Source organism: Sphingomonas trueperi, assembly GCF_040545665.1.
Taxonomy (GTDB): domain Bacteria; phylum Pseudomonadota; class Alphaproteobacteria; order Sphingomonadales; family Sphingomonadaceae; genus Sphingomonas; species Sphingomonas trueperi_B.
This window is the reverse complement of record NZ_JBEPMH010000003.1, coordinates 170,298-393,856: the sequence shown is the minus strand read 5'-3', so window position 1 is coordinate 393,856 and position 223,559 is coordinate 170,298. Positions and strand designations below refer to the sequence as shown.

216 protein-coding genes, 2 tRNA genes, 4 pseudogenes and 1 other annotated feature (1 of these 223 only partly in view) are annotated in these 223,559 nt (G+C 67.2%); of the genes and pseudogenes, 120 read left to right on the top strand and 102 right to left on the bottom strand.

Annotated elements, in window-relative coordinates; all coding sequences use genetic code 11:
- Window positions 1–114 precede the first annotated feature (114 nt).
- The 5 genes from ABIC65_RS12670 to ABIC65_RS12650 all read right to left on the bottom strand — a co-directional run bounded on the left by ABIC65_RS12670 (window position 115) and on the right by ABIC65_RS12650 (window position 3,995).
- Window positions 115–600 (bottom strand): DUF1440 domain-containing protein, encoded by a 486-nt coding sequence (locus ABIC65_RS12670; protein ID WP_354309155.1) that lies wholly within the window; start codon window positions 598–600, stop codon window positions 115–117.
- A gap of 63 nt (window positions 601–663) precedes the next feature.
- Complete coding sequence (locus tag ABIC65_RS12665; RefSeq protein ID WP_354309153.1) at window positions 664–1,584, bottom strand: TraB/GumN family protein; 921 nt, start codon at window positions 1,582–1,584, stop codon at window positions 664–666.
- A gap of 63 nt (window positions 1,585–1,647) precedes the next feature.
- The gene (fghA, locus tag ABIC65_RS12660) at window positions 1,648–2,484 is read right to left on the bottom strand and encodes an S-formylglutathione hydrolase (protein WP_354309151.1); all 837 of its coding nucleotides are present in this window, start codon (window positions 2,482–2,484) and stop codon (window positions 1,648–1,650) included.
- Window positions 2,484–2,870: a VOC family protein gene (locus tag ABIC65_RS12655; RefSeq protein WP_354309149.1), complete on the bottom strand. Its 387-nt coding sequence runs from the start codon at window positions 2,868–2,870 to the stop codon at window positions 2,484–2,486. The genes fghA and ABIC65_RS12655 overlap by 1 nt, the downstream gene beginning before the upstream one ends.
- Before the next feature lie 12 nt (window positions 2,871–2,882).
- Window positions 2,883–3,995 carry an S-(hydroxymethyl)glutathione dehydrogenase/class III alcohol dehydrogenase gene (locus ABIC65_RS12650; RefSeq protein ID WP_354309147.1) on the bottom strand — a complete coding sequence of 371 codons (1,113 nt, stop codon included), beginning with the start codon at window positions 3,993–3,995 and terminating at the stop codon, window positions 2,883–2,885.
- Between the two features lie 163 nt (window positions 3,996–4,158).
- Here ABIC65_RS12650 and ABIC65_RS12645 point away from each other — a divergent pair, with 163 nt between their 5' ends.
- The 7 genes from ABIC65_RS12645 to ABIC65_RS12615 all read left to right on the top strand — a co-directional run bounded on the left by ABIC65_RS12645 (window position 4,159) and on the right by ABIC65_RS12615 (window position 9,840).
- A complete protein-coding gene (locus ABIC65_RS12645; protein ID WP_354309146.1) occupies window positions 4,159–4,620 on the top strand; it encodes a DUF4126 domain-containing protein in 462 nt (153 codons plus the stop codon).
- A complete protein-coding gene (locus ABIC65_RS12640; RefSeq protein WP_354309145.1) occupies window positions 4,617–5,993 on the top strand; it encodes an FAD-containing oxidoreductase in 1,377 nt (458 codons plus the stop codon). Before ABIC65_RS12645 ends, ABIC65_RS12640 begins: the two co-directional genes overlap by 4 nt.
- A gap of 14 nt (window positions 5,994–6,007) precedes the next feature.
- Window positions 6,008–6,652 (top strand): sulfite oxidase-like oxidoreductase, encoded by a 645-nt coding sequence (locus tag ABIC65_RS12635; RefSeq protein ID WP_354309143.1) that lies wholly within the window; start codon window positions 6,008–6,010, stop codon window positions 6,650–6,652.
- A gap of 134 nt (window positions 6,653–6,786) precedes the next feature.
- Window positions 6,787–7,149: a response regulator gene (locus ABIC65_RS12630; protein WP_354309141.1), complete on the top strand. Its 363-nt coding sequence runs from the start codon at window positions 6,787–6,789 to the stop codon at window positions 7,147–7,149.
- Window positions 7,146–8,915: a PAS domain-containing sensor histidine kinase gene (locus ABIC65_RS12625; RefSeq protein WP_354309140.1), complete on the top strand. Its 1,770-nt coding sequence runs from the start codon at window positions 7,146–7,148 to the stop codon at window positions 8,913–8,915. Before ABIC65_RS12630 ends, ABIC65_RS12625 begins: the two co-directional genes overlap by 4 nt.
- Entirely contained in the window at window positions 8,912–9,529 is a 618-nt protein-coding gene (locus ABIC65_RS12620) for a response regulator transcription factor (RefSeq protein ID WP_354309139.1), read from the top strand. The genes ABIC65_RS12625 and ABIC65_RS12620 overlap by 4 nt, the downstream gene beginning before the upstream one ends.
- A gap of 92 nt (window positions 9,530–9,621) precedes the next feature.
- A complete protein-coding gene (locus tag ABIC65_RS12615; RefSeq protein ID WP_354309137.1) occupies window positions 9,622–9,840 on the top strand; it encodes a hypothetical protein in 219 nt (72 codons plus the stop codon).
- A 39-nt stretch (window positions 9,841–9,879) separates the two neighbouring features.
- Here the strand turns inward: ABIC65_RS12615 and ABIC65_RS12610 are convergent, their stop codons facing one another.
- The 5 genes from ABIC65_RS12610 to ABIC65_RS12590 all read right to left on the bottom strand — a co-directional run bounded on the left by ABIC65_RS12610 (window position 9,880) and on the right by ABIC65_RS12590 (window position 13,570).
- Window positions 9,880–10,407: an AAA family ATPase gene (locus tag ABIC65_RS12610; RefSeq protein WP_354309136.1), complete on the bottom strand. Its 528-nt coding sequence runs from the start codon at window positions 10,405–10,407 to the stop codon at window positions 9,880–9,882.
- 73 nt (window positions 10,408–10,480) lie between these two features.
- The gene (locus ABIC65_RS12605; protein WP_354309135.1) at window positions 10,481–11,293 is read right to left on the bottom strand and encodes a hypothetical protein; all 813 of its coding nucleotides are present in this window, start codon (window positions 11,291–11,293) and stop codon (window positions 10,481–10,483) included.
- 95 nt (window positions 11,294–11,388) lie between these two features.
- The gene (locus ABIC65_RS12600; RefSeq protein WP_354309133.1) at window positions 11,389–11,847 is read right to left on the bottom strand and encodes a GNAT family N-acetyltransferase; all 459 of its coding nucleotides are present in this window, start codon (window positions 11,845–11,847) and stop codon (window positions 11,389–11,391) included.
- A complete protein-coding gene (locus ABIC65_RS12595) occupies window positions 11,844–12,962 on the bottom strand; it encodes a M14 family metallopeptidase (RefSeq protein WP_354309131.1) in 1,119 nt (372 codons plus the stop codon). Before ABIC65_RS12595 ends, ABIC65_RS12600 begins: the two co-directional genes overlap by 4 nt.
- A complete protein-coding gene (locus ABIC65_RS12590; protein WP_354309130.1) occupies window positions 12,959–13,570 on the bottom strand; it encodes a DUF4136 domain-containing protein in 612 nt (203 codons plus the stop codon). Before ABIC65_RS12590 ends, ABIC65_RS12595 begins: the two co-directional genes overlap by 4 nt.
- A 230-nt stretch (window positions 13,571–13,800) precedes the next feature.
- Between ABIC65_RS12590 and ykgO the strand changes: the two genes are divergently transcribed.
- The 3 genes from ykgO to ABIC65_RS12575 all read left to right on the top strand — a co-directional run bounded on the left by ykgO (window position 13,801) and on the right by ABIC65_RS12575 (window position 16,370).
- Window positions 13,801–13,926 carry a type B 50S ribosomal protein L36 gene (gene ykgO / locus ABIC65_RS12585; RefSeq protein ID WP_010543750.1) on the top strand — a complete coding sequence of 42 codons (126 nt, stop codon included), beginning with the start codon at window positions 13,801–13,803 and terminating at the stop codon, window positions 13,924–13,926.
- Between the two features lie 8 nt (window positions 13,927–13,934).
- Window positions 13,935–14,555 carry an HAD family hydrolase gene (locus ABIC65_RS12580; protein ID WP_354309129.1) on the top strand — a complete coding sequence of 207 codons (621 nt, stop codon included), beginning with the start codon at window positions 13,935–13,937 and terminating at the stop codon, window positions 14,553–14,555.
- Window positions 14,556–14,735: 180 nt separating this feature from the next.
- Window positions 14,736–16,370, top strand: coding sequence for a radical SAM protein (locus tag ABIC65_RS12575; RefSeq protein WP_354309127.1), 1,635 nt, complete (start codon window positions 14,736–14,738; stop codon window positions 16,368–16,370).
- 45 nt (window positions 16,371–16,415) lie between these two features.
- Here the strand turns inward: ABIC65_RS12575 and ABIC65_RS12570 are convergent, their stop codons facing one another.
- The gene (locus ABIC65_RS12570) at window positions 16,416–17,285 is read right to left on the bottom strand and encodes a class I SAM-dependent methyltransferase (protein WP_354309126.1); all 870 of its coding nucleotides are present in this window, start codon (window positions 17,283–17,285) and stop codon (window positions 16,416–16,418) included.
- Complete coding sequence (gene thrC / locus ABIC65_RS12565) at window positions 17,282–18,673, bottom strand: threonine synthase (RefSeq protein ID WP_354309124.1); 1,392 nt, start codon at window positions 18,671–18,673, stop codon at window positions 17,282–17,284. Before thrC ends, ABIC65_RS12570 begins: the two co-directional genes overlap by 4 nt.
- A gap of 148 nt (window positions 18,674–18,821) precedes the next feature.
- Between thrC and mgrA the strand changes: the two genes are divergently transcribed.
- The 4 genes from mgrA (at window position 18,822) to ABIC65_RS12545 (ending at window position 21,735) form a co-directional block, all read left to right on the top strand.
- Entirely contained in the window at window positions 18,822–19,886 is a 1,065-nt protein-coding gene (gene mgrA, locus ABIC65_RS12560) for an L-glyceraldehyde 3-phosphate reductase (protein ID WP_354309122.1), read from the top strand.
- Window positions 19,883–20,344, top strand: coding sequence for a GreA/GreB family elongation factor (locus ABIC65_RS12555; protein WP_354309121.1), 462 nt, complete (start codon window positions 19,883–19,885; stop codon window positions 20,342–20,344). Before mgrA ends, ABIC65_RS12555 begins: the two co-directional genes overlap by 4 nt.
- Window positions 20,345–20,489: 145 nt before the next feature.
- Window positions 20,490–20,750 (top strand): hypothetical protein, encoded by a 261-nt coding sequence (locus ABIC65_RS12550; protein WP_354309119.1) that lies wholly within the window; start codon window positions 20,490–20,492, stop codon window positions 20,748–20,750.
- A gap of 10 nt (window positions 20,751–20,760) precedes the next feature.
- Window positions 20,761–21,735 (top strand): sensor domain-containing diguanylate cyclase, encoded by a 975-nt coding sequence (locus ABIC65_RS12545; protein WP_354309117.1) that lies wholly within the window; start codon window positions 20,761–20,763, stop codon window positions 21,733–21,735.
- Between the two features lie 68 nt (window positions 21,736–21,803).
- Here the strand turns inward: ABIC65_RS12545 and ABIC65_RS12540 are convergent, their stop codons facing one another.
- Window positions 21,804–22,655 carry a fumarylacetoacetate hydrolase family protein gene (locus tag ABIC65_RS12540; protein ID WP_354309116.1) on the bottom strand — a complete coding sequence of 284 codons (852 nt, stop codon included), beginning with the start codon at window positions 22,653–22,655 and terminating at the stop codon, window positions 21,804–21,806.
- A 202-nt stretch (window positions 22,656–22,857) separates the two neighbouring features.
- Between ABIC65_RS12540 and cobT the strand changes: the two genes are divergently transcribed.
- Complete coding sequence (gene cobT / locus ABIC65_RS12535; RefSeq protein ID WP_354309114.1) at window positions 22,858–24,687, top strand: cobaltochelatase subunit CobT; 1,830 nt, start codon at window positions 22,858–22,860, stop codon at window positions 24,685–24,687.
- A 4-nt stretch (window positions 24,688–24,691) separates the two neighbouring features.
- Window positions 24,692–24,946 carry a ribbon-helix-helix domain-containing protein gene (locus tag ABIC65_RS12530; RefSeq protein ID WP_354309112.1) on the top strand — a complete coding sequence of 85 codons (255 nt, stop codon included), beginning with the start codon at window positions 24,692–24,694 and terminating at the stop codon, window positions 24,944–24,946.
- A 209-nt stretch (window positions 24,947–25,155) separates the two neighbouring features.
- On the opposite strand, the gene ABIC65_RS12525 is transcribed toward ABIC65_RS12530, so the two are convergent.
- The gene (locus ABIC65_RS12525; RefSeq protein WP_436286732.1) at window positions 25,156–26,112 is read right to left on the bottom strand and encodes an alpha/beta hydrolase; all 957 of its coding nucleotides are present in this window, start codon (window positions 26,110–26,112) and stop codon (window positions 25,156–25,158) included.
- A 340-nt stretch (window positions 26,113–26,452) separates the two neighbouring features.
- On the opposite strand from ABIC65_RS12525, the gene ABIC65_RS12520 reads away from it, so the two are divergent.
- From ABIC65_RS12520 to ABIC65_RS12510, 3 genes are all read left to right on the top strand, one after another.
- Complete coding sequence (locus ABIC65_RS12520; RefSeq protein ID WP_354309111.1) at window positions 26,453–28,849, top strand: TonB-dependent receptor; 2,397 nt, start codon at window positions 26,453–26,455, stop codon at window positions 28,847–28,849.
- Between the two features lie 142 nt (window positions 28,850–28,991).
- Complete coding sequence (locus tag ABIC65_RS12515) at window positions 28,992–29,675, top strand: Fe2+-dependent dioxygenase (protein ID WP_354309110.1); 684 nt, start codon at window positions 28,992–28,994, stop codon at window positions 29,673–29,675.
- 45 nt (window positions 29,676–29,720) lie between these two features.
- Window positions 29,721–30,272, top strand: coding sequence for a hypothetical protein (locus ABIC65_RS12510; RefSeq protein WP_354309109.1), 552 nt, complete (start codon window positions 29,721–29,723; stop codon window positions 30,270–30,272).
- Between the two features lie 79 nt (window positions 30,273–30,351).
- On the opposite strand, the gene cobS is transcribed toward ABIC65_RS12510, so the two are convergent.
- Together cobS and ABIC65_RS12500 are read right to left on the bottom strand one after the other, a co-directional pair.
- The gene (gene cobS, locus ABIC65_RS12505) at window positions 30,352–31,356 is read right to left on the bottom strand and encodes a cobaltochelatase subunit CobS (RefSeq protein ID WP_125972285.1); all 1,005 of its coding nucleotides are present in this window, start codon (window positions 31,354–31,356) and stop codon (window positions 30,352–30,354) included.
- Window positions 31,357–31,429: 73 nt separating this feature from the next.
- Entirely contained in the window at window positions 31,430–32,035 is a 606-nt protein-coding gene (locus ABIC65_RS12500) for a winged helix-turn-helix transcriptional regulator (RefSeq protein WP_354309108.1), read from the bottom strand.
- Window positions 32,036–32,189: 154 nt separating this feature from the next.
- Between ABIC65_RS12500 and ABIC65_RS12495 the strand changes: the two genes are divergently transcribed.
- The 5 genes from ABIC65_RS12495 to ABIC65_RS12475 are packed head-to-tail and all read left to right on the top strand — an operon-like array spanning window position 32,190 to window position 34,729.
- Window positions 32,190–32,621 carry a VOC family protein gene (locus tag ABIC65_RS12495; RefSeq protein ID WP_354309106.1) on the top strand — a complete coding sequence of 144 codons (432 nt, stop codon included), beginning with the start codon at window positions 32,190–32,192 and terminating at the stop codon, window positions 32,619–32,621.
- Between the two features lie 19 nt (window positions 32,622–32,640).
- Window positions 32,641–32,871 carry a DUF4287 domain-containing protein gene (locus ABIC65_RS12490; RefSeq protein ID WP_354309104.1) on the top strand — a complete coding sequence of 77 codons (231 nt, stop codon included), beginning with the start codon at window positions 32,641–32,643 and terminating at the stop codon, window positions 32,869–32,871.
- Between the two features lie 18 nt (window positions 32,872–32,889).
- A complete protein-coding gene (locus tag ABIC65_RS12485) occupies window positions 32,890–33,561 on the top strand; it encodes a glutathione S-transferase family protein (protein WP_354309103.1) in 672 nt (223 codons plus the stop codon).
- A 12-nt stretch (window positions 33,562–33,573) separates the two neighbouring features.
- A complete protein-coding gene (locus ABIC65_RS12480; RefSeq protein WP_354309102.1) occupies window positions 33,574–33,930 on the top strand; it encodes a DUF1428 domain-containing protein in 357 nt (118 codons plus the stop codon).
- A 19-nt stretch (window positions 33,931–33,949) separates the two neighbouring features.
- Window positions 33,950–34,729 carry a VOC family protein gene (locus tag ABIC65_RS12475; protein ID WP_354309100.1) on the top strand — a complete coding sequence of 260 codons (780 nt, stop codon included), beginning with the start codon at window positions 33,950–33,952 and terminating at the stop codon, window positions 34,727–34,729.
- A gap of 71 nt (window positions 34,730–34,800) precedes the next feature.
- Here the strand turns inward: ABIC65_RS12475 and ABIC65_RS12470 are convergent.
- Both ABIC65_RS12470 and ABIC65_RS12465 read right to left on the bottom strand, forming a co-directional pair.
- A pseudogene (locus ABIC65_RS12470) lies at window positions 34,801–35,025 on the bottom strand (endonuclease domain-containing protein); the annotation flags it as partial.
- Window positions 35,026–35,325: 300 nt separating this feature from the next.
- Window positions 35,326–35,937, bottom strand: a complete 612-nt coding sequence (locus tag ABIC65_RS12465) for a J domain-containing protein (protein ID WP_436286731.1) — start codon at window positions 35,935–35,937, stop codon at window positions 35,326–35,328.
- A gap of 35 nt (window positions 35,938–35,972) precedes the next feature.
- Here ABIC65_RS12465 and ABIC65_RS12460 point away from each other — a divergent pair, with 35 nt between their 5' ends.
- On the top strand, window positions 35,973–36,257 hold the full coding sequence (locus ABIC65_RS12460) for a BolA family protein (protein ID WP_064311004.1): 285 nt from the start codon (window positions 35,973–35,975) through the stop codon (window positions 36,255–36,257).
- Window positions 36,254–36,694 (top strand): NUDIX hydrolase, encoded by a 441-nt coding sequence (locus ABIC65_RS12455; protein WP_354309097.1) that lies wholly within the window; start codon window positions 36,254–36,256, stop codon window positions 36,692–36,694. Before ABIC65_RS12460 ends, ABIC65_RS12455 begins: the two co-directional genes overlap by 4 nt.
- Window positions 36,695–36,892: 198 nt before the next feature.
- On the opposite strand, the gene ABIC65_RS12450 is transcribed toward ABIC65_RS12455, so the two are convergent.
- On the bottom strand, window positions 36,893–41,515 hold the full coding sequence (locus ABIC65_RS12450) for an NAD-glutamate dehydrogenase (protein ID WP_354309095.1): 4,623 nt from the start codon (window positions 41,513–41,515) through the stop codon (window positions 36,893–36,895).
- A gap of 89 nt (window positions 41,516–41,604) precedes the next feature.
- Window positions 41,605–42,879 (bottom strand): PAS domain-containing protein, encoded by a 1,275-nt coding sequence (locus ABIC65_RS12445; protein ID WP_354309094.1) that lies wholly within the window; start codon window positions 42,877–42,879, stop codon window positions 41,605–41,607.
- 203 nt (window positions 42,880–43,082) lie between these two features.
- On the opposite strand from ABIC65_RS12445, the gene ABIC65_RS12440 reads away from it, so the two are divergent.
- Together ABIC65_RS12440 and ABIC65_RS12435 are read left to right on the top strand one after the other, a co-directional pair.
- Window positions 43,083–43,158, top strand: a tRNA-Thr gene (locus tag ABIC65_RS12440).
- Window positions 43,159–43,310: 152 nt separating this feature from the next.
- Window positions 43,311–44,528: a tyrosine-type recombinase/integrase gene (locus ABIC65_RS12435; protein WP_354309092.1), complete on the top strand. Its 1,218-nt coding sequence runs from the start codon at window positions 43,311–43,313 to the stop codon at window positions 44,526–44,528.
- 751 nt (window positions 44,529–45,279) lie between these two features.
- Here ABIC65_RS12435 and ABIC65_RS12430 read toward each other — a convergent pair.
- Window positions 45,280–46,047 carry an N-acyl amino acid synthase FeeM domain-containing protein gene (locus ABIC65_RS12430; RefSeq protein WP_354309090.1) on the bottom strand — a complete coding sequence of 256 codons (768 nt, stop codon included), beginning with the start codon at window positions 46,045–46,047 and terminating at the stop codon, window positions 45,280–45,282.
- 274 nt (window positions 46,048–46,321) lie between these two features.
- Here ABIC65_RS12430 and ABIC65_RS12425 point away from each other — a divergent pair, with 274 nt between their 5' ends.
- Window positions 46,322–46,948, top strand: a complete 627-nt coding sequence (locus tag ABIC65_RS12425) for an FxDxF family PEP-CTERM protein (protein ID WP_354309088.1) — start codon at window positions 46,322–46,324, stop codon at window positions 46,946–46,948.
- A gap of 846 nt (window positions 46,949–47,794) precedes the next feature.
- Window positions 47,795–48,421 carry an FxDxF family PEP-CTERM protein gene (locus ABIC65_RS12420; RefSeq protein ID WP_354309087.1) on the top strand — a complete coding sequence of 209 codons (627 nt, stop codon included), beginning with the start codon at window positions 47,795–47,797 and terminating at the stop codon, window positions 48,419–48,421.
- 341 nt (window positions 48,422–48,762) lie between these two features.
- Here the strand turns inward: ABIC65_RS12420 and ABIC65_RS12415 are convergent, their stop codons facing one another.
- Window positions 48,763–49,551, bottom strand: a complete 789-nt coding sequence (locus ABIC65_RS12415) for a DUF1206 domain-containing protein (RefSeq protein WP_354309086.1) — start codon at window positions 49,549–49,551, stop codon at window positions 48,763–48,765.
- A 468-nt stretch (window positions 49,552–50,019) separates the two neighbouring features.
- Here ABIC65_RS12415 and ABIC65_RS12410 point away from each other — a divergent pair, with 468 nt between their 5' ends.
- Window positions 50,020–50,457, top strand: coding sequence for an acetyltransferase (locus ABIC65_RS12410; RefSeq protein ID WP_354309084.1), 438 nt, complete (start codon window positions 50,020–50,022; stop codon window positions 50,455–50,457).
- A 223-nt stretch (window positions 50,458–50,680) separates the two neighbouring features.
- Here ABIC65_RS12410 and ABIC65_RS12405 read toward each other — a convergent pair.
- The 3 genes and pseudogenes from ABIC65_RS12405 to ABIC65_RS12395 all read right to left on the bottom strand — a co-directional run bounded on the left by ABIC65_RS12405 (window position 50,681) and on the right by ABIC65_RS12395 (window position 53,755).
- A pseudogene (locus ABIC65_RS12405) lies at window positions 50,681–51,838 on the bottom strand (MFS transporter).
- A gap of 79 nt (window positions 51,839–51,917) precedes the next feature.
- Complete coding sequence (locus tag ABIC65_RS12400) at window positions 51,918–52,943, bottom strand: aldo/keto reductase (RefSeq protein ID WP_354309082.1); 1,026 nt, start codon at window positions 52,941–52,943, stop codon at window positions 51,918–51,920.
- 65 nt (window positions 52,944–53,008) lie between these two features.
- Window positions 53,009–53,755, bottom strand: a complete 747-nt coding sequence (locus tag ABIC65_RS12395; protein ID WP_354309081.1) for an SDR family oxidoreductase — start codon at window positions 53,753–53,755, stop codon at window positions 53,009–53,011.
- 125 nt (window positions 53,756–53,880) lie between these two features.
- Here ABIC65_RS12395 and ABIC65_RS12390 point away from each other — a divergent pair, with 125 nt between their 5' ends.
- From ABIC65_RS12390 to ABIC65_RS12375, 4 genes are all read left to right on the top strand, one after another.
- Complete coding sequence (locus ABIC65_RS12390) at window positions 53,881–54,795, top strand: LysR family transcriptional regulator (RefSeq protein ID WP_354309079.1); 915 nt, start codon at window positions 53,881–53,883, stop codon at window positions 54,793–54,795.
- 202 nt (window positions 54,796–54,997) lie between these two features.
- Window positions 54,998–55,915, top strand: coding sequence for an alpha/beta fold hydrolase (locus ABIC65_RS12385; RefSeq protein ID WP_354309077.1), 918 nt, complete (start codon window positions 54,998–55,000; stop codon window positions 55,913–55,915).
- The gene (locus ABIC65_RS12380; RefSeq protein WP_354309076.1) at window positions 55,912–56,367 is read left to right on the top strand and encodes a cupin domain-containing protein; all 456 of its coding nucleotides are present in this window, start codon (window positions 55,912–55,914) and stop codon (window positions 56,365–56,367) included. Before ABIC65_RS12385 ends, ABIC65_RS12380 begins: the two co-directional genes overlap by 4 nt.
- Before the next feature lie 37 nt (window positions 56,368–56,404).
- Entirely contained in the window at window positions 56,405–57,016 is a 612-nt protein-coding gene (locus ABIC65_RS12375; RefSeq protein WP_354309075.1) for a hydrolase, read from the top strand.
- Window positions 57,017–57,040: 24 nt separating this feature from the next.
- On the opposite strand, the gene ABIC65_RS12370 is transcribed toward ABIC65_RS12375, so the two are convergent.
- The 3 genes from ABIC65_RS12370 to ABIC65_RS12360 form a co-directional block, all read right to left on the bottom strand.
- Window positions 57,041–57,682, bottom strand: a complete 642-nt coding sequence (locus tag ABIC65_RS12370) for a response regulator transcription factor (protein ID WP_354309073.1) — start codon at window positions 57,680–57,682, stop codon at window positions 57,041–57,043.
- The gene (locus ABIC65_RS12365; protein ID WP_354309071.1) at window positions 57,679–60,756 is read right to left on the bottom strand and encodes a sensor histidine kinase; all 3,078 of its coding nucleotides are present in this window, start codon (window positions 60,754–60,756) and stop codon (window positions 57,679–57,681) included. Before ABIC65_RS12365 ends, ABIC65_RS12370 begins: the two co-directional genes overlap by 4 nt.
- Window positions 60,757–61,223: 467 nt before the next feature.
- A complete protein-coding gene (locus ABIC65_RS12360; RefSeq protein ID WP_315380797.1) occupies window positions 61,224–61,439 on the bottom strand; it encodes a helix-turn-helix transcriptional regulator in 216 nt (71 codons plus the stop codon).
- Between the two features lie 310 nt (window positions 61,440–61,749).
- Here ABIC65_RS12360 and ABIC65_RS12355 point away from each other — a divergent pair, with 310 nt between their 5' ends.
- The 3 genes from ABIC65_RS12355 to ABIC65_RS12345 are packed head-to-tail and all read left to right on the top strand — an operon-like array spanning window position 61,750 to window position 62,747.
- Window positions 61,750–61,962, top strand: a complete 213-nt coding sequence (locus ABIC65_RS12355) for a hypothetical protein (RefSeq protein ID WP_315380899.1) — start codon at window positions 61,750–61,752, stop codon at window positions 61,960–61,962.
- Between the two features lie 10 nt (window positions 61,963–61,972).
- Window positions 61,973–62,431 (top strand): hypothetical protein, encoded by a 459-nt coding sequence (locus tag ABIC65_RS12350; protein WP_354309069.1) that lies wholly within the window; start codon window positions 61,973–61,975, stop codon window positions 62,429–62,431.
- Between the two features lies 1 nt (window position 62,432).
- Window positions 62,433–62,747 (top strand): hypothetical protein, encoded by a 315-nt coding sequence (locus ABIC65_RS12345; RefSeq protein WP_354309068.1) that lies wholly within the window; start codon window positions 62,433–62,435, stop codon window positions 62,745–62,747.
- Here ABIC65_RS12345 and ABIC65_RS12340 read toward each other — a convergent pair.
- Window positions 62,744–63,388 (bottom strand): SOS response-associated peptidase, encoded by a 645-nt coding sequence (locus ABIC65_RS12340; protein WP_354309066.1) that lies wholly within the window; start codon window positions 63,386–63,388, stop codon window positions 62,744–62,746. The two genes, ABIC65_RS12345 and ABIC65_RS12340, sit on opposite strands and share 4 nt — an antisense overlap.
- A 56-nt stretch (window positions 63,389–63,444) precedes the next feature.
- Entirely contained in the window at window positions 63,445–64,101 is a 657-nt protein-coding gene (locus ABIC65_RS12335; RefSeq protein WP_354309064.1) for an SOS response-associated peptidase family protein, read from the bottom strand.
- Window positions 64,102–64,272: 171 nt separating this feature from the next.
- On the opposite strand from ABIC65_RS12335, the gene ABIC65_RS12330 reads away from it, so the two are divergent.
- On the top strand, window positions 64,273–66,879 hold the full coding sequence (locus ABIC65_RS12330; protein WP_354309062.1) for a TonB-dependent receptor plug domain-containing protein: 2,607 nt from the start codon (window positions 64,273–64,275) through the stop codon (window positions 66,877–66,879).
- Window positions 66,873–68,996, top strand: a complete 2,124-nt coding sequence (locus ABIC65_RS12325; protein WP_354309061.1) for an Atxe2 family lasso peptide isopeptidase — start codon at window positions 66,873–66,875, stop codon at window positions 68,994–68,996. The genes ABIC65_RS12330 and ABIC65_RS12325 overlap by 7 nt, the downstream gene beginning before the upstream one ends.
- A gap of 52 nt (window positions 68,997–69,048) precedes the next feature.
- On the opposite strand, the gene ABIC65_RS12320 is transcribed toward ABIC65_RS12325, so the two are convergent.
- The 6 genes from ABIC65_RS12320 to ABIC65_RS12300 form a co-directional block, all read right to left on the bottom strand.
- Window positions 69,049–69,174 (bottom strand): hypothetical protein, encoded by a 126-nt coding sequence (locus tag ABIC65_RS12320; RefSeq protein WP_354309059.1) that lies wholly within the window; start codon window positions 69,172–69,174, stop codon window positions 69,049–69,051.
- A 23-nt stretch (window positions 69,175–69,197) separates the two neighbouring features.
- Complete coding sequence (locus ABIC65_RS12315) at window positions 69,198–70,865, bottom strand: asparagine synthase-related protein (RefSeq protein ID WP_354309057.1); 1,668 nt, start codon at window positions 70,863–70,865, stop codon at window positions 69,198–69,200.
- Window positions 70,866–70,975: 110 nt separating this feature from the next.
- Window positions 70,976–71,623 carry a lasso peptide biosynthesis B2 protein gene (locus ABIC65_RS12310; protein ID WP_354309056.1) on the bottom strand — a complete coding sequence of 216 codons (648 nt, stop codon included), beginning with the start codon at window positions 71,621–71,623 and terminating at the stop codon, window positions 70,976–70,978.
- A gap of 53 nt (window positions 71,624–71,676) precedes the next feature.
- A complete protein-coding gene (locus ABIC65_RS22325) occupies window positions 71,677–71,796 on the bottom strand; it encodes a hypothetical protein (RefSeq protein ID WP_436286730.1) in 120 nt (39 codons plus the stop codon).
- 281 nt (window positions 71,797–72,077) lie between these two features.
- Complete coding sequence (locus tag ABIC65_RS12305) at window positions 72,078–73,148, bottom strand: FecR family protein (RefSeq protein ID WP_354309054.1); 1,071 nt, start codon at window positions 73,146–73,148, stop codon at window positions 72,078–72,080.
- Window positions 73,145–73,684, bottom strand: coding sequence for an RNA polymerase sigma factor (locus tag ABIC65_RS12300; RefSeq protein WP_354309052.1), 540 nt, complete (start codon window positions 73,682–73,684; stop codon window positions 73,145–73,147). The genes ABIC65_RS12305 and ABIC65_RS12300 overlap by 4 nt, the downstream gene beginning before the upstream one ends.
- A 415-nt stretch (window positions 73,685–74,099) precedes the next feature.
- Here ABIC65_RS12300 and ABIC65_RS12295 point away from each other — a divergent pair, with 415 nt between their 5' ends.
- Both ABIC65_RS12295 and ABIC65_RS12290 read left to right on the top strand, forming a co-directional pair.
- Entirely contained in the window at window positions 74,100–74,393 is a 294-nt protein-coding gene (locus ABIC65_RS12295; RefSeq protein WP_354309050.1) for an RNA polymerase sigma factor, read from the top strand.
- Window positions 74,393–75,316: a HEPN domain-containing protein gene (locus tag ABIC65_RS12290; RefSeq protein ID WP_354309048.1), complete on the top strand. Its 924-nt coding sequence runs from the start codon at window positions 74,393–74,395 to the stop codon at window positions 75,314–75,316. Before ABIC65_RS12295 ends, ABIC65_RS12290 begins: the two co-directional genes overlap by 1 nt.
- Before the next feature lie 29 nt (window positions 75,317–75,345).
- Here the strand turns inward: ABIC65_RS12290 and ABIC65_RS12285 are convergent, their stop codons facing one another.
- The 3 genes from ABIC65_RS12285 to ABIC65_RS12275 form a co-directional block, all read right to left on the bottom strand.
- A complete protein-coding gene (locus tag ABIC65_RS12285) occupies window positions 75,346–75,948 on the bottom strand; it encodes a GntR family transcriptional regulator (protein WP_354309047.1) in 603 nt (200 codons plus the stop codon).
- 28 nt (window positions 75,949–75,976) lie between these two features.
- Complete coding sequence (locus ABIC65_RS12280) at window positions 75,977–76,585, bottom strand: acyl-homoserine-lactone synthase (RefSeq protein WP_354309045.1); 609 nt, start codon at window positions 76,583–76,585, stop codon at window positions 75,977–75,979.
- Window positions 76,586–76,662: 77 nt separating this feature from the next.
- Complete coding sequence (locus ABIC65_RS12275; protein ID WP_354309043.1) at window positions 76,663–77,406, bottom strand: helix-turn-helix transcriptional regulator; 744 nt, start codon at window positions 77,404–77,406, stop codon at window positions 76,663–76,665.
- Window positions 77,407–77,614: 208 nt separating this feature from the next.
- Here ABIC65_RS12275 and ABIC65_RS12270 point away from each other — a divergent pair.
- Together ABIC65_RS12270 and ABIC65_RS22320 are read left to right on the top strand one after the other, a co-directional pair.
- Window positions 77,615–77,764, top strand: a pseudogene (locus ABIC65_RS12270) (transcriptional regulator domain-containing protein); the annotation flags it as partial.
- Window positions 77,765–77,768: 4 nt separating this feature from the next.
- Window positions 77,769–78,446, top strand: coding sequence for a DNA -binding domain-containing protein (locus ABIC65_RS22320; RefSeq protein WP_436286734.1), 678 nt, complete (start codon window positions 77,769–77,771; stop codon window positions 78,444–78,446).
- On the opposite strand, the gene ABIC65_RS12260 is transcribed toward ABIC65_RS22320, so the two are convergent.
- Entirely contained in the window at window positions 78,443–79,030 is a 588-nt protein-coding gene (locus ABIC65_RS12260; protein ID WP_354309041.1) for a zeta toxin family protein, read from the bottom strand. The genes ABIC65_RS22320 and ABIC65_RS12260 overlap by 4 nt on opposite strands.
- Window positions 79,027–79,383 (bottom strand): TA system antitoxin ParD family protein, encoded by a 357-nt coding sequence (locus ABIC65_RS12255; RefSeq protein ID WP_354309039.1) that lies wholly within the window; start codon window positions 79,381–79,383, stop codon window positions 79,027–79,029. The genes ABIC65_RS12260 and ABIC65_RS12255 overlap by 4 nt, the downstream gene beginning before the upstream one ends.
- Window positions 79,384–79,720: 337 nt before the next feature.
- Between ABIC65_RS12255 and ABIC65_RS12250 the strand changes: the two genes are divergently transcribed.
- The 3 genes from ABIC65_RS12250 to ABIC65_RS12240 all read left to right on the top strand — a co-directional run bounded on the left by ABIC65_RS12250 (window position 79,721) and on the right by ABIC65_RS12240 (window position 82,103).
- Window positions 79,721–80,692 (top strand): ArdC family protein, encoded by a 972-nt coding sequence (locus ABIC65_RS12250; protein ID WP_354309038.1) that lies wholly within the window; start codon window positions 79,721–79,723, stop codon window positions 80,690–80,692.
- Window positions 80,689–81,117, top strand: a complete 429-nt coding sequence (locus tag ABIC65_RS12245; protein WP_354309037.1) for a DUF2958 domain-containing protein — start codon at window positions 80,689–80,691, stop codon at window positions 81,115–81,117. Before ABIC65_RS12250 ends, ABIC65_RS12245 begins: the two co-directional genes overlap by 4 nt.
- Before the next feature lie 170 nt (window positions 81,118–81,287).
- Window positions 81,288–82,103: a ParB/RepB/Spo0J family partition protein gene (locus tag ABIC65_RS12240; protein WP_354309036.1), complete on the top strand. Its 816-nt coding sequence runs from the start codon at window positions 81,288–81,290 to the stop codon at window positions 82,101–82,103.
- Window positions 82,104–82,276: 173 nt separating this feature from the next.
- On the opposite strand, the gene ABIC65_RS12235 is transcribed toward ABIC65_RS12240, so the two are convergent.
- Entirely contained in the window at window positions 82,277–82,558 is a 282-nt protein-coding gene (locus tag ABIC65_RS12235; RefSeq protein ID WP_354309034.1) for a hypothetical protein, read from the bottom strand.
- Here ABIC65_RS12235 and ABIC65_RS12230 point away from each other — a divergent pair.
- Both ABIC65_RS12230 and ABIC65_RS12225 read left to right on the top strand, forming a co-directional pair.
- Window positions 82,557–82,964: a hypothetical protein gene (locus tag ABIC65_RS12230; RefSeq protein ID WP_354309032.1), complete on the top strand. Its 408-nt coding sequence runs from the start codon at window positions 82,557–82,559 to the stop codon at window positions 82,962–82,964. The genes ABIC65_RS12235 and ABIC65_RS12230 overlap by 2 nt on opposite strands.
- Before the next feature lie 149 nt (window positions 82,965–83,113).
- Window positions 83,114–83,479, top strand: coding sequence for an NIPSNAP family protein (locus ABIC65_RS12225; RefSeq protein WP_354309031.1), 366 nt, complete (start codon window positions 83,114–83,116; stop codon window positions 83,477–83,479).
- 18 nt (window positions 83,480–83,497) lie between these two features.
- Here the strand turns inward: ABIC65_RS12225 and ABIC65_RS12220 are convergent, their stop codons facing one another.
- Both ABIC65_RS12220 and ABIC65_RS12215 read right to left on the bottom strand, forming a co-directional pair.
- Window positions 83,498–83,908, bottom strand: coding sequence for an NUDIX hydrolase (locus tag ABIC65_RS12220; protein WP_354309029.1), 411 nt, complete (start codon window positions 83,906–83,908; stop codon window positions 83,498–83,500).
- A gap of 4 nt (window positions 83,909–83,912) precedes the next feature.
- Window positions 83,913–84,392 carry a YbaK/EbsC family protein gene (locus ABIC65_RS12215; RefSeq protein ID WP_354309027.1) on the bottom strand — a complete coding sequence of 160 codons (480 nt, stop codon included), beginning with the start codon at window positions 84,390–84,392 and terminating at the stop codon, window positions 83,913–83,915.
- A 331-nt stretch (window positions 84,393–84,723) separates the two neighbouring features.
- Here ABIC65_RS12215 and ABIC65_RS12210 point away from each other — a divergent pair, with 331 nt between their 5' ends.
- The 8 genes from ABIC65_RS12210 to ABIC65_RS12175 all read left to right on the top strand — a co-directional run bounded on the left by ABIC65_RS12210 (window position 84,724) and on the right by ABIC65_RS12175 (window position 90,412).
- On the top strand, window positions 84,724–85,023 hold the full coding sequence (locus ABIC65_RS12210) for a DUF736 domain-containing protein (RefSeq protein WP_354309025.1): 300 nt from the start codon (window positions 84,724–84,726) through the stop codon (window positions 85,021–85,023).
- 169 nt (window positions 85,024–85,192) lie between these two features.
- Window positions 85,193–85,432 carry a helix-turn-helix domain-containing protein gene (locus ABIC65_RS12205; protein WP_354309023.1) on the top strand — a complete coding sequence of 80 codons (240 nt, stop codon included), beginning with the start codon at window positions 85,193–85,195 and terminating at the stop codon, window positions 85,430–85,432.
- Window positions 85,419–86,003 (top strand): S26 family signal peptidase, encoded by a 585-nt coding sequence (locus ABIC65_RS12200; RefSeq protein WP_354309021.1) that lies wholly within the window; start codon window positions 85,419–85,421, stop codon window positions 86,001–86,003. Before ABIC65_RS12205 ends, ABIC65_RS12200 begins: the two co-directional genes overlap by 14 nt.
- Entirely contained in the window at window positions 85,991–86,602 is a 612-nt protein-coding gene (locus tag ABIC65_RS12195) for a lytic transglycosylase domain-containing protein (protein ID WP_354309019.1), read from the top strand. The genes ABIC65_RS12200 and ABIC65_RS12195 overlap by 13 nt, the downstream gene beginning before the upstream one ends.
- 221 nt (window positions 86,603–86,823) lie before the next feature.
- The gene (locus ABIC65_RS12190; RefSeq protein WP_354309017.1) at window positions 86,824–87,195 is read left to right on the top strand and encodes a hypothetical protein; all 372 of its coding nucleotides are present in this window, start codon (window positions 86,824–86,826) and stop codon (window positions 87,193–87,195) included.
- A gap of 323 nt (window positions 87,196–87,518) precedes the next feature.
- Complete coding sequence (gene rlxS / locus ABIC65_RS12185; RefSeq protein WP_354309015.1) at window positions 87,519–89,480, top strand: relaxase/mobilization nuclease RlxS; 1,962 nt, start codon at window positions 87,519–87,521, stop codon at window positions 89,478–89,480.
- Between the two features lie 75 nt (window positions 89,481–89,555).
- Window positions 89,556–89,981, top strand: a complete 426-nt coding sequence (locus ABIC65_RS12180) for a CopG family transcriptional regulator (RefSeq protein WP_354309013.1) — start codon at window positions 89,556–89,558, stop codon at window positions 89,979–89,981.
- Window positions 89,978–90,412, top strand: a complete 435-nt coding sequence (locus tag ABIC65_RS12175) for a helix-turn-helix domain-containing protein (protein ID WP_354309011.1) — start codon at window positions 89,978–89,980, stop codon at window positions 90,410–90,412. The genes ABIC65_RS12180 and ABIC65_RS12175 overlap by 4 nt, the downstream gene beginning before the upstream one ends.
- A 302-nt stretch (window positions 90,413–90,714) precedes the next feature.
- Here ABIC65_RS12175 and ABIC65_RS12170 read toward each other — a convergent pair whose 3' ends face one another.
- The 9 genes from ABIC65_RS12170 to ABIC65_RS12130 form a co-directional block, all read right to left on the bottom strand.
- On the bottom strand, window positions 90,715–92,679 hold the full coding sequence (locus ABIC65_RS12170) for a PAS domain-containing protein (RefSeq protein WP_354309009.1): 1,965 nt from the start codon (window positions 92,677–92,679) through the stop codon (window positions 90,715–90,717).
- Window positions 92,672–93,310 carry a chemotaxis protein CheX gene (locus ABIC65_RS12165; protein WP_354309007.1) on the bottom strand — a complete coding sequence of 213 codons (639 nt, stop codon included), beginning with the start codon at window positions 93,308–93,310 and terminating at the stop codon, window positions 92,672–92,674. Before ABIC65_RS12165 ends, ABIC65_RS12170 begins: the two co-directional genes overlap by 8 nt.
- Window positions 93,307–93,690: a response regulator gene (locus tag ABIC65_RS12160; protein ID WP_354309005.1), complete on the bottom strand. Its 384-nt coding sequence runs from the start codon at window positions 93,688–93,690 to the stop codon at window positions 93,307–93,309. Before ABIC65_RS12160 ends, ABIC65_RS12165 begins: the two co-directional genes overlap by 4 nt.
- 78 nt (window positions 93,691–93,768) lie before the next feature.
- Complete coding sequence (locus ABIC65_RS12155; protein ID WP_354309003.1) at window positions 93,769–94,002, bottom strand: hypothetical protein; 234 nt, start codon at window positions 94,000–94,002, stop codon at window positions 93,769–93,771.
- Window positions 93,999–95,909 (bottom strand): chemotaxis protein CheA, encoded by a 1,911-nt coding sequence (locus ABIC65_RS12150; RefSeq protein WP_354309002.1) that lies wholly within the window; start codon window positions 95,907–95,909, stop codon window positions 93,999–94,001. Before ABIC65_RS12150 ends, ABIC65_RS12155 begins: the two co-directional genes overlap by 4 nt.
- Entirely contained in the window at window positions 95,909–96,763 is an 855-nt protein-coding gene (locus ABIC65_RS12145; protein ID WP_354309000.1) for a CheR family methyltransferase, read from the bottom strand. The genes ABIC65_RS12150 and ABIC65_RS12145 overlap by 1 nt, the downstream gene beginning before the upstream one ends.
- Complete coding sequence (cheB, locus tag ABIC65_RS12140) at window positions 96,760–97,839, bottom strand: chemotaxis-specific protein-glutamate methyltransferase CheB (protein WP_354308998.1); 1,080 nt, start codon at window positions 97,837–97,839, stop codon at window positions 96,760–96,762. Before cheB ends, ABIC65_RS12145 begins: the two co-directional genes overlap by 4 nt.
- Entirely contained in the window at window positions 97,836–99,215 is a 1,380-nt protein-coding gene (locus ABIC65_RS12135) for a chemotaxis protein CheW (RefSeq protein WP_354308996.1), read from the bottom strand. The genes cheB and ABIC65_RS12135 overlap by 4 nt, the downstream gene beginning before the upstream one ends.
- A gap of 5 nt (window positions 99,216–99,220) precedes the next feature.
- Complete coding sequence (locus ABIC65_RS12130) at window positions 99,221–101,059, bottom strand: methyl-accepting chemotaxis protein (protein WP_354308994.1); 1,839 nt, start codon at window positions 101,057–101,059, stop codon at window positions 99,221–99,223.
- 774 nt (window positions 101,060–101,833) lie between these two features.
- Between ABIC65_RS12130 and ABIC65_RS12125 the strand changes: the two genes are divergently transcribed.
- Together ABIC65_RS12125 and ABIC65_RS12120 are read left to right on the top strand one after the other, a co-directional pair.
- Window positions 101,834–105,334: a GAF domain-containing protein gene (locus ABIC65_RS12125; protein ID WP_354308992.1), complete on the top strand. Its 3,501-nt coding sequence runs from the start codon at window positions 101,834–101,836 to the stop codon at window positions 105,332–105,334.
- 419 nt (window positions 105,335–105,753) lie between these two features.
- Window positions 105,754–106,452 carry a Crp/Fnr family transcriptional regulator gene (locus ABIC65_RS12120; protein WP_354308990.1) on the top strand — a complete coding sequence of 233 codons (699 nt, stop codon included), beginning with the start codon at window positions 105,754–105,756 and terminating at the stop codon, window positions 106,450–106,452.
- A gap of 87 nt (window positions 106,453–106,539) precedes the next feature.
- Here the strand turns inward: ABIC65_RS12120 and ABIC65_RS12115 are convergent, their stop codons facing one another.
- The 5 genes from ABIC65_RS12115 to ABIC65_RS12095 all read right to left on the bottom strand — a co-directional run bounded on the left by ABIC65_RS12115 (window position 106,540) and on the right by ABIC65_RS12095 (window position 109,583).
- Entirely contained in the window at window positions 106,540–106,818 is a 279-nt protein-coding gene (locus ABIC65_RS12115) for an HU family DNA-binding protein (RefSeq protein ID WP_354308988.1), read from the bottom strand.
- A 380-nt stretch (window positions 106,819–107,198) separates the two neighbouring features.
- On the bottom strand, window positions 107,199–107,453 hold the full coding sequence (locus tag ABIC65_RS12110; RefSeq protein ID WP_354308986.1) for a hypothetical protein: 255 nt from the start codon (window positions 107,451–107,453) through the stop codon (window positions 107,199–107,201).
- Window positions 107,450–107,809, bottom strand: a complete 360-nt coding sequence (locus ABIC65_RS12105) for an ArsR/SmtB family transcription factor (protein WP_354309386.1) — start codon at window positions 107,807–107,809, stop codon at window positions 107,450–107,452. The genes ABIC65_RS12110 and ABIC65_RS12105 overlap by 4 nt, the downstream gene beginning before the upstream one ends.
- Entirely contained in the window at window positions 107,809–108,276 is a 468-nt protein-coding gene (locus tag ABIC65_RS12100) for an SRPBCC domain-containing protein (protein WP_354308984.1), read from the bottom strand. The genes ABIC65_RS12105 and ABIC65_RS12100 overlap by 1 nt, the downstream gene beginning before the upstream one ends.
- 383 nt (window positions 108,277–108,659) lie before the next feature.
- Window positions 108,660–109,583 (bottom strand): NAD(P)/FAD-dependent oxidoreductase, encoded by a 924-nt coding sequence (locus ABIC65_RS12095; protein ID WP_354308982.1) that lies wholly within the window; start codon window positions 109,581–109,583, stop codon window positions 108,660–108,662.
- Between the two features lie 103 nt (window positions 109,584–109,686).
- On the opposite strand from ABIC65_RS12095, the gene ABIC65_RS12090 reads away from it, so the two are divergent.
- Window positions 109,687–110,154: an Rrf2 family transcriptional regulator gene (locus ABIC65_RS12090; protein WP_354308980.1), complete on the top strand. Its 468-nt coding sequence runs from the start codon at window positions 109,687–109,689 to the stop codon at window positions 110,152–110,154.
- Window positions 110,155–110,659: 505 nt separating this feature from the next.
- Here the strand turns inward: ABIC65_RS12090 and ABIC65_RS12085 are convergent.
- Window positions 110,660–110,764: transfer RNA gene (locus ABIC65_RS12085), tRNA-Ser, on the bottom strand.
- A gap of 187 nt (window positions 110,765–110,951) precedes the next feature.
- Between ABIC65_RS12085 and ABIC65_RS12080 the strand changes: the two genes are divergently transcribed.
- The 21 genes from ABIC65_RS12080 (at window position 110,952) to ABIC65_RS11980 (ending at window position 136,566) form a co-directional block, all read left to right on the top strand.
- Entirely contained in the window at window positions 110,952–112,112 is a 1,161-nt protein-coding gene (locus tag ABIC65_RS12080; protein ID WP_354308978.1) for a serine hydrolase domain-containing protein, read from the top strand.
- Between the two features lie 988 nt (window positions 112,113–113,100).
- Window positions 113,101–113,685, top strand: coding sequence for an ANTAR domain-containing response regulator (locus tag ABIC65_RS12075; protein WP_354308976.1), 585 nt, complete (start codon window positions 113,101–113,103; stop codon window positions 113,683–113,685).
- The gene (locus ABIC65_RS12070) at window positions 113,682–114,896 is read left to right on the top strand and encodes a CmpA/NrtA family ABC transporter substrate-binding protein (RefSeq protein ID WP_354308974.1); all 1,215 of its coding nucleotides are present in this window, start codon (window positions 113,682–113,684) and stop codon (window positions 114,894–114,896) included. Before ABIC65_RS12075 ends, ABIC65_RS12070 begins: the two co-directional genes overlap by 4 nt.
- 228 nt (window positions 114,897–115,124) lie before the next feature.
- On the top strand, window positions 115,125–116,372 hold the full coding sequence (locus tag ABIC65_RS12065) for a nitrate/nitrite transporter (RefSeq protein WP_354308972.1): 1,248 nt from the start codon (window positions 115,125–115,127) through the stop codon (window positions 116,370–116,372).
- Window positions 116,373–116,432: 60 nt separating this feature from the next.
- Entirely contained in the window at window positions 116,433–117,638 is a 1,206-nt protein-coding gene (locus ABIC65_RS12060; protein ID WP_354308970.1) for an alginate export family protein, read from the top strand.
- A 192-nt stretch (window positions 117,639–117,830) separates the two neighbouring features.
- Window positions 117,831–120,332 carry a nitrite reductase large subunit NirB gene (nirB, locus tag ABIC65_RS12055; RefSeq protein WP_354308968.1) on the top strand — a complete coding sequence of 834 codons (2,502 nt, stop codon included), beginning with the start codon at window positions 117,831–117,833 and terminating at the stop codon, window positions 120,330–120,332.
- 5 nt (window positions 120,333–120,337) lie between these two features.
- A complete protein-coding gene (gene nirD / locus ABIC65_RS12050) occupies window positions 120,338–120,664 on the top strand; it encodes a nitrite reductase small subunit NirD (RefSeq protein ID WP_354308966.1) in 327 nt (108 codons plus the stop codon).
- The gene (locus ABIC65_RS12045; RefSeq protein WP_354308964.1) at window positions 120,661–123,246 is read left to right on the top strand and encodes a molybdopterin-dependent oxidoreductase; all 2,586 of its coding nucleotides are present in this window, start codon (window positions 120,661–120,663) and stop codon (window positions 123,244–123,246) included. Before nirD ends, ABIC65_RS12045 begins: the two co-directional genes overlap by 4 nt.
- The gene (gene cobA, locus ABIC65_RS12040) at window positions 123,239–124,090 is read left to right on the top strand and encodes a uroporphyrinogen-III C-methyltransferase (RefSeq protein ID WP_354308962.1); all 852 of its coding nucleotides are present in this window, start codon (window positions 123,239–123,241) and stop codon (window positions 124,088–124,090) included. Before ABIC65_RS12045 ends, cobA begins: the two co-directional genes overlap by 8 nt.
- 675 nt (window positions 124,091–124,765) lie before the next feature.
- Entirely contained in the window at window positions 124,766–126,817 is a 2,052-nt protein-coding gene (locus tag ABIC65_RS12035) for a conjugal transfer protein TraG (RefSeq protein ID WP_354308960.1), read from the top strand.
- Between the two features lie 2 nt (window positions 126,818–126,819).
- Entirely contained in the window at window positions 126,820–127,221 is a 402-nt protein-coding gene (locus tag ABIC65_RS12030) for a CopG family transcriptional regulator (RefSeq protein WP_354308958.1), read from the top strand.
- Window positions 127,218–128,207 carry a P-type conjugative transfer ATPase TrbB gene (gene trbB / locus ABIC65_RS12025; RefSeq protein ID WP_354308956.1) on the top strand — a complete coding sequence of 330 codons (990 nt, stop codon included), beginning with the start codon at window positions 127,218–127,220 and terminating at the stop codon, window positions 128,205–128,207. The genes ABIC65_RS12030 and trbB overlap by 4 nt, the downstream gene beginning before the upstream one ends.
- Before the next feature lie 2 nt (window positions 128,208–128,209).
- Window positions 128,210–128,539: a TrbC/VirB2 family protein gene (locus tag ABIC65_RS12020; RefSeq protein ID WP_064313465.1), complete on the top strand. Its 330-nt coding sequence runs from the start codon at window positions 128,210–128,212 to the stop codon at window positions 128,537–128,539.
- Window positions 128,536–128,808 carry a VirB3 family type IV secretion system protein gene (locus ABIC65_RS12015; RefSeq protein WP_354308954.1) on the top strand — a complete coding sequence of 91 codons (273 nt, stop codon included), beginning with the start codon at window positions 128,536–128,538 and terminating at the stop codon, window positions 128,806–128,808. The genes ABIC65_RS12020 and ABIC65_RS12015 overlap by 4 nt, the downstream gene beginning before the upstream one ends.
- Window positions 128,802–131,240 carry a conjugal transfer protein TrbE gene (gene trbE, locus ABIC65_RS12010; protein WP_354308952.1) on the top strand — a complete coding sequence of 813 codons (2,439 nt, stop codon included), beginning with the start codon at window positions 128,802–128,804 and terminating at the stop codon, window positions 131,238–131,240. Before ABIC65_RS12015 ends, trbE begins: the two co-directional genes overlap by 7 nt.
- 4 nt (window positions 131,241–131,244) lie before the next feature.
- Window positions 131,245–131,985, top strand: coding sequence for a P-type conjugative transfer protein TrbJ (trbJ, locus tag ABIC65_RS12005; protein ID WP_354308950.1), 741 nt, complete (start codon window positions 131,245–131,247; stop codon window positions 131,983–131,985).
- Window positions 131,986–132,098: 113 nt separating this feature from the next.
- Window positions 132,099–133,397: a P-type conjugative transfer protein TrbL gene (gene trbL / locus ABIC65_RS12000; RefSeq protein WP_354308948.1), complete on the top strand. Its 1,299-nt coding sequence runs from the start codon at window positions 132,099–132,101 to the stop codon at window positions 133,395–133,397.
- A gap of 3 nt (window positions 133,398–133,400) precedes the next feature.
- The gene (gene trbF / locus ABIC65_RS11995) at window positions 133,401–134,207 is read left to right on the top strand and encodes a conjugal transfer protein TrbF (protein ID WP_354308946.1); all 807 of its coding nucleotides are present in this window, start codon (window positions 133,401–133,403) and stop codon (window positions 134,205–134,207) included.
- Window positions 134,204–135,133: a P-type conjugative transfer protein TrbG gene (gene trbG, locus ABIC65_RS11990; protein ID WP_354308944.1), complete on the top strand. Its 930-nt coding sequence runs from the start codon at window positions 134,204–134,206 to the stop codon at window positions 135,131–135,133. Before trbF ends, trbG begins: the two co-directional genes overlap by 4 nt.
- Window positions 135,130–136,338, top strand: coding sequence for a TrbI/VirB10 family protein (locus tag ABIC65_RS11985; protein WP_354308942.1), 1,209 nt, complete (start codon window positions 135,130–135,132; stop codon window positions 136,336–136,338). The genes trbG and ABIC65_RS11985 overlap by 4 nt, the downstream gene beginning before the upstream one ends.
- 9 nt (window positions 136,339–136,347) lie before the next feature.
- Window positions 136,348–136,566: a DUF2274 domain-containing protein gene (locus ABIC65_RS11980; protein WP_354308940.1), complete on the top strand. Its 219-nt coding sequence runs from the start codon at window positions 136,348–136,350 to the stop codon at window positions 136,564–136,566.
- A gap of 757 nt (window positions 136,567–137,323) precedes the next feature.
- Here the strand turns inward: ABIC65_RS11980 and ABIC65_RS11975 are convergent.
- The 3 genes from ABIC65_RS11975 to ABIC65_RS11965 form a co-directional block, all read right to left on the bottom strand.
- On the bottom strand, window positions 137,324–137,722 hold the full coding sequence (locus ABIC65_RS11975; protein WP_354308938.1) for a BCCT family transporter: 399 nt from the start codon (window positions 137,720–137,722) through the stop codon (window positions 137,324–137,326).
- A gap of 67 nt (window positions 137,723–137,789) precedes the next feature.
- A complete protein-coding gene (locus ABIC65_RS11970; protein WP_354308936.1) occupies window positions 137,790–139,286 on the bottom strand; it encodes a SulP family inorganic anion transporter in 1,497 nt (498 codons plus the stop codon).
- 57 nt (window positions 139,287–139,343) lie between these two features.
- Window positions 139,344–139,399 (bottom strand) — a sequence feature (sul1 is cis-regulatory element that is thought to sense ions involved in sulfur or methionine metabolism; They are found in Alphaproteobacteria).
- Window positions 139,400–139,558: 159 nt separating this feature from the next.
- The gene (locus ABIC65_RS11965) at window positions 139,559–140,461 is read right to left on the bottom strand and encodes a LysR family transcriptional regulator (RefSeq protein WP_354308934.1); all 903 of its coding nucleotides are present in this window, start codon (window positions 140,459–140,461) and stop codon (window positions 139,559–139,561) included.
- A gap of 106 nt (window positions 140,462–140,567) precedes the next feature.
- On the opposite strand from ABIC65_RS11965, the gene ABIC65_RS11960 reads away from it, so the two are divergent.
- Together ABIC65_RS11960 and ABIC65_RS11955 are read left to right on the top strand one after the other, a co-directional pair.
- The gene (locus ABIC65_RS11960) at window positions 140,568–141,398 is read left to right on the top strand and encodes an oxidoreductase (RefSeq protein ID WP_354308932.1); all 831 of its coding nucleotides are present in this window, start codon (window positions 140,568–140,570) and stop codon (window positions 141,396–141,398) included.
- 189 nt (window positions 141,399–141,587) lie between these two features.
- Complete coding sequence (locus ABIC65_RS11955; protein WP_354308930.1) at window positions 141,588–142,001, top strand: hypothetical protein; 414 nt, start codon at window positions 141,588–141,590, stop codon at window positions 141,999–142,001.
- Window positions 142,002–142,061: 60 nt separating this feature from the next.
- Here the strand turns inward: ABIC65_RS11955 and ABIC65_RS11950 are convergent.
- Window positions 142,062–142,816, bottom strand: a pseudogene (locus ABIC65_RS11950) (IS5 family transposase).
- Window positions 142,817–143,018: 202 nt separating this feature from the next.
- On the opposite strand from ABIC65_RS11950, the gene ABIC65_RS11945 reads away from it, so the two are divergent.
- The 5 genes from ABIC65_RS11945 (at window position 143,019) to ABIC65_RS11925 (ending at window position 146,408) form a co-directional block, all read left to right on the top strand.
- On the top strand, window positions 143,019–143,207 hold the full coding sequence (locus ABIC65_RS11945; protein WP_354308928.1) for a hypothetical protein: 189 nt from the start codon (window positions 143,019–143,021) through the stop codon (window positions 143,205–143,207).
- Entirely contained in the window at window positions 143,204–143,491 is a 288-nt protein-coding gene (locus tag ABIC65_RS11940; RefSeq protein ID WP_354308926.1) for a hypothetical protein, read from the top strand. Before ABIC65_RS11945 ends, ABIC65_RS11940 begins: the two co-directional genes overlap by 4 nt.
- Window positions 143,492–143,671: 180 nt before the next feature.
- Complete coding sequence (locus ABIC65_RS11935) at window positions 143,672–143,902, top strand: DUF1488 family protein (RefSeq protein ID WP_354308924.1); 231 nt, start codon at window positions 143,672–143,674, stop codon at window positions 143,900–143,902.
- Between the two features lie 454 nt (window positions 143,903–144,356).
- Window positions 144,357–144,590 (top strand): hypothetical protein, encoded by a 234-nt coding sequence (locus ABIC65_RS11930; protein WP_354308922.1) that lies wholly within the window; start codon window positions 144,357–144,359, stop codon window positions 144,588–144,590.
- 327 nt (window positions 144,591–144,917) lie between these two features.
- Window positions 144,918–146,408: a PAS domain-containing protein gene (locus tag ABIC65_RS11925; RefSeq protein WP_354308920.1), complete on the top strand. Its 1,491-nt coding sequence runs from the start codon at window positions 144,918–144,920 to the stop codon at window positions 146,406–146,408.
- 13 nt (window positions 146,409–146,421) lie between these two features.
- Here the strand turns inward: ABIC65_RS11925 and ABIC65_RS11920 are convergent, their stop codons facing one another.
- The 5 genes from ABIC65_RS11920 to ABIC65_RS11900 form a co-directional block, all read right to left on the bottom strand.
- Window positions 146,422–146,808, bottom strand: a complete 387-nt coding sequence (locus ABIC65_RS11920; RefSeq protein WP_354308918.1) for a response regulator — start codon at window positions 146,806–146,808, stop codon at window positions 146,422–146,424.
- Window positions 146,805–147,017 carry a hypothetical protein gene (locus tag ABIC65_RS11915; protein ID WP_354308916.1) on the bottom strand — a complete coding sequence of 71 codons (213 nt, stop codon included), beginning with the start codon at window positions 147,015–147,017 and terminating at the stop codon, window positions 146,805–146,807. Before ABIC65_RS11915 ends, ABIC65_RS11920 begins: the two co-directional genes overlap by 4 nt.
- A gap of 69 nt (window positions 147,018–147,086) precedes the next feature.
- A complete protein-coding gene (locus ABIC65_RS11910; protein WP_354308914.1) occupies window positions 147,087–147,278 on the bottom strand; it encodes a hypothetical protein in 192 nt (63 codons plus the stop codon).
- 35 nt (window positions 147,279–147,313) lie between these two features.
- The gene (locus ABIC65_RS11905; protein ID WP_354308912.1) at window positions 147,314–147,799 is read right to left on the bottom strand and encodes a hypothetical protein; all 486 of its coding nucleotides are present in this window, start codon (window positions 147,797–147,799) and stop codon (window positions 147,314–147,316) included.
- Window positions 147,800–147,936: 137 nt separating this feature from the next.
- A complete protein-coding gene (locus ABIC65_RS11900) occupies window positions 147,937–148,773 on the bottom strand; it encodes a helix-turn-helix transcriptional regulator (protein WP_354308910.1) in 837 nt (278 codons plus the stop codon).
- Window positions 148,774–148,863: 90 nt separating this feature from the next.
- Here ABIC65_RS11900 and ABIC65_RS11895 point away from each other — a divergent pair, with 90 nt between their 5' ends.
- From ABIC65_RS11895 to ABIC65_RS11880, 4 genes are all read left to right on the top strand, one after another.
- Window positions 148,864–149,766, top strand: a complete 903-nt coding sequence (locus ABIC65_RS11895; RefSeq protein ID WP_354308908.1) for an SDR family oxidoreductase — start codon at window positions 148,864–148,866, stop codon at window positions 149,764–149,766.
- A 110-nt stretch (window positions 149,767–149,876) separates the two neighbouring features.
- Window positions 149,877–150,767, top strand: a complete 891-nt coding sequence (locus ABIC65_RS11890; RefSeq protein WP_354308906.1) for a LysR family transcriptional regulator — start codon at window positions 149,877–149,879, stop codon at window positions 150,765–150,767.
- Between the two features lie 99 nt (window positions 150,768–150,866).
- Window positions 150,867–151,880, top strand: a complete 1,014-nt coding sequence (locus ABIC65_RS11885) for a zinc-binding alcohol dehydrogenase family protein (protein ID WP_354308904.1) — start codon at window positions 150,867–150,869, stop codon at window positions 151,878–151,880.
- Window positions 151,881–152,198: 318 nt separating this feature from the next.
- Window positions 152,199–153,479 carry an MFS transporter gene (locus tag ABIC65_RS11880; protein WP_354308902.1) on the top strand — a complete coding sequence of 427 codons (1,281 nt, stop codon included), beginning with the start codon at window positions 152,199–152,201 and terminating at the stop codon, window positions 153,477–153,479.
- A gap of 22 nt (window positions 153,480–153,501) precedes the next feature.
- Here ABIC65_RS11880 and ABIC65_RS11875 read toward each other — a convergent pair whose 3' ends face one another.
- The 7 genes from ABIC65_RS11875 to ABIC65_RS11845 all read right to left on the bottom strand — a co-directional run bounded on the left by ABIC65_RS11875 (window position 153,502) and on the right by ABIC65_RS11845 (window position 164,000).
- Window positions 153,502–155,469: a glycoside hydrolase family 2 protein gene (locus ABIC65_RS11875; RefSeq protein WP_354308901.1), complete on the bottom strand. Its 1,968-nt coding sequence runs from the start codon at window positions 155,467–155,469 to the stop codon at window positions 153,502–153,504.
- An 11-nt stretch (window positions 155,470–155,480) separates the two neighbouring features.
- A complete protein-coding gene (locus ABIC65_RS11870; RefSeq protein WP_354308899.1) occupies window positions 155,481–157,841 on the bottom strand; it encodes a GH92 family glycosyl hydrolase in 2,361 nt (786 codons plus the stop codon).
- Between the two features lie 431 nt (window positions 157,842–158,272).
- Window positions 158,273–159,043 carry a glutathione S-transferase C-terminal domain-containing protein gene (locus ABIC65_RS11865; protein ID WP_354308897.1) on the bottom strand — a complete coding sequence of 257 codons (771 nt, stop codon included), beginning with the start codon at window positions 159,041–159,043 and terminating at the stop codon, window positions 158,273–158,275.
- Entirely contained in the window at window positions 159,040–160,401 is a 1,362-nt protein-coding gene (locus ABIC65_RS11860) for a cytochrome P450 (RefSeq protein ID WP_354308895.1), read from the bottom strand. Before ABIC65_RS11860 ends, ABIC65_RS11865 begins: the two co-directional genes overlap by 4 nt.
- 44 nt (window positions 160,402–160,445) lie before the next feature.
- Complete coding sequence (locus ABIC65_RS11855; RefSeq protein ID WP_354308893.1) at window positions 160,446–162,149, bottom strand: Dyp-type peroxidase; 1,704 nt, start codon at window positions 162,147–162,149, stop codon at window positions 160,446–160,448.
- The gene (locus tag ABIC65_RS11850; protein WP_354308891.1) at window positions 162,146–163,150 is read right to left on the bottom strand and encodes a hypothetical protein; all 1,005 of its coding nucleotides are present in this window, start codon (window positions 163,148–163,150) and stop codon (window positions 162,146–162,148) included. Before ABIC65_RS11850 ends, ABIC65_RS11855 begins: the two co-directional genes overlap by 4 nt.
- The gene (locus tag ABIC65_RS11845; protein ID WP_354308889.1) at window positions 163,143–164,000 is read right to left on the bottom strand and encodes a hypothetical protein; all 858 of its coding nucleotides are present in this window, start codon (window positions 163,998–164,000) and stop codon (window positions 163,143–163,145) included. The genes ABIC65_RS11850 and ABIC65_RS11845 overlap by 8 nt, the downstream gene beginning before the upstream one ends.
- A gap of 276 nt (window positions 164,001–164,276) precedes the next feature.
- Between ABIC65_RS11845 and ABIC65_RS11840 the strand changes: the two genes are divergently transcribed.
- The 6 genes from ABIC65_RS11840 to ABIC65_RS11815 all read left to right on the top strand — a co-directional run bounded on the left by ABIC65_RS11840 (window position 164,277) and on the right by ABIC65_RS11815 (window position 170,324).
- Window positions 164,277–165,914, top strand: a complete 1,638-nt coding sequence (locus ABIC65_RS11840; RefSeq protein WP_354308887.1) for a ferritin-like domain-containing protein — start codon at window positions 164,277–164,279, stop codon at window positions 165,912–165,914.
- 24 nt (window positions 165,915–165,938) lie between these two features.
- Window positions 165,939–166,604, top strand: a complete 666-nt coding sequence (locus ABIC65_RS11835; RefSeq protein WP_354308885.1) for a hypothetical protein — start codon at window positions 165,939–165,941, stop codon at window positions 166,602–166,604.
- On the top strand, window positions 166,591–167,535 hold the full coding sequence (bufB, locus tag ABIC65_RS11830) for an MNIO family bufferin maturase (protein ID WP_354308883.1): 945 nt from the start codon (window positions 166,591–166,593) through the stop codon (window positions 167,533–167,535). The genes ABIC65_RS11835 and bufB overlap by 14 nt, the downstream gene beginning before the upstream one ends.
- Complete coding sequence (locus ABIC65_RS11825) at window positions 167,532–168,326, top strand: DNA-binding domain-containing protein (protein WP_354308881.1); 795 nt, start codon at window positions 167,532–167,534, stop codon at window positions 168,324–168,326. Before bufB ends, ABIC65_RS11825 begins: the two co-directional genes overlap by 4 nt.
- Window positions 168,327–168,763: 437 nt before the next feature.
- The gene (locus ABIC65_RS11820; RefSeq protein WP_354308879.1) at window positions 168,764–169,450 is read left to right on the top strand and encodes a helix-turn-helix transcriptional regulator; all 687 of its coding nucleotides are present in this window, start codon (window positions 168,764–168,766) and stop codon (window positions 169,448–169,450) included.
- Window positions 169,451–169,574: 124 nt separating this feature from the next.
- A complete protein-coding gene (locus tag ABIC65_RS11815) occupies window positions 169,575–170,324 on the top strand; it encodes an acetoacetate decarboxylase (RefSeq protein WP_354308877.1) in 750 nt (249 codons plus the stop codon).
- Between the two features lie 54 nt (window positions 170,325–170,378).
- Here ABIC65_RS11815 and ABIC65_RS11810 read toward each other — a convergent pair whose 3' ends face one another.
- The 3 genes from ABIC65_RS11810 to ABIC65_RS11800 are packed head-to-tail and all read right to left on the bottom strand — an operon-like array spanning window position 170,379 to window position 173,889.
- On the bottom strand, window positions 170,379–170,984 hold the full coding sequence (locus ABIC65_RS11810) for a cysteine hydrolase family protein (protein ID WP_354308875.1): 606 nt from the start codon (window positions 170,982–170,984) through the stop codon (window positions 170,379–170,381).
- Window positions 170,985–171,004: 20 nt separating this feature from the next.
- Window positions 171,005–172,273 carry a sigma-54-dependent transcriptional regulator gene (locus ABIC65_RS11805; RefSeq protein WP_354308873.1) on the bottom strand — a complete coding sequence of 423 codons (1,269 nt, stop codon included), beginning with the start codon at window positions 172,271–172,273 and terminating at the stop codon, window positions 171,005–171,007.
- Window positions 172,270–173,889 (bottom strand): sensor histidine kinase, encoded by a 1,620-nt coding sequence (locus tag ABIC65_RS11800; RefSeq protein ID WP_436286733.1) that lies wholly within the window; start codon window positions 173,887–173,889, stop codon window positions 172,270–172,272. Before ABIC65_RS11800 ends, ABIC65_RS11805 begins: the two co-directional genes overlap by 4 nt.
- 287 nt (window positions 173,890–174,176) lie before the next feature.
- Between ABIC65_RS11800 and ABIC65_RS11795 the strand changes: the two genes are divergently transcribed.
- Window positions 174,177–175,529 (top strand): dicarboxylate/amino acid:cation symporter, encoded by a 1,353-nt coding sequence (locus ABIC65_RS11795; protein ID WP_354308870.1) that lies wholly within the window; start codon window positions 174,177–174,179, stop codon window positions 175,527–175,529.
- A 12-nt stretch (window positions 175,530–175,541) separates the two neighbouring features.
- On the top strand, window positions 175,542–176,987 hold the full coding sequence (locus ABIC65_RS11790) for an alginate export family protein (protein ID WP_354308869.1): 1,446 nt from the start codon (window positions 175,542–175,544) through the stop codon (window positions 176,985–176,987).
- On the opposite strand, the gene ABIC65_RS11785 is transcribed toward ABIC65_RS11790, so the two are convergent.
- The 5 genes from ABIC65_RS11785 to ABIC65_RS11765 all read right to left on the bottom strand — a co-directional run bounded on the left by ABIC65_RS11785 (window position 176,939) and on the right by ABIC65_RS11765 (window position 183,040).
- Window positions 176,939–178,078 (bottom strand): ABC transporter permease, encoded by a 1,140-nt coding sequence (locus ABIC65_RS11785; RefSeq protein ID WP_354308867.1) that lies wholly within the window; start codon window positions 178,076–178,078, stop codon window positions 176,939–176,941. The genes ABIC65_RS11790 and ABIC65_RS11785 overlap by 49 nt on opposite strands.
- Complete coding sequence (locus ABIC65_RS11780; protein WP_354308865.1) at window positions 178,075–179,202, bottom strand: ABC transporter permease; 1,128 nt, start codon at window positions 179,200–179,202, stop codon at window positions 178,075–178,077. The genes ABIC65_RS11785 and ABIC65_RS11780 overlap by 4 nt, the downstream gene beginning before the upstream one ends.
- The gene (locus tag ABIC65_RS11775; protein ID WP_354308864.1) at window positions 179,199–180,203 is read right to left on the bottom strand and encodes an HlyD family secretion protein; all 1,005 of its coding nucleotides are present in this window, start codon (window positions 180,201–180,203) and stop codon (window positions 179,199–179,201) included. The genes ABIC65_RS11780 and ABIC65_RS11775 overlap by 4 nt, the downstream gene beginning before the upstream one ends.
- On the bottom strand, window positions 180,200–181,684 hold the full coding sequence (locus ABIC65_RS11770) for a TolC family protein (protein WP_354308862.1): 1,485 nt from the start codon (window positions 181,682–181,684) through the stop codon (window positions 180,200–180,202). The genes ABIC65_RS11775 and ABIC65_RS11770 overlap by 4 nt, the downstream gene beginning before the upstream one ends.
- A gap of 159 nt (window positions 181,685–181,843) precedes the next feature.
- Entirely contained in the window at window positions 181,844–183,040 is a 1,197-nt protein-coding gene (locus ABIC65_RS11765; protein ID WP_354308861.1) for an alpha/beta hydrolase, read from the bottom strand.
- 290 nt (window positions 183,041–183,330) lie between these two features.
- On the opposite strand from ABIC65_RS11765, the gene ABIC65_RS11760 reads away from it, so the two are divergent.
- Together ABIC65_RS11760 and ABIC65_RS11755 are read left to right on the top strand one after the other, a co-directional pair.
- Window positions 183,331–184,044, top strand: a complete 714-nt coding sequence (locus ABIC65_RS11760) for an acetylxylan esterase (RefSeq protein ID WP_354308859.1) — start codon at window positions 183,331–183,333, stop codon at window positions 184,042–184,044.
- 8 nt (window positions 184,045–184,052) lie between these two features.
- On the top strand, window positions 184,053–185,498 hold the full coding sequence (locus tag ABIC65_RS11755; protein ID WP_354308858.1) for a family 43 glycosylhydrolase: 1,446 nt from the start codon (window positions 184,053–184,055) through the stop codon (window positions 185,496–185,498).
- A gap of 7 nt (window positions 185,499–185,505) precedes the next feature.
- On the opposite strand, the gene ABIC65_RS11750 is transcribed toward ABIC65_RS11755, so the two are convergent.
- Complete coding sequence (locus ABIC65_RS11750) at window positions 185,506–185,967, bottom strand: hypothetical protein (protein WP_354308857.1); 462 nt, start codon at window positions 185,965–185,967, stop codon at window positions 185,506–185,508.
- On the bottom strand, window positions 185,964–186,911 hold the full coding sequence (locus ABIC65_RS11745) for a sterol desaturase family protein (protein ID WP_354308856.1): 948 nt from the start codon (window positions 186,909–186,911) through the stop codon (window positions 185,964–185,966). The genes ABIC65_RS11750 and ABIC65_RS11745 overlap by 4 nt, the downstream gene beginning before the upstream one ends.
- Before the next feature lie 127 nt (window positions 186,912–187,038).
- Between ABIC65_RS11745 and ABIC65_RS11740 the strand changes: the two genes are divergently transcribed.
- Window positions 187,039–187,944: an MBL fold metallo-hydrolase gene (locus tag ABIC65_RS11740; protein ID WP_354308855.1), complete on the top strand. Its 906-nt coding sequence runs from the start codon at window positions 187,039–187,041 to the stop codon at window positions 187,942–187,944.
- A 125-nt stretch (window positions 187,945–188,069) separates the two neighbouring features.
- On the opposite strand, the gene atzF is transcribed toward ABIC65_RS11740, so the two are convergent.
- Genes atzF through ABIC65_RS11700 form a run of 8 tightly spaced genes read right to left on the bottom strand, consistent with a single transcriptional unit; the run spans window position 188,070 to window position 198,057 of the window.
- The gene (atzF, locus tag ABIC65_RS11735) at window positions 188,070–189,824 is read right to left on the bottom strand and encodes an allophanate hydrolase (RefSeq protein WP_354308854.1); all 1,755 of its coding nucleotides are present in this window, start codon (window positions 189,822–189,824) and stop codon (window positions 188,070–188,072) included.
- A complete protein-coding gene (gene uca, locus ABIC65_RS11730; RefSeq protein WP_354308853.1) occupies window positions 189,821–193,423 on the bottom strand; it encodes an urea carboxylase in 3,603 nt (1,200 codons plus the stop codon). Before uca ends, atzF begins: the two co-directional genes overlap by 4 nt.
- The gene (locus ABIC65_RS11725) at window positions 193,420–194,055 is read right to left on the bottom strand and encodes an urea amidolyase associated protein UAAP2 (RefSeq protein ID WP_354308852.1); all 636 of its coding nucleotides are present in this window, start codon (window positions 194,053–194,055) and stop codon (window positions 193,420–193,422) included. The genes uca and ABIC65_RS11725 overlap by 4 nt, the downstream gene beginning before the upstream one ends.
- Window positions 194,055–194,873, bottom strand: coding sequence for an urea amidolyase associated protein UAAP1 (locus ABIC65_RS11720; protein ID WP_354308850.1), 819 nt, complete (start codon window positions 194,871–194,873; stop codon window positions 194,055–194,057). Before ABIC65_RS11720 ends, ABIC65_RS11725 begins: the two co-directional genes overlap by 1 nt.
- The gene (locus ABIC65_RS11715; protein ID WP_198162134.1) at window positions 194,870–195,313 is read right to left on the bottom strand and encodes a CopG family ribbon-helix-helix protein; all 444 of its coding nucleotides are present in this window, start codon (window positions 195,311–195,313) and stop codon (window positions 194,870–194,872) included. The genes ABIC65_RS11720 and ABIC65_RS11715 overlap by 4 nt, the downstream gene beginning before the upstream one ends.
- Before the next feature lie 32 nt (window positions 195,314–195,345).
- Window positions 195,346–196,152: an ATP-binding cassette domain-containing protein gene (locus tag ABIC65_RS11710; protein ID WP_354308847.1), complete on the bottom strand. Its 807-nt coding sequence runs from the start codon at window positions 196,150–196,152 to the stop codon at window positions 195,346–195,348.
- On the bottom strand, window positions 196,149–196,964 hold the full coding sequence (locus ABIC65_RS11705) for an ABC transporter permease (protein ID WP_010543567.1): 816 nt from the start codon (window positions 196,962–196,964) through the stop codon (window positions 196,149–196,151). The genes ABIC65_RS11710 and ABIC65_RS11705 overlap by 4 nt, the downstream gene beginning before the upstream one ends.
- Before the next feature lie 13 nt (window positions 196,965–196,977).
- Window positions 196,978–198,057 (bottom strand): putative urea ABC transporter substrate-binding protein, encoded by a 1,080-nt coding sequence (locus tag ABIC65_RS11700; protein WP_354308846.1) that lies wholly within the window; start codon window positions 198,055–198,057, stop codon window positions 196,978–196,980.
- A gap of 229 nt (window positions 198,058–198,286) precedes the next feature.
- Here ABIC65_RS11700 and ABIC65_RS11695 point away from each other — a divergent pair, with 229 nt between their 5' ends.
- The 9 genes from ABIC65_RS11695 (at window position 198,287) to ABIC65_RS11655 (ending at window position 208,312) form a co-directional block, all read left to right on the top strand.
- The gene (locus ABIC65_RS11695) at window positions 198,287–199,843 is read left to right on the top strand and encodes an ATP-binding response regulator (RefSeq protein WP_354308844.1); all 1,557 of its coding nucleotides are present in this window, start codon (window positions 198,287–198,289) and stop codon (window positions 199,841–199,843) included.
- Window positions 199,833–200,750: a DNA-binding response regulator gene (locus tag ABIC65_RS11690; RefSeq protein ID WP_354309384.1), complete on the top strand. Its 918-nt coding sequence runs from the start codon at window positions 199,833–199,835 to the stop codon at window positions 200,748–200,750. The genes ABIC65_RS11695 and ABIC65_RS11690 overlap by 11 nt, the downstream gene beginning before the upstream one ends.
- Window positions 200,747–202,291, top strand: a complete 1,545-nt coding sequence (locus tag ABIC65_RS11685) for a tetratricopeptide repeat-containing sulfotransferase family protein (protein ID WP_354308843.1) — start codon at window positions 200,747–200,749, stop codon at window positions 202,289–202,291. Before ABIC65_RS11690 ends, ABIC65_RS11685 begins: the two co-directional genes overlap by 4 nt.
- 60 nt (window positions 202,292–202,351) lie before the next feature.
- A complete protein-coding gene (locus ABIC65_RS11680) occupies window positions 202,352–202,726 on the top strand; it encodes a hypothetical protein (RefSeq protein WP_354308842.1) in 375 nt (124 codons plus the stop codon).
- A 206-nt stretch (window positions 202,727–202,932) separates the two neighbouring features.
- A complete protein-coding gene (locus ABIC65_RS11675) occupies window positions 202,933–203,265 on the top strand; it encodes a UrcA family protein (protein WP_354308841.1) in 333 nt (110 codons plus the stop codon).
- A 174-nt stretch (window positions 203,266–203,439) separates the two neighbouring features.
- Complete coding sequence (locus ABIC65_RS11670) at window positions 203,440–204,324, top strand: sterol desaturase family protein (protein ID WP_354308840.1); 885 nt, start codon at window positions 203,440–203,442, stop codon at window positions 204,322–204,324.
- Between the two features lie 12 nt (window positions 204,325–204,336).
- Window positions 204,337–205,260 (top strand): Vgb family protein, encoded by a 924-nt coding sequence (locus tag ABIC65_RS11665; RefSeq protein ID WP_354308839.1) that lies wholly within the window; start codon window positions 204,337–204,339, stop codon window positions 205,258–205,260.
- A gap of 197 nt (window positions 205,261–205,457) precedes the next feature.
- Complete coding sequence (locus tag ABIC65_RS11660; protein WP_354308838.1) at window positions 205,458–207,899, top strand: TonB-dependent receptor; 2,442 nt, start codon at window positions 205,458–205,460, stop codon at window positions 207,897–207,899.
- Between the two features lie 92 nt (window positions 207,900–207,991).
- Window positions 207,992–208,312, top strand: coding sequence for a 2Fe-2S iron-sulfur cluster-binding protein (locus ABIC65_RS11655; RefSeq protein WP_315384765.1), 321 nt, complete (start codon window positions 207,992–207,994; stop codon window positions 208,310–208,312).
- An 11-nt stretch (window positions 208,313–208,323) separates the two neighbouring features.
- Here the strand turns inward: ABIC65_RS11655 and ABIC65_RS11650 are convergent, their stop codons facing one another.
- The 4 genes from ABIC65_RS11650 to ABIC65_RS11635 form a co-directional block, all read right to left on the bottom strand.
- Window positions 208,324–209,175: a sigma-70 family RNA polymerase sigma factor gene (locus tag ABIC65_RS11650; protein WP_354308837.1), complete on the bottom strand. Its 852-nt coding sequence runs from the start codon at window positions 209,173–209,175 to the stop codon at window positions 208,324–208,326.
- Window positions 209,172–209,627 carry a carboxymuconolactone decarboxylase family protein gene (locus ABIC65_RS11645; protein ID WP_354308836.1) on the bottom strand — a complete coding sequence of 152 codons (456 nt, stop codon included), beginning with the start codon at window positions 209,625–209,627 and terminating at the stop codon, window positions 209,172–209,174. The genes ABIC65_RS11650 and ABIC65_RS11645 overlap by 4 nt, the downstream gene beginning before the upstream one ends.
- 88 nt (window positions 209,628–209,715) lie before the next feature.
- The gene (locus ABIC65_RS11640; RefSeq protein WP_354308835.1) at window positions 209,716–210,165 is read right to left on the bottom strand and encodes a PH domain-containing protein; all 450 of its coding nucleotides are present in this window, start codon (window positions 210,163–210,165) and stop codon (window positions 209,716–209,718) included.
- Window positions 210,166–210,207: 42 nt separating this feature from the next.
- Window positions 210,208–210,675 (bottom strand): EF-hand domain-containing protein, encoded by a 468-nt coding sequence (locus tag ABIC65_RS11635; protein ID WP_354308834.1) that lies wholly within the window; start codon window positions 210,673–210,675, stop codon window positions 210,208–210,210.
- 128 nt (window positions 210,676–210,803) lie between these two features.
- Between ABIC65_RS11635 and purB the strand changes: the two genes are divergently transcribed.
- The 3 genes from purB (at window position 210,804) to ABIC65_RS11620 (ending at window position 215,326) form a co-directional block, all read left to right on the top strand.
- On the top strand, window positions 210,804–212,120 hold the full coding sequence (gene purB / locus ABIC65_RS11630; protein WP_354308832.1) for an adenylosuccinate lyase: 1,317 nt from the start codon (window positions 210,804–210,806) through the stop codon (window positions 212,118–212,120).
- An 89-nt stretch (window positions 212,121–212,209) separates the two neighbouring features.
- Window positions 212,210–212,755, top strand: a complete 546-nt coding sequence (locus ABIC65_RS11625) for a biliverdin-producing heme oxygenase (RefSeq protein WP_354308830.1) — start codon at window positions 212,210–212,212, stop codon at window positions 212,753–212,755.
- Window positions 212,756–215,326 (top strand): HWE histidine kinase domain-containing protein, encoded by a 2,571-nt coding sequence (locus ABIC65_RS11620; protein WP_354308829.1) that lies wholly within the window; start codon window positions 212,756–212,758, stop codon window positions 215,324–215,326.
- 41 nt (window positions 215,327–215,367) lie between these two features.
- Here ABIC65_RS11620 and ABIC65_RS11615 read toward each other — a convergent pair whose 3' ends face one another.
- Together ABIC65_RS11615 and ABIC65_RS11610 are read right to left on the bottom strand one after the other, a co-directional pair.
- Entirely contained in the window at window positions 215,368–215,850 is a 483-nt protein-coding gene (locus ABIC65_RS11615) for a cupin domain-containing protein (protein WP_354308827.1), read from the bottom strand.
- A gap of 67 nt (window positions 215,851–215,917) precedes the next feature.
- Complete coding sequence (locus ABIC65_RS11610) at window positions 215,918–216,811, bottom strand: LysR family transcriptional regulator (RefSeq protein ID WP_354308825.1); 894 nt, start codon at window positions 216,809–216,811, stop codon at window positions 215,918–215,920.
- Window positions 216,812–216,916: 105 nt separating this feature from the next.
- On the opposite strand from ABIC65_RS11610, the gene ABIC65_RS11605 reads away from it, so the two are divergent.
- Entirely contained in the window at window positions 216,917–217,321 is a 405-nt protein-coding gene (locus tag ABIC65_RS11605) for a (R)-mandelonitrile lyase (RefSeq protein WP_354308824.1), read from the top strand.
- Between the two features lie 37 nt (window positions 217,322–217,358).
- Window positions 217,359–218,408 (top strand): NAD(P)-dependent alcohol dehydrogenase, encoded by a 1,050-nt coding sequence (locus ABIC65_RS11600; RefSeq protein ID WP_354308823.1) that lies wholly within the window; start codon window positions 217,359–217,361, stop codon window positions 218,406–218,408.
- Window positions 218,409–218,444: 36 nt separating this feature from the next.
- On the opposite strand, the gene ABIC65_RS11595 is transcribed toward ABIC65_RS11600, so the two are convergent.
- From ABIC65_RS11595 to ABIC65_RS11585, 3 genes are read right to left on the bottom strand one after another with little or no spacing between them, the layout of a single operon-like run.
- Entirely contained in the window at window positions 218,445–218,669 is a 225-nt protein-coding gene (locus ABIC65_RS11595) for a hypothetical protein (protein ID WP_354308822.1), read from the bottom strand.
- Window positions 218,666–220,108, bottom strand: a complete 1,443-nt coding sequence (locus ABIC65_RS11590; protein ID WP_354308820.1) for a radical SAM protein — start codon at window positions 220,106–220,108, stop codon at window positions 218,666–218,668. Before ABIC65_RS11590 ends, ABIC65_RS11595 begins: the two co-directional genes overlap by 4 nt.
- Entirely contained in the window at window positions 219,999–220,781 is a 783-nt protein-coding gene (locus tag ABIC65_RS11585; protein WP_354308818.1) for a prolipoprotein diacylglyceryl transferase, read from the bottom strand. Before ABIC65_RS11585 ends, ABIC65_RS11590 begins: the two co-directional genes overlap by 110 nt.
- A gap of 85 nt (window positions 220,782–220,866) precedes the next feature.
- Here ABIC65_RS11585 and recO point away from each other — a divergent pair, with 85 nt between their 5' ends.
- The 3 genes in view from recO to ABIC65_RS11570 are tightly spaced (at most 58 nt apart) and all read left to right on the top strand, a layout consistent with a single transcriptional unit that may run on beyond the window.
- Window positions 220,867–221,598: a DNA repair protein RecO gene (gene recO / locus ABIC65_RS11580; RefSeq protein WP_354308817.1), complete on the top strand. Its 732-nt coding sequence runs from the start codon at window positions 220,867–220,869 to the stop codon at window positions 221,596–221,598.
- A 58-nt stretch (window positions 221,599–221,656) separates the two neighbouring features.
- Entirely contained in the window at window positions 221,657–222,709 is a 1,053-nt protein-coding gene (leuB, locus tag ABIC65_RS11575) for a 3-isopropylmalate dehydrogenase (RefSeq protein ID WP_354308815.1), read from the top strand.
- Window positions 222,706–223,559, top strand: partial view of a glycosyltransferase family 2 protein gene (locus ABIC65_RS11570; protein WP_354308813.1) — the 5' portion only. Its footprint extends 247 nt past the window's final position; the window shows 854 of its 1,101 coding nt (coding positions 1–854); it begins with the start codon at window positions 222,706–222,708; the stop codon falls past the right edge of the window. The genes leuB and ABIC65_RS11570 overlap by 4 nt, the downstream gene beginning before the upstream one ends.

Genomic DNA, 223,559 nt, shown 5'->3' with positions numbered 1-223,559 from the left:
CATCCCCGCGAAGGCGGGGATCCATTCGCCTGTGCGTTCACGGCAAGCGCCGATCCGGCGACCCCAATGGATCCCCGCCTTCGCGGGGATGACGGCTGTTGGTGTCGGGCGCCGTTACCGCGCGCCCGCGATGATCCGCCGCACGCCTTCCAGAACCACGCCGTAGACGAGGTGCGACGCCGCGCCATAGGCATGGATCGACGCCGGCGTCTCGCTCGGTCCGCTGCCCAGCCCCAGCGCCGGCACCGCACCCTCGTCGAGCAGCGCCGAGGTGACCACGCCATACGCGCCGCCGAAGCCAGTCGCCGCCTCCGGCCGATATTCGGTGATCAGCCCGTAGATGCCGCCCAGCACGCCGCCGACGATATAGTGCACCGCCTGGCCCGAGGCCTCGCGATAGGGCTCGGGCACCTTGTCGCCCGTGGTCGCTTCGACCACCATGTCGGCGGCCTTCACCGTCGCCGGATCGCCGTCGCTCTGGTCCTCCTTGGGGACCAGCTTGCTCGCCTGGTTCTGGAACGCGGCCATCGCGGCCGAGGCGATCAGGCCGGCGGTCACGCCCGCGAGCAGGCCGATCAGGGGACGGGGATTCGATGCCATGCGAATTGCTCCAAGGTGCATGCGGCAGGCGCCGCTTCGAAGAGGACGCGCCCCCGCGGATGGTCAGTAGCGGACGCGCTCCGCCTTCACCTGATCCTTTGCGAGGAACGCCTGGACACTGTCGTTGCCGGCCAGGTGGCCGGCGCCTACCGCCAAGAACACCGTTCCGGGCGTTTTGAGCCGTGCCTCGATCCATTTCGCCCAGCGCGCATTGCGCTCGGTCAGCAGGATCCGCGCGAGATCGGGCGTGTCGCGCATGCCTTCGTTCATCGTTGCGCCCAGCGCCTCGGGATCGCCCGCGGCCCATTGGTCGATCATCTTGCCGAGTTCGGTGCCGAGCTTCGGATAATCGTCCACCGCCGAGGAGAGGAAGGCGAGCTGGAGTGCCTGCGGCATGCTGGAGAAATAGCCGAGCTGCTGTTCGGCGGTTTCGAGGCCGATCACCGGCTTGCCCGCATCCTTCGCCGCGGCAGTCAGCACCTTTTCCGCGCCGCTGGCCGGATCATAGCCGAGCTTGGGGAGGCCCGCCACGCTGAGCGTGATGCCGGCCACCCAGGGCTGCAGCATGTTGAACGCCGCCGGCGGCACGCCGATATCGGCCATCGCCTTCAGATAGGCGTCGCGCTTGTCCGCCGGCAGCTGCTCGGCGATCGGCTTGGAGCCGGCGGGTGCCATCGCCGTCTTGACCAGCAGCCCCTGCATCGTCGCCGGATCCGGCTCGACCAGTTCGAGCACCAGCGTGTCGCTCTTGTCGAACGCCGCCTTCACCGCCGAATCGAACCAGCTGAGGCCCGGCTTCAGCACATGGACGGTGCCGAACAGATAGATGGTGGTGTCCGCATCCTTGACCACCCACAGGGCCGGATCGGCGGGGCGGCTCTGCACGGCGGGTACGGTGGCAAGCGCCGCCTGGCCGAACGCCGACGGGCTGAACAGCAGCGCGAGCGGCGCGGCGGCGACGGCGAACAGCGACTTGAACTTCACGCCGGAAAACTCCCCCTTATGGGCCGGCGCAGCGTCGTGCTGCGTCGGTGTGCTGGTCTCATCTCACGCTTTCAGGCGCGCGGCATGCCAGGCAACATGCTCGGCCAGGAAGGTCGAGACGAAATAATAGCTGTGGTCATAGCCGGGCTGGAGCCGCAGCGTGAGCGGAATACCGGCGGCGGCGCAGGCATCGGCCAGCAGCTGCGGGCGGAGCTGATCGGCGAGGAACGTGTCGGCATCGCCCTGGTCGACCAGAAGGTCGGGCAGGCGGGCCCCGTCCTCGATCAGCGCGACCGCGTCGTGCGCGCGCCATGCCGCCGGATTGTCGCCGAGATAGCCGCCCAGCGCCTTCTGCCCCCAAGGCACCTGGGCAGGTGCGACGATCGGGGCGAAGGCCGAGACGCTGCGGAAGCGCTCCGGATTGCGCAGGCCGATGGTCAGCGCGCCGTGCCCACCCATCGAATGGCCGGTGATACCCTGGCGGGTCAGGTCGGCCATCGGGAACTCGGTCGCGAGCAATGCAGGCAGATCGTCCTCGATATAGGTCCGCATGTGGAAATGCTCGGACCAGGGCGCCTGGGTCGCATCGACATAGAAGCCGGCGCCCTGGCCGAAATCATAGTCGGGCACGTCGGCCACGCCTTCGCCCCGCGGGGACGTGTCCGGCGCGACGAAGATCACCCCGGCCTCGGCGCAGGCGCGGCGATATTCGCCCTTCTCCGTAACGTTGGCGTGGGTGCAGGTGAGGCCCGACAGGTACCAGAGCACCGGCAGCGTCGCACCCTCGGCATGCGGCGGAACATAGACCGAGAAGGTCATCGGCGTGCCCGTCGCGGCGGAGGCGTGGCGATACACGCCCTGCACCCCACCGAACGCCTTGTTGGTCGACAGCGTTTCCATCAGCCGCGAACCGGATGGACGGCGCAGATCTTGTTGCCCGCCGGGTCGCGCAGATAGGCGAGGTAGAGCCTGCGGCCGCCGGTCGCTTCACGGATGCCGGGGGGATCCTCGATCGCGGTGCCGCCATGCGCCAGGCCCGCGGCCTGCCAGGCATCGACCATCTCCGGGCTCTTCGCATGGAAGCCGATCGTGCTGCCATTGGCGCAGCTGGCCGGCTGGCCGTTGATCGGGCGGGTGATCATCAGGCGGCCGCCTTCATAGGCATAATGCACGCGCCCGCGCTCATCCACCACGCCGGCGGGCACGCCCAGCACGGTCAGCGTCGCATCGTAAAAGGCCTTGGCGGCGTCCATATCGTCAGCGCCGAGCATCACATGGGTGAACATGGTCCCGTCTCCTCAGTAGACGACGACGCTGCGGATGCTCTCGCCCGCATGCATCAGCTCGAAGCCCTTGTTGATCTCCTCCAGCGTCAGGACATGGGTGATCATCGGGTCGATCGCGATCTTGCCGTTCATGTACCAGTCGACGATCTTCGGCACGTCGGTCCGGCCCTTGGCGCCGCCGAACGCGGTGCCCTTCCAGACGCGCCCGGTCACCAGCTGGAACGGGCGCGTCGCGATCTCCTTGCCCGCCTCGGCCACGCCGATGATGATCGATTCGCCCCAGCCGCGATGGCAGCATTCGAGCGCGGTGCGCATCACCTCGGTGTTGCCGGTCGCATCGAAGCTGTAGTCGGCGCCGCCATCGGTCAGCGCGACCACCTTGGCGACGATCTGTTCGCGCGACATGCCCTTGGTGTTGAGGAAGTGGGTCATGCCGAACTTGCGGCCCCATTCCTCGCGGTCCGGGTTGACGTCAATGCCGATGATCTGGCCCGCACCCGCGAGGCGTGCGCCCTGGATCACGTTGAGGCCGATCCCGCCCAGGCCGAACACCACGACCGTCTCGCCCACCTGCACCTTGGCGGTGTTGACCACCGCGCCGACGCCGGTGGTGACGCCGCAGCCGATATAGCAGCTGGTCTGGAACGGCGCGTCCTCGCGGATCTTCGCCACCGCGATCTCGGGCAGCACGGTGAAGTTCGAGAAGGTCGAGCAGCCCATGTAATGGAAGATCGGCTGGCCCTTGTAGCTGAAGCGGGTGGTGCCGTCGGGCATCAGCCCCTTGCCCTGGGTCGCGCGGATCGCGGTGCACAGGTTGGTCTTGCCGCTGAGGCACGACTTACACTGGCGGCATTCAGGCGTGTAGAGCGGGATTACGTGATCGCCGGGCTTCACGCTGGTGACGCCGGCGCCCACCTCGCGGACGATGCCGGCGCCTTCATGGCCGAGCACCGAGGGGAACAGGCCCTCGGAATCGAGGCCGTCCAGCGTGTAGGCATCGGTGTGGCACAGGCCGGTGGCCATGATCTCGACCAGCACTTCGCCGGGCTTGGGGCCCTCCAGATCGAGTTCGACGATCTCCAGCGGCTTCTTCGCTTCGAAGGCGACGGCGGCGCGGGTCTTCATGGCCGGTTCTCCTGATGGGCTTGGTTGGGCCGCCTGATCGGTCAATCGGTGGCGGGTTGCAACCCGTGGCGATTCGTTTCGTTGGCGGCGGGGGCATACGGAAGTGCAGTTGCGCGCGTGCGCGGAAAGGCGTTCCATCCGCCCACTTATGGGAGACCTGCTGATGCCGCCCCTCGTCCTCGCGCTGCTGATCGGCATCGTCGCCGGCATGCGCACCATGACCGCGCCGGCGGCAATATCCTGGGCTGCGACTGCCGGCTGGCTGCCGCTGCAGGGCACCTGGCTCGGCTGGATGGGCTGGTGGGGCACGCCGTGGATCTTCACGGCGCTGGCGATCGGCGAATATGTCGCGGACAAGCTGCCGACAACGCCGAGCCGCAAGGCGCCGCCGGGTTTCGTTGGACGGCTGCTTTCCGGCGCGCTGTGCGGCGCGGCGATCGGGTTGGCGGCGAGTTCGCTCCCGCTCTGCATCGCGGCGGGCGGGCTCGGCGCGGTGATCGGCACGTTCGGCGGCTATGCGGCGCGCACGGCGCTGTGCCGCGCGTTCGGCACCGACCTCCCCGCCGCGCTGGTCGAGGACCTCGCCGCGATCGGCGTCGCGGCTTTCGTGGCGGCATCGCTATGAGCCGCAGGTTCGATGCGATCGTGATCGGCGCGGGGCAGGCGGGGACGCCGCTTGCGGGACGGCTGAGCGATGCGGGCATGTCGGTGGCGCTGGTCGAGCGGCACCTGCTCGGCGGCACCTGCGTCAATACCGGCTGCAAGCCGACCAAGACGCTGGTCGCCAGCGCCTATGCCGCGCACATGGCCAGGCGGGCCGCCGATTTCGGCGTGACCATCGGCGGCGAGGTCGGCATCGACTTCGCCAAGGTGCGCGCACGGGCGGATAAGATCTCCGCGGACTCGCGCGCGTCGCTGCAGCGCTGGATCGACGGGATGGCGCACTGCACGCTGTTCTTCGGCCAGGCGGTGTTCGAGGCACCGCACCGGATACGCGTCGGCGACGACGTGCTGGAGGCCGACCGCATCTTCCTTAACGTCGGCGGCCGGGCGCTGGTGCCCGATATGCCGGGGGTGAAGGACGTGCCGTTCCTCACCAACAGCACCATCCTCAAGCTTGATGCGGTGCCGCGGCACCTGGTGGTGGTCGGCGGCAGCTATATCGGGCTGGAATTCGGCCAGATGTTCCGCCGCTTCGGCGCAGAGGTGACCATCGTCGAGAAGGGCCCCAAGCTGATCGGCCGCGAGGATCCGGAGATTTCGGACGCGGTTCGCGACATCCTGGAGGCGGAAGGCATCGCGATCCGCACCGGCGCCGAATGCATCCGCTTCGCAGCCCAGGGCGAGGACGTGCTGGTTGGGGTGGACTGCCACGAGGGCAGCCCCGAAGTGCTTGGCAGCCATGTGCTGCTGGCCGTAGGGCGCGTGCCCAACACCGACGATCTCGGCCTGGACGCGGCGGGCGTGGAGACCGACGCGCGCGGCTATGTGCAGGTCGACGATCGGCTGCGCACCAATGTCGACAGCATCTGGGCGATGGGCGACTGCAACGGCCGCGGCGCCTTCACCCACACCGCGTATAACGACTTCGAGATCGTCGCCGACAACCTGCTCGACGGCGCCGACCGCAAGGTGACCGACCGCATCCCCGCCTATGCGCTCTATATCGACCCGCCGCTGGGTCGAGTCGGCATGGGCGAGGCCGAGGCGAAGAAGGCGGGCCACCGCATTGAGGTCGGCAGGCGCCCGATGACCCGGGTCGGCCGCGCGGTGGAGAAGGACGAGTCGCTCGGCTTCATGAAGCTCGTCACCGATGCCGACAGCGGCAGGATCCTCGGCGGCGCGATTCTCGGGACGAGCGGCGACGAGGCGATCCACGGCGTGCTCGACCTGATGGTGAAGCAAGGCACCGCCACGGACCTGGCGCACGCGGTGCATATCCATCCGACCGTGTCCGAGCTATTGCCTACCATCGCCGGCGAGCGGAAGCCGGCCTGACGAGGAGGCGTGCCATGGACGAGGACAGCAAGCTCACCCGCTCCAAGCGCGCCTGGGCCGAGGCGGGCAAGTTCCTCACCGGCCGTACGTCGCGGCCCGAGGCCGAGCGGCTGCCGCCCGGCCAGCATCTGGTTACCAACTGGCCGGTGCTCGATCTCGGCCGCCAGCCCGAGGTGCGGCCCGAGCGTTGGCGGCTCACCATCGACGGCATGGTCGCCCGTCCGCTGACGCTCGACTGGCCCGCCTTCGAGGCGCTCGCCACCGACGAGCGGGTCAGCGACATCCACTGCGTCACCAGCTGGTCGCGCTACGACAATCGCTGGGCGGGCGTCGCCACCCAGCGGCTGCTCGACATGGTCGAGCCGCGCGAGGAGGCCGAGGCGGTGATGCTCCACGGTTATGACGGCTATACCACCAACCTGCTGCTCGCCGATTTCGCCGCGCCCGACGCGCTGATCGCGCATCGCTGGGAGGGCAAGCCGCTCCACCGCGACCATGGCGGCCCGGCGCGGCTGGTGGTGCCGCATCTCTATTTCTGGAAGAGCGCCAAGTGGATCTCGCGGATCGAGGTGATCGGGCGTGACCGGCCGGGCTTCTGGGAAGTGAACGGCTATCACGTGCGCGGCGATCCGTGGGCCGAGGAGCGCTATTCGCGCTAAGCCGAGCGCCAATACGTAGCTATCCGCATGACGCTGCAGATTGGGGCCGCATATTTTGGCCCCATGCGTTCTAGCGTCTGCCTTTCCCTCCTCCTTCCGCCGCGCGGGGTGCGCGCATGAAGGAGGGCGTGCCCATGCCGTCCCGGGGCGTGCGCGAGCGCGTGCTGCTGGTCGATTCTCAGGACGACTCACGCCGCGCGCTGCAATTGCTGCTCCAGGGCTGCGGGATGGACGTGCGCGCCTTCGCCTCCGCCGCGGCGGCGATGGCGGAAGCGACGCTCGAGCAGATCCGCACGCTGCTGATCGCGCGCGATCTGTCCGACGGGGACGCCATCCATCTGCTACGCCAGCTGGCGCTGCGCGGCTGGCAGGGGCGCGCGATCCTGATCGGCCAGAGCCATGCCGAGCTGGATGACGAAGCCCGCGCCGCCGGGTTCGCGCATGTGGTGAAGAAGCCGGTCGGCCGACTCGAGCTGCTCGGCGCCCTCGCGCGATGAACTTCCCGCTGCCGCCGTTCGACATGCCGGCGCCGGTGACGCTGGGCGACCGGCTGCGGCGGCGCATTCCCGAGGCGATGGCGACGCTGCTGCTGCTCGTCTCCGGTCTCGCGCTGGCGCCTTTGGTCTCGCGCGGCGAGCGCTATGTGCTGGTCGGCGTGCTGTTCGCCTGGGCCGCGGCGATCCTGCTGCTCGCGTCCTACAGCCGCGCGCTACGCCGCCGCCTGCGCGCTGAGGAAGCCGATGCCCGAAGGCGGGCCGATCGCGCCGACGAACTCGCTGCCGAGCTCAACCTGCTGATCGACGGGGCGGTCGGCTATGCGATCTACACCGTCGATCCCAAGGGCCGCGTGTCCTTCTGGAACGAAGGCGCCGAGCGGCTGAAGGGCTGGCGCGAGGACGAGGTGCTCGGCCGCGACATGGGCCTGTTCTACCCGGCCTCGGCGGTGGGGGCAGGCAAGCCGCGCGCCGATCTCGACGCGGCGCTGCGCGACGGCAAGCTGGAGGAGGAGGACTGGCGGCTGCGCAAGGACGGCAGCGAGTTCCTTGCGCAGGTGCTGATCACGCCGTTGCGCGGCCCCGACGGGCGGCTGCGCGGCTTCGGCAAGGTGATCCGCGACATTACCGAGCAGCGCGCCAGCGAGCGCCAGGCAACCGCCGCCGCCAACCATCTCCGCTCGATCCTGGCGACGGTGCTCGACGCGATGGTGATCATCGACGAGCGCGGCAACATCGTTTCGTTCAGCGCCGCCGCCGCGCGGATGTTCGGTTATGCCGAGGACGAGGTGGTCGGTGCCAATGTCAGCCTGCTGATGCCGGCGGGCGACGGGGCGCGGCACGACGGCTATATCCGCCGCTATCTGGAGACCGGCGAGCGGCGGATCATCGGTACCGGCCGCACCGTCACCGGGCGGCGGCGCGACGGCACCACCTTCCCGATCGAGCTTTCGGTCGGCGAGGCGATGACCGAGGGCGAGCGCGTCTTCACCGGCTTCATCCGCGATTTGAGCGACAAGCAGCGCGCCGAGCAGCGGATCGAGGAACTCCGCTCCGGCCTGATCCATGCAGCGCGGGTCAGCGCGATGGGCACCATGGCCTCGACGCTGGCGCACGAGCTCAACCAGCCGATCACCGCGGTAGTGAACTATGTGCGCGGCGTCTCGAACCTGCTCGATGCGGGCGATCCCGAGGACCTGCCGATGATCCGCGAGGCGCTCGACGATACCGCGCAGGAGGCGCTGCGCGCGGGCACCATCGTCCGGCGGCTGCGCGAATTCGTCGCGCGGGGCGAGGTGGAGAAGAGCGTCGAGCATATCCCCGACCTGGTCGACGAAGCCTGCAAGCTGGCGCTGATCGGCGCGCGCGAGAAGGGCGTGGTCGCGGAATTCCTGTTCGATCCCGCCGCCGGGCCGGTGCTGGTCGACCGCATCCAGATCCAGCAGGTGCTGATCAACCTGATGCGCAACGCGATCGAGGCGATGGCCGATGTGCCCGAGCGGCGGCTGACCATCTCCAGCCGGTTGGAGACGCCCGGATTCGTGCGGGTGACGGTGGCGGATACCGGCCCCGGGGTGGCCGCCGAAGTCGCCGAGGACCTGTTCCGCGCCTTTCACAGCACCAAGGCGGACGGCATGGGCCTCGGCCTGTCGATCTGCCGCACCATCGTCGAGGCCAATGGCGGCCGCATCTGGCTGGAGCCGCGGCCGGGCGGCGGCAGTGCCTTCCACTTCACCCTCGTCCATGTAGAAGAAGGGAATCTCCCGTGACCGACAAGCGCCTCGTCCATATCGTCGACGACGAGGATGGCGTCCGCCGCTCCGCCAGCTTCATGCTCAAGACCTCGGGCTTTGCGGTGCAGACCTGGCCCTCGGGCGTCGCGTTCCTCAAGGAGGCGCGGCATGTCGAGCCCGGCTGCGTGCTGCTCGACGTGCGGATGCCCGAGATGGACGGGCTGGAAGTGCAGCAGGAACTCCACGCGCGCGGCATCGCGCTGCCGGTGATCGTGCTCACGGGGCACGGCGACGTCTCGCTGGCGGTGAAGGCGATGAAGGCCGGCGCGGTCGATTTCCTCGAAAAGCCGATGGAGAGCCGCGCGCTGATCGACGCGATCAACCGCGGCTTCGAACGGCTGGAGGCGGCCGAGGACGTCAAGACGCGCGCCGCGGACGCCGAGACGCTGCTCGGCGCGCTGACCGTGCGCGAGCGCGAGGTGCTGGAGGGGCTGGCGCAGGGATACCCGAACAAGACCATCGCCTACGACCTCGGCATCTCGGCGCGAACGGTCGAGGTGCACCGCGCCAATGTGATGGCGAAGCTGGGCGCGAAGAGCCTGTCCGAAGCGCTCAGAATCGCGTTCGCCGCGGGGATGGGTGCAAGTTAAACGATTGCATGCTCGCGCATCCTTTCCGCTGTCGTGATAGGATCGCGAGACTCGGGAAAACTACGGAATCACGCACGCTGAGGAGTAGGAGGATGACCATGCGCCTCGAACCGAACGCCATGGCAGCGGTGCTGCCGGAAGTGGAAGAAAGCCTGCGGTCCTGGTCGTCGGGCCTGTTCACCGCCTGGTGCGACGCGGTGGTGACGCCGTGGAATCTGGTGCCGGCACCTACCACCCACGAGATCAGCCGAGGTGATCGGCTGACGATCCCCGAAGCGCTGGAGAGTGGAGCACTTTCGCTGTTCGCGTGAGGGGCACGGCGGGGGAGTGCCTGTTCTCGGCGGGCGTGCTTACCGGCGCAGGTCGTTCCGGCGGTAGAAATCGGCAATCGCGCGGGGCGAGGCCAGTATGGCCTTGGTCAGGGTGACGTTATCGAACATCTGCCGATAGCGCACGCGATTGGCGCGGGTGGCGATGAGGATATGGTGGAGCATGTTCCACTTCACACTGTCGCGCCCGCCCGCGAGCGCACCGTGCCGTTCGCGCTCGAACCAGCAGCGCCGGACATAGCGGTAGAGGCTGACCGAGGTCGGCACGTCGAGCAGCAGCACGCCGGTCGCCCGAGCCAGGCGTTGCGGCAGCAGCCGGGTATAGTTGCCCTCGATCACCCAGCTTTCACCCAGGATCGCTGCGTCGTGCAGGGCGGCGAATTCGTCGGCCGGGCGGGGGACCCAATCCGTATGGGGAAGATGGTGGAGCTGATCTAGATGGATCGGCGCCAGCCCGCGCGCCGCGGCGATCGCGACGGCCAGCGTGGACTTGCCGCTGTTGGACGGACCCAGGATGCAGAGCCGCGGTCCGAGCTGGTCGAGGGTCATCGCGGACGGTCCCGTGCTGGTGGCTGTGACCTCGGCGTCCCGCAGTACACCGCCCGCGCGCGGCGCGGCCGGGTTACAGGATTTCGCGCTTGAGCACTTTCTTCGCATGGCGGGTGCTGCCGTTCTCCGACTCGTCGGGGCAGGTGCCGGTGACCCGCGTCGCATGGATCGCGCCGCGATCGGCGCGGACCAGCAAGGTGGTCTCCTCCTCGGCGCCGTGATCGCCGCAGGGCCAGTCGGCAAGCTCGGCGGGGCGCGGGTTGCGGGCGAGCGCTTCCCATTGCCAGCGATACAGTGCCAGCGGGCGTTCGGGATGCTCGGCGCTGGTCAGCGCGTGGAGGCCGGGATGGGCGCGCGAGGTGCCGACCGCCACCATCAGCTGCTTGCCGCAGGGCAGCGCGTCGATCTGCAGCAGGAATTCGCCGGCGACGCCGTCATGGTCATAGTCGGCGAGCTTCAGGATCGGGACCGCGGGCCGGGCGCGGATCGCTTTGGGCGTGACCTCTTTGGAGACATCATCGTCGCCCATCGGCCAGCGCGGCAGAACGGCTGCAACGCCGTCCGCGTCGGACAGCATCTCGGATCCGGCGAACAGCGGCGCCAATGCCATCCGCTCGGACGCTGCGCCGGAGCGCTGGCGTTCCAGCACCAGGTCGCCCCTCTGCGCATAGGCGACACCGCTGCACGGGCAGGTGATCGCCATCTCGGGATCCTGGGGCCCGCACATGCCATCGTCGCGCGGAGCCCCGCGCCAGACCAGGCGCCACACCTCCTGCACGCCCCCGATGGTGACGCGCCGCTCCTCGCGCACGACGTCCTTGCCGGGAGCGGCGAGCAGCGGGGCGGCGACGAGCGCCAGCAGGGCGAGCAGGGGGCGGAACGGCATGGGCGGCTTATGCCATCGGCCGCGACGGGCAGGAAGCCGCTTGTCTCCACCTCCGCACGATGCGCCGGGCCAGCGGCGCCAAGTCCGTGGGACGCTCAGAGCTCCAAGGTGAAGAACCGACTATGCGGGTCTTCCGCATAGCTGCCGAACGCCGGGCAGGGAACGAAGCCGTAGCGTTGATACAGCCGGTGCGCGGGCTCGAACGCCGGCGCGGTGCCCGTCTCCAGGCTCAGCCGCGTCAGCCCCCGCGCCCGGGCGGTGGCGAGGATATGCTCCAGCACCGCCGCGCCCACGCCCTTGCCGAGCTGTGCGGGCACGGTGCGCATCGACTTCACTTCGCCGTGGGTGGCATCAAGCTGCTTGAGCGCGCCCATGCCGAGCAGATCCTCGCCCGCCCAGGCGCTCCAGAAGCTGACGTCCGCCGCCTGGAGGCCCGACAGGTCGAGGAAATGGCAGCTCTCCGCCGGCGAGTTGGCGAGCATGCCCGAGGCGTGCAGGCGCAGGAGATCCTGCACCTGGGCATCGTCCAGCCCGCCTTCCCGGATCGCGATCACAGCGTGTCGATCATCCCTGCCAGCGTTTCGAGGCAGGCATGGGCGAGCAGCTTGCTGCGGATCGGCGACCAGCCGAACTCGGGATCGGCGTTCGCGTCATGATCCTTGAAAGGCATTTCCAGCGTCATCGACACCGCGCCGAACCGCTCGGCGAGCTGGTTGGTCGACATGGCGAGGTTGGCCTTGCCCGGGGGCGACTTGTCATAGCCGAGCTCGGTCTGGAAATCGGGGGTGTGCGCCGCGAGGCGACGGCCGAATTCGTAGAACTTCTCGCCGAGCTCGTCGGTCCAGCTGGGGATGCCCTCGAAGCCGGCGAGGAAATTGGCCGGGATCGCCTCGTCACCGTGGACGTCCATCGCGAAATGCACGCCGGTTTCGTCCATCGCATTGCGCACCGCCAGCACTTCCGGGCTGCGCTCGGGCGTGGGGGTGTGCCATTCGCGGTTGAGGTTCACCCCCGCCGCATTGGTGCGCAGGTGACCGCGGCGCGAGCCGTCCGGGTTCATGTTGGGCACGCAGTGGAAGGTCGCCTTGCTGCGGAGCGCCTGCGCCACCGCATTGTCCTCATCGGTGAGGAACTCGAGCGCGCCTTCCATCCACCATTCGGCCATGCTCTCGCCCGGATGCTGGCGGGCGTAGAGCCACACCTGCTTCGGGCCTTCGCCCATGCTGAGGCAGTCGATCGGCTGGCCGTCCAGCGTCTCGCCCAGTTGGCGGTGCGTCACCCCCTCCTGCAGCGCGATGCGGCTGACGAGGTCGTGGTGCCGCTCCATCGAGTAGGGCGCGAAATAGGCGAACCAGGTGAGGTCCGTCTGGAAATGGTGGGTGAAGCTGAGGATGCCGCCGGCATAGTCGGTCTCGGTCATCCGCCACGAGTCGCGGTCGGCCGACCAGCGCGCCTTGTAGCCCGGCCAGCCGAAGGGATAGGCCGAACTGCCCGCATTGAGGATGCGGAAGGTCAGCGTCCGCCCCTTCGCGCCGGCGACGCGGAAGTGGAACCACTGGAAGAAGTCCGACTGGTGATCGAGGACGATCTCGCAGTCGACCCGGTCGCCTTCGATGGCGACCACGCGGATGTTGCCGCTGTCGAACGCGGCGCTGATCTGGATGCTCATTTGACCGTCGTAGTGATCCCGGAGTCGCCGGGAAAGTCCTTGAACAGCGCAGCGGCGAGTCGCTGGGCGGTGGCGGCGGGCTGATTGTCCTTGATGCCTACGCCCGTGGTTTCGGCGCGGCCTTCCCAGATCACGTTCTCGCCGGCGCGGCGGCGCAGCTGCACCCAGAGCTGCGAGACGAGGATCTCGTTGGTCTTGCGCTTGCCGAGCCCGAAGGAGAAGCCGCCGCCCAGGCCGACGCCGCCGCCCCGGTTGCCGCCGAAGCTGCCGCCGCCGAGACCCACGGACACCGGAGACGGTTCGCGCACCACCCCGCGCGAGGTGCGGGTGAACGAGACCGAGGCGATATAGCCCGCCGGGCGATCGCTGGTGGCGGGGACATAGCCGAGCTTGTTCAGCTCCGCCTGCACCGCATCGGCATAGGCGCGGAACTCGGGGGTGACGTCCATCGCGCCGGTCATCGGCACGACGCTGACGGTGGTGCGCTCGAACGGCTCGCTGAGGTGATAGCGGGTAACGTCGATCGGCGGACGCGCGCCGGTGGAGGTGCAGCCGGCGGCGAGCGCGGGCAGGGTAGCGAGCAGGGCAAGACGCAGATACGGATTCACGAACACGTACTCCTGTTTCGTGGGCGCAACGGGTCTATCCTGCCGGCACGGGCCGGGTCGAGCGGATTTGCGCAGCCCATCGGCGGTGGAACGTTCGAGCGCGGCGATCGGCTGCATATCGGCAGGGTATCGGCGGGATCGGGGCATACGCGGCCTTGACTTCCCGTCCCCGCGCTTATAGGCGAGCCGCTCTTTCCGGCATTCCAGATAATTTGAGAAGCGAATCGGTCATGAAGATCGTCAATTCATTGAAGTCGCTCAAGGGGCGGCACCGCGACAACCGCGTGATCCGCCGCCGTGGCCGGATCTACGTGATCAACAAGACGCAGAAGCGTTTCAAGGCACGTCAGGGCTGAGCCCACACGTGGGGACTGCGCCGCACGCCGTTATCTTCGACGTCGGCAACGTTCTTTTCCCTTGGGAACCGCGGCGTTTGTACGAGCGCCTGTTCGACAACGAGCAGGCGCTCGATGCGTTTCTGTCGCAGGTCGTCACCAAGGAATGGCATTTCCAGCATGACGCTGGCCGCCCCTTCGCCGAGACATCGGCGGAGCTGAGCGCGCTGTACCCCGAGCATGCCGACAAGATCGCGCTCTGGGGGCCGCAGTTCGGCGACCAATTGGGTCCGCCGATCCCCGGCATGGCCGAGCTGGTCGAGGAACTCGATTCGGCGGGCGTGCCCCTGTACGGCATCACCAACTTCTCCGGCGAGTTCTGGCGGGCCTGGATGCCACAGGTCGACTGGCTGTTCGGCCGCTTCCAGGACATCGTCGTCTCGGGCGACGAGAAGCTGGTGAAGCCCGATCCCGCCATCTACGCGCTGGCGCTGGAGCGATTCGGGCTGCAGGGCCCGGACGCGGTGTTCGTCGACGATCTACCGGTGAATGTAGAAGCCGCGCGAGAGCAGGGCATCCACGGCGTGGTGTTCACCGGCGCCGAAGCGTTCCGCGCCGAGCTGGTGCGGCTGGGCGTGCTTGCCGGCTGAAGGCCGGCGGGTTTTCCACTCCCCTCGTACCAGTCATCCCGACGAAAGTCGGGATCTATTCGCCCCTTCGCCGGGGCTGGAACTGCAACGGCGGCCCCAATGGATCTCGCTAGGCGTGCTTCCAGCAGGTTCAAAGAGCGGTTGCCGGCTGGAGGGCGGCGGAGAACATATAGGGGACGCATGTGCTGCGGCAGTGGCACGTCACCGCTAATCAAATATCGTCGCCGGAACCTCCCCGTCGCCAGTCGCCCTATAAGGGGCTTTGGGGGCAAAAGCGAACCGGCAGGAATTTCAATCGCTCGCGGCGCGAACATGTCATTCCGCCACCCCTGGATGCGAACGCCAAATACAGCGTCGACACGCATCGGACGGCTGCAAGAACCCGGGGGCATTGTGAACGCGATCACGAATATCGGCACCGACACCGACCCAGAAGCGGCAAAGGCGGCGGAGATTTTCTCGATCATCGCCAAGGACCTCCTGGAGGATGTCGACCGGCCGGAGCTTTGGGCGGCGTTTCCGCAGTTCCTTGCCGCCGTACCCGGGCTTCCCGAGCAGGCACGCACCGCGCTCCAGGTCTATGCGAGGCAGGACCCGGCGATGGTGCAGGCTGCGGTGATCGTCCTCGCCCTTGCTGCCGCGCATGGCGGCGCGGTCGCCGATGCGATCGGCCTGCTGACCCCGTTGCTCGCGGTCAATCCTCAGTCGCCGTTGGTGACCGGCGTGATGTTCTACCTCCAAGGCATGGCAGACCCGGCCAATCCCAAATATCGGCTGGAGGGCAAAATTTGCCCGGTGCCCTTCCAGCGGCTGGAAGTGCTGGAGACGAGCAGCCACTTATGCTGCGCCAGTTTCCTCAAGCCGACGATCGGCGATTTGCAGACCGCAAGTGACTGGCGCGACGTCTGGAATTCGGAGTCGGCCGAGGCGATCCGGGCCAGCATGCACGACGGCAGCTACCGGTATTGCGACAAGTTGGCATGTCCGGCGATCCAGTCCGATGGGCTGATCCCCGCATCGCAACTGGCTGACCGCTCGAGCGCATGGAAAAAGGTCGTCGAGGGGCGCGAAACGAAAGTTGATCGGGGACCGGAAGAGGTCAACCTCGCCTATGACAGGACCTGCAATCTAAGCTGCCCCAGCTGCCGCGCGGCGCCCTATGCGGCCGATGAGGCCACCCGCACGCGCTATGACGCGTTGCAGGAGCGTATCATCCTGCCGATGCTCAAGGATGCCCGGCGGGTCACCATCACCGGCTCCGGCGACCCCTTTGCGAGCAAGAACTTCCGCCGGCTGATGGAGCGGCTGACGCCCGAGGCCTATCCCGCGCTCAAATTCCACGTGATGACCAACGGCATGTTGTTCACCCCGCGGGAATGGGCGCGCTTCCCGGCGCTGCATGGGCGCGTCGAATTGCTGTCGATCAGCCTCGATGGCGCTTCTGCGGAGACACATGAGGCGCTGCGTCGCGGTGCCCGCTGGGATGTGATGGAGCAGAACCTTGCCTTCGCGGGCGAACTGCGCCGCCAGGGGCATATCGATGCCTTCCACCTCGGTTTCGTCGTGCAGGCGGAGAATTACCACGAGATGGGCGAAATGATCAGCCTGTGCGAGCGGGTGGGGGCGGACCGGGTCTATTTCGGCCGGATTACCAACTGGGGCACGTTTTCCCAGGCTGAGTACACCAGGAAGGCAGTATTCCTGCCCGAGCATCCTGACCATCACCATTTTCTCGCGGCCATGGCGGATCCGCGACTGCAGGATGCGCGTGCCGGGATCGGCAATCTGGGCGACTTCCTGCCGGAAATCGTGTGAACGCGAGGTCCCACCGCCGGCTGCGGTGGTGGAATCATCGGTTTTCTACTTGCTCCACCGCGCAAAAATCGCCGTCGGCAGTTCCAGCCCGCGCGCTTCCTCGCGTACCGTCAGCTCGCCCGCTTCCACCGTGCCGCCCTTGCCCGCCATCGTCTGGCGGACCAGTTCGCCGATCGCCAGCGCCGACATCCGCACCGCATAGACGGTGAGGAACAGGAAGCGCGAATTCTCGTCGAGCAGCTTGGCCACGTCGTCGATCAGCGACGGCAGGCCTTCCTCCAGCTTCCAGACCTCGCCGTTGGGCCCGCGGCCCCATTTGGGCGGATCGAGGATGATGCCGTCATAGCGGCGGCCGCGGCGTACCTCGCGCGCGGTGAACTTCATCGCGTCGTCGATCATCCATCGGATCGGCTTGTCGGCCATGCCGGAGAGCTGCGCGTTGGCCTTGCCCTCCATCACCGACTTCTTCGAGGCGTCGACATGCGTCACCTTGGCGCCCGCCGCCGCCAGCGCCAGCGATCCGACCCCGGTATAGCCGAACAGGTTCATGCACTCGGGCTCGGCCATGCCGTCGATGCGGCCGCGCATCCAGTCCCACACCGGCGCCATGTCCGGGAAGAAGCCGAGATGGCGGAAGGGGGTGGTCTGCGCCGTAAAACGCACTTCCCGCCACGCCAGCGGCCATCCTTCGCGCGGGGTGGGCTTCAGATACTCCCAGCGGCCGCCGCCCTCTTCGTCGGAGCCGGGCACGAATTCGGCATGCGCGTCCCAGTCGGCCGAGGCGGGTGCCCACATCGCCTGGGGCTCGGGGCGAATGAAGCGGTACGCGCCGTAGCGCTCGAGCTTCCGCCCATGGCCCGAATCGATCAGGCCATAGTCGTTCCAGGGCTCGCCGGTGAGAGTGACGAGCTTCATGGGCGGGCGTGGGCCCGCTCGGCGATATAGCCGGTGATCGCGCCGAATTCGGCGGGGAGGGTATCGTAGCGCTCCTGGCGATCGAACAGGTCGCCGATGCGGTTCGGCACGTGCGGGCGGACGCCAGTGGCGCGCTCGACCGCGTCGCGGAACTTGGCGGGATGCGCGGTGGCGAGGGTGACGATCGGAACGTCCGGCGCCAGCCCTGCGCGCTGGGCGGCGGCGAGGCCGATCGCGGTGTGGGGGTCGATCACCTGCGCGGTCTCCGCACAGGCCCAGCGCATCGCCTCGTTCATGCCATCGGCATCGATCGCGTCGCTGGTGAACAGCTTCGACGCGCCTTCGCGCTGCATGTTGGTGAGCTGCATCGCGCGGGTCGATTCGAAGCCGCGCATCTGCTCGGCCACCGGCGCGCCGGCAAGGTCCGCCAGCAACCGCTCGAAGTTCGAGCTGACCTGGATGTCCATCGAGGGCGCGGCGGTCGGCGTGACGGTGCCCGCCGAATAGTCGCCCGCCGAGAGCGCCCGATGCAGAATGTCGTTGACGTTGGTCGCCACGACCAGCTTGGCCACCGGCAGCCCCATGCGCGCGGCGACATAGCCGGCGAACACGTCGCCGAAATTGCCGGTCGGCACCGAGAAGGCAACGGTCCGCTCGGGCGCGCCGAGGCGGACGGCGGCGTAGAAATAATAGACCACCTGCGCCATCAGTCGGGCCCAGTTGATCGAGTTTACCGCGCTCAGCTGGAAGCGGCCGGCAAAGTCGCGATCGTTGAACATCGCCTTCACCAGCGCCTGGGCATCGTCGAAGCTGCCGTCGATCGCGATGTTGTGAACGTTGGGCGCGAGCACCGTGGTCATCTGGCGACGCTGGACGTCGGACACGCGGCCCTGCGGGTGCAGCATGAAGATGTCCACGCCGATGCGCCCCGCCACCGCGTCGATCGCGGCGCTGCCGGTGTCGCCCGAGGTCGCGCCGACGATGGTCAGGTGCTGGTTGGTGCCGCTCAGGAACTTCTCGAACAGCAGGCCGAGCAGCTGGAGCGCCACGTCCTTGAAGGCGAGGGTGGGGCCGTGGAACAGCTCGAGCAGCCAATGCTGTTGGTCGATCTGGACCAGCGGGGTCACCGCCGCGTGCGAGAAGCGGCCATAGGCCTGGGTGCAGAGCTCCCGCAGTTCGTCTTCCGAAAGGTCCGGCGTGACGAACGGCAGCATGACCCGCACCGCGGTCTCGACATAGGAGAGGCCGCGCATCGCGGCGATGTCCTCCGCCGAGAAGCGCGGCCACTCGGTCGGGATATAGAGGCCGCCGTCGCTGGCGAGGCCGGTGAGGGTGACGTCGCGAAAGCCCAGCAAGGGCGCGCCGCCGCGGGTGCTGTGATACTGCATGGCCGCCCGCGTTACCGGGCGAGGGGCGGCACGACAAGATAGCTGTCCTTGGGGGCGGCTTGCCATTGTTGGTGGGACGGGGTGTTCCGCGACGGACCCGGTCTGCGTATAGGCGCGTTCGACCAAGCATTCCCGATGGAGAGACACGATGGCTTATCCCCAGCCCTGGCACGCCGATGCCGATCGATATGACGGCCGCATGCCCTATCGCCGCTGCGGCGTGAGCGGGCTCGACCTGCCGGCGATCAGCCTGGGGCTCTGGCAGAATTTCGGCGGCACCGACGTGTTCGAAAATGCCCGCGCGATGCTGCGCCGGGCGTTCGATCGCGGCGTGACCCATTTCGATCTCGCGAACAATTACGGCCCGCCCTATGGCTCGGCCGAGGAGAATTTCGGCCGCGTGCTGGCGACCGATCTCGCGAGCCACCGCGACGAGCTGATCATCTCGACCAAGGCGGGCTGGGACATGTGGCCCGGGCCGTACGGCGACGTCGGCGGCAGCAGGAAGTATCTGATCGCCTCGTGCGACCAGAGCCTCAAGCGGATGGGGCTCGACTATGTCGACATCTTCTACTCGCACCGCGTCGACCCCAAGACGCCGCTGGAGGAGACGATGGGCGCGCTCGCCCAGATCCACCGCCAGGGCAAGGCGCTGTACGTGGGCATCTCCAGCTATTCGCCCGAGCTGACCCGCCAGGCCGCGGCGATCCTGGCAGACTACAAGGTGCCCTTGCTGATCCACCAGCCGAGCTATTCGATGCTCAACCGCTGGATCGAGGAGAGCCTGCTCGACACGCTGGCGGATCTCGGCACCGGCTGCATCGCCTTCTCGCCGCTGGCGCAGGGGATGCTGACGCGCAAGTATCTCAACGGCGTGCCGGAGGATGCGCGCGCGGCGAAGGGCGGCACCTCGCTCGACACGCGGCTGCTCTCGGACGAGAACATCGCCCGCATCCGCGCATTGAACGCGATCGCCGAGAAGCGCGGGCAGACGCTGGCGCAGATGGCGATCGCCTGGGTGCTGCGCGATCCGCGCGTCACCTCGGCGCTGGTCGGCGCGCGCACGGTGCAGCAGCTCGACGATTCGCTCGATGCGGTGAAGAATCTCGATTTCTCGGCCGAGGAGCTCGCCGAAATCGACACCCATGCAACCGAAGGCGCGATCGATCTTTGGAAGGTATCGTCCACGCTTGAGGATCTGCCGCAACGATGAGCGTCGCCTTCCGTCGCGAGAGCGACGAGGAACACAAGGAACCGAAGTTCGAGCTGCCGCTGCCGGCCGGGCCGAACCTGGTCACGGCGGCGGGGCCCGCGCTGATCGCGGCCAAGGTCGCGGCGCTGGAAGCGGCGATCGAGGCCGAGGGCGATGCCGAGGCCAGGGAGGTGCTCAAGCGCGAGCTCCGCTATTGGAACACCCGCGCCGCCACCGCGCAGATCGCGCCTCGACCCGAGGACGGCGTGGCGGGCATCGGCGCGCGGGTGCGGATCCGGCTGAACGGGCGTGAGCGGGTAATCGAGATCGTCGGCCATGACGAGGCCGATCCGGCCGCCGACCGGCTGGCGTTCCAGGCGCCGCTCGCGCATGCGCTGCTCGGGGCGGAGGAAGGCGAGCGGGTGGACTTCGGCGGCAAGGCCGAGGCGATCGAGGTGCTGGGGGTGGAGGCGCTGTAAGCGGCGGACCTTGGCAGGCGGCCGTGATAGACGACCGCCGAGGTTCATATCGGAGCGCTGAACTTCGAGCCTCTAGATCGGCAATTTGCGACGAAACCACTGCTAGCTCAACCGTTTATTGCCGCCTCTGGTCTATAAGAAAGGCATGGCAAGCGTAACGAGCATCGCCGACGGCCTATCCTCGGCATCCATTTCCACTTCTTGGGAGCAGGACACGATCCCGCCAGAGCTCCAGGAGAGCGTGCAGCGGCATCAGCACCATCTGTCCGCCCTGGTGGTGAGCCTGCGCGCCGCCGGCGTCGGGGAAGAGGTGATCGAGGCGAGCGTTCATCAGCTCGTCGACAGCTATCGGACTGAACTCACGGCCGCCATGCGTGCTCTGGTGATGGGGAATTTGGGTGCTTGATCCCAAGCTGATGGACGACGAGGCCCGGCTTTCCGCGCTCGGCCGTATGGAAATCCTCGAGACCGCGCCGGAAGAGCCGTTCGAGAAGATCGTGAATCTTGTCCGTACCGTGCTCGCGGTGCCCATCTCGACCGTGTCCCTGGTCGACCGCGACCGCCAATGGTTCAAGGCCTATCGCGGCCTGGACGTCCGTGAAACGCCGCGCGCGGTCTCGTTCTGCACCTATACCATCCAGCAGCCGGACCCGCTCATCGTCGAAAACGCGCTGCTCGACGTGCGGTTCGCGCAAAACCCCCTGGTCCTGGGCGGACCGAAGATCCGCAGCTATGCCGGTGTTCCGCTGCGATCGCCGGACGGCTACAATGTCGGTTCGCTGTGCGCGATGGACACGACGCCGCGCCGGTTCAGCCCGGCGGACATCGCCATCCTCAAGAATTTCGCCAACATCGTGAGCGATGAGCTGGAGTTGCGGCTGATCGCCAGCACCGATCATCTGACGGGTGCGATGAGCCGTCGCGGCTTCGAGGAACAAGTGAGTCGCGAGTTCGCGCGTAAGGCGCGGTATCACCGACTGAGCTCGCTGATCGCCTTCGATGTCGATCACTTCAAGAAAATCAACGACGGCTATGGTCATCCGGCGGGGGACGAGGTGCTGCGCCAGATCGGCCGAATTGCCGTGCACACGCTCCGCCCGACCGATTTCCTCGGCCGAATGGGGGGAGAGGAGTTCGCGGTGCTTCTCCCAGAGACCAGCGCTGAGGATGCATTCGTCGCTGCGGAACGGTTGCGCGACGCGATCCAGCGTCACGCCTTCGTGCTTCCCGGGGCCGCAGCCATCAAGGTCACCTCCAGCTTCGGCGTGTCCTCGGTCGGAAGCTTCGCCGACGTGGGTGCCTGGTTCGCGAGCGTCGACGAGATGCTGTACGAGGCAAAATCGGGCGGCCGGAACTGCACGCGCATGGCGAAGTTCGACGTAGCCGCATAGGACCGCGGGCGCTGCTTGACGGTGGGCAGCCCCCTCCCGCCGTGAGAGGGGGCTCGCGCGGCGGTTGCTCAGCCCTCCAGCGCGGCCAGATCGAACGCGATCACGTCCTGGCGCTGGGTGCCGAGGCCGGTGATCCCCAGTTCCATCACGTCGCCGGGCTTGAGGAAGATCTTGTCCGGCTTCTGGCCCTCGCCGACGCCCGGGGGTGTGCCGGTGATCAGCAGGTCGCCCGGATGGAGCGTGATGAAGCGGCTCATGTACGCGATGCATTCCGCCACCGGGAAGATCATCGTCGACGTGTTGCCGGTCTGCATGCGCTTGCCGTTGAGGTCGAGATACATGTCGAGCGCCTGGCAATCGGCGACCTCGTCCGGGGTGACCAGCCACGGGCCGACGGGGCCGAAGGTGTCGCAGCCCTTGCCCTTGTCCCACTGGCTGCCCAGCTCCTTCTGGAAGGCGCGCTCCGACACGTCGTTGGCGAGGACGAAGCCCGCGACGTGGTCGAGCGCATCGGCCTGCTCGACATGGCGGCAGGTCTTGCCGATGATCACGCCCAGCTCGACTTCCCAGTCGCTCTTCTGCGAGCCCTTGGGGATCATCACGGGATCGTTCGGGCCGGTGAGGCACGAGATCGCCTTGGTGAAGAAGATCGGCTCGGGCGGCGGCTCGAGGCCGGCTTCGCGGGCGTGATCGGCATAGTTGAGGCCGATCGCGAGGAACTTGCCGATGTTGGCGACCGGCACGCCGAGGCGGACATCGCCTTCGACCAGCGGCAGCGTGGTGGGATCGACCGCGCGGATCCGCTCGATCACGTCCACGGTCAGGTCGGGCACCAGGCCGGTCAGGTCGCGGATGCGGCCCTCGGCATCCAGGATACCGGGCTTTTCGCCCCCGCGCGGGCCGTAGCGAAGCAACTTCATGCAAGCGTCCTCATTCAGGAAAGACAGACGATTGCGCCGTAGCGCGGCCCGCTTCCCCGCCAAAGCGCGATTTGCGCATTTGTCCGATAAAGGGAGCGGGGCGGGGGACAGCCCGATCCAATCCGCAGTGTCGCACCTGCCCGCTGGGCCACCTCGTGCCCGCCTTCCTTGACATCTGCCCCGTGCGGCGCATGTGGGGGACATGGCGCAGGACAATCCTCTCGACCGGCTTCGCGACGTGCTCGCGGGCACCGCGCGCGCGCTTTCGGGTGCCGATGAACTCGAATTCGGCTTCACCGCCGATGCGCCGTTCCAGAGCGGCAAGACGATCAAGGTGCCGATGCCCTCGCGCACCCTGCCGCCCGAGCAGATCGCCGAGGCGCGCGGCTTTGCCGACAGTTTCGCGCTGCGCATGCGCCACCACGATGCGAACCTGCACGGCCGCACCGCGCCCCGCGAACCCGTCGCCCGCGCCGTGTACGACGCGATCGAGACCGCGCGCGTCGAGGCGCTGGGCTCGCGCGGCTATGCGGGCATCGCCGACAATCTGGAGCAGGCGCTGGCGATGCGGCTGCGCTCGGACCCGATCGGCCGCGCCCGCACCCGCGACGAGGTGCCGCTGTCCACCGCGCTCGGGCTGATGGTGCGCGAGCGGCTGACCGGCCGCGAGTCGCCGTCCAGCGCCGCGCTCGGCCTGGCGCTGGTGCGCGACTGGATCGAGGACAAGGCGGGGTCCGACCTCGACGCCATGGCGATGGCGATCGACGACCAGAATGCTTTCGCCGCGCTCGCCGCCAAGCTGCTCCAGGATCTCGAGCTGACCGAAGGCGAGATGGTCCCCGACGAAGCCGACGAAGGCGGCGGCGAGGACGAAGGCCAGGAAGAGCAGCAGGAACAGGGCGAAGAGGAAGGCGAGGCCCAGCAACAGCAGGGCGAGGGTCAGACCGAGGCGCGCGGCGAGCAGCGCGAGTCCGAACAGGGCGAGGAAGGCGACCAGGACCAAGAGTCCGAGGGCATGGACGACGGCGACGGCGAGCCGGGCGACGACGGCGACGAGGGCATGATGCCCGTTCGCCCGAACCGCCCGTGGAGCGATCTGCCGCCCAGCTTTGAGTACCGCGCCTACACCACCCAGTTCGACGAGGTCGTCGCCGCCACCGACCTGTGCGACACCGACGAGCTGGAGCGGCTGCGTTCGTACCTCGACCAGCAGCTGGTGCATCTGCAGGGCGCAGTGACCAAGCTCGCCAACCGCTTGCAGCGCCGCCTGATGGCGCAGCAGAGCCGCAGCTGGGATTTCGACCAGGACGAGGGGCTGCTCGATGCCGCGCGGCTGGCGCGGGTGGTGGTCAACCCGATGCAGTCGCTCAGCTACAAGATCGAGCGCGACACCGAGTTCAAGGACACGGTGGTGACGCTGCTGATCGACAATTCGGGCTCGATGCGCGGACGGCCGATCTCGATCGCGGCGATCAGCGCCGACATCCTGGCGCGCACGCTGGAGCGCGTCGGCGTGAAGACCGAAGTGCTAGGCTTCACCACCCGTGCCTGGAAGGGCGGCCAGTCGCGCGAGAAGTGGCTGGGCGAGGGACGCATCGCGCAGCCGGGCCGGCTCAACGACCTGCGCCACATCATCTACAAGCAGGCCGACGAGCCGTGGCGCCGCGCCAAGAAGTCGCTCGGGCTGATGATGCGCGAGGGGCTGCTCAAGGAGAATATCGACGGCGAGGCCCTGCTCTGGGCGCATTCGCGGCTGATCGCCCGGCCCGAGGACCGCAAGATCCTGATGGTCATCTCCGACGGTGCGCCGGTCGACGATTCGACGCTGTCGGTGAACTCCGGCTCCTATCTGGAGCGGCATCTGCGCCAGGTGATCGGCTGGATCGAGGCGCGTTCGCCGGTGGAACTGGCGGCGATCGGCATCGGCCACGACGTGACCCGCTATTACAGTCGTGCGGTGACGATCATGGATGCCGAGCAGCTCGCCGGCACGATGGTCGAGCAGCTGGCCGCTTTGTTCGACACCGAGTGAGCCCGTGGCGCTGGAGATCAAGGCCCCGCCGGGGGGCTTTCACGGTCCGGTAAAGCGCTCGATCACGATTGCCGGGCATCCTACCTCGATCAGTCTCGAGCCGATCTTCTGGGCGGCGCTGGAGGCGGCGGCGGCGGAGGCCGCGCTGCCGCTGAGCGCGCTGGTCGCGGCGATCGACCATGCGCGGATCAGCGCGGAGGAGCCGCCGAACCTGGCGAGCGCGATCCGGACCTGGCTGATGGGTGAGCGACAGGTGTAGCGACCCATCCCGTGTCCCCCTCACCCTTCCGCCGCTTCGCGGCTCCCTCCCTCTCCCACAAGGGGAGAGGGAATTTCGATCCCGATCTCCCTCTCCCCTTGTGGGAGAGGGAAGGGGCCCGCCGCCGAAGGCGGTGGGAAGGGTGAGGGGGACTTGCGTGCAATGGAGAGTCCTCTGTCCGAGCGGCGGCGGCCCTCCACCTGGTCTGCTTACACCCCCGGCTTGATCCAGTCGTGCATCGTCATCCAGCGGACGAATTCGTCGAACCAGCCGGTGCTGGTCGTCTTCTTCGGGTACATGCCGAAGCCGTGGCCGCCCTGTTCGAACAAATGGAACTCCACCGGGCGCTTCGCACCGCGCCAGCTGTCGATCAGCCCGAAGCCGGTATTGCCGAACAGCGGGTCGTCGGCCGCGAGCGCCACGAACAGCGGCGGCGCGTCGGCGGGGACCTGGAAGGTCGTCAGCGGGCCGTAGATCGTGCCGATAAAGGCCGGCTTGGCATCCTGCCCGTCGAGCGCGGTCGCCAGCGTGAGCATCGCACCCGCCGAGAAGCCGACCATGCCGACCTTGTCCGGCTGGACGTGCCATTCGGCCGCCCGCTTGCGCACCAGCGCGAAGGCAGCGCGGGCATCGGTCACCTGGGTCGCGATGCCCGCCATCATCGCCTTGGGATCGGCACCGCGCGGCGGGCCGCCGCCACCGCCGGCGAAGCGTGCCTTCATCGCGGCCTCATAGGCGGCGAGGTCCTGCGGGGTCTGGTTCAGCCGGTACTTGAGCACGAAGGCGGCGACGCCGTGGGCGGCGAGCGCCTTGGCGACGTCCCAGCCTTCGTTCTGCATCGACAGCGAGGTGAAGCCGCCGCCGGGCGCCACGATCACCGCGGTGCCGTTGGCCTTGGCGGGATCGGGCAGGAAGGGGGTGAGCGTCGCCACCGTCACGTTGCGGGCGAACACGCTGCCATATTGGCTGTGCCAGCTCTCGGTCGCCGTGGCGCCGGGCAGCGGGCCGGTGCCGAGATCGATCGCGCTCGGCTGCGCCGGCGTGGTGATCGTCGCCATCTTGTCGTTCTGCGCGGGCGCGGGCAGCGGTGCCGCGAGCAGCGCCGCCAAGGTGAGGCCCATGCGCAGCGCAAGTGCGGGCCGACGTTTCAACGACTGTGAACGCATCCAATCCTCCCCATTATTTGCTTGGGCAGAGTATCGGCATACCCGCCGGGTTTGTCCAACAATTAAATCGGTGTCTTGAGCGGCGTTTATGTCGGGTTTGTAAGAAATAAATCAGATAAATAGGGAGGGCCGGGTGGGGGCAAGCACCCTGACGCTAGGTGCCGCGGATGCTGGCGCCGCGGATTACTCTGTCTAGAGCGAGCGCCCGCACGGCGCTTTCGGGCACAGCGCTCGACCCCAGGCACCTCGCTCCCTCTTTATGCAAATCGCTCGCAATCGCATTGACAATGCGAATGGGTCGCAATAGGCGGCTGCGTAACGACGTTCAAAGGGGACTTACGTGAATCGCACTTCCGCGACGCTGGCCAATGCGCCGGCATTCGTTGCACTTGCCTGTGTTGGCTTTCTCGTCTCGGCGCCCGCCCAGGCCGACGACAAGCACCCTAACGACGGTGCCGCCACCCGCGCCGTTTCCGACGACGCCGCGCAGGATCGCGACACGATCATCGTCAACGGCCAGCCCTATTCGCCCCACCAGCAGTCGCCCAAGGCGACGCGCCCGGTGCGCGACACGCCGCAGACCATCACCATCCTCACCAACGAAGTGATCGAGCAGCAGAACCTGCTCACCCTCCGCGACATGCTGTCGACGGTTCCGGGCATCACCTTTGGCGCCGGCGAAGGCGGCGGTGGCTATGGCGACTCGATCAACCTGCGCGGCTATTCGGCCAATACCGACATCACCGTCGACGGCATCCGTGACAGCGCCCAGTACACCCGCACCGATCCGTTCAACCTCGAGCAGCTCGAAGTCGTCAACGGCCCCAACTCGGTGCAGAACGGCGCCGGCTCGGTCGGCGGTTCGATCAACATGGTCACCAAGAAGCCGCAGGCGAACACCCGCATCCTCGCTTCGGGCGGCGTCGGCACCGACAATTATTATCGTGGTACCGTCGATGCGAACGTGCGCGTCAACGACCTGATCGCCTTCCGCCTCAACGCGATGAAGCACGACAACGATGTGCCCGGCCGGGATGTCGAGACGATGAAGCGCTGGGGCGTCGCGCCCGCAGTGACGATCGGCATCGACAGCCCGACCAAGCTGACGCTGCAGTACCTCCACCAGGAAGACGACAACACGCCGCAATATGGCGTGCCCTATTATCAGGTCGCGGGCGGCGCGCTGCCGGGGGTCAGCCGCTCCAGTTATTACGGCTTCCGCAACGTCGACACGCAGCAGAGCAATGTCGACCAGGCGACCGCGACCTTCGAGCACCACTTCAACGACCGGGTGACGATCCGCAACGTCACGCGCTGGCAGGACGTGACCCAGCACAGCATCGTCGATCCGCCCCAGGGCACCTGGTGCCTCGCCAACGGTCGCACGCCCACCGGCACCGCCTGCACCGTCGCCTTCACCGGCGCGACCACGGGCACGCTCACCGTGCCGGCCGGCTATTATTATGCCTCGGGCCCGCGCGGAAACACCCGTAACACCCGCAACCAGCTTGCCTATGACCAGGTCGACCTGATGGCGCGGTTCAACACCGGCTTCATCGAACATTCGGTCACGCTGGGCGCTTCGGCGAGCTGGGAGAAATTCGCGCTCTCCACCGGCAATGTGCTGCGCAATGCCGACGGCACCAACCCGTTCCTCTATTACCCGCTGATCAGCATCGCCAACCCCAACGCGGTGGTGGCGGGCTCGGCGGCGACGAGCGGGATTGCGCGCACCTATGGCAGCAATGTCTATACCGGCCCGATCAACTTCATCGAAAGCGCGCGGCAGACCGGCGAACTGACCAACTATGCCGTCTATCTGTTCGACACGATGAAGCTGGGCGAGCATTTCGAGATCAACGGCGGCCTGCGCTGGGAATCGAACGACGGCAGCTACCGCGCCGACACCGTCTCCACCGCGACGGCGACTTTGGGCCAGGTGACGCCGGGCAGCGTGTTCTACAACAAGGACAAGCTGTTCTCGTACCGCGCGGGCCTGGTCTACAAGCCGATCAAGGCGATCAGCCTCTACGTCGCCTATGGCAACTCCAAGACGCCATCGAAGACCTCGGTCAACGGCTCGTGCACCGCGGCGACCTGCAACGTCGATCCGGAAACCGCGCGCAACTATGAAGTGGGCGGCAAGGCCGAGGTGTTCGGCGGGCGCCTGCTGCTCACCGCGGCGCTGTTCCGCAACGAGCGGACCAACTACAAGGTGGCCACCGGCGATCCGCTCGTCCCCGAGCAGCAGCTGGACGGCAAGTCGCGGGTCAATGGCGTCGCGCTGGGCGCGGTCGGCCAGATCACCAAGGCTTGGTCGATCACCGCCAACTATACCTATCTCGACGGCAAGGTGCTGCGCAGCATCGCGCAGAACAGCCCGCCGGGCACGATCGACTATGGCAAGGATGCCGAACTGCAGAACACGCCGCACCATTCGGGCAGCCTGTTCAGCACCTATCGCCTGCCGTTCGGCCTCACGCTCGGATACGGCGTGACCTATCAGGGCAAGGCGGCGTTCAACCTGCCGGCGGCGGGCGCGACGCAGGTGCTCTACAGCCCCGATTATTGGGTCCACAACGCGTTCCTCTCCTACGAGATCACCCGCGCGCTGTCGGCGCAGGTGAACGTGAAGAACGTCACCGACTCGCTCTATTATACGCGCATCCGCAACAATGGCTGGGCGACCCCGGGCGACGGCCGCTCGGCGGTGCTGACGCTGAACTATCGCTTCTGATCGCGAAGGCCGCGACGCCTCGGCCCCTTCCGGCTTCCATGCCGGGAGGGGCCCTTCTTTTCTCCGCCCTTGATCTGGCGCATGTCCCGCAAGAGGCGGGACGATCACAGGGCAGGTCGTTTCCCCGCGCAGGAGTGTGTGCATGCTGATCCCGATCCCCGACCTGCTGTCGGCCGCCGAACTGGCCCGCGTGCGCACGCTGGTGGATGCGGCGGAATGGGTGGACGGCAACGTCACCTCGGGTCCGCAGGCCGCGCTCGCCAAGCGCAACGAGCAGCTGCCCGAGACGCACCCGGCGGCCCGCGAGGCAGGGGCGGTCATCCTCGACGCGCTGGCGCGCTCGCCACTTTTCATCGCCGCGGCGCTGCCGCTCAAGATCTTCCCGCCCTTGTTCAACCGCTATGCCGGCGGCCAGAATTTCGGGCTGCACGTCGACAATGCCGTGCGCATCCAGCGCGGCAGCGAGTTCCGCGTGCGCTCGGACCTGTCGATGACCGTGTTCCTCGAAGACCCGCACGCCTATGACGGCGGCGAGCTGCTGATCGAGGGGTTGTTCGGTGCCCAATCGGTGAAACTGCCCGCGGGGCACGCGATCCTCTACCCCTCGTCCAGCCTGCACCGGGTGACGCCGGTGACCAGCGGTGCGCGCGTCGCCAGCTTCTTCTGGCTGCAATCGATGGTCCGCGACGACGGCGCGCGGCGCATCCTGTTCGACCTCGATCGCTCGATCCAGGGGCTGGTCGGCGAAGTCGGGCAGGGCCATGCCGAGGTGGTGGCGCTGACCGGCGTGTACCATAATCTGCTGCGCCGCTGGGCGGACGCGTAAGGGGCCAGCCGGCAACGACAAGGGCGGCGCGAACGTTGTGCCGCCATGCCGGCCGATTCTCCGCAAACCGCCACCGTCGTCACCAGCCGCGCGATCCGTGCCGGGCACGAGCAGGATTTCGAGCATTGGGCGGCGGCGCTGGGCGATCTCGCCGAGGCCGCACCGGGCTATCGCGCCGCCATCCGCCTCGGCCAGACCGCCGGCTTCCAGCACCTACTGTTCCGCTTCGACGATCGCGCGATAGCCGAGGCCTGGCACAATAGCGACGCGGTGCGCGCGCATATCGCTATCGCCGACCGCTGGTCGACGGCGCTGCGCCAGATCCAGTCCGGCGACCGCATCGCCTTCGAGCTGCCGAGCGACGCCAGCGCGAGCAAGTGGAAGCGTTTCGTGACGACCTGGCTGACGGTCTTCCCGGTGCTGCTGCTGGTCAGCCTGGGCGTGCGCACCGTGTTGAAGGACGTTCCGTTGCCGCTCCAGCTGCTGCCCTCGTCGATGCTGCTCACCGCGACGCTGCAATGGATCATCCTGCCCCGGCTGCAGCGCTACACCCGCTTCTGGCTGCTGCAGGACAGCTCGGGCCGGCTGCAGAATTGAGCGTGCCGATTGGCGCGCGGCACGGGCACGGCCGTCGCCTCTCCTGGCGGGGAGAGGGAACGCCCGAGACCCACGGCGCTTACGCCCGCCCGACCACGCTCTCCGGCAGGTCCTTGCCGAACACGCGCTGATAATATTCCGCCACCTGCGCCCGCTCGGCATCGTCGCACTTGTTGAGGAACGACAGGCGGAAAGCGAAGCCCACGTCGCCGAAGATCAGCGCGTTCTGCGCCCAGGTGATCACGGTACGCGGGCTCATCACCGTCGAGATGTCGCCGTTGATGAAGCCGCGGCGGGTGAGCTCGGCGACGCGGACCATGTTCTCCACCGTCTCCTTGCCGCCCGGCTTGTCATATTCGCCGGACTTGGCGAGCACGATCCGCGCCTCGGTGGCGGCGGGCAGATAGTTGAGCGTGACGACGATGTTCCAGCGGTCCATCTGGCCCTGGTTGATCTGCTGCGTGCCGTGATAGAGGCCGCTGGTGTCGCCCAGGCCCACCGTGTTGGCGGTGGCGAACAGGCGGAACCAGGGGCTCGGGCGGATCACCCGGTTCTGGTCGAGCAGGGTCAGCTTGCCCTCGGTCTCCAGCACGCGCTGGATCACGAACATCACGTCCGGGCGGCCCGCGTCATATTCGTCGAACACGAGCGCGGTCGGGGTCTGCAGCGCCCAGGGCAGCAGGCCTTCGCGGAACTCGGTGATCTGCTGACCGTCCTTGAGCACGATCGCGTCGCGGCCGATCAGGTCGATGCGGCTGATATGCGCGTCGAGGTTGATGCGGATGCACGGCCAGTTGAGCCGCGCCGCCACCTGCTCGATGTGCGAGGATTTGCCGGTGCCGTGATAGCCCTGGATCATCACGCGGCGATTGTGCGCGAAGCCGGCCAGCACCGCGAGCGTGGTGTCGGGGTCGAACACATAGGCGGGGTCCAGATCGGGCACGCGCTCGTCCGCCTCGCTGAACGCGGGGACTTCCATGTCGATGTCGATCCCGAACAGGTCGCGCACCTTCACCATCTTGTCGGGTGCGTCGAGGATCGTGGAGTCCCGGCTGTCGGGCAGGGTGTTGGGGATGTCGGCCATATCAAATCCTTCAGTCGCACCGGACCTAGTGGCTTGTTTGCCGCACTGCAACCGCATGTCCGAAGGGGAGGGTTCAGGCGCCGATCTTGGGCGGTAGCAGGAACAGCGTCGCGAAGTCGGCGGCGCGGGCGGTGTCGCCCTCCACCGCGAACCTGCCCTCGGCGAGTGCCGTGGGCAGCGGCATGACCCCGAAGAGGACCGGCAGGAAGTCATTGGGTTCGCCGACGAACACCGCCTCGGTATCGGCAAGCGTGCCCCGGTCGATCGCCAGGGCGCCGCCCGAGACGGTGACACGATAGGTCTCCTCGCCCAGCCGAAAGCCGATGCAGCCCGCCCAGCCCGCCGCCTTTTCCGGCAGCAGCAGCATCCGCAGCGCCAGCATCAGCGATACGCGCGAGAAGGGGAGCGACGGATCGTGCCGCGGCGAGCGCAGCGCCCAGCGGCCCATCGCCATCACCACCGGCTCGGCCTCATATCCCCAGGGGGTGAGCGCATAGACCTGCACGCTGGCCGGCGGCGGCAGCTTTTTGCGCACGATGATCCCGTCCGCCTCCAGCCCTTGCAGCCGCTGGGTGAGGACGTTGGCGCTGAGCCCCGGCAGCCCGGCGCGGATCTCGCCGAAGCGGCGCGGGCCGAGCAGCAACTCCCGGATGATCAGCAGCGCCCAGCGCTCGCCCAAGAACTCCAGGGCGAGGGCGGTGCCGCAAGCGTCTTCGTATCGGCGCTTAGGTGTGGTTATATTTTCTAACTTCACGGTTGTTTTTTAGGATCAGGCGCGGCACGAATCAAGCAGGGCGCGACTCGAAAGTCCTGCCCAAAGGGGAGAGAAAGCGATGCCGAACGCCGTGTTCGTGAACCTGCCCGTGGCCGATGTGCCGCGCGCGACCGCCTTCTACGAAGCGATCGGCTGCACGAAGAACGAGCAGTTCAGCGGGCCGACCGCGAGCGCGATGGTGTTGTCCGAGACGCTGACCTTCATGCTGCTCCAGCGCGACTTCTTCCAGACCTTCACGCCCCGCACCGTCGCCGACGCGACCACCACGACGGAGGTGCTGATCGCGCTGCCGCTCGACGATCGCGCCGCGGTCGATGCTTTGGTCGAGAAGGCGGCAGCGGCCGGCGGCACGGGGGACATCCGCCCGGTGCAGGACATGGGCTTCATGTACGGCCGCACCTTCACCGATCCCGACGGCCATATCTTCGAACCGTTCCACATGGACATGGCCGCCGCTGCTGCCGCGATGGCGCAGGCCGAGCCGGCCTGAATCGAGAAGGAGATCGACCATGTCGTTCCAGGCCTATCTCGACAACATCCAGGCCAAGACCGGCCGCAGCCCCGACGATTTCCGCGCCTACGCCGCCGAGAAGGGCTGGGCCGATACGTCCGGCCTGCGCGCCGGTGTGAAGGCGGGGGCGATCGTCGCCGATCTCAAGGAACAGTTCGGGCTCGGGCACGGCCACGCCATGGCGATCGTCGCGCTGCTCAAGGGTGCCAAGCGCGAAGGCGATGCCTGAACCAGAGGATAGGATAGCATGCCCGTCATTTCCGAAAGCCCGATCGAGATCGTCACCCTGGACTGGGTGCCGGACTTTGCCCGCGGCTATGTCCGCGACTACCGCGTCCGCTGGGCGCTGGAGGAGGCCGGGATCGACTATCGCACCGATCCGATCAGCACGGTGGACCGGCCGGCGGAGTATTTCGCCGAACAGCCCTTCGGCCAGGTGCCCGCCTATCGCGAAGGGGAGGTGCGGATGTTCGAATCCGGCGCGATCGTGCTGCACATCGCCGAGCGGTCCGAAGCGCTGCTGCCGTCCGATCCGGCGGCGAGGGCGCGGGCGCAGTGCTGGATGTTCGCCGCGATGAACAGCATCGAGCCGATGCTGCTCGAACTCACCAATGTCGATGTGTTCGCGCGCGACGAGCAATGGGCGAAACTCCGCCGGCCGAGCCTGGTCGCCACCATCGACAAGCGGCTGGGGCATTTGGCCACTGCGCTGGGCGACCGCGACTATCTCGAAGGTCGCTTCACTGCGGGGGACCTGCTGATGGCATCGGCGCTGCGTGCGCTCGATCATACCGACTTGCTGGCGGAGCATCCGGCGCTGGCGGCCTATCAGCAGCGCTGCCTCGCGCGCCCGGCCTTCGCTGCGGCGATCGCGGCGCAGCTAGAGGAATTGCGGACGGAGATGCCCGAACCTGCCTGAAGGAGCGCAACCATGGCCTATCTCGACGGATATGTGATTCCGGTGCCCGAGGCGAAGAAGGAGGAATATCGCGCGTTGTCGGAAGTGACGGCGGCGCTGTTCCTCAAGTTCGGCGCGACGCGGGTGATGGAAACCTGGAGCGAGGACGTGCCGCACGGCACCGCCACCGATTTCTACCGCGCGACGCTGGCGGAGGAGGGCGAGGCAGTGGTCTTCGCCTGGGTGCTGTGGCCGGACAAGGCGACGCGCGACGCCGGCTGGGGCAAGCTGATGGAAGCGCCCGAAATGCAGGGGCGGACGATGCCGTTTGACGGCAAGCGCATGTTCTGGGGCGGTTTCGAGCCGATCGTCGATCGCGGCGAGGGCTGAAGGCAGGGGAGAGCGAGACATGACAAATCGGCAGGGCGAATTCATCTGGTACGAACTATTGACGCGGGATGCGGACAAGGCGTCGGCTTTCTACGGCGCGGTGGTCAGCTGGGAGGTCGGCGCGCCGCCGCCCGGCGGGCCCGACTATCGCATGATCGCCGCGCCGGACGGCAATGCCGGGGGCGTGCTCCAGCTCGATGCCGCGATGCTCGCGGCGGGGGCCGGCCCGACCTGGCTGGCCTATTTCGGGGTCGACGATGTCGATGCGAGGGTCGCGTCGATCGTCGGCGAGGGCGGCAAGGTGCTGGTGCCGGCCTGGGATGCGGCGGGCGTTGGGCGCATCGCGATGGTCACCGATCCGCAGGGCATTCCCTTCTACGTGATGCGCGGCGCGACCGAGGGCGCGACCAGCACCGTCTACCAGCGGCATGGGATGGGCCATGTCGGCTGGAACGAGCTGCTGTCGCCCGACGCCGAAGCTGCGCTCGGCTTCTATCACCGCCAGTTCGGCCTCACTCGGATGGGCGGCATGCCGATGGGCGAACTCGGCGAATACAGCTTTATCGGCCATGACGGCGGCGAGCCGATCGGCGCGATCATGCGCCGCATGCCCGAGGGGCCGACGGGCTGGGGCTTCTATGTCCGCGTGGACGATGTCGATGCGGCGAAGGGCCGGATCGAGGCGGCGGGGGGCACGGTGGTCAACGGGCCGATGGACGTGCCGGGCGGCGAGCGCATCGTCCAGGCGCTCGATCCGGACGGGGCGCTGTTCGGGTTGGTGAGCGGGGATAGCGCGTAACGGCTACGCGCCGTTTCCAGGATTTGGCGGAGGACGCCGTCGAGGTTTTGGAAGAGGGCGTCGGCGGGGATGCGGAGTGTCGCGATGCCGTTGGCGGCGAGCCAGGCGTCGCGGCGGGCGTCGTGCTCGGGCTGGTCGCCATGGGCGTGGCCGGTGCCGTCGAGCTCGATCGCGAGGCGGGCGCGGGCGCAGTAGAAGTCGAGGACATAGGGACCGGCTTCGTGCTGGCGGCGGAAGTGGAGGCCTTCGGGGTCGCCGCGGAGATGGCGCCAGAGGCGGCGCTCGGCGGGGGACATCTCGCGTCGGAGCTTGCGGGCGAGGCTGCGGGCATGCGGGGTTCCACGAAGGCGCATTTGGGCGACTCTTCCGTTTAGACGGGGTGGAGGATGCCGTATTTTCAGGAACGAATAAAGAACAAAGTTTGTGGGAGGCCCCCTCCACCACCGCCTTCGGCGGCGGTCCCCCTCCCCCGCTCTCGCGGGAGAGGAAACACGAAGGTTGCGGCAGTAGAATAGCGTTTCCTCCACCGCGATAGCGGGGGAGGGGGACCGCGCCGCGCCAGCGGCGTGGTGGAGGGGGCTCCCCCACCGGAAACCTCAAGCGAAGGCCGCCGACCCCTTCAACTGCTGATACGCCGCGATCACCCGCTGCAGCCGCGCCTCGTGGCTGCGGTCGCCGCCGTTGCGATCGGGGTGGAACTTGCGCACCAGCTCCGAATAGCGCTTGCGCAGCGCCGTCCGGTCGCAATCGATCTCCAGGTCCAGCACCTTGAGCGCATCGCGATCCGCGCCCGAGAGCGGCCGGCCGTCCTTGCGCTCGCCGCGACCCTTCATCCGGTCGCGGAAGCGTGCGCCGATCGCGTCGAGCGGGTCGGCGAAATCGGCCCAGCGCGGCGGCACGTCGGGATTGGCGCTGAACGCGCGCGTCTCGCGCTCCCAGCCAGCGATCGGGCGCTGCGCCTCGTGGATCTCGTCGGGGCTCATCCCGGAGAAGAAATTGTAGCCCGAGTTGAACGCGCGGACATGGTCCAGGCACAGCCAGCGGAATTGCGGCGGCCCGTCGAAGCCGCTGCGCGCGCCTTCCAGCGGCGGCGCGCGGAATTCGCCGGCGGCGGTGCAGCCCGGCTCTGCGCACAATCTTCCCTCCGCTTCCACGCGACCGTGGAAACGGGCATTCGGACGATCCTTTTTCGGCGGACGGCTAGCCACGCGACTCCCTCGAACAAACCGCCTATATAGGCGCGATGACCGACCTCGCTACCGGCCCCCTGGCCGATCTTATCGCCGATCGCCTGCGCACCGCGCTCGCCCCGTCGCACCTCCATGTCAGCAACGACAGCGCCCAGCATCGCGGCCATCTGGGTGACGACGGCACGGGCGAAAGCCACTTCACCGTCACGATCGAAAGCCCGGAGTTTGCCGGGCTCAACCGCGTCGCCCGCCAGCGCAAGGTGAACCACGCGCTCGCCGACCTGCTCGCCACCCGCATCCACGCGCTGGCGATCAAGGCGACTGCACCGGGCGAATGAGCACACGCATCGCGCGCCCCGCGGCGCGGATCCTGCTGCTCGATGGCGCGGGGCGGGTGCTGCTGTTCCGCTTCGATCCCGGCGACCGGCCGCCCTTCTGGTGCACGCCGGGCGGGGCGGTCGATCCGGGCGAAAGCTATGCGGACGCTGCACGGCGCGAGCTGTGGGAGGAGACCGGCATCCGGGCCGATCCCGGGCCTGAGGTGGCGCAGCGGGTCGTCGAGTTCGTGACGATCGAAGGCGTGCCGGTCTGGGCGGACGAGCGCTACTTCCTGGTCCGCACCGATGCCGACGCAATCGACACCGCCGGCCATACCGCGCTGGAGCAGCGGGTGATGCGCGGGTGGCGCTGGTTCACCCGAGACGAGATCGCCGCGCATGACGAGCCGATCTTCCCGCAGGATTTGCTAGCGATGCTGGAGACGCTCGAAGGCTAGCGCCTTCTTCTTCTATTCTCCCCTCCCGCTTGCGGGAGGGGCAGGGGGAGGGTGTGTGCTGGAAGCGAAGGCCGTGGTCGAGGGAGGAGGGCTGCGCCGCGTCAGGCCCTTTGCAGCCTATCGCCTGCTACCCTCTCTCACCCTCCCCTAACCCCTCCCGCAAGCGGGAGGGGGACTTAGAAGAAGGGGGGGCTCAGCTCACTCCCGCCCGAGCAGCACGCGGGCTTGCCCCGCGATCTGCGCCAGCATCGCCGCGTTCGGCACCGCAGATTGCCGTGCACGCCGCACCAGCGCGCTGAACTGGTCGACGCGGGCGCGGTGCTCGGCGAGCCACGCGTCCACCGCCGCCTGCGGGTCCTGCCCGTCGACACGGCCGAGGAAGTCCAGCCGCAGTTGCTGGAAGTCGCGGGCGAGGCCGGCGATCAGCAGGCGTTCCCACACGTCGCCGGTGGTGATCCGCGCCGCGGTCGACTGGGCCCAGTCGAGGCCCAGTGCCTGGCCGAGCGAGGTGAAGGCGCGGGTGAGCACCACTTCGTCGACGCCGCTGCGCTGGCCGAGATCGGCAAGGCCGATGCAGCCGTCCAGCTCGAACACCTTGACCACGCGGTCGACGAGTTCGAGCGGCGCACCGGCGGCGGTGAGCTTGCTGCAGATCCGGTCGGCCTGGGCGCGGACCTCGGTGAGCATCAGGCTCTTGGTCTCGCGGCCCAGCGCTTCGATACCAGGCTGCAGGCGCGCGATCACCTCGGCCGGGCTGGCGCCCGGGCGGGTGATGCGCAGCAGGTCGGCGATCTGGCCGCGGACCGCCACCGCCAGCTCATCGAGCAGCGCGATGCGGGCGCCTTCGCCGATCTCGGCGGTTTCCACCGCTTCCCACAGCGCGGGAAGCCCCAGCAACCGCTCGGCGACGACGAACATCGCCGCGATGTCGCGCATCGATGCGCCTTCTTCCTCGGCCAGCTCGAACGGGTGGAGCACGCCGAGCCGGTTGATCACGCGATTGGCGAGCTTGGTCGCGACGATTTCGTTGCGCAGGCGATGCTCGTCGATCGCCTTGCCGAAGCGTTCCTGCATCGCCTTCGGGAAGGCGGCGTGAAGATCGCCGACCAGCGCCGGATCATGGCCGAGATCGCCCTGCTCGATCGCATCCTGCAGCGCGAGCTTGGCCGAGGCGAGCAGCACCGCCAGCTCGGGCCGGGTGAGCCCGCGGCCGTCCTGCGCCCGGCGCAGCAGGTCCTCGTTCGAGCCGAGGCCCTCGACGCCGCGGTCGAGCCGGCCGCTGGCTTCGAGGATCTCGATCACCCGCACATAGCTGGGCAGGTCGAGCGCGCCGTCATTCTCCATGAAGGAGAGCGCCAGCGTCTGGAGGCGGTTGTCCTCCAGCACCAGGTGCGCGACGTCGTCGGTCATCGACACGAGCAGCGCGTTGCGATCTTCGAAGCCGAGGCGGCCCTCGATCATCTCGCGGTTCAGCGCGATCTTGATGTTGACCTCATTGTCCGAGCAATCGACGCCGGCCGAATTGTCGATGAAGTCGGTGTTGAGGCGGCCGCCGTTCCGCGCGAACGCGATGCGCGCGGCCTGCGTCACGCCGAGGTTGGCGCCTTCGCCTACCACCTGCGCGCGGACTTGCTCGGCATTGATGCGGATGCGGTCGTTGGCGGGATCGCCCACCTCGCCGTTGCTCTCGCTCGCCGCCTTCAGATAGGTGCCGATGCCGCCGAACCACAGCAGCCCGACGCGGGCCTTGAGGATCGCGATCATCAGGCCGTTGGGATCGATACTTTCGACGTCGAGGTCGAGCAGCGTCTTGACCTGCGGGCTGAGCGGGATCGACTTTTCGGTGCGCGGGAACACCCCGCCGCCCTCGGAGATGAGGTCGGGGTTATAGTCCGCCCAGCTTGAGCGCGGCAGCGCGAACATGCGCGCGCGCTCCTCCCAGCTCTTCGACGCATCCGGATTGGGATCGAGGAAGATGTGGCGATGGTCGAACGCGGCGACGAGCTTGATCGACTTCGACAGCAGCATGCCGTTGCCGAACACGTCGCCCGACATGTCGCCCACGCCCGCCACGGTCACCGGCTCGGACTGGATGTCGGTGCCCATTTCGAGGAAGTGGCGACGGACCGAAACCCAGGCGCCCTTGGCGGTGATGCCCATCGCCTTGTGGTCGTAGCCGACGCTGCCGCCCGAGGCGAACGCGTCGCCCAGCCAGAAGTCGCGCTCGATCGCCAGCGCGTTGGCGACGTCCGAGAAGGTCGCCGTGCCCTTGTCCGCCGCGACGACGAAATAGGGATCGTTGCCGTCGAGGACGGTCACGCCTTGCGGGTGCACCACGTCGCCGGCGACGATGTTGTCGGTGATCGACAGAAGCGCACGGATGAAGATGCGGTAGCTCTCGGTGCCTTCAGCGAGCCAGGCGTCGCGGTCGAGGGCGGGCGAAGGGAGATGCTTCGGATAGAAGCCGCCCTTGGCGCCGGTCGGCACGATGACCGCGTTCTTCACGCGCTGCGCCTTCATCAGGCCCAGGATCTCGGTACGGAAGTCGTCGCGGCGATCGGACCAGCGCAGGCCGCCGCGCGCAACCGGGCCGGCGCGCAGGTGGATACCCTCGACGCGCGGGCTGTACACCCAGATCTCGCGCCAGGGGAGCGGGGCGGGGAGGCCCGGCACCTTGGCCGAATCGAGCTTGAACGCCAGCGCCTCGGCACCCGCAGGCGCGAAGGCGTTGGTGCGCAGCGTGGCGAGCACCACGCCCTTGAACAGGCGCAGAATGCGATCGTCGTCGATCGCGTTGACCTGGGCGAGGCCGAGGTCGATCGCGCGCGCGGCATCCTCGATCGCTTCGGCATCGCCGCCGCGGGCGGGATCGTGCGCGGCTTCGAACCGATCGACCAGCGCGGTCGCGACCAGCGGTGCGCGGCGCAGCGCGTCGACCACGGTGCCGAGGCCGTAGAGCATGCCGGTCTGGCGCAGATAGCGGAACCAGGCGCGCAGCAGCACCACCGCGGACGGGCTCAGGCCCGCCTCGACGATCAGCCGGTTGAACAGGTCGTTCTCGGCGCGGCCTTCGAGCACCGCGGCCACGGCCGCCTCGACGGTCGCGGGATCCGCGTCCAGCATCGTGCTGGGCGTCGCCGGCTCGACCTTGAAGTCGTGGATGAAGGCGCCGTTGGTCAGCTCGGTCGGTACTTCTTCCAGCACGCGGAAGCCGAAATTCTCGAACGCCGGCACCGCATCCGACAGCGCGAGCGCGCCGCCCAGGCGGTAGAGCTTGATCCGGTATTTGCCGGGCTCGCCAGCCAGCGGCACGATCCGCACCGAACGGCCATGCTCGTCTTCCAGACCGCCGATCCGCACCATGTCCTGCGCGGCTTCCTCGGGCGTGTGGGTGAGGCGGTAGACGTCGGGGAAGGCGTTGGCGAGGCGCAGCGACAGGCGGGCGGCGCCGCTGCCGGCGATCTCGCTGAGGCAGGCTTCCACCGCCGGCGTCCAGCCGCGGATCATGCGGGCGATGCGCGCGTCGAGCTCGGCCTCGTCGGGCATCGTCGTGTCGCCGCGCAGGTCGAGCGTGTAGCGCAGCTGCGCCAGCACGCCGTCTTCCAGCGCGATCGACCAGTTGATCATCTTGGCGTGCGCCGCCTCGGTCAGCATGTTGCCGATCGTCTCGCGGTGGCCGGCGGCGACCTGCTCGCGCGGCAGCCAGACAAAGGCGAACAGGTGCCGGCCCAACGTGCTGCGCACCAGCACCAGCTTCGAGCGCGGGCGGTCCGCGACCGACATTGCGGTGAGCACCAGGCTCTCCAGTGCTTCGAGGTCGAACGCGGTGGTCAGGTCGTGCGGCAGGCCGGTAAGGGCATGCGTCATCGCCTTGCCGGTATGGCCCGAGGGATCGAAGCCGAACTTCGATTCGAGCATCTCCAGCCGGCCGCGCAGCATCGGCACCATCGCAGGCGGCGTGTTGAGCGCCTGGCTGGTCCACAGGCCGTAGTGGATCGACAGGCCGGTGACTTCCTGGCCCGTGGTCAGCGGCGTCACGACGATGTCGAGCGGCACGCGGCGGTGCACGGTGGAGGTGGCGTTGGACTTGAGGAGCAGCGGGATTTCGCCGCCCATCTCGAAATAGTCGACCGCGAGCTTGCGCGAGGTATCGGCGAGCAGCGGCACTTCATGGGTATAGCGGGCAAGACCGACCTGATCGGTGCTCTCGCCGCTGACCGACCATTTCTCGTGGCCGAGCAGCGTCATCGCATCGTCGGCGAACCAGCGCAGCAGCGCCTCGCCCTCGCGGGAGGGGACGCGGGCGCCGTCGATCGACAGCGCCTGCTGGAGCGGGCGCCAGTCCGAGACGACGTCGCGGACATGCTCGAGCACGCGCTCGATCTCGCTGGTCAGCGCGCGGCGGGTGCGGGCGTCGGCGCGCTCCATCTCGATGTAGATCATCGATTCGGGCGACGCATCCTTCGCCTTCTCGCCGATATCGCTCACCACGCCCTTGGCGTCGCGCTCGACCGGCAGGATCGGGTGGATGATGCGGAAGATGCTGAGGTCAAACGAGGCGATCGCCGCCGCGATCGAATCGACCAGGAACGGCATATCGTCGTTGATCACGGCGAGCCGCATCTTGCGGCTGGCATCCTCCTGATAGGTTTCGAGATTGAGCCGCACGGTCTGCGGCGGGCGTTCCGCCGCCGTCTCCGCGACGAACCGCGCCACCTCGGTGCGCTCGGCCTCGTCCAGTCCTTCCAGCTCTCCGGGCAGGGCTCCTTCGAAGATCCGATCCTCAAACGCCTGCATGATCTTTTTTTCTAGGTTCTTCATGGATGCGGCTATGCTCCCGGGAACAGGGCACCTCAAGTCTGGAAAAACCGGTAGGAAAGGCGCAAAAGCGCCCTCCGCCGCGGTGGGACTCAGGCCGCCGCGCGGCGCACGGCGCGGTCGGTCAACTGCGCGTCGTCTTCCAGCTTGGCGATGATATCGAGGCCCTTGTCGCCCGCACGCGCCAGCAGCAGCACGAATTCCGCCTGGCCCGGCGCCATCGCCACGCGGGCGAGCGGCGGCCGATGGCGCAGTGCCTCGACGGCGCGGGCGAAGGCGGCCGGGCGGCGCTTGCCGGCCACCGAGGCGCGCAGCTCGCGCTCGGCAGCGACCACGCCCTTGATGCCACCGGGAGTGATTTCGAGGAACGCGTCTAGCCCGTGCGCCGGCACCGCGAGGCGCCGGGCATGGGTGAGCACGGCGGCGAACTCGGCGAGCCGCGTCTTGTCGTAATCGGGACCGAAGACGAGCTTGGCCACCGGCGTCATCGGCGCGCGCGCCTGGCCGGCGATCCCGGCCTCGGCGAGCAGCGCGGCATAGCCCTCGGGCTCCTTCTCGGCCGCGAGCGCAAAGCCATAGGCGCGATCGAGCGCCCGGTAGAGCGCCGCGCGGCCGCGCAGCTCCGAGGCACGGGCGGCGGCTGCCGACTCGCGCGCGAGCATCAGCTGGTCGGCCAGCGGCGAGGCGATCTCGGTACGCGGCAGCTCCGCCGTGGCGGGCGAATCGAAGCCGGCGCTGGGGCCGTCCGCCCAGACCGACTGGGTCGGCGCGGGATGCGGCACCGCGCGGCGCGAAGCCTCGATCTCGGCATCGAGTCGCGCCTGCAGCTCGGCGTCGACGACTTCCTTCCAGTTGATCACGCCGTAGATGAAGTCGATCGTCTCGGGATTCGAGGCAAAGGGCATCAGGATGCCGCGATAGAACATCTGGTGCCCGCGCTGGCCGACGAACTCGGCCTCGAAGCCGATCGGCGCGCGGTTGGCGATGATCTGGAGATAATGGTCGGTCAGCCGCGACAGCAGCGAACGGCTGGGCACTTCGCCGACATGCGCGATCGGCCCCTCGATCCCGCATTCCTCGCGCAGCGCGGTGCCGAGATAGCGGATGGCGGGGTTCTCGATGCCGGCGGTGAAATCGAGCAGCACGCTGTTCGGGCCGAAATCGGCGATGTTCTCGGGGTCGAGATCGTGGATCGCGGGATAGGGGCGGCCGCGCAGCAGCGAAACCCAGTGGTTATAGGCCCGCACGTGCATGCGCCGCTCGTCGCCGCCGATCGCGACGGGGCGTTCGTCGATCGCCTCGTCGGCCGCGGGCACGGGCGCGGGCTCGGGGTCGGTCGGACGATTGATGCCGCGAGCCATGTTCATGCGGATGCTCCACTGCGGGCAAGGGCCCGAAAACGCTGATCCGGCGCCTTGTGCAGGGTCCATGGTAAATGCTGCGTAAAAGGCGGATCAGGAAAAGCCGCGGACGGAAGAAAGTTGGCGGCTGCGCAAGGAGGCGCTTGCATGCGCCGAAAACGGCTGGTAAGCGCGCCCTCCTCCGGGCAAGCCAGCGCCCGGCACCGGGCGCCGCTTTAGCTCAGCTGGTAGAGCATCGCATTCGTAATGCGGGGGTCACAGGTTCGAGTCCTGTAAGCGGCACCAGTACATATTGAGAACATTGTAGAAAACCGCGGAAAACTGCGGTAAAATGTGTCCTGCGGGTCCCGTGGTTTCCCATTTTGTTCCACCGTGGCCCACCCAAAGTGGGCCACGAATCGGTGGGCCACGGAGATCGCAGGAAGGCGTGGCCCACCATGCTTACGAACGTCGAGATTCGCGCGCTCAAGCCGGCGGCGCGTCCGTTCAAGGTTCCGGACGGAGATGGCTTGTATCTTCTCGTCCAGCCCTCCGGGGCACTGTTGTGGCGGTTTCGCTACAAGATGTTTGGTGTCGAGCGGAAGCTGTCACTTGGCAGTTTCCCCGAGGTCACCCTCCAGCAGGCGCGCCACAAACGAGACGAGGCGCGCGCTGAGCTTGCCGACGGCTTCGATCCGGTCGAGCAGAAGCGACAGAAGCAGGTCGAGGCGGAACTGGCAGCGAAGACCACCTTCGAGCTGGTCGCCAATGAATATATCCAGAAAATGGAGCGGGAGGGAAAATCGGCGGCCACCCTTAAGAAGGCGCGCTGGTTTCTCGAACTGCTCGGTGGAATCGCCCGCCGGCCCATCGCGGCGATCACGCCGCACGAGCTGCTGGATGTCCTGAAGCGCGTTGAACGCCGCGGGCATCACGAGACGGCGGTGAGGCTGCGCTCCTTCGCAGGCCGCGTGTTTCGCTATGGCTTCGCAACCCTGCGTACCGAAAAGAACCCGGCGGACATTCTCCGGGGCGCGCTGACCGTTCCCCGTGTGAAGCACCACGCCGCGATCGTTCAGCCGAAGAAGGTCGGGGAACTGCTTCGCGCCATCGAGGACTATAAAGGCCGCCCCGAAACGCTCTACGCGCTGCGGATCGCGCCGCATGTGTTCCTGCGGCCGGGCGAGCTCCGGCAGGCGAAATGGAGCGAGATCGACTTCGCCGAGAAGGTCTGGCGCGTGCCTGCGGAGCGCATGAAGATGAAGCAGGCGCACGCTGTGCCACTTTCCCGGCAGGCGCTGTATCTGCTCCAGGATCTGCGCACGCTTGCGCGATCCAGCGAGTTCCTTTTCCCCGCGCTGCATACGACGTTGCGTCCGATCTCCGACAACACGATGAATGTCGCACTTCGGCGCCTGGGCTTCGAACATGACGAAATGACCAGCCACGGCTTCCGCGCCATGGCGAGCACGCTGCTTAATGAATCTGGCCTCTGGCATCCTGATGCCATTGAACGTGCATTGGCGCACGGCGAAAGGGATCGCGTCCGGGCAGCGTACCACCGGGGCGCCCACTGGGATGAGCGGGTCCGCATGGCGCAGTGGTGGTCTGACTACCTTGACCAGCTTCGCGTCGGCGGTGCGGTGATCAAGGCGAAATTCCGAAAGCGCGGGTAGAGTTGGCCTAATCGCGGTGAAGGGAAACCAACCAGCCGAAATACGCTTCTTAAAATAGTCACTTACCGCACTGCAGCAAAAAGTGGGCCCCAGGGGTCAGGCCCCACTCCCCTTTTCATAAACCGGGTTCGAAGCACAAACGCGATCGGGTTGGGCAACTACGAACGCCGGAGATGTCCGACGATCGATCGGCAGCTGGCGACCAACTTACGACGTTCAGCCGCCCGGACGTGAACGACCGCTAATGCTGAAACCTGTCGTTTGCCGCAGGGCTGGCTTGGCAACTAGGCGCCCAATCGCCGCCATCCAGGAGACCGATCGACACTCCAACGCGAACGCAAACGGGGGACCTCCGCGGCTCGGCTGGAGGCTGGCTCCGGGTCGCGAGCAATCAGAGTGTGACGGGTAGGGCAACGGCAGCTGGTCCGGCGCTTCTAGGCGCATGAGGTAGTGTATCGCGTGGCTCGTTTGCGCACCGTGGTATTGAACGGTGCAAGATAACTTGCTCTGATCTCGCAACCTTTTGAGCCGGCCCTCGTTGTTGTATTCCCTGAACGGTGTACCAAGTCACACAGTTGGCGGGCTCTCGCACCCCCGTCCGCCGACTGGTAGAAGAGCCCGCCGAGCTTCGCAGCCGGCGGGCTCTTTTGCGTTATCGAGAAGCCCTATCCTACATTGCCAGCTACTCGATCGCAGAGATCTTCGGTGATGCGATGAAGCCACCCCCCAACGCGAACTGCCCAGGTGCGGTTTATGCCTGCCCTGCGGGGTGTTGGTCGATGGCGCGAGTACCCTCTATGCCGTCGAGAGCCATGGCCAACGCCGCTTCTTCGCCTTCCCGCAGAAAATAGGGATACAGCGATCGGGAACTGCTTTTGCTCGCTTCCCTGTGTCTGCTAATGTTTGCCCTTATCGCATCGACGCTGAGCCAGAGCAGATGTGAAGGCGCTTGTACGCTTTCATTTGTCCGGGCGTCTCCCACGGGACGAAAGCCCAGCATGGCCTGGTAGAAGGCCCGGTGTCGCGGGTTCACTTCGATAAAGAGATCTGTGCAATGGTGCTTTGCTGATCCGTAGATCAACACGGCATGGAACAGGTGGGCTAATCGGGGCCGAGCCGGAGTAGACGCGTCGAAAGCGAATTTGGTTAGCTCGCAAATGCTCGAGCCCGGAGCGGCACGAAAGGTGTCTAGGAGATCTCCAAAGGTGCAGTCAGCGGCAAGGCCTGCGGCGCTGTCGACCGTCAGGGTAAGAGTACCAACCAGACCTTCCGTTGCGGCGGCTACAAAGGTGGTGCATCCCTCTCCCTCAGGAATCTGGTGATCGCGGCCATACCCCCGCCAACCATACATTCTGTTCAGCAGATCCGCTGCGCGAGATCGATGCTGGTGAGTTGTTGCGACCTGAATTCCGAAATCTGCAAGCGCCGCACGCGGTGTCTTGTGCAGCCATTCTGTCGCCAAAGATCCGGCTGCGGATGACGCACGTCCGGCAACCGCATTCACTGCGTCCAATGTCATGAAAAGCCCCGTCATTTTGCTCTCGACCCGAGCAACCAGTACCGTGACTGCGTAACGTTTGCGCTAAGGGCCAACCGCATTCCGGCCATACCGTGCTGAAAACACGGCAAAAATTTTGGGGCAGTGGAACGATAGCGGGATTGCGACGCGCACCAGCGCAAAGCGCATCGGTTGATCGCATTTTTGCTGAATGGAACCAAGTACTTAGTTAAGCGTTCGGCCCTCCGGCCGACCATCGTTAACGGCTTGGTAACCTTTTCAGGGAGTCTACTGTATGAAGCGCTATCTCGCGGCCGTTGCCGCCATTTCGGCGGGCCTTCTTGGCACGACCGCAGCCCAGGCTGCAACCACCATCATCACTCCGAGCTCGCAGCCGAAGGGCACGACGTTTGTGGTTTCGGGCGATCCCTTCTCCGGTCCGGTCGCCGCAACGTTCGGTCACACCGGCATCGTCAAGGGCGTTTTCACCGACATCTTCCAGTTCACGCTCGGCCAGGACGGCACCGGAAGCGGGTCCGTGACGACCAGCGTCACCAAGACGGGCTTCCTGAAGTTCACTGACCTCGACATCACCTCGGTCGTCTTCAACGGCATCGCTGCTTCCAGCACGCTGTTCGACCTCGGGGGCAACGTCTGCTCTACCCGCGGCGTCGGGAGCTGCGGAGCCAGCGAGTCCTTCGCTCTCACCGACGCGATGGTTAAGGCCGGCGTGTTGAACACCATCACCATCACCGGCGTTTCGCGCGGTCTGGGCTCCTATGGCAGCAACGCAACCTTCGATCCGTCGGCCGTTCCTGAGCCCGCCTCGTGGGGCCTCATGATTGCCGGCATCGGTGCGGCCGGCTTCAGCCTGCGCCGCCGTCGTTCGAGCAGCGCTCGCCGTTCGGTCCAGGCGGCCTAAAGTCAATCTATGTTTTTGGTGCTGTTGGATCTTCTGGAGCAACAGCACCAAAAAAACGATGACTTAGAATTGCTCATGACAAAGCGCTAAAGGCAGAAGGGCCCAGGTAGACACCCCTGAGCCCTCCGCTTGCCAGTCCACCTAAAGTATAGGGGCAGCCAAGTTTGTTCCAAAAATAAATCAGACACCGCTCGCTGCCACACCCTATTTTGAGCAGGTGCTCCTGCTCTGAGGCAGGTGGAGAGGTCAGCTACTGCTAACCTGTAAATTGGTGTAGAATCGTCTGATTATAGCATTCTCTGCAAACATGGTTAACGATCGTTTGTAGCATATCCTGACTTAGGCGCTAGCGAAGGTCAAGCAAATCAGAGGCGATTCGAGCCGACGCCGAACCTGGGCGTTCGGGAGGGCGCTCGCAGCCGATCGTGAAGCGAATATCAAGAAGGCTTGGAGCCGATATGCTCGCCATCAACCATTACGGCGGCGGGTTACGTCAGCAGCTGCTCGTCCGCCTCAAGGTGTGCGCCAGACCGATCGATCGTCGCAGAAGCCGCCACTATCGGACAACGCCTGAACGGGCTGCCAGCGAATTGAACGGGGGAATTTGGCTGCAAGTGGTTGGCGGCTGCGATACAGGGCGCTGCCAAGCCCTTTGGCTGATGGGTAGGGGAATGGTGCCGCAACTCAGATCTTTAGTCGCGACCTTAACGCAATGTCCCACCTGCTCCGTTTTGGGACAGGCCCTGATAACATGCAGCGCGAGGTGGCGCAACGGAGGCAAAATCCAAACGTTTCGGCGACATCAGGTTCGTTAACGACCTGTTAATGTAAGCAGGGAGAGTTTGTATGAAGCGCTATCTAGCGGCCGCCGCCATGATCTCCGCAAGCATCCTCGGCACGACCGCGGCCAATGCGGCAACCACGATCATCACTCCTAGCATCCAGCCTACGGGAACAACATTCGTTGTCGCCGGCAATCCGTTCTCCGGCCCTGTCGCTGCGACCTTTGGCCACACCGGCATTGCAGCGGGCGACTTCACCGATCTCTTTCAATTCACCCTCGGCCAGGACGGCACTGGAAGCGGGTCGGTGACGACCAGCGTGACGCAGACCGCGTTCCTGATGTCGACTGATCTCGACATCACCTCAGTCCTCTTCAACGGGCTCGCCGCACAGCGGACGCTTTTCGACCTCGACAAGAATGTGTGCACCACCCGTGGGGTGGGCAGCTGCGGCGCAAGCGAGTCCTTTGCGCTCACTGACGCGATGGTGAAGGCGGGCGTGCTCAACACCATCACCATAACGGGGGTGTCGCGAGGTCTTGGCTCATACGGTGGCAACGCCACCTTCGATCCTTCGGCAGTTCCCGAGCCCGCCACCTGGGGCCTCATGATCGCTGGCTTTGGTGCTGCCGGTTTGAGCCTCCGCCGGCGCCGTTCCAGCGACGCGCGCCGGCTTGCTCAAGCGGGCTGAGGCCAGAACGACGCGCCTCGTATTGCCGTCTTCGCGCAAGCGATCGGCAGCATAATGTGGAAGATGAAAGCTTCCCTTGGGTTTTAATAGGTGAAGGGGCTCAGGTGAAAACCTGGGCCCCTGTCTTGTTCGGTGGTCCGAGGACCCATGCTGCGAACATAGCGCGTCCCTAAGCCAAATCCGTAGATCCGGATCGCACGGCGATAGCGCGGCGTGAGCGGGCATGGGAGGAGACAGGCGCCCGAGGCAGCTGCGCGCCAAAGGCTGGACGTTCGGCACGACCATCTACGTTCCCAAAACCGGACGCCAGTGGATGGCGCCAAAGTCTGCATCGCTGCCACTTAAAGGCGGCTCGTGGCCCGATGCAGTAATTGGTCCGCAGGCACCTCGCTTAGAATCCTGTACCGCGCTTCGATCAGGCCGAACGCGCCGAAGGCCAATAGGCCAAACGCCACAACTATATCGAACGGGCTGTCGAGCCAGGTCAAAGCCTGCGCAGTTCCGCCAGCTTCGCTCGCGCGCTCATCCAGACCTGCCAGAACGAGGAAAAAGCCTGAGATCAGGAAGACGCAACCTCGGGCCGCGTATCCGGCGCGCCCACTCCACAGCGCCCAAGGTTGCCGTGCGATCCGTGGTTCCAGATGCCGCAGAAATCTGGCTCGCAGGGCGTTGACGAGTTGAACGAAGCCAGCCGCGAGAAGGACGGCACCACCGGCAATTACCAGCGCTCCGCCAGCCGGTAGCTGCAGCGCTGTTCGAGCGCCGTCGCGGGTGCCGTCTCCTGCGGACACCACTCCTTGGATCAGGCGTATTGCCTGCCAGGAGAGCAGGAGGTGGACCACGCCACTCGCCGCTGCGCCTACGCGCTGCATTACGCCCTTCCGGTCCGAGCCATGACGCTCGATATCGAATGCTGCATCACTCAGCCGCCAGATGCTGTAGGCGAGCAGTCCCGCAGTAAGAACGATCAGCAACAGTTTACCGCCACCTTCTCCAAGGTATTGCAGCGCGCCGCTAGGATCCTCGGCACGCCCGGTCGTGACGACGAGCAGGCCGACGACGATGTAGAGCAGTCCGCGCACTGCGAGGCCCAGTCGCGTCAATTTCTGTAGCCGTGCGTTTATGTCCATCGCCTCCGTCTCCCTTGGATCGCAGCAACGCCAGGGCCAATTGGCCGTTCCGCGGTAGGGCAAATCTGGCCACAAATCGAAGCCCCTCTTTCTGGCTGCATCCGTTCGGCGCTGCGTAGGAAGGGGAGCGACCGCAGACCCGAGCACCAATGCGCGGTTCGAGTTACCAGGTAAATGGACTAACCGGGTCACCGCGGCCCTTCTCCCCCAGTCGGTTGAAACTGCGGCGGCCACGCGCCCGCTTTCTGCCGCTCAGAAGGTAAATCACCCCCTCGGAAGTGGACGGGCGAGAGACCTCTTTTGGCAGTCAGCGGCCGATCGAAGCGGCAGCTGCCGACCAGATGGCGCCGTTCCTCCGTGGAGGCGCCAACGTCCGAGTCTGACAGCAGCCGCCGTTCGTGCTGCGGGCAGCGCCCCAACAACTCATGCCCTGTAGCGGATCTTAGCACTCCGTGCCAAAGCCGCTTCATGGTGCTGATCCGACCTTCCTTCCCTGATGATGGCGAGCGCGTTATCGAAATATGGCGAAGCGCGGTCGATGCGACGCATGACTTCCTTTTACCGAAGGATCGAATTGCAATCGACGAGATGGTATCCGGATTTCTGCCGAACGCTCCGTTGTGGCTAGCTGTCGATTCCAACGATCGGCCTATTGCTTTCATGTTGATAGACGGCGGGCATATGGTAGCCCTTTTCGTTGATCCCGAGGTTCGTGGGCAAGGCGTTGGCGCAGCCTTGGTGCGGCATGGGCTATCGCTTCAACCCACGATGACGACCGACGTCAACGAACAGAACGACCAGGCTGTCGGCTTTTACGAGCGGATGGGTTTCGGGCGAACCGGACGCTCACCGCTCGATGGGCAAGGTCGGCCTTACCCGCTGATTCATTTGCGTTACCAAGGCTAACTCAACTTCCGATTTCGACCAACTCAAGTCGTTCCGGTGCGCCAAAGTTAATGTCAGCTAGCGCCGAAATATTTCGTTGGCATCTAGTCGTAAATGTGCACTGCCTTCTACGCCAATATCGTCGTCCGAAGGCTCATCTCCGATCGTCGAAAGCGGGTTTTCATTCATCGATGACTTGCCGAATCCGCCCTTCGACAAATACCGCGCAGTTCATGCCACGCAGTCATGAGGAACCGACGGGAACTCGGTGAGTGACGGCCCAAAGTGCTAGCAAGCCTATCGCTGACGTTGCAGCTCCCGCCAAGGCTACAGCAGGATAGCCGAGATCGGCGGCAATCACCGCTCCGCCAGTCGCGGCTCCGATGGCGTTACCAAGATTGAACGCGCCGATGTTTACGGCAGCGGCAAGATTGGGTGCCGCAGCCGCTGCGGTAAGCACCCGAACCTGCAGCGGCGGTACGAGGGCGAAGCTCGCTACACCCCACAGAAAGATGAGGATTACAGTTGCAGTTGCATTCGCCATGAGGGCCGCGAACGCAACTAGGATTGCGCATAACCCGGCCATCGTGATCACCAGAGTGCGGTCGATGGAGCGATCAGCGAAGCGTCCGCCCAGCCAGTTGCCGATGGTCAGGCCCGTGCCCTAAGTGACCAACATGGCCGTGACGAAGCCCAGCGACGCATGCGTTTCAACGCGCAGGGTTGGCGTGATGCAGGTAAAGACTGTGAACATCGCGCTCGAGCTGACCACGGTCAGCGATAGCGCCCCGAGCACCTGCCGCTGCGTCAGCACGCCCAATTCGGCGGTAACATTGCTTGTCTTGGGTGCGGGCAGGCTTGGCAGCGCGGCGCGCAATGCTATCATCGTCATCAAGCCCAGTCCCGCAATTCCCCAGAAGGAGGCGCGCCATCCCAGATGCGCCCCCGCCCAGGTGGCGAGTGGAACGCCGACCACATTGGCGACGGTAAGCCCCATGAACATTGACGCGACCGCACTTGCACGGCGGTCTGGCGCAACCAATCCTGCCGCAACGACAGAGCCCACCCCGAAGAACGCACCGTGATTGAACGAGGTGAGCACGCGGGCGACGAGCAGTGTGGCATAGCTTCCAGAGACAGCAGCGAGCAAGTTTCCGGCGGTGAAAATGCCTGCCAGCCCGATCAGCAATATTCGCCGGGGCACCCGAGTGGTAGTGACAGTCACCAACGGCGCGCCGATCATTACCCCGAGGGCATAGGCACTGATCAGCAGCCCAGTCCTAGGAATGGAGATGGCTAGGTCGTGTGCGATCACCGGCAGCAGCCCCATCGGCGCAAATTCGGTCACGCCGATGCCAAATGCGCCAATAGCAAGGGCAAGAAGGCCCAGTTGATGCTTCATTCCTCAGTCCCTCCCGCAAGCGCCGGCGAACGACACCTTGCCTGTCGGCTACCGCCACGATGGTGCCGTCATCTGCGCATCACCGCTGCCCCGCCGGCAGGCCAGGCAGCGGCGCCTCTGCGTTTACTAGCCCGTCCGCCCGCAGCTCATGCCAGAACACGGTTGGGATATCCGCCTCGAAGGCGGCAAGATCCTCGGCGATCCGCTCCGGCCTGCTCGCGCCAGGGATGACCGCGGCTACGGCGGGGTTGGCGAGCGAGAATTGCAGGGCCGCCGCCTTCATCGAGACGCCGTGCCGATCGGCGATCGCCTTGATGGCGGCGATCCGCGCCAGGATCTCCGGTGAGGCGGGCGCATATTCGAAGTTCGGCCCGCCGACGAGCGCGCCTGAACTGTAAGGGCCGCCAACCACCACGCCCAGGCCCTTCGCCTCCACCTTCGGCATCAGCCGCTGCAATGCACGGCTGTGGTCCAGCAGCGTATACCGGCCGGCGAGCAGGAAGGCGTTGGGTTGGGGTTCGTCGAGATCCAGCAGGATCTCGATCGGCTCGACCTTGTTGACCCCTAGTCCCCACGCCTTGATCACGCCTTCGCTGCGGAGCCGATCCAGCGCGCGAAAGGCGCCGGTGCGGGCTTCCTCGAAGCGGGCGATCCACTGGTCGCCCCAGAAATCCTGGGCCAGGTCGTGCACGAAGACGATCTCGACATGGCTGGTCTGGAGCCGGGTGAGGCTGTCCTCGATCGACTTCAGCGTGGCGTCATAGCCATAGTCGTTAATCATCTTGTTCGGGCGTCCATGCGCGAACACATCGCTCTTCTCGCCATAGTCTCGCAGGCTGATGTCCTCGACCTCGTCGAGCACGACGCGGCCGACCTTGGTGCTGAGCACATAGGCGTCGCGCGGCTTGCCCTTGAGCGCCTCGCCCATGCGCAGTTCGGCAAGGCCGGCGCCGTAGAAGGGGGCGTTGTCGAAGTAGCGGATGCCCGCGTCCCAGGCGGCAGCGACGGTCTCCAGCGCCTCCGCCTCGGGAATCGCGCGGAACATGTTGCCCAGCGGCGCGGTGCCGAAGCCGAGCTTGCCTTTCAGGATGGTATCCAGTGCCATGTCGCGGTCCTTCCAGTTGCGGGAGCGGCGGGCGTCCACCGTCGGATGCCCGCCGCGTTCGTGAATCAGAGGTTGCTCATGCCGCCGTCGATGATCAGTTCGCTGCCGACCGTATACCGGCTCTCGTCCGAGGCGAGATGCACGACGGCCTCCGCGATTTCCGCGGACTCGCCGAAGCGGCCCGCCGGGATAGCGCTGATCAGATAGTCCTTCATGCCCGCGAGATCGCTCTCGGACAGGCCGAGCTTGCCGTAGATCGGCGTCGAGACCGGGCCGGGGCTGACCACGTTCACCCGCACGCCGCGGCCGATCAGTTCGCCCGATAGCGTGCGCGCCAGCGAGATCAGCGCGGCCTTGCTCGCGGCATAGACGATCGAGTTCGGCTTGCCGAGCCGCGCGTTGATCGAGCCATTGAGCACGATCGAGGCGGGGTTGGCGAACAGCGGCAGCAGCGCCTGCACCAGGAACAGCGGTCCCTTGACGTTTACGGCAAAGGTGCGATCGAACCCGGCTTCGTCCCACGCCTCAAGCGGGCGGAAATCGGCGACGCCGGCGTTGACGAACAGCGTGTCGAGGCGACCCCAGGCCTCGCGGATCGTGTCGGCGATCGCTGCCTGGCCGGCAACGTCCCCGGCATCGGCATGGATGGTGAGCACGTCGCCCAGTTCCTGCCTGGCAGCGGCGAGCTTCGCCTCGCTGGTGCCGGTGATGGCGACGGTCGCGCCTTCTTCGAGGAAGCGGCGGGCGGTGGCGAGGCCGATGCCGCTGGTGCCGCCGGTGACGAGGGCGAGTTTATTGGCAAGACGGTTCATGATCGATTCCTTGGTTGCGAGCCGGCGGAGATCGTCGGCGACAAGGACACAGATAATCTCCAGGTAAACTTGATCGATGGACGGAAACTGGTGCATTCGTTCAGGAAAGCTGAAGGATTGTCGCGATGGATCGGTTGCGCGCCCTGGAGGTGTTCGTTGCGGTGGTGGCCCGCGGTGGCTTCGCGCGTGCCGCCGATGCACTGGATACCTCGCCCGCCAATGTGACGCGCTACGTCGCCGAGCTTGAGGCGCATCTCGGCACGCGGCTGCTCCACCGCACGTCGCGGCGCGTGTCGCTTACCGAGGCGGGCGAGGCCTATTACGAGCGCGCGCGGACCATCCTCGACGAGATGGCCGAAGCCGAAGCGGCGGCGACGGCGAGCGCCAGCGGTGCGCGCGGGCGGCTGCGGATCAATGCGCCGCTGGTGTTTGGTGCCCGCCATCTCGCGCCGCTCTGGCCGCGCTTCATGGCGCTGAATCCGGAAGTGGAGCTCGACATCGCGCTCACCGATCGCATCGTCGATCTGGTCGAGGAGGGCTATGACCTCGGCATCCGCATCTCGCGCGGCGGATCGCAGCATTATGTGTCGCGCAAGCTGGCGACGTCGCGCAACATTATCTGCGCCTCGCCAGCCTATATTGCGCGGTACGGCGCACCTGACGTGCCGGCTGATCTCGCCGGGCATCGCTGCGTGGTCTACGGCTATGCGCCCGAGCCGGAGATCTGGACCTTCCTCGGCGCCGATGGCAGGGAAGCGCGGGTGCGTGTCGGCATTCGCCTGCGCACCAACAGCGGCGACACCGCGCGCGCCGTCGCGCTCGCGGGCGAGGCGATCACCTGGCAGCCGGATTTCCTGATCGGCGGCGATGTGCGTGCCGGCACGCTGGTGCCATTGCTGCCCGGCTGGCGGCTGCCCGATATCGACATCCTCGCCCTCTATCCCAGCCGGCGACATCTCTCGGCCAAGGTGCGCCTGATGGTCGATTTCCTGGCCGCCGCGTTTCACGGGGCGCTCCCTTGGGAAGCGCCGACGGGCTGAGGCGTGCCGCACACAGTACCAATCGCGACGCGTACCTCGCAGGGTTTCGGCCTCTCTTGCATCGGAGATCGATAGGCCGAGCTTCGGCATCCAGCGAATACCCGATCGGGTAGTTTTCAGCGCTCGCCTTGGCATTGAGCGCGGCGACGCACGAGCGCAGCCTCGCACTCGAAATCACCCAATCTGGAGGCGCGTCGTTCCGATGTTGAGATCCCTTTTGCTCGCTGCTGCGTGCAGCATCGCCGCGCCCGCGCTGGCACAGGTCCCGGCCTATCCGAGCAGCTTCAAGACGCAGGAGGTCGCCACCAACGGGACGACGCTCCACGTCCGCATCGGCGGGCACGGGCCTGCCGTGCTGCTTCTCCACGGCTATGGGGAAAGCGGGGACATGTGGGCACCGCTCGCCGCCGCGCTGGTGGCGGACCACACCGTGATCGTGCCGGACCTGCGCGGCATGGGCCTTTCCGCGCATCCTGCCGGCGGCTTCGACAAGATGAACCAGGGCCGCGACATGCAGGGCGTGCTGGCGACACTGAAGGTGCAGACGTTCGACATCGTTGCGCACGATATCGGCAACATGGTCGGCTTTGCGCTCGCCACGCAGGTGCCGGATCGGGTCGGCCGCGTCGTACTAATCGACGCGCCGGTGCCGGGCGTCGGCCCCTGGGATGAAATTCTGAAGAATCCGCTGCTTTGGCACTTCCGCTTCGGCGGACCGGATATGGAGCGGCTCGTCGCAGGGCGCGAGCGGATCTATCTCGATCGCTTCTGGAATGAGTTCTCGGCCAATCCCGCCAGGTTCGACGAAGCCTCGCGCCAGCATTATGCGGCGCTCTATGCCCGCCCGGGCGGCATGCATTCGGGCTTTGCGCAGTTCGCGGCGTTCGATCAGGACGCAGCCGACAATCGGGCATGGCTCGCCACTGGCAACAAACTGAAGATGCCGGTGCTGGCGCTGGGCGGGGCCAAGTCGTTCGGCCTGACGATGGCGGTGGTGATGCGCGCCGCCGCGACCGACGTAAAGGAAGGGGTCGTCCCCGATTCCGGTCACTGGATCATGGAGGAAAATCCCGTCGGCACGGTCGCACTCATCAAGCCGTTCCTGGAGGCGGGTCGATGAGCCGGTTGTTCGTCGCCGTCGCGCTGCTCGCCGCTGGCAGTGTCCCGATGGCACACGCGCAGCAGGCGCGGCTGACTCCGGCCGAGATTGCCGCGCTGCCCAAGGAGGGGGCGGGGCCAGGCACCTCAGGACTTGCGGGCATCCGCACCACGGTGCTGGCCGGCGACCCGACCAAGGAAGGGCCGTACACGATCGAGCTGCGGGTGCCGGCGCACACCAGCATCCAGGCGCATACCCACCGCGACGCGCGCACCGCAATCGTGGTCAGCGGCACCTGGTATTTCGGCTACGGCATCAAGGCCGATCCTGCGCTGGTCAAGCGCCTGCCGCCGGGAAGCTTCTACAGCGAACCCGCCGCCGATCCGCATTTCGCGCTGACCCGCGATGAACCGGCGGTGGTCTACATCACCGGCTGGGGCCCGACCGACACGGAGTATGTCGCCAAGCCCTGACGGTTCGCTGCCACTTCCTCGAAGCGAAGGAATCGCCATGACATCGCCCGAACACATTCGCGACCCGCAAGCGGACGATCTGCTCACGCCGAAGAACGCGGCGTTGCTGATCATCGATTTCCAGCCGGTCCAGGTCGCCTCGATCGTTTCGATGGAGCGCCGGGAACTGATCGCCAATGTCGTCGCGGTGGCGCGATCGGCGACCTTGTACGGCGTGCCGGTGGTGCTTTCCACCGTCAACGTCGCGACGGGCCGCAATGCCCCGACCATCCGCCAGCTGCAGGAGGTGCTACCCGGCGTCACGCCCATCGACCGAACCTCGATCAATGCGTGGGAGGACGAGGACTTCGTCGCCGCGGTAAAGGCGACCGGGAGGCGCAAGCTGATCATGGTGGCGCTGTGGACCGAGGTGTGCCTCGCCTTTCCGGCGCTGGACGCGCTGCGCGAGGGGTTCGACGTCTATCCGGTGGTCGACGCGGTTGGCGGCACGTCGCTGGTCGCGCACGAGGCCGGCCTGGCCCGCATTCAGCAAGCGGGCGGGCGACCGATCACCTGGATCCAGTTGGTCTGCGAATTCCAGCGCGACTGGAACCGCTGGGAGACCGTGGAGGGCTTCAGCGACATCGTCTTCGCTTCAGTCCACCCGTAAGAAGATGCTGCGCTCGCGGGGCGATCAGCGCTCAATATAGCCCCGCCGCACCGCGACCATCGCCGCATGCGTGCGGTCATGGACGTCGAGCTTTTCAAAAATCGTCTTTACCGATGCCTTGATGGTGTCGACCGAGAGCTTCATCGTCCGCGCAATTTCCTTGTTTGATTGACCTTCGCCGATCAATTGCAGGATCGCGATTTCGCGTTCTATCAGTGGTTCGTCCAAGGCATGTTCGGCTAAAGCGTGAGCGATGTCGGAACAAAAAATGCGGCGGCCTGCGTGCACCGCTCTAATGGCGTCGATCAGTTCGGTCCGCACGCAATTCTTGAGGAGATAACCCGACGCACCTGCGCGAAGCGCACGGACGGCGGCTGCATCGCCTGCATAGGTGGTTAGAACAAGGATGGCCGCCTTTGGCGAGAGCGCTCGGATCGCCGCGATGGCCTCGACGCCGTTCATTCCCTCCATCCGTACGTCCATCAACGTCACGTCAGGCATGAGTTCGGTGAATTTGGCGACAGCTTCGCGGCCATCACTCGCTTCGCCGACGGCTTCCATGTCCTCGCACCCGGTGAGCAGGCCCATGATGCCTTCGCGAAGCATGGGATGATCATCAACGACGAGAACACGGATTTGCCTCGTCATAGTTGCAGCCGCCGTCATCGCACCCTCCGCGTGCGGGTCCACCACGTGGGACGTTCCGGCAGATAGGCGATCCGTCCGGGAACCGTCAGCACCACTTCCGTACCATGTCCGGCGCACGGGTGAATGGCAAGTGTCGCCCGCAGTTTATGGGCCCTTTCGCGCATTCCATGTAACCCAAAATGACCTGCCCTTCCGGTTTTCGCGACCGAAAGATCAATGCCGATACCGTCATCGGCGATGCTCAGGCTCAAGCGAGATCGATAGGCGATCAAAATCCTGACATGGCGAGCTTCGGCGTGTTTGCGGACATTGGCGAGCGCCTCCCCCGCTATCCGCACGACCTCATCCAAGGCCAAAGGCTCTATTTGACGGCGGCGACCAGTTTCAAGAATCGCGAGCTGTACGTTCGGTTCGAACAATTGCCGATGAAACAAATCGCGCAGCAAGGGTTCGAGCGCATCAAACTGGCGTCCCCGCAGATCCTGCACGCGGTCGCGGCCCTCCGCGATCACCTTATCGGCGACGTCAAGCGCCTGCAGCAGCGTTCCGCGCGCGGGCTGCTGGTCCGGCAGTTCGTTGATCACGCGCTGGAACCGCAGCGTCACCGCTTGGATGCCTTGCAGTAGCGTATCGTGCAGCTCGCGTGCGATCCGCTCGCGTTCGTCGAACCGCTCGGTCATCCGCAGCCGGATGCGCGCGGCAACTACACGCAGCCGCATTGCATATGCGGCCCATAGCAGCCCCAGCAGCCCTATGGCACAGAGCAGCTTGAACGGGGTGCTCTGCCAGAAGGTCGGGCGGATCTCGAAATCGAGCGCCGCGCCGGTTCGATTCCAGACGCCGTCGGCATTGGCGGCGATTACCCGGAAGCGATATCGGCCGGGCGAGAGATTGGTGTAGCTCGCCAGCCGCCGGCCCCCTGCATCCACCCAGTCGGTGTCGATGCCTTCCAGTCGGTAGCGGAAGTGCATGCGTTGCGGCACGATGAAGCTCAATCCGGCGTAGCTGATGTCGATGGCACGGGTGCCGGCAGGCAGCACCAGCCCAACGGGGTCGCGCCAGCGCACGCCGCCGCTGCTCAGTGCCGCGATCGAGACCGGGGGCGGGAGCGGGTTCGGCGCGAGCTTTGCGGGCTCGAAATAGGCCGCGCCTTCCCGGTTGAGGAACCACACGCGTCCGTCGCCGCCTTCGGCGATTTGAAGTCCCTTGAAGCCGGCATGCTGGGCGACGCTCGTTAATCCGTCGCGGATGTCGAACCGCCGATACGGCAAGACAGCCCGGCGGTCTTCGAACGCGCGCTCGAGATCGGCGGTAGCGACGCGATAGATGCCGGTTCGTGCCACCAGCCAGGTCTCGCCGCGCGTGGTCTGTACCAGCCCACGAAGCCAGATCAGCCATGGAAAGCGCGCGTCGCCAAGGCGGGCACTCCTGCCACCACGCCATCGGATCAGGCCATGATCGTCGCTGGCGAACACGTCGTCGCCGCTCGGCATCATCATTGTCATCCTGGGCGAGTTTCCGGAGCGGATCAGCTGGTTACCGCGAAGAATGCTCAGTGTAGGCGCGGTGTGAAGCGCTAGGTCGCCCGACCGCGTGGTCGTCAGCTCCCAGGGCCGCAAGGCGCCCAGAGCGCCTGTGGCGACGTGCCACCCGGCGTGATCGCGCCATTGCGGCGGTTCGCCGTCAAGGCTGACCCATAATCTACCCAGGCGGTCCTCCGCACAAGTAATCGGGACACTGCCGGTATAGGCCGGCAGTGCCTCTGCTCGGCCGGGCATCAAGCGCAATGTCCGCGTGTGCTGCACGATCCAAACGCCGCCCTGTCGGCCAGCGCACATTGCCATGCTGGCGCTTCCGGTCTCCGCCACCTGCCGGGGCCTATCGCCGGGCGCGATCCGGAAAACCCTTCCGCTGGACTGGATGTAGACGCCTCCGTCTGTCGCGCGCGCGATTGCGAGACCGTTTACCGGGTCCGGGGGGATCGTGGTGGCTTGCGTTGCGCTTGCGCGGCGGAATTGATCGAGTCCGGTCTCAGTCGCGATCCAGATGCTGCCTTCGCGATCGAGCAGCGCCGCGTGCGTGATGTCGGACGTCAGCCCGTCCCGGACGGTGAAGGGATAGTAGCCCGGTGCGTCTGGGCTGCGATCGCCGCTCAGCTTGGGCGTGTAGGAGATGCCGGATGATCCGCTCGTTCTCCACAGCCCGCCGTCGCGATCGAAGGCGAAGGGCGCCGAGCGGATGCCCGAGGCAATCGGAACATTGACAGGGTGCGCCGGACGCTTCCCGCTCCCATCTGCAAGCATTCGGGTGCCGTTCTGATCGGAAAGCCAAACGGCGCCCTCGCCATCCACCGCGAGCCGGGAAAGGGGGCCGACGCGATCCGACAGCAGCTGGAATCGGTCTGCGCCGCGCGGCAGGCGCGCCACCGCCCCGTCCTGTCCATCGGCATGCGTCACCGCGATCCAGACCGAACCGTCCTTCGCTGCGACAAGGCCCATCACGGCCCCCGGTGGCTGCCCGAATTTTGTCTGCGCTGGATCCCATCGGCCATTGCGAAGACGTCTGAGCTGGCCATCGAACCGGTCCGAGGCAAACCATAGCGTGCCATCCGCCGCTTCCACCATCGCGCCAATGGCGGTAGGTGGGGCGGGCATCGCCATGTTCACCAGCCGGCCCTTGCGGTACACCGCGACGCCGGCGTTGCCATTGAGCCCGACCCATAGCTCGCCGTTGCGCCGGACCATCAGCCCCATCGGGTCCAGCCGGGCTTTGGCTTCCTGTTCCGGCCATCGAAGTTGCTCGAACGTCACCCCGTCGAAGCGGTAGAGGCCATCGCCGGTCAGCCAAAGGTATCCGTCAGGCGTCTGCGCCATCTTGTACACGCCAATCGGCGCGCCTTCATCGGCCCCCCAGCGGATATGCTTGAACCCAGCGAACCCCGTTTGCGGAACCTGCGCGAGCGCAAAACCGCTTGATAATGCAAACATGCAACCGGAAAGGATGAATGTCGACAGAATGGGCGGTGGTATCAAATGCCGCCGGAGAAGCTGCAGGCATTTGCCATTGCGCAAGCACCGCACTTCCAAGCCCATCGCCCGATCGCCCCAGCGTCTAAATCCGCGTGAATCCATAAGCTAACAGGCGCGGTTCGCGCACGCCAGCTCCCGTTTTCGAATGCAAATCGACGGGAAAGTGAATTCGTTAAGAAAGGCGATGTGAGTACAGAAGCGGTGCTAAATACCCTGCTTCACTGCATGCTCATTTTGACCTATATTTTAAGCAGCGCAATAAAAGGCCTCACATATCCTCTACTCGTTTCTGGGTCAAGATAGCTATGATGTAACCACACCAGGAGCAAACATTTGTCTGATTTGCAGAATGCGGCGAAAATATTTTCTTTGGCACGTCTTGAATTTCTAGTTTCTCTGGATTGTCTGAACGTGGGCGCACAGCTGCAAAGCTGGTGCAATTCGACCAAGAGGCAGGTTGTGGCGAGAGCTGCCGTTATACACGTCATTCGGGAGCGGCAGCAATGTCCCACACCCGGTCAATCGTTGCATCACCGCTCCGGGGTCGGGGCAGCCTCATATGTCATCGGATCATCAAGCCAGCAGGTAACAGCAGACTCGCGCCAGCCGATACAGCGGGTGCTGATCTGCGTGCTAGCGGGGAAGGTGCCTGCGTCCATCTTTCGGTAAAGGGTGGAACGGGTAAGGCCTGTGAGAGCGAGGACGGCCTTGAGCCGGAGGATGCGATCCGTTGCGTTGGAGTGCATTGCTATCACCTTGCATCGTTCGGGGGTTGGTGGAGGGTTTCGACGCAAGATGGACCCGAACGGCTTGTTGGCAGAAGCGTTCGTCTGGGGCTAAAATGGCAGTGTTCGGTGCAGGCTGGTATGTACATCGACTGGGATCGCCGGTTGTCGAGCGGTCCGTCTGCCCGAGGGTGTCGCCGACGAGGTTGCAGCGCACCTGAGCCTGCATGGCACAAGTCAGAGACTTTGCGTTCTTGCTCGTAGTTCCCGTTTTGTTCTAGATAGCCGTCCGCTGTAGAGGCAGCGATTCGACATTATTGGGAGCTTCGGCATGGAGCACGACCTCCAGTTGCGCGCTGCTGCGCGTGCGATCTACGACGCCTGCTATCCGAGCGAGGAATGGGCGCCGTTCGGCTTCGACGAGGCGGAGCGCTTCCGGACGGTCCATTATCGCCAGGCGGTCGGTGCGGCGTTGCAAGCGCGCCGGGCGCTGGACGATCGCGCGGTGCAACCGAGCCTGTTCGCCGAGCAGGTGCACGCCTGACGCCCGCGCGATGGATGTGATCGAACGAACCAACTGGCTGGCGCATCGCTGGCCGATCGAACTCGAAACCTTCTCCTATGGCGGGTGGCTGATCCATGTGGGCAGGGTCGAGGGGCATCGCTTGGGGCAGGTCAACTCCGCTGCGGAGTTCGAGACCTGGAAGGCGGCGCAGCGGCCGCAGTGCCTGGCGCGCTTCATTGCGGGGCGACGGGAGCTTCACCCTGCGGCGGTGCTAGTGGTTGCCGGCAAGTACCGCCTGGGCCGTATCCCGCCCGAGCTGTGGTGTGGCTATGACGCGACGCTGCTGATGGATGCACCGAAGGCGACGCTGCTCTCCGCCAAGGTGCGCGCGATTTTCCCGGCATGGCCGGATGCCCTCATCCGGGTGGTGCCGCAGGCGCAGGTGCCGGCGCTCGGCCTGCACCCTGCGCCTTCTGCGGCTGGGCCGCGCCTACGCTTGGTGGGCTGATATGGCTCGCTATGACGCTGACGGCGGGCAGGTGCCGCGGACGCTGTTCGAGGCTGCGGCGTTTCACCGTTCGGTCCGGGCAGCCTGTGAGGGGTGCGGGCACGTCGGCGTCTTTCATGCCGCGGCGCTCTGGCGGCTCTTCGAGCGCAGGCAATGGCCCGGCCCGCTCACCGAGGTGGGAGCTCGCCTCCGATGTTCGCGATGCGGGAGGCGCGGCACGACGATCAGCCTGACCCGTGATCCGCCGACGATCACCAGCCTGCCGCTCCCGAACGATGTCGAATGGCGGCGGGCGGTCAGCCGGTTTCGCGCCTAGAACAGGGCCGCCTGTTCGACGGCGCCCTTGCGCTTCACCCAAGGCTCGCCGGTCCGCTCGATGACGATCAGGTCATCGGGGAAGCAGCGCGCCTGGAAGCCTAGAATGTCGTCGAAGCTGCCGTGCAGCCAGCGATCCTGATCGTCGCGGTGGAGAAGCACCGGCATGCGATCATGCACCGGGCGGATTGCCTCGTTGCAGTCGGTCATCACGCCGGAATAGACCGGCCCCCATTCGGCGCTGTCGCGCCATAGCCCCGCCCAGGCGAAGAGCGACGCGTCCTTGACGCTGAACCAGGTCCGCGTCTTCGATCCCTTGGTGCCCTCTGCCTCGGCAAAGCCCGTCAGCGGGATGAGGCAGCGCCACTCGGGCTTGCGCGCGAGCCCGATCCACATCGGCTTGGTGAGATCGGCGATGTTGTTGACCGGCTTCGGCTTGGCGGTCGGGCTCATTCCCTTGAGCCGGAGCGGGAAGCCCCAGACCATCGACTGCAGGATGCGCGCGCCCGCTTCCTCGCGCACCACCATGCCGGGATAGCCGGGATAGACTTCCTCGCCCGCATTGGATTGCACCGGATTGTCGACGCCGAAATGCGCGGCGACTTCGGCCGCACTCTTCCGAAGGTGGTAAAGGTTGCACACGGCGGCAGCCTAGGTCGAAGGCGAGAGTGCTGCAACGCGCAGCCCATGGTTCGCGGCTAGAGCAGGTCCAGTTGCGTGCCATCGGGCGGAGGGCCGCCGCCGCGCCAGGGATCTTCGGTGCGCAGGACGTCCATCCGCTCGGCGGCGATCGGCGGGCGAAACTGGAAGCCGATCACGTCCCGGATCGAGCCGTGCAACCAGCGCGCCTGCTCGTGCGGCTCGAGCAGTACCGGCATGCGGTCGTTGGTCGGCGGTATGGCCGCGTTCGCCTCCATCGTCATGCCCGCATAGGAGGGGCCCACCTCGGGGATGTTCCGGCAGAAGCCCGCCCAGGCCAGGATCGGCTGGTCGCGGACCGAGAACCATGTCCGTGCCTTGGCGCCTTCGTCGCCGTCAGGGTTGCCGAAATGCGTGATCGGGATGATGCAGCGGTAGCGTGGATCGACGACGGTCTGCTCCCAGAGCGGATTGGTGAGGTCCGCTACCAGGCCGATGATCTCGGGCTCGTTCCGCTGCAACTGCGCGTCGCGGATCCGGCGGGGAAAGCCCCAGCGCATCATCCGCAGCCGTCGACGCCCACCGGTCTCGAACATCACCAGCCCTTGGCGGCCCTCGGTGACGTCGGGCGGAACGGCGATCTGCCCTACGGGTTCCGCGTCCAGGAAGCGGGCGACATCGCCGATCGTGGCACGGAGGCTGTGAAGGCGCGACATGGTTCGGCGCGGGAGCCTAGCGGCGCCCGGCGACGGGACAAGTGCTGCTGGCAAATCCCGGAATCCAGCGCTGCTGCGGCCCGCAAACTTTTTTCATGTCGCGACCCCGTAGTTCGCCGTCGGCTGCGTCAATCGCTCCAGTGCCGGGACACCGGCAGCGGGGAGAAAAGAATGACGATCTCGAAAAGGGCGCTTTGTGTGGCGATGCTTGCCGCGACGCTTTCCTACAGTGACGTGGTGGTTGTCGAGGCACGCGCCCAAGCTGGCACGACGCGCTTCGACCTGCCGGCGCAGGACCTTGCCTCCACGCTCCGCGCGATTGCTCGTCAGGGCGGCCGGGAGATCCTGTTCACTGACGAGGACGTGCGCGGCAAGCGCTCGGGGGCGATCCAGGGGATCTACACCGTCGAGCAGGCGGTGGGCCTTGCCATCGGGGAGGTCCTGATGGTGGGTGAGGAATCCGGCGCCATCGTCGTCCGGAGCCACCCCGGCCGGGACGGGGGCGCGTCAGCCCAGGAAGAGCAATCGGATGCCCTCACGGTAACCGGCTCGCGCATCCGCGGGGCCGAGGGCCCCTCGCCCATCATTATCGTGTCACGCCGGGGGCTGGAGGAGCAGGGCATCCCCGATATGGCGGGTGTTTCGCGGATACTGCCGCAGAATTTCACCGGAGGGCAAAACCCCGGGGTCGCGGGGGGCGGTGACCAGGGCGGATACAATAATGCGAACAACGCGACGACGCTCAACCTGCGCGGGTTGGGGTCGGACGCGACGTTGACGCTCATCAATGGTCACCGCCTTCCTTACGACGCCGTCAACCAGGGCGTCGACATTTCGATCATTCCCGTGACGGCGCTCGAACGCATCGAGGTCATCACCGACGGCGCCTCGGCGCTCTACGGCTCGGACGCGGTGGGCGGCGTTGCCAACCTGATCCTGCGTCGCGACTATGACCGCCTTCTGACCAGCGCGCGCGTCGGCGCATCGACCGAGGGCGGCAACGTCCAGCAGCAATATTCGGGCGTCGGCGGCACGCGCTGGGCCGGCGGCGGCTTCATGGCCGCACTCGACTACAGCAAGGCGACCCCGATCTATGTCGACGATCGGCCCTATACCCGCCAACTCAACGCCGGGCAGATGCTGACGACCAGCAGCCGACAGGTGAGCGGGGTGCTGGCCGGCCACCAGGATCTCGCCAACTGGGCGTGGTTCGAGTTCGACGTCCAACTTGCCGATCGCCGGTCGCGCAAGGTCAACGCCTTCTCGCTGACGGCGCCGACCACCTTCTATGGGCAGGACAACCGACCGGTGGTGCGCAGCTATGCGGTGACGCCGTCGTTGCACCTCCGCCCGGGTGCCGGCTGGGAGGCAACGCTCCAGATGACCGATGGCGAGAGCTCCACCGTCATCAATACCCAGCGCTATGCCAACGGCACCCTGTCCGTCAGTCGAGCTGCCTATGACAACCGGCTGACCAATTTCGAGGCCAGCGCCGAGGGCCCGCTTGCCCATCTGCCCGGCGGCGACATCCGGCTTGCACTGGGTGGCGGCTATCGTCGTTTCCAGCTCGACTTCGAAGTGCGCACGACGAGCGGCGCTGTGACCACCGTTTCGCGCGACTCCGTCGAGCGGCGAAACAGCGCGTTCGGCTATGGGGAGCTGTCGGTGCCGCTCGTTGGGGCGGCCAACCGGATGCCGCTCATCGACGCCTTGCGACTGAGCGTGGCCGTCCGCTATGAAAGCTACAAGGGCATCGACGCCGTTGCGACGCCCAAGCTCGGCTTGGTCTACGCGCCGCATCCCGACATTACCCTGAAATATAGCTGGGGCCGCTCGTTCAAGATCCCGACGCTGCAGCAGGTGAACCAGGCACGGGAGGTGATCCTGTTGCCGGCCTCGGTGTTCGCGCCGCAGCCCAGCCCGCCGCTGCCGGCGGGCGCCACGATCCTGGCGATCGGCGGTGGGAGCCCGAACCTGCACGCCGAGCGTGCCAAGAGTTCGACCTTGTCGGCGGAGGTGCGGCCCCGCTTCCTACCAGGACTGCGGGTCGAGGCGACGTGGTATGACATCGACTATCGCGACCGCATCGCCTCTCCAATCAGTGATCTGCTATCCGCGCTGAGCAATCCTGCCGCGGCGAACTTCGTCCAGTTTTCGCCCAGTGTCGCAGAGGCGCAGGCAACCGTTGCGCAGGCAGCGGCCGGGCTGTCGAACCAGAGCGGCCACCCATATGATCCGGCGAAGGTCGCCGCGATCGTGGATTCCAGCCTGCGCAACATTGCCCGCGAGCATATCCGGGGTGTTGACCTGTCGATCGATTATAACGCGCGGCTGGGAGAGGACAGCCAGCTGACGATTGCCGGGTCGGCAACCTATCTCGATGCGGATCGCCAGGCCGCGCCCAACCTGCCCACCGTAGGACGCTCCGGCCTGATCTTCACGCCGCCGAAGTTGCGCGCGCGGGGCGCGGCGAGCTGGCGCACCTCGGTGGTGCAGCTGTCCGCGGCGCTCAACTATCTCGACGGGACGACCGACAAGCGGTTTTCCGTGCCGACCAGGATCGGTTCGTTCACGACCGTCGACCTGAGCGGTTCCGTCCGGACGCGGGAGGGGCGCGGTCCGCTCGATCGAATCGAACTCCGCCTGAGCGCGCAGAACCTGCTGAACGAGCAGCCCGATCCCATCCGTGTCACCAACCCGACCTATGTGGCCTATGACTCGACGAACCAGTCGCCGATCGGCCGCTTCGTCAGCTTCACGGTGACCAAGCAATGGTGAGGCGGCATCTGCTAGCGGCGTTGCTCGCGACCGTGTGGCTGCCGGTACCGTGCCACGCGGCGGTCCCGCCCGATTGCACCGGCATCGTGCCGCCGACGATCGCGGCGCCACAGGCGAAACGCGCGCTGCTTCCCGAGGACCTCGTCCGGCTGCGCGACATCGGGCCCGTCGACCCGAACCAGCAATATGGCGGGCTGTTTACGGTGTCGCCGGACGGGACCAAGGCCGCGTTCCAGCTACGGCGCGGTGATCCTGTCGCCAATGGGTATTGCCTCGCGATGGTCGTTGTCGATCTGGGCAGCGGTCGGGCGGTTGTGGTGGACCGAGGTGGCGATTTCATCCGCTTGCGCATCGACGTGCGAGGCAAGGCGCATTTTCCGACAGGGCTTGCCGATGCCATCACGCCGCGCTGGACGCCGGACGGCCAGTGGATCATCTATCGGCGACGCGACAAGGGCGCGATCCAGCTCTGGCGCGCCCGAACCGACGGCAGTGGCAGCGAGGCGATCACCGACAGCATCGACGATGTCGACGACTTCCGGCTGACGGCAGGCGGGAGCGGAATCGTTTATGCGACCGATTCCGGGTTGCGCGAGGCACTAGCCGCGATCGAAGACGAGGGGCGATCGGGCTTTCACTATGACGAGCGCTTCGCGCCCTCGGCGAGCAATCGCCCGTTTCCTCGCGCTCCGCTTGCGCGAAAGACGTGGTTCCGCGACCTGGCGACGGGAGACACGCGGCCTGCGACGGACGCCGAGGCGGGATTGCTCGGCGCCGCCGCGATGCAGGAGGGGAGCTGGACCCAGGCAGTCGGCGCTGCCGGGCGGATTGCCAGGATACGCGTCCCGGCCGGAAGCCTTCGTCCCGATCGAGGTTTGCTGGAAGCGGAGCTCGGCGATCGACATCGCACCTGCACCGCGCCGGCGTGCACCAACGCAAGCTACCCCTGGTGGGTCGGTGACCGGGTGCGGTTCTTCCGTCGCGAAGGCGTGCGGGGAGAGAAGATCGGTGTCTACGAATGGCGGCCTGGCGCGCCGACGCCACGCCGGCTGTACCAGACCCAGGACCTGCTGATCGGCTGCGTGCCCAGCGGCGCCGAAATCCTCTGCCTCCGTGAAGGTGCCTCGCAGCCGCGCCGGCTCGAGCGGCTCGACCCGAGCACCGGGCGGCGCGACGTGCTGTTCGACCCGAACCCGGAGTTCACGAGCCTGACTCTCGGGCGGGTCGAACGTCTCTATGCGCGCAACAGCTTCGGCCTGGCGTCCTTTGCCGATCTCGTCCTGCCGGTGGGGTACCAGCCGGGCAAGCGCTACCCGTTGGTCGTGGTGCAATATGTGTCGCGCGGCTTCCTGCGCGGCGGCACCGGCGATGACTACCCCATCCAGGCGTTCGCCAATCGCGGCTTTGCGGTGCTGAGCATCGACAAGCCCGAGGCGGTGGGCGCGAGGGCGGCGCCCGACTTTGTCGAGGGCGACCGGATCAACCTCAAGGACTTTGCCGATCGGCGCAGCGTGCTCGAAGCGGTGGAGGCTCCGGTGCGTGCCGCTATCGCGCGGGGCATCGCCGATCCGACGCGGATCGGGATCACCGGGCTGAGCGACGGGTCCTCGACCATGCAATTCGCGCTGCTGCACAGCACGCTGTTCTCCGCGTTCGCGTCGAGCAGTTGCTGCTGGGATACGAGCATGCCCGTTCGGGTCGGGCCGGGTGCTGCAAAGGAGTTCTACCGCATCGGCTATCCTCGGATCACCGATGACAGCGAGAAAGCGCGGGCCCTGTGGCGGCAGATCGCCATTACCCCGAATGTCGAGCGGATCCACGCGCCGATCCTCGCGCAGGTTTCCGATGACGAATATTGGGCCGCGCTGCAGAGCTTCACGGCGCTCCGCGATCTCGACCGACCGATCGACCTGTTTGTGTTCCCCGGCGAGCATCATATTAGATGGCAGCCCGCGCACAGGCTCGCGACCTACACGCGGGCGATCGACTGGTTCGACTTCTGGCTGAACGGGGTGAAGGCTCCCGGCCGAGAGGCGGAGATCGCGCGCTGGGAGGCGATGCGGAAGGTGCAGACGATTCCCGAGAAGCCTGGAGGCGAGACTGCGCCCACGCCCTGACGCCTGGCAGATCTGAGAAGCGGGCGGATGCTCCGGCACCCGCCCGCTTCGGTCAGTCGGCCTGCAGGCCGGGCTGCCAGGTAAGCCCACCCTCACTGTCGGCGAATCCCATCATCGCCCCGAAGGTCACGAGGCTCGCGGTGCCGAGTTCGATCGTCGTGATGTGCTTGGTGTTCATCGTGCTTCTCCAATGTCATTTGTTCAACCAACGGTACTCGCACTGGAGGCGGCGTCGGTGCCGGATGGCCGGGAAGACCGGGCACCAAGCCAGGCCTCGACGTTCGCCAGTTCGAGCAGGCGCACATTTTCCTCTCCGGTGGTCGGCCGTCCGGGCCGGAGCGTTTCCTCGATCGCGCCGGGATCGAGAATGCTGTGGTGGGTGAGTTGCCCGTCGAGCAGCTGGGCGCGCAGCTCCGCGCGTTTGCGCTGGACGATCTCGCCGCAGAATGGGTCTGGCGTGCCCTTGACCCGGCGCTCGATGATCGCGCTGGGGAGTCGATTGGCAAAGGCCGTGCGGGCCATTGCCCGGTCCCGGCCGCTCTCGCGCCAGCGCCAGCTCGGGATAGCGAGGCAGGCTTCCATGATGGGCTGGGAAAGCAGCGGATTGACCACCGGCAGCATCTGGCTGCGATCGGAGTCGAGCGTGAGCTGCGCGCGGACCAGCGCGGCGATGTGTGCCGCTTTGCCCGGTAGCGCCGAGGCGGGGGCGTCGAGCCATGGGTGAGAAAGCGGCGTATCGACGAGGGAGGCGACCAGATCGGGATGCAGGAAGCGCTGGTTCGGCTTCCAGCGATAGCCTCGGGGCTGGCGCGCAAGGCGCATGGCGGCGCGCGTCACACGCAGCGGTCCCGCGCCGGTTTGTCGGCAAATGTCTCGCAGCGTCGCAAATGCGCCTGCGCCGGGGCCCTCGTGGAGGGCCCGGTCGGTCAGCGCGGCAGCTGAATGCGAATAGCCGAAGACATTGTCACCGCCATTGCCGGTGAAGAAGGCGTCGGCGCCGATCTGCCGTGCCAAGGCGCGATGCGCTGCCTCGTAGGGCTGCGCTTCGACACGGCCTGCGGGACGCGGCAGGTGCCCGCCAAGTGGTCGTGACAGGTCGACGGCATCCAGGTCGTAGCGATGCTCGGAGAGCGGCAGGCCAACCGCGTCGCATACCAACTGCGCGAAGGTACGCTCGTCGCCTGCGGCATCGTCGGTGTACAGCGTCAGGCACGCGGCACCGGACCCAGCCTCGCCAAGACAGGCCGCGACGATGGAGGAATCGAGCCCGCCCGACAGGCTCAGCAACGGGCTCCGGTAGAGCGATGCCCAGCCGGCGACGCAGTGTTCGACGACGCGCCGCAGCCGCTCGGCGGTCGCGGCGCTGTCCTCCTCATCGCGAAGGTCGGCGAACGCCCAGGGGGACCAACCGGTGGTCGTCTGCTCGGCCACGCCGTCGAGCATCACGATGTCGCCGGCGCGGAGGTCGCCGATGCCGGCGAGCGCGGTTTCGGGGGTCGGTAGACCCGCCGAGTACAGGACCCTGCCGAGCGCTTCCCAGGCTACCGGATACCTCCGGCCGCTCGCTGCTTCCAGAAGGGCGAGATCCGAAGCGAAGAGCTTCGACCCACTCTGTTCCGCCCGGTAGCAGGGCAGCGCGCCCGAGGGATCGCGAAGGATCTCGGTGCGGCCGCCCCGGGATCGCACCCCCACATAGGCGCCCCACCAGGCGTCGAGCAGCACGGCAATGCCGCTGCGCGATAGGTGCGCCCGCGCTGCCTCGCTTAGGGCTGTCACCGCGCGTGCCGGACCCCGCCTCGGGAACAGGGTCCCGATGACCACCGCCTCCGGATCGACGGTGATACAGGTGCAGGCTTCGTTCGTCAGCACTGCAAAACCATGGGCGCTGTGTGCTACCGCAAGGCCCGTGCGGGCCGCGATCTGCGCGGTTGCCGGAGCCGCGGCGCCAGGACCTGCGACCAGCAGGAGGTAGCGGGCCCTCATCGAACCACCAGGATAGGCGTGTACAGCCGCACTTGCTCGAGATCGCCGACCACGACTGCGTCCCCGGACTGGACCCAGCTATGCGCGGCGAAGGGGTGGAGGCGAACGCCCAGGATGAGCGCTGCCTCCAATCCGCGCTGCCAGCAGAGGCGGGCCGCACCGATCGCACGGGGCAGGCATTGATCGGCCGTCCGCAGGACCATGGCGCTCGTCACGAACGCACCGGCGATGGCCTGCAGTGACGCTTCCTCCGACGATCGAGGTGCCGGCGCGGGGGGTGTCGGTAGCCCTCGCAGGATCTTTGCCAGCGGCCGCCGTTGAAGCCAGTGCTTCGCGCGCAACTGACCGAAAATCGCCTGCACCGAGTTCCATGTGGCCCTGTCCGCACCGGCGTGCGCGAGATCTCGCGCGGCAGCCGGAAACGAGACGGCTTGCGGACGGTGCTTGGGGTCAGCGCAGGCGACGCCGGCGGCGACCAGCGCGGCGTGGGCGTCTCGGTCGATCGCTTCGCCGGCAGCCCAGCGCTGGAAGATCGCACCCAGGGGCTCAGGCAGGCAGAAATAGCGGTCGCCTTCCAGGTCCAGGAAGACCGCCTGGCCTGCACAACGGCACCAGGAGATGTTGGCATGGGAAGCAAGCGACATGTCGGGATCCGTCACCGATAGGGCGCGCGCCCGAAGACGCGCGCCCGGGTCGATCAGTCGTCGCTGAGGCCGACATTCTGCTGCAGGGTCGCCTCGACATCGGCGAAGCCGATCGTGCCGCCCTTGGTGTCGACGCTGGCGACGCCCAGTTCGATGGTCTGTTCGGTGTTCATGGCACTTCTCCAATCATGGGAAATGTCATGGCCATGACCCGATCGAAGGTAGCCGGCCCGCTGGTTATGAGAAGTTTATAATCCGATTATAATTCGAATGTTTGCGCAGGCTTTGCGATAAACCTTTTGGCAACTGGACTGTCCGACCATCGGCAGCGGCCGGGTGGCCACCACTATGTCCAGGCCTCGCGGCTAAAGGTGGTGGCGCATGCCCCCAGGCGCATGCTTTTCCCGCCCGGCTTCGTCGCTCCCTGTGCGGTCTCCGTTCAATCAGGCTCTGTTCAAAGCGCGGCCTGTCTCTGTGCCTCCTTGGTTGCACAGCTTCCGTGCTCTGCCTGCGGCGCTACTACGATCTGGTGTGGGTCGCGCAGGTCGACATCGCTGCACAACAAGGCGCCCAGCCGGCGCGCCAGGAGCAGCGAGTCGTCGACACGGAACCATCCCGATACGCGCCGCGCACCCAGGGACGGCTCTGTGAGGCGGATCGGCCGGCTCGTGGTGCGGTTCGCCAACGCGATGAGTTCCTGGACGGACACCGCTTCGAACGATTGCGGCGTGGCGCTCTGCAAGCCTGCGGCATCTGCGGAGGTTACGCGCGCTGCGGCATGTTCTGGCTCAGTCGGGTACGTGACCTCCTGGCCCGGGGTTAGCCTGCGGGTCTCCGGCGTTGCCTGGGCGGCGCCACGGGGCAGCGCCACATCCACCGCGCCGCGGAGTAGCCGGACCTCGACGGTGCCGGCGCGTGCCAGTGCAACCTCGAAGATCGTGCCGCGGGCGGTCACGCTGCCGCCGCCAGCGAGGACGATGAAGGGCCGGCGTTCGTGCGCGACCTCGAACCGCGCCTTGCCGCGGAGCAGTCGCAGCTGACGCACGCCGGCCGAAACCTCGACCCCGACCACCGTGTCGGCTGCAAGCGTCACCGTCGAGCCGTCGGCTAGCTGGACGGTTTGTGGGGCGGTACTCGTCGACAGCGTTCGACTGTCCGTCGTGACTGCCACCGTGGTTGGCCGATCGGATGGCGGCGCCGAGGACTGATAGGTGATCCAGCCGCCGACGCCGATCGCGCAGGCGGCGATGGTGGTCAGTGCAACGGCAAGGCCCTTGCGCCCTCGCTTCGGTTCGGGCGCGGCGACGGCGAGAGGCGCATCCGGCTCGGAGAGCAGCTTGCCCATCGCGAAGATCTCGGCGGCGCGATTATATGCAGCACGGTGTTCCGGCGCCTCCGCCAGCCAGGCCTCCAGTTCCGCCCGGTGCACGTCGGCGTCCGGGCCGCGCGTCCTGGCAAAGCGGTGCGCGGCCTCGCGGGCCAGCGCCTCGGCGGCACCCTCGGTGGGTTCTTCGGCGTTGGTCATTGTCCCAGCTCCTTGCCGATCCGCACCAGCGCCTCGCCGACATGCCATTCGACGGTGCGGATGCTGATGCCGAGCTGAGTCGCGATGTCCTTGTAGCCGAGACCCTCCACCCGGTGGAGCAGGAACACCTCGCGCGTCCGGGGCGGCAGTGCGTCCACCGCCGCCCGGTAGCGTATGCGCATCTGATCGAGCTGGATCGCATCCTCCTGGGTAGCACGCGTCTCGGGTTCGTTCGCCGCGTCGATCGGTACATGGGGCCTACGGTTCGCGATCCGCCGTGACCGGTCGATCAGCAGGTTGCGCACGATCCGGTTGAGGAATGCCTCAGGCTGGCGCAGCCCATCGCGGGTGCTCGACCCGAGCAGCCGGGCAAAGGCATCCTGCACGACATCATGGGCGTCCTCGCTAGAGCGCAGGCGCGCATCGAGCCAGCGCCGCAGGCGCGGTGCCTGCTCGCGATAGAGCGCGTCGATGCGCAGCTCGGCATGGCCGTCCCCGTGGGGCGCCGCGCCAGGATCCTGCTCCGGTCGCCGCATCGGCGGACCTAGGCGACGTCGCCGCGCAGGGCGCGGGCAGGGGAAGGGGATCGCACGAGAACCCATCTCGTGCCGGGCAGATGCCTCGGGGATACACCCGACCGCGCTGGTCGAATGCGTGTGATGCCTGGCGGTCGAACTCCACAGCGGGCTGCCGGCCTGGACCGCGCTGCGTGTGCAGTCTGCGGTACTTCGCGCGCCTGTGCAACTCTCCCGGCAAGCGACTGATTTTCCTGGCCGCTCGCCGCCCTCGGGGCCGGACGCCGCATGTCGGGCGCGGCGCAGGCGTCCCGCAACCCGGCCAGGGCCGGGTGCTTCGCTGGCGCTACGCCCTGCGGTGCGGGCCGCCGCTGGATCGCGCCCGGGTGCAGCGTCGTCGACCGGCCCCGTCGGGTCGGCGCAGCGGAGCAGGATCATGTCGATGGACCAGCAGGAGAGAATAGCAGCGATACAGCGTGCGGTCGCCGCTTTACCCGAAGCCCAGCGCGCGGTGTTCCAGCTTTGCGCCGTGGAGGGGCTCGCCTATCCAGAGGTCGGCGCGCGGCTCGACATCGGCACCGCCGAGGTCGAACACCTCCTCGGGGAAGCCATCATCGGCATCGACCGGAGCCTTCGCGATGCGCGACATCTGCGCGATCCCGTTGGTTTCGGCGGCAAAGCGCGTCGCGCGCTGTTGCATCGCCTCGCACGCTGGCTAGGGTCCACCTGATGCGCACCGATCTCGATCACCTGCCGGCGGCGAAGCAACGCGAGCTCGAGCGCGTGGTGCAGATCCTGTTCGAGGAATTCGGCGACGCGACCGCCACCGCGACGGTCGACTGGAAGCGGCACGCGCGCATCCTCAAGGTCATCCTCTATGGCAGCTATGCGCGCGGCGGCTGGGTCGATGAGCCGCATACCGCCAAGGGCTACCAGTCCGACTTCGACCTGCTGGTCATCGTCAATCACGACAAGCTGACCGACCGTGTCGAGTTCTGGGCCAATGCCGAGGAACGGCTCAACCGCGAGCTTGCCGTCACCCGGACCCTGCGCACCCCGGTCAATTTCATCGTCCACACGCTGCAGGAAGTGAATGACGGTCTCGCCCATGGCCGCTATTTCTTCATGGACGTCGCCCGCGACGGCATCGCGCTCTACCAGAGCGACAGCACCGGGCTGCACGAGCCCAAGCCCAAGACGCCGCAGCAGGCGTTGGCGATGGCACGCGAGTATTTCGGCGAGTGGTTTCCCGCCGCGGCTGGCCGTCTCGACACGGCACGATATGTGATCAGCCAAGGTCGACTGAGAGAGGCTGCGTTCGATTTACACCAGACCGCCGAGTTCCTGTACCACTGCGTTCTGCTCGTCTGCACCTTCTATACGCCGCACGTACACAATCTCGGCTTCCTGCGCACCCAGGCCGAGCGGATCGATCCGCGCCTCGTCGATGCATGGCCGCGCGACAGCCGTGCCGATCGCGGTCGCTTCGAGAAGCTCAAGGAAGCCTATGTGAAGGCGCGCTATTCCAAGCACTATCGGATCAGCGACGAGGAACTCGCCTGGCTCGGCGAGCGCGTCGAAGTGCTGGGTCGTGCCGTGCAGGTGATCTGCGAGGAGCGGATCGCGGCGTTGGAGCGCAGTGCCGCCGCCTGACGGCTTTGTCGAGCGGGCGCGCAGCCCGCCTATCTTCGGGTGGGACGCATCAGATGCGCGACGGTGGCGGCCACGGTTGCGATCCTGCGGCGATGATAGCGTGTCAGCGCCGCCGTCAGTGCGATCCGGTCGCCGGCAGCGATGATCGATTCCAGGCCCGTGAGTTCGTCGGCGATGGCAGGCAGGGACGCGACCTCCGCCCTTCGCACTATCGCCAGGCGGTCGTTGAGTGACCGGACGCTGGCAACAAGCTCTGCGCTCTCAGTTGCCTGCGCGACGCGGAGGAAGAGCGTGGCGGTGATCTCCTCGATGCTGCCGGAATGCTGGAGGTGGGTGTCGGATGCGGGCTGGACCTTTCGCGCAGCCAGGCCGAGTACCCGCCCATTCCACTGGTAGAGATCGCGCAGCGCTGCTTCGGAGAGCAGCGGCACACGGAAGCCATTATGGTTGGGTGCCTCGACCAGCCGTTCGCCGGTCAGCCGGTGTAGCGCATCGCGCACCGGCGTGATGCTTGCGGCAATCTCGCGGCCGATCACGGCGGGCTCGATCGGGGTGTCGGGCGGCAGCTCGCCGTCGCGCAGCATCCGCTTGATCGCACCATAGACCCGCTCGAACGTGGCACCGGGGCTCATCGGGCCAGTTCCCGTGGCCGGAGCGCGATCATGCTGCCTTCGCCTGGGCGGGTGGGACCTGCGGCTGGATGCCATTGGCCGCGAGCAGTGCCGGGGTGTCAGGCCGGATCTCTATCCGGAGCGCGCCGAGGCGCATGCCGCCGACCGTGCCGATCGGCCCGAGTGCATGCGCTTCCCAGCCAAAGGCGAGGATCTGCTCGCGCCATGCGGGCTCGGCGACGCCGACGTAGCGGGTGATCCCCTGCTCGAGCGCGTAGCGGGCGATGCCGTGGACCAGCACGTCGCGCCACCGGCGCCGCTCGCCTGCGCGAAGGCGCCGGTCGAGGCAGAAGCGGGTGATCTCCCAAGTGCTGGGGCCACTGGGCGGCGGCACGTCGCACAGATCGGCGAACAGGTTGCCGAGCAAATGCGGGCGCTCGGTCGGCAGCAGTCGGGCCGACGCCAGATGCCGCCCCTCGCCGTCGGTGAGGATCAGGTAGCGGGCATGGATATCGTCGAACTGGTCGACCTCATAGCGGCCGGCGAGGACCGGCAGGTCCCAGCCGAGCAGGTCGACGAATACCCGCTTCCGCGCTTCGAACATCGCGCGCATCACCGCATCGCCTGCGGTGGCGCCATCGCCCTGGATGAACTGCATGATCGGCTTCCCTCGCTGTGGAAGCCCGATCCTCCGTCCCGATCTGGACGGTCGCTATTCCCCAGACCTGGGGAGTTTCAACGCCGCAGCGCGTCGGTGAAGCTCAGCGCTCCATCGAAGATCGCGTGGATCGCGAGCTGGGTCCGGTTGCCCACCCCGTAGCGGCCGCGCGCTTCCTTCAGGTGCTGGATCGCCGTTTCATGACTGATGCCCAGGATCTTCGCAATCGCCCAGTCGGACTTGCCCTGCGCTGCCCAATAGAGGCAGTCGCGCTGGCGGTCGCTGAGCCGCGGCCGGTCCGCCTGCGCCCGCCGCATGCCGACGAGCCGCCTCGCACTCTCGAACGCCGTGGTTCCGACAAACTGGAGGAGCGGCAGCCATTCGGGCCGGGGACTGTTGCCCCAGCTCACCGCGAACGTGCAGGAGCCGGCGGCCTCGCCGGGCACATGCGCCGGAATGGTGATCCCGTCGATCAACCCGATCCCGCGCGACCTAGCGAGGAAATCCTCGTCGCGGTTGGTCAGTGCCAGCAGCCGCGGCAGCATCGACCAGCAGAAGCCGGTACTGGTGAGGTGGCTGGCGCGGTGCACGGGGTCCGAGGGGCCGAAGCGCTCGGCATCATAATAGGCTTCCCAGTCGCGGGGATAGTTATGCAGCCGGAGCGCAGGCTGCGGCGCCCGCGGCATGTCGACATGGTGCGACAGGGCAAAATACTGGAAGCCCATCTCGCGCGTGATCGCGTGGAGGAGGTTGTTCAGTTCATTGAGGGTCGTGGCCGCCAGGGCGGCCTGGCCGAAATGCTGCGCGGTTGCGATGACCATGGGGCGTACCCACCCGATGCCGGACGCGCCCCAGGCCGCTGCGCCGAGGTGATTGCCAAGCCGGCACCGCGCCCACCGCTTTTCCGTCGGCATCGCGACCCGATCGAAGTGCAATCGATACTAGCTTTTGGTGCACTGCGCAAATTATCTTGGGGGAAGTGGCCTGCAAGCCATTTGACAGGCTCGGTATTTGTCCTGCGTACCAGCCATGGGGCCGGCGGCTGACCCGCGACCCGACTGGCGCGACGACGCGCCGTACCGCGCGCTGGCCGGCATCGATCGCGCCGGTCTCGCCTGGGAGTGGTTGCGCCGCGATCCCGGCTATACGGCATTGGCTGCTCGGCTGGGGCGCCTTGGTGCAGTTGCGGAAGAGCCTCTGGTGCCGGAGGCGGACGCCCGGGCTTTCGGACTCTGCTTTTGCCGAGGACCCAGGGCGGCCGGCGCCCGAGGCGCGCCTGCTCTGGCATGCGGACCTCGATCCCTTCGTGCTCGAAGTCCACGTCTCGCCGACCGCGGCTACGGACCCCGACGGCATCGACCTCGCCCGCCTGCTTCGCTGGGCCACCATCGTCCGGGGCGGCGACCGCGAGCATGTCGCCCTGTCGGACGGATGGCACCGGATCCGGCTGGACGTGGTCGGCGGATCGCTGGTCGAGGAAGGACCTGCGCGACTCGACTATCTTCTCTCAGGCATGACCAAGGTCGATGCCCATGTCCTGACCCTGCGGCGCATGCTGGAGCTGTGGCGCACCGGGCGCTTCTCCCCGAGACTCCACCCGCCCGAACCGGGGATCGAGCGGAGGATCGAGGCGCTGCGCGTCGGCGATGCGGTGGCGGCGGGTGCCACCTATCGTGAGATGGCGTCGGCGCTCTACGGCGAGGATCTGGTCCGCGAGGAATGGAAGGGCCGGTCCGACTTCCTGCTGTCGCGCGTCCGTCGGCGCGCCGACGAGGCGGCGCGGATGGCTGCCGGCGGCTGGCGCTCGCTGCTCCGCACAGGTTCGGCCCCGCGGGACGATCGGGTTGCTGGCGCGCGCTAGAGTTCGAGATCCGCCGCGTACACCGCGCGGACCCAGGCGGGCAAATGGGGAAGGGCGAACACCAGCCGTCCGTTCGCGAAGGTCAGGCAGTGTTGGGGCGGCCGGTTGAGCGTCGAATTGTCGAACACCATCGCGCGATCGGACCGGAGCGCGGCATCCCGGATCAGCGGCGCGCCGCGGACATAGCGCGCGCGGATCTTGTCGTCGGGGACGACATGGCCGCCTTCCTCGACCCGCGCGCCGACACGCGCCACCGAGAGTTCGGGCGTCTCGACCCCGACATGCATCAGCACCACGGTGAAGCCGCGCGCCTTCGCCTCGTCGATCAGGTCGAGCTTCGAAGGGTGCGAGAAGACCGTCTCGGTCACGAAGTCGCGGGCTCGGGCGAGATGGTCGGTACGCCGCGCCGTCGCGATCCGCGCGGCTTCATAGGACGCTGCGGGCGAGGGATCGCGCAGTTCGTCGCGCTGGATCAGGTCGGCGTTGATGAACGGACCCGCGAAGCTCGGGGCGACGCGCGTGGCATACAGTGTCGACTTGCCGGCGCCGTTCGGTCCGGCAAGCACGATCATCGTCGGCTTCATGCCTTGCGGCCGGCCTTCTCGCGCACGAGGTTGCCGCCCTCATCGAGCCCGACGCCCAACCCGAGCTGGCGTCGCTGGGCGAAGAACGCCTCTTCCTCGGGGCTCGCCTGGCCCATCTTCTCGACGAAGCCGTCGAGCCAGACATCCTTTTCCTCGTCGGTGAGCGCCGTCGTCTCGATCTCGCCGGCAAGCGCCGCGGTGATGCGGGCATGGTCGAAATTGCCCGAATTCTCGATCGCGCGCCCGATCCGGACCCAATGGGCGATCTGCCCGGCCAGCGACCGGCTCTGCAATTCAGACTCGCGGCGCACGATCTTCATCAGGTCGTCGCCAAGCTTGATCGACTGCGCCATCCAGTACCTCCAGGCTCATAGGTAGCAATTTGCTACCTTGGCTTCAAGCGGTCGGTGCACGCCGCTGGCGGCGCACTGCGGCGATGCCTGTGGACGCCGCGCTCCCCGCGCGGCGGCTTGTCCGTGCCTCTCCCGGCGCGGCGGGGGGAGGCGGCGCGCCCGGCTAGGCCCGGCGTGGCCGCCGGCAACCCCTCCGCTTGCGCTCCGGGGTGCTCCGCTCCGCTCCGCCCTTCGGTGCCCCCGGCCCCTGGCGCCGGGCCTTTGGGTCGCTGCTGCCGCCCACCCCCCGCCTTTTGCGGGGAGGCATGGTGCCTTTTGGGGCGGCGAGGAGGAACCGATGCGCCAAGCCACCCGCCGACCTGCCCGCTCGCGCGGCGCCTGCGAGGATCGCCAGCCTGCGACCCGAGCCAATCTCTATGACGAGGTGACCGCGCGGATCGTCGCCGAACTCGAAGCCGGGCGACTGCCCTGGGTCCAGCCATGGGGCAGGACCGGCGGGATCGGGCCCGGCCTGCCGCGCAATGCGCTGACCGGCCGCAGCTATTCCGGCGTCAATGTCCTGATCCTCTGGGGTGCGGTCATCGAGCAGGGCTGGCCTTCCCAGTCCTGGCTGACCTTCCGGCAGGCGCTGGAGGCAGGCGGCTGCGTCCGCAAGGGCGAGCGCGGCCAGTGCGTCGTCTATGCCGATCGCTTCACCCCCGAGGCCGAGCGCGCGCGTGCCGCCCGCGACGGCGACGATGCCAGGGCAGTGCCGTTCCTCAAGCACTTCACCGTCTTCAACGTCGCCCAGTGCGAGGGCCTCCGCGCAGGGTTCGCCTGCGACCCTGCGCCCTTGCCCGAGCGCGAGATCGTGCCCGTCGCCGAGGAGGTGATCGCCGCCTCTGGCGTCGAGTTCCGCGTCGGCGGGGATCGCGCCTTCTACGTGCCGTCGCATGATTTCGTGCAGGTGCCGCCGCAGCCTGCCTTCTTCGAACAGGTCAACTATTACCGCACCTGCCTGCACGAACTCACCCATGCCACCGGTCATGCCAAACGGCTGGGCCGCGACCTGACCAACGCCTTCGGCAGCAAGGACTATGCCCGCGAGGAACTGGTCGCCGAGATGGGATCGGCGTTCCTCTGCGCCGCCCTGGGTATCGTGCCGACCGTGCGGCATGCCGACTATATCGGTAGCTGGCTGGAGGTGCTGCGCGAGGACCATCGCGCGATCTTCCGGGCGGCGAGCGCCGCCAGCAAGGCCGCCGACTGGCTGCTCGCCCGCCACCGCGAGGCCGAGGTCACCCGCGAAGCGGGGAGGGCGGCGGCATGATCCTCCTCACCCCCGACCTTCGCGCGGCCCTGCGCGCCAACGATATCGCCCGCCGGACTGCCCGACGCGAGGGACTGCCGGAGCCCGACCCGGTGCCGCTCGTCAAGCTGTTCAACCCGCTGGGTGCTGCGACCTGGCTGGCGACCGAACTCGACGAAGACGGCGACACGCTGTTCGGCCTTGCCGACCTCGGCTTCGGCTGCCCGGAGCTTGGCTGTTTCAGCCTCTCCGAGATCGCCGCGATCCGGCTTCCCTTCGGCCTCCGCATCGAGCGCGACCTCGGCTTCGAAGGCCTGGCCCCGCTTTCCGACTGGGCCGGGTGGGCGCGGCGCGCCGGGTCGATCATCTGGTCCGAAACGCTGCTCCGCCACGCCGTGCGCGGTAGGCAAGCGCCGGACCCCGAGCTTCCGCCGAATGGCGGTTGAAGCGCCGGCGGCGCGCTTCGCCGCCATCCCCGACAGCCCGGTCCGCCACACTGGAACGAACGGCGGAGTGGCGCTCGCAAGGAGCACGACCATGACCCTCCTATTCATCGACCAGGACAAGCTGTTCGTCAGTAAGACCAACATGCGCTACAGCAAGAAGGCCCCCCGACGTGGCCGACCTGCTGCCCACCGTCCGCAAGCGGGGCATCATCCAGACCCTGCTCGTGCGCCCCGCCGCCGAGGCCGGGCAGTTCGAGATCGTCGCGGGTGCGCGGCGCTTCCACGCTGCCCGGATCGTCGCCGCCGAAACCGGCGAGCCCGAGCCTTTACCCTACCGCATCCTCGCCGATACCGACGATGCCGCCGCCATCGAAGCCTCGATGATCGAGAACCTGTCCCGCCTCGACGCCGACGAAGTGACGCAGTGGGAAACCTTCACCCGGCTGGTCCGCCAGGGCCGCGACGTGGCCGACATCGCCGCCACCTTCGGGCTGCCCGACCTCACCGTTGCGCGGGTGCTCGCGCTCGGTAACCTGCTACCGCGCATCCGCCAGCTCTATGCCGCCGGGAAGATCGACCGCACCACGATCCGCCACCTGACGCTCGCCAGCAAGCACCAGCAGCGTAGCTGGCTGGCGCTGTTCGACGACCCCGAGGGCATGCCCCGACCGGTCACCAGCTCAAGGCATGGCTGTTCGGCGGCCAGTCGATTCCAGCCCGCTTCGCGCTGTTCGACCTCGACAATTTCGGCGGTGCGATCGTCGCCGACCTGTTCGGCGAGGACCGCTATTTCGCCGATCCCGATGCCTTCTGGGCGGCGCAGAATGTTGCGATCGAGGCGCGCCGCACAGCCTATCTGGAACAGGGCTGGAGCGATGTCGTGGTCGTGCCGCCTGCGGAGCATTTCCATGGCTGGGAGTATGAGAAGACGCCCAAGCGCAAGGGTGGCCGGATCTATGTCGATGTCCGGGCGAGCGGCGAGGTGATATTCCACGAGGGCTATCTGTCCGCCAGGGAAGCGCGCCGCCGCGCGCGGGGCGACATGGCCGAACCGGACAGGGCGCCCCGTCCGGAAGTGACATCGACCCTGCAGACCTATCTCGACCTGCATCGCCATGCCGCCGTTCGCGCCGAGTTGCTCGGCCACCCCGGCGTTGCGCTACGGCTGATGGTCGCCCATGCCATTAGCGGTTCGCACCTCTGGCGGGTGTCGGCCGAACCGCAGGCGACGCGCAACGACGCGGTCCGCGAGAGCGTCGAGACGTGCCCCGCCGAGGCGCTGTTCGAGGAGCGCCGATGCGCCGTGCTGGCCGTGCTCGGCCTTGCACCGGACGAGCCGACGGTAACCTGCGGCAATGGTCATGACGACGTCACCCCGCTGTTCCTGCGGCTGGTCGACCTGCCCGACACGGTCGTGCTGGAAATCCCTGACCATCGTCATGGGCGAGACGCTGGCGAGCGGCAGCGCCGTCGTTGCGACGTTAGGCATGCATCTCGACGTCGACATGGCCGACTGGTGGGAGGCGGACACCGTCTTTTTCGACCTGATCCGCGATCGGGGAGTCCTCCTCCGGATCGTCGCCGAGGTGGCGGGCGAGACGGTTGCCGCCGCCAACGCGGCCGAGAAGACCAACGTGCTCAAGCGCATCGTCCGCGACCACCTGGACGGGGCCGAGGGGCGCCGAAAGGTCGAGCGTTGGGTCCCGAGATGGCTGGGCTTTCCGGCGTCCGCCTATACCGACCGAGGCGGGAACGACGCCGTTGGTGCGCGTGATCCGGCCGAGTCCGCGCAGGCCCCCGAGCCGGACCCCGACACCGCGGCTGCACCGCTGCAGCAGGCGGCGTGATCGGATGCGGGCGGGCCTCGGTCCGCCCGCAGCGGACCCTGAAATTTCGGCCGCGTGACGTCGCCCGAGGGCGCGCCACGCGGCGATTTTTGCCTCGTGGGCCGTCTGGTGCCAATGCTTCAGTAGGGCTTCTGGGAGGAACAGGGCGCATGCAAACCACCGCGATCGTCTGCGAAGTGCGGTATCGGCTCGACCCCGAACGGCTCGCCGAATTCGAGGACTATGGTCGCGCCTGGGTGCGCCTGATCGAGCGGTTCGGCGGGACCCATTACGGCTTCTTCCTCCCACGCGCCGCGCCCAGCGACACGACGATCAGCTTCCCGGGCAAGGGGCGGCAGGGTGAGGGCGACATTGCCGTCGCGCTGTTCGGCTTTCCCGACGACGCGGCCTATCGCCGCTATCGCACCGAGCTGCCGCAAGATCCCGAAGCCGCTAAGGTCATTGCGCGCTTCGCCGAACCGCCCTTCGAAAGCTATGAGCGCCTCTTCCTGACGCCGCTGTCGGGCGCATTGTAGGCGCGGAGCGCAAGGCGATCAGAGCGTCTCCGCCAAGGGCAGTACGACATCCCGCGTCAGCGGCGCGAGCGGCATATTGGCGGCCTCCGCGATAGCGATCCAGATCGCCTCCGCGATCTCCGCCTGCACCACCGGCGCGTGCCGGACGCGGAGATGGAAGAGTTCCACCTCGACGATCGTGTCGGGCTCGTTGGCGGCCGGCGCCGAAAATCGGCCGAGATAGCGCGCATCCCGGGCGCGCAATGCCAGCCCGATTTCCTCGGCCAGCTCGCGCCGGAGCGCGGCCAGCGCGCTTTCCTGTCCCTCGATCTTGCCGCCCGCCTGCATGAACCACGGCGACCCCGCCTTCCGCACGAGCAGCAGCCGTCCGTCGCCGTCGTCGATCAGGGCGGCGGCGATGCGAATCTTGCCGGACGCTGCGTCTGCCATGCGCTCAGCCGACCGTCGGTTCGGGAAGGGTGCAGACATCGATCCACGCGGCGCCGACGAGCGCCGCCAGCCGGTCCGGCGACAGCGCGACTGACGTGTTGCGCGATCCCGCCGCCGGATAGACGACCGCGAACGCCTTGAGGCTCTGATCGCAGTAGATCGGGAGCGCTGCCGGCAATCCGAACGGGCAGACGCCGCCGATGGGATGGCTGGTCACCGCCAGCGTTTCCGCAGCATCCAGCATCCGCGGTCGTCCCCCGAGCGTTGCCTTGGTCTTGCGATTTCCGAGTCGCGTGTCGCCGCGTGTCACCAGCAGCGCGATCTGGTCCCCCACGCGAAGCGCGAGCGTCTTGGCAATCTGGCCGGGAACGACATCCAGCGCGATCGCGGCCTCGGCGACGGTCGCCGTGCTCTGCTCGACCGTGATGACGGCCAGGTCGGGCGCCCGCAGCGCGAGATCGGCGAGAACGGATTCATGGCTCATCGAGCGTAGCGATAGCCCAGCAATTCGCGATGCCCAATGCGCAGTGTCGCTGGGCAGTTCTTCTGATAGTCGGTGGCCTTCCGATTCCGGTCGCCGCCGCCCCTATGGCCTCTCTTGCTGGCAGGTCTGGCGCTGTGCGGCCGGTGCCGCGCAACGGCGTCGCCGGCTTTCTTCCCCGCCCTGGCGGGCTCCTCGCGGACCAAGAAAGCCGGCTTTGGCCGTCCTTCGCTGGCGCTGCGGCCTTCCGGTGCGCGTCGTCCGCCCATCGCCTGGTCGCCTGCCATCGAGGCCGCATGGGGCGGCATCGAGACACGCATCAGGAGACGTCACCATGGCACAGATCGGCAGCTTCACCCGCGGCGAAAACGGCATCTACACCGGCGAGATCCGCACCCTCACGCTCCGCGTCAAGGCGAGCATCCGCCCCGTCGAACGCGAACACGACAAGGCCCCCGACCACCGCGTCAATGCCGGCGGCGTCGAATTCGGCGCAGGCTGGACCAAGGCAGCACGCGAGACCGGCGCTGAATATCTGAGCCTCAAGCTCGACGATCCGTCCTTCCCCGCGCCGATATACGCGACCCTGACCCAGGGCGAGGATGGCGAGCACAAGCTCATCTGGTCGCGCTGACATCGACCGCCCCTCGCGCCAAAGCGCGGGGGGCTTCGATCCTTGCGGGGCAGGGGGGTGTCGAACCGATGCAGGTCGATTCCGACACTCCGCAGCCTGGCTCCCACCGGCCATCCCATGCGCGAGCGACGGCAGTCCCGCCGCCGGCTCGATGCGACGGGAGTGGCGGATGGACATCGACGACGACATCACGCGCGCGAACCGCGCCAAGCGCGGCTCGCCCTACCTCAACACCGACCAGGCGGCGGCCTATCTCAAGATTTCGACCCGGCTGCTCAAGCAACTGCGGCGCGACGGCAAGGGCCCGACCTTTCGCCGACACAGCCAGCTGATCCAATATCATATCGACGACCTGGGGGCCTGGTCGGACGCCCAGTCGGTGCGCGGCGACGGCCATGGCGCGGCGTGAGAAATCGCCCGGCAAGCTGCCGCTGCTCGTCTGGGGCGACCGGCGCGCCGCGCCCGGTGATGCGCCGCGCCCCCTGGGTCGGCGGGCCGCCGCGATCGGGCTCGGCACCGGCCTGCTGGTACTGACGATTGCCGTCCCCCCGAGCCCGCGGCTGGTTTGGAACGCGAGCGCCAGCGCACCGATCGGGCTCTACGCGGTAGACCCCAGGGCCTCGGTCCAGGCCGGTGACATGGTCGTCGCGCGGTTGCCCGAGCGTTGGCGGGTGCTCGCCGCCCGGCGCCGCTATCTGCCTGCCAACGTGCCGCTGGTGAAGCAGGTCGCAGCAGTCGCGGGTGACCAGGTCTGCGCCGTGGGTGCCCATGTCCGGGTCAATGGCAGGCGCGTTGCCGAACGCCGCAGCGCCGACGGCGCCGGGCGTCCCTTGCCCTGGTGGCATGGCTGCATCCGGCTGCGGCAGGGCCAATTCTTCCTGCTGATGCCGGGCAGCCCGGCATCGTTCGACGGCCGCTATTTTGGCCCGACCGAGGGCGCGCAGGTGATCGGGAAGGCGATATTGCTATGGCGGCGATGAGGTCCATGGCTGCCGCGGCGCTGCTGGTCCTTGCCATGCCCGCGCAAGCAGATGCGGTCGAGCGATGGCGCCCGTTGATTGCGGAAGCATCGGCCCGGTTCGGTATCCCGGCGCCCTGGATCGAGCGGGTGATTCGGGCCGAAAGTGGTGGCCGAACGACGCTTGGGGGGCGCCCGATCCGCAGCCGGGCCGGCGCCATCGGGCTCATGCAGCTGATGCCTGCCACCTGGGCGGAGATGCGCGCGCGGCTGGCCCTGGGCAACAACCCCGACGATCCCCGCGACAACATCCTGGCAGGTGCCCTCTACCTGCGGCTGATGTATGATCGCTTCGGCTATCCCGACTTGTTCGGCGCCTATCATGCCGGGCCGGGCACCTATTCCGCGTACCTGACGGGCAGGCGATCGCTGCCCCGCGAAACCCTCGTCTATCTGGCGGCGGTCACCGGCCATGCGGTGCTGGCGCGTTCGCCGAGCCGGCAAGCCTCCCCGCGAATTGGACTGTTCGTGGTGAGAAAGGAGGGCACCGTCCCTCCTTTTCCGTTGCGGAAGGACATGGCCCCGAGCCTGCTTTTTGCAGTCCGGAAGGTCATCCCATGACCGAGAGCGTGGGAGGGGCTCGTCTCGAAAGTCCGAGCATAACGGGTGGCGAAGCGGCTCTCAAGGCCCGCGGGTACCCCCCAATTTTCTGCGAAAATCGGTTCCCCCCACGTCCGCTTCGCGGCGCTTCCGCTGGCGCTCCAGCGGCCCTGACAGCCACTCCGCCACCCGTCTTCGAGGCGATGTTCTCGATCAGGAGAACAGAAGCGAAGGAGACGGTCATGGCGATGGTGCAATCGGTTTCGGCAGCGTTGGGCGCTGCGCAGGATCGCGTGATGGCGGCGCTGGTTGCGGGGCTGGCGCAGGAGTTCGGCCACGATGCCGGCGAGGCACTGGCGCATCGGTTCCTGGGCGCCGAGGAGGCCGAGTTTCTCTGGGAAGCTCGCGACCAGGAGCGCTGGATCGGGGCGTATCAAGGCACGGACAGCGAGGCTGATGTCGAACTGGACCGGGTCCGGATCGTCGGGCGGCTGGCGGGTCGCTGGTACGTCGCGGTGATGATCGTCGATGGCGACGGACACCCGCACGGGCTGCTGGGCAAGCGCAGCTTCGGACACCGACATGCGGCGATGGCGGCGTTCGCGGATGCCTGAGCGCCTGGCCAATCCATGCCGGGATGCGGTGCGACATCGGCATCGTGTCCCGGCTTTTTTGTCGCGCCGCGATGGGGGCCGGAGGACGACGTTGGATAGGCTGATTAAGAGGGCAAGTTAAAAGCGGCGCCTCCACGAGGCCCCGGGAATGGCGTCTGCACGTCGTTTTCGATGGAGGCATGCCCATGGCGATGCCTCCATCGGGAAGGCGCCACTGCCGAAACACCAGCATCTCTGCGACTCTTCGGTGCGCTCGAATGGAGGCCCTTGAAGGGCTGCGCTGGCGCACCCTCATCTGGCGCTTTCCAGCATGGGATGACGTCATGGCCGAGGATTCATTCGAGCTATGGTTGGGGCGGGTCGGCGCGGATCGACCTTTCGCGCACCAGCTTCGCAAGGCGACCAATCTGGCGGGCGGTGCGGCACGGTCTTCGGCGGCGCGCGCCCGGCATTTCGATGGCAGCAGGATCGGGCGCGGTTCGGGCGTTGGCAGGGTGCTCGGGGCGTCCGATCGTTTCGCCGGAATTCGCGCGCGCCGGGTCGTCGTGAAGGCGCGCTTCGTGAAGCTGGCGGGGAAGGGGGCGAAGGGCGCTGCCGCGCACCTGCGCTATCTCCAGCGCGACGGCACCACGCGCGAGGGTGAACGCGGCACGCTCTATGCTGCTGATCACGATGTCGCCGACGGCAAGGCGTTCCTCGAACGCGGCAACGTTGACCGACACCAGTTTCGCTTCATCGTCGCACCCGAAGACGGCGCGCAGTACGAAGATCTGAAGCCGCTGGTGCGGCGCTGGATGACACAGGTCGAGCAGGACCTCGGCACGAAGCTCGACTGGGTGGCGGTCGATCATTTCAACACCGGTCATCCGCATGCCCATGTGCTGGTGCGTGGGGTCGACGATCGCGGCCAGGACCTGATCATCGCCCGCGAATATATCAGCCGCGGGCTCGCCGCGCGGGCAGTCGAGCTGGTCAATCTCGACCTCGGACCGCGCACTGACCGCGAGATTTTCGAGGGGCGTCAGCGCGAGGTCGGCCAGGAGCGGTTCACCAGCATTGATCGCCGCCTGCTCGCCGCGCGCGAGGCCGACGGGCTGGTGTCGTCCTGGCATGGCGATAGCGTTGAGCAGGGGCTGCGCGCCGCGCGCCTCGGCACGCTGGTGCGAATGGGGCTGGCGACCGACGAGGGGAAAGGGCGCTATCGGCTCACCGACGATCTGGAACCCATGCTGCGGGCGATGGGCCGCCGAGGCGACATCATCGCGACGATGCACGCGCAACTGAAGGAACGCGCGCCCGAGGTGCATCCGCAGCACTATGCGATCTACGACCCGGCCGAGGGCAAGCCGCTGGTCGGTCGCATCCTTGCGACCGGACTGGCCGACGAGCATCGCGACCGTCATTACCTGATCGTGGCTGCGATCGACGGGCGCAGCCACTATGTCGAGCTGGGCAATCGGTCGCTCTCGGAAGCGGGCGATCAACCGCAAGTCGTGCGGGTGACGCCGGTCATCGCCGGCATCCGCGACGTCGATCGAACTGTTGCCGAGGTCGCTGCCGCCAACAACGGCAACTACAGCGCCGACGGGCATCTCCGCCATGACGCCAGTGCCAGCCAGCGCTTCGCCGAAGCCCATGTTCGGCGGCTGGAAGCGATGCGGCGGGGAGGGGGCGAGGTCGAGCGCATGCCCGATGGCAGCTGGAAGATTGACGCCAACCATCTCGACAAGGTGCTGGCCTTCGAGCGAAGGGCGGCTGCGGCACGGCCCGTTGAGATCGAAACGCTGGCCGAGCGCCCGGTGCTGGAACTGGTCCGCCACAACGGCGTGACCTGGCTCGACGAGCAGCATGTCGCGAAGGAGCCGGAAATGTTGGGCGGCGGGTTCGGGGCACAGGTGCGGCAGGCATTGGCGCTTCGCCGCCAGTGGATGATCGAAGAAGACCTTGCCTGGCGCGACGGCGATACCGTCCGCTTCCGCGCCAATTTGCTGACCGAGCTCCGCCGTCGCGAACTGCGGCAGGTGGCGGACCAACTCTCGAAGGAGCTGCGTCTTGGCTATGCCGAGCATCGTGGCGGCGCGATCAAGGGCATTTATCGAAAGGCGGTGCAGGTGGGCTCGGCCAAATATGCCGTGATCGAAAAGTCGCGGGAATTCACGCTCGTTCCCTGGCGGCCCGTGCTGGAGAAGCAGATCGGCCGAACCGTTTCCGGCATCGATCGCGGCGGTGCGATCAGCTGGACATTCGGGCGCCGACGGTCGGGTCCGGAGATCGGCGGGTTCTGAGATGCCCCGAAGAGGTACGGCGATTCACCAGCGAGGACCTGTAACGGAAGCGGGAACAGGCGGATTCTGCACGACATGCAGACACGCAAGACCCGCCATCAATTCTACCTTCCCGACGAGCTGTCGGCGAAGCTCGACGCGATGGCCGCGCAGCCGGGATCGTCGAAGACCGCGATCCTGACCGACGCGCTGATCGCCTGGTTCGATCGCCGTGCCGGCCATGAACTCGACCAGCGCTTCGGCGCGCGGCTCGACCGCCAGAACCGCGCCGCTGACCGGATGGAGCAGAAGCTCGACTATCTGACCGAAGCCCTTGGACTGTTCGTCCGCCACCAGCTCACCCTTACGGCGCATCAGCCGGCCTTTGATACCGAGACGCAGCGTCTCGGTCGGCTTCGCTACGACGCCTTCGTAGAGCTCGTCGGTCGCGCAATCGCCCGGGGGGACACGAACAACCGCATTGCCAACCGTCAATCCCCAGGAATGGGGAGGGACAGATGAAGGAGCGCGCCATGCGTCCTGCGCTGAGCAAGCCGAATGCCGACCTGTCGCCCATAACGCTGCGGGTTGCAGACGCCTGTCGTATCACTGGCATCGGTCGGTCGAAATTCTACGAGCTGATCAAGGCTGGTGAGATCGGGGTGATCAAGGTGGGCGCAATCACGCTCGTGCCGATGACCAGCATCGACGCGCTACTTCAGCGTGGCCGCCCGACTGCGGGCGACTGCACCCGGCCACCTTTAGCGGACGTGATGCACCCGTTTCTGGCCAACGCCATTTTGACAGCGAGCATTGCCTCGACCCCTGAGGCGGTTCGGCGCGACCTTTCGTCGGCGGACGAGGGGAGGCGGGGGAAAGCTGAAGACGGCATTGTAGAGCGTATGATTTTGGCGCTTTATGATCGAGACGACCAGCCCGTCGTGGTTCGTTGAACCCGCCTTATTTCGTTTTGCCGTGTCAGCTTTGGCTCGGGTCCCGGCTTTGGAGCAACCTAAATGTGCCTGCGTGATAGACTGAATTTGGGACATTTCTGCCGTTCGCCAAGGCATTAGGGAACGGCGGGTTTAGGTTAAAGCAGCCTTTTGGAGGTCTGCGGCAGTTGTCTCCGCAGGAGTGAGTTGGGTCAATGAACATCCATGGCCATTTTCCATCGGCGAGCCATACGGGTGGGCAAACAGACGCCACCGTCCTGCCCATTCATATGAAGGCAGTCCGCTGGCATTGTTCCTTCAGATTAATACTCCCGGTCGAGCAACTCCCGCACCTTGGCGGACAGCGTGGCATAAGTGAAAGGCTTGGAGAGAAGATCGACATCTGGGTCGAGCCGGTCGTCCCGCATGATGGCATCGCGCGTATAGCCGGAGGTGAAGAGCACGCGCAGTTCCGGATGCAGCGCCCTCGCACGGCTGGCCAGTTCGGGACCTGACATGCGCGGCATCACCACGTCGGTCAGCAGCAGCGTCGCGCCGACGTCGTTGCCGCCGAGCAATCGCAGCGCGCCATCACCGTCCTGCGCCTCGACCACCTGATAGCCCAGTTCGCGCAGGATGCCGACCGTATAGGCGCGGACGTCGTCGTCGTCCTCGACCACCAGGATGGTCTCATCGGCATTGCCCATCCGCGCGGACGGACGCCGCTCCTCGATCTCCAGAAGCACGTCCTGTTGCTTGCGGGCCAGGTAAAGCCGTACGGCCGTGCCGCGTCCCTCGGTGGAGTCGATGGTGATGTGGCCGCCGGACTGTTTCACGAAGCCATAGACCATCGACAGGCCCAGCCCGGTACCCTTGCCGACTTCCTTGGTGGTGAAGAACGGGTCGAACACCTTGGCGACCGTCTCCGGCGACATGCCCGTGCCGCTGTCGGTCACCGAGACGACGACATAGGCGCCCGGCAGGCACCCGCCGGGGCGTGCATCCTGCACCTCCACATTGCGGGCCTCGATGGTCAGCCCGCCACCGCTCGGCATGGCGTCGCGCGCGTTCACCGCGAGATTGAGGATCGCGTTTTCGAGTTGGTGCGGATCGACCTCGACCTTCCAGAGTTCCGCGTCGGTGTCGATCCGGATCGCGATCGTCTCGGTGATCGAACGGGTGAGCAGGTCCGACATGCCGGTCAGCACGCGCGCGATGTCGATCGTCTTGGGTTCGAGCGGCTGGCGACGCGAAAAGGCAAGCAGCCGCTGGGTGAGCGAGGCCGCGCGCTCCGCTCCCTTCAGCGCATTCTCCAGCGAACGCCGCATCCGCGGATCGTGGGCCATGTCCATCCGGCGGACGACCGTGTCGATATTGCCGATGATGACGGTCAGCAGATTGTTGAAGTCGTGCGCGATGCCGCCGGTCAGCTGGCCGACGGCCTCCATCTTCTGGGCCTGGCGCAGCGCCTCCTCGGCCTCCCGGCGCTCGGCGACTTCCTGCTGGACGCGCATTTCCAGCGTATCCGCCAGATCGCGCAGCTTGGCTTCCTGCTCCTTCGCTGCGGTCACGTCATAGATCACGCCGATCAGGCGATAGCCGGATCCCTCGCGGACAACCTCACCGCGGCGCGCGATCCAGCGATGGCTGCCATCGTCATTGCGGACGATGCGGAACACCGCGTCCAGCGTATCCTCGATTGAATCGCTGCCGGGTTGCGGCAGCAGCAGCGGCTCGCCATCGCACAGCACGCTGTTGATCGTCCGCACCGGCAGCACCGCGGCGGGATGCAGGCCGAGCAGCTGGCAGAACTCGGTGGAGACGGTGGCCGTCGCGAAGCCGTCGCTATATTCGAACGTGCCGACGCCGCCCGCCGACTGGGCGATGCGTAGCCGCTCCTCGGTCCGCTTGCGTTCGGTGACGTCGATGAGCAAGCCGGTGAAGCGGACCGGCGCGTCATTCTGGTCCAGATGCGCCTGGCCGCGCCCGTGCATCCAAAGGGTCGAGCCGTCGGGCGCGAGCACCCGGAATTCCTTGGAGAAACGCTCCGCCCCGGCGAGCATGCCGGCCACGGCGATGCGGATCCGCGGTCGGTCCGCCGGATGGATCGCGGCGAAGAAGGTCGACGTCGGCAAGTCCCCCACGGCGGCCTCGGGTTCCAGCCCGTACAGCTCCGCAAAGCGTGTATCGATGCGCAGGGCGTCGGACGCGATGTCCCAGTCCCAGCTGCCGCTTGCGCCGGCGGCGGCAAGGATCGAGCGGACCTGCTCGGCGCCTGCCTCAGCCATCGTCCCCCACCACCCGGGCGATGAATTCGTCGAGCAGTTCCTTCAGCTTTTCGAGCGAGGGGATGTCCATGATCATCGCGATATAGCCGCGGATGTCGCGCTTGCGCACGGCGAAGTCGATATAGAGGAACAGCACCAGCCCGTCCTCGTCCTCGGCGTTCTCGATCTCGAACAGCGTCGCGCTGTTGCCGTGCAGCACCTCTGGAATGGTCATCGCCAGCGAGCGCTTGAGCATGTTGGCGATCGTGGCGAGGCAGGAATTAAGGATGACGTTGCCGGTTTCGGTCAGCGCCTCGCGCTCCATCTCGGCCAAGTCCTCGGCGGAGAGGCTTTCGCCGGTGACGGCGCGGACTAGCTCCAGGCTGTTGCTCTCGGGGAAGATGAGCAGCGCGCGGCCGGCAAAGGCGCCGTCGAAATCCTGCCGCACGGCGACCAGCTCGGCCGCCTCGCGTTCGCTGATCAGCCGGGCCGCGCGGCGCTGGCTGACGATGTCGATCGCTGGGACCGACAAGGTCACCTGGTCGCCGATCATCTTGCGCAGGCTCGATGCGGCGCGTCCTACGCCGATATTGACGATCTCGGTCAGCGCATCGCGCTCGAGTTCGCCGAGCGTCACGCTGTCGCGGATCACGCCTTCGCCGATCGCAGGCGGAGCGCAGCGCCCGAGAGAAACGCCTCCAGGCTGTCCGCGCTGACCGGCTTGGGGACGAATGCGGCCCCGATCGCGCGGGCGCGGGCGATGATCTCGTCCTGGATGTTGGCGGTGATGATGGCGATGGGCATGTCCGGACGCAGAGCGTGGAGCTCGTCGGCAAGTTCCAGCCCGTCCTTGTCGGCCATGTTGAAATCGATCAGGCACACGTCCACCGGCTGGGTGGCGACCACCTCATGTGCCTGCGCTGCGCTGCCGGCCTCGGCCTTCTGCCACTCCGGTTGCAGCTCGGCGAGCGCCTTGCCGGCGACGATGCGCGCAAGCTTGCTGTCATCGACGATAAGGACGGTAACCGGCATTCGGAACTCCAGATCAAGGCCTTTGCAGCGCAAAGTGGTTCGGCTGCGCAACGGTCCTAGCGGCGATTCGGCCCAATGTCATTGCAGCAGATTAAGCAGGTATCGTGCCAGAAAATCGCCGGCCGGTACGCCGCGCACCGGCGGCCGCGCGGCAAGCAGCACCTGCGCCACCGCAAGATGCAGCCGCTGCGTCGCGCCCAGATCGACCGCCTGCCCGGGCGCTTCCTGCAACGCGACCAGCAACGTGTCCGCGTCTTCGGCCGCGCATCGGCCGATCAGATGGATGGCATCGGCGTCGATGCGGACCGTCATGCGACCAGCGCCGGCAGATCGAGCACGAGCAGCACGCCGCCATCGCCGAGCAGGGTCGCGCCGCCGATGCCCGACACGCCCGCGAGCAGCCCACTCGGCGGCCGCACCACCGCATCGATGCGATCGGCGAAATCGTCGACCCACAGCGCGACGCGTTCGCCCTCAACGCTGGTGACGAGCAGCTTGGCATGGGCGGCCGGCACCTCGGCACCTCCCAACAGGCAGGCGAGGCTGAGCACCGGCACGGTGCGGCCGCGCAGGACACAGGCGGTACCTTCGCCGACCGGCAGCAGCGCCGTTTGCTCGACGCGGACCGTCTCCACCACCTGGTCGAGCGCCACGCCGTAGCGATCCCCGGCCGCCTCTACGACGAGCAACCGGGTGGTGAGCGCGTTGGCGGGGAAACGCAGCCGGAAGCGGGTGCCTTGGCCGAGGGTGCTGTCGATCGCGATCGTGCCGCGCAATTTCTCCACCGCCGTCTGGACCGCATCCATGCCGACCCCGCGCCCGGAGACGCCGGTGACCGTCTCCGCCGTCGAAAAGCCGGGCGCGAAGATCAGGCGGAGCGCAGCGGCGTCGCTCAGCTGGTCGGCGGTCTCCGCCTCCAGCAAGCCTCGGGCCGTAGCGGTCGCGCGGATTCGCGCGGGGTCGATCCCGCCGCCGTCATCGGCCAGGGTGATCGCCACCGCATCGCCCTCCCGGGTCGCGGTGAGCGTGACCCGGCCCTCGGCGGGCTTGCCGGCAGCGATGCGCGTCGCCGCATCCTCGATGCCATGGTCGATCGCGTTGCGAAGCAGGTGCAGCAGTGGCTCGGACAGCCCTTCCGCGATCTGCTTGTCGACCTCCAGCCCGTCGCCCTCGATGGCGAAGGCGATGGGCTTGCCGAGCGTCGCGGCGATCTCGCGGGCCAGCCGCGGCAGGCGGCGGAGCGTCGGCGCCAGCGGCACCAGCCGCACCGCCGCGACGCTGCGCTGCAGGTTGGCTGCGCTGCGTTCGATGCCCGCCTGCGCGGTGCGAACGGCAGCGGCCAGCGCGCGGTCCTGCGCCTCGACGTGGGCGGCGAGCGGCGCAAGGGCGTTCACCGCGACCAGCAGTTCGCCGAGGCCGTCGGCCAGCGCATCGATGCGCGCGGCGTCGATGCGCAGCGTGGTCGTGGGGCCCGATTCGGCGGACGCTTCGGTGGCGGGCGCCGGGGCGGCAGCCTCGACTCGATGCAGCGCGATCTGGTCCGGCATCATCTGGAAGGCGGCGCGCACCGCCTCCGGCGAGGCTGCGCTCAGCCCTTCGAGGATCGAGATGCAGCGGAACGGCTCGATCGCATCGAGCGCCGGCCAGCTGCCTTCCGCAGGGCGGATGTCGAGCCGGAGCAGCGCCGGGATCGTGGCGACGATCGCCAGCGGATCCTCGCCGCGGAAGAAGCAGTCGGGATCGGGCGTGTAGCGGAACGCCACCACGGGCCCTTCGGCGCCGTCGGCCAGCTGCCGGGCCCAGTCCGGTATGGCGGCGGAGGACGACATGGGTACGGCGGCCTCCCGCCCGGGCAGGCCCGCAATCAACGACGCTGCGATGCCGTCCGCGTCCTCGCCCAGCTTGCCCCGCAGCTCCACATCGTCGATCCAGCGGTCGACGCCGTCCAGGCACGCGACCAGCGCGTCCGTCGCCGCGCCGCCGAGCGCCATGCTGCCCTTGCGCGCACGTTCGAGCACGTCCTCGGCGGCGTGGAGCGTGCGTTCCGCTGCCGCCATCGGAAAGATCGCGACCGAGCCCTTCAGCGTGTGGATCGCGCGGAAGGCGTCGTAGATCGCGGCGGCGTTGTCGGAGTCGCGCGCCAGCACATCGAACGCCGCCGCCGCCTGGGCGACCAGGTCGCGCCCCTCGACCAGAAATTGCGCCAGCAGCTCGTCCATCACGGCTTACGATAGACGATTGCGTCTTCAAGGCGAGCCATTGTGAACCGGTCCGTGATCCGCGCCATGGATTCGCTGTGCCCGAGGCAGACGAAGCCGCCGCTGTTGAGGCTCTCGAACAGGTTCGATGCCGCCAGCTGCCGCGAGTCATCGTCGAAATAGATCAGCAGGTTGCGGCACAGGATCACGTCGAACCGGCCGAGCCCGGTGAGCGTCGCGCGATCGACGATGTTGGCGGGGGTGAAGCGCACCGATTCGCGCAGATCGTCGATGATCTTGCGGCGGTGGCCGCGCTCGGGCTCGAAATAGCGCTCGACCACGTCCGCCGGCAGCTTGGCCAGCGCGCGCGCCGCGTAGCGCCCCGCCTGCGCCTGGGCGAGCGCGGCGGTATCGAGGTCCGATCCGACGATCTCGATATGATAGGCGTCGACCAGCGGCCAGTTCTCGAGCAGCCAGATCGCGATCGAATAGGCTTCCTCGCCCGTCGAGCAGGGCATCGACCAGATGCGGATCAGGTCGCCGGGGCGCCGCGTGCGGATCAGCGCGGGCAGGATCTGCCGCGCGAGCGCGGCGAACTGGTGTTCCTCGCGGTAGAAATAGGTTTCGTTGATCGTGAAGGCGTTGATCAGCGCCTCGCGCTCGGCGGGGTCGGTGCCGACGAAATCGAGATATCGCGCCGCCTCGGCGATGCCGCTGCGCGCCATCCGCGCGCCCACCCGCCGCTCGATATAATAGCGCTTGTTGGCACCGAAGATCATGCCGGTCCAGCGATAGAGCAGCGCCCCCACCCGTGCGACCTCGTCGTCGGAAAGCGCCGCCGGGGGTGCGCTGGCAAGGGTGCTTTCCCGCGTCACCGTGCGAAGCAGGCGAGCAGTTCGGCCGCGAGCCGGTCGAGCGGTGCGACCACCGTGGCACCATCAGCGGCGACCAGCGCCCCCGGCATGCCCCAGATCACCGCACTCTCGGCAGATTCAGCAAGCGTCGTGCCGCCCAGCGCCTTCAATTCCGTCATGGCGCTGGCTCCGTCATTACCCATACCGGTCATCAACACGCCAACCAGCCGTTCGGGTACGACGATCTCCATTGCGCTCGCCACGAGGCGATCGACGCTGGGATGCCAGAAATGGTCGGCGCTGCTCGGCGCGGCAGCAGCGGCGAGCGCCCCGGCACGGCGGGTAACGACCAGATCGGCATCGCCGCGACCGATATAGACGTTGCCGGGCGCAAGCACCGTCGTGCCCGTCACCTCCTGGACGCTCAACGCGCAGAGCTTGTCGAGCCGCCGCGAGAGCGGGCCGGTGAAGCTCGCCGGCATGTGCTGCGCGACGAGAATCGGCCAGGGGAAATCCGCGGGCAAATTGCCGAGCAGCGCATCGAGCGCTGGCGGCCCCCCGGTCGAGCAGCCGACCAAAACGAGCCCCTCGGGCGGCAGCGGCGCCGCGAGCGGCGCGGTGCGACGCGGCGCGGCGGGCTTGGGTTCGGCGGCACCCGCTGCCCGTGCCCGAACGCGCTCGCGCAGCCGCGTCGTCCGCGAGATCCGCGCGCCCGCTGCGCTACGGACCTTCTCAACCAGCGCGGGGACGACGGAATCGATCTCCAGCGACAGCGCGCCCCGCGGCTTGGCGATGAAGTCCACCGCGCCGAGCTCGATCGCCTCCAGCGTCTCGTCCGCCCCCTCCGCGGTCAGCGCCGAGACCATCACCACCGGGCACGGCCGCGTCACCATGATCCGGTCGAGGCAGGCAAGCCCGTCCATGCCGGGCATATGGATGTCGAGCGTGATCACGTCGGGAGCGACCTCGGCGAGCAGATCGATCGCCTCGGCGCCGCTCCGCGCGACCGCCACCTCGAACCCGCCGGCCTCGGTGAAGATATCGACCAGCAGGCGCCGCATCAGCGGGGAATCGTCGACGACGAGCAGCTTGATCACGATGCGGCGGCCATGCCCCGGAGCAGATCCTGTTCGGCGCGGTCGAGCAGTTCGCGCGGCGAGACGATCAGCACGATCCGGTCCTGATCGGGCAGATTGGCGACCCGTTCGAACACGCGCGTCTCCGCACCGCCAAGATCGGGCGCCGGACCCACCGCATCGGCGGCGATGCGCAGGACCTCGGAGGCGGAATCGACGACGAAGCCCGCCTGCAGATCGCCGATGCGGACCACCACCACGCGCCGCTTGCCGCCCGCCGCCATGGCCGCGCCGAAGCGCTCGGCCTGGTCGATCACCGGCACCACCGCGCCGCGCAGGTTCATCACGCCCTGCACGAAGGCGGGCGCCTTGGGCAGGCGGGTGAGCTTGCGCGGCAGCGGGGCGACTTCCTCTACCGCGGCGATCGGCAGCGCGAAATCGCTGCCACCGATCCGGAACAGGAGAAACTGTTCGCCCGTCGCGTCCATGGCGCTTTCCTCGATCTCGTTCGCGGTACTGGCTTGCGTGAGCCGCGCCGTGATGTCTTCGCGCAGCAGATGCTCGGCGGCGAGCAGCGACACCAGCCGCCGTCCCCCATCGAGCCGGCAGATCGCCTGGATCCGCGCCTCGGCACTCCCCCGGGTGAGCACCTGCGGGATCGCGTCGATCGCGGTTTCGGGCACGCGCTCGACCCCACGTATCGCGTCGACCACCAGGCCCACGCGGTGCGGCCCGATCCGCGCGATCACGACGCGGCTGCGCGAGGTCGCTGCCGCCGCCGGCATGGCGAGAAGCGCGCGGAGGGAGAGCAACGGCAGCAGCGCGCCGCGCACGGTGGCGCTGCCGACGACCACCGCGTCGGCGTGCGGCATTGCCGCGATTGCCTCGGGTAGCCGCAGCACGCTCTCGACGGCGCCCAGCGGCAGCGCGAATTCCTGGCGGCCGAGCGCGAAGACGACGAGCGGCAGCACCGCATGGTCTGCGGTTTCGGCCACCGCTTCCTCCGCCACCCCACGGCCGACTGCCCGGCGGCTGCCGTCCGGGGCCAGGCTCGCCGCGATCAGCGCGGGCAGGTCGAGCATGCGGGCGCCGCTATCGCCGTCCTCCGCCAGCGCATCGACGGCGTCCACCGCCAGCCCGAACAGCGCGCCGTCGTCGACGATCACCACCCGCCGCGCGACGCCGACCGGGCGCTCCACCATTTCGGCCAGCGACAAAACCGGCACCACCGCCCCGCGGATATTGGCCAGTCCGAGCAGCGCCCTGGGTGCATGCGGCACCCGCGTCAGCCGCGGGATCCGCGCGATCTCGCGGACGATCGGCGCGGGCACGGCAAGCCGTTCGCCGCCGGCTTGCAGCGTCAGCACCCGCAGCCCCGCCGCGCCCTCGCTGCCCATCGCGCTCAGGCCGCCTGCGCGGCGAGCGCGGTCGCGATCTGGGCGATTTCCTCGATGGCGGCGGCCAGCAGCTCGGCCCCCTCCGCCTGCTGGCGCGCAGCGGCGCCGGCCTCGCGCGCGGCGCCGTTCGCGAGGTCCGCCGCTTCGGCGATCTGGTTGGTGCCGCTGCGGATCTCGCGCACGGAGCGCAAGATGTCCTGTGTGCCCGCGAGGATCGCATCGTTCGCGCCGCGCGCCGCTTGCAGGTCCTCGATCATCGAGCGGAAGCGCTCGACGAACGCGCGGTTGCGGCCGATTTCGACTTCGGCCGCGCCGATCACCTGTTCGAGGTCGCGGCGCACCGTCGCGATCTGTTCCTGCATCGTGCGCACGATGTCCGCCGCGTGATCGGCGCGCGTCGCCGAATCCTGCGCGAGCTTGCGGATGTCGCCCGCCACCAGGGTGAAGCCGCGCCCGGCCTCGCCCGCGCGCGTCGCCTCCACCGAGCCGCTCACCGCGAGCATGTTGGTCTGCACCGAGATCAGCGCGAGCTTGCCGATGATCTTGTCGATACCGCGCGCCGTATCCGCCAGCGCAGCCAGCAGATCGAGCACGGCGCGAAGCTCCGTCAAGCCATGCTCGACGCCGCCCGCCACCCGCTCGATCGCCGCTCCGCTCACCACGACGCCCTCGACGATGGCGCCGATCCGCTCGGCCGCCGCGGAGGCGCGCGCCTGCAGCACCTCGGCCAGCCCCTCGATCTGGCCTATCGCCTTATCGGCCTGCATGGTCGAGGACGCCTGAATCTGGGTGCCGCGCGCGATCTGTTCGAGCGCGACGAGGATCTCGCCCGAGGCACCGGAAAGCTCCTGCACCGTCGCCGACAGCTCCTCGGCCGCGGCAGCGATCTCCTCGACCGCGCCCTGGTTTGCGCCGTCGCCTTCCAGCGCCTGGATCAGATCGCCCAGCATCTCGGCGGTGCGCTGGCTTTCCTCCAGCGACGTGCCCTGTTGCTCCACCGCCTGCTGTGCCTGCGCGGTGGCCGCCGATTGCTCCTCGGCTGCGCTTGCGACCTGCTCGGCGCCTTGCTCGGCCTCCGCGGCCGCGGCCTCGGCTTCCGCCGAGGCCTGGACGATCGCCGCCGTGCCCGCGCCCAGCGCCGCCAGGTCCTCGCGCGCCTCCTTGAGCTGCACGACGACGGCGCGGCCCGACTGCGCCTCGCGCGTGGCCAGTTCGGAGGCCGCACGCACCTGCTGCACCACGCGGTTCACCTCGCCGACGACGCTTGCCGCCAGTTGCTGGATCTCGCCCGCGCTGGCTTCGGAGCTTTCGGACAGCGCGCGAACCTCGTCCGCCACCACCGCGAAGCCGCTGCCGGCATCCCCTGCCCGTGCCGCCTCGATCGTCGCGTTGAGCGCGAGCAGGCTGGTCTCGTCCGCAACATCGGCGACGCTGACGCCGACCGTGCCGATCTCCCCCGCCACCTGCTCCAGTGCGTCGATCACCGCGACGGTCGCGAGCTGGCGCTGGGCGTTGAGCTCGATCGCGACGACCGACACCTCGATCTGCACCCCCACCTCGGCAAAGGCGTTCTGGACGATCTCGATCTGGCGGCGCGCATCCTCGGCCCGGGTGCTCGCGTCCCTGAAATTGGCGTTGAGCGAGCCGATGAGGCCCTGCGATTCCTGCGCCGCGCCGGCGGCTTCCTCGGCACCGCTCGCGATCTGGTCCATCGCCCGCTGCAACTCGCTCGCTGCGGCGGACGCCTCGGCGATGCCGCTGGCCAGTTCCTGAACGGCCTGGTCCATCCCTTCGACGGCATTGGCGGGGCGACGCGCCCGGCGGACGGCCCGCGCCTGCGGCACGGGCGCCGATACCGGCTTGGCCTCAGCCGCCGCAGATCCTTCCCTGTCTCGTTTTGCGCGAGCGCCAAGGGTCGATTTCTTCACCAGCGCCATCAGAACTCCAGGGATATTGGGCTTTCAGCCTGCTTAGAGCACAGCGGACGATGGCGCCAGCATCCGCATAGCGGCGGGCACCTGCCGTCAAGCCATGCGGGGGCTGACTGCGTTTGTGGCAGCGCACTACCGCCGATTGGGAAACTATGGCGGAGGATCATCAAGCGCTTCTGACGATCCCGTCCGGGCCAAAATGTCCATCCTTTTGGCGGGTGAGGGGCGTTCTTACCAGCGCCAGCGGCTGCTTTCGGCAGTATCGGACGTTCAATCGTTTGAAAGGCACAGGCCGATTGTGGTCGGGAGCGGCCGCAGTTGAAGGGCAGGGCGGAACGGCAGGAGCACCATGCAGCAGCGCGCCCACTTCCCATTATTTGGAAGTGCACGCGGCCTTCCCAGAAGTGGACATCGCCATGGCCTCGTTCGCAACCGGGTCGGGGCGCCGACGGGCAGGCGAGGGATGGACGGAAAAAGGGACGCGCAACTGGGCGGCACATTCCAGGCGTTCAGATCTACTGAAGCGCTTCTACAAAGCGGACACCATCAGGCCCATGGACGAGTGCCCTGTTTCGCGGCCGAACAGCACCGTTTCGGGCACGAAGAATGGAGAGACGCGACGACGAACAACCTGTAAGGATTGGGAATGTCCGTCATCTCATCGATCCAAGTGGGCGCTTGCTTAAAATGAGCGATGTGGCTGCACAGCATATGAGAGGCGCCGGGCCTGACGCCTTGCTGCAGATTGCCGAGCGCCTGGTCGCGGCCGGTACAATAGAGGAGGTGGTGGAGGTGCTGCGCGATACCGCGCGTAGCCTCGTTGGCGCGGAAGGCATCGCGGTTGTTCTGCGCGAGGGCGATCAATGCTACTACGTTGCAGAGGATGCTGTCTCGTCACTCTGGACGGGGCAGAGTTTCCCAAGCGCTTCCTGCGTTTCCGGCTGGGCCATGCGGCACCACGAAACCGTGGTGATCGAGGACGTTCTTCTGGATGAGCGAGTCCCTCAGGAGGCGTACGCTCGCACGTTCGTTCGCAGCCTTGTGCTCGTCCCAATAGGTCGACCGGTCGCTACCGCAGCGCTTGGAGCCTATTGGGCGGAACCAAAACAACACGCGGTCGAAGTCATTGAAAAGCTGGAGAGCCTGGGGCGCCTGGCCACCCTCGCGCTTGAGAACGCCCGCCTGGAGAAGGCCCGCGATCGTGCCGCTAAACTAGGTGCGGTGCAGAGCAGGGTCCTGGAGCTTGCCGTAGAAGAGGCTCCGCTTCCCGAAACCTTAACCGCTATCGTGCTCGAGATGGAGCAGCTAGCCGATTCTGGCATGCTGGGATCCATTCTGCTCGTAGACTCAGATGGGAAGCATCTCTGTCATGGAGCCGCTCCCAACCTACCCCCTGCCTACAATGAAGCGGTCGACGGGATCGAGATCGGAACGGCCGTAGGCTCGTGCGGAAGCGCAGTGTGTCGCAACGAACCGGTATTCGTCTCCGATATCGCCTCCGATCCGCTCTGGACCGACTATCGAAGCCTTGCCGCCGAACACGGGCTCGCCGCTTGCTGGTCGATTCCGATCCACGCTTCAACCGGTGCCGTTCTCGGCACCTTCGCCATGTACTATCGCCAACCTCGAGCTCCTTCCGAGGCTGACCTCGAGATCGTGGATTTCGTGGTTCGAACTGTTGGGCTCGTTCTTCAACGTGCTAGGACGCACGCAGAGCTTTTGAGGGGGCAGGCACGATATCGGCAAATTGTAGAGGGAGCCGAGGACTTCGCGATCGTCACGCTCGACCGTCACGGTTTCGTCACCGGCTGGAACGAGGGCGCCACGGAGATTGTCGGCTACTCGCGCGAAGAGATTATCGGAAGGTCAGGCGCAATTATCTTCACCGCCGAAGACAGAGAAGTCGGTGCCCCTGAGGCGGAGATGCGGCGTGCAGCAGCTGAGGGCCGTGCGCAGAACGAGCGCTGGCATGTACGAAAAGACGGAAGCCAGTTCTGGGGCTCGGGCGTGACGATGCCGCTCGCGGCCGACCATGGCGGCTTCCTCAAGATCTTCCGAGATCGCACTCTCGAGCACGACGTGGAGGAGGGGCTGAGAGAAAGCGAAGGGCGGCTGCGGTTCCTGGGAGATCTCGATCAGCAACTGTTCGGGAGCGGAGACGCCGCGACGGCGATGCAGACAGCTACCAGATTGCTGGGTCAGATGCTGGAAGTCTCCCGCTGCGCGTACGCAGACGTCGATGCCGACAGCGATCGTTTCTGGATCCGAGCGGATTACAGTGCCCCGGGGGTACCGACATCAGCCGGCGAATACAGCCTAGACTTGTTTGGGCCACGCGCGGCAGCCGACATGCGCGCCGGCAGAGTGCTCGTCGTGCGAGACGTGGATCGCGAGCTTGCGCCTGACGATGGTCGCGAGATGTTCCAGTCCATCGGGATTCAAGCGATCATCTGCTGCCCACTGATCAAGGATGGACGTCTCGCGGCGATGATGGCGGTTCACCAGAGCACGCCGCGTGAATGGACGTCGGCAGAATTGATACTCGTGCGTGAGGTGGTTGATCGCTGCTGGTCGCACATTGAGCGGGTCGGATCGGAAGCCCGCCTGCGAGAGAGCGAGGAGCGTCTTCGCCTGGCTGTCGAACATGCCGAAATAGGTTTCTGGGATGTCGACATAATCGGCGATCGCCTGATCTGGCCACGCCGAACGAAGGAGTTGTTCGGCATCTCACCCGATGTACCTGTCAGCATGCTCGACTTCTACAAAGGGCTGCACCCTGAAGATCGAGAGGCGACGAGCGCCGCGTTCGCGGCAGCGGCGGATCCGGAGCGTCGAGCGCTGTATGACGTCGAATACCGCACGGTAGGCAAAGAAGATGGTGTCATTCGCTGGGTGGCGGCGAAGGGCCGTGGGGTCTTCGATGACGAGGGGCGCTGCGTGCGGGTGGCGGGCACCGCCATCGAGATCACTGCACGCAAGGAAGTGGAAGAAGCTCTGAAGGATTTGAACGCCACCCTCGAGGCGCGGGTGGCCAGCGCCGTCCAGGAACGCGAGCAAGCGCAGGAAGCTTTGCGCCAGAGCCAGAAAATGGAGGCAATGGGCCAGCTGACCGGGGGTGTAGCCCACGACTTCAACAATCTGCTCACACCGATAGTCGGCACGCTAGATCTGCTACAGCGCAAAGGGCTCGGCGGCGAACGTGAGCACCGGCTTATTGCAGGCGCTGTGCATTCAGCCGAACGTGCGAAAACCCTGGTGCAGCGTCTTCTTGCCTTTGCGCGTCGTCAACCTCTTCAAGCCATCGCCGTAGACCTGAGGGTGCTGGTTGAAGGTATGGCGGAGCTGGTGGCGAGCACCACCGGTCCGCAGATCAGGGTTGTCGTCGATGTGCCCGAAGATACGCCTGCCGTACGCGCAGACCCCAACCAGCTCGAGATGGCGCTTCTAAACCTGAGCGTCAACGCGCGCGACGCAATGCCGGATGGCGGGACGCTTCGGATCTCGGCGCGAATCGAGGATTTGGTCCCGGCTGACCGCCCCGAGTTGAAAGCAGGCGTGTATATCCGCCTGTCTGTTTCTGATGACGGGCTAGGCATGGACGCGGCGACATTAGCAAGAGCCGTCGAGCCGTTCTTCTCGACGAAGGGGGTTGGCAAGGGCACCGGTCTTGGGCTGTCCATGGTACATGGACTGGCTTCCCAGCTTGGTGGAGGGCTATTCATCCAGAGTAGGCAAGGCTTAGGAACGAACGTTGAGCTATGGCTACCTCGGAGCGACGCCGCCGCGGCGATCGCCTCCGAAGCGCCGGCATTCGCCGCGCCTAATACCACGCGTGGAATGGTGCTCTTGATTGACGATGAAGACGTCGTTCGCGATAGCACCGCAGCCATGTTGGTCGATCTTGGCTTCGCCGTAACCGAAGCAGCTTCCGCGGAGGAAGCAACGCAGAAAATTGCAGAGCACACGGTCGACTTCGTAGTTACCGATCATCTCATGACAGGAATGACCGGGACTCAGTTCGCGCGAAACCTTCGAGCCAGTCACCCGAATATACCTGTCCTCTTGGTCTCTGGATACGCTGACCTAGACGGCGTGGACCCAACCATAGCTCGGCTCGTGAAGCCCTTCCGGCAAGATGAGCTCGAGGCATCTATTGCCGGCCTCTTCGCGGCGACGCACAGCGCCTGATCTGGAAGGCGCTGCGGCGGATTTGCACTCCCTTCCCGCCGCCAGAAGGCTCTCGTGCGCTCCCTCTAAGCGGAAATTTTTGAGCCTTGTTCGCAGTTCCTTGTGGTCTGCTGATGTTCGGATGATGGGATGCTGCGCTTGGAGGGGCCGGAGGAAGGGACACCGAAGATATCAGTTCCACCAACCCCAACCCGCTCGCCCCTCGACGGCTCGGCGGCTCTCATGCACCATTGGAGACGGCGGCCCGACTGCCGCTGGCTAGTTGTATCCTGCGCATATATGCATATCAGTTCTGAAATATGCCCCTAGACACAGGGACATAGCTTGCGCTTTAGCGTATCCAGCTGCTGGCGGCGCGTAGCTCGACGAACGTCAAACAGGGGTGACCGGTGTCTTATCCGATCCACAGATATCGAGCTTTGGCAAACCTGACTGACCTGGAGGAACGCGCTCTGCGTGAGCTCGGTCCAATAGAGACCCAGAGGCGACGCGGCGAAACATTCCAGCGGGAAGGCGATCAACTCAGCGGCTTTCACCTTCATAATGCGGGGTGGATCTCGTCGTCGATCGTGCTCCGTGGTGGCAAGCGTCTGATTCAGAAAGTGCATCTGCCTGGTGACATCCTGGGCACGCCGAGCATGGCCCTCCAGACGGCCGCAGACACCTTGACGTGCATCACGGACGCCGTGACCGCGTATGTTCCCTACACTCGGTTCCGCGACCTCTACACGCTTGCTCCGCGCGTGGCAGCCCTGTTCACCATGGCGGTCCAGATTGAGCGGCTCAGTCTCATGGATATGCTCGCAGCAGTCGGCAATGCATCCGCAAGGGCGCGTTTGAGCAGGCTTCTACTCGACCTTCGCGCGAGACTCGCGCCGCTCGGACTTGTTGAAGAAAATGCCTTCGACCTACCGCTTACGCAAGAAGTGCTGGGCGACCTCCTCGGGCTGACGTCGGTGCATGTCAATCGAACGATCCGAGACATGGAACGGGAGGGGCTGATTGCCCGCAGCGATCACAGGATTAAGTTGGTAGACGTGGCGAAACTTCAACATCTATCCCCTTTGCTGCTCCGACAGCTAGCATTCGAGCCGCCGTGGTTGCCGCCACGGGCCTGATCCATCCCTCGCCAGCCCGGGCCAGCCGATCAGTTAGAAGCGCGAAGGCGGTAGTGCTCCTAGGAACAGGAAACCCGCCGACGGTGCCTACGCATTCAAGCGCTGCCTCATCTCCTTACCAGGCTTGAAATAGGGGACATTCGTCGAGTCCACCTTGACAGCTTCTCCCGTACGTGGATTTCTCCCGATCCGGGCATCTCTCGTTCGCGCCGAGAAGGTGCCGAAACCGCGCAGTTCCACACGACCACCATCGCGAAGCTGCCCGACGATCTCATCGAAGAAGATTGAAACGACGTGCTCTACCTCTGCAGCTGCAAGGCTCGCATTCTCCTGAAGCAGGCAGCTCACCAACTCTGAACGCACCATTATTCCCTCCCGATCAAGTACTCGCGGTACCTCTTTAACATGGCAACTTTGTGAGTTACGAGGTAGGGAGAATTACCGCACGTACCGCCAAATGTCCCCAGGTCGCGGCACCCTTGTACGATCGTGTCCCACGAGGTCCTCGCGCGGCTGCGAGCACGGGATAGTCGGCTGCGCGCGGCGTGTTGGTCTTGGCTGTGCCTGAAGTGGTGGAGCCCGCGAGCTCGCGCTCGCGCTGGAGCGCGTCGAAGCCTGCCGCGGGTGAAATTCTCCGAATTGCGCTTTACTTCGCCGCAGAGACTGTTGCTTGGGCGCAGGGCATTAAGGTGTTGGCCTATGGAACGCCTCCCCTTAACGGCAAGACGTCCGCCTCGCGGCACCCTTCAGCAAGCACTGCGGCGTCCGCTTTCAGGAAGCTCGAGTCGCTTCTTGGATGTCCGGCTTCGGGCGCGTAGCTGCAAAGCGGGTTCACGTCGAACGAACGGCAGGTCTTGGCAGAAGCGACCGGTGCTAGCTCGCCCGGCGAACGTCGCATTCTGGTCGACTGCCGCCGAAACGCGCTCGACGTGTCCTGGGACGTCGCTGTCGATCCGCACCGGCAACTCGAACGGCAGGTTCGAGCAGAGGGCGACGATCATGGGCAGTCTTCTTTCGAGCCGATGGCACTGACCAAATCATCCAGGCGGTCCAGCCGCCCGTTCCATTCCTGGCGGTGATAGTCGATCCAATCCTGCAGCGGCGCGAGCCCGGCGGGATCGAATTGGCAGGTGCGCACCCGCCCAACCTTAGTTGAGCGGGCAAGCTGGGCTTCCTCGAGCACCGCGAGGTGCTGGCCTATCGCCGTCTTGCTGACAGCCAGCACCGCAGCGAGTTCCGAAACACTCGCCGGACCGTCCGCGAGACGGTCCACCATGCGACGGCGATTGGAATCGCCGAGCGCGTGAAACAGAAGGTCGACCTTCGAGGAGCGGGCAACCTCTCTCACAGGCTGCATCACGCGGGCAGCGTTTCTGAAGCCATCGTGTCGAGCAGGTGCTCCCACCCCATCCGGCGGATCGCCGGGCCGTCGGCGCCTTCGAAATAGACTGCCTGATGCGTGAGCACGACCTCGCTCTTTTCGCCGAGCGGTTCAATTTCCACGGTGACAACGGCAGCGGATACGCGGACCTGATCGACGTCCAGCGTTTGGAAGAATACGATCCGAGCGTTCTTGACGATCTCGGCATAGTTTGAGGTCCAGCACAGCTCCCTCCCTGCGATAGGAGTGCCCGGCAGCATCCGCGCGGTAAGCTTCTCCTCACCACCAGGTCGGAAGTCGAAGCTGTAGGACAGCGGCTCGTGTGCGGGACTAGCGGCGTACCACCGGCTCTTGCGGTCCTGAAAGGCGAAGGCGCTGAAAATTGCGGACGGCGTGGCATCGCAGGTTCTGCGGATTTCGAAGGTGTCGTGGGTCACGGTCACGGACTGCTCCTCAGTGAAGTTAGAACTTCACTAAACGGAGCCGGCTGATTGGTCAAGCCTACGCTTCACTATATGCTCGCGTTTGCTCCGTCCGCGGTGGGCGCGGGAGGTCCGCTCCACCAACGCTTGTCCCTCTGCGTTTTGCCGGCAACGGGAACGCCGCTCATTATACAATCGCAGATGCTGCCAGCTCGACGAACGAAGGGCACGCCGACCCAGCGGCAGATTCCCGCAAAAGCCGCCGTTGGACCTCCGGCCGGCGAACGGCGTAAGTTGGTCGGGAGCCGTCGGCGCCGAATATCGCATTCTGGTGGAGAGCGGACGGAGACTCTCGGGACGGCAGGGCGGATCGCTGCCGCCCCGAAAGCAAGGGTCTCGCGCGATTACTGAACGTTCTGCGCCTCATGCGCTACCGCAGCTCGGACTGCCTCCTGATGTGCGCCAATGCCCGCCAGTACGCCGGCGGCAGAGGCGATCGTAGCGTTGTGCAGAGGTGTGGCCGCGTCCCCCGCAGCCCAGACGCCGGGCACGGTCGTCGCGCCCCATTGATCGACCTTGACGTATGGACCGGTGGGCCCGTCCTCGAGTGCACAGCCGAGCATGGTCGCCAGCGGCGTGGCGGGCTTGGTCCGCGGCGCCGTGAACACGGCAGACAATGCCACAATTCGCCCGTCTGCCAGTCGGACGCCGTCCAGCGCGGGGGCATCGCCCAGCAGTTCAACGACCGGGGTCCGCTCCACGGTAATGCCCCGCGCAGCGAAGGCGTGGAGGTCAGCGGCGTCCGGCTCGAACTGCCCTTGGGTGAAGTAGGTGGTGGGGCCCCAATCGGGAATGAGGGTCGCCTGATGCGGGGACATGGGATGCGCTGCGATGACACCGAGCGGCAAACCGCTCACTTCATACCCGTGGCAATAGGGGCAGTGAAGCACCGTCGCTCCCCAGCGCTCGCTCATACCAGGAATTGCTGGCAACTCATCGACGATGCCGGTTGCCAGAACGAGGCGCCGCGCGCGCCGCTCCCCGCCGTTTGTGAGACCGATGGTGAACCCGCTCTCGATCGCCGACGCTTCCCGAGCTTCGCCCGACAGGATCTCGGCAGTCGGATAGCGCTCGAGCTGGCAACGGGCATCGCGCATGATCGCCGAGGGCGGGCGCCCGTCCTGGCCCAAGAAACCATGAGCCGCGTCCGCGAAGCGATTGCGAGGCAAGCCGGCATCAATCACCAGAATCCGCTGGCGCGCGCGAGCGAGCTGAAGCGCCGCCGACAAACCTGCAAAACTGCCACCGATCACAACAACATCGTACATCGTTCCACCCTTATGTAATTCGCTCTGTTACATACCCCGCTTCGCGCAATTTGCAACATCACGTGTTACGTGATATAACCTAAGGCCTAGAAATCGGAGGAACATGGACGCGCGCCTTTCGAGAATGCTGCATCTTTTGATCCACATGGGGCGGATGCATGGGCCACTGACATCGGAAGCCGCAGCAACGATGCTGGGGACCAACCCGGTAGTGGTGCGCAGGACCATGGCAGGGCTGCGCGATGCTGGCTTCGTCCGTTCCGTCAGGGGGCATGGTGGCGGGTGGACGCTGACCTGCGCGCTTGAAGACATGACCATGCTCGACGTTCATCGCGCCTTGGGCGAGAACGGTATTTTCGCGCTCGGGCCTGCCGACCCCAAGGCTACGTGCCTTGTGGAACAGGCCGTCAACGGCGCATTGGAAACCGCGCTGCAGGAGGCGGAGGCGCTATTGCTTCGCCATCTGGCCGGTGTGTCGCTGGCCGACATCGCGGCCGACTTCGATCTCCGCGTGGCGGAATTATCGCCGGAACAGATCGCTGCGCGAAGTCACAGGGCCGACGTGCCATAGGCGACCCGTAGGGGCGCGGCGGACGGAACGGTCCGCTCGCAGCAGCGCTTGCTCAAACCGTGCCGCACAGGCGTCAGCGGCAACTCGAACGGCTACAGTAGGGCAACGCTCGCTTTCACCCCATGTCCGCTAGTGGGCGGGAACCGCCAGAGCGGGACCACGATCTCAGGGCGCTGCCGCCGACGGGGCGATTAGAGCTGCCAGTGGCCGCTTTCGGCCCGAGCACTCGTTCCCGGCGGGTGATGGGGACGGCTTGAGTTGGTCGCCAGCTGCCGGGAACGATGCGCCCAATGATGATGCCGGCGAGTGCGCCGAAGGAAGGTGGAAGATTGAGTTTGGGGTGCGAATCAGGCATTCGCCAGCGCTCGAGCAGCTAAGGATGTGAACGCCACTGGCCCTAGAACAATCCGTGAAAGTCCGCCGATTTCCAGCTACGGTTTTGCAGTAAATTTGCAGTAAGTTGCACGTTTGTGCAGCTATTCAGCAGCTAAGCCCTTGAAAAGGCTGGTGACCCCTACGGGACTCGAACCCGTGTTTTCGCCGTGAGAGGGAGCGCTTGGAAGGCGCAGGCGGGCGACCTTCCATCGGCGGATCGCGACCAACTTAAGCCGTTCACATCGGCGGGCGGGAGCGACCGCTCGGGCCGAAAGCGGCCATTGGCGGCTCCAATCCCATGATCGGCGGCATTGCCCGGGAATCGATTTTCCGCACTGACGGCTTCCGCCCAGAAGCAGACAGTGAGCCAAGATAGTGATAGCGCAGGTTCACCACAGACCTGCAGCAGATTAAGGGATTCGATGCGCCACCCGTTCTCCTTGGTACCGTTGAACCTGCAAACGATATCACGAGTCTCGGCGAGGCTATGCCGCACGTTCCTTGCCACGACATTGCCCTTCCTGCTGATTGGCACCAACGCGTCGGCGCAGTCTGACGCGCAACTCACGACTGTCCTGGTAGCCGCGAAGCAGGGAACGCGATCCCCGTCGATGGGCGCTGCCCTCATTCGCGACGGCAAGGTCGTAGCCTCAGCCGTGACCGGCGTGCGTCGAACCGATCGAGCCGGTGATACACAGATCGGTGATAGCTGGATCATCGGTTCGACCGGGAAACCACAAACGGCTGCGATGATCGCTCGCCTCGTCGATCGCGGAGTCCTGACGTGGAGCATGCCCCTATCCGCGATGTTGCCAGAACTCGCCGATCAGATGCGGCCGGAGTACCGGTCCGTGACGCTGGTCCAATTGCTTTCGCATCATGCCGGGCTACCCGAAAACGTCGGCGACATGCCATTTATCGAGAGCTTCCTGAGGGACAGGCGACCGCTCAACGTGCAGCGCCTTGCCTATGTTGCTCGCGCTCTTGGGGAGCCTCCTTCATATGTACCTGGGAGTGATTTTGGATATAGCAATAGCGGTTTTCTCATTGCTGCAGCCATTGCCGAGCGTGCTACTGGCAAGACGTACGAAACCCTGATGCGCCGCGAGGTTTTCCGGCCACTTGGCATGTCCACCGCTGGCTTTGGCGCGACTCCCGCCGGACAGCCCACAGGTCATGAGGCGGACAAGCCTGTCGGACCCAGCAACTCGGCTATGTTCGCCCCCGCCGGCAACCTTCACATGTCGGTGGGGGACTGGGCGAGGTTCTGCGTGGATCAACTCGCAGGAGCGAAGGGCAAGGGCAAGCTCCTATCTCCCGCCTCGTATCGGGTGATGCAGACAGCACAGCCTAACGGCCCCACCGGACTCGACTGGGGTGTTCAGGCTTCTATTGCTGGTCGGAAAGGGCCCGTGCTCGTTCACAGTGGATCTGACGGCTATTGGTTCGCTTATGCGGTCCTCTTTCCCGCAAGTGGCAACGGCGTGCTTGTAATCGATAACGCGTCACAGAAAATGGGGGGCGATGCCGCTGGGATGGCCGCACTCAAGGAGATTCTGCCAACATTGGCGCCAGCTAATTAGGCGGTGGATAGAGCTGACGGCCGCGGCGATCTGCTCCGGATAGCGAAACTTCAGCAGGCTGTCCGCTTCCCACCATTTTCCGCCATGGCGGCTCCGCCCCAACAGCGGACGCTCAGCGCCGCGCTCGTGTCTAGAGCCGCCGCTGCCTTGGGGTGGAAAGGCTGCCGGTCTGCTCACCCCCCACTATACGACGCGGGAGGCTTCGGGCACATCTCGGCGATGAGATTGACCGCTTTGCTATTGATTATGACACCCGCTCTGGCCGGTTTTAGCGGCTGCAATCAGCATGTGGATCGTTGTTCCGGGTTCCCGCAGCCGAGTGGCAAGTTCCCTGTTTTGACACTTTACTCTCCGCAGTTTTCTGGAGAACCTCCCCGGGAGATCACCTACTCCGACGCCAGATCTGACGATCCCAAAGTTCGAAAGGCGCAGCAGATAATTGCGCTTTGTTATCCCCGGAAGCCGCACAGGAATTTCAAAGATAGCTTGGACTATATGCGCTTCGTTGAGGCGCGAGCGAGCCCCTACGGCGAATACTATCTCCTCTATGAATTCTCGAACATGACCGACATTAGACTGGTGTTCGAATTGAACCGACAGGGAGGGGTCCAGAAATCAATGGTTGGAAGCATGGTAGATGGGTGATGCTTGGAGAAAGCGTCCCCGTCCGAACGGCAGCTAACCACCAGAATGCGAAATTCGGCACCGACGGCTGCCGACCAGCTCAAGACATTCAGCGTCGTTGATGCGAGCGGCGGCTCTGGCTGGAAGCAGCCATTCCGGTCGCCCAAACCAGTCGGTCGTTTAGCCGTGCGCCGCCGCCAGCAGTTGCGCGGAGGCTTGGGTGTCAAGTTTCCGTTTTTAACGGCATAAATCGGTATTGAGGTTGACGCCGCCTGCACTCGGCGGGTGTCCTGCTCGGTCCGTGCCCATTTGACGCGCCTGCGCTTTGCTGCCAGTTCATTTTGCAACTGCGAAAGGCGCTGGGGTGCGGATCGTCATTGTCGATGACAGCGGAGCCCGCGCATCGGTCCTCGAAGAGGGCCTGCGCGAGGCGGGGTATGACGATATCCATTTCGTTCCGCCGCGCGGGGCGTTTGTCGCGCGGATTGAGCGCATGGCGCCCGACGTCGTTCTGATGGATCTGGGCAGCCCGAGCCGCGACACGCTGGAGGAAATGCTGCTCGTGAGCCGTGCGCTCGCCAAGCCGATCGCGATGTTCGTGGACCAATCCGACGATATGATGATCGGCGCAGCAATCGATGCAGGCGTGTCCGCGTATGTCGTGGACGGGTTGCGCAAAGATCGGGTGAGGCCGATCCTGGAGTTGGCAGTGCGACGGTTCACGGCCTTTTCCCGCATGCAGAGCGAACTGGACGAGGCACGCGCAGCGCTCGCCAACCGCAAGACGATCGACAAGGCGAAGGCGATTCTGATGGCACAGCGCGGTTTGAACGAAGCCGACGCCTATGCGCTGCTGCGCTCAACCGCGATGAACCAGGGCCGCCGGCTCGTCGATGTGGCGGAGGCGCTGATCACCGCCAGCAGTCTGCTCGGTGGAGGCAATACATGACACCGATCCGCGCCGCCTTCCTGCCGCTTACCGACAGCGCGGTGCTGGTCGCCGCGCGCGAAAAGGGGTTCGCCGAGGCGCAGGGCATCGATCTGGAACTGGTGCGGACGACCAGCTGGGCGACCCTGCGCGACCGGCTGGTCTATGGCCAGGTGCAGGCGGCGCAGATGCTCGCCCCGCTGGCGGTGGCGGTGACGCTGGGGCTAAGCCAGCAGCCGGCGGCGCTGTCGGCGCCGTTCAAGCTCAACAGCAACGGCAACATGCTGGTGATGTCGGGCGAATTCGCCGCGGCGCTGGAGCAGGACCTGCCGGCGCGCTTGGCCGACCCGCTGGGCACGGGGCACGACTTCGCCAGCGCGATCGGCCTGTTCCGGCGCAAACCGATCATCGGCATCGTCCACCGCTTTTCCGGCCACGCGTTGATGCTGCGCTATTGGCTGGGAAGCGTCGGCATCGATCCCGACCGGGACGTCGTGTTGCGTGTGCTGCCGCCCTCGCTGACCGTGGAGGCGATGCGGCTGGGCGAGATCGACGGGTTCATCGCCGGCGATCCCTGGCCGGCGGCGGCGATCGCGCAAGGCTTGGCCGAGGTGGTGGCGATCGGCGCGCGGATCTGGCAGCGCGGCGTGGAGAAGGTGCTGGCGCTGCGCACCGACTGGATGGACGCCAATGCCGAGACGGTCGACCGACTGCTGCTGGCGCTGGCGGCAGCGGCGCGCTGGTGCGATGATCCTGCGAACCGAGAGGAATTGGCGGCGTTGCTGGCGCGGCCGACCTATGTCGGCGAACCGGCCGAGCTGATCGAGGCGGGGCTTTCAGGACAGGTGCTTCCGCGCGCCCATGCGCCGGCGGTGGAGCAACCCGATTTCCTCCTGTTCCACCGCGAGGCGACCGCCTTTCCGTGGCGCAGCCAGGCGCTGTGGATCTATTCGCAGCTCGTCCGCTGGAAGCAGGCCGAGCCGAGCGCCGAGGCAGCGGCCGCGGCCGGCGCGGTGTTCCGGCCAGACATTTATCGCCGCGCGCTGGGCGGCAGCGGCGAAGCGATGCCGGGGGCAAGCATGAAGCTGGAGGGCGCGGTGACCGCGCCGATCGGCGTCGGCGCACATCGCGGCGCGCTGACGCTCGGGCCGGACCGGTTCTTCGACGGCCGCGTGTTCGATCCCGAGCGGCTGGACGCGTATCTGGCGGGATTCGCCGGTCCGCGCGGGTAACGGGCAAACGCCCCACCTGCTACAACTTCGCGCTTGCAGCAAAGCTCGTTTCGGGCGATGATCCATCAGTCGCGCAAGGATGCGCGCCCATCGGGAGGGCACCCCAGCGCCGGGGCCTGCCTCCCCCTCTGAACGCAGCAAAGCCGCTGACCGGATTTCGCACCCACGCGAACGTCCGGCGAGCGGCTTTTTTCTTGTCCTTTTCAGATCGGCATTGGGGAAGTCATCATGGCAACGGCATTTTTGGATCGACGCGTGCACCAATCTACCAGCACGACAAGCGGCAGCAGCTTCTGGCGCAGCGGGCATTGGCCGACGCTGGTCGCCGCATTTCTCTATTTCGATCTCGCCTTCATGGTGTGGGTGCTGCTCGGCCCGCTCGCGCCCGATATCGCCAGGACGCTGCATCTCACCGCCGCACAAAAGGGGCTGATGGTGGCGACCCCGACGCTCGCCGGCGCGTTGCTGCGCGTGGTCAACGGGCTGCTGGTCGATCGCATCGGGCCGAAACGTTCGGGCGCGATCAGCCAGCTGATTGTCATCGGCGGGCTGCTGTCCGCCTATCTGCTCGGCGTGAACAGCTTCGGCGGCACGCTGGCGCTGGGCGTTATCCTCGGCTTTGCCGGCGCGAGCTTCGCGATCGCGCTGCCGCTCGCCAGTCGCTGGTACCCAGCCGAGCATCAGGGCAAGGCAATGGGGCTGGCGGGTATGGGCAATTCGGGCACGGTGCTTGCCGCGCTGTTCGCTCCGGCGCTCGCCAAGCTGTTCGGCTGGAACGCCGTTCTGGGGCTGGCCTGCATTCCGCTGGGCATCGTCTTCATACTCTATCTGGCGATGGCCAAGGACGCACCGAACGCACCTGCGCCAAAGTCGCTCGTCGAATATCTGCATCCGTTAAAATCGGCCGACGCCTGGTGGCTGATGGGCTTCTACGCGGTCACCTTCGGTGGGTTCGTCGGGCTGGCGGCGTCGCTACCGATCTATTTCACCGATCAGTTCAAGCTGACCACCATCGTCGCGGGCTATTGCACCGCCGCCTGCGTGTTCGCGGGATCGCTGGTCCGGCCGCTGGGGGGCGCACTTGCCGACAAGATCGGCGGCGTGAAAACGCTCTCGGTCGTGTTTCTGGTCGCCGCCGCCGCGCTGACGGGCGTCAGCGTTGCACCAACCCTGCCGGCGGCGCTGGGCTGTTTCGTCGTCGCCATGCTGGCGCTGGGTACCGGCAACGGATCGGTGTTCCAGCTGGTCCCCCAGCGTTTCCAGGCGGAGATCGGCGTGATGACTGGGCTGGTCGGCATGGCCGGCGGGATCGGCGGATTCTATCTCGCCTCGTCGCTCGGCGTTGCCAAGCAACTGGCGGGTAGCTTCGCGCCGGGCTTCCTGATCTTCGCCGGGCTCGCGCTGGTCGCGCTGCTGGGCCTGACGCTGGTCAAGGCCTCGTGGCGCGCGCGCTGGACGAGCGGCGCGCGCATCTGAATCGGAGAGGAGGGCGGCGCGATGCGAAATGCGCCGCCCCATTTTTTGGGGGGGACTTTCATGCGAACGATCTTCACCACCGCGGCCGCGCTGGCCGTCGCAGGACCGGCCTGTGCCCAGGACATCGCGGTGAAGCCGCTAATCGAGGCGCGCAGCCGCTATGAGCATGTCGATCAGGATGGGCTCGCCCAGACGGCGGATGCGTGGACGTTGCGCGTGCGCGCCGGTGCCGAGCTGCACAGCGGCCCATGGGCGGTGTTAGGCGAGGCGCAGGGCAATCTGGCGCTGGTCGGCAACTATTATGACGGGCTGCACGGTGCCGCGACCCGGCCGCTGGTCGCCGATCCGCAGGACGTCGCGATCTACCGCGCACAATTGCAATACCGCACGGGGCCGCTGACCGTCACCGCCGGGCGCCAGCGGATCGCGCTGGACGATGAGCGTTTCGTCGGCAATGTTGGCTTTCGCAACAACGCGCAGACGTTCGACGCGGTGCGCGGCGAGCTGGTACCGCTCAAGGGCGTGAAGCTCGACATCGCCTATGCCTGGGACGTGCGCACCATCTGGGGCACCGATGGTCGCGGCGCGCGGCAGCGGGGTGTGGGCGGCGACAATGTGTTCGCCAATCTCTCCACAGCGACCCCGATCGGCACGCTGACCGGTTTCGCCTATCTGGTCGACCAGGACGAGCCCGAAGTGCAGGGCTATCGTCTCGCCAGCCAGACCTATGGCGGGCGGCTGGCGGGCGGCCGGGCCCTGGGACCAAAGGTGAAGCTGAGCTACCAGCTCAGCTGGGCGACGCAATCCGACTATCACCGCAACCCCAATCGCTACTCCGCCGGCTATTGGCTGGCGGACGCGACGCTGGACGTGCGTGGCTGGAAGCTCAACGGCGGCTATGAAGTCCTGGGCGCGGACAAGGGCGCAGCGCTCACCAGTTTCCAGACGCCGCTCGGTACCAACTTCAAGTTCCAGGGTTGGGCCGACAAGTTCCTGACCACGCCGCCGGACGGCGTGCGCGACCTCTATGCCGGCGGCGGCTATGGCTGGAAGAAGCTGGGCAAGGTGGATGCACTGACGCTGCAGGCGACATGGCATCGGTTCGAAAGCGACCGGCTGGAGCGGCATTATGGCGACGAGATCGACCTGCTCGCTACGGTGAAGATGAAGAAGACGCTGCTGTCGGCGCGCTATGCGCGGTACACGGCCGATCGCCTCGCCACCGATACCAGCAAATTCTGGCTGCAGCTGGATTGGAGCTATTGAGCGGAATCGCTTGAGCGGTTCCGCGAATCGGTTTATGTTGCAACGCGAAGGACAAGGCTGTCCTTCACACATAGCCACGCCAACCCGAAGATGGGCAAACGTGGTCCTGTTGATGGCAAAGCCGCCATCCAGCGCTCGGTTCGCAAGATCCGGGCGCCGGATGGCGGCTTTTTTCGTTTTGGAGCGAAGCGGATGGAGTTTCTCGAAGGCACGGCAATCCTCGCCGACGACGGTCCCGCCGGGACCGCCCCGCCGCCCGAGGCGCGCGAGCATCTGGTCGTCATCGGCAACGGCATGGCGGGCTGCCGCGCGGTGGAGGAACTGCTCGCGCGCGACGGCACGCGCTTCCGCGTGACCATCTTCGGTGCCGAGCCGCATGTGAACTACAACCGCATCATGCTGTCGCCGGTGCTCGCGGGAGAGAAGACGTTCCAGGAGATCGTGATCAACGATCATGCCTGGTATGCGCAGCACGGCATCGAGCTGGTCGCCGGCGATCCGGTGGTGGCGATCGACCGCGCCGCGCGGACCGTCACGGCGAAATCTGGCCGCGTCACTGGCTATGACAAGCTGCTGATTGCCACCGGCTCGGATCCGTTCATCATTCCGGTACCGGGGCACGACCTGCCCGGCGTCATCAGCTTCCGCGATATGGCCGATGTCGACGCGATGCTGGCGGCAGCCTCGGAGGGGGGCGAAGCGGTGGTGATCGGCGGCGGCCTGCTCGGGCTGGAGGCGGCGCACGGCCTCACGCTGCGCGGCATGAAGGTCACCGTGCTCCACCTGATGCCGACGCTGATGGAACGCCAGCTCGACGAGGCGGCCGGCTGGCTGCTCAAGTCTGCGCTCGAGGCGCGCGGCCAGACCATCCTGACCGGCGCGGACACCGCCGCGATCCTAGGCGACGGCAAGGTCGAGGGCGTGCAGCTGAAGGATGGCCGCGTCCTTCCCGCGAAGCTGGTGGTGATGGCGGTCGGCATCCGCCCCTCGGTGAAGCTCGCCCGCGAAGCCGGGCTGGCGGTGGGCCGCGGCATCCAGGTCGACGATCACATGGTGACCAGCGACGCCGACGTGCTCGCGGTGGGAGAATGCGTCGAGCATGACGGGCAGTGCTACGGCCTGGTCGCACCCCTGTGGGACATGTGCCGCAGCCTTGCCGACGGGCTGGTGGCGCGCGCGAATCCCTATCGGGGTTCGGTCACGTCGACCAAGCTCAAGGTGGCGGGGCTGGACGTGTTTTCGGCGGGCGACTTCTCCGGCGGCGAGGGCTGCGAGGACATCGTGCTACGCGACGCGGCGCGCGGCATCTACAAGCGCGTGGTGCTGAAGGACGAGCGCGTCATCGGCGCGGTGCTGTTCGGCGATACCGGCGATGGCGGCTGGTACTTCGACCTGCTGACGAGGGGCGAAAGCGTCGCGGACGTGCGCGACGTGTTGATCTACGGCCAAGCCTTCGCCTTGGGAGGGACGTTGGCGGACCCTAAGGCGGCCGTTGCGGCGCTCTCGGACGATGCCGAGATCTGCGGCTGCAACGGCGTTTCCAAGGGGCAGGTGGTCGCGAGCATCGCGGGCGGCGCGTGCAGCCTCGATGCCGTGCGCGCGACCTGCAAGGCGTCCGCCAGTTGCGGATCGTGCACCGGCATCGTCGAGCAACTGCTCGCGCTGACGCTGGGCGAGGAGGGCGTGCAGGCAGGCCCGAAGACGATGTGCAAATGCACCAGCTACGGCCATGACGAGGTGCGCCGCGCGATCGTCGAGCAGGGCATGCGCGCCATTCCCGAGGTGATGCAGCGGCTGCATTGGTCGACGCCCGACGGCTGTTCCTCGTGCCGCCCGGCGCTCAACTATTATCTGCTCTGCGCGCTTCCGGGCGAATATGTCGACGACCAGCAGAGCCGGTTCGTCAACGAGCGCCTCCACGCCAACATCCAGAAGGACGGCACGTATTCGGTGGTGCCGCGCATGTGGGGCGGGGTCACCACGCCGCAGGAGCTCCGCGCGATCGCCGACGTGGTGGAGAAATTCAACGCGCCGATGGTGAAGGTGACCGGCGGCCAGCGGCTGGATATCTTCGGCATCCGCAAGGAGGATCTGCCGGCGGTGTGGGCAGATCTGAACGCGGCGGGAATGGTCTCGGGACACGCCTATGCCAAGGCGCTGCGCACGGTGAAGACCTGCGTCGGCTCCGAATGGTGCCGCTTCGGCACGCAGGATTCGACCGGGCTCGGCATCAAGCTGGAGCGCGGCTTCTGGGGAAGCTGGATGCCGCACAAGTTCAAGATGGCGGTCTCCGGCTGCCCGCGGAACTGCGCCGAGGCGACGATCAAGGATTTCGGCGTGATCTGCGTGGACTCCGGCTACGAACTGCACGTCGGCGGCAATGGCGGCATCCACGTCCGCGCGACCGATCTCTTGGTGAAGGTAACGACCGAGGGCGAGGCGATGCACACTGCCGCCGCCTTCGTGCAGCTTTATCGCGAGGAAGCGCGCTATCTGGAGCGGACCGCGCCGTGGATCGAGCGGGTCGGGCTCGCGCATGTGAAGGCCCGCGTCGTCGAGGACGAAGCCGGCCGCGACGCGCTGGCAGCGCGCTTCTGGCATTCCCAGTCCTTCAGCCAGGACGACCCCTGGGCCGAGCGCGTGGCGGGCGCCGATGCCGGCCTGCACCAGCCCCTTCTTGCCGCCGCGGAGTAAGCCGGATGACCGACTGGATCGATATCGGCACGCTCGCCGACCTGCCGCTGCGGGGCAGCCGTACGCTTTCGCTTGCCGGGGAACCCGTGGCGGTGTTCCGCACCCATGACGACCAGGTCTTTGCGCTGGTCGACCGCTGTCCGCACAAGGGCGGACCGCTGAGCGCAGGCATCGTCCATGGCCATGCGGTGGCCTGCCCGCTTCACAATCTGCGAATCTCCCTCGCGACCGGCACCGCTTTGGAACAGGATGCCGGCTGCACGCCGGTGGTGCCGGTACGAATGGAGGGCGAGCGGATCCTTCTCGCCAGCCCGGTGCGGGCGGCGGCGTGAGCGCGGCCACCCGCACCACCTGCGCCTATTGCGGCGTCGGCTGCGGCATCCGCGCGACCGTCACCGCCGAGCGGACGGTCCACATCGAGGGCGATCCCGACCACCCGGCCAATCGCGGCAGGCTCTGCTCCAAGGGCACGCATCTCGGGGAAACCGTAGGGCTAGAGGGGCGCCTGCTCCACCCGATGATCGGCGATCGCCGCGCCAGCTGGGACAAGGCGCTCGACCTCGTTGCTCGCCGCTTCCGCGAGGCGATTGCCGAACACGGCCCGGACAGCGTCGCCTTCTACGTCTCGGGCCAGCTGCTGACCGAGGATTATTATGTCGCCAACAAGCTGATGAAGGGCTTTATCGGCTCGGCCAACATCGACACCAACTCGCGGCTCTGCATGTCGAGCGCGGTGGCGGGGCATATGCGCGCATTCGGCGAGGATGTGGTTGCCGGCAGCTATGCCGATCTCGAAGCCGCCGATCTGATCGTGCTGGTGGGATCGAACACCGCCTGGTGCCATCCGGTGGTCTATCAGCGTATCATGGCGGCGCGGGCCGAGCGCGGAACCAGGCTGGTCGTCATCGACCCGCGCCGCACCGAAACGGCCGAGGAAGCGGACCTGCATCTGGCGCTGCGCCCCGGCAGCGACGTGGCGCTGTTCAACGGCCTGCTCGCGCATTGCCGAGCCGAGGGCTTGGCTGACGCCGCGAACCTCGACGTGCCGGAGGGGTTTTGGGAGGCGCTGGGCGAGGGGCACGATCTCTGGTCCAGCGCCCAGACCTGCGATCTGGCGCCTGCAGATCTCCAGCGTTTCTACCAGCTTTTCGCGGCGCACCCGCGCACCGTCACGCTGTTCAGCCAGGGCATCAACCAGTCGATCCGCGGCACCGATCAGGTGAATGCGATCCTCAACCTGCACCTTGCCACCGGTCGGATCGGCACGCCCGGCGCGGCGCCCTTTTCGATCACCGGTCAGCCCAATGCGATGGGCGGGCGCGAGGTGGGCGGGCTGGCCTCGACGCTGGCGGCGCATCGCGGCTTCGGGGCGGAGGACATTGCCGATGTCGGCCGTTTCTGGGCTGCTCCGCGCATGGCGACCAAGCCCGGCCTGAAAGCCGTCGACCTGTTCCGCGCTGTGGGCGAAGGCCGGATCAAGGCCTTGTGGATCATGGCGACCAACCCCGCCGTCTCGATGCCCGATGCCGGCCGCGTGCGCGAGGCGCTGGCCAGCTGTCCCTTCATTGTCGTGTCCGACGTCATCGCCGAGACCGATACCAGCGTCCACGCCCATGTCCGCCTGCCGGCTGCCGCCTGGGGAGAGAAGGACGGCACCGTCACCAACTCCGAACGCACGATCAGCCGCCAGCGCGCCTTCCTGCCGCTGCCCGGCGAGGCGAAACCCGACTGGTGGATCGTCACCCACGTCGCCCGGCGGATGGGGTTCCGCACCGCCTTCGCCTATGATCGTCCTGCCGAAATCTGGCGCGAGCACGCCCGGCTGACCGCCTATCGCAACGATGGCGCACGGATGCTCGACCTGAAGGCGCAGGCCGCGATCGGCAATCATGCCTATGATGCGATGGCGCCTTTCCAGTGGAATGTCGCGCCGTTCGCCGAGGGGCACTATCCCACGCCGAGCGCCCTCGCCCGGCTTGTCCCGGTGGCACAGCGCTCGCTGGACGCGCCGCTGCGCGACTGGCCAATGACGCTGAACACTGGCCGCTACCGCGACCAGTGGCATACGATGACGCGGACAGGCCTGTCGCCTAAGCTCGCCCGGCATCGGGAGGAGCCGCTGGTCGAGATTAACCCGGCAGACGCCGTCGCTCTGAGCCTAGCCGATGGCGCGCTCGCGCGGGTAACGACGCCGCAGGGCGACAGCCTGTTCCGCGTCGCCCATCATTCCGGCCAGCGCCGGGGCGAACTGTTCACGCCGATACATTGGACGGATCAGCAGGCGCGTGGCGGCCGCACGGGACTGCTCGCCCGCGATCTCGCCGATCCGCATTCGGGCCAACCGGGGTTCAAGCTCTCCCCCGCGCGAATCGCGCCAGTGGCGGTTGACTGGCGCGGCTTTCTGATCGTGCGGGGCGAGACGCCGGCGCCGGATTGTCTGTGGGCGACGCGCGTGACGGTGCCGGGCGGTGCGCTCTATGAACTCGCCGGAACCGGCGACGCGGGCGCGCTCGACCGGGCGCTGCCCCCGGGCGAGCGGATCGAGGCGCGCGATCCTGCGCGCGGTACCCTGCGCGTGGCGGTATTGCGGGAGGGCAGACTTGCCGCGGCGCTGTTCGTCACCCGCTACGGCGAGCTGCCGAGCCGCGACTGGCTGATCGCGCAGCTTGACCAGCCCCAAGGGCCGCAGGTCCTCGCCGGCCGCGCACCGGGGCGGCGGAGCGATCGGGGGCCGATCGTCTGCGCCTGTTTCGACGTCGGCCTGCACACCATCACTGCGGCGATCCGCGATCAGCGGCTGCAGGACGTTGCCGCGATCGGCGCGGCGCTGGGGGCCGGCACCAATTGCGGATCCTGCCGCCCGGCGCTTGCCCGCATTCTCACCGACATGCCAAAGGAGGTTGTGCATGGCTGACGAATTTCTCGCAGGCAGCGTCTGGCTGGTCGGCGCGGGGCCCGGTGATCCCGACCTGCTGACCCGCAAGGCCGAGCGGCTGCTGCGCACCGCGACAATCGTGTTCTACGACGCGCTGGTGGGCGAGGATGTTCTGGCGCTGATCCCGGCATCGGTGCGGCGGGTGCCGGTGGGCAAGCGCGCCGGCCGGCATTCCAAGGCGCAGGGGACGATCAACGAGCTTCTCGTCGCCGCGGCTCAGGCGGGCGAACGGGTGGTCCGGCTGAAGGGCGGCGATCCCTCAATCTTTGGCCGTTCGATGGAGGAGTGTTCGACCCTCGTTCAGGCCGGCGTGCCGGTGCGAATTTGCCCCGGCATCACCGCCGCCAGCGCGGCGGCGGCCTCGGCGGGCGTCTCGCTCTCGCTGCGGGGACTGGCACGGCGCGTGCAGTTCGCCACCGCGCACAAGCGCGGCGATGCGCCGCTCGATCTGGACTGGGTAGCGCTGGCGGACCCGCATTGCACGACCGTGTTCTACATGGGGCGAAGTGCTGCTGCAGAGATCAGCCGCAATCTCACGGCCGCGGGGCTTTCGGGTGCCACGCCGGTGCTGGTTGCATGCGATGTGAGCCTTGCCAGCGAGCGGCTCCTGCACACTCGCCTTGATCTGCTCCATATCGCAATATCGGCCTTTTCCAACGATCAGCCGACTCTCATTCTGGTGGGCGAAGCACTTGCTGTCGGGGGCAGTATGCAAATCGCCGGGTCCAGGCTGAGCTCCCCTCGCGATGGGCTACCCCAAAGCAAGAGTCCGGTACGTAAAGTCGATATGCCTCCCACCTTGTTTGCATCAAAGCGACTCTAATGGATTGGGCTTACGGCGTCGTTTACGATACGGGTCGGGCGGACGTTGGAACGACGGCTCCTGAACGAAGCTGCCGTTCCGCATATCACTTGGGAATGGCCGCAACGTCCCAAATTGAGCCCTTCGGCTTCCGTACTCATTGCCGCTCCCTGAGGTCTGGATGCGGGCGTCCGAGGGCAGATTGGCAGCTCATCATCTGGCGCCTCTGGCCCTAATTTCCGCGACGAATCTGAGAGCGGTCAAAGCTGCAACCGGTCGGAGTCGGACAGAGGCGTGCGCCGGCAACCGCAGGGGTCCGGCCGTGTATACTTGACGTATATTTGACAAGTCTGCTGCTGATCCACCTAAGCCATTGAAAAATCGCGCACCCGACAGGATTCGAACCTGTGGCCTCTGCCTTCGGAGCGCGCGCTATAGAGCCGGACATCCGCTCGAATGCTCAACGATGGAAGGTAGGCGGGCATCAGCAGAAGCATTCTTCCGGAGCGCAGCCGGTCGGAGCGATCCTGTTGTAGCTGCTTGGCCCGGAAAACAACGCTCATTCATCGTACGCTGCGCCGCGAATTGCACCGGAGCAGTAGCGAACGGCACCAGAAGGCTACTGATGCGCCAGACCGGAAAGGCGGAATGTAGCGGCTGAACCCGCACAGGCTGAACTGGCAGGCGGAGGCCCGCATGACTCCCACCAAACTGCTCATTGGACAGATCCTGATCGTGCTCGTCATCGTACTGGCGGGCGTATGGTTTGCGACGCAGTGGGCAGCCGCAGAACTGGCGTATCAGCCCGAGCTGGGCAGACCCTGGTTTGTCGCCTTCGGGCGTCCGTTCTATCGGCCATGGGCATTGTTCGGCTGGTGGTTCTCGTTCGAGGCCTACGCCCCGACAATCTTCGAAGAAGCTGGCGCAATCGCGGCGACGAGTGGCCTGATCGGATGCGGGGCAGCAATCTTCGGATCCCTCTGGCGTGCCCGTCAGCGGCGCCATGTCACGACTTACGGCTCCGCCCGCTGGGCGAGCTTTCAAGACATTCGCGCCGCTGGGCTTGTCACGGAGGCCGGTGTGTTTCTCGGCCGCGTGGGCCGGCAGTACCTACGCCATGACGGCCCCGAGCATGTCATGGCGTTCGCGCCGACCCGGAGCGGCAAGGGCGTGGGCCTCGTCATACCCTCGCTTCTTGGCTGGACCGGCTCGGCGGTCGTCCACGACATCAAGGGCGAGAACTGGCAGCTGACAGCTGGCTGGCGCCAGCGTTTCTCACATTGCCTCCTGTTCAATCCGACGGATGCGCGATCGGCGCGGTACAATCCGCTGCTCGAGGTCCGTCGCGGCAAGGATGAGGTGCGCGACGTCCAGAACATCGCCGACATCCTGGTCGATCCCGAAGGAGCGCTGGAGCGCCGCAATCACTGGGAGAAGACCAGCCATTCGCTGCTGGTCGGCGCGATCCTTCATGTCCTCTACGCCGAGGAGGAGAAGACGCTGGCCCGCGTCGCGTCCTTCCTGTCCGATCCGCAGCGGAAGTTCACCGACACGCTCGATCGGATGATGACCACCAATCATCTCGGCACGCCGGAAGCGCCCGCCGTCCACCCGGTGGTCGCATCGGCGGCACGCGAGGTGCTGAACAAGTCCGAAAACGAACGCTCCGGCGTGCTGTCGACCGCCATGTCGTTTCTCGGCCTCTACCGGGATCCGACGATAGCGGCCGTTACCTCGCGCTGCGACTGGCGCATCGCCGACCTGGTCGAAGCCGAGGCGCCGGTGTCGCTCTACCTGGTGGTGCCGCCTTCGGACATCAGCCGCACCAAGCCGCTGATCCGTCTCGTGCTCAACCAGATCGGCCGGCGCCTGACGGAGCATCTGGAAGCCAAGAAGGGCGCCCGCACCGATGGCCGCCACAAGCTGCTGATGATGCTCGACGAGTTCCCGGCGCTCGGGCGCCTCGACTTCTTCGAAACCAGCCTGGCGTTTCTCGCCGGTTACGGCGTCCGGGCCTTCCTGATCGCCCAGAGCCTTAACCAGATCGAAAAGGCGTATGGCGAGCACAACGCCATCCTCGACAATTGCCATGTCCGTATCGCCTTCGCGACCAACGACGATCGGACCGCAAAGCGCATTTCCGATGCCCTCGGCACTTCCACCGAGCAACGCGCGATGCGCAACTATGCCGGGCATCGGCTGGCGCCCTGGCTCGCCCATGTCATGGTCAGCCGGCAGGAGACGGCGCGGGCGCTGCTGACGCCAGGCGAGGTCATGCAGTTGCCGCCGACGGACGAGCTGGTGCTGGTGGCGGGTACGCCGCCGATCCGCGCCACCAAGCTACGCTACTACAAGGAAGCCGTCTTCAAGGCCCGGATCCTGGCCCCGCCCGTGCTCGGTGAGGGCGACCTTGCCGATCGGCCTGCGCCGCGGGCAAATGATTGGGCCGGTGTCGTCCGTAAAATGGATACGCGCCTCGCAGAAGGTGCGGCAGAGCAGCGCGAGGATGAGGATGGCGGGCTCGAAAAGGCGTGTCATCCCGGGCAGGAGCTTCCGGAGAAGCCGGTTGCCGAACCCACGCCCACCGAGGTGTTGGGGCTCGGCCAGGACGAGGATGATCCGGCCGCCGACCAGCGTGCCATGGATCGGGCTGGTGCCTCCGGCATCGCGCGCGTCGCCTTCGCGATGGACGCAGGGGCGGATGGTACCGGCGGGCATCGGGCCGGCGACATGCAGGTGGAGCTCTGACCATGGTCGAGAAGGTCCGCCACCAGCTCTTCCTGCCAAAGCCCGTCAGCGATCGACTGGAAGCACTTGCGGCAAAGCCGGGCGCATCGAAGTCGGCGATCCTGGCGGATGCCGTCACTGCCTGGCTAAACCGGCGCGGCGTGTCCGAGCTGGAGGAGCGCTTCGGCCTTAGGCTGGACCGCATGACGACAGCGATCGGCCGGATCGAGCGGAACGAGCATGTCCTGCTCGAGACCCTGGCACTGTTTGTCCGCTACGAGCTTGCCATCCATGCGCCGCTTGCCGAGAGCGACCAGGCGGGTCGCGCCATGGGCGCCAAGCGGTTCGAGGCGTTCGTCACCCAGGTCGGCAGGCAGGTTGCGGCTGGCCGCAGGACGATCGGTTCCACGGAGACCGGCCAATGACCGCCGGCATTTGCGGCGATCGGCGGCGCGCGATGCTGCGGACGGCCATGGGCCCGGCGATCGCCGCAGCGCTCGCCGATCCACGCGTCACCGAGATCATGGTCAACCCCGACGGCGCGCTCCGGCTGGACCGGTTGGGGGAGGGGCGCTCCGACACCGGCATTCGCATGGAGGCCGCGCAGGTCGAACGGGTCATCCGGCTTGTCGCCGCGCATGCGCGCGCCGAGGTGCATGGCGATGCTCCCATCGTGTCGGCCGAACTCCCACCGCACGAGAAAGGGCGGGCAGGGGAGCGGTTCGAGGGTGTGCTGCCGCCGGTGTCCACCGCGCCGTGCTTCTCGATCCGCAAGCCGGCCGAACGCCTCTATCGGCTCGACGACTATGTGGCCGATGGCGTCATGACGCGACTGGCTGCCGACCGGCTGAAAGCCTGCGTCCTCCTGCGCCACAACATCCTGATCGCCGGCGGGACCAGTTCAGGCAAGACCACGCTCGCCAATGCACTGCTCGCCGAGATGGCGTGCCTCGACGAGCGCATCCTTCTGATCGAAGACACGCGCGAACTGCAAAGCCCTGCCGCCGACACGGTTGCGCTCCGCACACGGCCCGGCGTGGTGACCATGGCGGACCTGGTCCGTTCGACCCTCCGGCTGCGCCCCGATCGCATCATCGTCGGTGAGGTTCGCGGGCCCGAGGCAGTCGACATGCTCAAGGCGTGGAACACCGGCCATCCCGGCGGCATCGCCACGGTCCACGCCAACAGCGCGCTGTCCGCGCTCACCCGCATTGAAGGCTTGGTGCAGGAGGCGGTGGTCACTGTGCCGCGCCAGCTCATCGCCGAGGCGATCGACGTCATCGTGTTCGTCTCCGGCCGCGGTCTTCACCGCCGGGTCTCGCAGGTCGCCCGCGTCGCCGCGCTCGATCCGGACACCGGCAGCTACGCGCTCGCCGACCTTCTCTTGCCCCCCAGCCCCGAAGGAGATTGATCATGCAATTCGCCAAGATCCCGGCACGCCGCGCGCGCCTCGTCGAACTTGCCGCCATCGGCATCGCATTTGCCACGTCGGCCCATGCCGCGGGATCCGGCATGCCGTGGGAGGAACCGCTTCAGCAGGTGCTCGAGTCGGTCCAGGGGCCGGTCGCCAAGATCGTTGCCGTCATCGTCATCATCACGACCGGACTGTCGCTGGCGTTCGGCGAAAGCAGCGGCGGTTTTCGGCGGCTGATCCAGATAGTCTTCGGGCTGTCGATCGCGTTTGCCGCCTCGAGCTTCTTCCTCAGCTTCTTCAGCTTCGGCGGGGGAGCGCTGGTCGCATGAGCGACACCGGCCAGCACCTGCCAGGCTTCGAGGCACCGATCCATGCGAGCTTAGGCTCGCCAATCCTGCTCGGCGGTGCGCCCCGGGGGATTGCGATCGTCAACGGGACCGTCGCCGCGGCGGTCGGCCTCGGACTGCAGCAGTGGCTGGCCGGGCTGGTGCTCTGGGCCGTCGGGCACAGCATTGCCGTGTTCGCCGCGCGGCGGGACCCGCACTTCGCGCCCGTCCTGCTTCGCCACCTCCGGCAGAAAGGATATTTCGCGTGCTGAACCTCGCCGAATATCGTCGCCGCGCGGATCGGCTCGCCGACCATCTTGCCTGGGCGGCGCTGGTCGCGCCCGGCGTCGTCCTCAACAAGGATGGGTGCTTCCAGCGTACCTTCCGCTTCCGCGGACCCGATCTCGAGTCCGCCACCGAGGCCGAGCTGATCTCCGCCTGCGCGCGCGCCAACAATGTGCTCAAGCGGTTCGGCAGCGGCTGGGCCCTGTTCTTCAATGCCGAGCGGCGCGAGGCCGCCGCCTATCCCGACAGCGATTTCCCCGACGCCGCATCCTGGCTGGTCGACCAGGAGCGCCGCGCGGCATTCATGGGGGAAGGCGCCAATTTCGAAAGCCGCTACCACCTGACCCTCGTCTGGCTTCCGGCGCCTGACAGCGCCGAGGCCGCCGGACGGTCGCTGGTCGAGCGGCCCGACGCCGGGGCGGGGCGGGACTGGCGCGGGGCGCTGGCGCACTTCATCGCCGAGACCGACCGTGCGCTCGACCTGTTCGCGAGCTTCATGCCCGAGGTCCATGCGCTGGACGACAGCGAGACACTGACGTTCCTGCACGGCACGATCTCGACGCGGCAAAAGGCGGTCGCGGTGCCGGACACGCCGATCTACCTAGACGCGTTGCTCGCCGATACGCCGCTGACCGGCGGCCTGGAGCCGCGATTGGGCGACCATCATCTCCGTACCCTGACCATCCTTGGTTTCCCGAGCATGAGCCGGCCGGGCATCCTTGATGCCCTCAACCACCAGGACTTCGCCTATCGCTGGGTCACGCGCTTCCTCGCCTTGGACAAGGGCGACGCCACCAAGGCGCTGACCAAAATCCGTCGGCAGTGGTTCAACAAGCGCAAGTCGGTCACCGCGCTTCTGCGGGAGGTGATGTACAACCAGCCATCGCAGCTGCTCGACAGCGATGCCGACAACAAGGTGGTGGATGCCGATCTGGCGCTGCAGGTGCTGGGCGGCGACCATGTCGCCTTTGGCTACCTGACCACCACGATCACGGTGATGGACAGTGATCGCGCGCAAGTCGAGGACAAGGTCCGGCAGGTCGAGCGGATCGTGGGCGGGCTCGGCTTCACCTGCATCCGCGAGGGCGTCAACGCCGTCGAGGCCTGGCTCTCGTCGCTGCCGGGGCAGGTCTACGCCAATGTCCGCCAGCCGCTCGTTCATACGCTGAACCTTGCCCATCTGATGCCGCTGTCGTCGGTCTGGGCGGGGCCGAGCCGCAATGCGCATCTGGACGGTCCGCCGCTGCTCCACGCCAGCACCGCCGGATCAACGCCGTTCCGGCTGTCGACCCATCTCGGCGATGTCGGTCACATGCTGGTGGTCGGACCTACCGGTGCCGGCAAGTCGGTGCTGCTGGCGCTGATCGCCCTGCAGTTCCGCCGCTACGCCGACGCGCAGGTCTATATCTTCGACAAGGGCTTCTCGGCCCGCGCCGCCGTGCTGGCGATGGGTGGCGCCCACCATGCGCTGGGGATGGGCGCCGATGCGGGGCACACGCTGGCCTTCCAGCCGCTCCGCGGGATCGAGGATGCCGCCGAGCGGAGCTGGGCCGCCGAATGGATCGCGGCGCTGCTCGCGCACGAGAAGGTGCTGGTCACGCCCGAGGTCAAGGACGCCGTATGGTCCGCGCTGGGCAGCTTGGCGTCGGCGCCGGTAGAGGAACGCACCCTGACTGGGCTGGTGCTGCTTCTCCAGTCGAATGCGCTGCGCACCGCGCTTAGCGCCTATACGCTCGAAGGTCCCTATGGCCGGCTGCTGGACGCAGCCGAGCAGCAGTTCGCTTTCGCCGATGTCCAGTGTTTCGAGACCGAGGCGCTGATGGGGCAGGCCGGCGTGATCGCGCCGGTGCTGACCTACCTGTTCCACCGCCTGGAGGAGCGCTTCGACGGTCGGCCGACGTTGCTGATCCTCGACGAGGCCTGGATCTTCCTCGACCATCCCCTGTTCGCCGCACGCATCCGCGAATGGCTGAAGGTGCTACGCAAGAAGAATGTCGCCGTGCTGTTCGCGACCCAGAGCCTTGCCGACATTGCGTCGAGCAGCATCGCGCCCGCCATCCTCGAAAGCTGTCCGCAGCGCATCCTGCTGCCCAACGACCGAGCGCTCGAGCCGCAGAGCCGCGAGGCCTATGTGCGGTTCGGGCTCAACCAGCGGCAGATCGAGCTGGTCAGCCGCGCGACGCCGAAGCGCCACTATTACCTGCAGTCCGCGCGCGGCAACCGCCTGTTCGAGCTGGGGCTGGGCCCGATCGCGCTGGCCCTGTGCGGCGCCTCCGATGCTGCGACACAGGCCCGCATCGACGCGATGCTCGCCGAGGGCGGGCACGCCGACTTCGCCGCGCACTTCCTCGCCGATCGCGGACTCGACTGGGCCGCCGAGCTCCTCGCTACCTTCCCCGACCCTCAAGACAAGGAGTGATGTGATGCGTATCCGCACCCGCAAATATCTGGTCGCGAGCGCCCTGGGCGTCGGGACGGCCGGATCGCTCGCCATGGCGCTGACCTGCACGCCGGCCCGCGCGCAGTTCACCGTGTTCGATCCCAGCAACTACAGCCAGAACCTCCTCACTGCCGCGCGCACCCTCCAACAGATCAACAACCAGATCCAGTCGCTCCAGAACGAAGCGACGATGCTGATCAACCAGGCCAAGAACCTGACCCGGATCGACTTCCCCGAGCTCCAGGCGCTCACCCAGACGCTGCAGCAGGTCGACCGGCTGATGGGGCAGGCGCAAGCCATCCAGTTCCGCGTGTCCGGGCTCGACCAGCAGTTCCGCCAGCTCTTCCCGCAGAGCTTCTCGGCGGCGCTCCGAACCAACGAGCAGGTCGTCGCCGCGCGTGCCCGCCTCGATACCGCCATGTCGGCCTATCAGCAGACGATGACCGTCCAGGCGCAGGTGACCGAGAATGTCACGGCCGATGCCCAGGCGCTGAGCGGGATCGTTGCCAAGAGCCAGGGCGCGGAGGGTGCGCTCCAGGCGCAGCAGGCGACCAACCAGCTGCTCGCGCTCGCCGCCAAGCAGCAGTTCCAGATCCAGAACATGATGGCCGCGCAGTACCGCGCCGAGGCGATCGAGCATGCGCGCCGCGCCCAGGCCGAGATCGACGCGCGCGCGGCAACCCGCAGGTTCCTCGGCTCCGGCTCGGCCTACACCCCCAGGTAGCGCCGCCGGCCAGGGCGGCGGCGGTCTTGCCTCCCGCCGTCGTCCGCCGCGGGGCGGGGCTCTCACCCCCGGTCCCGTCTCGCGGCACTCCTCCAGCGCAGGACATCGCCACCGTGAACGACCTCAACGTCATCGATCGCTTCCTGGCTGCCTTCACCCGCTACATCGACAGCGGGTTCGGTCTGCTGGGCGGGGATGTCCGCTTCCTTACCGCGACCCTGATCGGCATCGACATCACGCTGGCTGGCCTGTTCTGGGCGATGGGCGGCGAGGACAATGTCATCGGCCGCTTCCTGCGCAAGATCCTCTACATCGGCGCGTTCGCGTTCATCCTGAACAGCTTCTCGACGCTTGCCGACATCATCTTCCGCTCGTTCGCGCAGGCCGGGCTGACCGCCGGCGGGGGCACGCTGTCGGCCGAGGATCTGCTCAAGCCCGGTCGTCTCGCCGGCACGGGCTTCGCCGCCGCATGGCCGCTGCTCGACCAGGTGTCCCAGCTGATGGGCTTCACGACCTTCTTCGATAATTTCCTGACGATCGCGGTGCTGCTGTTCGCCTGGGCGGTCGTGATCCTGACCTTCTTCCTGCTCGCCGTGCAGATGTTCGTCACGATCGTCGAGTTCAAGCTTACCTCGCTGGCCGGCTTCCTCCTCGTGCCCTTCGCGCTGTGGAACCGCACCAGCTTCCTTGCCGAGCGGGTGCTCGGCAATGTCGTCTCGTCGGGCGTCAAAGTGATGGTGCTCGCCGTCATCGTCGGCATCGGCGCCAATTTCTTCAGCGAGTTCACCAGCGCGCTGCAGGGGCAGGAGCCCGATATCGGCCAGGCGATGAGCCTGATGCTCGCCAGCCTGACGCTCTTCGGGCTGGGCATCTTCGGACCCGGAATCGCTTCGGGCCTCGTGTCCGGTGCGCCGCAGCTCGGCGCGGGCGCGGCGCTTGGCACCACGGTCGGCGCGGCCGGCATGGCAATGCTTGCCGGCGGTGCTGCCGTCGGCGGTGCCCGCATGCTGGGCGGGGCCGCGCTGGGGGCCGTCCGCGCAGGTACTGCGATGGGATCGGCTGCTCCCACGGCCTACACGCTGGGCAAGGAGACGGCAGCAGCGCCGACCATGTCGGCGGGGCTGGGCGGGGTGGCTCGCGCCGCCGGCAATGCCGCACGCGCGCGGGCCTCCAGCGCGCTTGGCCTGGGCGAGGCGGCCTCACGCGGCCGCCAGGCAGCCTGGAACGCGCTCAATCGCACGGGCGGCGATACCGGCTCGCAGTCCGCCGCCGAAGAAGCCGTGCCTGCATGGGCTCGCGCCATGCAGCGCCAGCAGACCACCCGCCATCACCGCCAGGTCGCCTTGCATGCCCTGCAGCAGGGCGATCGCGGCGGCGCTTCCGCACCCCCAGACATCAAGGAAAGGGACTAGCCGATGGTCTTCAGACGCGCCGTCCAGCGCTATGGACGAACCCCCGAACCGGAGACGCCGTACCAGCGGGCCGGGCAGCTCTGGGACGAGCAGATCGGCTTGGCCCGCGTGCAGGCGCGGAACTGGCGGCTGATGGCGTTCGGGTGCCTTGCGCTCGCCACTGGTCTTTCGGGTGCGCTCGCCTGGCAGTCGGCGCAGAGCCGGGTGATGCCCTTTGTCGTCGAAGTCGATCGGCTGGGGGAGGCGCGTGCCGTCACCGAGGCCGAGGCCGGGTACCGCCCGACCGACCCGCAGATCGCCTGGCACCTGTCCCGCTTCATCGCCAATGTCCGCGGCCGGTCGCTCGATCCGGTGCTGGTGCGTCGGAACTGGCTGGACGCCTATGACTTCGCCACCAAGCGCGGCGCGCAGTTCCTCGGCGACTATGCCCGCGGGGCCGATCCGTTCGGTGCCATCGGCGAGAAGACGGTGACGGTGCAGGTCACCAGCGTGGTGCGGGCATCCAACCGCTCGTTTCAGGTCAAATGGAGCGAGACCGCGTTCGAGCGCGGCGCCGAGACCGGCACGTCGCGCTGGACGGCTATCCTGACCGTCGCGATCACCCCGCCCAAGGATGCCGACACGCTCCGCCGCAATCCGCTCGGTGTCTATGTCGACGCGATCGACTGGAGCCGGGAACTGGACGCGCCGGCCGCCCCGAAGCCTGCAGCCACGCCGACGCTCCCGCCGTCCGCTCCCGTCTCGGCGCCGACCAGTTTCCCAGTCGATCCCGCTGCCCCGGCGCAGCTCAGCACGGAGGTCCAGTCATGAAGCTTTTGCTCGCCCTATCGGCGGCTTCCCTCGCCATGGTATCCGCATGGGCCCAACCTTCCCCGCCGCCTCCGGCCAAACCGATCCCGGCGCCGACCGCCACCGCGTCCCCGCCTGCAAAGCCGCCGGTCCGCAAGCAGGTGCGCAAGTCTTTCAGCCCCGGCGCCGCGCGCGTCGCTGCTGCCAATCGCGCAGCTACCCAGCAGCCGCAGGCCCAGGGCTTCGTCAACGCGGTGCAGGTCTATCCCTTCAGCGAGGGCATGATCTATCAGGTCTATACGGCGCCGGGTGCCGTGACCGACCTTGCCTTGCAGTATGGCGAGAACCTCGTCGCTGTCGCGGCAGGCGATACGGTACGCTGGGTCATCGGCGACACCACCAGCGGAAGCGGAACCGACAAGCGTACGCATATCCTCGTGAAGCCCTCTGCGAGCGGCCTTGCCACCAACCTCGTGATCACCACCGATCGCCGCAGCTACCATCTCCAGCTTACGGCAACGTCCCGGACCGCAATGGCCGCCCTGTCCTGGACCTATCCTGCCGACCAGCTGATCGCGCTCCGGCAGAAGGAAGCCCAGGTGGCGGCGACAGCCCCGATCGCTGCGAGCCTGTCGGTCGACAGCCTGCACTTCAACTATACGGTGATTGGCGACAGCCCGGCTTGGCGACCGCTCCGCGCCTTCGACGACGGGCGACAGACCTTCGTCGAGTTCCCGGCGAGCATCGCGGTCGGCGAGGCACCGCCGCTGTTCGTGATCGGGGCTACGGGGGAGGCCGAGCTGGTCAACTACCGGATGCGCGGTCGCTTCTATGTCGTCGATCGGATCTTCGACCGGGCCGAATTGCGGCTCGGCACCGGCAAGCAGCAGGTCGTCCGCATCGAGCGGGTCACCGACGTTCCAGCGCCGAAAGGCAAGCGCTCATGAGCGAGGATGCTGTCCCGCCAACCCCGAAGCTCGACCCAGAATCGCTGGCGATCCGGGTCAAGCCTCCGCGCGCCATCCGGTTCCGGCGCGGCGTGATCATCGCTATCGCGGCACTGGGTTCGGTCGCTCTTGTCGCCGTGGCATGGAGTGCTTTGGGATCGCGGCTGCGGCTGGCGGCAGCTGAACGGAAGGAGCTATCGGAACCGAGCAGACAGGCGCCGCCCGATACCTTGAACAGGCTCCCCGCAAGCTATGGCGAGGTTCCAAAGCTCGGCCCGCCGCTGCCGGGCGACCTGGGGCGGCCCATCCTTGAGCGCCAGCGTCGCATGGCGGCCGAATTGGAGGCGAATGACGCGGACGGGCCGGGGAGGGTGGAGGCACAGGCCGCGGCGCAGGAGCGCGATCGGCAGCTTTCGGAGCTGAAGGCAGCACGCGCGTCGGGACTCCTGGTGCAGAACCAGAGCAGGCCATCGGCGCTGGTGTCAGCGGAGATCGCTGCTCCGCTGACACCCGTGACCACGGAAGCGCCAACGCTGGCAGTCGATCCGGAGCGCGATCCCAACGCTCAGAGCCGCAAGGCCCAGTTCGTCACCACGCGCGACACATCGGCGGACGTCAATCCGCACAGGCTGGAAGCCGCGCCGTCGCCATATCTCCTCTCTGCTGGCAGTGTGATCCCAGCAAGCCTGATGTCCGGTCTCCGGTCCGATCTGCCCGGCCTGGTCACGGCGCAGGTGACGGCGAACGTGTTCGACAGTCCCTCCGGGCGCATCCTGCTTATTCCGCAAGGCGCAAGGCTCGTTGGAAGCTACGACTCGGTGGTCGCGTTCGGGCAGAAGCGCGCACTCGTCATTTGGCAGCGCATCCTGCTGCCGGACGGAAGCTCGCTCCGGATCGACAACGTGCCGGCGACCGATGCCTCGGGATATGCCGGCCTGCAGGACAAGGTGGACTTCCACACCTGGACGCTGCTCAAGGGCGTTGCGCTGTCGACCCTTCTCGGCGTGGGCTCGGAGCTGACGGTTTCCGGCGACAGCGATCTGGTCCGGGCGATCCGGCAGTCGACGCAGCAGAATGTCGCGCGTGCGGGCGACCAGATCACCTCACGCAATCTCAACGTCCAGCCGACGCTGACAGTTCGTCCCGGCACGAACGTGCTGCTCGTGGTCCACAAGGACCTGATCCTCGCGCCCTGGCGCGGATAGGAGGCCGACATGCCTGATTTGAAACTCGCAAAGCTACCGGATCGAAAGCCCGTCAAGCTGGCGATCCACATCACGCCCGACCTGCACCAGCGGCTGCAGGACTATGCTGCGCTATATGCCGAAACCTATGGGCAGAAGGAGGCGGTGACGGATCTGATCCCGGCGATGCTCGCGTCCTTCCTCGATAGCGACCGCGGTTTCGCAAGGGTGCGGGGAGCGAACCGATGAAATGAACATGGCTCGGCTTCAACGCTTCTACCCCGAACACTGCTCTGGCGGGTGGCTTTCGAATGCTGAGTTCGTCTGCCCACCCACCGTCTTTTCGAAGAAGACATGTCTACGGATCATCCTTCCGTCAAAAGAGCTGCAAACGCATCATTCTGGTTGCCGTCGCGGACCATTTCAGAGCTGATCCAGACGGTAGCTTCAGTCCATGCCCGTTAGCGACAGTTGCCAAAGCGGGAAGTCGTTCTGCTGGCGTCCTTGATCGCCTAGATGCGCATGTGAGGCCGATAACCTTATCCTTATGGAACGCGGCAAGGCTCGACCTAACCAGCGCCCTGCCGCGCGGTCAGCGGTCGACCGGCTCCGCCTTCCGTTGCTCCTCCTTGAACAGGAATGAGGGCAATATATGGTTGAGAGACCCACCCGAAAGAGTGTCGCGACTCGGGCCTAAAAAGTACCAAATTGGTTCATCGGGCGAGGGTTCGTGTCCGGGTTTCGGACCAGATTTTTTGGTGGGCCACGAAGGGGCCACGGATCGAAGGCTCCGCCAAAACCCACGCTTTTCTGCGGGTTACAGCGCCCGATGTGAGTCCTGTAAGCGCACCAGTACATATTGAGAACATTGTAGAAAACCGCGGAAAACTGCGAAAAAATGGGCCTAGCGCGGTCCCATATTTTCTCATTATGTTCCGCTGTGGCCCGCTCAAAAAGGGCCACGAATCATGGGGCGACGAACGCTTCAGGAGCCGTGGCCCCATGCTTACCGGGCTCCAGATTCGATCGCTTCAGCCGGCACCCCAGACGCCTCCAGCGCCGTATAGTGCTGGATCGGCTCGGCTACGGCAAAATACATCAGCCCGATGCCCATCCCGGCGGCAAACAGCATCGCGAGCCAGGAGAGATAGGGGAGGTCCGGCTCGGCATTGTCCGGCCCGAGCTTGGGCTTGTCCGCCGGCCCGAAGCCGAGCGCGAGGACGACGACCAGGAACACCGCGACGGCGGCGATGTAGAACCACCCGAACGTGTCGATGGTCCAGGCCTGCGCCGCCTTGAAGGTCAGGTCTGCGCTGCCGGGCATCGCGATGGTGACGCCGAGCAAGGCCAGGATGAGCGCCGAGGCCCCCCGGAACACGCGGGGGTTGATTGCACTTTTCAGCATATGTGCACGCTGAACGCCCGTTGAGCGAAAAGGTGGCCGCAACCGCCGTTGCGCGCCACCTGGGGGCTCAGTGCGGCGCCAGCCCCAGTTCGACGCCGGTCTTGTCGTGCAGCGCGAAACGGTCGACGAGGTCCGCGCTCGCATGGTTATAGCCGATCACCTCGACGGTACGGCCGTCGCGGCGGAGCCGCGCGACGATCTTGTCCAGCGCGCCGACGCCGGAGATGTCCCAGAAATGGGCCGCCGTCACGTCGATCACCACCTGGTCCGCGCGATCCTCCCCTTGGAAGGCGCGGGTGAAGCGGTTCACCGAGGCGAAGAAGATTTCGCCCGACACCCGGTAGACGGCGCGCGTCCCGTCTGCGGAAAGCTCCCGCTCCACCGAGAACATGCGCTGCACCTTGCCGGCGAAGAAGATCCCGGAGAGCAGGACGCCTGCAAGGACGCCCAGCGACAGGTCGTGCGTCGCGACCACCACCACGACCGTGGTCAGCATCACGATGGAGGAGGTCGGCGGGTGCCGGCGAAGGTTCGCAATCGAGTTCCAGCTGAAGGTCCCGATCGAGACCATGATCATCACCGCCACCAGCGCCGGCATCGGGACGCGCCCGACATAGGGACCCAGCACGGCGAGGAGGAAGAGCAGGAAGGCGCCCGCGACGAAGGTGGAGAGGCGCCCACGCCCCCCGGACGTGACGTTGATGACGGACTGGCCGATCATCGCGCAGCCGCCCATGCCGCCGAACAGGGCCGCGACGATGTTCGCGCCGCCTTGTCCGCCACATTCCCGGCGCTTGTTGCTGTCGGTGTCGGTCATGTCGTCCACGATCTGCGCGGTGAGCAGCGATTCCAGCAGCCCCACCGCCGCCATGGTGAGCGCATAGGGCAGGATGATCCGCAGCGTCTCCAGGGTCAGCGGGACCTGCGGCAGGGCGAAGCTCGGCAAGCCCTGCGGCAGCTTGCCCATGTCGCCCACCGTCTGGACCGGCAGCGCACACGCGATGCTGACCGCGCTCAGCACGAGGATAGCGACCAGCGGCGAGGGGACCGCCTTGGTGATGCGGGGGAAACCGTAGAGGATCGCCAGACCGGCGGCGACCATCGCGTAGGTCTGCCAGCCGACATGTGTCAGTTGCGGCAGCTGCGCCAGGAAGATCAGGATGGCGAGGGCGTTGACGAAGCCGGTGATGACCGAGCGCGAAACGAACTGCATGACCAGATCGAGCCGCAGCACGCCCGCCACGATCTGGATCACGCCCATCAGGATCGTTGCGGCGAAGAGGTATTCGACGCCGTGTTCGCGCACGAGCGGGCCGACGAGGACGGCGACTGCCGCCGTCGCGGCCGAGATCATGCCGGGACGCCCCCCGACGAGGGATATGGTCATCGCGATTGCGACGGAAGCGTAGAGCCCCACGCGCGGGTCGAGCCCGGCGATGATGGAAAAGCCGATCGCTTCGGGGATCAGCGCCAGGGCGACGACGATGCCGGCCAGCACGTCCCGGCGAGCGGCGATGCCGCCCGTGAACCACTGGCGGCGGTACGCGGTGAAATCGAAAGTCATTGAAAATCCACAACAGGGCACAGGGCGCCAAGCAGCGCCGACAGGATTGGTGCGTGTTGTTGTCCGGCGGATCGGCGGCCGGAATAGCCACCCGGAATTTCACCGGGTCCTTGCGAATGTACGGCGCATAGATGCTTGGCGGGGTCGACGCAACATGTCTGCGCCACGAAGACTTCTGCGACGGCGGTGCGGGGCATTTGTAGGGCCCGGGCGGGCAGGTCTCGGCAGCAAAATCAACTGCTCGAAGAAGCTCGCGATCAAGCACGCTGTTGCTAATCGGGCGCAGCCGCGCGGATCGTGTCGATCACCGCGCGCAGGGCCGGCGCCATCTGCCGCTGCTGGGGGTAGCACAGATAATAGCCCGGAAAGGGGACCGACCAGTCTGTCAGGAGCGGGACGAGCTCGCCCCGGGCGAAGGCGTCGACCACTGACTCCTCCTTGAGGAAGGCGATGCCGACGCCGGCCAGCGCCGCGTCCACCATCACCGCGCGGCTGCTGGTGATCAGCGGGCCTTCCACGGCGACCGAGAACCAGTGCCCCTTCTCGAAGAACTCCCACGCATAGGGTCCCGGCTGCCCCGGCCAGCGCCAGCGGATGCAGCGATGCTGCAGCAGGTCCTTCGGCGTTTGCGGAACCCCGTGCTCGGCGAGATAGGCAGGCGCAGCGACCGCCAGCTGCCGGATGTCACCGCCGAGCCGGAGCGCGACCATGTCGCGCTCGATCAGTTCGCCGATGCGGATCCCGGCATCATAGCCGCTGCCGACGAGATCGACGACCGTGTCGTCGATCGTGAGATCCAGCGTGATGTCGGGGAAGGCGCGCGCCAGCTTCGGCAAGATCGGCACGACGAACCGGTCGGCGGCGGCATGGAAGCAATGCAGGCGCACGGTGCCGGTCGGCTGCCGCGCGGCGCTGCGTGCCTGCTCCAGCGCGCCCGCCAGGCTGTCGATCGCCGGCGCGACCTCGGCGAGCAGGGCGGCGCCGGCTTCGGTGAGCGAAACGCTGCGGGTGGTGCGATGGAGCAGCCGGATTCCCAGCCGTTCCTCCAGCCCGCGGATCAGCTGGCTCAACGCCGAGGAGGATACCCCCAACTGCTCCGCCGCCCGGCTGAAACTTCGCTGTTCGGCCACGGCCGCAAAGGCGCGCAAGGCACCGAACTCGCTGGGATGGATCATGCCGCGCATCTCAGCATTGTGAAGCTGATCTTACAAGCCCGGGTAGCAGCTGGCCGATTATCCCACCCGAATAGAGAGCTATCTCCGTTATCGAAGGAGAACAGCTATGAAGACATGGTTCATCACCGGTATTTCCCGCGGGCTCGGCAAGGCACTCGCGCAGGCCGCGCTGGCGCGGGGGGATACCGTCGTCGGCACGGTGCGCGAGGGGGCGCCGGACCTCGATGCGGGCAGCGGCACGCTGCATGTCATCCCCGTCGACCTGGCCGACGCGGCGGCGATCGCGCCCGCCGTCGATGCGGCCTTCGAGAAGGCGGGCCACATCGATGTGCTGGTCAACAACGCCGGCTACGGCCTGCTCGGGGCGCTGGAGGAGGCGACCGACGCGGAATTCCAGCGGTTGTTCGCGGTCAACGTCTTCGCGCCCTTCGCGGTGATCCGCGCAGCCCTTCCGGCACTGCGGCGGCAAGGCAGCGGTCACATCCTCAACATCACCTCGATTGCGGGCCGAGCCCCGGCGGGGTCCTCCGGCCTCTATTCCGCGACCAAATCGGCGCTCGAAGGGCTGACGCAGAGCCTGGCGCAGGAAATCGCACCTTTCGGTCTCAAGGCCACGGCGATCGCGCCCGGTGCCTTCCGTACCGACTTTCTCAGCGACCATTCGATCCGGCGCAGCCAGGGCGGCGGGGCGCACTATGCGGAAAGCGTCGGCACGGGGATCGCAAGGCTCAACGCGATGGCCGGCCGGCAGATCGGCGATCCGGACAAGGCGGCCGCGGCGATCCTCGAACTGGTCGACGCGCCCAACCCGCCGCTGCACCTGCTGCTCGGGAGCGACGCGCTGCGGCGCGCCCGCGAGAAGCTCGACGCGGTGATCGACGAGATCGATCGCTGGGAAACGGTGACGCGCTCGACCGATTACCAGCAAGGGGTCTGAGCGGCCGGACCTGGGCGGCCTTCCCTCTGGATCAGAGGGAGGGCCGTCTCCAAGGCGTGGTTCGTTTGCGGATATCGGGGAGGGCGCGCTACAGCAGCACCCCACCAAGGTCGGCGGGACGGTGTACCTGCGACCCGGCAAGCATGGCGAGTAGCGTAACGACATGAGCGACCAGAAAACGGAGTCCTGGTGCAAGCCCGGCGGGTCCCGTTCCCCTCGTCGATAAGCGAGGCGGCGCGTGACCGTCTCGGGCGGCAGGTAGACGAGGACGGCGTTCCGCTGAATGCGCGCTACACCATGCCCTCGCCGAACGACCATGCCGGCTGGATGCAGCTCAAGGCCACCGCGGACGGGCATTATGTGGCGGCGGTAAAGGGGCTGGCCGGTACCTTGCGCGCCACGGTCGAGACCGTTCGAACCGGTACGGCCACGATCCATGTCGCGACGCCCGAAGCCGTGGGTGCCCCGGATCGTGCCTATGTGGATTTCCATGACGGAGCATTCGTGTTGGGCGGCGGCGAGGCCTGTCGGATGCAAGCGCAGATGCAGGCGGATCAACTGGCGGTGGAGTTATCCCGGTTCGTACAGGCTCGGTGGGGATGAGGCATTTTCACCGCTGCTGTAACGTCCCGGCGACGTAGCGCTGTCGACTAGGGCTGGAACTCACAAACGCCACATGACGCTGGCGGCGAGCTGGATGCTGCCGAGAAAGATGGCAGCGATGCGGTCGTATCGCGTGGCGAGGCGTCGGCAGTCCTTGCGGCGGCACAACATGCGCTCAATGGCGTTGCATCCCTTGTAGAGGCTGCGGCTGAAGCAGCTTTTCCAGCGTCGGTTGGCCTTGGGCGGGATGTTGGGAACAGCACCCTGCCGCTCGATGAGGTCCCGGATACGGTTGGTGTCATAGGCGCGATCGGCATGGACGATGCAGCGGGCCGGCAGGTCATCGAGCAACGCCTCCGCTGCCCGATAGTCTGCCGCCTGGCCAGGCGTCAGGAGGAAGGCGAGCGGCTTGCCTTGGGCGTCGGCGATGGCATGGATCTTGGTGTTGCGCCCGCCTCGGCTGATCCCGATCGCCTGGGCGTACGCCCTCCTTTTCCGCCGGCAGCCGAACGGTGGGCCTTGACATGCGTGCTGTCGATCAGGACCTCAGCGGGTGGTCCGCCGGCAGCGGCCAACGCTTCAAATACTGCCTGCCAGACGCCTTTTTCCGACCAAGGTTTATGCCGGTTGTACAGCGTCTTGTACGGACCATAGACGCTCGACGCGTCCTTCCAACGGCAGCCTGCCTGCAGCACATGGACGATGCCGATGATCACCCGACGGTCGTCCACCCGCGGCGCACCTCGCGGCTTGTTCGGAAGCAGCGGCCTTAGCCGCTCCCACTGTTCCTCGCTCAGCCAGAACTCTCCCGGCAATTCATCCCTCCACCTCAACGTGCAGGGTGAATCACATCTCTCACGCCAAGGGCATCCCGTTTATGGGGCCAGCCCTAGTAGAAATGCGATATCGATCAATATCATGGGTTGGCCGATGGAAGCGCAATCAGCGTTAGCCGGGGTTGGGGCTTTGAGCAGATCGCAGCACAGTGCAGATGAGATTCGGGACGAATTGGAGCGGGTGGCCGCACGCCTTAGCGCAGGCGACGAAGATCTGGAGTTGGGCTTCCACCTCCCGCGGCCTGCCGCCCCGGACTGGCCTTTCCCGCACAATTGGGACGTGGCGGTCGCCGTGCCCGAGGGGCTCGAGGACCTGGCGTTCCGAACGATCGACGAAGTCGCCGCTCGTTGGGATCTGCAACAGGGGTGAACGGGCCCGATGTCGTCCGGCTGCGTGCCGGCACCGTCACCTTTCAGATGCCCCTTGGGCATCCCGTCTGGTCCTATGCTGACGAGGCGTCCGGGCGCCTTGTGGACGTCGAGGTGGAGCTTCGCGCGCTGCTGCGGCTGAGCCATGCCGGAGCGGCCAAATACGCGACGACGCCGACCCTGATCGGCAACAGGCAGGTCGTCGAGCAGGTGGCCCGCCGCATCATCGATCGCGAGGGGCCGAGCTTTGTTCAGCCGGTGCGGGTGACGGTGCGAGACGTGTGACCCCGGCGCGCGTGCTGCGCGAGGCAAACCGGCAAATGCCCGACGGAAACCTGGATAGGTGTGCTCATCCGGTAACTTACGCGGTTTCCCTAAGTGCAGGTGCCGGATCGAAGACGCGATAGGCACCTCTCTTGCAACAGCAGAGGGAACGCCGTGGGATTTGTCGCTTTTCAGATGCCGATGACCGAAGCACGATGGTCCTACCAGAATGCAGGTGCCAGCCGTAGCGTCCATGTCGAGGTCGAGCATGCCGCGCTCGAGAGACTCGACGAATCCGGCATCGCCCATGCGCTTCCCCATGCAATCTTCACTGCCAACAGAGCCGCGATCGAACGCGCCGCTCGCCGCATCATCGACCGCGAAGGTCCGAACTTCGCCGAGCCCATCCAGGTGACCGCCAGGGACGTCTAACCGTCCTTTATGGGCATGCGTCGCAACTCTTTCTGGAGCTGCCGCTTCGCCGCTCGACACCCACATGACCCGCGCCGCAACGTTGAAGGCAACGTGTTCGCGACGTCCCGGCGAATGTGCTGGCACCGTGCGGCGCGCTAACCGTCGAGGTGACGTGGTAGGGCGTAATCCGCTGATTCTCCGCCTGTGGAGGCGTCTGGGGAAGCCGTGAAGCGGCGCTCAAGCAATTTGCCAGAGCAATCCTGAAGCGAATCCGGCGCATGTTTACGGCGGGGGTTCGCTTAATTCGCATCCCCAGGCGGAGATGGGCTAAAGCAGTTATGCTTCAACGCGTTTAACCATCATGTCGCCGCCAAAGAAGTTGCTGCGTCGCATCATCCGGCATTGAGGGGCGTTAGCGGTACCACGTCCATTGTGGACCGGAGGAGACTTCGCAATGCATGGAGAAGATGGGGTGGCTGGCCAGGAAATCATCAAGAACGTCGAGCTGGCACTCGGCGATGGATCTATCGTGTCGGTGTTCCTGAGGGGGCACGATGAACCCGTCTCGGTCGTGCGCGTGCAGCGCAATGTTGCCACGGTCCGCCTGGAGGGGACCGGGAATGCAGTCCATGATGTGGCCTATAGCGCTATCGCCGGCGCGAAATATGCCCCGCGCGGCGCCGGGGTCATCGACGGAATCGCGTGAGCCGGCAAGAACCCGTCACTGCACGGCACAGGGGAACCCGAACGAGCAGGATCCGCCGATCGCGGCTGCTACCAACGGGCGTCGCTCCGGAAGGAACCTGATCTATGCAAGTCCGTTAACGAACGCGGTCTTCGAAACGGCCGCGCGAAAGAAGGATCATGGCGCAGGCATCGTCAGGCTGGCGCCCGACGCCGCGAGAGGAAGAATACAGTGCTCTGATGCCGCTCGTACCAGCTGCAGTTCCCGACAGGTGATGCTGCCGACTACGTTTCGCGGCGTCGCATGCGCTTTGGCCTCACGGAAATATAGGAAAAGAACGCTCCGCGCATGACCGACGAATTCGAGAGCGCATACTTCATGGAAGAGGCTGGTCGGAACGAGGCGCTGCAAGGCTTCGGGTTGGCAGAGTTGCTTGGCAGCGCGGAATTGACGCGCATCACCGATTTCGCATCGGCCCTGTGCTCGGCGCCGATCGCCTTGGTCAGCATTGTCGAAAGCGAGCGGCAGTGGTTCCCCGCGCGAACCGGACTGGACGTCGGGGAAACGCCGCGCGAGACATCCTTCTGCGCGCATGCCATGCTGGGTACCGAGATCATGGTCGTCCCCGACGCCACCAAGGATTCCCGGTTCGTCGACAACCCGCTCGTAACCGGCGACCCCCATATCCGGTTTTACGCAGGCGCGCCCCTCGTCTCGGACGACCAGGTCCAGCTCGGTGCGCTGTGCGTCATCGACCGCGAGCCCCGTGCCGGATTGACCGCGCTCCAGCACGACGGCCTGCTCGTGCTGGCGGCGAACATCATGGCGTTGCTGCATGCCCGGCGCGCAACACGGCGCACCGACCGGGAACTGGACGAGCAGGAAGCCAAGTTCCGGATCCTGGCGGATGCGATGCCGCAGATGGTCTGGTCGACCCGTCCGGATGGGTTCCACGATTACTACAACGCGCGCTGGTACGAGTTTACCGGGGCGCCGGCCGGATCGACCGACGGGGAGGGGTGGAACGGCATGTTTCACGCGGAGGACCAGCCCAAAGCCTGGTCTGCCTGGCGCCACTCGCTGGAAACCGGGGCCCCCTATGAGATCGAATATCGCTTGCGGAATGCGGACGGCACCTATCGCTGGACGCTGGGCAGGGCGCTGCCGATCCGCGACCGGGATGGCGCGATCACCCGCTGGTTCGGGACCTGCACCGACATACATGATCAGAAGATGATCCAGGCCCAGCGGGAGATCGTCGCGCACGAACTCAGTCACCGCATCAAGAACATCTTCGCGGTGATCAGCGGGCTGATCAGCTTCTCCACGCGCCACCATCCGCAAATCAAGCCGGTAGCCGAGGATCTGCGGGAGCGCATCCTGGCGCTGGGTCGCGCGCATGACTTTGTGCGGCCGCACAGCGACGCATCAAGGCCAAGCGCCGTGCAGGACAGCCTGACCGACATGCTGGCCGAACTGCTGGCCCCCTATGCAGGGCGTATCGTCATCGTCGGCGACGATGCGACGATCGACGACCGTTCCGCCACGCCGTTGGCGCTGCTGTTTCACGAACTTGCGACGAACGCGGCGAAATATGGGTCGCTGTCGTCTCCCGAGGGCGATGTGCAGATATTGATTGCGGCCGCCGATGCGCGTGTCCGCATCGAATGGCGGGAGCGCGGCGGCCCCCCGGTCAGCGTACCGACGAACGACGGGTTCGGCACCAAACTGATCGAACTCAGCGCGATCAAGCAGTTGGGTGGCCGGATCGCGCGGGACTGGGCGGTCGACGGCTTGCGGCTGGATCTCGATCTTCCGGTCGCGGCGCTGCACCGGTAGCAGCGACTCTCTCCTAAAGGCTGATCACGTCCTGGTGTGCAACTGCCGGCGTTTCCGGCCGCGCCGCGATCGCGGCGGCCGTAACGATCGCTTCTTCGGAGAATGGCTTGCGAATATAGCCGACAGCAGTCGGTGCCGGTCGCTCGATCTGGTTCGGATTGGCCGTGACATAGACGATCCGCACCCCGAACCTCTGCGCCAGTTCGTGCGCAAGCCCGGGGCCGGTCGGGCCGTCGCGCAGATTGAGATCGACAAAGGCGACGTCCGCTGCCGCTGCGGCGGCGAGCGCTTCGCTTTGATCCGCCGCGATCGCGACCACCGTATAGCCGGCATCCTGGAGTATCCGCTCGATCTCCATCGCAATGAAGATTTCGTCCTCGACAATAAGTACGGATTTCATGACGCGGCTTTCATCTGCAGCAAAATGCCGCAGCGACGTGGCCGTTCCCTGACGATGACAAGTCGTGCGGCCGGCCAGATGGCCACGGCATCGGTTTCGAGGACGCCAGGCCCGATTGTCCGCCGCACGCCGAGGTCCTTGGCTCTGCGAAAGAGGGGCGCGCGCGCCTGTGCGACAATAAATTTCGCGCGATACACCCGATCAGGCACCTTAGCCTCTATAAGTAAAGGAAACGCTAACCCCGGGGATGGTCGATGATGAATTTTGCAGCGGTACCTCTACACGGCATGCGCCCTTCCCGAGCGGTCGCGAAAAGCCGTGCCGTGGACGAACTGCGGCATTTCGAGGTCTGCCCGATGTGCGGACAAGCCGTCGACCGCCGCGACGACCTCGCTGTCATGTACCATTTGCCGGTAGGTCATCAGCCGCTGCCGCGCCACTGACGAGGCGGCAGCGCGTCTACGTCGCATGCGCAGGGGCAGGCTGGCGCGCCGTACCCGTCCCCTCAGGCCGTGGCCACGTCTCTCGATGGTTGGTGGAGATCGTCGGCAAGACGCTCGATCGCCAGGGCGGTGATGATCGTCTGCAGCAGGTGGACCGACCAGCGTTCGATCGCCTTCCTCGAACCCGCCCTGACCTCGCCTTCGGTGATGCCGAGGAGGGGGGCGACGCCGGCGATATTCACGACATAGAGCGCGGTCCCGTACAACGCCCCAAGCACTGCCGGCGGCACGGAGGGAAGCGCCCGGCGCATGGGCGGGTACAAGGCGGCGAAGGCAACGGACGCGCCGAGGTGGTTGGCGAGTTCGATGGCGCTGGTGCCTGCATCGCCGATCACCGCGCGTGATCCGGTCAGGCCATCGATCCAGTCAACCGAATCGCGATCGAGGGTCTTGCCGAGGGTACCGGTCTTGCGACCCGCGAACATCGCCGCCGTGGTCACGGCCCCGGCGAGAAGGCCACCAATGATCACTGCGTTCCGGGTTTTCATCGCGCACTCCTTCAGAGCTTTCGGCGGAGAACTCGAAAAGGACGGGATGGGTCCGCGGCCGCATCTTTGCCGGGCCGCCCCGTTACCGGCGCCGGATCAACCCTTGGTATCTGCCGCCGGCATCGCATCCACCAACGTCAGTCTCCATGCGCGTCGAGCAGCGTCCGGAGCCGCGCGGCGTCCGCCGGGGAGGCTGGATTGTAGATGATCATGCCGAGCTCGGGCCGTCCTTCCACCGCAAAGGAAGAGAATTCCATCGCCAGAAGCCCCGCCTTCGGGTGATGGATGCGCTTCACGCCTTCGCCGTGTGACACCACATTGTTGTCCTCCCACAGCGCCTCGAACATCGGGCTGATGCGGCACAACGCGGCGACCAGGCTGGTGACTTCGGCGCTGCTGCTGGCACCTGCGCGCGCCACGTCTGCGCGGAATGCGCCGACAACGAAGCGCGCCATGCTGTCAAAATCGGCGTTTTTCGCGCGCACGCGGTCGCTGCCGAACATCAGCCGCAGGATGTTGCGGTCCTCGCGCGGCAGCTTCGCATAGTCGGTCAGCAGCACCGTCGCCGCACGGTTCCAGCCGACCACGTCCCACATCGCGGTCTTGATGATCGCCGGGCTCAGCACCATGCCGTCGAGCACGCGCTGCAGCCGCGGCGAGATGCCGTCGACCAGCTGGTATCGTGCCTCCGGTGGATGCCCGAGTCCCAGCATGTAGAGGTGCTCGCGCTCGGGCTCTGTCAGCATCAGCCCCTTGGCGATGCGATCGAGCACATCGGCGGAGGGCGCGCCGCCACGCCCCTGTTCGAGCCAGGTATACCAGGTTGTGCTGATATTGGCCCGGCTCGCCACTTCCTCGCGGCGAAGCCCCGGCGTGCGTCGCCGACCGCCTGTGAACCCGAACGCAGCAGGATCCAGGCGGGTTCGGCGATCCCGCAAATAGGCGCCGAGCGGATTGGGCGCATCACTCGCCATCGAAGATCCTGTTGGAAGCTATACTAGGATAAGCTCACTACTTTAACTGGTTATTGGCGCGGGGGATATGGCTTCCGGAAGGAGATTTCAATGCGCATATTCCTTACCGGCGCGACCGGCTTTATCGGATCCCACATCATTCCCGAACTGCTCGACCGCGGCCATCAGGTGCTTGGGCTGGCGCGCTCCGATGCAGGGGCGCAGCAGCTGGAAGCGGCAGGCGTTCAGGTGCATCGGGGAAACCTCGAGGAGCCCGAAACGCTTGCCCGCGGCGCAGCAGCGGCCGACGCGGTCATCCACTGCGCGTTCGACCACAATTTCGCGGCCTTTGTCGAAAATACCCGCAAGGACGCGCGCAACATCGCCGCGATGGGGGAGGCGCTCGCGGGCACGACCAAGCCGATCCTGATCACCTCCGGCGTGGGCAGCGGCACCCCATTGGAAGGCGGACCCGCGACCGAGGACATCCTCAACCCCTCGCATGGCAATCCGCGCATCGCGACCGAGCTGGCCGGCGCGGCATTGGCGGCGCAGCGGATCGACGTGCGTATGATCCGCCTGCCGCAGGTGCACGACACCACCCGGGCAGGACTGATCACGCCGCTGGTTGCCGAGGCGCGCCGGGCCGGCGCGATCGCCTATCTGGGCGCGGGGACGACGCGGTGGGCCGCGGCGCACATCCGTGATGTGGCAAAGCTCTACGTCCTGGCGCTGGAACGGGGGCAGCCGGGTGCGCGCTACCATGCATCTGCCGAGGAGGGCGTCGACGCACGTGCCATTGCGGAGGCGATCGGCAAGGGCACCGGGCTGCCGGTCCGCTCGGTTACCCCGGCGGAGGTCGATCATTATTTCGGCTGGATGGCGCCGTTCGCCGCACTCGACATGACCGCGTCGAGCAGGTGGACGCGAGAGCGGCTGGGATGGCAGCCACAGGGCCCCGATCTCCTCACCGACCTCGCCGCCATGCGCTATTCGGACGGTGCAGGGGCTTGATCACCGCCGTCGCCGACGGGTTCGTGGAACACCGGCGCGACGATATTACACGCGATCGTCGATCGCGCGCTGCATCTTGTGCGAATGCACGCGCGCGGCGATGAAACGGCATGGCCGCCGAACCGACGCTTCGCCTCGACTGGGATGATCTCAAGTTGTTCGTCGAGATCGCCCATACCGGCACGCTGACCGCGGCGGCCGAGCGCCTGCGGCTGAGCCAGCCCACGGCAGGCCGGCGGTTGCGCAGCCTGGAGGAATCCATCGGCGCGGCGCTGTTTCAGCGCACGCCTGCCGGCTTGCGGCTGACCGACGAAGGCGAGGCGATGCTGGTCCATGCCGAGCAGATGGCGGAGGAGGCGCTTGCCCTGCAGCGCAAGCTGATCGGCGGGGCGCGCGGGCTGGAAGGCGTGCTGCGGCTCTCGGCCTCGGACTGGGTTTCGTCGCGGGTACTGGCGGCACCGCTCGCCGGCTTCGCGATCGAGCATCCCGGGCTGGTGGTGGAAGTGCTGGCCGCTTCCCGCCTCTATGATCTCCAGCGGCGGGAGGCGGACCTGGTGCTGCGCTTCGTGCCTTTCTCCGGCAGCGATATCGTCCAGCGCCGCTTCCTGCGGATTCGCTATGCGCTCTACGCCGCGCCCGCCTATCTGGAGCGCTGCGGCGACCCGCGCGCCAGCGGCGACGGCAACGGCCACCGGCTCGTGACGATGAACAGCGCGCTCGATCAGCTCCCCGACGTCGCGTGGCTGCGCGGTCGCTGGCCCGCCGCCACGCCGGCCTTCCGCAGCAACAATCGCGAGGCACAGGGCGCCGCCTGCGTCGCCGGTGCGGGCCTGGCGGTGCTGCCGCGGGTGATCGGCGACCAGTTGCCGCTTGCCCGGCTGGAAGGCGAGGAGCCGCCGCCGCGCGACCTGTGGCTCGGCTATCACCAAGATTTGCGGCGGTTGCGCCGGCTTCGGCTGCTCGTCGACGCGCTAAGCGCCGCGTTGCCGGCCGAGCTCTGAAGGCTATGCGTGCATGCATGGCTGCCGTGCGGAACTAGTGGTGGCAAACCGCATTCGCATGGCCAATCTGCACCGCGAACGATCATCAGGAGCTTCGACATGAAAGCCATCGGTTACCACCAGCCCGGCAGCATCGACCGCGAAGACGCGCTGCTCGACCTGGACGTCCCCGCACCCACGCCCGGCCCGCACGACCTGCTCGTCCGCGTGAAGGCGGTGTCGGTCAACCCGGTCGACGTGAAGGTCCGCGGCGGCAGCCCGGCGCCAGAAGGCGGTCCGAAGATCCTCGGTTGGGATGCGTCCGGCATCGTCGAGGCTGTGGGGGACGCCGTCACCCTGTTCCGTCCGGGGGACGCGGTCTTCTATGCGGGCGACATCGCCCGTCCCGGCGCCAATGCCGAGCTCCATACCGTCGACGCGCGCATCGTCGGTCACAAGCCGGCCAGCCTCGATTGGGCCGAAGCCGCCGCGCTGCCGCTCACTGCGATCACCGCGTGGGAATTGCTGTTCGACCGGCTCAACGTGCCGCACGGCCGCAAGCGGGCGCAGGGCAGCCTGCTCGTGATCAACGGTGCCGGCGGCGTCGGTTCGATCCTGATCCAGATGGCCCGCCGGCTGACCGGCCTTACGGTCATCGCCACTGCCTCGCGCCCGGAGACGATCGCCTGGGTTGAGCAGATGGGTGCGCATCATGTGATCGACCATCACAAGCCCTTGGACGAGGAGCTTGCCCGGATCGGCCATCCGGAAGTCGACTATGTCGCTGGCCTCACCGCCTCGGACCGCTACCTGCCGCTGTTCCCCAAGATCGTCGCCCCGCAGGGCCACATCGCGCTGATCGACGATCCCGCGCATTTCGATATCGTGCCGCTGAAGCGCAAGTCGATCACCGTCGCCTGGGAGCTGATGTTCACCCGCGCGATGTTCCACACGCCCGACATGATCGAGCAGCACCGGCTGCTGGAGGAAGTGGCGCACCTCGTCGACGCGGGCGTGCTGCGGACGACGCTGCGCGATCGGGTGGCGGGCATCGACGCGGCCAATCTGAAACAGGTGCATGCGATGCTGGAAAGCGGCCGCGCGATCGGCAAGACCGTATTGGAAGCGCTGTAATCAGCCCAATCGCCGGCATGGCAACAGGCAGATGCTGTCATGCCGGCCCATAGGATCCGCAATCAGCCGCATCGAGTATCTCGGCGAAATAGATGCGCTCCATACCCGTCCAAATCCCTTGCTTCGGATTCTATCTTGTCACGGTCGCGGTTCAGGTGCGCACCTCAAGCCATCTTCGTTTGCAGGCCGTGGGCGGGATGCTACGCCGGTAACCAGCCGTTACGAGGATGACATGCGCGCGAAAACCGGGTTGCGCACGGTTCAATCGCTCAGGAACGGCGCCGCGAGGGCGGCCGCCAAGACGAACAGGGATGTGCAATGCGTGAACCCGTGATGGTCGATGTCCGAACGCGGACACCGGACGAAAGCTGGCGGATGGTGCTGCTGGCTGCGCTCGGCGGCGCGCTCGAATATTTCGACTTCGTCGTCTATGGCATCTTTGCCCCGGCTATCGCCGCTTCGTTCTTCCCGGCGGACGATCCGCTTGCCCTTACGCTTGCGCTGGCGATTTTTGCCGCCGGCTATCTGGCGCGGCCGATCGGGGGGATGATCTCCAGCCATTATGGCGATCGCTATGGCCGGAAGATCGTGTTCATGGTCACGGTTGCCACCATGTCGGGCAGTACGCTCGCGATCGGGCTTCTGCCGACCTATGCCGGCGCCGGCATCGCCGCCACCATGGGGCTGCTGGTGCTGCGCATCGTGCAGGGATTGTGCATCGGGGGCGAATTGCCCGGCGCGATCACCTTCGTGGTGGAGAGCGTGCGTCGCCGGCCAGCCTTTGCCTGCGGCGTGGTCTTCGCGCTCGTCAACGTCGGCGTGCTGCTGGCCTCCGGCCTCCATTTGCTGCTGACGCTGACGCTCGGCGACGCCGCTCTGTTGCGGTTCGGCTGGCGCGTCGCGTTCGTCCTGGGCGGCTTGCTCGGGCTCGCCAGCCTGTGGCTGCGCCGGCGCCTGCGGGAGACGCCGGTGTTCGAGGCGATTCGCGACGATGTTGCCCGGCGGCCGGTCCGCGACGTGCTGTGGCTGCAGCCGCGATCGGTCCTGCTCGGCGTTGCGCTCACCGCACCCACCGCGACCTTCAATGGCCTGCTATTTGGTTATATGCCGGCCTATCTCACCAAGATACTCTCGTATCCGGCTGGCGAGATCGCGGTCGCCGTGAACGTCGCGCTCCTCGTCATGTCGGCGGCGCTGCTCGGGGCGGCGTGGCTCGCGGACCGAGTCCCGCCGCACCGCCTGTTGCTGCTGTCCTCGGCCGCGCTGCTGGTTGGCGCCCCGCTTTGTTTCCAGCGCCTGGCCAGCGGCACCGCGTCGCTGGTGCTTCTGGTTCCGATCCTTGCAATGGCCGTTGCCGGCGCGAACGGCACCTTCGCGTTCCTGCTCGCCGGGCTGTTTCCGCCCCGGCACCGGTTCAGCGGCGTCGCGCTATCGCTCAACATCAGCTTCACGCTGTTGAGCGGCCTCGGGCCGCTCGCTGCCGCACTCCTCATCTCGGCGAGCGGCGCGCTCGCGGCGCCGGGCTGGATCGTCGCGGCCGCCGGCGGGGTGGGAATCGTCGCGGCATTGCGGCTCGCGCGCGCCGCCGCCACCGACTGACTCCCCTTGCCGACCGGCGCTGCTATTTGCGTCCGCCATTCCCACCTGGCGCGGGGCGATCCGTATCCCAAAGCGGCTTCGCCATCGTCGCGAACGCCTCGGCCGGTGCCTTGGCGACGGCACGGTCATAGGTGAGCAGCCCGTTGATCTCGCCCTCGACGTCGGTCGTCTGGGTGTAGACCGAGGCGCTGAGGCCATGCACCCTGGCCTGGCGCACGATTTCCTCGAACTTGCGGCGGTAGCGGGCGAGATAGTCGGTGGAGTCGTTGGTCACCTGGTAGCTCCAGCGCTTGTCGTTGCGCCAGAGATGGCCCTCGATCGGCTGGCCGACCCCGCCATATTCGCCGATGACGATCGCGCGGTCGCTCTGGCGGGTGGGAACATGGGGCACGTCCTCATAGGTGTGGATGTCGAACACGTCCGACGCACCGGGCGCGACGTCCAGCCAGCCGCTATCGGCATTGACCAGCCGGCTCGGGTCCATGCCCTTCACGAAGCGGGCAAGCGTCGCGGAATCATACTGGCCCCAGCCCTCGTTGTTGACCACCCACAGCACGATCGAGGGGAAGGCGCGCAGATGGCCGATCATCCGCGACAGCTCGACCTGCTGCTGCGCCATCACCTCTGAGGAGAGCACCGCCTGGCTCTGGCTGGACCCGGTGACGAACTGGTCCTCGCCGCCGCCCGAGGGCATGTCCTGCCAGATCAGCATGCCCATGTGGTCGGCGTCGTAATAATAGCGCGCCGGTTCGACCTTGATGTGCTTGCGCACCATGTTGAAGCCCGCCTGCTTCAGGAACTCCAGGTCGTAGCGCATCGCGACTTCGCTGGGCGGGGTGAGCAGCCCGTCGGGCCACCAGCCTTGGTCGAGCACGCCGTTCTGGAAATAAGGCTTGTTGTTGAGCAGCAGCGCCGGCTGGCCGGAAACGGTGCCCGGGCCGACCGAGATCTTGCGCATCGCGAAATAGGCATTGACCCGGTCGCGCGGCGCGCCGGTCACTTCGGCGGCGGCATAGGTGTCGACTTCGCCCTTGGTGAATCGGGCATCATAGGCGCGGCGATCGCGTTCGGGCTGGCCGGCATAGGGGTTGCGCACCGTCACCAGTTCGGCGACCAGATCGTAGAGGAACGGGTCCTCGGGCGACCAGAGATGCGCGCCGGGCACGGCGATGCTGGCCCGGCGATTGGCGCGCACGATCGTCGATGCGATCGTCCTGCCGCCCGAACGGACGCTAAGCCGGACCGCATCGGTGTCCGCCGCGCTGGCGCTGAGTGCCACATCGACGTCGACCTTGCCGGTATCGATGTTGGGCGTGGCACGGATGTCGTCGATGTGGAGGGCAGGCACCGGCTCCAGCCACACCGTCTGCCAGATGCCGCTCACCGCGGTGTACCAGATGCCGTCGGGCGCGAGGATCTGCTTGCCGCGCGGCTGGCTGCCGGCGCTGGTCGGATCGGCGACCTGCACCACCAGCTCGTTGGCGCCGGGCTTCAGGAAGGGCGTGATGTCGAAGCCGAAGCTGTCGAACCCGCCCTGGTGCGCGCCGACCATCGCGCCGTTCACCCAGATGCGGGCATCGTGATCGACCGCGCCGAAGTTGAGCATCACATGCTGCCCGGCCCAGTCCTTGGGCACGGTGAAGCTGCGCCGATACCAGATGCGATCGTCCGGAGTGACCTTGCGCGCGACCCGCGAGAGTCGGGACTCGACCGGGAAGGGCACGAGAATCTGCCCGTCCATCCGCACCGGCTGCGGTGCGGCGGCGGGGGTGATCGCATAGTCCCACAGCCCGTTGAGGTTCTGCCACTCGCTGCGCTGGAATTGCGGACGCGGATAGCTGCGCCAGGCATTGTCGGGCGTCACCGCCTTGCCCCAGCGCGTGGTGATGGCGCCGGTATAGACCGCGTCGGAGCGCGGAGTGGATGCCTGCTGGGCGGCGACAGATGCGGGCAGGGCCGCCAAGGCGAGGGCGTGGATCAGGCTGCGCATAAGGCGGCTCCTCAAGGGCGCGAGAGCGAGGGCGGGGCGTCGGCGGGGCTGCTGCCCCAGGCGGTGTTGGGCTTGGGCCCCATGGTCAGCACCAGCGTTGCGCCGTTCGCGACATCGGCATGGCGGAACCAGGGCCTGGTCCAGGGGCGGCCGTTCAGCGTCGCCGACTGGATGTAGCGATTGGCCGCCGAGTTGTTGCGGGCGACGATCTCCAGCACCTTGCCGTTGCCCATCTTCAGCGTCGACCGGTCGAAGATCGGGCTGCCGAGGACATAGACGTCGCTCGACGGATCCACGGGGTAAAAGCCCAGCGCGCTCATCACATACCAGGACGAAGTCGCGCCCTGATCGTCCATGCCGGGATAGCCATAGCCGCTGGCGTCGCTGCCATAGAGCTGGTCGAGCACCTGGCGCACCAGGCCTTGCGTCTTCCACGGCTGGCCGCTCCAGGCGTAGAGATAGGGGGCGTGCTGGTCGGGCTGATTGCCCTGGACGAACTGGCCGATTACGCCGGTGCAGTCGCGGCAGATGCCCTTGGGGGCGTAGGGCGTGGCGAAGAACGCGTCGAGCTTGGCGTTGAATGCATCACGGCCGCCAAGCTCGGCGATCATCCCCTGCACGTCCTGCGGCGCCAGCCACAAGGTCGACCAGCCCGACGCCTCCTTCATCATGAAGTTGTAATAGGGCTCGGCCGGATCGAAGGGCGTGATCCACTTGCCGTCGGCGGTTCGCCCCCGGACGAAGCCGATCGTTGGATCGAACACGTTGCGATAGTTCAGCGCGCGCCTGGCGAAGCGCGCCGCATCGTCCTTGTGGCCGAGCCGCGCTGCGAGGTCGGCCATCGCAGCATCGTCCCAGGCATATTCCAGCGTGGTCGCTGCGCCCGCCTTGCCCCCGGCATAAGGCGGGCTGGGATTGCCCGGCGGGATCTCGTCGGCGATCCAGCCCTGCCGGTCATACTCCGCGAGATAGTCGCGCGGCCCCTTGGGATCGGTGGCGTTCCGGCGGAGATATTCGTACGCGGCGGCATAGTCGAAGGCGATGCCGCGCTTCATTGCGCCCAGGTACAGGAACACGGCATTGTCGCCGTGGAACGAGGTGTTCATGAAGCCCCGCTCGCGCGCCATGTCGAGTTCGGAGCGCATAATGTCCCGCACCACCTCGGGCTCCATCAGCTCCAGCAGGACGATCTGGTTGCGGCCGGTATCCCAGAACGGCACCGGGCCGTAGCGGTCGTAGGGGGCAGTCTGCACCTGGCCCTTGGCATCGGTGAAGCGCTCGCCCTTGCGTGCGACCAGCCGCGGGCTGGCGAAGGACTGGAACAGCGTCGAGTAGAACAGCATCTGCTGCTTGGGCGTCCCGCCGCGCACCTGCACCCGATCGAGCAGCCCGGCCCACGCGGCGCGTGCCTTCGCGCGCACGCCGTCGAAATCCCAGCCCGGGCTTTCGGCACGCAGCCGCTGCTCGGCCTCGGCATAGCTGGTGCCGTGCGCGATCTTGACCAGCACGGTCTCGCCCTTGCGCGTGGCGAAATCGAGATAGGCGCCGGCGAACTTGCCCTCGATCCGCTCTGCGCCCGGCTGCACGTCCTTGTCGCCGATGCCATAACCGCGGTTGGTGCCGGGCGCCTTGCGGAAGGTGCCATGGGTGGCGAACGGCTTGGAGAATTCGGCGACGAAATAGCGGCCGTCGCGTACATCCTCCTCGCGCGGCCCTGCCGCCATGCCACGCACGACGTAATCGCCGACGATCTCCACAGTGCCGCCGCGTCCGGAGAGGTTGAGGATCAGGTGCGCGCGCTTGGTCTCGGGGAAGGTGAACCGCATCAGGCTGGTCCACTGCGTCGCGGTCAGCTCGGCCCTGGTCTGGAAGCTGTTGAGAAATAACGAGTAATAGCCGGGGGAGGCGGTTTCCTGCGCCTTGTCGTAATAGGCCTCGGTGTAGACCGGCGGCACCGTCCAGTCGCCGACGACCGGCATGAGGATCGGCTGGGCCCGCGCGCCATAGGTGGGCCCGCCGCCGCCGGTGAAGCCGATCATCGTCGGGTTGGTGTAGTAATAGGGAGTGGGAACACCCCAGGGGTAGCTCAGCTCGACATTGACGTTGACCGGTGCCGCCTCGACCGAGCTGTGCGGCAGCCGCGCGCCCGGCGAGGTCATGCCGGAATAGAGCGGCTCACCGGCCGGAGGCGCGTTGCCGATCCATTCGGGCCGGTCGAGCGGGGCGGTGCCGACGAGCGGATTGGCGCGGTCTACCGGTGCTTGCGCCTGCGCCTGCGCGACGGGCGGCCATGCCAGCCACGCAGCGGCGCCGAGCAGCGCAATCCGCGCCGGACGCAGGCGCATTGAAATCTTCCAGCGGGTGCGTGTCATTCCCCAGGCCTCTCCTTGCCGCTTCACTGCAGAGCGGGGCCCGTTCTTTTGAACGTGGCGGTTCGCTCGCTGGCGCACACCCTTCATCAAATAAGTAAATCATTTTGTCAATTAACGGCGGTCGCGATTTCGCTGAACAACGGCTCGCAAGCTGTTGCCGGCGCTGGGGTGTCGCCAAGGAGGTCTGCAAGGGATGCGATAGGACGTTGAGGGGGCATGACGCGAAGGTGCCGAGCCTTGGCGGCAGCGACCCTGGAGAAGCGGAAGTCGGCGAAGCGCCGGCCTATCGTTATGTCGCTCGGGAATGCGCGCCGCAGATCGTGCGGTTCAGGCCATTGCGGACGCCGCGCGGGATAGGTCGGCCGCGTCAGGCGGGGGCTGCCGGCCGGAACCTGCGCGACCTGCTTTTCGCGCCGAACCAAAATGTGCGCTCAACTGCCATCGAATCCGGAATCATAGAGGCGCTGGACAAAGGCCGCGGTGGGGCGCGCACGCAGCTGTTCCATGAGCCCGCGCAGCGGGGCGGGCATCGCCTCGATCGGTGGCATCAGCGCGCCATAGCCACGCGGCAGCAGCAGCGGTGCCGCGGCGCCGCAGAGCGCGATGTCGCCAAGGGTGAGCCGGTCGCCCGCCAGGAAGCGTCGGCCATCGGCGATACGGGCATCGGTCGCGTCGAAGCTGGTCCGGATCGTATCTGCCGCTGCCGCCGCCGCTGCCGGCGAGAGCTTGAGGCCGTAGGTGATGATCGCGCGCAGGATCGGATAGGTCAGCGGCAACAGGGTCGCCTCGATCCATGGCACCGGGGCTGCGAAGATCGGCTGCATGAGCGCCCGCTCGGGCAGCAGATGGAAATAGGCGTACACGGCGACAGCGGTCCCCAGCACGTCATTATAACGCTGCCAGTCACTTGCTACCTGGGTAGAAAGCGGCGGTGTGTTGGGGATCAGGCGGTCGACAGCCGGTAGCGCCGCATCAAAATGCTGAGCGACCGCGAATGGGCCGGTAAGCGCGGCCCCCTTGCTCCGCAGCAGCGGGACCTTGCCGCTGCCGCCGAACAGCGTTGCGAGGAGAAGCGCGGAGAGCAGCAGGTGGTCGCGTTCCGTCAGGTCCAGGCCATAGTGGCGCGCAATAAGCCGTGTCGTCTCGCTGTCGATCATCGGCTGGAAGGTCCACATCGTCGCGGCCACGCTCGGCGCCTTCATGCATCGAACTCCAGGTGGAAATGCTGGGGGAAGGGTGTGTCGCCCTTGTCGATCTGCCCCCGTGCACCGCTCGCGCGGCGCAGATTGGGCATGGCGAGCAGCGGCTTGAGCATCGCTGGCAGCACGGCGCGGTTGATATGCGCGCCGAAGCAGCTGTGCATGCCAGATCCCCACAGCATATAGGCCTCCCACGGGCGATCGGTGCGGAAGGCGGTGGCATCGGCGATCGCCAGCGGGTCGAACATCGCCGACAGGTTCGATGCCATTACGATGCTGCCCTTGGCGATCCGCCGGCGGCGCAGCTTGCCCCCCGCGATAACGGTGTCGTGCATCGCCCGGCGATAGATCAGCGGGTTGAGCGGGCGGAAGCGCAGTGCCTCGAACACATAGGCGGACAGGGTTGCATCGTCGCCAGCCTGCGCGGCGGCGCAGGCCGCGGCGAAGGCGCGGGGGCGATCTAGCAACTCGTCCAGCGCGAGGTTGGCGCAGGCGGAGAGCGTCGGCAATTCGCCGATCAGCAGGCCGATCAGGTTGTTGCGAATGTCCAGGTCGGTCATGCCCGGCAGCTTCGCGTCGCCCATGACGATGCAGCGGCCGAGCACGTCTTCCTTGGGCTGCTCCTGGCGCCGTGCGGCGATGTGCCCGTCCATCCAGCTGCGGAAACTTGCCGCTGCCGCGGTGGCGCGGGTATCGAGAGCGGGATCGGCCTGGAGATCGATGAACAGGTACCAGAAGAGCAGGCTGGTCCATTCCGCCATCGCCGCCTCCGAAGGGCCGGGCGTGCCGAAATACACGTCGAGCAGCTTCTGCGCGACCGGCATGGTGAGCGCCTGGGGAACGTCGATCGCGCCGGGCAGCATCGCCACGATTGCCCTGGCGGCATTCGAAACACAGGGCGTGACGATCTCGGGCACGTCGTCGCGCCGCACCACGAGCCGCATGTTCGACGTGTCGCGGGTATAGCGGGGCGTATCCTGCATGCCGAGGAAGAAGTTCTCGCCGCCGGTGATCATCTCCATCCGCGGCGCGTAGACCACGCCGAAATCGGCGTCGCGGCTGAGGATGTCGATCACATCCGCTCGGCGCGTCGCGAGCGCGGTGACGCCGTTGCTGGGATAGGCGGTGATGATGGCGCGGTTGAGGACGAGATTGGGCAGGAATAGCCGCAGTACCGCGAACACCATGCGCAGCCCCTTGGGCCCCCCGATCGTCGCCGCCAGCCGGCTGCCGATCGTGCCCCCGCGACCGAACAGCGCGGCAATGCCGCTGCCGATCAGCCAGAGCAGCGCCCACAGCCCCTGTAGGATCAGCATCAGCCGGCGCCAGAGCACGATCGGCAAGTTGAACAGCCATTGCACCGGGCATCTCCTGTCGCTGTGGTGGGTCGGGGTTGCGCGGTCGTTCAGGTCGGGTCGATGATCCCCATCGCGAGCATGCGCAGCGCGGTCATGCTGGGCAGGAAGAAATAGTCGCCGCCCCGCGGCTCGACGAGTTGCGGCAGCTTGTCGCAGATGAAGGGGAGCTTGCCCGCTTCGGGATCGACCGCGATCACCAGCTTCGGGTCGTCCGCCGCGAAATGGTTGCCGATCACCGGGCAGGTATCGCTGCCCGCGTTGAAATCGAGGCCGTACTGCATCCATTGCTGCTGGACGAATTCGAACTGTCGGAAGAGATTGGTGCAGATCGCCATGAAGATGATGCCATGGTCGCCATCGTCGGTCGGGGCCTGCGGATCATATTGGCCATAGGGCAGGCCGCGCCGCAGGATGCGGCGGCGGTTGATGATCGCCGATCCTTCCTGGGACATCCCCTTGGCGTCGAAGGTGGGGCCGAGCGAGTCGCGCGGATTGGCGCGGCGCAGATGCGAGGTGACCGGGCATTTCGCGCCGGCCGGATCCGACGCGTAGATGAAGTTGGTGAACTGCAGCGCGATCTTGGCGAGCTCGGCCTTGTCCTTGTCCGCCCGCGCCTTGTCGAGCCTGGCGCGGAACGCCTGCCATTCGGCATAGGTGGGTGCGACCATCAGCGGCACGCCGTCCTCCCAGCGGCCGACCATCTTCGCCTTGACGGTGTTCACCGCCTCCTCGTGCGGCACGGCGTACATCGCGGCGTAGCGTTTCGCCTGTTCGTCGATATAGGCGTGAAAGGTCCCGACAGCCTCGTGCAGCTTGCGATAGGCCATGAAGGTGCCGTTGCGGCTGAACGCGATCGGCATCGCCGCGCCGGGGATTTCCTGCGCCTCGTCGGGATAGCCGAGCAGGAACTCGCCGGTGGCGATCGGTTCCCAGCTGCCGTCGGGCATCAGCTTGCCACCACCGGCGACGCGCACCTGCTCCGCCTCGCCCGAGAATTGCCCCGAGAAGACCGGATCGCCGAAGCCATCCGACAGGCCGAAATGCTCCTTGTTGGTCGGCCAATAGTGATCGCCGTCCTTGCGCATGACGGCGGAGAGATCCTGCCACTTCGCATTATGCGGGCCGACACCGTCGAGCAGCACCACGCCGCCGTGCGAGTCCGCGCAGAAGCGGACGATCGTCTCGGTTTCTGCATCCAGCTCGGGGCATGCGGTGCCGTCGGGCTTTTGCTGGGCGTAGAGGGTGAGGAGGATGTGGACCCGGTTCTCGCCCCTGGAGTTGCGCCACACCGCGTCGCGCTTGTCGAGGAAGTCATCGTCGCCGAGCAGGGCGGCGCGTGCCTCCATGCCGTCGATGAAGTCGTCGGGCATGCCGCGTAGCGTGCGTGTCGGCACGCCCAGCGCGAGCAGCCCCAGGAAGGTGAAGCCGATGTTGATCGTCACCTTGGGCTTCATCAGCTGCACGCGCCCGGGATAATCCGGCACGCCCTCGGCGCGAACGATGTCCTTCACCCGCGGGTTCTTGGTGCGCAGCAGCGGCTCTTCGCGGTTGGGATCCTTCCAGCGCGCGGCGGTGGTGATCTTGGGGAGCAGCCGCTCGACGAAGCGGCGTCCTTCCTCCGCCTTGCGGACGGTGAGGTAGAAGTTGCGCCCCTTGGGAAAGCCGTCGCCATAGGTGCGCAGGATGCCGCCTTGGATGTCCGCCAGGTCGAGCAGCGTCGCCTCGGGCGCGGCGTTGGTGGCGTTGGTCATGCCGCGTCTCCCGGGAGGCTGCTGCGGATCACGCCCGCGGGCTGGGTGGGGCCGTCGAGATCGGCGGGCCGGGTCTCGGTCAGGAAGGTTCGGAAAGCGGCGCCCCAGGTCGCGGGATCGCGGCGCAGTTGCTCCATCGCGAAGCGGGTGAACGCCTGTTGCAGGTACAGCGCCTTGAGTACGTTGCGCAGGTCGCTGCCCGGCGCTGCGGGGAAAGGCTGCCGGCCCTTCGCCAGGATCCAGTAATAGTCGATGACCAGCCCCAGCACGAGCAGCGCGAGCCCCGCCCAGGGCATCCACGCCCATCCGCTCCAGCCGGCGAACGCGGCTGCCCAGTGCCAGCCGGTGGCGCGAAGGATCGCCGCCAGCAGCGATCCGAGCAGCATCAACAGGCCCGCTCCGGGGAGCAGCGCCAGCAGCGGAATCGAGATCGCGTTCAGCTTGACCGGCACGTACCAGTAATCGTGGAACGGCATGGTCGTTTCGACCTGACAGCGCAGGATGTAGGTCGCGAACCCGGCCGCGTCGGTAATCTTGTCGAACTCGTAGCAATATTGGAAGATCGAGCGGAGCTCGGGCGCCATCTGGCCCCACAGCTCTTCCAGATAGCGGCGGGGCTCGCCCGCGCCGCTTGGGTCGAGCAGATCGAAGTCGATCGTCCAGAAGATATAGGGGCAGGTGATCTGATCGACCGGCTGCGGATCGAGCAGATCGGTGCCGCGGATGATGTTGACCAGCGCGTCGCTGTGATCGCGCCCGTTGAAATAGGGTTGGTCGAGAATGACGAATCGAGTGAAATGAGTCCGCAGGTTGCGTGCGAACGGGCTATTGATGCCGATCTCCTCGGTCGCGTGCGATTGCAGCGCCGTCGGCAGCGTTTCCAGCACCTCGCGCACGACGTGGATCGGCGAGCTCTTGATGCCGCCATGCTCGACGATGCCTTCGTTGCACACGGGCACCACCGCGGTGAAGAAATAGGTGCAGACGTCCATATTAGCCATCGGACTTCTCCTCGGCCTGGCTCGCGGGATGGGCAGGGGGCGGGTCCGTCGGCGTGCCGGTCGTCGGCGCCTGCAGCGCCTCTGCGACCGCCGCACGGACTGCGCCGCGCTTGCCTTCGTCCTCGTTGGCGCGCGAGGCGAGGATCGCCGCCTCGTCGACCGGATGCAGATCGCGGTCGGCCTCCAGCGGGCCGATGCCTTTCTCACCCCAGCGGCGCAGCTCGAACCGGGCGCGGTTGCGGTCGGCGGCGGCCGTGTCGCAGCTCGCGATCGGCGCATAGCCCGGTGCGCCCAGCCCGCCCTGGTTGGCGATCAGCAGCCGTTCGAAGGCGGCGGCGAGTTCCGCATCGCTCAGCACGGCCGCCTTTGCCGCTACCGGCGCCAGCCCGTGCGAAAGCTTTAGCGCCAGCTTGATGTCGCGCTGGGCACTCCCCGGCGTCGCGTTGTAATAGTAATTGGTGTCGACCTGATTGGCGCGGATATAGTCCTTGAACGGCGTGATCGGGATCGAGTTCGGATATTTGGTGCTGGAGTACCAGAACAGGTCCAGCCCACCCGGGATGCCATCCGCAAAGGCATCGATATACTGATCCCAGGTGCCGTTGAAGTTGCTGCAGAACAGCATGTAGTCGTTGTCGAGCTTGGCCGCGGGCTGGCCGAGCTGGGGCCATTGGTCGCGCCGGATGATCACCCAGCGCGCGAAATGGATGAAGCCCAGCCCCAGCAAGCCCGACAATGTCGAGGGCAGGCACCGAGACAGCATGAAGATGAAATTGTTGAGCCAGGTAACGCCGGGACGCATCGGCGTGACGACGTTCATGCCATAGGCTTTGCCGGCCAGGTTGCTCATTGGTCCACCCCCGTGAGGAGCAACGCACGAAACCGGAAAGGAAAAGTGCGCTACATCAATCGTGCGACCTGGCTTTATATGATCGCAGCATAAAGTTGCTTTCGCTAAAATTGCAAGGTGTTTCGGTCAAAGTGGTCGTTACTGCGACGACTGGCCCGCAATGGGTATTTTCCCATTGTCGCCTGCGGTGTCATTTCGTACAAGCGGCGATAATCGGGGCGGCGTCGCACTTCTCTGGCTCCCGAACCAGCATCGATCGGACCGGAGGGGGCTCCCGTGGACGTGTGTGATGCCGTAACCCCGCTGACGCCCGCCGAGCAGGCGTTCGTCGCGGAAATCAATCGAAGCTGGACGCGCGAAGACGTGCTCGCGCGGCTCAAGCGCGATCTCCAGACCGCGGTCGAGATCGAACTCGCGACGATCCCGATCTATCTCTACACCTATTACTCGCTCGTCCGGAACGCCGAGAGCGGCGAGACGATCAGCGACGCCCAGCTCTATGCCAACAAGGCGGGCGGCATCCTCATGAGCGTGGCGGTGGAGGAAATGCTCCACATGTCGCTCTCGGCCAATATCCTGTGGTCGATGGGTGTGATGCCGCAGCTCTATGGCAAGGCGCCTGCCGCCTATCCCACGCCGCTGCCCTATCACAATCCGCGCGGGCCGGTGGGACCGGACGGCCGCACCGCGGTGCTGATCCCGCTCGGCAAGCTGAGCTTCGAGCAGCTCTGGCACTTCCTCCAGATCGAGTATCCCGAGCAATGGGATGCGCCGCCGCAGGACCGCGACTGGGATACGATCGGGCAATTCTATTCCTATATCCGCTGCCTGCTGAACACGCAGTTTCTGGCGGATTCAGATTTCCAGCGCGGCGCGATGGCGAGCGCGATCCAGCCTTATAATTACTCGCCCAACAACGTGGATACCGTCTATCCCGCCGGCGGCTTCGATCCATGGAAGCCGGCGCCGCCGGCGACGGCCAGCTGGGCGGGCACGATGCAGGGCGCGGCTGCCGCCGCGGTCTATCCCGATGCCGATGACAGCCATGCCGGCCGCTCACCGCTGATCGCGATTCGTTCGATCCGCGACGCCGCGACCGCGATCGACACGATCTGCGACCAGGGCGAGGGCAAGCCCATCCCCAAGATCGGCCCCAGCCCCTATGACGATCCCTCGGAGGAGGAGGAGTCGCATTATGTGAAGTTCCTCGGCCTGCAGGCGCAGTTCGCCGACTATGCCGGCACCGCCGAGCAGCGCCCCTCTCAGCCACCGCCGCCATCGGACGTGATCCAGCCGGCCGTGACCAGCAAAGAACTGCTCCATGCCGAGCTGCTGGTCGACATGCCGGAAAGCCCGGTCGCGGCGAGCTATCCCGAGCATTATGCCGACATCGCCAATTTCTGCAGCGCCTGCTTCCAGTACATGCTGGTGATGACCGAGACGATCTACCTGGTGCCGCCTGAGCAGCAGAAGCTCTTCTTCAACGAAGGCCTGCATCGGTCGATGATCTGGGTGCTCGACAAATATATCCGCACGATCCGCCAGATCCCCATCCCCGAAGGTGCGTATGCGGGGAAATATATGGGCCCCACCTTCGAGAATGTCTCGCTGGGCGATCGGCTGCATGCCTTCCAGGGGCTGACCGCCTATGGCAACAAGGCGATCGCGGCCGCCAATGCGCTGATCCATCGACATGATCCGCGGCGCGTGGTGGCGCATCCGGGCCATCTGCAACGGCCAGGCCGCGCCACCGCCAGGGCGGTGAAGGTCGAGAAGGCGAATGACGAACTGGTCGGCGTGCTGCAGAACGTGATCTATTATGTCGGCGTCGCGATCTGCAAGACGGGCACGGACAACGCGCCGATGCACCTGCCCGATGTCGGCCCCTATTGGGCGGCCGCCCAACAACGCTGATCGCTCTCGCACGAGGAACAAGCCATGGCATCCTGCGCTACGCCCAAGCCGACGCCTTCGCCCGGCGTGCCGGTACCGACGCCCTATGCCTATGCGAACGAGCCCGCCTTTCCGGGGCCGGGCGTTATCGGCCCGCAACCCGAGGGGATTCCGCTCCACGCGTGCATGGGGCTGAACGCCTGTGCGGGTGCGGATCGCTTCGGCGTGCTCGGTGCGCCCGGACGCGAGCCCAATGCCTGTGCCGGGCAGGGCTATTGCGCCACCGGCACCGACCATACCTGCCACGTCCAGAACGAGTGCAAGGGGCAGGGGGGCTGCGGCCTCTACGGTACCGGCGAGGAGATGAACAATCCCGGCGCCAATGCCTGCCGCTCGCAGGGATCGTGCGCGACGCCGATCAATGCCGAGCGCTTCAGCACCAACGGGCCCAATCGGGGCAAGAGCGTGTGGCTCCGCGCCCGCGCGGTGTTCGAGGCGAACTGGGAAACGACGCGGACAGCGCTGCTCGCCGCGCGCTGCGACGGCAAACTCCCGTCCGGCCAGCCGCTGCCGGCAAAGCTCGGCGCGCCGCCCGAAGCCTTTGCTGCGACCGGCCCCACCTATCTGTGGATCTCCGACGACAACGAGTCGCGCGGCAACATGACCGCCTGCGGATCCAGCGCGATGAGCGGTGCCGGTGGCTGCAGCTGACGATGCGCTCGCCGGGTTGCCTCGCCTGGGCCTCGGCCTGGGGCTGCGCAACGTGCATTTCGATGCGATCCTCTCTGCCGCGCCGGACGACCTTTGGTTCGAGGCGATCTCCGAGAACTTCATGGATTCGGGCGGACGGCCCCGTGCGATGCTGGAAGCGGTCGCCGAGCGTCACCCGGTGGTGCTGCACGGCGTATCGATGTCGATCGGCAGCACCGATCCGCTCGATCGGGGATATCTGGCATCGCTGAAGCGGCTGGCCGATGCAATCGGCCCCGCCTGGATCAGCGATCATCTGTGCTGGACCGGCGTGCACGGCCGCAACACGCACGACCTGCTGCCGCTGCCGCTCACCGAGGAGAGCCTTGCGCATGTCAGCGCGCGCGTGCGGCAGGTGCAGGAGGTGCTCGAGCGGCCGCTGATCCTGGAGAATCCCAGTTCCTATGTCCGCTTCGCCCAGTCGACGATCAGCGAACCCGATTTCCTGCGCGCGCTGGCGGCGGAAACCGGGTGCGGGCTGCTGCTCGACGTCAACAATGTGTATGTGAGTTGCTTCAACGCGGGCACCGATCCGTTCGCCTATCTCGACGCGTTCCCGTGCGACCGCGTCGTCCAGATGCATCTTGCCGGGCACCAGGATTGCGGCACCCATGTCATCGACACCCATGATCGGCCGGTGCGGCCCGAGGTGTGGGCGCTGTTCCGCACCGCATGGCAACGCACCGGCGGCGCCGCCACGCTGCTGGAATGGGACGATCACATCCCAAGCTTCGAGGACTGCCTCGCCGAGCTTCGCAAGGCCGAGCAGCATATGGAGGCGGGGTCGGCCTCGGCGGCGCGGCCTGCATCGGCACCGGAAGGAGAGGGCGTCTCCGGGCCGATGGGCTTTCTGCTCCCCCGCACGATCGGCGTGCTGGAGGACGCCGCGTGACCGGACTGGCGGACGCGCAGCGCCGGATGCATGCCGCGCTGCTTGATCCCGCCGCCCACCCCGCCACCGCGCAGGCTCTCTTTGCGAGCGACGGCAGGCTATCCGCCGCGGCGGGGCTGGCCGTCTATCAGCGCGGGTACGTCCTGCGCATCGTCGCCTGCATGCGGGAGCAGTTTCCGGCGCTCTGCCATGCGCTCGGACGCGAGCTGTTCGACGATTTCGTCGCGGACTATCTTCGCGACTGCCCGCCCGAGCGCCATACGCTCTACGATCTCGGCCGCCGCTTCCCCGACTGGATGGAGGCCAGCCGCCCCGACGCGGGGGCGGCCGAGAACTGGGTCGATTTCATGATCGATCTGGCGCGGTTCGAATATGCCGTGTTTCAGCTGTTCGACGCATCGGGCAACGAGGGGCGGCCGTTCGCAACGACGGAGAGCGACGACACGTCGCTCCGGCTGCAGCCTGCCTTCGCACTCGGCCGCTATCGCTTTCCCGCGCCCCGCTATTACCACGCCGTCCGCCGCGGCGAGGCACCGCAGCTGCCTTTGCCCGAGACCTGTCATGTAGCGCTCGTCCGCCGTGACTATGTCGTGCGGACGCTTGCGTTGACTGCGCCGCAATTCGCATTCCTGGCAGCGATGCATGCCGGTGCGGATGTTGCAGCGGCTCTGGCGCGGGCTGCGGCGGAATACGCGATCGACCCCGCGAACGCCGAGCGGATGTGGCATGAGGGCAGCCGCGTGGGCTGGATCGATGCAGGCATCTTCGTCGCGGGCCCGCCAAGGGAGTAACGCCGCGTTACCCCCGTTAGACCAGGCGTGAGTCACGCCAAGTAACTTCGTTCCTCCACTCCCCCGGGTAAAAGCCCCGCATCCAAAGACTATCCGGGTGACGAACCATGTCTTGAGAAGGGAGGGCTTCGGGCCGTTTCGCCTGGTTTGCCCGGGGGAAAGCGCGCGTCAACGACGGCCGCGAGAGCAGGGTCGCCAGCCCCGCTCGGCAGATCCTGGCGATCCTCCTGTGCCGGCGAGTTCGTATGCGGGCAGGCGCTGATGGAGGCGGTTTGGCGCCGCACGACCGTTCTGGAACCCAGCCTGACCGTCCATGCCCGGCTTGTTGCCATGGCGCGGAGCATGCTGCCGCGGCGGCGCGCTTCGATCGGGCGATCGTGCTCGCGAAGGGGCATCCGACAGGGGGGGGGCTCCGAAACAAGCTTGAGGAGGTTGCAATGCGCAGTGAAGCCTTGGCGGTTGTCACTCTGACTCCGGAGGCGTCCAAGGTCGCTGAGCATCGGCGACTGCCTTTTCCGGTGTACCGCGCGCGGCTGCGCTCGAGCCCCCCGCAGGTGGCCGAAGTCGCGCTCGCGGTGGTGGTGCGCAGCGTTGCCGCGCCGGAACGCGAGGCGTTGGTGCGGCGCCTGGTCGAGCGGCTGCTCGATACGCTGGACCGCCAGCACGCCGCGTCGACCCAGCACGTCGAGGAGGCAATTCAGCGCGCGCTCGCAGCTGAGCTGGCCAGCCTCTACGCGGCATTGCCGGTACCGAACGGTCGCCAGGCGGCGGGGCTGGGTCGGGCCGAACTCGTCCGCATCACCGACTATATCGATGGGAATATCGATCGCACCATCGAGCTCGCCGATCTCGCCGCGCTGATCAAGGTAAGCCGCTTCCACTTCTCGCGGTTGTTCAAGCGCAGCATGGGAACGACCGCGCTCGCTTATGTCGAGGCGCGCCGCATCCTCCATGCGCAGCGCCTCCTCACCGAAACCGATCTGCCGCTCGCCGAGATCGCACTGATGACCGGCTTTTCGGACCAGAGCCATTTTACCCGCCGCTTCCGCGAGCGGCTGGGCTCTACCCCTGCCGCCTTTGCGCGGGAGAATGGGCGAAGGCGACCGGTCCCGCGGCAGCCTTAAGCGGACGCCGCAGGGCTAGCCCGCGCCACTCCCGCCCACGCCCTTCCACCCCTCCGCGCTCACGAGAGCGGCGCGATCCCGCTTTCACGCCTGACCTGGTGCCAACATTCCCAAGGAGACCATCATGACCGAGGAAGAAATCCGCGCAACCGCCTATGCGATGCCCGTCAGCAGCCCGGCCTATCCCAAGCCGCCGTTCCGCTTCGTCAACCGCGAATTCGTGATCATCGCCTATCGCACCGATCCCGAAGCGCTGGCCAAGGTGATCCCGGCCCCGCTGCTGCCGGCCGATCCGATCGTGAAGTATGAATTCATCAAGATGCCGGATTCGAGCGGGCTCGGCGACTATACCGAGTCCGGCCAGGTGCTGCCGGTCCGCTACCAGGGCGTCCCGGGGGGCTACACCCATGCCATGTATCTCGACAGCGAAGCCGGCATCGCCTCCGGCCGCGAGCTGTGGGGCTTCCCCAAGATGTTCGCCCAGCCCAAGCTGGAAGTGCGTAACGACGCGATCGTCGGCACGCTCGACTATAACGGCGTCCGCGTCGCCACGGCGACCATGGCATACAAGTACAAGACGCTCGATCACGACAAGGTGGCGGACTTCCTGACCACGCCGACCTTCCTCCTCAAGGTGCTGCCGCATGTCGACGGTACCGCGCGGGTATGCGAACTGGTCCGCTATGCCCCGCAGGACGTCGTCGTAAAGGGCGCCTGGACCGGGCCGGGGAGCCTGGAGCTTCACCCGCACTGCCTCGCGCCCGTCGCCAAGCTGCCGGTGCTCGAGATCGTCTCGGCGACGCACATCCTCGCGGATCTAACCCTGGCGCCGGGCGAAGTGGTCCACGATTATCTTGCACCTGCGCTGCGCTGAGCCGCACATGGCGGGTTCTGCCCGCGTGGCGTGATGTCGAGGGAGGGCGTCCGCCTATGCGGCGGCGGGCGCTTCCTCGGCCAGCCGGACGGGCCTGCCGGCGAAATCCTCGGCCAGCACCTGCGCGATCGGCCGAGCGATACCGCGGGTGAGCGCTACCGGCACTTCGACCGTGAAGCCGTGCGCCACCGCGCCGTCGATCGCCCAGCGCACGCAATAGTCCGCGGCGACGCCGATCACGGTCAGGTCCGTGATGCCCTCCGCCCGCAGCGCCGCGAAGACGGTGTCGCGCGGCTGCGTTTCGCCGCTGCCGACCGTCTCGATGAGCAGATCGGGTTCGGCCCACATGTCGAACACGCCCTTCTCGATCCGATAAACCGGGATGCCCGGCGCCACCGCGGCAAGGTCGAGGACATTCGCCCAGCCCGGCGTGCCGCGTTCGCAGTGGAGCGGGAATTGCTCGGCCTCGGGCGATCCGGCGAAGCGTTCGGCGGTGTGGGTGTCGAAGGTGAACAGCACGCCCGCGGTCTCCGCCGGATCGAGATCGGCGAGCCAGGCCCGCATCGGCGCGATCAACGCCTCGGCACCTGCTACCGAAAGCGCGCCATCGGCGTGCATGAAATCGGCCTGGGTATCCACCACGATGACGAAACGCCGCACCTTCGGTCTCCTTGCTTGCCCTATTCGACCCCGCGGGCGCGCCGCAGGTCGATGCCGAGCCGTTTGACCCGGTAATAGAAGGTCTTGCGCGGCAGGCCCAGCGCCGCGATCGCCGCGTTGATCTCGCCGTCCGCCGCCGCGATCGCATCGAGGATCGCGCTGCGCTCGAAGGCCTCCAGCCGCTCGGTGAGCGGCCGCGCTTCGGCGGGCGCCGGCTCGGCGGCAGGCTCGAGGCCCAGGACGAAGCGCTCCGCCGCGCGCTCCAGCTCGCGGACATTGCCGGGCCAGTCGCGTGCGGCAGCGCCGTGCGCGGCCTCGGAGAGCGGCGGGGCGGGGCGGCGATGGCGCTGCGCGGCCTGTTGCGCGAGGTGGGCGAAGAGCAGCGGCACGTCCTCGCGCCGTTCGGCCAGCGGCGGCAGCCGCAGCGGCACGCCGGCCAGCCGGTGGTAGAGCCCGGGCGGCAGCGCGGCCGCGCCGCCCTCGCCGATCGCCGCGATGATCCGCACGTCGACGGGATCGGGATCGCGCTGCTCGGTGGCGACGGTGCGCGCCTCGGCGAACTGGGCAAGGCGGTGGTGCAGCTCGGGCGGGGCGAGATCGAGATGGTCGAGGAACAGCGTGCCGCGATCGGCGCGGGCGACCAGCCCGTCGCGGGCGAACAGCGCGCGCGCGTCGATCCCCGGCGGCAGCGTCGCGCAGTCCACCGCCTGGAAGCGATGCCGCGCCCGCCTGCCGGCGCGGTGGACCAGACGGGCATAGAGTTCCTTGCCGGTGCCGGTCGCGCCTTCGAGCACGAGATCGAGCGCGGCATCGGCCAGCACCGGGATCATCTCGCGCAGCCGGCGGATGGCGGGCGCTTCGCCGAGCAGCGCGGTGTCGCTCTCGCTGGTCGCGGCGCGCAGCCGCCGGTTCTCCAGCGCGAGCGTGCGCGCGGTGCCGGCGCGTTGCAGCGCGGCGCCCAGCGCATCGCCGGGGAAGGGCTTGGTGAGGAAGTCCCAGGCACCCGCCTTGATCGCGTCCACGGCCATGGCGACGTCGCCGTGCCCGGTCATCAGGATCACCGGCAGCTCGGGATCGATCGCGCGCAGCCGGTGGAAGAAGTCGACCCCCGACATGCCCGGCATCCGCACATCGGTGACGACCACGCCGGGAAAGTCGCGGTCGATCGCTGCCAAGGCGCTCGGCGCATCGACGAAGGGGCGGACGTCGTGCCCCGCCAGCGTCAGCAGCTGGACCAGCGCCGCGCGGAAATCGGCATCGTCGTCGACCAGGGCGACGGCCACGCTCATGCCCGGCGCAACTCCAGCTCGAAGCACGCGCCGCCTTCGTCGGGCAGCCAGCGCAGGCTGCCGCCGAGATCGGTCATGATGTCGCTGGCGATCACCAAGCCGAGGCCGAGGCCGTTGCTACGGCTGGTGGCGAAGGGGGTGAACAGCCGCGCGGCGATGTCCGGCGCGATGCCGGGGCCGTTGTCCTGGATGCGGACCCAGACCAGGCCGTCGCGCAGCGTCACGCGGATCGTGATGGTCGGATCGGGGCGGCCGGCCAGCGCCTCCGCGGCGTTCTGGAGCAGGTTGACGAACACCTGCTCCAGCCGCACCCGTCCGCCCATCACCAGCAGATGGCCGCCGATCACGGGGCGCTCCAGCCGAACGCTGCGCAACTGCTCCTTCAGGATCAGCAGCGCGCCGTCGAGCACCTCGGCCAATGGCAGCGGGCGGACCTCGCCCGGCTGGCGGCGCGAGAAGCCGCGCAACTGCGCGGTGACGGCGCCGATCCGGTCGCTCAGGCGGCGGATCGTCTCGAGATTGTCGCGCACCGTGTCGGTCGCGCCCTGGGCGAGCAGCTGCACGCTGGTCTCGGCATAGGTACGGATCGCGGCGACGGGCTGGGCGGTTTCGTGCGCGACGCTGGCGGTGACCTGGCCCAGCGTGGCGAGCCGGTTGGCCTGGCGTAGTCCTTCGCGCAGATCGGCGGCGCGGGCTTCGAGCGCGGCGCGCTCCTCGATCTCGCGGCGGAGTTCGGCGGTGCGCTCGGCGACTGCGGTTTCGAGTTCGGAGGTGCGGCGCTGGCGCTGCGTCGCGCGCTGGCGCAGGCCCCAGACCAGCAGCGCCAGCGCCAGCACCGCCATCAGCGCGCCGAGCCCGGCGGTCCGCTGCGCCGTCGCCACGGCCGGGCCGACCGTGCGGCGCAGCGCCAGCGTCCAGCCGGGCTGGCTGGTCGGCACGCGCGCCTCGATCAGGTCGCCGCGGGCAGGGGGCAGCAGCACCGGCGCGGAGCCTTCGGGCAACGCCGCCTCGCGCCGCAGCGCCGCGAGCACCGCCGGCAGGATCGGCCGGGCGACGGCGAAGCGCAGCCCGGGGTCGCTGGCGACAAGCACCAGCCCGGCGGGATCCTCGACATAGGTGTCGCCGCCGGCGCGCCGCCACGCCGCCTCGATCGCATCGAACTCCAGCTTGACGACGATCACGCCGTTCAGCGGCGTGCGGCGGGCGAGGTAGAGCCCCGAATGGCGACTCACCGTGCCCAGCGCGAACTGGCTGGCCTCGCCGCGCGTGCTCGCGTCGCGGAAATAGCGGCGGAAGCGATAGTCCGAGCCGACGAAGCTTTGCGGCGTGCGCCAGTTGCTCGCCGCGCGGGTGCGGCCGTCGGCACCGATCACATAGATGGCGGCGGCACCGGTGGTGCGGGCCAGACTTTCCAGCTTCGCGTTGAGCGCACGCGGCGGCGCACCGGCGAGGGTGGCGGCGACGTCGCGGTCGTCGCCGAGCGCGAGGGGAAGCAGGCGGAAGCGCGCGATCTCGCTGTCGAGCAGCGCGGCGCGGAGCTGGGCATTGGTGCCGGCGCCGGATACGAGCGTCTCGCGCGTGCGGTTCCCGGCGATCCAGCCGGCGGCCACTGCCATCGCTACGCCGAGCAGCGCAGCGAGCGCCCAATAGCGCCAGCCGGAAAGCGAGTCGCGATGCGTCACCGATCCGCTATCCGACAGTGCGTACCGATGTGCAAGTTTTTGCACTTTGTTAGGCGAGCATGTGTCAATTTTGGCGCGCGAATGGCAGCGATTGTGGCTCAAGCTACTGATATAAAGTGCGATTATCGCGGGTGGGTTTTCGCTTCCTGCGCATGATTCCGCAATCGAGAATGGTTCAATCGAGTCCTACCGGCACAACGGAGGCCGAAGGAGAGGAAGTGATGGTTCGTATCCCCGCCGAGTCCCATGATGGCGCGCACGCAGCGGCGCCTGCCAAGGCATTGCCCTGGTACCGGCATCTCTATGCCCAGGTGCTGGTCGCGATCGTCGCGGGCGTGCTGATCGGCCATTATGCCCCCGCTACCGGCGAGGCGCTCAAGCCGATCGGCGACGGATTCATCAAGCTGGTCAAGATGATCATCGCACCCGTGATCTTCCTCACCATCGTCACCGGCATCGCGGGCATGCGCGACCTCAAGGCGGTGGGCCGGGTCGCCGCCAAGGCGTTCGGCTATTTCCTTTTCTTCTCCACGCTGGCGCTGGTCGTCGGCATGGTCGTGGCCAATGTCGTGCGGCCGGGGGCGGGGCTCAACATCGATCCGGCCTCGCTCGATGCGGGCAAGGTCGCCGATTATGCCGCCAAGGCGCATGAGAGCACGCTGACCGGCTTCCTGCTGGGCATCATCCCGGATACCTTCCTCTCGGCGATCACCGGCGGCAACATCCTCCAGACGCTGTTCGTCGCGATCCTGTTCGGCATCGGCCTGGCGCTGGTCGGCGACCGCGGGGAGCGGATCACCACCGCGCTGGAAGACATCTCGCTGGCGATGTTCAAGGTCGTCGCCATCCTGATGAAGGCGGCCCCGGTCGGCGCGTTCGGCGCGATGGCGTTCACCGTCGGCAAATACGGCGTCGGCACGCTCGCCAACCTGGCGATGCTGGTCGGCACCTTCTACTTCACCTCGGCGCTGTTCGTGCTCGTCGTGCTCGGCGCGGTGTCGTGGATGGCGGGCTTCTCGATCCTGCGGCTGATCGCGTACCTCAAGGCCGAGCTGCTGCTGGTGCTCGGCACCTCCTCGTCCGAAAGCGCGCTGCCTTCGCTGATCGAGAAGATGGAGCGCGCCGGCTGCCCGAAGACGATCGTCGGGCTGGTCGTGCCGACCGGCTATTCGTTCAACCTCGACGGCACCAACATCTACATGACGCTGGCGGCGCTGTTCATCGCCCAGGCGACCAACGTCCACCTCTCGATCGAGCAGCAATTGCTGCTGCTCGGCGTGGCGATGCTGTCGTCCAAGGGCGCGGCGGGCGTCACCGGCGCGGGCTTCATCACCCTGGCGGCGACGCTGTCGATCGTGCCGAGCGTGCCCGTGGCGGGCATGGCGCTGATCCTCGGGGTCGACCGCTTCATGTCCGAGTGCCGCAGCCTGACCAACTTCATCGGCAACGCGGTGGCGACCGTCGTCGTCTCGCGCTGGGAAGGCCGGCTCGATCACGACGCGCTCGACGCCGCGCTGCACGGCCGCGCGCCGCGCATCGACCAGCGTCCCGCCGACGCCGTCCCCGCCGAGTAAAGGGAAGCTCCCATGCGTAGTGTAATTCGCGTCTTGGGCGCCACCCCGGCGCTCGCCCTGAGCCTGCCTGCCGAAGCGCAGGTCGTCGAAACCGCCGGCTATCCGGCCGCCGCCGCCGGCGACGGCGCCACCACCGGCGGCTACAATCTCTCCCGCTGGGCCGAGGACTGGCGGAAGCTCTGCGATCCGGCAAAGCGCGACGATCCGATCGATGCGCTGAAGTGCCTCAAGCTGACGCCCGACGGCGACGTCTACGTCACCCTGTCCGGCGAGGCGCGGCTGCGAGTGAACCACACCACCAACCCCAATCTGCGCGACAGCCGCGCGCAGCGGCAGGACATCGTCCGGCTGGTGGGCGGCGCGGACCTGCATGTCGGCGAGCATCTTCGCGTCTATGGCGAGATCGCGCATGGCGGCATCTCCGGCGTGGAGCTCGGCGCGCCGGCCGCGACGCTGCGCAACGACGTGGCGGTGCAGCAGCTGTTCGTCGAGGCCAAGGGCGAGGTCGCCGGCATCGATGTCGGCGCACGCTATGGCCGGCAGGAGTTCACCGACGGGCCGAACCTGCTGGTCTCGCAGCGCGACAACAACACGATCCGCTACACGCTCAACGGCTTTCGCGGCTGGGCGCGGGGCAAGACGGTGCGGGTGGACGTGTTCGACCTCAAGCCCACCCAATATGGCGATTTGGGCACCGACGACGACGTGATCGATCCCGCGCGGCGCTTCTCGGGCGTGAGCCTCGGCTTCGTCGTGCCCAAGGCGTGGGTGGGCGGCGCCAAGCTCTATTTCGATCCCTTCTTCTGGCGCCGCCGCAACAATGTCGGCACCTGGGGCGGCCGCATCGGCCCGGGCACGCGCTTCTATCTCGGCACCCATCTCTGGGGCGAGGCGGGGCCGGTGACGATCGACTGGTCGGTGAACCATCAATGGGGCTATTGGCGCGATCAGCAGATCGATGCGTGGCAGGGCTTCTTCGCGCAGAACGTCCGGCTCGGCTCCGGCAAGCGTGCGCCAAGGATCGGCTTCCATGCCGATTATGCCAGCGGCGGGGGCGGCTATGGCGACGGCAAATTACGCAACGCCTATGCGCCGTTCGGCAACAACATCTATTACAGCTACGGTCTGTTCCTCACGCCCAGCAACCTGGTGGCATTCGCGCCGACGCTCAACCTGTCGCCGACCTCCAAGCTGCGGCTGAACCTGGAGTATCAGCGGGCGTGGCGGGCCAATGTGCACGACGCGGTGTACCGCGCGAACGGGCAGCCCTTTCCCGGCACGCAGAACGTCCGCGACTCTCGGACCGCCGATGTCGCGCGGGTGCAGGCGGTGTGGGCGATCACCCCGCGGCTGTCGCTCACCGGGCGCTACGAGCATCTCGCCGCCGGGCCGGCGCTCACCAAGGCGGGTTATGCCAGCTCGGACTTCGTCGCCGGCTGGCTCAGCTTCCGCTTCTGACGCGGCCCGGCGATCCGCCACCAGCCGAGCCCGCCATAGAGCAGCGCGAGGCCGAGCAGCGTGAGCACCCCCGGCGCCACGTCGGCGAGGCTGGCGTGCATCTGGTTGAGCGGCACGAACACGTGCACGCCGCTGGTCGAGGGGATCAGTTGCGCCAGCGCGCGGACGAAGCCCGGCATCTGGTCGAGCGGCCAGGCGGTGCCGGTGAGGAAAAACAAGGGTGCCGAGGTGGGCGCGAGGATCACCATCGCGCGTTCGGAGCGGTCGAAATAGCTGCCGAGCCATAGCCCGAGCCCGGCGACCGAGGCCGCGAGCAACGGTGCGGCGAGCAGCATGCCTGCGACATTCTCGTCGCGCGGGATGCCCTGCACCCAGAAGATGCAGCCGAACAGGAACAGGCAGGTCAGCAGGCCCACCGACGCGAACGCCGCCCAGGTGCCGAGATATTCGCCGGCCCCCATCCGCCAGCGGCCCTTGCGCCGCCGCCCGCCGACGAAGGTGGCGACGCCGAACAGCAGGGTCTGCTGGATGATGACGATCGCCACGGCGGGGAAGACATAGCCCTTGTAGCCTGCGGTCGGGTTGAACATCGGCTCGCGCACGATGGTGACCGGCGGGCCCGCGCGCACGGCCTGCCCCAGCAGGTCAAGCTTCTCGACGGCGAGGTCGCGCAGCACCTCGGTCACCGCCTCGCCGATCGTGCTGGCGCGGAGCAGATAGGAGGCGTTGACCCACACCGCGATTCCGGCCCCCGGCGCGCCGGTGCGCAGCTGGCGCTGCAGCCCGCGGGCGATAAGCACCACGCCGTCGGCCTTGCCGGCACGCAGCCGTGCCTGCGCCTCGGCGACGCTCGGGGCATGATCGACCACGATCACCGCGCGCGTGGCTTCCAGGTCGCGGACGAGCTGGCGGCTCAGCGCGCTGGCATCCTCGTCGACCAGCACCACCGGCAGCTGCTGCGCGACTTCCTGACTGTACGGCGCGGGATAGTAGAAGGCGTAGAGCACCACCGCGAGCAGCATCGTGCTGAGCAGGGTGCGCGAGGTCAGCACCGTCGCCCAGGTGGCGCGGAAGGCGGCGGCGAAGCTCATCGCGCCTGCCGTCGGATCAGCACCCAGGCGAGCGCGCCCGGCACCAGTACATAGGCGAGCAGCGCCAGCATCGGCGGCACGATGGTGGCGAGGTCCTGTCCGCCCAGCTGTCCGGTCTGGAGTGCGAGATAATGGGTGAGGGGCAGCACCTCGCTCCAGAACCGCGCGAAACCGCTGCCGCCGTTGAGCGGCAGGGTTGCGCCCGCATAGGCCAGCGCCGACCCGGCATAGACCGCGCAGACCGACAGCGCCGTCGCGGTCTCACGCGTGGCGGCGACCAGCAGCGCGGAGATCGCGGCGGTGCCGAGGAAGAAGAGCGTCTGTGCCACGACGATCGCCGCGATGCTGCCCTCCACCCGCCAGCCGCGCCCCAACGTCACGAACAGCAGCCAGGCGATGCCCCACAGGCTCGCTGCCGCGACATAGGGCAGCAGCTTGCCGAACAGGGCGGGCACGATCGCACTGCTGCGCGCCGCCCAGCCGTCGAGCGAGCGATCCTCCAGCTCGCGACCCAGCGCCATCGCCGATGTCACCGCCGCCACCAGATGCAGCACCGCCGGATAGATCAGCGTGCTGAGAAACCATTCGAAGCTCGACGCCGCGTTGTTGAGCGGCACCGCCTCGACGGCGAAGCGCCGGGTCGGATCGGGCGGCAGCGCGTGGCCGGAAAGCTGATCGACCACCAGCGACGCGGCCGCCGCCTGCACCGCGCTCGTGGCGCCGCTCGCCGCCTGGGAGCCCGAGGAGAGGAAGCTGGCATTGTAGAGGATGCGGATCACCGGCGTGCGGTGGCGGGCGAGCCCGGCGCCGAGATCTTTGGGCAGATGCACGAAGCCATTGGCATGGCCGCGCCGTACCTCTTCCACCGCCTCCGCCTCGGTGGCGCGCATCGCGACGATGTGTACCAGCGGCGCCGCGTCGATCGCGCGCAGGATGGCGCGGCTCGCCGAGCTTCGATCGTCGTCGACCACCACGATCGGCAGCCGCCGCAGCGATCCCTGCCAGAACATCGCGCCGATCAGGAACAGCAGCAGTGCGGGGATCAGCGTCAGCCCAGCCAGGTCCCAGCGGTCGCGCGCCAGATGGCGCAGCTCCGCCCGCAAGGCACGGCCGAAGGCGCTCATTGCGGCCAGTCGAACAGCACGCTCATGCCGGGGCGCAGGCCGGGGATCGCCGCGACCGGGCGCAGCTTCACCTCGAAGGCGCGGACGTCATAGCCCGAGGCCTGGCGCGTCGCGCGCCACGTCGCGAAGTCGCCGCGCGGGGCGATCTGGTAGACCGCGAAATCGCCGTCGCGGCCGAGCGCGGGGATGTGGCCGTGCAGCCGCTTGCCCATCGCGATCCCCTTGAACCGGTCCTCGCGCACGGTCAGCGCCACCCAGCTATGGTCGATGTCGAGCACCTGATAGGCGGGGATCACCGGGCTGACGACTTCGCCCGGCTGCACCAGCTTGCGCGACACTTCGCCGTCGATCGGCGAGACCAGCTGCGTCTCGCGGCCGAGCGCGGTGGCGGTCTGCAATGCGGCTTCGGCGATGCGGACCTGCGCATTGGCCGCCTGCTTGTTCTGCGGGCGGGCGCCGGCGAGCGCCTTGAGATATTGCTGGCGGGCAGCCTCGGCCTGCTTGGCGCTGGCGTCGCGCGCCGCCGCCGCCTCGTCGCGCCGCTGCGCCGCGATCACGCCCTGCGCATAGAGGTTCGCGGTGCGCCGGCTGGTCACCGCCGCGAGATCGGCCGCCGCCTGCGCCGCCTGCCAGGTCGAGCGCAGCGAGGCGATGTCTTCCTGCCGCGCGCCTTCGTTGGTTTCCGAGGCGATCGCGCGGGCGGCGTCCACCGCGCCCTGCGCCTGCGCCTTGCCGCCGGCGATCTCCGGGCTCGACAGCGTCGCGAGCAGCGTGCCCGCGCGCACCCGCTGGCCCTCCTCGGCGACCAGCGTCTCGACGCGGGCAAGCGCCTTGGTGGCGACGTTGACCTCGTCGGCATCCACCATGCCCTGCAGCTGCTCGGGCGCGGGCCGGTTGGCGAGCCACAGTCCGCCGACGATCAGCACCAGCACCGCGACGCCGAGGACGATCGCGAGGATGGGCGGCTTGCGGCGCGGCGGGGGCGCGGTCTCGTCGGTCATTGCTGGTCCTCCACGTGCCGATCGGCACGCGCCATGAAGTCGCTATAGTCGTCGACGCGGTGGCTGGCGGCGAGCAGCGCCATCAGCCCCAGGTCATATTCATAAGCGGCGGCGAGCCGCTGGGTGCGCACCGTGGCAAGCGCCGCCTCGGCATCGATCAGCGCCGACGAAGCCACCTCGCCCTCGCGGAACGAGAGCTGCTGCACGCGGAGATTCTCCTGCGCGGCGGCGAGGTTGGCGTCGAGCAGCAGGAAGGAGCGGCGCGCCGCCTCGGCGATGTTCCAGGCGCGGACGATCTCGCCCGCCACATCGCGTCGCGCTTGCGCGGCGGCATCGGCGGCGGCGGCCTGGTTCTCGCGCGCGGCAGAGAGCGCCTTCTGGCGATCGAAGTTGGAGAGCAGGGTCATGCGCAGCGAGACGCCGGCGATCCAGTCGGGCTCGGTCGGCAGCGCGTTGTTGCGGTTGGCGTTGTAGCTGCCGAAGGCGAAGGCCTGGGGCCGGTAGCGCGACTTGGCGAGGTCGACGCCTGCCTGCGCCGCGCTCTTGGCGGCATCGGCACCCTTCGCGCGCGGCGACTGGTCGATGCCGTCGAGGAAGCGCTGGAGCGGCGGCAGCGGCTCCGAATGAACGAACAGCGGCGTGGAGGCGGTGATGCCCGCCGGCTGATCTAGCAGCCGCGCCAGCGCATCGGTGGCGATCGCCTCCTCGCTGCGGGCATGCTCATGCGCGCGCTGGGCGGTGTTGCGGGCGACTTCCACCTCCAGCACCCGGGCATGGGCGAGCACGCCTTCCGCCTCCAGCTTGCGCGCGTCGGAGAGGTGGCGGTCGAAGGCCTCGAGCTGTTCGCGGGTGGAGACGGTCAGCTGGCTCGCGACCTTCTGGCCGAAATAGGCGCGCACCAGATTGACCCGCGACAGGTCTTGGCCGCCGGCCTGCTTGGCGCGGGCGATGCCCACGGCCGCGTCGGCGCCCTTTTGCACCGCCGGGATCGCGCCGCCGGTATAGAGCGGCATCGCCGCGGTAATCGCCGGGCGGAACACGGTGTCGCGGGTCTGGAACTCCAGCGTGTTGGGGATCGCGCCGAAGAGCCGGGGCAGGGCGGCGCCGATCCGCTGGGTCACCTGCGCCACGATTTGCCCGCTCTCGCCCGAGAACTGGCCGCCGAGCTGGTCGAGAAAGCCGTTGGTGGCATTGAGCGCATCGGTCTTGGGTTCGGACAGGTCGACCGACAGCGTCTTCTGATATTCGATCACGCTCGCCGAGGCGGTGACCACCGGGCGGCGCAGTGTGCGGGTGGCGGCGGCGATGTCCTCGCTGGCGCGGACGGCATGGTCCTCGCCGCTCAGCCCCGGCGAGGCCTTGTCGAGCCGGGCGAGCGCCGCCTGGAAGCTGAGCGCGGGCGGGGCCGCCTCTTGCGCGACGGCGGGGGCGGTCGATGCGAGCAGCAGGGCAAGCGTCGCCGCGCCGCGCCAGTGCACCACGTGTCGATCCTGCCGCTCCGCGCTGCGCACCCTGCTCCGTCCCTGTTCTGCCCTGCATGCCACCGCCGTTGCCCCGGCGATGGCATGGTCTGCGATTGCGCATATTTGCAGCGAAATGCGCGCGCAATGGCTTTTCTGGGCAGGTGCCGGCCGGACCGTTCAGTCGCGGAACAGCAACGGCGCCATCTCGTGCAGGCTGCGCCGCCAGGTCTGGAACTCATGGCCGGTGCCGGGCGAGACGTAGAAGGCGCTGGGAATGCCCGCCGCCTTGATCGCCTCGGCATTGGCGCGCGGATCGACCTTAGGACCGCCCGGCGGGCCCGAACGACCGCCCTCGATCTCGCGGCTGCCGAAGCTGACGAAGCTGAGCTTCACCTTGTCGCGATAGCCCGGCGTCGTGTTCACATCCTCCAGTGAGATCGTGCCGCCGCTCAGCAGGCCGATATAGGCGAAGCGGTCGAGATTCTTGAGCGCGATCAGCTTGGTCTCGAACCCGCCCATCGACAGTCCGGCCATCGCCCGGTGCTTCTGGTCGGCGAGCGTGCGGTAATGCGCGTCGACATAGGGGATCAGCTCGTTCAGCAGCACGGTCTGGAACGGCTTGATATCGAAGCTGGCGAGGCCCCCGGGCTGGCCCGGCCGCACGTCGTTGGTCATGCCGTAGGTCATGACGATCAGGAACGGCCGCGTCTTGCCGGCGGCGAGCAGGTTGTCGAGGATCAGGTTGGCATGGCCCTGGTTGCTCCACGCCGTCTCGTCCTCGCCCCAGCCATGCTGGAGATAGAGCACCGGATAGCGGGTGCCGGCGTTCTTCTCATAGCCCGGCGGCGTGTAGACGAAGGCGCGACGTTGGGTGCCGGTGCTGGGGGAGGGGAACAGGATCTGCTCGACCCGGCCGTGCGGCACGTCCTTCAGCGCATAGAAGTCGGCGTCGTGCGCGGGGATCTCAATGCCGCTTTCCCACCGGGTGGAGCCGTAGAAGTTCAGCGTGCCGGGGTCGTTAAAGACGCCGCCGTCGATCGTCAGGTGGTAGTAATGGAAGCCCTCGTCGAGCGGGCCTTCGGTGGTGCCGGTCCAGCTGCCGTCGGATGCCTTGCTCAGCGTGGTGCCGCCGCGGCCGCCCAGCCCCAGGCTCACCTTCACTGCGGTCGCCTCGGGCGCGACGACGCGGAAGCGGACATAGCCCTGCGAATTGACCTGCGGATATTGCTGCCCCGGCTGGTTGAGCGTCGAGGGCTTGAAGTCCTCGGCGATCGGGGTGGCTGCGGTCTGCGCTGGGGCTGTTGGCGCGGTCTGCGCCTGAACGGGGTGCACGGCAAGCATGGCCGCGGCCATGGCGGCATAAGCGATCTTCACGGCGGTTCCTCCCCTAAGTGCCGCCGGCGTCATGCGCCGGAGGCCTCGGATGTTAGCGTGCACATTAGGGCAGTTTAGTCTGAGAAAATCAAGCGAGTTCGGCGCAAGATCGATATCTTTCATAGCATAACTAAGGCTCTGAAAAGACGAGGGTAAGTCGTGTAGAGTCCAGTGCGGTGGGCACGGCAATCGTTTCGCCAGTTGACGGCGCAGTGTGCCGCCGCCTAGCCATGCTGTTACCGATAACAACGGCGACCGCTTCGAGTCGCCGGGGAGAGGAGACAATGGCGATGGGCAGGCCCCGTTCGGCTGCGCGATGGTGCGCGCTGGCATTGGCGTTGACCGCACCGGCGGCGCTGCACGCGCAGACCGCCGGCATGGTGGAGGAGAAGCTGCCGCCGCCCACCGGTCTCGCGCCCTATTTCACCCCGGCCGCTGCCGATCCGATCGCGCCCGATGCCGATGGCTTTCTCCGCCGCTGGCTGCTGCTCGAACCGGTGCTGAAGCCCAACCGCACCAATACCGGCTTCACCCCCAGCTATGTCAGCGCAGCAATCGCGCCCGCCACCTATCCCGGCAAGTTCGAAGCTGTGCCGCGCGACGGGGAGGGGGCGGCAGGCGGCCAGCGCTGGCACGCGCTGGACTCCAGCCTGTTCGACATCAAGCTCTTCTACCTCGCCCAAGGGCTCGGCAAGCCGACCTATGGCGTGATCTTCTGGGCGGTGACGATCGTGAACGCCCCGCGCGAGATGCGTGGCGTTCGGCTGGCGCTGGGCTCCAATTCCGCGTCGCGCTGGTGGCTGAACGGCAGCGAGGTCGCCGGTCTCTATGGCGACCGGCGGATGGTGATGGACGACGTGGTGTCGCGCCCGATCACGCTGCGCAAGGGCCGCAACATACTGCGCGGCGCGGTGATCAACGGTCCCGGGCTCAGCGACTTCTGCGCCCGCTTCGTCGATGAGGCCGGCAAGCCGATCCGCGACATCACGATTGACGTGAAGTGAGGAACGCCATGAAGTTCGCATGCCCTTCGCTCGCCGCGCTGTTCCTGCTCGCACAGCCCCAGATCGCCTCCGCCCAGCTCGAGGGCGAGCCCTTCATCCACGATCCCTCGACGATAACCTATTCCGACGGTCGCTGGTGGACCTTCGGCACGCGCGGCGGCGGGCTCGTCTCCGAGGATGGCTGGACGTGGGCCAGCGGCGGCGAGCGCCCCGGCGGCGGCGTCGCGCCCGACGTGATCAGGATCGGCGACCGCTTCTACGTCGCCTATGCGGTGGGCGGCGGCGGCATGAACGGCGGCCATGCCAGCAACGTCAAGGTGATGTGGACCAAGTCGCTCGATCCCAAATCGCCGGAGTTCGGTTTTCATGATGTCGGCGTGGTCGCCTCCACCAACGGGCTGGAGCCGGCCGACGCGATCGACCCCGCCTTCCTCCTTGCCGAGGGGCGGCTGTGGCTCAGCTACGGCACATACTTCGGCTATATCCGCATGCTCGAGCTCGATCCCAAGACCGGCGACAAGATGCCGGGCAGCCAGCCGGTCGACGTCGCGATCGACATGGAGGCGACCGCGCTCATGCACCGCGATGGCTGGTACTATCTGCTCGGCACCCATGGCACCTGCTGCGATGGGCCGAATTCCTCGTACAATATCCGGGTGGGTCGGTCGCGCAGCCCTACGGGTCCGTTCGTCGACAATATGGGCGTGCCGCTGCTCAAGGGCGGCGGCAAGCTGGTCGTGGCCGGTCGCGGGCGGCAGTACGGGCCGGGGCATTTCGGGCTGCTCGATCTCGGCGACGGCGTGCAGAAATTCTCGATGCATTACGAGTCCGATCTCGATCGCGGCGGGCGCAGCGTGCTCGGCATAATGCCGCTGCTTTGGAAGGACGGCTGGCCGGTGGCGGGCGAGAACCTGCCTGCCGGCATCTACGAGATCCATTCGGAACGCGGCGGCGGGGCGCTGGAGCTTGCGGTCGACTTCGTCCGCATGCCGTTCGATGCGCGCCGCAGCTTCTTCGCCAAGCCCGGCGACCCGGTGGGGCCGATCCCCAACCAGACGCTCGCCGAGGACCGCGTCAGCTGGCCCGAGGGCGCGATCGAGGTCGACCTAGGCGATTACATGATGCGCGCGCACCAGCTCTGGTCGATCGCACCGGCGGAAGGCGCGGGCGGGGCGTTCGGCGCGCCCTATTACAAGATCCTCATCGCCGGCACCGAGCGCGCGCTGGCGGTGGGTCCCGAAGGCAGCGTGCAGGCGGTGCCCGCCTTTACCGGGGCGGCCGAGCAATTGTGGCGGATCGACCAGCTGACCGACGGCAGCTACCGCATTCAGCCCAAGGCGCAGGCCGATGCCAAGCATCCCAAGGCGCTGGTCGCGATCGGGCGGAGCACGCCGGCGCTGCTGCCGTTCGATCCTGCCAGCGATAGCGGCCGCTGGACCTTCCAGCGACCCTGAGGGCGTGTCAGGCCGGCAACGCCTCGGCGGTGCCGGTGCCCAGCAGGCGTTCGCGGAACAGTTTATGGGCGTTGCGCTGCTCGATGATACGGCCGGCAAGGTAGAGCGCAGCGAAGATGCCGGCGAAGACATAGCCGGGGATGCGCATCGGCTGTGCGGCGTATGCGAGCGCGGCGAAGGGCGCAGGCGCGATGAAGCACCACAGCAGCGGATGGCTGGTCAGGTCGTAGCGCAACGCCGGGCCGCCGTCGGTCTCCACGAACTGCAGCGTGCCGTGCTCGAACGAGGCGAGCTTGTCCTGCGAATCCGGATTGTCCTTGCGGAAGACCAGCGTGTCGGGGCCGCGCTCCAGCGTGGTGCCGCGTTCCTCGAACACCGGCTCCAGTGCATGGAAGGAGATCGGGCGGGCCGGCAGCGCCAGCGTTCCACGGACGTGCCAGATCCAGTCGATCGCGCGCAGCCAGCTCATTCGGCGGCCACCGCGCCCTCGGGGAGGCGGGGTGCGCGCAACTGCTTCACCCAGCTGACCAGCGGCCGGAACGGGTAGACCATCTGCTCCTTGATCCCCAGCCGGCGGCAATCGTCGAGCCCGACATGCGCGGCCTCGGAATCGCGGCAGGTGCCGAAGATGCGGTCGATGAAGATGAAGGTGTTGGCGTAGTTGGTCCGGCTGCTGTCGTAATCGGGCGAGTGGTGCAGGCTGTGGTGCTCGACCGTGTTGAACAGGAAGGACCACCAGCGCGGCGTGTTGAAGCGGATATTGGCGTGGGTATAGGCGCCGATCGCCATGCCGATGCCGCCCGCGAGCAGGGCGGCACGCGGCAGGAAGTCGAAGAAGCCGCCCAGGCTCAGGCCGATCAGGAACAACTCGATCGGATTGCCGACGGAGCCCTTGAGCGCGTTGAGCTGGGTGATGTGGTGGTGCGGCGCATGGGTGAGCCACAAGGGCGTCCAGTTGTGCATGCCGCGATGCATCCAGTATTGGCAGAAATCGAAGATCAGCAGGATGGCGAGCGCCTGGAACAGGATCGGGATCTGCCCGGCCCAGGCGGTCTTGAGGTGGAAATAATGCTTGATCGCGTCGATGATCGCGTCGTCGCCGAACTGCTTGCCGGCATATTTGATCAGCGTGTAGCTCATGCCCACGTAGAAGAGGTCGCTGGCGAGCTCCTTCCAGGTCAGCCGCCAATGGGCGTGGCGCTCGCTGATCCGCTCCATGCCGAGCAGGCAGAGCTTGAAGACGATGCCGATGCCGACCGCGACCGATGCCTTGGCGATCGAATCCGGCGCGAAGGTCCAGAACAGGATCATCGCCACCAGCACTGCCGGCTGGAAATGGGTGAAGATGAAGCGCTTTACCGGGCCGCCCTGCACGCCGGTAGGTTCGAAGTTGGTCGGTACAGCTGCATCCATGGTCGCGCCCGGTCCTCGCCCGTGATTCCGATGGCTCGAAGATGACCGAAACGGGGTCCGCACGCCGTAAGTCGTTTGACGTAGCGGGGGATTTGGCGGGTTGTCGGGCGGTGAAGGGTGGCCCAGCATGCGGCCCATGACCCATTTTCGACGCCAGGTTTCGCTCGCGCTCGGTGCCTTTCTGCTGCTCGGCGCGGCGGACCCGAAGCCGCCGGCGTTCGCGCCCTGGATCAACGGCACCGCGGCGAGCGAACCGGAAACGCAGGTGCAGGCGATCGACCGCGACACCTTCGTGATCCGCCAGTCGGTGAAGACCAATTTCGAGGCGCCGTTCCTCTATCTGCTGTTCGGCCGCGACCGGGCGCTGCTGCTCGATACCGGGGCGGGCGGGCTGAAGATCCGGCCGACGGTCGACTGGCTGGTCGCGGACTGGCAGGCCAAGCATGGCGGCCGCGCGATCCGGCTGGTCGTCGCGCACACGCACAGCCATGGCGACCATCATGCCGGCGATGACGAGTTCCGCGATCGGCCGGACACGGACGTCGTTGGACTCAAGCCCAGCGAGGTGGCGGCATTCTTCCACTTCACCGATTGGCCGCGCGACGTGGCCCGCTATGACCTGGGCGGGCGAATGCTCGATGTGCTGGCGACGCCGGGCCACCAGCCGGCGCACATCATGGTCTATGATGCGCGGACGCGGCTGCTGTTCTCGGGCGACATGCTCTATCCGGGGCGGCTCTACGTACCGCTGAACCATTTCGACGACTTCCGCAGCAGCGCAGCGCGGCTGGCGGCGTTCGCCAGGACGCACCCGATCCGTGCGCTGCTCGGCGCGCATATCGAAATGACCAAGACGCCTGGGAAGGATTACGGGATGGAAGCGCCGGTGCATGCCGACGAGCGTCCGCTACCGCTGGCGCCCACAGCGATCGAGGAATTGCGCGCGGCGGTGGCGAAGGCGGGGCCGCTGCCGGTGGTGGACCGGCACGCGGAATTCATCGTCTATCCGGTCCCCGCGCGACCGAACGACTGACCGTCGCCTAAGCCGTCATTCCGGCGAAAGCCGGAATCCATTTACCTCTCGGTTGAGGCGCCTGCTGCAACGGAGCGCCAATGGATCCCGGCTTTCGCCGGGATGACGGTGGAGGGGAGGGGCGCTCAGCCCCGCGCGATAAACGCCCGCCAGCCGCCGAGCGCGGTGATGTCCTCCGCGCCGGTCAGCGCGCGGGGTTCGGCGACGAAGCCCTTGACCTGGCTGCCGTCGGCCAGCGTCACCGTGCCGATCGCCAGCGGCGGCGGCACTTCGGCGACGAAGCTGCCGAACGCGGCCATGTCGAGCTCGTACACTTCCAGCGCGATCGCGGCACCGTCCTCGCTATGAACCAGCGCCGGCTTGGGCGGCACGCTCTCGGCCATGGCGTAGAGCTTGTAGGTCGGCGCCGTGGTCGTGGCGGTGACGAACTTGGCCTCGCGCGAGGTCAGCTGCCAGTGGAGCGGCATGCCTTCGAGATGGGCACCTACGACCGCGAGCTTCACCGTTTCCATCCGTCCCTCCAGGTCCAGCGGCGGCGGGGATGCCGGCGCGGGGAAAAGTGCGTGCGCCGGGTCGATCAGCGCGCGATCGGTGCCCGCCGGGCCAATCAGCGTCACGCCGAAGCCGACTCCGCTGGCGTAGGTGCCGGTGGGTACCGCGATCGCCGCCATGTCGAGCAAATTCACGAAATTGGTATAGGCGCCGAGGCTCGCATTCAGCCTGATCGGCTCGGCGAGCATCTCCGCGACGCGGTAGCTGGTCGGCGCGGTGGGGAGGGCGATCAGGTCGACCTGTTGCCACATCGCCTCGGCCATGCGGGCGAGTTCGGCGAGGCGATAGGCGCCGTTGAACGCATCGACCGCGCTGTAGCCGAAGCCTTGCTCGACGATCTCGCGGACTACCGGGTGGATCGCGTCGGGGCTGTCGAGCAGCAGGCCCTGCAGTGCGGCGGTGCGCTCGGCGACCCAGGGTCCGTCGTAAAGGAGGCGCGCGGCTTCATCGAGCGGGGTAAGGTCGATTTCGACCAGCTCGGCGTCGAGGCTCGCCAGCGCCTGCCGGTAGAGAAACTCGGACTCGATGTCGCCGAACCAGCGGCATTGCTCGGCGCGGGGCACGCCGATGCGGCGGCGGGCGCGGGGCACGTCCGGCAGGGCGCGGGAGAGCGAGTCCGTCGCGTCGAAGCCAGCGGCGATGGTGTCCACCAGCGCCGCGTCCTCGGTGTTGCTCGCGAACACCGTGATGCAATCGAGCGTGCGGCAGGCGGGGACTAGGCCGGTGCTGCTCCAGCGGCCCTTGCTGGGCTTGAGGCCGACGAGATGGTTGAACGCGGCAGGCACCCGGCCCGAGCCGGCGGTGTCGGTGCCCAGCGCAAAGGCGACCAGCCCGGCGGCGACTGCCACCGCAGAGCCCGAACTGGAGCCGCCGCTCACCCAGGCGCGGTTATAGGCGTTGCGTGGAATGCCATAGGGGCTGCGCGTGCCGTTGAGGCCGGTGGCGAACTGGTCGAGATTGGCCTTGCCGACCGGGATCGCCCCCGCGGCCACCAGCTTCGCAACCACGGTCGCCGATTGCTCCGGCTGATAGGCGAAGGCCGGGCAGGCCGCGGTGGTGGCGAGGCCCGCGAGATCGATATTGTCCTTCACCGCGAAGGGCACGCCCGCCAGCGGCAGGGTCTCACCGGCAGCGACGCGAACATCCACCGCAGCGGCAGCGGACCGCAGCGCGTCGGGCTCGAACCGCGATATCCACACCGCCGGCTGGATCGCATCATAGACATCGAGCCGCGCCAGCACGTCCTCGATCACCGCGACCGCGCTGCGGGTGCCCGCCTGAACCTCGGCGGCGATGCCCGTCACCGAAAGCCGGTCGAGCGCGGTCATGCCCGCACCAATGCCAGCACCGGCGAGCCCGGCGTGACCGTCTGCCGCTCGGCGACATAGAGTGCCGCGACCGTGCCCGCTGCCGGGCTGGTCACCGGAAACTCCATCTTCATCGCCTCCAGCACGGCGATGGTCTCGCCCGCGTCGATCGGATCGCCGACTTCCTTGAGCAGCTTCCACACGCTGCCGCCGAACGGTGCCTCCACGAGTTCGGCACCCTCGGGCACCGTCACCGCTTCATCCGCGCTGTCGTCGGCACTTTCGGTGAGGCTGGCGACGCGATCGAACTCGCCCTTCAACTCCCAGTCGGCGCGCTCGGCCGCGAAGGCGGCGTTGCGCTGCTTCTCGAACGCGGCGATGGACCGCGCATTGTCGGCGAGGAATTCGCGATAGTCGGCGAGGCGGAACTCGGTTTCCTCGATCTTGATCTCGCGCCGTCCGAGCGGGAAGTCGCGTCGCCATTCGGTCAGCTCTTCATGGCTCACCGGGAAAAAGCGGATCTGGTCGAAGAAGCGCAGCAGCCAGGGCTTGCCCTCGGCAAAGGCGCCGGTCTGGCGATAGGTGTTCCACACCTGGATGGTGCGGCCGAACAGCTGGTAGCCGCCCGGACCCTCCATGCCATAGATGCACATATAGGCGCCGCCGATGCCGACCACGTTGGGCGGCGTCCAGGTGCGGGCCGGGTTGTATTTGGTGGTGACCAGCCGGTGCCGCGGGTCGATCGGGGTGGCGACCGGTGCGCCGAGATACACGTCGCCCAGACCGTAGACGAGGTAGCTGGCGTCGAAGATGATCCGGTGGACCTCCTCGGCGCTGGCCAGGCCGTTGGCGCGGCGGATGAACTCGATATTGTCCGGGCACCAGGGCGCGTCGTCGCGGACCACGCGCATGTAGCGCTGGATCGTCTCGTGGATCGCGGGGTCGTTCCAGCTGAGCGGCAGGTGGACGATGCGCGAGGGGATCACGAAATCCTCGAGATCGCCGAGTGCGTCCTCGATCTGCACCAGCCGCTCGATCAGCGCCGCCTCCTTCAGGCGGATGCCGTCGATATGCACCTGGAAGGAGCGGATGCCGGGCACGATGTCGAGAATGCCCGGCAGCGCCAGTTCGGCCAGCGCGGTGGTCGCGGCATGGACGCGGAGGCGCAGCTCCAGGTCCAGCGTGATCGGGCCATATTCGACCAGCAGGTTGCGATCGCCCTGGCGGCGGAAGAGCACGCGCGGGCGGCGGCCCTTGGCGGGCAGGTCGACCAGGATCGCGTCGCGCCCGCCGCCCTTGGCGGGGCTGGTCGCGGTGGCGGCGCGGCCCTCGATCCAGGCTTCTTCGACTGCCGCCGCGGCATCGGCCTCGTCGAGGCTGACCTGCTCGAACTGGATGCGGTCGCCCGGCGCGAGCTGGCCGACCTTCCACAGGTCCGCCGCGATCACCACAAACGGGCAGACGAAGCCGCCGAGCGAGGGACCGTCGGGTCCGAGGATGATCGGCATGTCGCCGGTGAAATCCAGCGCGCCGATCGCATAGGGATTGTCGTGGATGTTCGACGGGTGGAGCCCCGCCTCGCCGCCGTCCTTGCGGGCCCAATGCGGCTTGGGGCCGACCAGCCGCACGCCGGTGCGGTTGCTGTTGTAATGGACCTTCCACTCGGCCGAGAGGATCGTGTCGACATCCTCCGGCGCGAAGAAATCGGGGGCGCCGTGCGGGCCGTAGAGGACGCGGATCGTCCAGTCGGGGCCGAGCTGTTCCTGCGGAATCGCACGTGGGCCGGGGATCACCGCCGGCGCATGATCGGTGAGGTGCAGCGTGTCGCCGACGCGGAGCACGCGCCCGCCATGGCCGCCGAACTCGCCGAGATCGAAGGTGCTCGCGCTGCCGAGATAGCTCGGCACGTCGAGCCCGCCCGCGAACAGGATATAGCCGCGCATGCCGCCGCCGGTGACGCGGCCCAGCGCCAGAATCTGGCCCTCTGCAATCGCGATCGGCTTGTTGCGCTCGACCGGCTTGCCGTCGAGCGTCGCGGCGAAATCGGCACCCGTCAGCACGACGCGCGTCCCGGTGTTGAACTGGAGCGTCGGGCCCGTCGCGGTCATCTCCAGCCCGGGCGCGGTGCTGTCGTTGCCGAGCAGCATGTTGCCGAGGCGGAAGGCGCGCGCGTCCATCGGGCCCGAGGGCGGCACGCCGATGTCCCACAACCCGACGCGGCCGGGATAATCCTGCACGCTGGTCGCGGTGCCGGCCGAGCGGACGACGATGCTCTGCGGGCGGTGGACCACCGTTTCCAGCGAGCGGGTCGAGACGTCGCCGGTGACGAAATCCTCGCTGCGGGCCACGTCGCGCAGCCAGCGGACATTGGTCTCGATGCCGGCGAAGCGGGTATGGTCGAGCGCCGCCTGCATCGCCGCGACGGCGGACTCGCGGTCCTCGCCATGGACGATCAGCTTGGCGAGCATCGGGTCGTAGAAGGAGGAGACGGCGCTCCCCGATTCCACCCAGCTTTCGACGCGCACGCCTTCGGGGAACGCCACGTCGGTGAGCGTGCCCGAGGCGGGGCGGAAGTCGACCGCCGGATCCTCGGCATAGAGCCGCGCCTGGATCGACCAGCCCTTGGGGGCGGGCACGGGGGTGTCGAGGAAGCTGTAGTCGCCGCCCGCGCCGCGCACCATCCACTCGACCAGATCGACCCCGGTCACTTCCTCGGTGACGCCGTGCTCGACCTGGAGCCGCGTGTTCACTTCGAGGAAGAACCAGTCCTCGCGCGCAGGATCGTAGAGAAACTCGACCGTGCCGGCGGAGCGGTAGTTCGCCGCTTGGCCCAGCCGCACCGCCGCCTCGATCAGCGCCGCACGGACGCTTTCGGGGAGGTGGGGGGCGGGGGCTTCTTCCACCACCTTCTGGTTGCGGCGCTGGAGCGAACAGTCGCGCTCGCCGAGCGCCACGACGCGGCCCTGGCCGTCGCCGAAGATCTGCACTTCGACATGCCGGGCGCGCGGCACGAAGCGTTCGAGGAACAGCCCTGCATCGCCGAAATTGCCGGCACCCAGCCGCGCCACCGCGGCATAGCCGTCGCGCACCGCCTGTTCGTCGGCGCAGACGCGCATGCCGATGCCGCCGCCGCCGGCGGTCGCCTTGAGCATCACCGGATAGCCGATGCGCTCGGCGGCCTCGAGCGCGGCCTCGACGCTGTCGAGCAGGCCGGTGCCGGGGGCGAGGGGGACATTCTCCGCCTCGGCCAGCGCGCGGGCGCTGTGCTTGAGGCCGAAGGCGCGGATGCTGTCGGCGCTCGGGCCGATGAAGGCGATGCCGGCGGCCTCGCAGGCCTCGGCAAAGCCTGCGTTCTCGGAGAGGAAGCCATAGCCGGGGTGGATCGCATCCGCGCCGGTCTCCTTCGCCGCCGCCAGGATGCGGGTGACGTCGAGATAGCTTTCCGCCGCCGGTCCCGGGCCGATGCGCACCGCGATGTCGGCGAGCGCGACATGGCGCGAGGCCTCGTCGGCATCGGAGAAGACGGCGACCGAGCGGATGCCCATCTTCTTGAGCGTGCGGATGATCCGACAGGCGATCGCCCCGCGATTGGCGATCAGAACGGTGCGCACGCCGCTCATGCGGTGACGATCATGCGGACGGGGGTGGGGTTGAAGCCGTTGCAGGGATTGTTGATCTGCGGGCAATTCGAAACGACCACGGTCACATCCATTTCTGCGCGAAGGTCCACGGTCAGGCCGGGCGCCGAGATGCCGTCGACGATGCCCAGCGCACCATCTGCCTCGACCGGCACGTTCATGAAGAAATTGACGTTCGACACGATGTCGCGCTTGCCCCGGCCATCGCGGAGATTGGCTTCGAGGAAATTGTCGACACAGGCGTGCTGCGCCTTGGTATGGTGCCCGTAGCGCAGCGTGTTGGACTCGCACGAACAGGCGCCGCCGATCGTGTCGTGATACTCCACCGCGGTTGCCGTGATCGTCATCATCGGCCGGCCCTCGTTCGAGCGCAGCACGCTGCCGGTGCGCAGGAAGATGTTGGCCTGCGCCGCGATCGTGTCCTGCGCGCTGTAGCGCTCGGCATCGTCGTGGGTCGCATACAGGAGGAAATCGACCGCCTGGTTGCCTTCGAGGTCGACCACGCGGAGCGTCTCGCCGGCCTTCACGCGGTGCAGCCAGGGCGCGCGGGCGGGGACGATCTCGTCATGGATCACCCGGCCGGTAAGGCCGGCGAGCGCTACGTCCTGTTCCATCAGCGGCGGACCCAGTCTTCGGTGTTTAGGAAGGCGCGCTGCCGCTCGGGCGTCGCGTTGCGGATCGGATCGTTCTCCGCCGTCACCGGCCCGCGCCAGGCGGTGGCGCGCAAGGGGGTGACGGTCCAGGGCCGGGCATCGAGCACGTGCGGGCAGTTGGCCAGCACGACGATCAGGTCCATCTCGGCGCGCAGCACCAGCGCGCGGCCGGGCGCGAACGGCCCGAGCTGCGGTTCGGTGGTGCCGTCGGCGGCGATACGGACGCCCTTGAACAGATTGATGCACGGATGCACGTCGCGGCGCGCGAGGCCGTGCTTGGCCGCACCCAGCAGCAGCCGGTCGCGGGCATTGGGGTAGGGACCCGAATTGCTGCCGTCGCCATAACGGCGCGCGTTCGACGCGGCGTTGGACGCGCCGCAAAAGGCGTCATGCGTGCTCGCGCCATCGTACTCGATGCTGGCGAGCACGCGGCCCATGTCGGAGAGGAACAGGCTGCCCGCGCCGAGATAGGCGTTCCACTGCACCTTCACCGTATCGGCGACGTTGAGCCGCTCGGTCGGCATCGCGGCGTTGAACAGCTGGAGCGACGCACACGCATCGCCCTGCACGTCGATCAGCCGCAGCCGGGTGCCGCGCGACAGCACGCGGCTGGCATAGCCGCCGGCAGCGATCGTCTCTTCCCAGACCAGATCGTCGGCGCCAACGCCTGCGGGCAGGTCGTCCGCACGTGGCGGCAGGATCGGCATCGCCTCGACGACGGTGCCGGCCATCGCCCGCGCATGGTCGCGCGCGGCATTGGGGTCGGCGAGTATGCTCATGCCGCCTTGCTCCCTTCTGGGGCCGCTGCCTCGTCCTGCTCGTGGAGCGGGGGCAGCAGCGCGGTGGTGGTGAAGAGGCGCAATTGCTGCACGCCGCGCACCTTGCGCAGCGCGTCGCACAGGTCGCGGAGCCGGCGCGCCGGCCCCTGGACCAGCAGCACCTCGAGCGACTGATCGTCCTCTAAAAACACGTGCTGCGAGGAGATGACCTCCTTCAGATACTCCGCCTGGGTCTGCGCCAGCTGGTGGCGCACCCGGCCGAGATCGGCGCGGTAAACGAGGGTGATCGTGCCCGCGAGCATCTCCTCGGGGCGCGAGGCGGCGCTCTGCTCGGCGAGTTCGTCGCGGATCAGCTCGGCGATCAGCTGCGAGCGCGAGGGGAGCCCCCGGTCTTCCACCATTTCGTCGAGCTGGCGGAAGAGTTCGGCGGGCAGGCTCATGCTGAGCCGGGCGAGGGAGGAGGAGGGTTCCTTCACAGTGATTCCTCTTTCCCGGTTATTACTGATTCTGTCAATCGTAATACTTCCTGCTGCGCCTCGACAATCGCCTCGCGCCGCTTGCGGGTGAGGTGGAGGTCGTAGACGGCGGTCGCGCCGTAGCGGTGCGGGGCGTGCGGATCGATGCGGCGCTTGTCGAAGGTGAGCACGCGGGTGCCGAGGTTGAACGCCTCGGAAATGTCGTGGGTGACCATCAGCACGGTGAGCGCATGCTCCTTCCACAGCTTGAGGATCAGCCGGTGCATGTCCTGGCGGATGCCGGGATCGAGCGCGCCGAAGGGCTCGTCGAGCAGCAGCACGCGCGGTCGGGCGATCAGTGCCTGGGCGATGGCGAGCCGCTGCTGCATGCCGCCGGAGAGCTGGGCGGGGTAGAGGTCGAGCGCATCGCCCAGGCCCACTTCGGCGAGCATCGCGGCGGCCTCGTCGCGGGCGCGGCGGCGGGCGGCGCCGAACAGCCGGGCGGTGAGCGGCGCGCCGACGCACTCGCGCTCGAACATCACGTTGCGCAGCGCCGTCAGGTGCGGGAACACCGAATAGCGCTGGAACACCACCCCGCGATCGGGGCCGCATTCGCCGGGCAGCGGCGTGCCGTCGAGCAGGATCTTGCCGCGCGTAGGCCGCTCCTGGCCCAGCGCGAGCCGCAGGAAGCTGCTCTTGCCCGCCCCCGAGGGGCCGACGATCGAGACGAAGCTGCGCTCGGCAATGTCGAGCTCGACGCGTTCGAGCACGACCTTGTCGCCATATTCGAGCCAGACATTCTGGAAGGAGAGGAGCGCGCTCATCGGCCGGCTCCATGCGCCCAGGCAAAGGCGCGCTTGCTGAGCTGAGCCAGCGCCACGTCCATCAGGATGGCGAGGATCGAGATCCAGGCGACATACGGGATGATGATGTCCATCGACAGATAGCGCCGCACGAGGAAGATCCGGTAGCCGAGCCCCACGTCCGACGCGATCGCCTCGGCCGAGATCAGGTACACCCACGCCGGCCCCAGCGAGAGGCGGATGCCGGCGATCAGCCGCGGCAGTGCCTGGGGCAGCGCGACGCGGAGGGCCAGCTGCCAGCTGCTCGCGCCGAGCGTCTGCGCCTTGATCAGCTGTTCCTGGGGGATGGCGGTGATGTGGTCGGCAAGGTCGCGGATCAGGAAGGGGGTGACGCCGATGACGATCAGCGCGACCTTGGCGGTGTCGCCCAGCCCGAACACGATGAACAGCACCGGCAGCAGCGCGATCGGCGGGATCACCGCGATCGTCGTCACGAAGGCGCCGAAGGTGGCGCGCGCGGCGGGCAGCACGCCCAGCACCATGCCGACCAGCAGCGCCGACAGCGCGCAGATGCCGAGCGCGAGCCCCAGTCGTTCCAAGCTGGCGAGGGTATCCGCCCAGAAGAGCAGGCGGCCGCTCAGCGGATCGGCCTGGGCGAGCAGGCCGTGCATCGCCTCGACCATCGCGCCCGGCGTCGGCAGCAGCTTGTCCGACGGATTCTCGGCGTGCCGCGCCGCCGAGGCGAAGAGGTAGACGATCGCCGCCAGCAGCAGCGGCAGGCTGCCCAGCAGCCAGCCGGTGCGGCGGCGGGGTCGGATGTTCACCCAGCGCATGGAGGAGCCGGCCTCAGAGCTTGCCGGCCGCGGCCAGCTCCATATAGGTCGGGTCGAAGCGCAGCTTGACGTTGTTCGCGTCGCCGATCGTCTTACCGGGCACCGATATGCCGATCGCGTCGGCGGACTTGGCGCCCTGGCCGAACAGCCCCTTGGAGAAGCTGAAGTCGCGCACCTTGACCATGGTGGCACCGATCGCCGGCGACTTGACCGCCGCCACGGCATCCTGCGGCGTGCCGTAGAGGTGCGTGGTGGTCAGCTGCGCGTCGAACGCCTGCGGAGTCGCGCCGGCGAGCTTGGCCATCGCCGCGCGGGCAGCGGCACCGGCGGCGTCCTTCTTTTGCATCAGCTGGATCGTCTCGTACCAGATCCCGGCCAGCGCCTTGCCGAGGTTCGGGTTCGCCTTGAGCGTCGCGGTGTCGACGGCGAGCAGGTCGAGGATCTCGGCGGGCACCTGGCTCGAATCGAACACCTTGGTGGCGCCGGGCAGCTTGGCGACTTCGGTCAGCTGCGGGTTCCAGGTGACGACGGCGGTGGCGGCGGGGTTGGCGAAGGCGCCGACGATGTCCGCGTCCGAGGTGTTGACCGTCTTCACGTCCGAGAGCTGCAGCCCCACCGTGGAGAGGCCGCGCGCGAGCAGATAGTGCGAGACCGACAGCTCGACGAGATAGACGGTGCGGCCCTTGATGTCCGCCAGGCTCTTGGCGTTCTTGAGGACGATGCCGTCATTGCCGTTGGAATAATCGCCCAGGATGATCGCGCTGGTATCCTTGCCGCCCGCGGCGGGGATGGTGAGCGCGTCCATGTTGGTGACGGTCACGCCGTCGAGCTTGCCGGCGTTGAACTGGTTCACCGATTCGACGTAATCATTGACCTGGGTGAAGTGGATCTTCACGCCGTACTTGTCGGCCCATTTCTTCACGATGCCGGCCTGTTCGGCATAGGGCCAGGGCATCCAGCCGGCATAGATCGACCAGCCGATATTGAACTCGGTCCGCGCCTTGGGTGCACTGCCGCTCCCGCCGCACGACGCCGTCGCCAGAATCGCCACCGCCGCCACCGCGATCCGCGCCTTCGATACCCATTTTGCCATGATCGACCCCCATCTTCGCAGCGCGAGAAAGCGCGAATTTCAGCCGTCGGATGGTCGCAACCGATATTACGTTTGCTCAATCCAGTAATACGACTTATAGGCATGTCACATGGCATGTGTCACCCCAAATCGTGATGCTGCAATGCGTCATTCAGGCACTGGCGAGCCCTGGTTTCGGGGCGCCGCCGCCGCGCGTCCTTGCAGGCGAAGGGGCTGAACCGGCATGGCGATGGCGCGCATTCTTGGTACGATCTGCCTGGGGCTCGCGCTCGCCGTCGCCGCGACCCTTGCCCGGCTGTTCGTGAAGGCACGCGACGGCCACCGCGCGGCGGAAGAGGCGAATCGCGCCCAGACCGAGCGGCTCTGCGCCGAGATCGCCGCGCACCGCGAGACGGAAGCCGCGCTGGCCAAGGCAAAGGAAACCGCCGAGGCCGCCAATGCCGCCAAGACGCGCTACCTCGTCGCGGTCAGCCACGAGATCCGCTCGCCGCTCAACGCCATTTATGGCTATGCCCAGCTGCTCGAGCGCGGCGACTCGATCCCGCCGCGCGAGGCGGGCGGGGTGATCCGCCGCTCGGCCGAGCATCTCACCAACCTGGTCGAGGGGCTGCTCGACATCTCGCGCGTCGAGAGCGGCGTGCTGCAGGTGCGGCAGGAACTGGTGCGGCTGCCCGCGCTGCTCGACCAGGTGGTGGAGATGTTCCGCGTCCAGGCCTCGGCCAAGGGGCTGTCGCTCGACTATGTCGTCGACGGCCGGCTGCCCGCCTATGTCCGCACCGACGAGAAAAGGCTGCGGCAGATCCTGATCAACCTGTTGTCCAACGCGATCAAATATACCGACACCGGCGGCGCGACGCTGACCGTGCGCTACCGCAGCCAGAGCGCGGCGATCGAGGTACGGGACACGGGCCCCGGCATCCCGCCCGAGGATCTGGAACGCATCTTTGAGCCCTTCGAGCGCGGCCGCGAACCCGATACGGTGATGCAGCCCGGCATCGGGCTGGGCCTCGCCATCACCCGTGTGCTGGCGCGGATCCTCGGCGGCGAAGTGACGGTGACGAGCGAACTGGGGAAGGGCAGCAGCTTCCTCCTCCGCCTGCTGCTCCCGGAGCCGATCGAGGCGCCCGCGGGTGCTGCCGCCTACCGCCGCGTCACCGGCTATCAGGGGCCGCAGAAGACGATTCTGGTGATCGACGACAGCCCCGCGCAGATCACCGTGGTCAATCATCTGCTGCGCCCGCTTGGCTTTTCCGTCTTCGAGGCGAGCGGCGGCGCGGCGGGGCTCGCGCTCGCCGAACATTGTTCGCCCGATCTTGTGCTGCTCGACATCCAGATGCCGGGCACCAGCGGCTGGGACATCGCCGACCAGCTGCGTGCGCGCTTCGGCCAGGCGCTGCGCATCGTGATGGTCTCCGCCAATGCGCATGAATTCCATGCCGGGCGCGACGGCCGCCGCGCGCACGACGCCTTCCTCACCAAGCCGGTCGATCTCGATGCGCTGCTAGACATGATCGCGCGCCAGCTGGGGCTGGACTGGACCGTCGAGGATACCGAACCGGCAGCCGCGCGCCCAAGTCCACCGATGGCACTGCCCGAGTCTGCGGCACCCTATCTCGATGCGCTGCGCCGCTTTATGAAGCTCGGGCATGTGCGTGGAATCGAAACGACACTCGTGACTCTGGAGAGGGACGTCCCCGAAAGCGCCGACCTCGTCGCGCGGCTGCGGCCGCAGCTGGAGGCGTTCGACCTGCGCGGGCTGGCAAGGACGCTCGATGATGTCGGCTAGCGATCCCGGCGCCACGATCCTGGTGGTGGACGACACCCCCGAATCACTCCGCTTCCTCACCGCGACGCTGGAGCAGGCGGGGATGACCGTGCTGATCGCGGTCGACGGGCTCGCCGCGCTGGAGCTGCTGGAGCATGGCACGCCGGACCTGATCCTGATGGACGCGGTGATGCCGGGGCTCGACGGGTTCAGCACGACGCGGCGGATCAAGGGTGACGGCCGCTTCCGCCACGTGCCGGTGATCTTCATGACCGGGCTGACCGAGAGCGAGCATGTCGTGCGCGGTCTGGATGCCGGGGCGGTCGACTATGTCCACAAGCCGATCGTGGTCGACGAGCTGCTGGCGCGCGTCTCGGTGCACCTCGCCAACGCCCGGATCGCGCAGAGCAGCCAGCTCGCTCTGGATACCGCCGGTCGCCCCTCCTTCGCGGTGGACGGCGAGGGGCAGACCGGCTGGCTGACCCCGCTCGCCGCCGAGACGATCGAGCGGCTGTTCCCCGACTGGTCGCCGCGCGCGCTGGACCTGCCCGACGAACTCGCCGTGATCGTGCGGCGGCTGCAGGATCCGGCGGTGCCGCCGGGCGCGCAGGCGACGCTGCAGATCGGCGACAGCGCGCTCCAGTGCAGCTTCCTCCGCCAGACCAGCGCGCGCGAATGGCTGTTCCGCCTGACCGAGAAGCGCGAGGGCGATGCCGAACGCATCCTCGCCGAGCGCCACGGCCTCACCTCGCGCGAGGCGGAAGTGCTGGTGTGGCTGAGCCGCGGCAAGCAGAACCGCGAGATCAGCGAGATTCTCGAGATCAGCCCGCGTACCGTGAACAAGCATCTCGAGCAGATCTTCCAGAAGATGGGCGTCGAGAACCGCGCCTCGGCGACGGCGATCGCCGTGGCGACGCTCGCCGGATGAGCGCGGCGGCGGCGCGGGCGGCGCTGGAGCAGGGGGATTTCGATACGGCGGCGCGGCTCGCCTCGGCGGCGCTGCCTTCCGCCGAGGGTGCCTTCCTGCTGGGCGTGATCGCGGCGGAGCAGGGGCGGATCGGCGAGGCGATCCGGCAGATCGAGGCGGCGGTGGCGCAGGACGCGCGCGGCGAATATCGCGCGCAGCTCGCCCGGCTCTACACGCTGGTGCGGCGCGACGGCGATGCGGCGGCGCAGCTTGCCGCGGCGGAGGCGGACCCGCCTGCGGACGCGCTGTCGCGCGATACGATCGGCTGCGTCTACGCCTGTCTCGGCGACCATGAAGCGGCGCTGCCCCATTTCGAGGTGGCGGTAACGCTGGCGCCGGAGAACGACCAGTTCCTCTACAACCATGCGGCGACGCTGAGCTTTCTCGGCCGGGTCGACGATGCCGAGGCGGTGCTGGAAACGCTGCTCGCGCGCAGCCCGGACGATGCCCGCGCGCACCATCTGCTCGCCGGGCTGCGCAAGCAGGCGCCGGAGCGCAATCATATCGATCGGCTGCAAGCGGCGAAGCAGCGTGCGCGGGGGCCGGACCGGCTGCTCACCGGCTATGCGCTCGCCAAGGAGCTGGAGGATATCGGGCGCGGCGATGCGGCGCTGGCCTGCCTGCTGGAAGTGAACGCCGAGCATCGCGCCGCACTCGGCTATGATCCGGGGCGCGACGCCGCGATCGTCGATGCGGTGGCGGGGAGCTGGCCGGCCTTCGCCGCCGCACCGGTCACCGACGTACCCGCCGAGGCGCCGATCCTGATCATCGGCATGCCGCGCACCGGCACGACGCTGGTCGACCGCATCCTCGCCGCGCACCCGGCGGTGGAAAGCGTCGGCGAGCTTCAGGCCTTTCCGCTGGCGGTGAAGGCAGCGTCGGGCACGCGAAGCCGGACGGTGCTCGATCCCGAGACGCTGCATGGCGCAGCGGGCGCCGATCTCGGCGCGATCGGCCGCGACTATCTGGCGCGCGCCGCGCATCACCGGCGGCAGCCCGAGCGGCGCTTCGTCGACAAATTCCCCGGCAATTTCCATTATGCCGGCATCGCCGCGCGGGCGCTGCCCAACGCCGCCATCGTCTGCCTGCGCCGCAACCCGATGGACACGGTGCTGGCCAACTTCCGCAACCTGTTCGCGATCAGCTCGCGCTATTACGACTATAGTTACGACCTGCTCGATATCGCCGCGTACGTAGCGGGGTTCGAGCGGCTGATGGCCTTGTGGCGCACGGCGCTGCCCGGGCGCATCCTGGAGCTTCGCTACGAGGACATCGTCTCCGACCAGGAGGGCGCCACCCGCCGCCTGCTCGCGCATTGCGGGCTCGACTGGTCCGAACGCTGCCTCGATTTCCATGCGCAGGGTGGGGCGGTTTCCACCCCCAGCGCGGCGCAGGTCCGCCGCCCGATCTACCGCGACTCGGTGGCGCGGTGGCGCAAGCACGAAGCGGTGCTGGCGCCTGTCGCCGCTTATTTCGCCGAGTGCGGCATCGCCATCGACTGAGCGCCGCGTACGTCAAACGGCGCATGGTGCGCCGCGGCGGGCTCCGGCAGCGTGCCGGACATGGCTCTATTCTCCCGTCTCGCCCTCGCCGCCGCGCTGCTGACCGCATCGGCGGCGCATGCGGACGCGCGTCCGACCGCAAAGCTGGTGCGCTGCGCGGCAGGCGACTGCCTGCTGATCCGGGGGACCCGCAGTTCCGCCGCCACGACGATCACGATCAACGACCGCGTCGTTACGGCAAGCGGCGGGCGCGGCTGGAAGGTCCGCGTGCCGGTGACCGCGGTGCGCGGCTTCGCCTCGCCCTACGCCCGCACGCTCGATGTGGCGGTGGTCGATGCCGCCGGGCAGGTCGAGCGGCGGGAAACCGTCCGCCTGCCGGTAGGCCTGATGGGCCACACCACCGAGCTCGCGTCGCTGGTAGTACGTGCGCGATGATCCGTAATAATGATGGAGTCGATGGTGATAGTATGAAGAACGGCTGAAGCTGTAATACATGATTGCTGCGTTGCAAAACTTGCCGTATCGCGTGTTACGGAAGTTACGTAGCCTATCTATAGCTTTTGACCTTGCCGTTCATCGTTCCTGCGACTAGATGCGCCTCAGCCGCTCGGGTGAGGCGGTCTTGGTTGCAGGAGATTGCCATGAAGATGCTTGTCGCGGTTGCCGCCGCCCTTTCGATCAGCACCGCCGCCTTTGCCGGCACGACCGACACCGGCTTCGGCAAGCCGAGCGCGACGCTGACGCTCGCCGGGCTCGATCTCGCCACCGCCGACGGCCAGCAGCGCCTCGCCACCCGTGTCGATCAGGCTGCGCGCGCGGTGTGCGGCGAGAATCTCGCGACGATCCACCCCGAGCTCGAAGCCCGCGCCCGCCTGTGCCGCGCCGATGTTGCCGAGCAGGTCCGCAGCCAGATCGAGGCGCGCGTCGCCCAGGCGAGCAAGAGCCGCGGCGTGCAGGTCGCGTCGCTGCGCTGAGCCCGACCGCCTGAACGGCCTTTTCCCGGCCGCGCGTGTCCCGAAAGGATGCGCGCGGCCGCGTGCTTTCGGGGCCGCTACGTCATTCGGCCACCTGCGCTGGCATCCTTTGCATGGCTAGCTTCGGATCGAACCGGGGCGGCACCGCCCCGCTCGCGATCGGGACGACAGCGCATGACCAAAGGGCTCGTGAACCTCATACCGCCGGCGACCGTGGTGGCGGTCGTCTGCTTCTGGGCCTTCGCGCCCGCCGCCATCCTCGCCAATCCCTGGGCGATCGTGATCGTGTCGGCGCTGATCACCTTGTACATCCAGGGCCTGGAGTTCGTGTTCGAGCGGCACGCCGGCTGGCGGATGAACTGGCGCGAGTTCTGGACCGACCTGTTCTACGTCGTGCTCGGCGCGACCGCGATCTCCTGGGTATCCCGCACGCTGGCCGATACGCCGCTGCTCGCGCTCAAGCAGTCGCTGGGCATCGCCACACCCTGGCTGATGCAGTGGCCGTTCCTGGCGCAGGTCGCGCTGGTGGTCTTCCTGATCGAGTTCGGCCAGTACTGGATGCACCGGCTGATGCACAATTCGGCGCCCTTCTGGATGACCCATGCGCCGCACCACCACATCACCCAGCTCAACGCCGCCAAGGGCTATGTCGGCAATCCGATCGAGCTGTTCCTGATCAGCCTCAGCGTCGTCGCGCTGTTCGACCTGCCGCTGACCGCGATCTTCTGCGGGGTGAGCGTGCTGGGCGTCGTCTCGGGTTTCGCGCACGCCAATGTCCGGTCGGACCCGCCGATCTGGTACAGCTTCGTGTTCACGACGATCCGCCACCACAGTCTGCACCATTCGGTGCCCTATGAGGATACGCGCTGCAACTACGGCAACTCGCTGATCCTGCTCGATCGGATCTTCGGCACCTACAAGGAAGGCGAAGCCTCGGTCGTCGGCCAGGACGAACGGCGGCGGCTGTCGATCCGCGAGCAATGGCTGTACCCCTTCCAGCCGATCCTCGCGCGCCTGAAGCAGCGCCCGACCGCCACCACCGACGTCGCGGCGGGCTGAGCGATGGTCTGGATGCCGATGCTCGCCATGCTGCTCGCCGCCGCGCCCGCAAATGCCGACCCACAGCCGCGCGAGGAGCAAGTGCTCACGGTTCCGGGCTTCGCCGACTTCCTCGCGGTCGACGGCGACAGCGTGTGGGCGACCAACAAGGGGCGCGTCGAGCGCTGGTCGCGCGGGGGCAAGCTCGCCGAAGTGGCGATGACGCACCCGTGCGGCGCGATGGCGATCGCGGCGGGCTCGCTCTGGGTCGCCGATTGCAAGGAGGGCACGCTCAACCGCATCGACCTCAAGACCGCCAAGCTGCTGGCGGCGATCCCCACCGGCATCGCCAATCCCAAAGGTGAACTGAACGTCGTTGCGGGCGCCGGGTCGATCTGGGTGGCGAGCGACAATGCGGGCAAGGTCGCCCGGGTGGACCCGACCAACAATCGCGTCGTTGCCTCGATCGCGGTCGATCCGGGCACGCACTACCTCGCCTTCGGGTTCGACGCGGTGTGGGCGGTGAGCAGCGGCCAGCAGTCGCTCCAGCGGATCGATCCGGCCACCAACCAAGTGACCGGGCGCACCAAGCTCGGCAAGCAACCGGGCTTCCTTGCCGCCGGCGAGGGCGCGGTGTGGGTGCAGGAGCAGGGCGACGGGACGCTCGCGCGGATCGATCCCGCGACGGTGGAAGTCTCCGGCCGCGTGAAGGTCGGCGCGGACCTGCTCTACGGCGACATCGATACCGGCGGCGGCATGGTCTGGCTGCGCACCACCGCCGACCAGACCTTCGTCACCATCGATCCCAGCACGCTCGCGATCCTCGGCCGCCTCGGCAAGCCGAGCGGCAGCGGCGCGCTGCGCTTCGCCGCGAGTGGCGTATGGACCAGCGCACACGACGTCCACACGCTGTCGTGGTGGAGTCTCGGGCCGGCATCCGGCGGAACGGCGCAATAGCCCGTACCACTTGAGCAAAGAGCGCCGCGTGCCTTCCGCAGGTGCGCGGCGTTTTCGCATCCGTCCCCGTCCGGGATTGCTGCGATGCGGTACGTCAAACGCCCCATGGCGGCGCATCCCTTTTCCCCAAACTCTGCGAGCACAAGCCGGCCGCTCGCAGTGGCGGCCGGGGACCAAAGCAGAAAAAGGGGGCTAGGGTGGCACGATCGATTTCCCGCGCGGCGCTGTTGGGTGCAACCGTTCTCGCAAGCTTCGGCGCGACCCGCGCGGCGGCGCAGACCGAAGGCGCCGGCACCGCTTCGGTCCAGCAGGCGGAGGATCAGGGCGGCGGTAGCGCCAACGAGATCGTCGTTACCGGCAGCCGTCGTAGCGTCACGCTCCAGGATGCGCCGATCAACATCAGCGCCGTCTCCGAAGAAACGCTCGCGCGCCAGCGGATCGACGATGTGCGCGGCCTGGCTGCCTTCACCCCCGGCCTGACGATCGTCGACACCGGTCCGGCAAGCACCGGCAACATCATCCTGCGCGGCATCGAATCCGGCGATACCAGCGTCAGCGGATCCAATGCCAATAGCGCGGTAGGCGTGTATCTGGGCGAAGTCCCGCTCTACCTCGATTTCAAATTGATCGATATCGCGCGCGTCGAGACGCTGCTTGGTCCGCAGGGAACGCTGTACGGCCTCGGTACGCTGGCAGGCGCGGTGCGCTACATGCCCAATCGGCCGAACACCAGCCGCTTCTCGGTGGATCTGCACGGCCGCGGCTATGTGCAGTCGCACAGCAGCGACCTCGGCCGGATCGGCGATATGGTCGTCAACGTGCCGATCCTCAGCGATCATGTCGCGCTGCGATCGGTGGTCGGCTATTATGACAATCCGGGCTTCATCGATTACAACTGTCTGCTGCAGCAGCCGGGCATCTCCGACGCCCAGCCGGTGCGCGGCACCACCGCCGCCGATGCCTCGCTCGGTACGCGCGCCGATTATGCGCGCAACTTCAAGCGGCAGGACGACGTCAATTTCGAGCACACCTTCACCACGCGCAACACGCTGCTGCTTGAATACAACCCGAACGTGAAGGCGTTCCTGACCTATGCCCACCAGGATACCAAGACCAACGGCCGCCAGGCCAATGGCGCGGGCGTGCTGGGCACCGGCAATTACGAAGGCCCATGGCGCTATCTCGAGCCGTTCCACCGCAGCGCCGACCTGTTCTCGGCCGAGTTCAACATCAACCTGTTCAACGTGGCGCAGCTGGTCAGCACCACCGCCTATACCGAACAGAAGATCGAGAATGTCGACGACAACACCGACCTGCTGCTCGACCTGAACTATGGCTATGAGGCGTTCCCGGCTTTCTCGTCCTTCGCCAACAACCACCGCAAATACAAGCAGTTCAACCAGGAGGTGCGGCTGGTCTCCTCGCATGGCGGGCCGGTAAACTGGGTGATCGGCGGATTCTACAACCGACTGAAATATGCCAGTGACCGCCAGGAATATACGCCGGGCTTCGCTGCCTTCGCAGGCGTGAACCGGCCGGACGACCTTGAGTACATCTCCTTCGTCAACACCAGGACGGTGGAGAAGGCGGTCTATGGCGAAGCGACGCTGCACGCCACCTCGGCCTGGCAGGTCACCGGCGGCCTGCGCTATTTCAAGTATGACGCGACCGCGACCGGCGGCACCGACACGCCGCTGTTTGGCGGTGGGCTCACCCGCACGCCCTATCCGCTGATCCAGTTCGACCCCAGCCGGGTCCGCACCGGCAGCACCGGTGACGACGGCTTCGTGTGGAAGGCGAACACCTCGTACAAGTTCAGCTCCGATCTGCTCGCCTATGCGACCTACAGCACCGGCTACCGGATCGGCGGCGTCAATCGGGTCGCACCCTGCGTGATCCCGCTGCCGCCCGGGCAGAATGTCTGCGCGCTACCCAATGAGCTGGTCTACGGGCCGGACAAGACGCGCAATATCGAAGTCGGCGTGCGCGCCTCGCTGTTCGACAAGCGGCTGCAATTCACCGTGGACGCGTTCCGCGTGAAGTGGAGCGATGTGCAGGTGCCCAGCCAGACGGTGAACGGCGCCGTCGGCATCACGACCAATGCCGGTGCCGCGGTTTCCAAGGGCGTCGAATTCACCGGCTCGTTCAAGGTCCTGCCGCAGCTGACGCTGCAGGGCACCTATTCCTACACCGACGCCCATCTGACGGAGGACGTGGCCAGCCTCGTCGTCAGCCAGGGCGTGCGCTACGATGCGAAGGACGGCGACCGCCTGCCGGGCTCGGCCAAGCATTCGGGCAGCGCGCAGCTGACCTACACCTACCCGCTGCCGCATGGCGGCGAGATCGAGGCCAACTGGGCGGCGACCTATATGGGCGACATCTATTCGCGCGTCGGCCTGCGCGGCTTCGGCGAGGCGATCCCCGATTACATGACGCACCGCGCCTCGGTGACCTACCGTGACAAGATGTTCGAGGTCGGCCTGTTCGCGGACAACATCTTCAACAAATATGCCTATACCTCGGTGAGCAATGATCTCAGCTCGTACAACCAGACCCGCACGGGCGTGGTCGAGCGCTATTATGCCCGCTCGGTGCTGACGCCGCGCCGCGTCGGGATCGACTTCCGTATCCATTATTGACCGGTGCCGCCCGTCGGGGCGGCTCCCGCCGAATTGCTCCCCGCGGGAGGCGCCCCTCGCGCCTCCCGCTCCCCCATCTTCAAGGTGCAGACATGCTCAAATTGTTGGTTACCCCGCCCGCCGGCGCCCAGACGGTCGTCGAGGCGCAGGAAGGGCTGAGCGTGATGGAGATCATCCGTGATGCCGGGTTCGAGGCGCTGCCGGCCTTTTGCGGCGGCGGCCTGTCGTGCGCGACCTGCCACGTCTATGTCGACCCGGCCTTTGCCGAACTTCTGCCGCCGATGAGTGACGACGAGGACGCGCTGCTCGACGGCGCCGAGCAGCGGCGCCCGGGCTCGCGGCTTTCCTGCCAGATTCCGTTCGGCCCGGCGCTCGACGGCCTTGCGGTGGAAATCGCGCCCGATCTGGGCTGACCCGGCGCCCGTCAGTGCAGCGCGCCGTCCAGATGGGCGAGCTTGTCGGGATTGCGCATCACATAGACGGCGCGGATCCTGCCCGCGTCGATCAGCAAGGCGGTGGTCTGCAGCAGCCCGTCGGCCTCGCGGGTCACGAAGCCGGGCAGGCCGTTGACATAGGCCATGTGAAGCAGCGTGCCTTGCCGCCCGCGCAGCAGCCGCGCGATCGCGGCGAAGCTGCGGGTGACTTCGCTGAGCCCGCGCATAACCCGGCCGGCGGCGGGCCGCTTGCCGCCGCCATCCGAGTGCAGTGTGACGTCCTCCGCCAGCATCGCGCCCAGCGCGGCGATGTCGCCCCCGCGCGAGGCGGCGAAGAAGGCCTGCGCGATCGCCATGCCATGGCCGCGCTCCACCGGGAAGCGCGGCCGCTCACCGCGGATATGCGCGCGTGCCCGGGCGGCAAGCTGCCGGCAGGCGGCGGGATCGCGGTCGAGGCTTTCGGCGATCGTCTCGAAACTTTCGTCGAACACGTCGTGGAGCAGGAACGCCGCCCGCTCGAGCGGGGAGAGCCGCTCGAGCGCCAGCAGCAGCGGCAGCGTCACGTCGTCCGCCGGTTCCGGCTCGACCACCGGATCGGGCAGCCAGGGGCCGACATAGGTCTCGCGCCGCGCCCGTGCCGACTTGAGCTGGTCGAGGCAAAGGCGGGTGACCACGCGGCGCAGGAACGCCTCGGGCACCCGCACCGCCGCGCGATCCGCCGCGCTCCAGCGCAGCCACGCCTCCTGCACCACATCCTCGGCATCGGCGACCGAGCCCAGCATGCGGTACGCGACGCGGAGCAGCGCGGGGCGCAGCGCATCGAAGGCGGCGGCGTCGTTCATGCCTTCCAGCCGAGGTCCGCCATGAACAGGTCGAAGCCGATGGCGATGCGGTTCCAGCCGTTGATCACGGTGATGGCGAGGGTCAGCTGCACCTGCTCCTCCTTGCTGAACTGGGCGGCGAGCGCGTCATAGACCGGCTGCGGCGCGCGCTTGTCCGCGATCAGGGTGAGATGATCGACCCAGGCGAGCGCAGCGCGTTCGCGGGGCGTGTAGCAGGGCGCTTCCTCCCACGCAGGCAGCAGGGCGACGCGCTGCTCGGTCTCGCCGGCCTGACGGGCCTCGAAGCTGTGCATGTTGAGGCAATTGGCGCAGGCGTTGATCTGCGAGGCGCGCAGCTTCACCAGTTCGAGCAGCGAGGCTTCGAGGCCGCTTTGCGCAACGAGGGTCGAGAATTCCAGATACGCCTTCATCAGCGCGGGGGCGGCGGCGTAGGGGTTGGTGCGCGTGGTCATGGGGACAGGTCCTTGTCTTGCGGGGTTCGCGGACCTGACGAGAGAAGCGGGCGACGTGTGACATGCCGCCGCCGAAAATGTGCAGCCCTCAGCCGCGCACGTCTTCCTGCACCATGTCGAATTCGCGCACGCCGCGCAGGCGGCGCGCGTTGCTCACCAGCTCGCGCAGCTTCTCGCGGCGTTCGCGGGCATATTCGACGTCGCGGATCACCAGCGGGCCGCCGCGAGTCGTCTCGTCCGACGCGGTGATGGTGAGCGTGCCGATGCCGGAGATCTGGTTGACGATCGAATAGTCGAGCCGGACGTCCTTCACCCGGTACAGCTCGATCTCGTCGATCGATTTGCGGACGATGCCGCGATACAGAACGATGCGATCCTCGGTGACTTCGTACAGCGTCGCCTTGTTGCCGATCCAGCGCACCGCGAGAATGACGAAGCCCACGCCGACCAGGCACAGCGCCACGGTCGCCCAGCCGGCGAACGAGCCCTTGAGCCATCCGGCGGTGGAGGATTGGAAGCGATCGATCAGCTGCGCCATGCCGCCATCATAGCCGGGCCGGCGGCCGCCGCAACGGGGATGTCAGCCGGCGGTGGGGGTGAGGAAGCGGATCATCTCCTCGCGGCTGATTCGGTCGTCGCGGTTCGCGTCGGCGCCGATGAAGCTGCGATCGATCCACGCCTTTGCCTCGGGCTTCTCGGGCTTGAAGTCGGCGTCCTTGGCGTTGCGCAATGCGGTGAGCCAGCTGGCATATTCGGCCTTGTCGAGTGCGCCGTCGCCATTGGCGTCGTAGCGGGCGAACTGCGCCTCGACCGGCAGCTTGGCGGGATCGGGGCGGGGCGTGGGTTGGGCGGCCTCGGCGGCGGATGGCGGACCGGCCGGCGCGTCGGCACCTTGCAGCGGCTTGTCGGCCGGCGTCGGCTGGGTACCCGGCATTGCCTGGTTGGCCGCGGGGGCAGGGGGCTGGCCCGCCTGTGCGGGTTGCGCAGGCGTCTGCGGCGCCGTGGCGGTGGCCTGCAGGGCGGCGGCGAGCAACAACGGGGTCAGCATCGGGTGATCTCCTCAGGCGGACAACGGCCGGGGCGCGGGTTCGGTTGCCGCTCTGGCCGGTTCTTGCTAGGCGCGGCGGCGACCCGCCCGGGCTGCCGGGCACTCCCATTCCGCACAGAAGGAACGCCATGGTCCCCCGTTATGCCCGCGCCGCGATGACCGACATCTGGTCGCCCGAGACGCGCCTCGCCATCTGGTTCGAGATCGAGGCGCATGCCACGCAAGCGCTCGCCGATCTGGGCGTGGTGCCGCAGAGCGCCGCCAAGGCGCTGTGGGACTGGTGGGCGACCAAGCCGGCGATCGACGTCGCCGCGATCGACGCGATCGAGGCGGTGACCAAGCATGACGTGATCGCCTTCCTCACCTGGGTGGCCGAGCAGGTGGGCGAGGAAGCCCGCTTCATGCACCAGGGCATGACCAGCTCCGACGTGCTCGACACCTGCTTGGCGGTGCAGCTGGCCCGCGCGAGCGACCTGCTGCTCGCCGATATCGACGCACTGCTGGAAGTGCTCGAGCGCCGCGCCCGCGAGCACAAGATGACCCCGACGATCGGCCGCAGCCACGGCATCCATGCCGAGCCGGTCACCTTCGGCCTCAAGCTGGCCGAGGCGCATGCCGAGTTCCAGCGCAACAAGGCGCGCCTGCTCGCCGCTCGCGCGGACATCGCCACCTGCGCGATCTCGGGTGCGGTCGGCACCTTCGCCAACATCGACCCGCGGGTGGAAGAACATGTCGCCGCCAAGCTCGGCCTGTCGGTCGAGCCGGTCTCGACCCAGGTGATCCCGCGCGATCGCCACGCGATGTTCTTCGCCACGCTGGGCGTGATTGCCTCGTCGATCGAGCGGCTCGCGGTCGAAATCCGCCACCTGCAGCGCACCGAAGTGCTGGAGGCGGAAGAGTATTTCTCGCCGGGCCAGAAGGGCTCGTCGGCCATGCCGCACAAGCGCAATCCGGTGCTGACCGAGAACCTGACCGGCCTCGCCCGCATGGTGCGCGGCTATGTCACCCCGGCGCTGGAAAATGTCGCGCTGTGGCACGAACGCGACATCAGCCACTCCTCGGTCGAGCGCTATATCGGCCCGGACGCGACGATCACGCTCGACTTCGCGCTCGCCCGTCTCACCGGCGTGGTCGACAAGCTGCTGGTCTACCCGGTGCGGATGCAGAAGAATCTCGATCGCATGGGCGGGCTGGTCCATTCGCAGCGCGTGCTGCTGGCACTGACCCAGGCGGGGGTAAGCCGCGAGGACGCCTATCGCCTCGTCCAGCGCAACGCGATGAAGGTGTGGGAGTCCGACGGCGAACTCTCGCTGATGGAACTGCTTAAGGCGGACTCTGAAGTAACCGCGGCGCTCAGCCCCGAGGTGATCGAGGAGAAGTTCGACCTCGGCTATCACTACCGCCATGTGGATACGATCTTCGCCCGCGTCTTCGGTGCAGCATGATTTGAGGCCATTTCGGCCATAATGGAACGGATCCACGGCGTGCGATTTTTGCTTGCCGTGGGTCCTTTCCTCTTCAACAATCTGTCCGCATGAACGCCGCGCATCGCCGATTGCGGGAAGCCACGGGCGCCGCGCATGCGCGGGTCGACGCGCTGTTCAGCCGCTTCGACCTCGCCCGCCGCGACGATTATGCCGGGCTGCTCGCCGCCCATGCCGAGGCGCTGTTGCCGGTGGAGGCGCTGCTCGACCAGGGCGGTGCCGAGGCGATCACCGAGGATTGGCCGCAGCGCCGCCGCGCGGGCGTGATCCAGGTCGATCTCGACGCGCTCGGCATCGCCATAGACGCCCCCGAAACCACCGATTCCGTTACGTCCGATGCGGCGATGGCGGGCATGCTCTACGTGCTGGAGGGCTCGCGGCTGGGCGGTCGCTTCCTCGCGCGCAGCGTGCCGGACAGCTGGCCGCGCGCCTATCTGGGCAGTCACCAGCCGCCGCATATGTGGCCGGAATTGTTGGAAAAACTGGATGCCGTCCTATATGAGCCGGAATCCTTGGAAGTTGCCGTAACCGCCGCCAACCAGACCTTCGGGCGGTTCGAGGCCGCCGGCACGAAGTGGCTGGCGAAGGTTGCATAAGTGGACGACGGCGTTTTTCAGGTCGACCTGACCAACTGTGATCGGGAGCCGATCCACCAGCTGGGGGCAATCCAGCCCTTCGGCTTCCTGATCGCCTTTTCGAGCGACTGGCTGATCAAGCGCGCCTCGGCCAATGTAGCCCAGCATTTCGATCTGCCGGCCGAGGAGATGCTCGGCACCCATGCCAGCGACTATCTCGAAGACGACGCGATCCACGCGCTGCGCAACCGGCTGACGCTGCTGCGCGGCGACGATGCGCTGGAGCGGATTTTCGGCATCAAGGCGCTGCGCACCCGCGGCCGCACCTACGACCTCGCGCTCCACATGACCGGCGACACGATCGTCGTCGAGGGCGAGCCCTGCACCTCGGATGTGGCCGGCGATACGGCCAGCACGCTGCGCGCGATGATGGGCCGGCTGGACGAGAAGGAAAAGCTCGCCGACTTCTTCCGCGAAGGTGCGCGCCAGGTGCGGGCGCTGACCGGCTTCGACCGGGTGATGGTCTATCGCTTCGAGCGCGACGGATCGGGCGTGGTGGTGGCGGAAGCCGCCCGCAGCGGCATCGGCAGCTTCCTCGACCTGCGCTACCCGGCGAGCGACATCCCGCAGCAGGCGCGCAAGCTCTATCTGCGCACGCCCTTCCGGATCATCGCCGATGTGCACGCCGAGCCGGTGCCGATCGTTCCCCAGCGCGACGAGTTCGGCGCGCCGCTGGACCTGTCGCTGTCGGTGCTCCGCTCGGTCTCGCCGATCCATATCGAATATCTGAAGAACATGGGGGTGAAGGCCTCCATGTCGATCTCGATCATCGTCGAGGGCAAGCTTTGGGGGCTGTTCGCCTGCCACCATTATGGCGGCCCGCGCTGCCCGGGCTTCGAGCGGCGGTCGATGGCCGAGCTGTTCGGCCAGATGTTCGCGCTCAAGCTGGAGAGCCGCGAGCGCAAGGAGCTTTCGATCTACGAGGCGGCGGCGCGCGCGACCAGCGACCGGCTGCTCGCGGCGGTGGCGAGCGACGGCGGGCTGCTCGACGATCCCGAATGGCTGGGCAGTCGGCTTCGCGAAGTGGTGCCGTGCGACGGCATCGCGATCTGGATCGGCGGCAAGGTGGCATTCAGCGGCATCACCCCGCCGCCTTCGTCGTTTGCGGCGATCACCCGGCGGCTGAACGCGATGGCGGCGGGCCGCGTGTTCGCGACCGACCATTTGGCCGAGGTGCTGCCCCAGGCCGCCGACTATGCCGATGTCGGCGCCGGGCTGCTGGCGATCCCGATCAGCCGCTCCCCCCGCGATTACGTCCTGCTGTTCCGCCAGGAACTTGTGCGCACGGTCAACTGGGGCGGCGATCCGCACAAGCCGGTCGATCTCGGCCCAAATGGCGCGCGCCTGACGCCGCGGCAGAGCTTCGAGACCTGGAGCCAGGAAGTGCGCGGCCGCTCGCTGCCCTTCACCGAGGTGGAGCTGCGCATCGCCGAGGTGCTGCGTGCCTCGCTGATCGAGGTCGTGCTGCGCCTGTCCGACGACGCGCAGGAAGAGCGCCAGCGCGCCTCGGAGCGACAGGAACTGCTGATCGCCGAGCTCAACCACCGGGTGCGCAACATCCTCGGCCTGATCCGCGGGCTGGTGCGCCAGTCGCGCACGCCGGGGATGGATACCACCACCTATATCCGGATGCTCGAAGGCCGGATCGAGGCGCTGGCCCGCGCGCACGACCAGATCACCGAGGACAATTGGGCGCCCGCGCCGCTCGGCCGACTGCTGCGTACCGAGGCGGCGGCCTATCTGGGCGGTCGCTCGGCGCGGCTGGAGCAGGACGGCCCGATGGTGCTGCTGCGCCCGGCGGCCTTCTCGACGCTGGCGCTGGTGTTCCACGAGCTGATGACCAATTCGGCCAAATATGGTGCGCTGTCGGACAGCGGCACGGTTTCTGTGTGCTGGGAGCTCGACGCCCAGGGGGATTGCCGGGTCGAGTGGCGCGAGCGCGGCGGCCCCGTGGTCCAGCCGCCGACGCGGCAGGGTTTCGGCACCACGATCATCCAGCGCTCGGTTCCCTATGACCTGGGCGGCAAGGCGACCGTGCGCTACCCGCTGACCGGCCTCGAGGCGGAGTTCTGCATTCCCGCGCGGCACGTGGTGCTCGACGGTGACGCGGCCTCGAAGCATGCCCGCGACGTGGAGGAGCCGGTGGCGGTGCCCGCGGACGGCGAGATGCGCCCGATCCTGCGCGGCCCGGTGCTGCTCGTCGAGGACAGCCTGATCATCGCGATGGACGCCGAGGACATCCTGCTGCGCCTGGGTGCCGAGCGGGTGGTGACCGCGGCCTCGATCGGCAACGCGCTCGAGGAAATCGGCGCCGAGCAGTTCGACGTCGCGATCCTCGACGTCAATCTGGGGGCCGAGACCAGCCTGCCGATCGCGGACCGCTTGCGCGCCGACGGCGTGCCCTATGCTTTCGCGACCGGCTATGGCGAGCAGCTCCAGCTCGACGCCGACCATGCTGGCGTTCCGGTGCTGCAGAAGCCCTACACCGCGGTGAACATGGCGCGGATGCTGGAAGGGCTGCTCGGACGGTAGGTAGCGTATCCTCCCCTTGCTGGGGAGGATGCTGGGGCTCGTCACTGCCCCTTGGGCAGCTTGATCCCGAGCAGCACCAGCCGCTCGCCGGTGATGCCGAACCAGTGGGGCACGCCCGCCGGCACCAGGATCACGTCGCCGGGCGCGAGCGTGCGGGTGGTGCCGCCCTCGATCCGGCTGCCTTCGACCAGCGTCGCGTTGCGCACTTCGCGGTCGGGCATCGTGCCGCCGGAAAGGAGCGTGCCCGCGCCTTCGAGCACGATCGCATATTCGGCCTGGTCGGGGTGGACGGCGGGCTTGCCGGGCTTCTTCCAGATCTCGATCGCGGCACTGTTGCTGCCGTCGCGGACCAGCGGCTTCCAGGCAAAGCCCTGGCCTGGTTTCATTTCGGCCAGCATCGCCTTGAGCTGGGCCTGCACGTCCTTGGCGCCGGCGAAGGACGTCGGGTCGGTGGCGGTCTGCGCGACGGCGGGGGCGGCGACCAGCAATGCGGTCGCGGCGAGGGCGCTGGGCAGGATCTTCACGGCATCTCTCCCTGTAGAGTGTTGAGAACGCTGGGCGCCTCTTCCCCGCCAGCCTGCCACAGCCGGATCAGCCCCGCCAGCGCAACCGATCGACCAGCAGCGCGAAGGCCGGCGTGGGCTGGCGGCGGCTGGGGTAATAGAGATGGTAGCCCGCGAAGGGCGGGGAGAAGCGCGTCAGTACCGCCTCCAGCGCGCCGCTCGCGAGGTGCGGCGCCAGCATCGCATCCGGCAGACAGGCGATGCCGAACCCGTCGAGCGCGGCACGGAGGATCGGGAACACCGAGGAGAAGGTGAGTGGCCCGTCCACCCACACCTTGCGCTCGCGGCCCTCCTCCTCGAATTCCCAGGCATAGAGCCCGCCATAGGTCGGCAGGCGCAGGTTGATGCAGGCGTGCGCCGTCAGGTCCTCGATCGCCTCCGGCCGCCCGGTACGATCGAAATAGGCGGGGGAGGCGACCGCGAGCATCCGCGCCTCGGGCCCGATCGGCACGGCCACCATGTCCTTGGCGATGATGTCGCCGAAGCGCACGCCCGCGTCGAACCGCTCGGCTACGATGTCCTTCAGCCGATAGTCGCTGTCGATCTCGACCCGGATGTCGGGGAATTCGCGGAGGATCGGCGCCAGCCGCGGCCAGAGCAGCGTGTTGAGCGAATGCTCGTCGGCGCTGATCCGGACCAGCCCGGCCGGCTTGTCGCGCAGTGCGCTGAGCGCCGCCAGCTCGGCCTCGATCTCGTCCAGCCGCGGGGCGAGCGTGGCGAACAGCCGCTCGCCTGCCTCGGTGAGGCTGACGCTGCGGGTGGTGCGGTGGAGCAGCCGCACCCCCAGCCGCTCCTCCAGCCCGCGCATCGCATGGCTCAGCGCCGAGGGCGTCACCCCGCTCTGCGCCGCCGCCCGGGTGAAGCTCTTCTGGCGTGCGACGGCGAGGAAAGCGGTCAGTTCGGAGAGCTGCTGGCGGTTCATTGCTGAACTCTATTCAGCACTGCATGCAGATACCAGCGTCTAATCCGCAGAGTATGCCGGGCCTATCTCCCGTCTGGCGCGGCCCCCGCGTCGGCAGGAGCATGCATGCAACTCAAGCGCAACGGCAGCCAGCCCTCGCAGACCGGCCCCGCCGAATGGTTCACCGGCCGCGTGCGGATCGACCCGCTCAACACCGCCCCGCCGCCCGCACGGCACGGGGTGGCGAGCGTCACCTTCGAGCCCGGCGCGCGCACCGTGTGGCACACCCATCCGCTGGGCCAGACGCTGGTCGTCCTCTCCGGCGTCGGCTGGACCCAGTGCGAGGGCGAGGCGATCGTCGAGATCCGCGCCGGCGATGTCGTCTGGTGCCCGCCCGGCCATCGCCACTGGCACGGCGCCAGCGCCACCACCGCGATGACCCATATCGCCATCCAGGAAGCGCTGGACGGCACGATGGTCGCGTGGATGGAGCCGGTCGACGACGCAACCTATCGCGCCGGCCCGCGCTGAACCTTTCGAACCCCCAGCACCCCAGGAGATACCCACCATGGCCACCAAAGCCTATGGCGCCTATGCCGCCGACAAGCCGCTCGAACCGATCGATATCGAACGCCGCGCCCCCGGCGCGCACGACGTGCAGATCGACATCCTCTATTGCGGCGTCTGCCACTCGGACCTCCACCAGGTCCGCTCCGAATGGGACGGCACGCTCTATCCGTGCGTACCGGGCCACGAGATCGTCGGCCGGGTGAGCGCGGTCGGCGGCCATGTCTCGAAGTTCGCGGTGGGCGACGTGGTCGGCGTCGGCTGCATGGTCGACAGCTGCCAGCACTGCGCGTCGTGCGACGAGGGTCTCGAGCAATATTGCGAGAACGGCTTCGTCGGCACCTATAACGGCCCGACGCCGGACGCCCCCGGCCACACGCTGGGCGGCTATTCGCAGCGCATCGTCGTCAGCGACAAGTTCGTCCTCAAGGTCGGGCATGGCGAGGAGCATTTGGCGGCCGTCGCGCCGCTGCTCTGCGCGGGCATCACCACCTGGTCGCCGCTCCGCCACTGGCAGGTGGGGCCGGGCAAGAAGGTGGGCATCGTCGGCATCGGCGGCCTCGGCCATATGGGCGTGAAGCTGGCGCATGCGCTGGGCGCGCACGTCGTCGCCTTCACCACCTCGGAGAGCAAGCGCGCAGATGCGCTGGCGCTGGGCGCGGACGAGGTCGTCGTGTCGCGCGATGCCGAAGCAATGGCGGCGCATGCCGACAGCTTCGACTTCATCCTCGATACGGTCGCGGCGAGCCATAATCTCGACGCCTTCACCGCCCTGCTCAAGCGCGACGGCACGCTGACGCTGGTGGGCGTGCCCGAGCATGCGCACCCCTCGCCCAACGTCGCGGCGCTGATCTTCAAGCGCCGCGCGATCGCCGGCTCGCTGATCGGCGGCATCGCCGAGACGCAGGAGATGCTCGATTTCTGCGCCGAGCACGGCATCGTCGCCGATATCGAGATGATCCGTGCCGAGGAGATTAACACGGCGTACGAGCGGATGCTCAAGAGCGACGTGAAGTACCGCTTCGTCATCGACATCGCGTCGATGGGCTGAAGCTGGGGCCGCTCGTCCGGGATTCCGGGCGGGCGGCTATTCTTCATACCCATTGGGTTGTCGAAGCAGTCGGCGGCCGAGCGTCAGCAGGCCGAACCCGGCCGCAAAGGGAATCCCGCCCAATGCCATGATCCAGAGCATCACTGGCGTCTGAAAAAGCATGGGCATTGCCATCACGATAGCCGCGAGCGAGCAGAGCCCGCTGGTGGTCATCGTCAGAATGCCGATGCCGATCAGCAATCCCCCGAAAAACCGTTTCATGCCATCGCCCTCCCCCGTGCGAGTACGCCCGCGCCCTCGGCGCCCGGGCGGTAGAATGTATTGTACGTGTCGAACGGTATGATCTGCCCTTGCGGCGTCACGAAATGCACGCAGCTGCGCTTCACCGTGCCGAGATCGAAATTGTAGCGATCGAGGAATTGCTGGATCACCACGCGGAAGCTGTTCGCATAGGTTATCTCCTGCGGGACCAGCGCCTGGGGCAGGCAGCAGAGCAGATCGGCCAGCTTCTCCTCGGTATTGCACTGGGCGGTAGCGAGGCTCAGCAGGTCAAGCACCGCCTCCCGTAGCTTCGGATAGGCCTCGTAGCTCACCGTGTTCGGCCCCTGCAGGATCAGTTCGCGCGGCAGCAGCGACGTGACCGGGGTGACCGACCTGCCATTGCGCAGGCCGTACCCGATGCAGATCTGGTCCGGGTTGCATGGCAGCGGGATCATGTCCTCGGCAGCGAAGACGCCGGCCTTCACCACCTCGCGGCGGATCTGGGTGAGCAGCATCCGGTTGGCCTTGGCGTCGAACCCCTCGTTGCGGCCGGCATCCTGCACCGGCTGGAAGGTGACGCCGCGCACGCACGCCCATTCCAGCGCATGCTGGACGATCCGACCGATCTCGCCATCGTTCACCCCGCGCTTGACCACCGCGACCAGCGTGGTGGACAGGTCCGCCCGCTCCAGCGCTTCCAGCGCCGCCTGTCGCACGCGGGCGAGCCGGGCGCCGCGCAGGTCCATCAGCGCCTCGTCGTCCAGGCTGTCGAACTGGAGATAGACTTCCAGCGCCGGCTTGTAGCCGGCCAGTCGGGCGACGAAGGACAGGTCCTGCGCGATGCGCACACCGTTGGTGTTGATCATCACATGGCGGATCGGGCGGCGCTTCACCGCATCCAGGATCTCGAAGAATTGCGGGTGCAGCGTCGGCTCGCCGCCCGAGAGTTGCACCAGATCGGGCTCGCCCTCGCTGGCGACCAGTGCGTCGAGCATCGCCTCGATCGTCGCCAGCGGCAGATGGGCGCCGTGCAGATCCTCGGCATCGGCGAAGCATACCGGGCAGGCAAGGTTGCAGGCCGAATTGATCTCTATGATCGCCAGGCAGCTATGCTGCTCGTGATCGGGGCACAGCCCGCAATCGAACGGGCAGCCCGCCTCGGTGCGGGTCTGGGTGGCGAGCGGGCGGTCGCCGGGCTTCAGCCAGTCCTTCTGCGCGCGCCAATAGGCGAGATCGTCGCTGATCAGCGTCTTCTGCACGCCGTGGCTGCGGCAGCGCTTGAGATAATAGACGCGCTCTTCCTCGACGATCACCTTGGCGGGGATCACCTCAAGGCAGGTCTCGCACAGGCTGCTCGTCTGCCCGTGGAACAGATAGGGCGCCGCCTTGCGCGGCGGCGCGGCCAGCGCGGTTGCCGCGGAGGATCCAGACAAGGGCATAGAGGCACAATCCCAGCATCGTGAGGTGGAAGACGTTGAGCGGCCCGATCACGCGCGGATAGGGCTTAAGGAATTCCCAGGCGAAGCGCTGCACGGCATAGGCCAGCACGAAGGCGTGGAAGCCATGCTCCGTCGCCCAGGCGCGGCCGGCGCGCAGCGCGCGGACATAGAAGAGCAGAAACAGCGCGATCGACAGCGATTCGTAGAGCTGCACCGGGTGGCGGGCGATGCCGTCGCCAAGCTCGATGCCCCAGGGCAGCGCGGTGGGCGCGCCGTAGGTCTGGTCGGCCAGCCCCGCGAACAGGCAGCCCCAGCGCCCGACGATGATGCCCAGCACCAGCGGCACCACGAACGGCCCGCCGGTCGAGCCGCGGACCCCGCGCACCTGCTTCCAGATCTCGACCGCGACGATCGCGCCCGCCAGCGCGCCGGCGATCGAGTGGGACAGGACCGGCCGCGCATCGTGCAGGGTATTGAGCGATCCCAGCAGCCAGGCGCCCACCGCACCGCCGATCGCGAGCGTGACGAAATAGCTGGGGTCGGTCTGCCGGGCGAGCCCCTCCACGCTGGTGCGCCGCTGCCGGTATACCCAGCGCCCGCCGGCCGCCGCCGCAAGCCAGGCTGCTGCGTCACCGAGATAATGCAACCAGGGGGCGGTGGGCAGATGGAGCATCGGCGTGAAGCTAGCCGCGCTTCCACGCGATCGGAAGCGTGCCCCCGCATTTCCCTTTCCGCCGCGCACACCCTACATCGCGGCGATGCATCTTCGCGCCGAAGCCATCCTGCTCAGCGTTCGCGCGCACGGCGAACACGGCGCGATCGTGCGGGCGCTGACCGAAAGCGACGGCGTCCAGCCCGGCTATGTCCGCGGCGGCCGATCGCGGGCGCTGCGGCCGGTGCTGCAACCGGCAAACCTCATCCAGGGCGAATGGCGCGCCCGGACCGAAGAGCAACTGGCGGGGCTCACCGTCGAACTGCTCCACAGCCGCGCGCCGATGTTCGGTGAGCCGCTGCCCGCCGCCGCGCTCGCCTGGGTGACCGCGCTCACCGCCGCGACGCTGCCGGAAGGCTTGCCCTATCCCCGACTCCATGCCGCGCTGGGCGGCGTGCTCGACGCGATCGAGGCCGCCCCCGCTGCCCGCGGCTGGGCGGTCGCGCTGGTGCGCTACGAACTGCTGCTGCTCGCCGAACTCGGCTTCGGTCTCGATCTGGAACGCTGTGCGGCAACGGGTACGAGCGAAGACCTTGCTTTTGTCAGTCCCAAGAGCGGCATCGCGGTGAGCCGGGCAGGGGCGCTCGGCTATGAGAATCGCCTGCTCGCGCTGCCCGCTTTCCTCACCGCAGGCGGTGCGGCGGACTGGGAGGACATCCTCGCCGGCCTGCGGCTCACCGGCCACTTCCTGGCGCGGGACCTGCTGATCGGCCGGGGTGCCGATCTGATGGCGGCGCGCGCCCGCCTGGTGGACCGATTGTTGCGGGCGGTTGCATGAAGGCCCCCAGGGCGGCTAAGCGCGCCTCTCAGGACATGCTGCCAGCGTGGGGATCGGAATGCCGTTGATTGCTGTACTGCCGGGTGACGGGATCGGCCCCGAGGTGACGCGCGAGGCGCGCCGGGTGCTCGAGGCGCTGGATCTCGGCCTCAGCTTCGAGGAAGCGCCGGTCGGCGGCGCCGGCTATCTCGCCGCCGGCCACCCGCTGCCGGACGACACGCTGGCGCTCGCCAAGCGCGCCGACGCGGTGCTGTTCGGCGCGATCGGCGATCCGCGCTTCGAGAAGCTGGAGCGGCATCTGCGCCCCGAAGCCGCGCTGCTCGGCATCCGCAAGGCGCTCGGCCTGTTCGCCAATCTGCGACCGGCGACGCTGTTTCCCGGCCTGGAAGACGCTTCGCCGCTCAAGCCGGAGGTGGTGAACGGCCTCGACATCGTCATCGTCCGCGAGCTGATCGGCGACATCTATTTCGGCGAGAAGGGCCACCGCACCACGCCCGACGGCCTGCGCCAGGGCTATGACGTGATGAGCTATGACGAGGCGGAAGTGACTCGCATCGCCCGTGTCGGTTTCGAGATGGCCAAGCGTCGCCGCAAGAAGCTCTGCTCGGTCGACAAGGCGAACGTGCTCGAAACCTCGCAGCTGTGGCGCGACGTCGTCACCGCGATGGCCGCGGACTATCCCGAGGTCGAGCTGACCCATATGTATGTCGACAATGCCGCGATGCAGCTGGTGCGCGCGCCGGCGACGTTCGACGTGATCGTCACCGGCAACCTGTTCGGCGACATCCTCTCCGACCAGGCGAGCATGTGCGCCGGCTCGATCGGCATGCTGCCTTCGGCCTCGCTCGCCGCCTGGTCGGGCGCGAACGGCATGTACGAGCCGATTCACGGCAGCGCACCGGATATCGCCGGCCAGGGCAAGGCCAATCCCTGCGCCGCCATCCTTTCCGCAGCCATGCTGCTGCGGCACTCGCTGGGCGACGAAGCCTCGGCGCAACGCATAGAAAAAGCGGTTGCCGCAGCGCTCGCCAAGGGCGCGCGGACGGCCGATCTCGGGGGTACTCTTTCTACTGCGGCCATGGGGGACGCGGTGCTGCTGGAGCTTCAGTGAGCGAAACCCTGCTCGAACTTGCGGTCGTTATCCCCACCTTTAACGAACGCGCCAATGTTCCCCTCCTGATCGCCAAGCTGGACGCGGCCCTTGCCGGCCGCGCCTGGGAAGCGATCTTCGTCGACGACGACAGCCCCGATGGGACCGCCGACGCTGCGCGCGCGATCGGCCGAGAGGATTCGCGCGTGCGCGTGATCCAGCGGATCGGGCGGCGTGGGCTGTCCTCCGCTTGCATCGAGGGCATGTGCGCCACCGCCGCGCCCTGCGTCGCGGTGATCGACGGCGACCTGCAGCATGACGAGACGCTGCTGCCCAAGATGCTCGATGCGCTGCAGGCTGATGCGAACCTCGACGTGGTGATCGGCTCGCGCTTCTGCGAAGGCGGCTGCACCGGCGAGTGGGACAGCGAGCGCGTCGCCAAATCGGCCTTCGCGACCAGGCTGTCGCGCAAGGTGCTCAAGGCCGACCTGACCGATCCGATGAGCGGCTTCTTCATGATCCGCAGCGAAATCGCACGCGGACTGGTGCCGGTTCTCTCGGGCATCGGCTTCAAGATCCTGCTCGACATCATGACCGCGAGCCCGAAGCCGCTCCGCTTCCGCGAACTGCCCTACACCTTCCGCGTCCGCACCGAGGGCGAGAGCAAGCTCGATTACGTCGTGGCGATGGAATATCTGATCGCGCTGTACGACCGCATGTTCGGCAAGGTCGTGCCGGTGCGCTTCGCGATGTTCTCGGCGATCGGCGCGATGGGGGCGGCGGTGCATCTGGCGGTGCTGTTCCTGCTGTTCCGGATCGGCGGGCTGCCGTTCGTGACCGGCACCATCGTCGCGACGATCGTGGCGATGAC

Bases quoted from the DNA above. Each gene is read 5' to 3' on its own strand.
- ABIC65_RS12670 (WP_354309155.1), bottom strand. From the start codon at position 600: ATGGCATCGAATCCCCGTCCCCTGATCGGCCTGCTCGCGGGCGTGACC.
- fghA (WP_354309151.1), bottom strand. From the start codon at position 2,484: ATGGAAACGCTGTCGACCAACAAGGCGTTCGGTGGGGTGCAGGGCGTG.
- ABIC65_RS12655 (WP_354309149.1), bottom strand. From the start codon at position 2,870: ATGTTCACCCATGTGATGCTCGGCGCTGACGATATGGACGCCGCCAAG.
- ABIC65_RS12650 (WP_354309147.1), bottom strand. From the start codon at position 3,995: ATGAAGACCCGCGCCGCCGTCGCCTTCGAAGCGAAGAAGCCGCTGGAG.
- ABIC65_RS12645 (WP_354309146.1), top strand. From the start codon at position 4,159: ATGCCGCCCCTCGTCCTCGCGCTGCTGATCGGCATCGTCGCCGGCATG.
- ABIC65_RS12640 (WP_354309145.1), top strand. From the start codon at position 4,617: ATGAGCCGCAGGTTCGATGCGATCGTGATCGGCGCGGGGCAGGCGGGG.
- ABIC65_RS12635 (WP_354309143.1), top strand. From the start codon at position 6,008: ATGGACGAGGACAGCAAGCTCACCCGCTCCAAGCGCGCCTGGGCCGAG.
- ABIC65_RS12630 (WP_354309141.1), top strand. From the start codon at position 6,787: ATGCCGTCCCGGGGCGTGCGCGAGCGCGTGCTGCTGGTCGATTCTCAG.
- ABIC65_RS12625 (WP_354309140.1), top strand. From the start codon at position 7,146: ATGAACTTCCCGCTGCCGCCGTTCGACATGCCGGCGCCGGTGACGCTG.
- ABIC65_RS12615 (WP_354309137.1), top strand. From the start codon at position 9,622: ATGACCATGCGCCTCGAACCGAACGCCATGGCAGCGGTGCTGCCGGAA.
- ABIC65_RS12610 (WP_354309136.1), bottom strand. From the start codon at position 10,407: ATGACCCTCGACCAGCTCGGACCGCGGCTCTGCATCCTGGGTCCGTCC.
- ABIC65_RS12605 (WP_354309135.1), bottom strand. From the start codon at position 11,293: ATGCCGTTCCGCCCCCTGCTCGCCCTGCTGGCGCTCGTCGCCGCCCCG.
- ABIC65_RS12595 (WP_354309131.1), bottom strand. From the start codon at position 12,962: ATGAGCATCCAGATCAGCGCCGCGTTCGACAGCGGCAACATCCGCGTG.
- ykgO (WP_010543750.1), top strand. From the start codon at position 13,801: ATGAAGATCGTCAATTCATTGAAGTCGCTCAAGGGGCGGCACCGCGAC.
- ABIC65_RS12575 (WP_354309127.1), top strand. From the start codon at position 14,736: ATGTGCTGCGGCAGTGGCACGTCACCGCTAATCAAATATCGTCGCCGG.
- ABIC65_RS12570 (WP_354309126.1), bottom strand. From the start codon at position 17,285: ATGAAGCTCGTCACTCTCACCGGCGAGCCCTGGAACGACTATGGCCTG.
- thrC (WP_354309124.1), bottom strand. From the start codon at position 18,673: ATGCAGTATCACAGCACCCGCGGCGGCGCGCCCTTGCTGGGCTTTCGC.
- mgrA (WP_354309122.1), top strand. From the start codon at position 18,822: ATGGCTTATCCCCAGCCCTGGCACGCCGATGCCGATCGATATGACGGC.
- ABIC65_RS12555 (WP_354309121.1), top strand. From the start codon at position 19,883: ATGAGCGTCGCCTTCCGTCGCGAGAGCGACGAGGAACACAAGGAACCG.
- ABIC65_RS12550 (WP_354309119.1), top strand. From the start codon at position 20,490: ATGGCAAGCGTAACGAGCATCGCCGACGGCCTATCCTCGGCATCCATT.
- ABIC65_RS12545 (WP_354309117.1), top strand. From the start codon at position 20,761: ATGGACGACGAGGCCCGGCTTTCCGCGCTCGGCCGTATGGAAATCCTC.
- ABIC65_RS12540 (WP_354309116.1), bottom strand. From the start codon at position 22,655: ATGAAGTTGCTTCGCTACGGCCCGCGCGGGGGCGAAAAGCCCGGTATC.
- cobT (WP_354309114.1), top strand. From the start codon at position 22,858: ATGGCGCAGGACAATCCTCTCGACCGGCTTCGCGACGTGCTCGCGGGC.
- ABIC65_RS12525 (WP_436286732.1), bottom strand. From the start codon at position 26,112: ATGCGTTCACAGTCGTTGAAACGTCGGCCCGCACTTGCGCTGCGCATG.
- ABIC65_RS12515 (WP_354309110.1), top strand. From the start codon at position 28,992: ATGCTGATCCCGATCCCCGACCTGCTGTCGGCCGCCGAACTGGCCCGC.
- ABIC65_RS12510 (WP_354309109.1), top strand. From the start codon at position 29,721: ATGCCGGCCGATTCTCCGCAAACCGCCACCGTCGTCACCAGCCGCGCG.
- cobS (WP_125972285.1), bottom strand. From the start codon at position 31,356: ATGGCCGACATCCCCAACACCCTGCCCGACAGCCGGGACTCCACGATC.
- ABIC65_RS12495 (WP_354309106.1), top strand. From the start codon at position 32,190: ATGCCGAACGCCGTGTTCGTGAACCTGCCCGTGGCCGATGTGCCGCGC.
- ABIC65_RS12490 (WP_354309104.1), top strand. From the start codon at position 32,641: ATGTCGTTCCAGGCCTATCTCGACAACATCCAGGCCAAGACCGGCCGC.
- ABIC65_RS12485 (WP_354309103.1), top strand. From the start codon at position 32,890: ATGCCCGTCATTTCCGAAAGCCCGATCGAGATCGTCACCCTGGACTGG.
- ABIC65_RS12480 (WP_354309102.1), top strand. From the start codon at position 33,574: ATGGCCTATCTCGACGGATATGTGATTCCGGTGCCCGAGGCGAAGAAG.
- ABIC65_RS12475 (WP_354309100.1), top strand. From the start codon at position 33,950: ATGACAAATCGGCAGGGCGAATTCATCTGGTACGAACTATTGACGCGG.
- ABIC65_RS12460 (WP_064311004.1), top strand. From the start codon at position 35,973: ATGACCGACCTCGCTACCGGCCCCCTGGCCGATCTTATCGCCGATCGC.
- ABIC65_RS12455 (WP_354309097.1), top strand. From the start codon at position 36,254: ATGAGCACACGCATCGCGCGCCCCGCGGCGCGGATCCTGCTGCTCGAT.
- ABIC65_RS12450 (WP_354309095.1), bottom strand. From the start codon at position 41,515: ATGAAGAACCTAGAAAAAAAGATCATGCAGGCGTTTGAGGATCGGATC.
- ABIC65_RS12445 (WP_354309094.1), bottom strand. From the start codon at position 42,879: ATGAACATGGCTCGCGGCATCAATCGTCCGACCGACCCCGAGCCCGCG.
- ABIC65_RS12435 (WP_354309092.1), top strand. From the start codon at position 43,311: ATGCTTACGAACGTCGAGATTCGCGCGCTCAAGCCGGCGGCGCGTCCG.
- ABIC65_RS12430 (WP_354309090.1), bottom strand. From the start codon at position 46,047: ATGACATTGGACGCAGTGAATGCGGTTGCCGGACGTGCGTCATCCGCA.
- ABIC65_RS12425 (WP_354309088.1), top strand. From the start codon at position 46,322: ATGAAGCGCTATCTCGCGGCCGTTGCCGCCATTTCGGCGGGCCTTCTT.
- ABIC65_RS12420 (WP_354309087.1), top strand. From the start codon at position 47,795: ATGAAGCGCTATCTAGCGGCCGCCGCCATGATCTCCGCAAGCATCCTC.
- ABIC65_RS12415 (WP_354309086.1), bottom strand. From the start codon at position 49,551: ATGGACATAAACGCACGGCTACAGAAATTGACGCGACTGGGCCTCGCA.
- ABIC65_RS12410 (WP_354309084.1), top strand. From the start codon at position 50,020: ATGGTGCTGATCCGACCTTCCTTCCCTGATGATGGCGAGCGCGTTATC.
- ABIC65_RS12400 (WP_354309082.1), bottom strand. From the start codon at position 52,943: ATGGCACTGGATACCATCCTGAAAGGCAAGCTCGGCTTCGGCACCGCG.
- ABIC65_RS12395 (WP_354309081.1), bottom strand. From the start codon at position 53,755: ATGAACCGTCTTGCCAATAAACTCGCCCTCGTCACCGGCGGCACCAGC.
- ABIC65_RS12390 (WP_354309079.1), top strand. From the start codon at position 53,881: ATGGATCGGTTGCGCGCCCTGGAGGTGTTCGTTGCGGTGGTGGCCCGC.
- ABIC65_RS12385 (WP_354309077.1), top strand. From the start codon at position 54,998: ATGTTGAGATCCCTTTTGCTCGCTGCTGCGTGCAGCATCGCCGCGCCC.
- ABIC65_RS12380 (WP_354309076.1), top strand. From the start codon at position 55,912: ATGAGCCGGTTGTTCGTCGCCGTCGCGCTGCTCGCCGCTGGCAGTGTC.
- ABIC65_RS12375 (WP_354309075.1), top strand. From the start codon at position 56,405: ATGACATCGCCCGAACACATTCGCGACCCGCAAGCGGACGATCTGCTC.
- ABIC65_RS12370 (WP_354309073.1), bottom strand. From the start codon at position 57,682: ATGACGGCGGCTGCAACTATGACGAGGCAAATCCGTGTTCTCGTCGTT.
- ABIC65_RS12365 (WP_354309071.1), bottom strand. From the start codon at position 60,756: ATGGGCTTGGAAGTGCGGTGCTTGCGCAATGGCAAATGCCTGCAGCTT.
- ABIC65_RS12360 (WP_315380797.1), bottom strand. From the start codon at position 61,439: ATGCACTCCAACGCAACGGATCGCATCCTCCGGCTCAAGGCCGTCCTC.
- ABIC65_RS12355 (WP_315380899.1), top strand. From the start codon at position 61,750: ATGGAGCACGACCTCCAGTTGCGCGCTGCTGCGCGTGCGATCTACGAC.
- ABIC65_RS12350 (WP_354309069.1), top strand. From the start codon at position 61,973: ATGGATGTGATCGAACGAACCAACTGGCTGGCGCATCGCTGGCCGATC.
- ABIC65_RS12345 (WP_354309068.1), top strand. From the start codon at position 62,433: ATGGCTCGCTATGACGCTGACGGCGGGCAGGTGCCGCGGACGCTGTTC.
- ABIC65_RS12335 (WP_354309064.1), bottom strand. From the start codon at position 64,101: ATGTCGCGCCTTCACAGCCTCCGTGCCACGATCGGCGATGTCGCCCGC.
- ABIC65_RS12330 (WP_354309062.1), top strand. From the start codon at position 64,273: ATGACGATCTCGAAAAGGGCGCTTTGTGTGGCGATGCTTGCCGCGACG.
- ABIC65_RS12325 (WP_354309061.1), top strand. From the start codon at position 66,873: ATGGTGAGGCGGCATCTGCTAGCGGCGTTGCTCGCGACCGTGTGGCTG.
- ABIC65_RS12320 (WP_354309059.1), bottom strand. From the start codon at position 69,174: ATGAACACCAAGCACATCACGACGATCGAACTCGGCACCGCGAGCCTC.
- ABIC65_RS12310 (WP_354309056.1), bottom strand. From the start codon at position 71,623: ATGTCGCTTGCTTCCCATGCCAACATCTCCTGGTGCCGTTGTGCAGGC.
- ABIC65_RS22325 (WP_436286730.1), bottom strand. From the start codon at position 71,796: ATGAACACCGAACAGACCATCGAACTGGGCGTCGCCAGCGTCGACACC.
- ABIC65_RS12305 (WP_354309054.1), bottom strand. From the start codon at position 73,148: ATGACCAACGCCGAAGAACCCACCGAGGGTGCCGCCGAGGCGCTGGCC.
- ABIC65_RS12300 (WP_354309052.1), bottom strand. From the start codon at position 73,684: ATGCGGCGACCGGAGCAGGATCCTGGCGCGGCGCCCCACGGGGACGGC.
- ABIC65_RS12295 (WP_354309050.1), top strand. From the start codon at position 74,100: ATGTCGATGGACCAGCAGGAGAGAATAGCAGCGATACAGCGTGCGGTC.
- ABIC65_RS12290 (WP_354309048.1), top strand. From the start codon at position 74,393: ATGCGCACCGATCTCGATCACCTGCCGGCGGCGAAGCAACGCGAGCTC.
- ABIC65_RS12285 (WP_354309047.1), bottom strand. From the start codon at position 75,948: ATGAGCCCCGGTGCCACGTTCGAGCGGGTCTATGGTGCGATCAAGCGG.
- ABIC65_RS12280 (WP_354309045.1), bottom strand. From the start codon at position 76,585: ATGCAGTTCATCCAGGGCGATGGCGCCACCGCAGGCGATGCGGTGATG.
- ABIC65_RS12275 (WP_354309043.1), bottom strand. From the start codon at position 77,406: ATGGTCATCGCAACCGCGCAGCATTTCGGCCAGGCCGCCCTGGCGGCC.
- ABIC65_RS12260 (WP_354309041.1), bottom strand. From the start codon at position 79,030: ATGAAGCCGACGATGATCGTGCTTGCCGGACCGAACGGCGCCGGCAAG.
- ABIC65_RS12255 (WP_354309039.1), bottom strand. From the start codon at position 79,383: ATGGCGCAGTCGATCAAGCTTGGCGACGACCTGATGAAGATCGTGCGC.
- ABIC65_RS12250 (WP_354309038.1), top strand. From the start codon at position 79,721: ATGCGCCAAGCCACCCGCCGACCTGCCCGCTCGCGCGGCGCCTGCGAG.
- ABIC65_RS12245 (WP_354309037.1), top strand. From the start codon at position 80,689: ATGATCCTCCTCACCCCCGACCTTCGCGCGGCCCTGCGCGCCAACGAT.
- ABIC65_RS12230 (WP_354309032.1), top strand. From the start codon at position 82,557: ATGGGCGAGACGCTGGCGAGCGGCAGCGCCGTCGTTGCGACGTTAGGC.
- ABIC65_RS12235 (WP_354309034.1), bottom strand. From the start codon at position 82,558: ATGACGATGGTCAGGGATTTCCAGCACGACCGTGTCGGGCAGGTCGAC.
- ABIC65_RS12225 (WP_354309031.1), top strand. From the start codon at position 83,114: ATGCAAACCACCGCGATCGTCTGCGAAGTGCGGTATCGGCTCGACCCC.
- ABIC65_RS12220 (WP_354309029.1), bottom strand. From the start codon at position 83,908: ATGGCAGACGCAGCGTCCGGCAAGATTCGCATCGCCGCCGCCCTGATC.
- ABIC65_RS12215 (WP_354309027.1), bottom strand. From the start codon at position 84,392: ATGAGCCATGAATCCGTTCTCGCCGATCTCGCGCTGCGGGCGCCCGAC.
- ABIC65_RS12210 (WP_354309025.1), top strand. From the start codon at position 84,724: ATGGCACAGATCGGCAGCTTCACCCGCGGCGAAAACGGCATCTACACC.
- ABIC65_RS12205 (WP_354309023.1), top strand. From the start codon at position 85,193: ATGGACATCGACGACGACATCACGCGCGCGAACCGCGCCAAGCGCGGC.
- ABIC65_RS12200 (WP_354309021.1), top strand. From the start codon at position 85,419: ATGGCGCGGCGTGAGAAATCGCCCGGCAAGCTGCCGCTGCTCGTCTGG.
- ABIC65_RS12195 (WP_354309019.1), top strand. From the start codon at position 85,991: ATGGCGGCGATGAGGTCCATGGCTGCCGCGGCGCTGCTGGTCCTTGCC.
- ABIC65_RS12190 (WP_354309017.1), top strand. From the start codon at position 86,824: ATGGCGATGGTGCAATCGGTTTCGGCAGCGTTGGGCGCTGCGCAGGAT.
- rlxS (WP_354309015.1), top strand. From the start codon at position 87,519: ATGGCCGAGGATTCATTCGAGCTATGGTTGGGGCGGGTCGGCGCGGAT.
- ABIC65_RS12180 (WP_354309013.1), top strand. From the start codon at position 89,556: ATGCAGACACGCAAGACCCGCCATCAATTCTACCTTCCCGACGAGCTG.
- ABIC65_RS12175 (WP_354309011.1), top strand. From the start codon at position 89,978: ATGAAGGAGCGCGCCATGCGTCCTGCGCTGAGCAAGCCGAATGCCGAC.
- ABIC65_RS12170 (WP_354309009.1), bottom strand. From the start codon at position 92,679: ATGGCTGAGGCAGGCGCCGAGCAGGTCCGCTCGATCCTTGCCGCCGCC.
- ABIC65_RS12160 (WP_354309005.1), bottom strand. From the start codon at position 93,690: ATGCCGGTTACCGTCCTTATCGTCGATGACAGCAAGCTTGCGCGCATC.
- ABIC65_RS12155 (WP_354309003.1), bottom strand. From the start codon at position 94,002: ATGACGGTCCGCATCGACGCCGATGCCATCCATCTGATCGGCCGATGC.
- ABIC65_RS12150 (WP_354309002.1), bottom strand. From the start codon at position 95,909: ATGGACGAGCTGCTGGCGCAATTTCTGGTCGAGGGGCGCGACCTGGTC.
- ABIC65_RS12135 (WP_354308996.1), bottom strand. From the start codon at position 99,215: ATGGGCAGCGAGGGCGCGGCGGGGCTGCGGGTGCTGACGCTGCAAGCC.
- ABIC65_RS12125 (WP_354308992.1), top strand. From the start codon at position 101,834: ATGAGCGATGTGGCTGCACAGCATATGAGAGGCGCCGGGCCTGACGCC.
- ABIC65_RS12115 (WP_354308988.1), bottom strand. From the start codon at position 106,818: ATGGTGCGTTCAGAGTTGGTGAGCTGCCTGCTTCAGGAGAATGCGAGC.
- ABIC65_RS12110 (WP_354308986.1), bottom strand. From the start codon at position 107,453: ATGATCGTCGCCCTCTGCTCGAACCTGCCGTTCGAGTTGCCGGTGCGG.
- ABIC65_RS12105 (WP_354309386.1), bottom strand. From the start codon at position 107,809: ATGCAGCCTGTGAGAGAGGTTGCCCGCTCCTCGAAGGTCGACCTTCTG.
- ABIC65_RS12095 (WP_354308982.1), bottom strand. From the start codon at position 109,583: ATGTACGATGTTGTTGTGATCGGTGGCAGTTTTGCAGGTTTGTCGGCG.
- ABIC65_RS12090 (WP_354308980.1), top strand. From the start codon at position 109,687: ATGGACGCGCGCCTTTCGAGAATGCTGCATCTTTTGATCCACATGGGG.
- ABIC65_RS12080 (WP_354308978.1), top strand. From the start codon at position 110,952: ATGCGCCACCCGTTCTCCTTGGTACCGTTGAACCTGCAAACGATATCA.
- ABIC65_RS12070 (WP_354308974.1), top strand. From the start codon at position 113,682: ATGACACCGATCCGCGCCGCCTTCCTGCCGCTTACCGACAGCGCGGTG.
- ABIC65_RS12065 (WP_354308972.1), top strand. From the start codon at position 115,125: ATGGCAACGGCATTTTTGGATCGACGCGTGCACCAATCTACCAGCACG.
- ABIC65_RS12060 (WP_354308970.1), top strand. From the start codon at position 116,433: ATGCGAACGATCTTCACCACCGCGGCCGCGCTGGCCGTCGCAGGACCG.
- nirB (WP_354308968.1), top strand. From the start codon at position 117,831: ATGGAGTTTCTCGAAGGCACGGCAATCCTCGCCGACGACGGTCCCGCC.
- nirD (WP_354308966.1), top strand. From the start codon at position 120,338: ATGACCGACTGGATCGATATCGGCACGCTCGCCGACCTGCCGCTGCGG.
- cobA (WP_354308962.1), top strand. From the start codon at position 123,239: ATGGCTGACGAATTTCTCGCAGGCAGCGTCTGGCTGGTCGGCGCGGGG.
- ABIC65_RS12035 (WP_354308960.1), top strand. From the start codon at position 124,766: ATGACTCCCACCAAACTGCTCATTGGACAGATCCTGATCGTGCTCGTC.
- ABIC65_RS12030 (WP_354308958.1), top strand. From the start codon at position 126,820: ATGGTCGAGAAGGTCCGCCACCAGCTCTTCCTGCCAAAGCCCGTCAGC.
- trbB (WP_354308956.1), top strand. From the start codon at position 127,218: ATGACCGCCGGCATTTGCGGCGATCGGCGGCGCGCGATGCTGCGGACG.
- ABIC65_RS12020 (WP_064313465.1), top strand. From the start codon at position 128,210: ATGCAATTCGCCAAGATCCCGGCACGCCGCGCGCGCCTCGTCGAACTT.
- ABIC65_RS12015 (WP_354308954.1), top strand. From the start codon at position 128,536: ATGAGCGACACCGGCCAGCACCTGCCAGGCTTCGAGGCACCGATCCAT.
- trbJ (WP_354308950.1), top strand. From the start codon at position 131,245: ATGCGTATCCGCACCCGCAAATATCTGGTCGCGAGCGCCCTGGGCGTC.
- trbF (WP_354308946.1), top strand. From the start codon at position 133,401: ATGGTCTTCAGACGCGCCGTCCAGCGCTATGGACGAACCCCCGAACCG.
- trbG (WP_354308944.1), top strand. From the start codon at position 134,204: ATGAAGCTTTTGCTCGCCCTATCGGCGGCTTCCCTCGCCATGGTATCC.
- ABIC65_RS11985 (WP_354308942.1), top strand. From the start codon at position 135,130: ATGAGCGAGGATGCTGTCCCGCCAACCCCGAAGCTCGACCCAGAATCG.
- ABIC65_RS11980 (WP_354308940.1), top strand. From the start codon at position 136,348: ATGCCTGATTTGAAACTCGCAAAGCTACCGGATCGAAAGCCCGTCAAG.
- ABIC65_RS11975 (WP_354308938.1), bottom strand. From the start codon at position 137,722: ATGCTGAAAAGTGCAATCAACCCCCGCGTGTTCCGGGGGGCCTCGGCG.
- ABIC65_RS11970 (WP_354308936.1), bottom strand. From the start codon at position 139,286: ATGACTTTCGATTTCACCGCGTACCGCCGCCAGTGGTTCACGGGCGGC.
- ABIC65_RS11965 (WP_354308934.1), bottom strand. From the start codon at position 140,461: ATGATCCATCCCAGCGAGTTCGGTGCCTTGCGCGCCTTTGCGGCCGTG.
- ABIC65_RS11960 (WP_354308932.1), top strand. From the start codon at position 140,568: ATGAAGACATGGTTCATCACCGGTATTTCCCGCGGGCTCGGCAAGGCA.
- ABIC65_RS11935 (WP_354308924.1), top strand. From the start codon at position 143,672: ATGACCGAAGCACGATGGTCCTACCAGAATGCAGGTGCCAGCCGTAGC.
- ABIC65_RS11925 (WP_354308920.1), top strand. From the start codon at position 144,918: ATGACCGACGAATTCGAGAGCGCATACTTCATGGAAGAGGCTGGTCGG.
- ABIC65_RS11920 (WP_354308918.1), bottom strand. From the start codon at position 146,808: ATGAAATCCGTACTTATTGTCGAGGACGAAATCTTCATTGCGATGGAG.
- ABIC65_RS11910 (WP_354308914.1), bottom strand. From the start codon at position 147,278: ATGCGACGTAGACGCGCTGCCGCCTCGTCAGTGGCGCGGCAGCGGCTG.
- ABIC65_RS11905 (WP_354308912.1), bottom strand. From the start codon at position 147,799: ATGAAAACCCGGAACGCAGTGATCATTGGTGGCCTTCTCGCCGGGGCC.
- ABIC65_RS11900 (WP_354308910.1), bottom strand. From the start codon at position 148,773: ATGGCGAGTGATGCGCCCAATCCGCTCGGCGCCTATTTGCGGGATCGC.
- ABIC65_RS11895 (WP_354308908.1), top strand. From the start codon at position 148,864: ATGCGCATATTCCTTACCGGCGCGACCGGCTTTATCGGATCCCACATC.
- ABIC65_RS11890 (WP_354308906.1), top strand. From the start codon at position 149,877: ATGGCCGCCGAACCGACGCTTCGCCTCGACTGGGATGATCTCAAGTTG.
- ABIC65_RS11885 (WP_354308904.1), top strand. From the start codon at position 150,867: ATGAAAGCCATCGGTTACCACCAGCCCGGCAGCATCGACCGCGAAGAC.
- ABIC65_RS11880 (WP_354308902.1), top strand. From the start codon at position 152,199: ATGCGTGAACCCGTGATGGTCGATGTCCGAACGCGGACACCGGACGAA.
- ABIC65_RS11875 (WP_354308901.1), bottom strand. From the start codon at position 155,469: ATGCGCAGCCTGATCCACGCCCTCGCCTTGGCGGCCCTGCCCGCATCT.
- ABIC65_RS11870 (WP_354308899.1), bottom strand. From the start codon at position 157,841: ATGACACGCACCCGCTGGAAGATTTCAATGCGCCTGCGTCCGGCGCGG.
- ABIC65_RS11865 (WP_354308897.1), bottom strand. From the start codon at position 159,043: ATGAAGGCGCCGAGCGTGGCCGCGACGATGTGGACCTTCCAGCCGATG.
- ABIC65_RS11855 (WP_354308893.1), bottom strand. From the start codon at position 162,149: ATGACCAACGCCACCAACGCCGCGCCCGAGGCGACGCTGCTCGACCTG.
- ABIC65_RS11850 (WP_354308891.1), bottom strand. From the start codon at position 163,150: ATGGCTAATATGGACGTCTGCACCTATTTCTTCACCGCGGTGGTGCCC.
- ABIC65_RS11845 (WP_354308889.1), bottom strand. From the start codon at position 164,000: ATGAGCAACCTGGCCGGCAAAGCCTATGGCATGAACGTCGTCACGCCG.
- ABIC65_RS11835 (WP_354308885.1), top strand. From the start codon at position 165,939: ATGGCATCCTGCGCTACGCCCAAGCCGACGCCTTCGCCCGGCGTGCCG.
- ABIC65_RS11820 (WP_354308879.1), top strand. From the start codon at position 168,764: ATGCGCAGTGAAGCCTTGGCGGTTGTCACTCTGACTCCGGAGGCGTCC.
- ABIC65_RS11815 (WP_354308877.1), top strand. From the start codon at position 169,575: ATGACCGAGGAAGAAATCCGCGCAACCGCCTATGCGATGCCCGTCAGC.
- ABIC65_RS11805 (WP_354308873.1), bottom strand. From the start codon at position 172,273: ATGAGCGTGGCCGTCGCCCTGGTCGACGACGATGCCGATTTCCGCGCG.
- ABIC65_RS11800 (WP_436286733.1), bottom strand. From the start codon at position 173,889: ATGGCAGTGGCCGCCGGCTGGATCGCCGGGAACCGCACGCGCGAGACG.
- ABIC65_RS11795 (WP_354308870.1), top strand. From the start codon at position 174,177: ATGGTTCGTATCCCCGCCGAGTCCCATGATGGCGCGCACGCAGCGGCG.
- ABIC65_RS11790 (WP_354308869.1), top strand. From the start codon at position 175,542: ATGCGTAGTGTAATTCGCGTCTTGGGCGCCACCCCGGCGCTCGCCCTG.
- ABIC65_RS11785 (WP_354308867.1), bottom strand. From the start codon at position 178,078: ATGAGCTTCGCCGCCGCCTTCCGCGCCACCTGGGCGACGGTGCTGACC.
- ABIC65_RS11780 (WP_354308865.1), bottom strand. From the start codon at position 179,202: ATGAGCGCCTTCGGCCGTGCCTTGCGGGCGGAGCTGCGCCATCTGGCG.
- ABIC65_RS11775 (WP_354308864.1), bottom strand. From the start codon at position 180,203: ATGACCGACGAGACCGCGCCCCCGCCGCGCCGCAAGCCGCCCATCCTC.
- ABIC65_RS11760 (WP_354308859.1), top strand. From the start codon at position 183,331: ATGGGCAGGCCCCGTTCGGCTGCGCGATGGTGCGCGCTGGCATTGGCG.
- ABIC65_RS11755 (WP_354308858.1), top strand. From the start codon at position 184,053: ATGAAGTTCGCATGCCCTTCGCTCGCCGCGCTGTTCCTGCTCGCACAG.
- ABIC65_RS11750 (WP_354308857.1), bottom strand. From the start codon at position 185,967: ATGAGCTGGCTGCGCGCGATCGACTGGATCTGGCACGTCCGTGGAACG.
- ABIC65_RS11745 (WP_354308856.1), bottom strand. From the start codon at position 186,911: ATGGATGCAGCTGTACCGACCAACTTCGAACCTACCGGCGTGCAGGGC.
- ABIC65_RS11740 (WP_354308855.1), top strand. From the start codon at position 187,039: ATGCGGCCCATGACCCATTTTCGACGCCAGGTTTCGCTCGCGCTCGGT.
- atzF (WP_354308854.1), bottom strand. From the start codon at position 189,824: ATGACCGCGCTCGACCGGCTTTCGGTGACGGGCATCGCCGCCGAGGTT.
- uca (WP_354308853.1), bottom strand. From the start codon at position 193,423: ATGAGCGGCGTGCGCACCGTTCTGATCGCCAATCGCGGGGCGATCGCC.
- ABIC65_RS11725 (WP_354308852.1), bottom strand. From the start codon at position 194,055: ATGGAACAGGACGTAGCGCTCGCCGGCCTTACCGGCCGGGTGATCCAT.
- ABIC65_RS11720 (WP_354308850.1), bottom strand. From the start codon at position 194,873: ATGAGCATACTCGCCGACCCCAATGCCGCGCGCGACCATGCGCGGGCG.
- ABIC65_RS11715 (WP_198162134.1), bottom strand. From the start codon at position 195,313: ATGAGCCTGCCCGCCGAACTCTTCCGCCAGCTCGACGAAATGGTGGAA.
- ABIC65_RS11710 (WP_354308847.1), bottom strand. From the start codon at position 196,152: ATGAGCGCGCTCCTCTCCTTCCAGAATGTCTGGCTCGAATATGGCGAC.
- ABIC65_RS11705 (WP_010543567.1), bottom strand. From the start codon at position 196,964: ATGCGCTGGGTGAACATCCGACCCCGCCGCCGCACCGGCTGGCTGCTG.
- ABIC65_RS11700 (WP_354308846.1), bottom strand. From the start codon at position 198,057: ATGGCAAAATGGGTATCGAAGGCGCGGATCGCGGTGGCGGCGGTGGCG.
- ABIC65_RS11695 (WP_354308844.1), top strand. From the start codon at position 198,287: ATGGCGCGCATTCTTGGTACGATCTGCCTGGGGCTCGCGCTCGCCGTC.
- ABIC65_RS11690 (WP_354309384.1), top strand. From the start codon at position 199,833: ATGTCGGCTAGCGATCCCGGCGCCACGATCCTGGTGGTGGACGACACC.
- ABIC65_RS11685 (WP_354308843.1), top strand. From the start codon at position 200,747: ATGAGCGCGGCGGCGGCGCGGGCGGCGCTGGAGCAGGGGGATTTCGAT.
- ABIC65_RS11680 (WP_354308842.1), top strand. From the start codon at position 202,352: ATGGCTCTATTCTCCCGTCTCGCCCTCGCCGCCGCGCTGCTGACCGCA.
- ABIC65_RS11675 (WP_354308841.1), top strand. From the start codon at position 202,933: ATGAAGATGCTTGTCGCGGTTGCCGCCGCCCTTTCGATCAGCACCGCC.
- ABIC65_RS11670 (WP_354308840.1), top strand. From the start codon at position 203,440: ATGACCAAAGGGCTCGTGAACCTCATACCGCCGGCGACCGTGGTGGCG.
- ABIC65_RS11665 (WP_354308839.1), top strand. From the start codon at position 204,337: ATGCCGATGCTCGCCATGCTGCTCGCCGCCGCGCCCGCAAATGCCGAC.
- ABIC65_RS11655 (WP_315384765.1), top strand. From the start codon at position 207,992: ATGCTCAAATTGTTGGTTACCCCGCCCGCCGGCGCCCAGACGGTCGTC.
- ABIC65_RS11650 (WP_354308837.1), bottom strand. From the start codon at position 209,175: ATGAACGACGCCGCCGCCTTCGATGCGCTGCGCCCCGCGCTGCTCCGC.
- ABIC65_RS11645 (WP_354308836.1), bottom strand. From the start codon at position 209,627: ATGACCACGCGCACCAACCCCTACGCCGCCGCCCCCGCGCTGATGAAG.
- ABIC65_RS11640 (WP_354308835.1), bottom strand. From the start codon at position 210,165: ATGGCGCAGCTGATCGATCGCTTCCAATCCTCCACCGCCGGATGGCTC.
- ABIC65_RS11635 (WP_354308834.1), bottom strand. From the start codon at position 210,675: ATGCTGACCCCGTTGTTGCTCGCCGCCGCCCTGCAGGCCACCGCCACG.
- purB (WP_354308832.1), top strand. From the start codon at position 210,804: ATGGTCCCCCGTTATGCCCGCGCCGCGATGACCGACATCTGGTCGCCC.
- ABIC65_RS11625 (WP_354308830.1), top strand. From the start codon at position 212,210: ATGAACGCCGCGCATCGCCGATTGCGGGAAGCCACGGGCGCCGCGCAT.
- ABIC65_RS11610 (WP_354308825.1), bottom strand. From the start codon at position 216,811: ATGAACCGCCAGCAGCTCTCCGAACTGACCGCTTTCCTCGCCGTCGCA.
- ABIC65_RS11605 (WP_354308824.1), top strand. From the start codon at position 216,917: ATGCAACTCAAGCGCAACGGCAGCCAGCCCTCGCAGACCGGCCCCGCC.
- ABIC65_RS11600 (WP_354308823.1), top strand. From the start codon at position 217,359: ATGGCCACCAAAGCCTATGGCGCCTATGCCGCCGACAAGCCGCTCGAA.
- ABIC65_RS11595 (WP_354308822.1), bottom strand. From the start codon at position 218,669: ATGAAACGGTTTTTCGGGGGATTGCTGATCGGCATCGGCATTCTGACG.
- ABIC65_RS11590 (WP_354308820.1), bottom strand. From the start codon at position 220,108: ATGCCCTTGTCTGGATCCTCCGCGGCAACCGCGCTGGCCGCGCCGCCG.
- ABIC65_RS11585 (WP_354308818.1), bottom strand. From the start codon at position 220,781: ATGCTCCATCTGCCCACCGCCCCCTGGTTGCATTATCTCGGTGACGCA.
- recO (WP_354308817.1), top strand. From the start codon at position 220,867: ATGCATCTTCGCGCCGAAGCCATCCTGCTCAGCGTTCGCGCGCACGGC.
- leuB (WP_354308815.1), top strand. From the start codon at position 221,657: ATGCCGTTGATTGCTGTACTGCCGGGTGACGGGATCGGCCCCGAGGTG.